The sequence below is a fragment of the Emcibacter sp. genome, assembly GCF_048269205.1.
Classification (GTDB): domain Bacteria; phylum Pseudomonadota; class Alphaproteobacteria; order Sphingomonadales; family Emcibacteraceae; genus Emcibacter.
In genome coordinates this window covers 114,201-344,326 of sequence record NZ_JBLXJC010000001.1, presented here as the reverse complement: position 1 = coordinate 344,326, position 230,126 = coordinate 114,201, and the positions used below count along the sequence as shown (strand labels likewise).

Below are 230,126 nucleotides of genomic sequence, written 5' to 3'. Positions count from 1 at the left end.
CCAGCCCTTGCCGTCCCTGAACCTCTCGCCCACATATTTTTCAAACGCCGGATAGGGCCAGCGCTCCCGGCTGTCCGTGCCCATGAAAACCGCGTCAGCCGTCAGATAGCCCAGATAACGCTTCTTGTCCCCCTTGTCCGCCGCATCGTGAAAACCATCCAGAAGTGCAGTGACAGCCTGTTCCTCCACCGCCCGGTCAAAAGCCAGGGCCTGAGTGTTAAAAAAGATTATGGACAAAATTCCAAAAAAAATTGATCTGGTTTTCATTACTTACTCTCCTGCAAAAATAATATTAACACGGCGATTGCGCCGGCCCTTGTTTTCGATCTTGCCGACCCTGAGCGGCCCGATTTCTCCGGTCCGTTTCACATGGGTGCCGCCACAGGGCTGCAAATCCACGCTCTTCCCCACTTTCAGCAAACGCACCTGCCCCGAGCCCCGGGGCGGCTGCACTGACATGGTACGCACCAGTTCCGGATTTTCATCCAGTTCCTCATCAGTGATCCAGTAGCTGTTGACCACATGATCTTCCTCCACCAGACGGTTGAGCGTTGCTGTAATCTGTTCCTTGTCCAGGCTGGTCTCGCCAATGTCAAAATCAAGCCGGCTTTTATCGGCACCGATCTGGCCGCCGGTCACCCCGCAGGGGATAACAGAACAGAGAAGATGCAGGGCCGTATGCATGCGCATATGCCGGTAGCGGCGGGTCCAGTCGATTTCCGCCTGGACCGTTAATCCGGTTTCGGGTGACGCCTGCCCCTCTCCGGGCACATGAATGATTTCCCCGCTGTCCCGGTCTTTTACCGTGGTGGCGATAATGATCTCCGATCCGTCAGGCAGAACAAGACGGCCGCTGTCGCCGGGCTGGCCGCCGCCGGTGGGGTAGAATACCGTCCGGTCGAGAATGATGCCGCCCCGGTCGTTGACGGACGCAATCTGCGCCGGACAGGCTTTCAGGTAGGAATCCTCCCGGAACAGCTCGCTTGTCATTAAGTCATATCCCCTTTTCCGATTATATTTCCTGCAGAATATCAGAAAACCCTATGGCAAGGGAATAACTGTTATATGCAGGCAAACCCGTTACCCAGGGAATTCATACTCCCGGCGCAGGGCAGGCAAATCGCACCAGGCGCGAACCCCGGCACGACGCACCAGAAGTTCCCAGGTCTGGCTGTCCTTGACCCTGCGCCCCCTGAACAGGTCCGGGATCAGTATGGCAGCGTTTTTCCCCTCTTCCGGATCACGTACCGAGCGATAGCCAATCACATCCAGATTTGCCGTCCTTGCTTCATCCGCCAGGGCCTGGCACCCGCTGTAGTCCTCCGGCGAGGTCCAGACCTTGCGATCCCTCCCGAGGGGCGGCAGAGTAAGGTCAAGATATCTTTCTGTGCGGCACAATACGGAAAAGGCTGTCTTGCGCAGGGGATTTTCCGGCAGGATCGTCTCCGGCGATTCCCGGAAAAACAGCCAGGCGCCCCAGGCCGCCTCGGCAACAGCCGTGGTGACGGTTTCAGAAGCATAATAGACCCCGCGCAGATCCCCGGACCGGCGGAAACGGGATCCGTGCGGATAGGTGACATAGCGAAAAGGCGTAAACAAAAGGAAATCAAGATTGCGAGCTGACGGCGGCAGGGGAGGTTTGCTGTCCTCCAGAATATCCTCGAGCAGGGCCTGATCCTCCAGCGTATCAGTCAGCCGCATGGTGGCTGAACGATGCTGGAACTCCACCACGCGCCAGACGTCCCGCCTGAAGGGACGGGCCTCAGAGCTTAGCGCGTCGGCTGTCCACATAGGTGACGACCCCCATAAGCCCGGCAATGGATTTGATAAGCTTGAGCGGCTCTCCATGCAGCACGAGGTTTTCCGCCCTGAGCCAGGAACGGCTTGACCGATCGTCGCCACCGGTCATGGCGTCCAGCGAGCGGAACAGGCGCACAAAGAGCGCGCCCAGTTCAAATTCCTTGCGCCCCTGTTTCAACTGATACTGCCCCTTGAGCAGCCGGGAGACCGACGCCTCGGACAGGCCGAGAATTTCCGACAGGTCCCGGTTAGAGACGGCAAGAAACTCCGCCGCCCGCGCCACGGCGCTGCTCAGAACCCGTTCCGTATGCCGGGCCCGGCCCGCATCCGGTTGTTTATTGACTGCCTGGACCATAATTTTTCTCCTGAAATTTTATATAGCATATTTTTCAGTAGAAATCAATGATACCCGTTCAGCGTGAATATTGATTATGCCGCCGGCCTACAATGCCGACAATATCAGCCATGATGTCGGCCATCTGGTAATCCTTGGGCGTGTAGACCCGGGCCACACCCATCTCAAGGAGCTGTTTTTCGTCCTCGGGCGGGATAATACCACCGACAATCACCGGGATATCCTCAAGCCCCGCCTTTTTCATGCGCTCCATAACATCCTGCACCAACGGCAGGTGAGAGCCGGACAGGATCGACAGGCCCACCGCATGAACACCCTCTTCCAGCGCCGCATTGACGATCTGGGCCGGGGTCAGGCGGATGCCCTCGTAAACAACTTCCATGCCGGAATCCCGGGCTTTCACCGCGATCTGTTCGGCGCCGTTGGAATGGCCGTCAAGGCCCGGTTTGCCGACCAGGAACTTGACCCTGCGGCCCAGCTTCTCGCTGACCTCATCCACTTTCTTGCGCACCTCTTCCAGGCTGTCACCCGCTTCACCCCGTGCCGCCTTGCCGACACCGGTGGGCGCCCGGTATTCACCGTAAACGTCGCGCAGGGTCTGGGCCCACTCTCCGGTGGTCACCCCGGCCCTTGCGGCCGTGACAGAGGGCTCCATGATGTTTCGTCCTTCCTGGGCCGCTTCCTTCAGGTCAGCCAGTGCCGCCTCGACGGCCTTGTCATCCCGGCTGTCGCGCCAGGCCTTCAGGCGTTCAATCTGTTCCGCCTCGGCAGCCGGATCAACGGTCATGATGCCGCCGTCCTCCTCGCTGACCAGCGGGGAAGGTTCGGTTTCGGTAAATTTGTTGACGCCAACCACCGTCTGATCGCCGCTTTCGATATTTTTCAGGCGAGCGGTATTGGATTCCACCAGCTTCTGCTTCATATAGCTGCTGTCCACCGCGGCGATGGCGCCGCCCATTTCCTCGATCCGGGCGAGCTCGGCGCGGGCTTCCTCTTTCAGGGCCTCAACTTTCTCCGTCATCACGCTGGAACCGTCAAACAGGTCGCCATACTCTAGAAGGTCGGTCTCATAGGCCATGATCTGCTGCAGGCGCAGGGACCACTGCTGGTCCCAGGGACGCGGCAGACCCAACGCCTCGTTCCAGGCCGGAAGCTGCACCGCCCGGGCCCGGGCTTTTTTACTGAGTACCACTGCCAGCATTTCAAGAAGGATGCGATAAACATTGTTTTCAGGCTGCTGCTCGGTCAGGCCGAGACTATTCACCTGAACCCCGTAACGGAAGCGGCGGTATTTTTCCTCTTCCACACCATAGCGTTCCCGGGTGATTTCATCCCACAGCTCGACAAAGGCGCGCATTTTGGCAATTTCGGTAACGAACCTCAGGCCCGCATTGACAAAAAAGCTGATTCGTCCGACGACTTTGGGGAAATCCTCTGCCGGCACCTGGCCGCTGTCCCGGACCGAATCAAGAACGGCGACGGCGGTCGCAAGGGCGTAAGCCAGTTCCTGCACCGGTGTCGCCCCGGCCTCCTGCAGATGGTAAGAGCAGACATTGGTCGGGTTCCATTTGGGAATTTCGAGGTAGGTAAAGCTGATGACATCGGTGATCAGCTTCATGCTCGGCTTCGGCGGAAATATATAGGTGCCGCGACTTAAGTATTCCTTGATCAGGTCATTCTGCACGGTACCGGCCAGCTTTGCCCGGTCAGCCCCCTGCTCCTCGGCGGCCGCCACATATAGGGCCAGCAACCAGGGTGCCGTGGCATTGATGGTCATGGAGGTATTCATCTGCTCCAGCGGAATGCCGTCAAACAGGGTCCGCATATCCCCCAGATGACAGACCGGCACACCCACCTTGCCGACTTCGCCCCGGGACAGCACATGATCACTGTCATAGCCGGTCTGTGTCGGCAGGTCGAACGCCACAGAAAGACCGGTCTGGCCCTTGGTCAGGTTGGTCCGGTAGAGTTCATTGGACGCCCTGGCCGATGAATGGCCGGAATAAGTCCTGAACAGCCAGGGTCTGTCTTTCTGAGTCTTCTCCATATCGATTCTCGTCCCTCTTTTCTGCAAAGCAGCAATTACTAAAATTCAAAAATAATTTTATTGTTACTTTTCCAGTGATTATAAAAAAATATTATTTCTCTCTGGACCAGAAAAAGGAAATAATATAATTATTGTTGCGATGCAATAATAAATGACGTTAATATGGTAACATATTTGCTGCAGGACACCACAAGAATTCCGGAAAAGTAACGGAACCCTGTCCCACCAGCATGGCAAGGGACAAACACACAAAGCTTATCGAGGGACATCATGAGTAAACTTACAGCCGAGGAAATTGCCGAGCGGGAAAACCTGGAAGGCAAATTTGAAAAGAAAGACCTTTATGAAGTTGGCGAAATTCCGCCGATCGGCCACGTGCCCAGTAAAATGTATGCCTGGGCGATCCGTCCGGACCGGCTCGGCCCGCCGGAAGAATCCTTCCAGCAGGAAGTCGTCGACGTGCCCGAAATTGATTCAGATGAAGTACTGATCCTGGTGATGGCCGCTGGCGTGAACTATAACGGCGTCTGGGCGGGCCTTGGCATCCCCATGTCCGTTTTTGATGTCCATGGCGCGGATTACCATATTGCCGGATCTGACGCCTCCGGGATCGTCTATAAGGTCGGCAGCCGGGTTAAACGGTTCAAGGTCGGTGACGAAGTGATTGTTCACTGTAACCAGGATGACGGTGACGACGAGGAATGCAACGGCGGCGATCCCATGTTCTCCACCAGCCAGCGCATCTGGGGCTATGAAACCCCTGATGGCTCCTTCGCCCAGTTCGCCCGGGTACAGGCCCGTCAGCTCATGCCGCGGCCGCAACATCTGACCTGGGAAGAAAGCGCCTGTTACGTGCTTACCCTCGCCACCGCCTATCGCATGCTGTTTGGCCATCGTCCGCACATCCTGCGTCCGGGCCACAATGTTCTGGTATGGGGCGCTTCGGGCGGTCTCGGCTCCATGGCGATCCAGTTGATTGCCGCCGCCGGAGCCCACGCCATCGGCGTGATTTCCGAGGAAGACAAGCGCGAATTCGTCATGTCGCTGGGCGCCAAGGGCGTGATCAACCGCAAGGACTTCGATTGCTGGGGGCAGCTGCCGCCGGTTAACGACACCCAGAATTACAATGAATATCTGAAAAAGACCCGCGCCTTCGGCAAGGCCATCTGGGACATCACCGGCAAGGGCAACGATGTGGACTGTGTTTTCGAACACCCCGGCGAGGCCACTTTCCCGGTCTCCTGTTTCGTGGTCAAACGCGGCGGCATGGTGGTTTTCTGTGCTGGTACTACCGGCTACAACATCACCTTTGACGCCCGTTTCGTCTGGATGCGCCAGAAACGTATCCAGGGCAGCCACTTTGCTAATCTGAAGCAGGCCTCCGAAGCCAACCGGCTGGTGATCGACCGCAGGGTCGACCCCTGTATGTCCGAGGTTTTCTCCTGGAATGATATTCCGCGTGCCCATACCAAAATGTGGAAAAACCAGCACAAACCGGGCAACATGGCTGTGCTTGTCTCCGCCAAAATGCCGGGCATGACCACCTTTGAAGATGCAGTGGAAGCCGGCAACAACGGCTAGGGAGCAACAAATGACCTTTGAACTCTTTCCCGCCTGCGAGGCCGCCCTTGCAGCCGTGGACAAACTGGTGGGCGCCGCACGTGACGGACTGCGCGCCCATCTGGTAAAAGACGGCAAGCTGGACCGCACGCTGATGGCGCAACACCAGTTTGAATGCCACGGCCTGTCCTGGATCACCACCTATGCGGAAACCCTGCGCCAGACCCTGGAATGGTCAAAAAACCTGTCCGGCGAAGGCAAGTTCACCGAGCTTGAAGAACTGATCCTGCGGGTTGGGTTCGGCGAATATCTGAGCCAGATGCGTGGCGGTATCCCCATGAGCCAGGGCGAAATTATCCGCCCGGAAAATATGTGGGTATCTGCCGGCGACGTTGCCGCCTTCGGCACGGAAGAAGTCGCCCATCTGATTGAAACCGGCAATACGCCGGAAAACCGGGAACGGGTTGCCCGTCTGGTTGAACATAGCCTGGACAGTGGCGAGTTCGGCAATCTGGGCCTGGATGAAATGTATGAAATGATCCGCGACCAGTTCCGCCGTTTCGCCAACGAGGAGGTTATCCCCCACGCCCACGGCTGGCACGAGCGCGACGAATACATCCCCATGGAAATCATCGAAAAGATGAGTGAAATGGGTGTCTTCGGCCTGACCATCCCCGAAGAATATGACGGTTCCGGCCTCGGCAAGACCAGCATGTGTATTGTGTCCGAAGAGCTGAGCCGCGGCTATATCGGCGTGGGGTCGCTGGGCACCCGTTCGGAGATTGCCGCCGAACTGATCATGGGCGGTGGCACCGAGGAACAGAAAGCCAAATGGCTGCCGAAAATCGCCACTGGCGAAATTCTTCCGACAGCTGTTTTCACCGAGCCCAATACCGGATCCGACCTGGGATCTCTACGCACCCGCGCTGTAAAAGATGGCGATCATTATAATATCACCGGCAACAAGACCTGGATCACCCATGCGGCCCGGGCCGACGTCATGACCCTGCTGGCCCGTACCAACCCGGATGAACCGGGCTACAAGGGCCTGAGCATGTTCCTGGCCGAAAAAGAACGCGGTGATGATGAAAACCCGTTCCCCACAGAAGGTATGACCGGCGGCGAGATCGAGGTGCTCGGCTATCGCGGCATGAAGGAGTTCGAGCTTGGCTTTGATAACTTCAGGGTCAAGGCGGAAAATCTTCTCGGCGGTGAGGAAGGCAACGGCTTCAAGCAGCTGATGGTGACCTTTGAAAGCGCGCGCATCCAGACCGCGGCCCGCGCCCTTGGCGTGGCCCAATGTGCGCTGGAACTGGGCCTCCGCTACGCCACAGAGAGAGTACAATTCGGCCAGCCGATCTTCAACTTCCCGCGGGTGCACAGCAAGATTGCGCTGGCGGTTGTGGAAATTATGATGACCCGGCAGCTCACCTATTTTGCCGCCCGGCAGAAGGATGAAGACAAGCGTTGCGATCTGGAAGCCGGCATGGCCAAGCTTCTCGGCGCCCGTGTCGCCTGGTCGACGGCCGACAATGCCCTGCAGATTCATGGCGGCAACGGTTATGCGCTGGAATATGCCATCAGCCGGGTGCTGTGCGACGCCCGTATCCTGAATATCTTTGAGGGTGCGGCGGAAATCCAGGCCGATGTGATTGCCCGCAGATTGCTTTCTGAAGCCAGCAACTGAATTATTCAAGTCACTGATAGCAAAAGGGCCGGGTTTGATCCGGCCCTTTTATATTATTCGCCCTCGAGCTCCCGCCAGAGATAAAGATACTCCAGCGCCCGCATGGTTGCCTCCTGCTCATGGTTGGCATTGCCCTTGTGACCGCCCTCAATATTTTCATAATAATAAAAGGGATGGCCATAAGCCTCCATCTTGGCCGCCATTTTACGAGCATGTCCCGGATGAACCCGGTCGTCCAGTGTGGATGTAAAGAAATAAACCCGGGGATATTTTGCGCCCTTTTTCAGATTCTGAAAGGGGGAATATTTGCGGATATAATCCCACTGTTCCGGGATATCCGGATTGCCATATTCGCCCATCCAGCTGGCGCCGGCCAGAAGCTTGTTGTAGCGTTTCATATCCAGCAACGGCACACCACAAATGATGCCTTGGAACAGATCCGGGCGCTGGGTAAAGGAAACCCCCATCAAAAGACCGCCATTGCTGCGTCCGAAGGCGCCGTAATGGCGGGGGGAGCTGATACCGCTGGCCTGGACAGCCTCGGCGACGGCGAAGAAATCGTCATAGGCCCGCTGGCGGTTTTCAAACAGGGCGGACTGGTGCCAGCGGGGACCATATTCCCCGCCGCCACGAATGTTGGCGATAACAAAGGCACCGCCTTTTTCCAGCCACAGCTTGCCAAGGACCCCGCTATAATAAGGCAGGATGGAAATATCGAACCCGCCATAGCCATACTGCAAAACCGGTGTCTTTCCGTCCAGTTTCTGACCCTTGCGATGAACAATGAAATAAGGCACCCGGGTACCGTCCTTGCTGGTTGTGAATTTTTTCTTCACGACAAGGTTGTCGGCGTCAAACTTCACGGAAACCGACTGTAATTCTTCGGAAATACCTTCCCGAAAATTCACATAGAAAAGGCTGGGCGGCGTGAGCGGACCTTCCTTCTCCAGCAACATATCGTCGCGACTGTAGGTGGAGGAGCGGATGGTGAGCGCCTGCTCACCCGGCATGTCAACGACACCCCCCGCCCATTTGCCCCCGTCCGGCGAAAAGGTCATGATCCTGCTGGATACATTATCCAGCAGATTGACCGCGATCGACGATTTGCCGATTTCCACCTGCCGGATCGTACCGCTCTCGCCGGGATCATAGATTTCCTCGATCGTGGAAATTTTTCCCGTATTCAGAAATTCCTGAAGCGGAAAAGCGACAAGCGTCCCTGCCTTGTGACCGCGCCAGTCTTCCTTGATCCTGATGATCACGCGGCCCTCGAACATCCCTTCAAGATCAAGCTTTCGCGGGACCGGGAGCTGACGCGGGATGTTGTTCTTGTCGAGAACATAATAGCTGAATTCAAAAAAACTGTGCCCGCGCAGAAGGAAGCTCGCTCCACCTTCCTCGCGGTAGACTCCGGCCGGAAAAATAAAGGTTTCGTCGGCTCCGATTTCCATCAACGGCGTCGCATCGGAGAGAGGCTGCCCACGGTCAAGAAGTTTCAGCACCCGGGGATAACCGGAAGAATTCATACTGCCTTCCCCGCCCCAGTCGGTGGCCACCATCAGGGTATCTTCGTCCAGCCAGTCAATCCAGCTCTTGGCCAGGGGAATGACAAATCCCCCGTCGACAAACTCCCTGCTTTTCAGGTCAAACTCCCGGTAAACGGCCGCATCCGTACCACCGGGCGCAAGCTCGATGATACAGCGTTTATAGGCAGGCGCCAGGCAGTTGACTTCCTTGAAAACCCAGTTTTCGTCTTCTGCCTTCGCCAGGGCATCCACATCCAGAAGTATCTCCCAATCCGGCTTGCCAGCTCGATAGTCCGCAATCGGGCTGCGCCGCCAGATGCCACGCACATGACTTTCATCCTGCCAGAAATTATAGACGTAGTCGCCCATAAGGTCGCCGATGGCCAGCCGGTCCCGGGCCGTCAGAATATCGTAGGCTTCTTTCTTGAAGGCCTCAAAACGGGCATCCGCCGTAATATCCTTCAGGGTCCGGCTATTCTGTCCCCGGACCCAGTCGAGGGCCTTTTTGCCCTGAATTTCCTCGAGCCACATCAGGGAGTCATCCAGCGCCTGGGCATCATAGGGTTGTTCAGCCCGGACCGGCAGGACGGCCACCTGTAAAAGAAGGGCACAGACGCCCGTGAAAGCGGAGAGTTTTTTAAGCATTGATGATCCCCTTTTTTGATATTTTCATGCCGAGCCGCAACGGCTCTTATCCTGATCATCAAACATGTTATTGCCTGCACAGGAATATTCCACAAAACAAAGTCATCTGAAGGAAAATCGGTTATTTATTCCGATGTGTGTCTCGTTTGTAGAATATTATACAATTCTGACAGGTTTCAGTGCATAAAAATTCGCCGCGGGCCCTTTATAAACTTGATACCCTGAGGAAACCTGTGATATGTGGTGCACATATTAATCGGAATTCAGCTGGAACAGCCACAGGAGTGACAGAAACCACTTTAGAGACTGTTCCACAGGACGAAAGTCTGATAAGCTTGAAAAGAAATCGCCGGACCGACTGCAACAATCGATCCGGCTTCAGGAATATCCCCATCAGGACCACTGTTCCCGATCTATCGGGCGGCGGTTCTGACAGATACCAACTGGGGCTGCTTTTAAAAGTTTCGGCTTTTTAAAGCAGCCTCTTTTTTCTTCTCCTCCGCAAGAGAACCGGCCTTTACGGCTTTTATTATTTCTGCATCACAAAGAATGGTCTATAAAAAGAATCCGCGCTTTGTCTGTCAGAGCCCGGATTGTATACAATCCTTGGCAAAAGCCAAGTCAGAATCGTATAAAATATGCAATCTAGATGAATATACTTCACGAACGCTATTTTTTAGATATAAATATCAATAAAATGGAATTTTAAAGAATGACAATCCTGAAAATCCTCATAGTTCTCAGCATCATCGTAACCGGCGGAATCATGCTGGTTGGGGTCGCCAGCATGAGCAAGGGCGGGGAATTCAACAAAAAGCACGGCAACCGGCTGATGAGGGCACGGATTATTGCCCAGTTTGTCACGCTGCTCATGATTGTCCTATATCTTCTGTCCTACGGATGAGGTGCTAACTTGGTAAAACTCACCAAAATCTATACAAGGGGCGGCGACAGCGGCCAGACATCCCTGGCCAGTGGAGAGCGCATTGCCAAGCACGACCTGCGTATCGAGGCCTACGGCACGGTGGATGAAGCCAATGCGGCAATCGGCCTGGTGCGGCTTCACACCGCAGATCCGGCCTACCGCACGGAAGACGACATGCTGGGCAGGATTCAGAACGACCTGTTTGATGCCGGGGCGGACCTGGCACTCCCCCATGCGGAAAGTTACAAATGGGAACCGCTGCGCATTACCGCGGAACAGGTCAAACGCCTGGAGGAGGAAATCGATTTTATGAATGCGGACATCCCCCCGCTTGACAGCTTCGTTTTACCCGGCGGCTCCGCTGCCTCCGCCTGCCTGCACCAGGCCCGCACCGTCACACGCCGGGCGGAACGGCTCGCCACCCGGCTGGCCGAAACCGCCGAGATCAACCCCGAAGCGGTCAAATATCTCAATCGCCTGTCCGACCACATGTTCGTCATGAGCCGGCGCCTGAATCAGAATGGAAAACAAGATGTGAAATGGATTCCGGGCGCACACCGGGACTAGTAGATCATCTAGCGCTGCAATTTCGGATTTATTCCTCAGCCATCCTGGTCTACACTGGGTTGTATAAAACCAATAAAAAAATGGTATCCAGAGCAAGGGGAATAAAATGTCCGAGGCTACAATCGCGGGGGAAGCTGCTGTTTCACCCGCCCATAGAAACCGTATTATCAGCATAGATATCCTGCGCGGTATCGTCATGATCATCATGGCGCTGGACCATGCCCGGGATTTCTATTCCCCGACGCTTTTCGCACCGGAAAACCCGGAAGTGACCACCGGCGTCTATTTCTTTACCCGCTGGATCACCCATTATTGTGCCCCGGTCTTTATTTTCCTGTCCGGTGTAAGCGCCTGGCTTTATGCCGACGCCCGCAACGCCGGCAAAAAAGACCTGGCCGTCTTTCTTCTGAGCCGCGGCGTCTGGCTTGTCCTGCTGGAAATTTTCCTGATCACTTTTCTGTGGCAATTTGCCTATCTGGGCTTCACTCTACAGGTCATATGGGTCATCGGCATCTCCATGATCATCCTTGCGGCCCTGGTCTTTCTGCCCCGCCCTGTCATTGCCGTAATCAGCCTGGCGACAATTGCCGGTCACAACCTGCTTGATAGTGTGGCGCCCGCAGATTTCGGCAGCCTGTCCTGGCTCTGGGCTGTCCTGCATGTCCCGAGTTTTCATCCGACACAGGGCGCAGGTGCGATTGGCGCTTTTTTCATTGTCTACCCGGTTATCCCCTGGTTTGCGGTGATGGCGCTCGGCTATGCCATGGGGCCGTGGTTCAAGGCGGATACCCTGATCAGGAACAAGCGGCTGGTGACCTATGGCGTGATTGCCCTGGTCCTGTTCCTGGTTCTGCGCGGCCTTAATATTTATGGCAATCCCTCCCCCTGGACGGAACAGGCAAGAGGCGGTTTCTATAGCTTTCTCTCGTTCCTGAACGTGGACAAATATCCACCGTCCCTGCTTTATCTTCTGATGACTCTGGGGCCGGCGCTCATACTAGTGCCCTGGCTTGAGAAATGCAGTGGGAAGGTGGGCGCAATCCTCGCCACCTACGGCAGAACACCGTTTCTGTTCTATGTCCTGCATATCCTGGTGCTGCATCTGGGGTCTGTCGCCTGGTATAAACTGGCCTGGGACAAAACAGGCGTGCTTTTCTTTATGCCGTCGACCTGGCCCGAAGGGTTCCAGCCGGTACTGTGGAAGGCCTATCTGGCCTGGGCTATCGCCTGCATCCTGCTTTACTGGCCGTGCAAGTGGTTTTCCAATTATCGCAAAACCCATAAACAATGGTGGCTGAGTTACCTCTAGGCTTATCTACCGCGCCCTTGCCTGACTGGCCCGGGCGTCCGCCCAAAGGGTTTTGAGGGCATGCCAGAGTGTAGGGCGGGAAGCCTCCAGAAAATGCGGGGCAATTTCCGGATGTGAGGCCAGCCGCTTATAAGCCGTCCCCAGGGAATGATAGGGCATCTGCGGAAACAGATGGTGTGTGGCATGAAACCGGAGCCCCACCGGCGCCCAGAGCGCTGAAATGACGCCGCCGGGCACATCGACGCTATCCAGGAACTGCTCCGCCACCGTCATTTGTTCGTCACCCGGGTTGCGATAGGCGTGGGCGCCCAGTGTACGGAAACTGTTCATCAGAAAGATCACACTGGTCACACCGTACCAGACGGCCAGGACTTTCCACGGCATGATGCCTGATACCATCAGCGCAAAGGCGACCATTGCATAGAGGCTTGTGCAAACTTCCTGCAGGCGCCAGTGTTCCCCGTCCATTTTTGTCGGCTTCGGGCGCTTGTAGCTTAGATCAATTGTCAGGGAGGACATGCCCTCCCACAGCGTCCGTCCCAGCGGCGGGATCAGCCAGCCGAGGGGCGTAAGGACCAGAAAACGCACCAGGAAAAGCGCCGGCAACAGGAACGAGAGCAGGACATAGACGACATTCTTCCAGGGTGCCTGAGCGCCAAAGGGCAGATATTCGCCGTCTTCCCGGGTACCGTAGATGTTCGGTTTGTGATGGTCGCTATGAACACCCATATAGGTGAAAGAGGGGATCAGCAGGGGAAAACCCGCGATCAGGTTCCAGACGGCACGGAACAGCATGAAAGTGCCGCGCCTCAAATGAACGATCTCGTGCGTGAAAATGGCCGCCCGGTAAAGCGCCAGGGAGGAAACCACAAAGGCCACCCAGAACTGCCAGCTCATGACAGGTTGCATGACTGCCGCTGCAAGGGCGCCCCAGCCGAGGATGACACTGATCAGGAAATCCGGCCAGTAAATCCAGGGATTGGGCGTCATCAGGTCAGTAACCAGGCCCCGAACTTCCCGCAACGGAAAGCCCTTTGCTCTTTTGATGCCGGACATGGCAGAAATTTTCCTTAATTCATTCATTACAACATTCCTGCACACTCATATCGTCCTTCAGGTCATGAATTCAAGGCTGTTCCACCGTCCGGACCGGTTTTCCTGCAGTCTCCCTCTGCCCCTTAAGAGGGGTAAGCAGGCCTTCCGGCACCCCGTTTGACCCATGCAGCAATATTGGGCCAGTCATCAAGTGTCAATCCCACATAGAGGATAAACCCTGCACAGCGAATACCTACCAGATCGGCCAGGGTCATTTCGCTCCCGACCAGCCACTGTTTCCCTTCCAGCGCACTTTCCAGCACATTAAGAGCACTGCCCAGCCATCCCTTGCAGTCATTGCAAAATGTCTCGCTGGGTTCGCCCGGGCGGAATTTCGTCTCCATCAAAAGCTGGAAGGCAAAAGCATCAATTTCGGTCATGCCGAAAAAGCACCAGCGCAGGATATCCGCCTCTTCCTCCGGGGTCGTGCCGAGCAAGCGGCCACCGCCATATTTACGGGCGAGATAAACACAAATCGCAACAGACTCAGTCAGCACAAAATCGCCGTCCACAAGGGTGGGAACCTTGCCTGTGGGATTGATTTTCCGATATTCCTCGGATTGTGTCTCAGGGCTGCGAGGATTATAGGGTTTGATGTCCAGTTCGATACCCAGTTCCTCTGCTGCCCAGATCACCACCGCGGCGCGGGACATTTTACTGCCATAGAGTGTAATCATTACTTCGTCTCCTGCTTTATTTCCGCCATCAGCGACCAGCAACTCCCTAATCGTCGCCCTCTTCGCCAAAGGGCGAAAAGATACCATATTGTCCATTCAGATAGACCAGCGGGTCTACTTCCTCACTGAGCTCCACCTGGGTCACATCGCCAAGGAAAATTTCATGACTGCCGTAGGACATTTTTTCAGTCCGTCGGCACAGCAGGACCGCCTGTGCCCCCTTGAGCGTGGGTGTCCGGCCTTTCTCCATATTCCACCGGCCGGGCTCTACCCGGTCAAGGGCCTCCCTGCCGCCGGCGCAGTCATTGGAAATATCCACCTGACCGCTGGACAGTATATTGATGGAAAATTCCTCCACATCCTCAAGAGCGGCGGCCAGGGCCGTCTTGCGGTTCAGGCAAATCAGCATGGACGGCGGCTCGAAAGAAACCGAGGAGACCGCCGTAGCCGTAACCGCATAACAGTTTCCCGCCCGGTCCCTGCAGGACACCACGGAAACCGAGGAGGCATATCGTCTCATGGCGCCTGCCAGCGCCTTATCCAGTGCGATGCTCATAATTCTGTCTGCATTTACTCTTTCCGGTTTGTCTGTCGCCATTTATAGCCTCTTGAAACCCGGCATGAAAGGCGAATGTTGAAAACCGTTACCACCGTGACGGTTCACTTCATTCACCACAACATATGGTGGATTTTTCTGTCTATGCCGTACCGGCAATGCTAACATGCTTTCTGTTACTGGAGGCAACCGAGCGCGTCGCTTAGATAAATGAACAAAAACTCAATTATTACACTAGTTGTTTTTCTATCCATTTCCGCCGGACTGTCACTGGCCACCTACAAGGTCATACAGCAAAACACACTCGAAAATTCGCAGTCCGAGTTCGTCACTATGGCCAAAAGCGCCGCCTATCGCATGGAACAGCGGATCAGGGAAAACACGGAAGCACTTTTTGCCCTTCAGACGTTCTACAACAACGATAAACCTGTCGACCAGGACAGTTTTTCACGTTTTACAAGAAGTATTCTGGACCGCCACCCCGTTATCGGTTTTTTTTCATGGCTTCCCCGGGTCAGGCACGAAGACAGACCCGAATTCGAAAAACGCCTCATGGAGAAGAGCGAAACAGTCCCTTTCATTTATAAACTGGATGAGAACGGCATCCCCTTCCGGCAGGAAAACGTGGATCAGTATTTTCCTGTTTATTTCCATGAAACAAATTTTGAATTTTTCAAGACTACCGGCTTCGACTTTTTCTCCCTTCCCGGACGACGTGAAATTGTCGAAAAGGCTATCGAAACCGGGGAAATCACCGCCACAGAGGTTTTTGTCCCAAAATATCTGCCGTCTATCAGAAAGGCGGCTTTTCTGATCGTCCCCATATATTCGGGCCGTCCCGAAACAATTGAAAATCCCGACAGGGAACTCAAGGGCATCATACTCTCCTTGATTGCCGACAACGATGTAAAATCCAATGCGGTCTTCGATCCAGCCGGGATCTACAGGGAGCTGGAAATCGATATCGCAAATCAGGTTGCAACCCCTGAAATGACGGCCAACGACGGTAGTAACCTGCCCCCGATGGAGAGAATTGAAAGGTTCTACTACCAATATAGCTTTCCCTATGTCCAAACGCTCTGGACAGTCACAGTGACGCGCACTGAAACCATAACCATACCCAATGACCGGGCTGTTTTTGGCACTGCTATTGTTTTCATCATGGGCGGATTGCTTTCACTGTTTGCCGTCCAGCAGATGAACAAAAGGTTCGCCATTGAAGAAACCGTACGCCTACGAACCAACGAGCTGAAAAAAACAACGCTCAAGCTGCGCCACTCCATGCGGGAGATTGCCGACGCCAAGGAAACCGCCGAAAACGCAAACCAGGTCAAGTCAGAGTTCCTTGCCAATATGAGCCATGAAATCCGCACCCCCCTGAATGGCGTTCTGGGGATGTGCCAGCTTCTTGAACAAACGAAGCTGGATTCCCAGCAAAAAGAATACACCCATACAATCATGGCGTCCGGTCGGTCCCTTCTCACCATCATCAACGACATACTCGACCTGTCCAAAATTGAATCCGGACAGATGAAGCTGAAAAAAGGGGACTTCAACATTGTAACAATCATCCGGGAATCCGTGGATACTATCTCCTATCAGGCCATGTCCAAAAATCTCCGGATAACCGTTGATATACCCGATGACTGTCGCGGCACTTATCTTGGCGATTCTACCCGCATAAAACAAATCCTGGTAAATCTGCTCGGCAACGCCGTCAAATTTACTGACGATGGTGCAATATCCCTGGAACTTTCCAGAACGGAAAACGGAGAACTCCGTTTCCAGGTTACCGATTCAGGACCGGGCATTCCCGAAGATCAGCAGGATATCATTTTTGAAAGATTCCGGCAGATTGACGGCACCACCATGCGCCAGCACGGCGGAACCGGACTTGGGCTTCCCATTTGCAAAAGCCTTGTAGAAATGATGAATGGCCGGGTCGGCCTTTACAGCGAAGCCGGAAAAGGCGCGGCATTCTGGTTCATCCTGCCCCTCGAAAGGAGCAGCATCGAGATCCCGACGACAGAATGGCAGGATCCCGGCATCCTTCATGACAGGGAAACATCGCCACATATTGCAGGCTGTCGCGTCCTTGTGGCGGAAGACAACCTGATCAACCAGCAGATCATCCGCGAGGCCCTCAAGACCATGCAGCTGGAGGTCACGATCGTGGAAAATGGCCTCGAGGCCATAGAAGCCCTGGATCAAGAGGCCTTCGACCTGGTACTTATGGACATCCAGATGCCCGTCATGACCGGCGAGGAAGCCATCAGATGGATACGCTCTTCCGATACTGCCTATAGCCAGGTTCCCATCATCGCCCTGACTGCCAATGCCATGAGCGACGCGGAAACACGATACATCCAGGCGGGCGCCAATGCCTATATCGTCAAGCCTATTAACCTGAAGATGGCCATTGCCGTTATCAGCAATATTCTGGCGGAGAACGCCGCGAGCTAGCCCCCGGCACCTGTGACGTCAAAAGAAAAGCCGGCGTAGGGAACGCCGGCTTCTCAAATTATTGCCCGGAATTTCAGGAAGAAAGATATCCCTTTTCTTCCAGATACTCGATAATCCGGTCTGCCGCCTTTTCAGGCTCCAGATCAGTGGTGTCAATGGCAAGCTCGGGATCGTCCGGCTCTTCATAGGGGCTGTCAAAGCCGGTAAAGTTCTTAATCTCGCCGGCTCGAGCCTTCTTGTACAACCCTTTCGGATCACGCTGTTCGCAGACTTCCAGCGGGGTATTGATGAAGATCTCGATAAACTCGCCCTCTTCCATTGCCTCCCGCGCCATTCGACGTTCAGAGCGGAAAGGCGAAATGAAGGAGACCAGCGTAATCAGGCCTGCATCCACCATCAGTTTCGAAGTTTCGGACACCCGGCGGATATTTTCCACACGGTCCACATCGGTAAAGCCCAGATCCTTGTTCAGGCCGTGACGCACATTGTCCCCATCAAGCACATAAGTGTGATTGCCGCGGGCAAAGAGTTTTTTCTCCAGCGCATTGGCAACGGTTGACTTGCCGGAACCGGAATAGCCGGTAAACCAGAGCACGGCCGGTTTCTGGCTTTTCTGCGTTGCCCGGGATATCTTATCCACGTCAAGCGCCTGCCAGTGGATGTTTTCCGCCCGACGCAGACCATGGTCGATCATACCGACACCGACCGTGTTGTTGTTCAGACGGTTGATGATGATAAAAGCGCCGGTCTCCCGGATATCTGAATAATGGTCATAGGGAATCTGGTCGGACAGGGACAGGTTACAGACCCCCACCTCGTTCAGTTCCAGGGCCTTGCCCGCTTCATGCTCAAGACTGTTCACATTGATCTTGTGCTTCAGGGAGGAAATCACACCAGAGACCGTTTTTGTGCCGATTTTGATCAGGTAGGGCCTGCCCGGCAGGAGATGTTCATCATCCATCCACAAAACATGAGCCATAAACTGGTCGGTCAGTTCGGCGCGGTTTTCCTTACGGCAAATCACATCCCCGCGGGAAATATCGATCTCGTCCTCCAGCGACAGGGTCACCGCCTGGCCGGCAATCGCCTGGTCAAGATCACCGCTCATGGTGACAATGCGCTTGACGCGGCTGGTCTTTGCCGACGGCAACACAACAATTTCGTCACCCGTGCGAATGGTGCCACTGACGATAGTGCCGGAAAAACCCCGAAAATCCAGATCCGGGCGGTTCACCCACTGCACCGGAAAACGGAACGGGGCAGATTTCTCGTCTGTGGTGACATCAACGGTTTCGAGCACTTCCATCAGGGTCGGGCCGTCATACCAGTCGAGCTTGTCGCCTCTCTCCAGGATATTGTCGCCTTTCAGCGCCGAAATCGGCACACAGGTAATATCCGTCAGCCCGATATCCGCAGCAAATGCCCGGTAATCACTTTCAATCTGATCAAAGACCTTCTGATCATAGTCCATCAGGTCCATTTTATTGACCGCCAGAAGCACATGCTTGATGCCCAGCAGGGACACAATGTAGCTGTGTCTGCGGGTCTGGGTCAGGATGCCCTTGCGGGCGTCGATCAGAATGATGGCCAGATCTGCATTTGAGGCGCCGGTGGCCATGTTGCGGGTATATTGCTCATGCCCGGGTGTGTCGGCAACGATAAACTTGCGCTTGTCAGTGGAGAAAAAGCGATAGGCTACATCAATGGTGATCCCCTGCTCCCGCTCTGCGGCCAGACCGTCCACAAGAAGGGCAAAATCCATATCCCCGCCCTGGGTGCCGACCTTTTTACTATCGGATTCAAGACTGGACAGCTGATCCTCGAAGATCATCTTGGAATCATATAACAGGCGACCGATCAGCGTACTTTTACCATCATCGACGCTGCCACAGGTGATAAACCGCAGAAGGCTCTTTCTTTCCTGGCTTTTCAGATATTCAAGAATATCTTCCGAAATCAGTGCAGACTGGTGTGCCATTAGAAATATCCCTCCTGCTTTTTCTGTTCCATGGATGCATTGGCGTCCTTGTCAATGGCCCGCCCCTGACGTTCGGAGGTTCTGGTCAGCAACATCTCCTGGATAATGGCCGGCAGGGTATCCGCATCGGATTCAATTGCACCGGTCAGGGGGTAACAGCCAAGGGTCCGGAATCGAACCTTTTTCATCATCGGTTTCTCACCCGGCTCAAGGGGCAGGCGGTCGTCATCCACCATCACCAGCATGCCATCCCGCTCCACAACGGGGCGTGCCTTGGCGAAATAAAGCGGCACAATGGGAATATCTTCCTGATAGATATACTGCCAGATATCCAGTTCGGTCCAGTTGCTCAAGGGAAAAACACGGATGCTTTCGCCCTTGTTAATTCTGCTGTTGTACAGGCTCCACAGTTCCGGACGCTGGTTTTTCGGATCCCAGCGGTGCTGGGCCGACCGGAAGGAAAAGATACGCTCCTTGGCCCGGCTTTTTTCCTCGTCGCGACGGGCACCGCCAAAGGCCGCATCGAATTTATATTTGTCCAGCGCCTGCTTCAGGCCCTGGGTTTTCATCACATCCGTATGTACGGCGGACCCGTGTGAGAAGGGGCCGATGCCCTGATCGACACCGTCCTGGTTTATATGGATCAGCAGGTCAAGACCAAGTTCAGCGGCCCGCTTGTCACGAAATTCGATCATTTCCCGGAATTTCCAGGTCGTGTCCACATGAAGAATGGGAAAGGGCGGGATAGAAGGATAAAAAGCCTTCATGGCCAGATGCAGCATGACTGCCGAATCCTTGCCGACTGAATAGAGCATCACCGGGTTCTGGCATTCCGCCGCCACCTCCCGCATGATATGAATACTTTCGGCTTCAAGCCGCTGCAAGTGAGTTAGATCCATTCCAGACTCTCTTTTCCATCCTTTTTTCGGGAGGTATTCGGACTTCCCGTTTTTATCATGTTCCCGTGCGTCCAACGATCTTCTTTACGCCAGAATCTACCTTTAGATAACTGCATTGTCCGAAGATGACAACGCCTATAGCATCTTTTTATAAGAAAAAAATGTATTTTATTTTATAATACACATTATTATTGTTGTTTAAACCATGCAAACCATTTAGCCTGCAGCCCCTTCCGTCATACTGCTTTGATGTTGAAGAAAAGTAAATGTCCCGGAAAAAACGAAAAAGCAGGCTGCAAGGAGCCTGCTTTCCAAGGACCGCAAATTCAGAGGCTGGTCAGTTCCCGCCGAGGTTCCTGACCAGCCTGGCCCCCAAATCCCTCACGGCCAGTTCCTTTTCCCCGTTAATCATACCGCCGGTCTCGTCAAATTCCTCCATGGCATTACCCAGCGCCATCATGGCCGGATCAACCTGCACCATCATGTTCATCAACAGCTCCCTGAGGGCATAGAGGCCGCGCAGGCCGCCCATTGCACCGGGGGAGGTCGACATAATCACCGCCTGTTTGCCAGCAAAGGAATTCAGCATTGGTTCGTCGGCCGCCGCCGGGCGGGAAACCCAGTCGAAGACGTTCTTGAGAAGAGCGGAATAGGCGCTGTTATATTCCGGCGAGGCAATCAGCAAGCCGTCATGGCCATCGAAGAGATTTTTGAGTTTGAGGACGTTGTCGGACAGCCCCTCAGCAGCTTCCAGATCCCCGTTATACAGAGGAAGAGGATAGTTCCGCAGATCAATACAGGTTACTTCCGCACCGGCATCTTCCGCACCGGCCACAGCAGCGGCAAGCATGGCCTTGTTGAACGAGGCCCGTCTTGTACTGCCGGCAAACGCCAATATATTCAGTTCCTTAGACATTTTATTCCTCCTTACCTAGGCAATTCAAATAAAAGCACTTCCGAATCTGTTTCGTTCGCGATCCGCAACTGATCTTCCCCCTCCAGCGCAAAACCGTCACCGGACTCACCTTCGATTTCACCGACGGTGATTCGTCCCCTGGCCACCTGCAGCCAGTATCTCTGACCATGATTAAGCGTTCTGGTCAGTTCACTCCCGGCCCGGAACCGTCCCCCAAAAAGGCGCGCCTGCTGCTGTATCACCAGACTTCCTTCGGCTCCATCCGGGCTGACCAGAAGCCGGAATTCATTTTCAAGATCGCCCACCGCAAGCTTCTGTTGTTGATATCCGGGCTGGGTATTCACCTCGTTGGGCATGATCCAGATCTGCAGCAGGTGCAGTTCCTCGTCTTCCGATCTGTTATATTCACTGTGCTGAATGCCGCGGCCGGCACTCATCAACTGTATTTCCCCGGGCGCAAGCTCAGATTCGCTGCCGGTACTGTCCCGGTGGGCAACCCGGCCCGAGAGGACCCAGGTGATGATTTCCATATTCTCGTGATCATGAGTCCCGAAACCGGCACCCGGCCTGATCCGGTCCTCGTTGATCACCCGGAGTGGTCCGTAACCCATATTCCGGGGATCGTGATAACGGCCAAAAGAAAAGGAATGTTTGCTTTCCAGCCAGCCACCGACCGTGACTCCCCTGTCTTTATGGCATCGCTTTGTGATCATTTTCCGCATCTGTTATCTGTACAGTGCGGAACAGGATAGATTTTTCTTCTAATTATGATAATGTGTATTTCGAGAACATTACTATTCTAATTTTTATATCAATGGACAAATTATCTAATATACGAACTTTTGCCGTAGTGGGTCAGACCGAGAGCTTCGCCGAAGCTGCGCGGCGGCTCAATCTGGCCAATTCCGTCGTCAGCAAGCGGATCAAGGATCTGGAAGATGACCTTGGCACCCGTCTGCTGACCCGCACCACGCGTCATGTCAGCCTGACCGAAGCCGGTTATCAATATCTGGAACAGGTCCAGAAGCTGCTGGACGACCTGGAAGAGATGGAAGAAAGCCTGCGGCAGAAAACCCAGACCCCCATAGGGGAACTCAGGGTCGCGGCGCCCTTGAGTTTCGTCAATCACCTTGGTCCGGCCCTGTCCGCCTATCTGGACAGATATCCGCAGGTGACCATGAGTATTTCCTTTTCCAACCGTTTCGTGGATATCGCCCAGGAAGGTTTTGACCTGGCGATCAGGGTGGCCAGCAAACTGCCGGATTCCAACCTGATGGCCCGGCAAATTGCCGCAAGTCACCGGGTGGCCTGCGCCAGCCCTGACTATATCGCCCGACACGGCAATCCGGAAAAACCCGAAGATCTTCTGCATCATAATTGCCTGACCTATACCAACCCCAACCGGACCAAGGGCTGGGACTTTTATCGTGATGAAAAAAAGGTCCATATCCCGGTACATGGCAACATGACTTCTGACAATGGCGATTTTCTGTGCGAAGCGGCCATCTGCGGCAAGGGCATTGCCCTGCTGCCGCAATATATCGCCGGCAACGCCATAGGGGACGGCAGGCTTGTGCCGCTGCTGGAAAATTTCCGTGAGCCGGGTTTTCATATCTATGTGCTTTATCCGCACAAAAAACTGCTGTCCACCAAGGTGCGCACCGTGATCGACTTCCTGACCGATTATTTCAAGGATAGTTTTGCACAATTGTAACCGTTAAGTAACGGTAATACTTCGAAAAAATTATTCTTCCGTGACATGATTCCTGTATCGTTGACAGGCGGATTCCGCTCTCGTAAACGGAACATATCTTGTGCCGTTACTCAGGGAAACACGGATGAAGATGCTGAAACCGAGAAGGCTGTTTTTTGTTGCCGCACTCAGTCTGGGTCTGTCGCTTAACGCCAACACCTCGATCACGGGGCATCCCCCGCTTCCGCAAACCGCTGTCTCAAAAACACCGGACATTACCATCGACCCCGTAAGCGGCGAACACCGGGTCCGCTTCAGCGTCCTGATCTATAATATCGCCGGCCTGCCCTGGCCCGTGAAAAGCGGCCGGGCGGAACGGCTCGCCCTGATTGCCGGAGAATTCGCCCGGCTCAGGGAGCAGGGCCGCGCACCGGACCTTGTCCTCCTGCAGGAAGCCTTCATGGAAGAAAGCCGGGACATCATTCATCTGGGCGGCTATCCCAATTATGTGACCGGCCCCGCAGCGGAAGAAATTGTCGAAGAGGCCTCGCCGGGCACGCCCCGGGACTTCCTTGCCGCCCGCAGCAGCTGGCGCGGTGAAACCTGGGGCAAGGTCATGAACAGCGGCCTTTATATCCTCAGCGACTTTCCCATCACCGGCCACGAAAAAACCGCCTTTCCCCGCAGGGATTGCGCCGGCTGGGATTGCCTGGCCAACAAGGGGGTGATGATGGCCAGCGTCCATATTCCCGGTGTGCCCTTCGCCATTGATGTGGCCAATACCCATATGAATTCGAAGGGACCTTCCTCGGGCGTTGACCTTGGGCGCACCACCGCCGCCCAGAAGCTCCAGCTTGATACCATTCACGGCCTTGTCGCCCGCCACAGCCGCATCGAACGGCCGCTGGTCCTGGCCGGGGATTTCAATCTCAAGGGCCTGCCGGAGATGGTCGATTACCTGCGCCAGCGGCAAGGACACAGTTTGGCCAGTGAATATTGCCTCAATGCCCGGAACTGTGACATGCGCCTCACCGCCGGCAGCCCGACACCCTGGCTCGACAGCAACGACCTGCAGGCCTTCCGCAGTGCCGAAGGCGCCCGCCTGCGCCCAATCAAAATCGAGCTGATGTTCGATGAAAATGTGGGCGAAGAACCCCTGTCCGACCATGACGGCTATCTGGTTCATTATGAACTGAGCTGGCAGCCAGAGGATTTCCCGCAGCTGACGGCGGGCCTTTAAATTCACCCTCCCTTGATACTGCCGTTTTCCGCTGTTATATAAGGGCCCTGACTGGTGCTCCGGATTTGCGATCCGGCCCGCAACATAAGGAACCTGAATATGTCAAAGATTGTCGTATCGGCACTCTATCATTTCGTCACACTTGACGATTACGCCGACCTGCGCGAACCGCTTCTCACCTTCCTGAAGGAACAGGGCATCAAGGGCACCTTGCTGCTGGCCCGCGAAGGCATCAACGGCACCGTTGCCGGGTCTGCCGAGGCCATTGCCAACCTGCATGCCTACCTGCGCGCCGATGAGCGCTTTAAAAATATCGTCACCAAGGAATCCCTGGCCGACGAAATGCCCTTTTACCGCACCAAGGTGAAGCTGAAGAAGGAAATCGTCACCATGGGTGTGGAAGGCATCAATCCCAACCATATCGTCGGCACCTATGTGAAGCCGCAGGACTGGAATAAGCTGATTTCCGATCCCGACGTGATCCTGGTGGATACCCGCAATGATTACGAAGTGGGCATCGGCACCTTCAAGGGCGCCCTCAATCCCCAAACCGATACCTTCCGCGAGTTCCCCAAATATGTCGCGGACAACCTCTCGGACGCCAAGGACAAGAAGGTGGCCATGTTCTGCACCGGCGGCATCCGCTGTGAAAAATCCACCGCCTATCTCAAGGAACAGGGCTTCAAGGAGGTCTATCACCTGGAAGGCGGTATTTTGAAATATCTGGAGGAAGTGCCGGAAGAAGACAGCCTGTGGGAAGGCGAATGTTTCGTCTTTGACAGCCGGGTTGCGGTCAAACACAATCTGGAACCCGGCATTTACGACCAGTGCTTTGCCTGCCGCATGCCGATCACCGAGGAAGACAAGAACCATCCCCATTATATGAAGGGGGTGAGCTGCCACCACTGCCATGACGAAAAGTCGGAAGAGCAGATGCGCCGCTATCAGGAGCGCGAGCGGCAGATCGAGCTTGCCAGAAAATCCGGCGCCGAACATATCGGTGGCGAGGTCCAGGACATCATCGCCCAGCGCCGGGAAGAAAAACGCCGCCTGAAAGAAGAGCAGAACCGCCTCGACGCCTTACAGCAGCAGGAGGCCTGAGCATGATCAACTCCCTCAGCTTTGAAAACCGCTTTGCGGACCTGGGGGAGAGCTTCTTTGCGCCCATGCAGGCCCGGCCCCTGCCCAACGCCCGTCTGGTGACCTTCAGCCGGGAGGCGGCCAAACTGCTCGACCTGGACCCGGCGTGGCTCAACACTCAAGAAGCCGTGCAGATCTTCGCAGGCCATCAGGTGCCGGACAAGGCCTCGCCCCTGTCCATGGTTTATGCGGGCCATCAGTTCGGCGGCTACAGCGCCCAGCTTGGCGACGGCCGCGGCATATTGCTGGGCCAGGTCAGGAACCAGAAGGGCGAGCTCTGGGACATCCATACCAAGGGATCGGGCAAGACCCCCTTCTCCCGCTTCGGCGACGGCCGGGCGGTCCTACGATCCTGCATCCGGGAATATCTGGCGAGCGAGGCGCTTTATCACCTCGGCATTCCCACAACAAGGGCGCTGCTGATCCTGGAAAGCAGTGAGCCGGTGCAGCGGGAAAAGCTGGAGAACGCCGCCCTGCTGGTCAGGCTCGCCAAAAGCCATGTGCGTTTCGGGAGTTTTGAATATTTCGCCCATACCAACCAGCCGGAGGAACTGAAAAAGCTCGCCGATTATTGCCTGGAGGTGCATTTCCCGGATCTGAAAGAGGCTGAGCAGCCCTATGATGCGTTGTTGCTTCGGATCGCCGCCGAGACCGGCAGCATGATCGCCCGCTGGCAGGCCTTCGGCTTTGCCCACGGGGTCATGAATACGGACAATATGTCGGTGCTGGGGGAGACCTTTGACTACGGCCCCTACGGCTTTATGGAGGGCTTCAACCCGGACTATATCTGCAACCATTCCGACGAATGGGGCCGTTATGCCTTTAACCAGCAGCCGAGCATCGGCTTCTGGAACCTGCGCGCCCTGGCCTATGCCCTGAAGGACCTGCTTTCGGGCGAGATGACCGAGCAGGTGCTGGAGGCCTACCAGACCCGATTTTTCGAGGAATACGACCGGCTGATGAATAAAAAGCTCGGCCTCAAAGTGATGATGGAGGGCGACCGCCAGCTGATGGGCGACCTGTTGCCCCTGCTGCAGAAACACGTCATCGATTACAGCATCTTCTTCCGCAAGCTTTGTGAGTTCACACAAAGCGATGATGAAAGCGCGCTTTATGTGAAGCCCGAGCATCAGGCGGAATTCCGTGACTGGGTAGAGACCTATAAGACGCGGCTCGCACAGGAAAATTCCGTTGATGAAGATAGAAGCGCCGAGATGAAAGCCGCCAACCCCAAATATATCCTGCGCAATTACCTGGCCCAGCAAGCCATCGAAAAAGCCGAGGCCGGCGATGCCTCAGAGGTGGAAAAACTGATCGAGATCCTATCAAACCCCTATGATGAGCAGCCGGAACATGAAGCCTACGCCGCCGAACCGCCGGAATGGGGCAAGAAGCTGGAGATCAGCTGTTCGAGTTGATTCTGACAACTCAGATCCTTATCCTATCCGTTGTAATAAATTACGTCATAGGACACTAAACGTTGCCCACTTTCACCAGAAGAAGGCTACAGTTTATGATAGATGAGCTGAGGAAGGTTATTAATAACCCGGCCAAAGTGAACGATATGGTGAGTCGCCTTAATAATAAAAGAGTCGATCAAGCGCTGCCCGCTGAAATAGAAATCGCGTTTCTTTGGGGCATTAAACAAGTTGCTGATTTAATAATAGAACCTGAAACTAAATCAGGAAAACGACCTGAAGCATTTTCAAAATCTCTCTTTGAAAAACCAGCTTTTATTGAGGTAACAACGCTTTCAGACGGCTCCCTATCCGGAGAAAAACGGATAAGATCTGCCATTCAAAAAATCACCAACAGTGCAAATCAAATTAAGAAAGGTGTTGGAAACTACTTATATTTTTCTTTTCATGAAGCTAGTGGTTGGATTGATGGTAATTTTTATCGAGACTTTGGTGTTGAAGAGGATTTCAAAGTTGACGATGCATTAAACGCAAAGCTTACCAATTGGCTTAATTCAAATCCCTGTGGGAAAAATCAAAAAGTAAGATTAACCCATCCTACAATCGACGTTACAATAGAAAAGAAAACTCATAAAACCAGAACGGGCAGAAACTATTCTTACAGTTCCCCTTCTTTACCCCACAAAATCAATGATAATCCGCTCTATAGTTGTCTATACCGAAAAGACAAAGATCAGCTAAAAAACCTTCCCATAGACCACTATAAAGTCATTCTATTAGCCGATACTGGCAGTGAATTGTTAAGAAGAATGAACCCACCTGGTTCAACGCATCCGTTTAAATCAGCCTCAGACATTATCAATTATTTTCTTGAGAGCTCCAATACAGATATTGTCTGCGTCTTTTCAACACAAAACGGTAATTCTTCATCCAACTCTAATGGAGTGAGATTGGGGTGGGCAGTAACATTCTTCTGTAAAGAAAATCTATCGCCAAACGTAGAAAATCTAGCGAAAATGATAGACCTCTTACCCTCTCCCCGGTTTGAGGGTTACAATGCCAAGTCCCTACATGAGCAAAACTCATTTAATCCGACAAACAACAAATGGTATCTTGGACCAAATATCCGAGAAAAAGGTGATAAAATTGAAATGACAATATCCTCGCGTGCTCTCCTTGAATATTTAGCTGGTAGAACTGATAATGAGAGGTTTTCCCGAAACGCATTTTTCAAAGATGACAATTATTTTGAATTTTGGCTCCAGCAAGGATACTGCATTGAAGACATAACCATAAAAAGTGGCGGACTTGACGAAGATGACGATCTTGTTTGTTTCACTTTTAAACTAGACGCTAGCATTTCACCAATCAAGTAAAGTATCCAGCTTTCTTATCTAACAGTTATGTTTCCCACCCCCTGCAACCGCCCCAGCTTCTCCGGGTTGCGGAGGATCAGGATTTCGCGACATAAGCCTTCTTCATCACAGACGCAGGTGATGGCGCCGGTGATGCGCCCCTCTTCAATCAACAACAGGCCCGGTTCGCCGTTGATATCCCGCGCTTCCAGTTCCGCCCCGGCCCAGGCCGCATGCAATACCCGGCCCAGGAACAGCAATATCTTGTCCGGTCCCTCAAGCGGCTTGCGGGGTGCATTGACCTTGCCGCCCGCATCGGCGGTAAGCCTGATGTCGGCAGACAATAGCGCCCCAAGTTCCCCGGTCTCCCCGGTCCGGATCGCCTGCTGGAAGGCGGAAAGCAGCCGCTCCCGGCTTTCCCGGGGCGGGTCATAACGGCGTTGCTTCTGGCCGATGCGTTCCCGGGCGCGGGAGACAAGCTTGCGGCAGGCCACTTCGGTGGTGCCGATCACGTCGGCGACCTCGGCATAGTCCCGGTCGAAAATTTCCCTGAGCAAATAAGCGGCCCGCTCTTTCGGCGTCAATCGTTCCAGCATGGCGAGGAAGGCCAGGGACAGGGAGGAAGACAGCATGATCTGCTCCTCGGGATTATCCTCGATCCCTTCCGCCACCGGTTCCGGCAGCCAGGGGCCGATATAATCCTCCCGCTTGCGGCGGGCCGAGCGAAGTACGTCAATGCAATGGCGCGAACAGACGGTGGTGAGCCAGGCGCGGGGGTTTTCGATCGCCGCATGGTCCGCCTTCTGCCACTTGAGGAAGGTCTCCTGCACCGCATCCTCCGCATCAGACATAGAGCCCAGCATGCGGTAGGCCAGCCCCTTGAGCATGGGGCTCGCCTGTTCAAAAGTGCTGATAAGTGCCGTTTCGTTCATTTGACTTTTGCCCTCAGTGCCGGGACACCTGCAACCTGTTCCACAGGTTAATCATCATGACCTGGCAGGTCAAAACCGATATTTCCTTATCGGAAAAATGCTCCCTGAGGGACGCCCGCAACGCCCCGTAATCGACGTCCTCTTTCAGCACCGTCAGAGCCTCGGTCCAGGCCAACGCCGCCCGTTCCCGATCTGTATAGTCACTCACATGACGCCAGACCACAAGCCGGTCGAGGCGTTCGTTGCTTTCCCCGTCCGCCCGCGCCTCCCTTGTATGCATTTTCACACAATAGCCACAGCCGTTGATCTGCGACGCCCTGAGCTTCACCAGATGCACCAGAAGCGGGTCGAGCCCGTGCTCATCCATGACCACATGGACGCCATTCAGGATCTGCAGGATATCCGGCACATGCTGTTCATAATTCACTGATGTGATTGATGTCATCGTCTTCTCCTTCCCAATAAACGTGAACAGGAGATAGACGACGAACCCCACCCATCTGTGACACAAAAAGCCTGCATCAAGCGGGCTTTCTGATTGAGGAGGGCAAAAAGCCTATTGTTTATTCAGCTTTTTATTCTTCCAGTATTTGGTGCCCTGCAGGGTCGCCTGCAGCGCAAGGCCGGTCTTGGTCATCTGGTAGACGCTGACGCCGGAAACCACAGTGTCGGCGCCGCTGGCCTGGGCGCCCTTTTCATCAACGGTCGCCGCCGCATCAGCCTGACCGGAAAAATCCCAGCCTTTGTCGACGAAATTATCGAAGGACGAGCGTTTGTGGAAAATCATGACAGTTCTGTAATCCTTGACCCCGATGCCGATGCCGACCCCGCCGGTGGCCATTTTCATGAAAATATTTTCGCCCGACTTGTTGTCATGGGCGACGCCGGTGCCGCTGCCGGCGGACAGCAGGATCACATTGATGCCACCAGAGTTGAAAACCGCATAGCCCTCGGCTTCCTTGATCATAGAGCGGGTTTCCGGATTGCTTTTATAAAGTTTTTCCAGCACCTCGTCGCGCATTTCCAGTATTTCCTGGCGTTTTTCGTCATTGGATTTGGCCAGTGCAGAGAGGGGCAGCAGAGCCACGCACAACAGGAGCAGGCTTTTTTTCAGCATCACAGGGGTCCTTCCTCTTTATTGGTCCGGGAATTGATAATCGGCAAACTGTTCTCGCAGGTTCAGCTTGCTGATCTTGCCGGTCGCCGTCAGCGGCACATCATCGACAAACTGTACATCGTCGGGAATCCACCATTTGGCCACCTTGCCTTCCAGATAGGACAGCAGTTCTTCCCGGCTCGCCTCGCAGCCTTCTTTCAGTTGCACCACCAGAAGCGGCCGTTCGTCCCATTTGGGATGATGCAGGCCGATCACCGCCGCCAGCGCCACGGCGTCATGACCCATGATGATATTTTCCATATCCACCGAGCTGATCCATTCGCCGCCGGACTTGATCACATCCTTGGCCCGGTCGGTGATCTGCAGGAAACCGTGCTCGTCGATGGTGGCCACATCGCCGGTATCGAACCAGTCGTCCGCATCCACCGCCTTCGCCGTCTGCTTGTAGTAGCTTTCCACAATCCAGGGCCCCCTGACCAGAAGCCGGCCAAAGGTTGTGCCGTCCCGGGGCAGCTCCTTTTCCTCGTCATCGACGATTTTCATTTTCACCCCGAACGGCGGGCGGCCCTGCTTGCATTTGATATCAAGCCAGGCTTCATAGTCCTTCTCTTTCAGGCCCTTCATGAAGGGCATGTTCCGGTTAACGGTGCCCAGCGGGCTCATTTCGGTCATGCCCCAGGCATGGTTCACCTCGACCCCGTATTTCTTGTCCAGCACCTCAATCATATAGCGGGGCACAGCGGACCCGCCGATGACCAGATTTTCGATCTCTGCCAGGTCCTGGCCGCTTTTATCCAGATAATCCAGAAGGCCGTTCCAGACCGTAGGCACCGCAGCGGAAGTGGTGACGCCTTCGGTGCGGATCAGTTCATGAATGCTGGCCCCGTCCATGGCGGCGCCGGGCATGATCAGCTTGGTCCCGACCATGGGGGCGGCAAAGGTCAGCCCCCAGGCGTTGGCATGGAACATGGGCACGATCACCAGAATGGCCGTATCGGCCGAAAGGCCAAATCCGTCCGCATTATTGCCGCAGGCCGCATGCAGAATGTTGGACCGATGGGTATACAGCACCCCCTTGGGGTTGCCGGTGGTGCCGGAGGTGTAACAGAGCGAGGACGGCGTTTCTTCCGGAAAGGACGGCCACACATAAGCCTCATCTCCGCTCTCAAGCAGTTCTTCATAACAGATCGCCCCGTGCAGGCCGCAGTCCGGCATATGGGCGCGGTCGGTCATGATGATATAATGCTCCACCGTCGGCAGATGTTCCTGCAGTTTCTCCAGCAGCGGCACAAAGGTCACATCGGTCATGATCACCCGGTCTTCGGCGTGATTGATGATGTAGATGAGCTGCTCGGCAAAGAGCCGGGGGTTCAGGGTATGGCAAATGGCGCCCATGCCGGAAATGCCGAACCAGCATTCCAGATGCCGGAACCCGTTCCAGGCCAGGGTGGCGACCCGGTCGCCTTTGTGAATACCCATTTTCTCCAGCGCGGAGGCCAGCTTCCTGACCCGCACATAGCTTTCCCCGTAGGTGGTGCGATGAATGGTGCCGTCCTCGGCAAGCCGGGAAACGATTTCCCGGTCACCGTGACAAATGGCGGCATGCTCCAGAATTTCAACTAGATTGATCGGTGCCGATTGCATCGAAGACATGACTTCTCCCTGTTCTGATTAACGCTCCCTAGAACCAGCTGTCCTGCATATCATAGGCGCTTGGTTCGAACTCCGTCAACTGCCGGGCCTGCAGTTCTGTCTGGACCAGTTCCCGGTTCATAAAGTAGCGGGCCGTCTGCAGTTTGCCGGCATAATAATCCGCCAGTTGCTGATCCGGGGCGTTCCCCAGGCCCACCTGGGCCGCCCGGCACTGGCGCACCAACATCCAGGCAATCACCACCCGCCCCATAAAATCCAGATAGAGGGTGGCATTGGCCAGAGCCAGATCAACATCCCCGGCCATTTTCCCGGTCAGTATCCGGGATGTCTCTTCCACCAGCCCGAGGCTTTCCTGCAGCGGTCCACAGATCCCCTCTTCCACACCGGCTTCAGCCGCCAGACGCACATCCTCGGCGATTGTCTCCAGCAGGGTCTTCAGGGCCGAACCATTGTCCAAAACGATCTTGCGGCCCAGAATATCCAGCCCGTGAATGGCTTCCGCCCCTTCATGGATCGGATTGAGACGGTTGTCCCGGTAATATTGCTCCACCGGATGTTCCCGGATGTAACCGGCCCCGCCCAAAATCTGAATGGCCATTTTATTGGCCTCGAGGCCATATTCAGAGGGATAGCTTTTCACGATCGGTGTCAGGAGATCAAGCAACCCCAGCAAGCTTTTCTTTTCCGCTTCATTCTGCGCCATTTCAAGGCGATCCACAAGCTGGCTTGCATAGAGACACAGGGCAAGGCTGCCTTCCGTATAGGCTTTCTGGGCCAGAAGCAGCCGCCGCACATCCGCATGCCCGACCAGTGCCACCTGCGGGCTTAAGGGATCCTTGCAGGACGGCAGGCGGCCCTGCTGCCGTTCCCGGGCATAATTCAGACTGTAATGATATCCGGCCACACCCAGCATGGCGGCCCCGAGGCCAACCCCGATGCGGGCTTCGTTCATCATCTGGAACATATAGAAGAGGCCCTTGTGCGGCTCACCAACCAGAAAGGCCTCACAATCCCCCTCTTCACCGAAATTCAACACCGTCGAGGTGGTATGGCGATAGCCCATCTTGTGCAGCAGGCCGGCCAGTTTCACATCGTTGCGCGCGCCCAGGGAACCATCTTCCCCAACCCTGACCTTGGGACAGATAAACAGGGAGATCCCCTTGACTCCGTCAGGCGCCCCCTTGATACGGGCCAGCACCATATGCACGATATTCTCGGTAAAGGACTGGTCCCCGCCGGAGATAAACATTTTCTGGCCCTTGAGGCGATAGCTGCCGTCGGCCTGAAGCTCCGCCGTCGTACGGATGTCAGCAAGGGCGGATCCCTGCCCGGGTTCGGTCAGGGCCATGGTGCCCGCAAACCGGCCGTCGGTCATGGGCAGCAGGAATTTCTCGATCTGCTCTGCGGACCCGAAGCTGCGGATCAGGTTTCCTGCCCCAATGGTCAGCATGCTGTAACCGGCAAAGGCCACATTGGCACCATAGAAAAACGACATACAGGCATTGCTGAGAACCTGCGGCATGTTCATGCCCCCGTAATCCGGGTCATGGTGAGCGGCCAGAAATCCGGCCTCGGCAAAAGCCCGCCATGCCGTTTCCATTTCCGGCAGCAAGTGCACCTGTTCGCCGTCAAACGTCGGTTCCTGACGGTCCCCTTCCTGATAATGGGGCAGATAATGATCCTCGGCGACGGCCCGGGCCGTTTCCAGAAAGGCGTCAATGGTTTCCGGCGAATAATCCGCGTAAATCCCGGAAGAAAAAAGATTCTCACATTCCAGAACCTGCTGAAGCTGGAATCTGACCTCCCGCATATGGTCAAACAAAAATGACATTTTTTTCCCTTTTTCCCGACCCCAAACACCCTGTGGGGCAATATTATTTTCTTTACGCCACACAATGGCGGCGCGCCTCTGTCCGGGAAGTATATTCAAACGACCGTTTTAGTTAAAGGAAAATCGAAACTTTACACAAAATTCAAATCGACGGATCAAATCCGCTTCGTTTCCGGGTGGCCTCGTTTTCCCGGTTTTTAAGGGATCGCGCCGCCATTTCCGCCAATTCCGGCGCCAGCGCCTGCATGGCGTCAAACTGTGAAAGAAACACTTCGCCGGTAAGATCGTCAAGAAAACGGGAACGTTTCAGGCGGTCCATGACCGGGCCCTTGACCTCCGACAGGTGGAATTTCACCCTGGCGTCCTTCAAGAGGTGATTGATCGCCTCCAGGCTTTCCAGGGCGCTGGCGTCAATGTCGTTGACCGCCGGGCACATGAGGACCACATGGCGGATTTCCGGCTGCGCGGCCACAAGCTCGTAAATACGATCTTCGAGAAAACGGGCGTTGGCGAAATACAGGCTTTCATCAATCCGGAGCGTCACCAGTTCCTTGCTGGTCAAGACCTGGTGACGGTTCACATTACGGAAATGTTCGGTACCCGGCACCTGACCGACAATGGCGCAATGGGGCCGGCTGGTCCGGTACAGAAACAGCAGAATGGAAAGGCCGACACCCAGCACTACACCAACCTCGACCCCGAACCCCAGCGTACCGAGGATGGTCGCCAGCATGGCGAGAAAATCGCTTTTGGAATAACGCCAGGTCTGGCCCAGCATGCGGAAATCCACCAGCGACAAAACCGCTACAATGATGGTCGCCGCCAGGGTTGCCTTGGGCAGGTGATACAGAAGCGGGGTCAGAAACAGAGCCGCCAGACAGATTCCGACAGCGGTAAAGGCACCTGCCGCCGGGGTGCGGGCCCCGGCATCGAAATTGACCACCGAGCGGGCGAAACCGCCGGTCACCGGATAGCCCCCGGAAACCCCGGCGGCTACATTGGCGGCACCAAGCCCGATCAGTTCCTGGTCTGCATCAATGCGCTGACGGCGCTTGGCGGCCAGGGTCTGGGCGACGGATACGGATTCCACAAAACCGATAATGCTGATCAGCACGGCCGATCCGACCAGACTGCTCCACAGGTCCATATCAAAATGCGGCAGGGTCAGGGGCGGCAGGCCAGTGGGAATATCCCCGACAATGGCCACGCCTCTTTCCCCGAGACCAAAAACCAGTACCGCCAGAATAGACAGGGCCACGGCGCCGATGGGGCCTGCCTTGGCCAACTGTCCCGCCAGACGTTCACCAATCCCAACACGCATCAACAGGGGTTTGAGCCCCTTGCGCACCCAAAACAGGAACAGGGTCGCACTCACCCCGACGGCCACCGTAAAGACGTTGAGGCTCTTCAGATGCTCGGCAAGCGAGAGAGCTATTTCCAGCAGGTTATGGCCGGAGGCTGGAATGCCGAAAATATGTTTGAGCTGGCTTGCGGCGATGATAATCCCGGACGCGGTAATAAAACCGGAAATGACAGGGTGGCTGAGGAAATTGGCGAGAAACCCGGCCCGGAACAGCCCGAGGATAATCAGAAAAAGTCCCGAGATAAAAGCCAGCGTCAGCGCCGCTGTCAGATATTCCGGCGTACCGGTCTGGGCAATCCGGCCAACTGCCGTCGCCGTCATCAGCGAGACCACCGCCACCGGCCCCACCGCCAGCGCCCGGCTGGTGCCGAACAGGGCGTAGGCCACAAGCGGCAGGATACTGGCGTAAAGCCCCACTTCAGGCGGCAAACCGGCCAGCAGGGCATAGGCCAGAGACTGGGGGATCAGCATGATGGTGACAATGACGGCGGCCATAAGGTCGTCGATCAGAAGGCCGCGGCTGTAGCTGCGACCCCAGTCCAGGATCGGAAAATATCGGCGCAGGCCGGTCATGTCAGGGATCCCGGGATTGCCTAATTATCCTTACATTCGGGACCGGCACAGGCGCGAATGCGGGGCGCCAGACCTGACAGGTCATATCCTGCAGTACTGCAGGCGTTGAGAATAGCTTCCGGGTCCTGTTTTGCCGCTTCGGACAAAGCCCAAAGACAAGCCGCCCGGGTGCCGGATTTGCAGAAGGCCAGCACCGGGCCGCTGCAGCCTTCAACAGCCTTGTCGAACTCCGCCACCTGGTCATCGGAAATCTGACCCGGCACCACGGGAATATGATAATAGTTCATACCGTGCTTTTCCGCCGCCGTCTTCAGTTCGTCGGATGACGGCTGGCCGGGCCCTTCCTGATCGGGACGGTTATTGATCACGGTGTGATACCCTTGTGCCGCCGCCGCCTCGATATCGGCGACGGTGAGCTGGGGGCTGACAGCCACTTTTTCATTCAGTTTCTTGATACTCATTGCTTTTCTCCAGAACGGCAGCAGCCGCAAAAAATTCAATATCATGGTTTGATTATACCCGCTTTACACCGCATCCACCGGAATCTTCAGGTAGCGGATACCATTGTCCTCCGTCGGCGGTAACTCGCCCGCCCGCATGTTCACCTGCACCGAGGGCAGGATCAACCGCGGCATGTCCAGGGTCTTGTCCCGCGCAGTCCGCATATTCACAAATTCATCCTCGGTTATCCCCTCATGAACATGAACATTGGCGGCCTTTTCCTCAGCCACCGTTGTTTCCCACAGGTATTCGTCCCGGCCCGGCGCCTTATAGTCATGACACATGAACAACCGGGTTTCGCCAGGCAAGGCGAAGATCTTCTGGATCGACCTGTACAGGGTTCTCGCGTCGCCCCCGGGGAAATCGGCCCGGGCGGTCCCGTAATCCGGCATAAACAAGGTATCGCCGACAAAGGCCGCATCACCGATCACATAGGTCATACAGGCCGGGGTATGGCCCGGGGTGTGGATGGCCGTGGCGACCAGGGAGCCAATGTTAAAGGTAGCACCGTCCTCGAAGAGCACATCAAACTGGCTGCCGTCGCGTTCAAACTCGCTGCCCGCATTGAACAGTTTACCGAAAGTTTCCTGTACAATCAGAATATGGGAACCGATGGCAAGTTTGCCACCAACCTTTTCCTTAAGGTACGGCGCCGCCGACAGGTGATCCGCATGGACGTGGGTCTCCAGGATCCATTCCACCTCAAGCCCCTGTGCGCGGACATACTCGACAATCTCGTCTGCAGCCTTCGTGCTGGTGCGGGAGGAATTGGGATTATAGTCCAGCACGGAATCCACAATGGCGCATTTTGACGTTTTCGGATCGCTGATCACGTAACTGACCGTATAGGTAAATTCGTCGAAGAAAGCCTTTGCCTCGGGTTTCATCTGATCTTCTCCATAAGGGTCTTTTTCTGCTTGCTGTAGGGGGGTCAGGAATGATGCGCACACGGCTGATCGGTTCCTCAACATGGATCTCATTCATGGTGGCTCTCGCTTTATTGTGACTTATATAATTTATATATGTCATTTTACACAAAAAAAAAGTACTAGCCTGAATCTGCATAAAAAAGGTGCGCCAAACCGCACCTTTCACTTGACTAACCACACCCATTGACGGGCCGGTCCGTTATTACATTTCAAAATGGAAAACCTCTTCGAACGGAAGGTCGAACTCCCGTACTATACGAAAAGCCAGCTCAAGCGACGGGGCGTATTTGCCGGCCTCTATGGCGTTGATGGTCTGGCGCGTGGCCCCGACCCGGGAGGCCAGTTCCTGCTGGGTCATTTTCTGCACTCCGGTCCTGAGCTCACGGATGCAGTTTTTCACCTGTCCCTTGGTCATGGCACCCTCACAGACGATAATAAATCAAGCGGGAAACTTCCTTGACCATAGTGGCCACCACCAGCATGCTGAACAGCATAAAGACCAGGTCCGCCGAAGTGCTGACAGTCAATATCGCCGGGGTATTGTCTGGAAAATAGGCGGCCAGGAACTGGCAGATGATCAGGATATTAATGGCCAGGCCATAAAAGATCACCTCGTTCCGATTGGCACGGGCGGAAATGGCGATGTCCCGTTCATCCAGTTCCAGTTCTTCACTCTCCGCGGATCGCTGCTCCAGGATGGTCTGAACAATCCGAAAGACCACTGTGCCAACCACGATTAGAACCACTGCAGAGGTGACGAGCTGGCCATAGATAAAGAACAGCTCCTTCATCTCATAATCCACAATCTGGCCACCGGAAAGCATGCGGGCCAATAGAAGGTAAAAAACGATGCCTGTGCCAATCAGCGTTACCAGGCTCTGTTTCTCTGTGTTGGTCATTTCAATCCCTTCTCATGTAAAATATCTTTTACATAAATGGGGATATAATCGGAAAATGTCAAACATTTTTTACATAAAAAGTAAAATATCTTTTACAATACAGTCTGGCCCGCCATAAGAAAACCTGTCGCAGCGAACTGCGACAGGCTCTTCAGGGTAGTAGGGAGGGGTCGTTTACCCCTGAAGATTACGACAAATTTCTGCCACATGGCGATGATCGGTACCGCAACATCCCCCCACCACGGCAAGATTTGAAAGCCGGTCTTTCAGGTCCACATGCCGAACACCCAAATCCTGCGGATCCCCGGCATCAAGCTCCTCACTGGCCTCCAGCTCTTCATGGCTCTTGGTCGAGGCATTGGTCCTGAGCCCCCGGATACGATCAAGCCAGGGCCCGCCTTCGAGAATAAAATCGAAATGGGTCGGGTGAGCGCAGTTGATCATGTAATAGGCAGGACCGTTTCCGGTTTTGCTGTCCACATATTCGATGGCTTCCCTGAGGGACTGGCCGGACGGCAGACGCCCGTCGGTCTCCAGGGTGAAACTGATGGCCACGGGCAAATCGTGATCCCGGGCGGCCAGTACGACGCCGGCGGCTTCCTCTGCATGGGTCAGGGTGAAAGCGGCGACCATGTCCACCCCGACTTCGGCCATATGGCCAATCTGGACGCTGTGGTACTCCCGAGCCTGCTGCACACTCAGCAACTGATCAGGGTTATAGCCATCCCCGGCCGGGCCGAGATTGCCGCTGATCACAAAGCGGCTTTCCGGCGTTTCAAATTTTTCCCGGATGTTTTTCAGCATCTCGATGCTTTTATGGTTGAGACGGCGCAGGTCGTCATCGGAAACACCCAGGGCGCGCGCCCAGTTGGGGCTGGCCTTGTAGGTGGGACTTTCCAGTACAAAGCCCATGCCATTGTCACAGGCGATCTGTACATAGTTCAGATAATAATTGTAAAGCGCCCGAAATCCTTCTTCCGTATCCAGAAGCGGAAAGGCGGCAAATTCCGGCAGGTCAAAACCATTGTCGAAAATCAATGTGGTTTCAAGCCCCCCGTCGGTCAGAAACAGACCCCCCTCCATCTGGGGCAGGTTATGGCTGTATTTGCCCAAAACACTCTCCTTTGTGTCAGTTATATCCCGTTTTCATATGTTATTTTTAGTGCCCCTCTTATGTCAGGAGAGGCCATCCGGGACCAGTGCACTCATGGTAGGGTTGCGGCAATTATTTTTTCCCGGTTATTTTACAGCGCCTTACATGACAATGACATGTTTTCGATATATAACTTCTCCCTGAAAAGTCGAAAAAACTGTACTATAGGTACAGTTCCCGGAGAGAAATATGGGCAGAGGCCACCAGACAAAGGAAAAAATACTGGACCTTGCAGAAGCCGCCATTCTGCAAAAAGGCTTTCATGCCACCTCGATCGAGGAACTGATCGCCGCGGCAGAAATCACAAAAAGTGGCTTTTTCTATCATTTCAAGGACAAGAACGAACTCGCCCGACACCTCCTTCTTCGATATCTTGAGCGGGACGATCAGATTTTTACGGAATTGATGGCGCGGGCGGACGAACTCAGCGATGACCCCCTGCACAGCTATCTGATCATGATCAAACTGCTGGCGGAAATGCTGGAAAATCTCGACACCACCCATCCGGGCTGCCTTGTGGCTTCTTTCTGTTACCAGGAACAGCTTTTCAGCGAGGAGATAAAGCAACTCAATGCCAGGGGCGTTCTGGTCTGGCGCGAAATATTCCTGAAAAAACTCGAAATTATCGCCGAGGTCTATCCGCCGCAGGAAGAGATCGATCTGGAGGGGCTCGCAGACCTCTTTACAACCTTGGTGGAAGGTGGGATTGTCATGTCAAAGGTCCTGAATGATTCCCGGATGCTGCCCAAACAGGTGCTGTTTTACCGGGATTATATCAAAAGGATATTCAGCTAGTTACTTTCAACTCCGGATATTGTCAGCGTCCCTCCCATGGATATCAGCACAGATCTTGCAGATAAAGCAAACACCCCTTCCTGGCACGCCATCAGCGAACAGGACGTCCTGGAACGCCTGAAATCCAGCAATGCGGGCCTTACCGGCGATCAGGTCGAAATACTGCGCCAGACCTATGGACCAAACCAGTTGCCGGAAGGCAAGGGCAAGCATCTGTGGCAGATCATCCTCAGTCAGTTTTTAAATCCGCTGGTGTATCTGCTTTTGATCGCTGCCCTGCTGGCTTATGTGATCGGCGAACGGGTCGATTCCTATTTTATTTTTGGCGTTCTCGCCTTCAATGCCCTCATTGGCACCTTTCAGGAATGGCGCGCGGAGGAAAGCGCCAAGGCACTGCAAAGCCTGGTACGCACTCGCACCCCGGTTCTCCGCGATGGCCACTGGCAAACAGTAGACAGCATCCAGCTGGTCCCCGGCGACATCACAAAACTGGAAGCCGGCCAAAAAATCGCCGCAGATATCCGGATTCTGACGGGCCATGAACTGAAGGCCAATGAATCCCTTTTGACCGGCGAGTCACTTCCCGTCGCCAAAACCCCCGAACTAACCCTGCCCGAAAAACTTGTTCTGGGTGATCGGACCAATATGCTGCATGCGGGGAGCGAACTTGAAACAGGAGCCGGGACAGGCGTTGTCGTGGCTATCGGCATGCAAACAGCTCTCGGCAATATCGCCGAGGCCCTGACCGTCAAGGAAGCAGCCCGTCCGCCCCTGATCGAACACATGGAAAGGTTTTCCAGGCGCCTGATGATTTTTACCGTTCTCGTGATGCTGGGGCTGGGCGGATATCTGTATTTTGAAGGAGAAACCCTGGTCTCCATTTTCATGCTGGTGGTCGCCCTTGCCGTCGCCGCCGTGCCCGAAGGCCTTCCGGTTGCGGTCACAGTTGCCCTGGCCGCGGGCATGCACCGCATGGCCCGCAAGAATGTCATTATCCGGCAGATGCCGGCAGCGGAAGGACTTGGCGCCTGCAGCCTGATTCTCAGCGATAAAACCGGCACCCTGACCCAGAACCGGCTGAGCGTGACAACGGTCTGGCTCGCCAATGGCACCTCCTATGACCTGACTGGAGAAGAGGTGGACAGAAAGGATCGATCTCCTCTTTGGCGGGCCGGCGCTGTTGCCGCCTTATGCAACGACACCGTGGAAGACACAGAACCCCTGACCGGTGACAGCGTTGATGTGGCCTTCATACGTTTCGCCCAGAAAGTGGGCCTGCGCCAAAAAGCCCTGCTCCGGCATTTTGAAAAAACAGCCTCTATCCCCTTTGATGCCCAGCGTCGATATGCTGCCACTTTCCACAAATTCGGCAGCCAGACCCTGGCTGCCGTAAAGGGCGCCCCTGAGGCACTGGCAAAGGTCTGCACCCCGGATCACGGCACCTGGCTCACTCAGGCCGAGCGTATGGCGGCAGAAGGATACCGGGTTCTGGCCATTGCCGGCGGCAAAGTCGACGGACAGGAAGCTGACAACCTCAAGGGACTTCAATTTATCGCCCTTGTCGGCTTGATAGACCCGGTCCGCCCTGAAGTTCCCGACGCCGTGGCTCGCTGCCGGGGGGCCGGGGTTGATGTACGTATGGTGACCGGGGATCACCCGGAAACGGCGCTGGCGATCAGCCGGGAACTGGGTATTGCCACCTCAATGCAGGAAGTTGTCACCGGTGACGAGCTAAAAGCGCTGGCAAATGACAGTGCCCGGTTACAGGAAAAGATCCTGAAAGCCAAGGTCTTCGCGCGAGTGGAACCTCTGCAGAAAAGGGAAATCGTCAAGATTGCCATGGAAGCCGGACATTTCGTTGCTGTCACCGGAGACGGAGTCAATGATGCCCCGGCCCTGAGGGACGCGCATATCGGTGTGGCCATGGGACTGGGCGGCACAGACATGGCCCGAAATGCCTCCGACCTGATTATTACCGACGACAATTTTGCCTCCATCGTCGACGGCATTGAGGAAGGACGGGTTGCCTATGCCAATGTGCGCAAGGTGATCAATCTCCTGCTCACCACCGGCCTCGGGGAAGTCATCCTGTTCTTTCTCAGCCTGATGCTGGGACTGCCCCTGCCCCTGACCGCCGTCCAGCTTCTCTGGCTCAACCTGGTTTCCAACGGCATCCAGGATGTGGCCCTGGCCGTGGAAAAAGGGGAACCCGGCCTGATGCAGCAGCCTCCACGTCCCACGACCGAGGGCATTTTTAATCACCGTATGCTCAGACAGATCGGCGTTCACGGTCTCTATATCGGTATTGCCGCCTGCGGGGTCTTCTGGTTTTCCTTTACCTATCTTGGCCTGAGCGAGTTTGAAGCCCGTAACCTGACCCTGCTGACCATGATCCTGTTCGAGAACGCCCATGTCCTCAATTCCCGCAGCGAAACCCGGTCGGTCTTTAAAACGCCCTTCACGGCGAACTGGTGGGTGATCGGTGCTGTGTTCCTGACCCAGATTCTGCATGGGACAGCCATGCATTTCCCGGTCACTCAAAAGATTCTGGATATCGCGCCTATTTCACTGGTGACCTGGTTCGAACTCCTGGGACTGGCTTTGGGCCTGATCCTGCTCAACGAAATATTCAAGCTGCTATATCGCGGCTCTCCCGTAAAAAGACCATAAAAAAGGAGATGCGAAAATCGCATCTCCTGACTATGGTTTTGGTAAATCAGTTCTCGCTTAGAATTTAGCGCGAGCTGTCAGGCCGAATGTCCGCGGCTGGTTGGTGCGGAAGCCAAGACGGGCCCGGCCGCCACGTTCGCGGTCAAAGGACAGGTTGGCGTTTTCATCCAGAACGTTGTTCACATAAGCGACCAGTTCCCAGGTCTCCATGACCAGGCCAGCGCTCAGGTTAACCGTCTGATAGCTGTCCAGTTCCAGGTCCACAATTGTTGCATCCGTACCCGTTGCACCACCGAACGGCAGGCCGGATACGAATGTACCGGCACCCGGTTCCTGGTCAGACGGCTGGGTAAAGATGGTGCCGCGATGCTGGAAAGTTGCGGACACATAACCTTCAGCGCCATCGCTCACGGATTCCAGCGGGAAGTAGTAAGTAGCCGTCGCCGCAAAGTTGAACTCCGGTGTGGACGCCAGACGGTTGCCGTCCCGCACACCGCCGAGGACCGTACCGGTGCCATCCCTCACAGTAGAATCAAACCGTGATTCCACAAGGCTGGTGGCGACGGACAGGTCCAGACCTTCGGTCGGCCGGAACTTGAACTCACCTTCAAGGCCCATAGTGTAGGCATCAGGCACGTTGAAAGAAATCCTGGACGAACAGGATCCGGCGTCCAGCGTGACCTGCAGGTTATTGATTTTGGTATAGAATACGGCGGCATTCAGGGACATATTATCCGTTTTCATTTTCGCACCGGCTTCATAGTTCCAGGTTGTCTCGTCACTATAATCCTGGAAGTCGCCAAATATCTCGAGATCCTGTGCGGAACAAAGCGGTGTATTCAGCGGATCGTTGACCCCGCCAAGGCGGAAACCTTTGGAGACCTGGGCATTCAGGGTCCAGGTATCGCTGGCATCATAGCTGAGCAAGACACGCGGAGAGAAACCATCGGATGATGTACTGTCTTTCTGACCAACAATGCCGCTGCCGAACAAGCCAACGATTGTCGCTGTACGATCTTCGTTATAATCGTAGTAGCGGCCACCAATTGTTATCTGAAAACGCTCGGTAGCGTCGAAACTGACTTCACCAAATACGGCCGTCTGCTCCAAGGTATAGTCCAGTGTCGAATAGTAGGGAGAATCAGCCGGACCAACCCCCGCAGAAGTCGCGGCCGCAGTCCCGGCACCCAGAACGGCATCCGTATAGGCGTCATACCCCGGGGTTGGCAGGAACTGTTCATAGCCACGGTCGGTGTTGGCATAGAAGGCGCCGACGACCCACTGGAAGAAGCTGTCGTTGTTGGAGCTCAGGCGGACTTCCTGGGTGATCTGTTCCACCTCGGTAGTATCCCGCAGGTTGGACGGCAGCATAACAGCCGCATCCGGATACCCCAGGTCAATAGATACACTGCCTGTCAGGGCACTGGCGTCACGACTGACCAGAATTTCGCGGTCTGTGTAGCTGGTAACGGATGTCACATCAAAACCATCAAAGCTGGCTTCGATGGTCGCATCGGCAATCAGGGTTTCGTCCTCGAATGCCTCGCGCAGAAGCAGGAACTGCTGACGCTCGTTGAAAGTCACCGCCGGACGGGTGGTGGTGAAGGGGTTGGCATAGAGGTTAAAGACTTCCTGACGGTTAAAGCCGTCCATGTCAATCTTCTGGTAAATCACGCGCGGGGTAATGGCCCATGTCTCACTGGGCTCAAAGCGCAGGGCGATACGACCACCGGTACGGCTGCCGCTGTTGACATTCTCATCAATGCTGCCGCCTTCACGCAGGGCATCAATATAGCCGCCATATTCTGTGTGATAACCAACAACACGGATGGCTGCCTTGTCTTCGGCAATGGGCGCATTGACCATGCCTTTGACGTGACCGCCGACACCGCCACCATCGATGACATTCAGCTCACCTTCAGCGGTACCTTCAAAACCCTCCAGGTTTGGCTGGCTGGTAATATAACGGATGGTCCCGCCAACAGAACCGGACCCGAACAGGGTACCCTGCGGGCCACGCAGAACCTCGACACGGTTCAGGTCATAAAGATCCAGGTCCGGGGTAAACAGGGACAGGGAGATCACGGATTCATCCAGATAAACTCCCACCTGCTCCTTCACACCGGGTTGGTCGCGGACAATCTGTCCGGCAGAGACCCCACGGATCGCCACCTGGCTCTGTCCCGGGCCCAGGTTCTGGATCATCAGGCCGGCCACATTGCGGGCCACATCCTCAAGATTCTGGGAACCGGTGCGCTGGATATCCGCCCCGGTCAGGGCATTGATGGAAAAGGGCACGTCCTGGATCGTTGATGCCCTTTTTGTTGCGGTAACGGTGATTTCCTCCAGCACTTCATTGCTTTCCTGTGCAACCACCACGGCATTCATCATCATACCTGTGACTGCTGCAGTACCTGCAAGTGCTATAAATTTTCTGGTAAGTTTCATGTTATTTTATCCTCCGACTATATTTCATGAAATCAGTTACGCAATTGAATGATTCCGGCACACCCCGTACAGATACTATTGCCGGAATACGGGTAGCTCCTGAAATTGCCCCGCTGTTACGTGACGTGCCTGATGGCACGACAGAACAACCCCAGGAAAATGACCTAGGTTTTTCTTTTCAAAACATGTGAAAAAGAAAGACGTTTCCAACTATTTATTATTTAAAAATATCCCCGTTTCTGACTTTATATGCCAGAAGACTATTTTTATTTACTTGCCCGGGTTGTACACCAGAGGTATGTGCTTTGCAATAACAATGTAACATTTTTGCATATCAGCCTTTTATACTACTGTGATTAATTTTCTTTAATAATACAACCTTTGCTGGTAGGTAAATTCCGAGCAACATCCACAACGGCCGCGGGAAAACCGCGATCCGTCCTTCTATCGCAGATGGTAAAAAACCACCAGACTGGCCAGATAAACCAAAAGGACCAGGATTGAGTCCAGTCCCATCCTGAACATCTTTCTGTGATGGCGGATTAGCAGACCCAGGCAATAGATGGCTGACACCACAATACCGGTCCCGAGGGCAAACGCCGCCGACGCGTCGATCCGGTCCAGTATCGGTCCCTCACTGTAAAAGATATCAGCGGGCAGGATCAGAAACACCATAATCAAATTGCTGCCGAGGATGTTGGAAATGGCCATGGTATAGGAGCGGATGCGCACTGCGGCGATGCTGGTGCTGAGTTCCGGCAGGGACGTGGTCGCCGCCAGCAGGGTCACCCCGATAAAGCTGCTGCCGAGACCGGTCTGTTCCGCCAGAACATCCGCCGTATGCGTGAGCAGCACACCGACCACAAGAATGATCCCGGCAGCCAGGGCAATCGCCAGGCCAAAACTGTGAAAGGGCAGCTTGTCATAGCGGTTGTCGCGGCCAGCGCCCTCCTCCACTTCGGGGTTCGGCAGGTCAACCGGGTTCCAGACGTCCCGGGTGACAAACCTCTGAATGATAAAGATGGAGAGCAGATAGAGGCCGGCAAGCAGAATGCTGGCCACGCCGACGCCGCCAATGAGCTCCACATCGCCTGTCATGGAGACAATCAGCAAACCGGCCAGCATCAGGATGATAAACAGGCCCTCAATCACCGGTGTTGGCTTACGGGGAAAACTGGTCAGGGCCGCCTGTAGAACAAACATGTCAGCCACGGCAAGGATGGCCGTCTGCATGCTGATCCCGCCGAACATATTGTTCAGCGCGAGTTCGGCATTTCCAGCCAGGGATGCGGTGATCGTCGTCACCATTTCCGGGAGTTCCGTGATGATGGCAAGCACACCAAGCCCCATAAGGGCCCGGGCGATTTTGGTTTGTTCCGCCAGAGCATCCACAAGATAGGACAGGCGTGTTCCAGTCATCCATATGACTACAGCAAAGATGCCGAACAGGAGAAGGTTCAGCACCATGGGCAGGCCTTGAAAAAAGCTGGATATTTCTGCCATTTTGATTTGTGTTCTGACGTTAACTGGTTGCCCAGTCTAGCCCGCGTAACACGGCTTGAGAAGCCTCTTATGGCATGACCCGGCAAGTTGTCCTCAATTACCCTGAACAGGCCAGCGATGAGTCAGACAGCCGGATTAGAGACTCGCGGCGCCTTTTCGACCTGTTCCGTCTGCCTTCCGGCCGGAGAACAGAATGAAACTTTTACCGAGATTCCCCACCTGCACCACTAAAAAACTCATAACTCTCGCATCTGTCAGAACATGAACTCAAGCTTATGTTATGGTATAACCATAGTTAATTATTTACTAATACAGAATAAACTGATTTCTCTAAAAGAACAGGGAACCATGCTCTTCGAACAGATTAGAGGGGGAAAAAAGCATTCCTGATGTCATCGGCGCGGGCCGGCAACCTGCCGGTCGGCCCCAGACGGGAAACCAACTGTTCAATCAGGGCGGCATTGTCCGGGGCAATCGTCCCGTCCTCCATCAACAGGTTGTTTTCGAAGCCGAGACGAGCGTGCCCGCCCAGGTCTGCCGCCTTCTGCATGGCGTCGAGTTCGGTCTTGCCGAAACAGCAGCAGGTCCAGGGAAAACCAATCTCGCCGGCCGCCGCCAGAAAAAGGCCGAGCTCCGCCGGATCACCGGTCAGGTCTGCCGCATAGCGGCCAAGGACAAAAAGCGCCGACGGATGATCCTGACCGAATACCCCCTGACGACGCATCTCTTCAAAGCGTGTCAGGTCTTTGGGGTCATAGAGAATAAACTGGGTCCAGATATGTTCTGCAACACACCAGGAAAAGAAAGCCGAGGCATCAGACAGGTCATCGTCCGTGGGACAAATTTCGCGAAGAGCGAGGGACACCGCCTCGGGTCGAAGATCACGGACCAGGGCCATCTGCTGGTCACGATTGTACATGCCCACGGCTTCAGTGGTGACCTGCAAAACCAGATCGTTCCCCAACCGCTCCCGGATCGCACCAAGGGCCGTCCGGTAACGATCCGCGTCCAGGCTGTGCCTGCCCTCATCGTCCCGGACATGGAGATGCAGCACTGACGCCCCCGCATCCCGTATTCTTTCCGCACAGTCGGCAAGCTCCATCGGAGTCATCGGCAGGGCTGCATGATCCGCATGGGTGCGCCGCGCCCCGTTGGGCGCAGACATGATCATAATTTTTTCACGGGCAAAAGCCCTGAAATCGCCGGTCATGGTTCAAGCATACCTCTGGCTGCGGATCACATCATCCAGTTTGTCGATCAGTTCCTCCACATGCCGGTCCTCATAGATAAAGGGCGGCGCCAGCAGGATGTGCGCGCCTTTCCAGCCATCGGCTGTACCACCGCCCGGATAACAGATCAGCCCCTTTTCCATGGCCGTATTTTTCAGTTTTTCAGGCAGTTTCAACTCAGGAGACGGCGGTTCCTTGCTGCCCTTGTCCAGAACCAGTTCAATACCGATAAACATGCCCCGCCCGCGCACATCACCCACATGGGCAAAATCCTGAAAACGTTCACGCAAGCCGAGGCGGATCTTTTCACCGGTCTCCATGACCCGCTGGAGAAGCCCCTGTCGTTCGATCACCTGCATTACGGCGACACCGGCGGCGCAGGCCGTGGGATGGCCCACATAGGTATGACCATGCGCGAAAGAACCACTTCTTTCGACAATGGTGTCGTGGATATGGCCCCGGCAAATGGTGGCGCCCAGAGGCTGATACCCCGCGCCGAGTCCCTTGGCAATTGAGATAATGTCCGGGCGGATGCCCTCCTGTTCAAAGGCGAAATAGCTGCCTGTGCGGCCGCAACCACTCATCACCTCATCAAGGATCAACAGCACGTCATATTTGTCGCAGATTTCCCGTATGCGGCGGAAATAGCCCTCTGCTGCAGGCACCACGCCAAGCGTCGCTCCCACAACCGGCTCGGCGATGAAGGCCGCAACTTTCTCCGGTCCGGCCTTCAGAATGGCCGCCTCCAGGATATCCGCACAGCGCTCGCCATAGGCCTGCTCTGTTTCATCAGGCTTTCTGTGTCGGTAGGCATAACAGGGATCGATCCGGGGCCAGTCATGCAGCATCGGCCCGTAGGTGATGCGCCTGCCGGGGTTGCCGCTGAGCGAAAGCGCGCCCAGCGTATTGCCATGATAGCTCTGCTCCCGGCTGATGACGATACTGCGTTCCGTTTGGCCAAGCGCAAACCAGTATTGTCGCGCCAGCTTGATGGCGGTTTCATTAGCTTCCGACCCGCCGGAAAGGAAGTAAACCCGGGCATCCTTTTCCCCGAACCGTTCCGCCAGCATGGCCGCCAGCTGTTCCTGGGGCTCGTTGGTAAAAAAGGCCGTATGGGCAAAGGCCACCTTGCCGACCTGATCCCGAATGGCATCGATCACTTCCGCATTGCCGTGTCCTAGACAGGAGACCGCGGCACCGCCACTGCCATCCAGATAGGCCCTGCCTTCAGTGTCATAAAGATAGACGCCGTCTCCCCGCGCCACGCAGGGGTAGGCATGTTTTGGCGACCTGTAAAAGACCTGACCCATAAATTATTCTCCAGCAGTCAAATTCGGCACATTGTTCAGGTATTTTTTAGTATTAGTCAAATTCAAAATATTGCCACTTTAATAATCTATGGTTATACTCTATCCAAAAGCAGGCAAGGAGTATGACTATGCGTTTCCGCCAGATTGAAGTTTTTCATGCCGTCATGACCAGCGGCACGGTTACAAAAGCCGCTAAAAGCCTGAGGGTTTCACAGCCTTCCGTGACCTCTTCCATACAGCAGACGGAGCAGGAAATCGGCTTTCCGCTGTTTGACAGAACCGGCGGCAGGCTGACCCCGACGGCAGAGGCCCGCATCCTCTTTGAAGAGGTCAACCGGGCCCATGATTCCCTTGTCGCCATCGAACGGCTGTGCGGCAGGCTCAAGGAGGGGGCGGCCGGACATATCCGCGTCGCCGCCACCCCGGCTATTTCGCAACGCGTCCTGCCCGTCGCCATTACCCGGTTCCAAAAGCAACACAAGCGTTTCACCTTCGATATTTCCTCTGAACATTCGCCGGTCATCCTGTCCAACCTGGACGAGCGGCCCATGTCCTACCACATGGGCTTCACCTTCGGTCAGGACGACCTGGACGGCATTGGCTCCATCAAGATTGCAGACCTGCCCATATACTGCGCCTTGCCGGTCAAATGGCTCGAGCGCCTGCCGGTAAAACCGAAAGAAAACAAGCCGTTGGACCTGGAACTTCTGCGCGATTTTCCCTGCGTCGAACTCTATGAAAACGAGCCCCTGGGGCAACGGGCGAGATCCTTGTTTCTGTCCGCCGGCGTATCTCCGCATAATGTGGTCCGGGTACACGATCATCACATGGCCGCCTCCCTGGTGCATAACGAGATCGGCTTTGCCATCCTTGATGCCCTGGCCATCCATAACCTGACCAGATCAGAACAAAACCCCGGCATTGCAACCTTCCCCCTGGAGAACAAGCCAACCCTGCCAGTCACCGCCGTCTTCTCACAAAAAAGGAACCTGTCCTACCCTATGCGTTACTTTGTGGATTGTGTGGTTTCCGCCATCAAGGAAGTGGCCTGAGCGGCGCAGGAAAAAGGAGCCCCGGATTGCTCATTTGTTTCCTCAATAGAAATATAACTTCAGTCTATGGAATGTTAAATATCATTGATCCATTTTCGGATTTGGGTTTAGCTATTTTCGACTCATGACCATGAGACATGAGTCCGGTTCATAGAGGGACATAAACAAAACCCACACATTACATCCCGTGCACGGGATGGGAGGAAAACATGCATACCATCTTGAATAAATCCCTGAAGTCATTGCTACTGGCATCCACATCCGTCATGATGACGGCTGCTGTTGCCGGTGCACAGGAAGCCGCCACCGATGAATCTCTCGAATTCGAGGAAGTGGTTGTGGTCGGGACCCGCATCAAGGGCCTGTCCGAGGCCGCCCTGCCGGTTACCGTTATGGGTAACGCACAGATTGAGGCCGTCGGCGCCACCAACATGCAGGATATCCTGTCCTATATTCCGGCCATCGGCGATTTTGAATTCCAGGACGCCAATACCGGCACCAACGGTGCGCGTGGCGATGTGGCCGGTGTCAATATGCGCAGCCTCGGCTCCGGCAATACCCTGACCCTTATCAACGGCCGTCGCATGGTGGTCCATCCCACATTCCAGAACATCAATGACGTGCCGACCACCTTCTACAATGTGAACAGCGTCCCGTCCTCCGCCATTCAGCGGGTCGAGGTACTGCGTGACGGTGCCTCCGCCCTTTATGGGGCTGACGCCACCGGCGGTGTGGTCAACCTGGTGCCCTATACCAGCTATGACGGCATCATGTTGTCCGGCAAGTATGGTTTTTCCGAGAACACCGGCTATGACGAACTGACCCTGACCGCCCGCGGCGGCTGGTCGCTCAATGACGACAAGACCAAAATCGGTGTCTTCGGCACCTATTACAAACGCTCCGGCGTGGCGATTACCGAACTGGACAGTCTCTATGCGGAACTGGATCGCCGCGAGCATGACGAGATTCCGAATGAATGGCAGGGTGACAGCCAGTTGCGGAATGACTCCTCCACGACCCCTTATTCTGTCTTCACGACCGGCAGCCTGAACGCTCAGGGAACCTGGGAACCCACAGGAACCTATCATGTCAATCCGGACGGAACGACTTCCTCCGGCAGCGGCAGCGAACGCTATGACTATAACGAAGACGTCTGGATTACCCCGGAAGTGGACCGTTTCAATGCCATGGTCAACCTGACCCATGAGTTTGACAACGGCATTGAACTGTTTGCCGATGCCTTCTACTACAACTCCAAGTCCACAACCCAGCGCGCCGCCAGCCCTCTGGACAGCGGCCTGGCCTATATTATCATTCCGGAAGAAAATTATTATCTGCAGCAGGCCGCCGCTGCCAATCCGGATCTGGCAGGTTCCGATGTTCTCTTGACCCGGTATCGTCCGCTTGAACTGGGTCCGCGTATCATCGAGGTCAACCAGGATGCCTTCCGGGTGATGGCCGGCGTACGCGGCGACTTCCAGGGCTGGGACTGGGAAAGCGCCTTTATCTATTCAGAGGCAACAGCTGATGACGAAGAGTTTAATCGTCAATCCAAGAATCTGCTCTCTGCCGCCCTGGCACTGACAACAGAAGACGCCTTTAACGTGTTCGGCGGACCGGGCGCCAACTCTGAAGCCGTTCTGGAGAGCATCCGCATTTCCACAGTACAGAAATCCAAAACAACGCTTGCCAGCTGGGATATGAAGCTGACAAGGGACAGGCTCTTTAGCCTGCCCGGTGGTGACGTGGGGACCGCCCTCGGCATTGAATGGCGTCGTGAGTCCTATCAGGACGATCGCGATCCACGTCAGGACGGCAGCCAGCCCTACAGCTACGGTGACCTCTTCGACGAAAGTGATGTGGTCGGGGTCTCCGCCACTACAGACTCTTCCGCCAACCGCAATGTCTTTTCCGGTTATGGTGAGGTGGTTCTGCCTTTTGTCGGCGAACCCAACGCCACTTTCGGCATGACCGCGCTGGAATTCCAGATTGCAGCTCGCTATGAACATTTCTCAGATGCCGGTGACACCTTCAAGCCGAAATTCGGCTTCCGCTATGCACCGGTGGAAAGCTTCAGCTTCCGCGGCTCTTATGCCAAAGGCTTCCGCGCACCGAACCTGCCGCAGATGAACCAGGGTGATATCATTCGCCGCTCTCTTGGTGTGGAAGACCCATTGCGCGCAGACGTCACCGATCTGGATATCGATACCGGCGATCTATATCGCATTACCACCCGCCTGGGGAATAGCGAGCTGAAGCCCGAACATACGGATACCGTCACCCTGGGTGCGGTATTTGAGCCGACCGGCGCCCTCGACGGCCTGCGCATGACTTTCGACTGGTGGAAGATTGAGCAGGAAAATGTGGTCGTTATCCTGGATGCGGATTATCAGTTCGAGGTTGAGGCCCTGACCGGCACCAACCCCAATGTGATCCGCGCCGCCGTCACCGCCGAGGATCAGGCTTTGTTTGATGCCTGGAACCTGGCCAACCCGGATGACCAGCGCACAGCCGTCGGTGTCGCCACCAACGTCATCAGCCAGTATATCAATGCGGACAAACGCGAAGTTGAAGGATGGGATGCCTCCATTGAATACCGTACCGGCGAAACAGAGGCCGGCAGCTTCCGCTTCCGTGCCGACCTGAGCCGTCTGAGCAAGTTCACCCAGACTGCCGGTGACGTGGAAACCGATTATCTGCGTCGTAACGGCAATCCCGAATGGCGGGCAAGCGGCAGCATCAGCTGGATGTATGAAGACCTTACAACAACGGTGACCGTCAAACATGTGGGCAGTGTTTATGATACCTCCCTCTATGCCGATGCCGATAGCGGCAACAGTGGCACCATTGATGAGGAACTGGAGCGCGTCTACTGGGATGTGGACAGCTGGACCACCTTTGATGTGGCCTTCAAATATCGCTTCGCTGATACCGGCAATGCCCTTGACGGCACGGCGCTTGGTTTTGGTGTCCGCAACGTGGCCAACAAGCAGCCGCCGTTTGCCGACGAGGGCAACGGTTACTTTACCAGCCTGCACAATTCATATGGCAGGGTCTGGTGGCTGTCTGTCGCCAAGCAGTTCTGAGTTCCTGAAGCTTCCGGGCGACGGTTTCGACCGTCGCCCTTTTTCATGGTAAAAACAAAAATTTCAAAGATCGATATTGGGTACAGGATAATCTAATGGGCAAGCGTTCCACATTTATTTCCTTCATTATTTCCATCAGTCTGGTTCTGGTTTCCGCCTGTTCTGCGGAGCAGGAAAAAACCTTTGCCGGTGCCGTTTCCTCAGCCGCACCGGAGGCCACCGCCGCCGGGATCAAAATCCTCGAAAAGGGCGGCAATGCCATTGACGCCGCCATTGCCGTATCTTTGGCGCTGGGAGTGAGCGAACCTGCCGGCTCCGGTATCGCCGGCCAGACCGTGATGCTGGTTCATCCGGGAGGGGGCGGGAAGCCCTTTGTTATTCACGGCACCACCTGGTCACCGCGCCATCTGCCTGAAAATGTGACGAAGGAACAGCTTAGATACGGCCGCACCGCCTCCACTGTGCCGTCGACCCCCAAGGTGCTTGATCTGGCGTACCGGAAATTCGGTAGTGGAAACGTCAAATGGCAGGAACTGGTCGAGCCTGCAATCAAGGTGGCCCGGAACGGCTTCACCGTCGGCCCCTTTCGCCAGAAGGCTTTTCGCTTTTACGGCGACGACCTGAAGAAACAGGACACGGCCCGGGAAATCTTTGTCAAATCCGACGGCACTGATTATCAGGTAGGTGAAGTTGTTCGTCAGAAAAAACTGGCAAAGATGCTGGAGCACATTGCCGCAGCCGGGGCCCAGGATTTTTATACCGGCAAGATTGCCAAAGACATTGCCAGAGACATGAAAGAAAACGGCGGCTGGATCACCGAAGAGGATCTGGCCAGATTTCCCGAGCCCCGGATTGTCGAGCCGCTGATCAGCAGCTACCGCGGCCATGAGGTGGCCAGCCTGCCGCCGCCGTTCGGTGGCTGGGTCATGATCCAGATTCTCAATATTCTGGAGCAGATGGAACAGTCAGATCTGGAGCAGGATGACGACCGGCGCCGTCTTGGCCTGCTGGACGCCATGAAGCTTGCCCATGGGACCCGCAAAAACGATCCGGTGCCCAGCTTCACCGATTATGAGGAAAATATCAGCCGGAAAATATCCAAAGAGGAAGCCGCCCGCCTGCTCGCCGCTTGGCGCGACCAGACCGGCGGGGAAACCACACACTTCTCTGTGGTCGATGGTAATGGCATGGCAGTGGCGGTCACCCAGAGCATCGACAGCTATTTCGGTTCAAAAGTGGCCCATCCGGACTATGGTTTTCTTTACAACAACTATATGCAGGGTTTTCGCCTGAAGGATGACGGCAGCCCCTATGTGCTGAAGGCCTTTGAAATGCCCTATTCCTCCATGAGCGCCACGATCCTTTCCCGCAACGGAGAAGCAGAATTGGTTTTGGGCAGCCCCGGCAGCGCCCGCATTATTTCCGCCGTCGCCCAGGTCACAAGTCACTGGGTGGATGTGAAGGCTGGAGTGGAAGCCGCTGTCAGCGCCTTCCGGGTCCATGTGGTGCCTGACAACAAGGCCTATGTGGAGGGTCCGGAAGTCGGTACAGAGCTGCTCGCAGGCATGGCAAAACGGGGGTTTGTTCTGAAGCGCCCCAAATACGGGGTTTCCGACAGCCAGTATGACCCCTATTTCGGCGGCGTGCATGCCCTGGCTCATGAGAGCAACCAATGGACCGGGGCGGCGGACCCGCGCCGGGACGGCCTGGTGGGGATCGCCTGGAAAGAAGATTTAACTCAATAACAAAAGACTGACCAAAACAGTCAACCCTTGATAGGATGGAAAGATGATCAGAAAAGCCCTTACACCCTGTATTTTCCTACTTCTCTTTGTAACGGGTAGTCTTTTCTTCCTTTCAACTCCGGTGCTGTCGGGGGTTTACCTGTCCCCCGACAGCAACCGGTTTATTTTTAAAGGCTGGGGCGGCCCGGCCATTCCCGTTTGGTATACCCTCCCGGAAAATTATAATGCCGACACGCCGATCGTCATTGTCATGCATGGTGTCAAGCGGGATGCGGATCGCTATCTTTCTGAATGGACGCCACTTGCCCGCGAGTATGGGTTCATTCTCCTCGTGCCCGAATTCAGCAAACAGGATTTCCCCGGTGCCGCCGGCTATAATCTGGGTAATGTTTTCACTAAGGATGGCCGTAAAAACCCAGAGGAACAGTGGAGCTTTTCCGCCCTGGATCCCCTGTTCGAAACCATGAAAAAGGATCTGGGCTCGAAGCGCGAGGGCTATCGCCTCTATGGCCATTCCGCCGGCAGCCAGTTTGTCCACCGCTTCCTGCTCTATAAACCCGACGCCAAAATCGAAATGGCCATCTCGGCCAATGCAGGCTGGTATACAGCCCCGACGGAAGACGAGCCTTATCCCTATGGCCTGAAGGATAGCGGCATCGATCGGGATAGCCTGAAACCGTTGTTCGGCAGGAATGTCATTATCCTGCTGGGAGATAAGGATACCGATCCCAACCACAAATCCCTGCGCCGCACGCAGGAAGCAATGCGTCAGGGACCACACCGTTTCGCCCGTGGCCACTATTTCTTTGAGGCAGCCCGCACCATGGCGAAAAAACTCGATGTATCGTTCAACTGGAAACTGCAGACCGTGCCGGGCGCGGAGCATAGAAACGACCAGATGGCCATCGCCGCTTCGCCAATTCTCTCGCAGCGCTGATATTGATCGGCAGGTTACCGAATGGTGTACAATCCAGACGAAAAAACAGCCTGCCCCTGCAACGAAAAAAGCGGGAACCAGAGGTTCCCGCCTTTAATGTTTCAACTCCCGGAGGACATTGCTTTTTAGCCGGCTGCCACCTGCTGCACTTCCTGAAGGAATGACGATGTCAGGCCGCTCATACTGCTGAATGCATCATTCATGTCGGCGGAGGCCTTGCGTACTTTCTCCGCGGCAGCGACATTGACATCCATACCCTCGAGCACCTTGTTCACATTCACATTAACCTGTTCACTGCCCTGAGCGGAATCCTGGACATTCCGGGCAATCTCCTGTGTCGCCGCCTGCTGCTCTTCAACTGCAGAAGCAATACCGGACGCCGTATCGGCAACATTGCGAATGGCGCTATCGATCTTTTGCATGGCCGCGCTCACATCACTGATATGATTCTGCACGGAAGAAATCTGGGACTGGATCTGCTGAGTTGCATCGGAAGTCTGTGTCGCCAGACTTTTCACTTCCGTGGCCACAACGGCAAATCCCTTGCCCGCCTCACCGGCACGCGCCGCCTCAATGGTGGCGTTCAGCGCCAACAGGTTGGTCTGTTCGGCAATATCGTTGATCAGCTTGATCACATTACCAATGGACTCAGAGGACTCGGTCAACAACTGAACAGTCTTGTTGGTATCCTGGGCCATATTCGCCGCGTCCTGTGATCCCTGGGTCGACCTGGAAACCTGCTGGCTGATTTCGCGAATGGAAGCGCCGAGCTGCTCCGTAGCTCCGGCCACTGTCTGAATATTGCTGGAAGATTGCTGGGCACCGTCAGCCGCACCCTGGGATTGATTGCGGGCGTCTTCGGAAATGTTGAAAATTTCGTCCGCGCTGGACAGCAGATTATCAACAGCACTGGAAACTGTCTTGCTTGTCACGGCAATGTCAGATTCAAATTTCTGCATGAGCTGGGTCAGCAGAGTGTTTTTACGTTCTCTGGCCTCCAGTTCCTGCTGCTGACGCTGCATTTCCTCTTCCTGCTGACGTTTCTGTTCGGCATTGCGCTCTTCATCCATTTGCTCCTGCCGGCGACGGTGTTCTTCTGCCTCTTCCGCAAGTCTTTCACGCTCAACGGCATTGGCTTTGAAAATCTCTACCGTCTCGGTCATTTTACCGATTTCATCCCGGCCAGGCGCCAGAGGTATTTCAACACTATTATCGCCATCCGCAAGCGCCAGCATGGACTCTGTCAACCGGCGGATCGGATTGGCAATCACCCGGCTCAAGAAGAAACCGCTGACTACCAGAAGAACAGCAACAAGAAGATTTGAAACGAAAACAGCAATACTCACATTCTGTGCCGCAGCATCTGATGCCGCATAGCTGGTCGTCAGGCGTCCAGTCATAGTCGCATCAAATTCTTTCTGGATATCCGACATCTGATCCATAAGCTTTTTCGGCACTCCGGTAATTTCCAGACCCCGTGCCTCATTGACCGTCAGGTAGTTTCCGGTCAGGTTAATCTGTTTAGCCACATAGTTGTTATTCCAGTCATCTACAGCACTTCCAAACGACTTCACCAACGGGGCCAGAACCTCGTCACCTTTCGTCATGGAGACAAGTTCGCGATAAGCCTGTTTGTAGGATTCCAGACTGCTCTGATATTCCTCGAGAACAGAACGGTCGCTTGCCACCAGAAGATAAAGCACCGCCTGGCGCTGCATACGGACCTCTGACATCACCTTGTTCAGACTATGTGTCAGTTCGTTGACCATACGGGTTTCTTGCGCCCGCTCGTTCATGGTTGATGTATTGATATAAATGGCTGCTGACGCCAAAAGAGTAATCAACATCAGGACAGAAAAAGCCGAGATGATTTTCTGTGTGATGGGTAAATTATAAAGCTTTTTCATGTCTTAACTCTCCCCGAAGCGGCGTTTCAGTTCATTCATATTGAACTCGACTGTCGCCACACCGACCTTCTCTCCTGTTTCAGAGGTTATCGTCATGCTGACCTGCAACCTCCAGATTTTGAAACTCTCGTCCCATTCCGGCTCATCAATAAAGACTTCATCGACGCTCACAGGAAAGGTTTTGAGATATTTATCTTCATCACCCTGCCAGAAATCAGAGGTAACAGAACTTTGCCCTGCATTGAGACCCTTGTTGTCCATGACGAAAATTTCCACATACAGGCCAAGGGATTTGGCCTGTATCTGGGTCAGATAGGTGGAAAGCGGATTGTTCAAGGTCGCAGCAATCATCGGCTGGAAGGATTTGTCACGCTCCTTTCGCCACGCCTGGTCAAGCCCCAGAATATCATTGTTGCCGAGAGACGCATATTTTTGATTTTGCGCCCCCAGAGTTATGAATACCAGCGGCTGTTGCAGCCAGTTGCGTACGTCTTCAATAACCTTGTCATTGATCGACACCTTGGGCGGGCGGCTCTGGGCATGGGACTGGGAATATCCAGTCAACGTCACCAGAACTATGGATAGTATAACAGACAGTAACCTCATCACAAACTCCACTATTTTCTGTCTTACATCTTTATTGAGTAAGTCTAACCCAATGAATTTAAACAATTCTTAAGAAGGGGCTTGTTTAGAAAATAATTCTGGAGATACTACTGATATGGCCTGTTTCAGCTCAATGGAATCTCTATCGGCCTGACCCGGAACCAGCCGGCAATGGAGAGACGCTCCGAACGGCAGGGTAGAACTTCGTGGGGCATTTCCTCGCTCAGAAAAACCGCCAGTGTGCCGAACGCGGGCGCCACCGCTACCGGTGCCCGCCCCCCACCGCCCGGGTACATGAGAAGTTCACCGCCATCCCCGGGCTGCCAGTCGTGATTCAGATAAGCCACCAGAGAGAGTATCCGGTTGGATTCCCCCTGAAAGGCGTCGTAATGGCGTCGATAGAAATCCCCGGCCCCATATCGGGCATAATGGCTTTCAAAAGAATTCAGCCCCAGGAACAAACGGCGGTTAAGATAGAGACGAAGCGCATCGGCCCAGTCAAGCCAGGCTTTGCCGGCCGGGCGTTCGCCGGTAATCCAGCTGATTGTGTCACGGCGAATACTGTTGTTTTTCCGGCGCGCCACCTTGCGACCAATGCGGGCCGGACGGAAATCACGTTCGGGAATTTCGGCAATCTGGTCGGAAAGAATGACCTCCAATCCCTCCGACAGACCGCCGGTATAAAGGCAATACCCCTTGTCCTCCAGTTCCCGGGCGATATGTTCGAACAGGCGGAGGTCGGCACCGTCATCGGCAAAATTCCCGCCACCGGGCGGCGGCGGGCAGGCCGTGGTCACTGTCATTTCAAGAAATCACTCCAGAAGGGCGCCCGTTCCCGTAAGGGACGTCGGAGGTGCGCCGCGATTGCTGCAAGATGCGCCACTGAATCTACACCTGTTTCCGGCGGGCAACAATCATATTATCGCCAGTGTCAGACCCTGCACCCTAGACCTTGCGCACAAATTCCGATTTCAGCCCCATCTGACCGATGCCGTCGATCTTGCAGTCGATATCGTGATCACCCTCCACCAGGCGGATGTTCTTGACCTTGGTGCCGACCTTGACCACCGAAGAAGAGCCCTTCACCTTCAGGTCCTTGATGACCGTGACCGTATCGCCGTCGTTAAGCACATTACCAACACTGTCGCGGACGGCCTCTTCCTCGGCCGCCTGGGCCGGGTTCCACTCATGGGCGCATTCGGGACAGATCAGCAGAGCACCGTCCTCGTAAGAATAAGGGCTATTACATTTCGGGCAGGGTGGCAGTTCGCTCATGATAAAACCTCGACACAAAAAGATCAGGAGCCCTATATAGGACTCCTGTCCTCTAACCGCAATAAATTACTTGCCCTTAGCCGCCCTGCCGGACCTGCATCAGGAAATTGTTGGTGCTGTCCTGCAAGCTCTGCACACGCTCGCCCAGATCACGGGCCACATCGGTCAGTGAGCCTGACATGCTGCCGGTTTCATCCACGGTTTCGGTAAGCCCGGCAATATTCCTGGAAACCTCGCCAGAATTGTCCGACGCCATGCGGGCGCTGCGGGCAATCTCCTTTGTGGCCGCATCCTGTTCTTCCACCGCCGCGGCAATGCCGGTCATCATTTCTCCAAATTTGTTGATGATTTGCACCATCGACATGATTTCCTCGACCACTCCCCGGGTCGTGCCCTGCATTTCCTCAACCTGATCGTGGATCTCCCCAGCCGCACTGGCGGTCTGGGTGGCCAGGGCCTTGACCTCGTTGGCGACCACCGCAAAACCCTTGCCGGCTTCACCGGCACGGGCTGCCTCGATGGTGGCATTGAGCGCCAGCAGGTTGGTCTGCTCGGAAATTTCCTGAATCAGCTTCAGCACATTGTCGATGGACTCAACCTTGGCGGACAACTGCTCTATCTGCTGTTGGGCGGTACTGCCCTTGCTTACGGCCTCCTGGGCGCTCTTGCTGGAGCGGGACACCTGGCTGGTGATCTCGGAAACGGACACGGCCATTTCCTCGGTACTGGAGGCGACCATATTCATATTGCCAGAGGCTTCGCTCACCGCCTTGTTGCCAAGCTCGGCCTTGTTCACCCCATCAGCAGAGAGACGCGACAGATCGCCGGCCCGTTGTCCCAATAGCTTTGTGGTGTCCGCCACCTTATCGATAACACCCTGGACAGACTTTTCAAATTTATCGGCCAGGTCGGCCATGGCGCGGGCCCGTTCCGCTTCCTGGGCGCGGCGGTTTTCTTCCTCCGCCACCCGGGCAGCCGTTTCCCGTTCCTCTTTTTCCCGGCGCAGTTGCTCCTGCTGCTCGCGTTCTTTTTGCTCGCGGGAGGTGATTTCCTCGGCCATGGCTTTCTGTTCAATCAACCCTTCGCGGAAGATACCCACGGCCCGGGCGATCTCGCCAATTTCGTCCCCCCGGTCACTCCTGACAGTCTCACCGGAGGTATCGCCTTTTGCCAATCGGGAAATCACCGCCGTCAGGTCCACCAGCGGCGCGGCGCAGGACCGATACATAACCAGAACCACAAGACCGGCCATCACCAGAAGCAATACAAGGGCGCCAAAGCTCGACAAATGAGCAGACGAGCGCAACGCTGCATAATGGGAACTGTCCAGAAGCAGCACGGCCACACCGATGGTCTGGCCGGAGAAGTCCTTCACCGGCCCGGCCAGCAGGCCCCGGTCCTCGCCGTTCACGGAAAAGCCGGTTTCAATCTGCTTGCCGCTGCGCGCTGTGGCAAGAAGGCCGCTGTCCAGAGGCACCTCGTCGGTACTGGCCGCGAATAATTTCGCCTTGTTGTTGCCTTCAAATACATACAGCAGGATTTCATAGCCGGGCCGGTCGGCGACCCTTTTGATAAAGTCATTGCCGAGCGACAGCCCAAACTCCACAGATCCCACATGCCCCGCAGCGCCACTTACCGGCACTACGCCGCGAATACCGATCCCGGCAACACCTTTTTCAAGGCCGGTCCGGGCGGAGCGGCTTTCATTGGTTTCAAGAACCGTTTTGCGGAAACCGGACAGGTCGTCACCGAATTTTTCCGGCTTGTGCACCCGCAGGAAAGATATGGCGGGCGGGCTGTGGAACTGGAACTGGCGTACGCCGGTGTTTTCTTTCAGATCCTTGAAATGCCCGGCAAACATTTTCGCCAGGGCCTCCCGATCGCCGGCAGCAAAAGCGTCCTCAACCGCCTTGTTGGCGGCCACGGCTTCGGCCATGGAGCGGGCTCGGCGGGCCTCCGCATCAATACGTCCAAGAAGATCATCATAGAGAACGCCGAGCTCGCGCTCCAGCGCGGTATCGGTAATCCGGCCGACCGTGATATTCATAATAACCACGAAAATCAACGCCGATAAAAGGCTGAGGCCTACCAGGGACAATACCATTTTCCCCCGGAAGCCGAGATCAGACCAGAACTTCATACAAACCACTCCTTGCTGCAATGCAATATTATAAAAATATTATATAAAGGATTTCTTTATGACAAGTTAATGAAGCAGCTGCAGCTTCTGGTTTTCTCCTGCATTTACCGCATTCGCTTGCGATATTGATAGGGCTCCGTGAATTCACCTTTCCAGATACCGCGCCGGGCATCCCGGGCGTCCGATTGCTGACCGGCATAGGCGCGGGAGAAATAGAGATAGGCGATGGCCTGGCCGCTTTCCACCATCCGGGCATTGAGGTCTGCTCCCTCGCCAACAAAACAGGTGGCTAAAGCCCGGCCGTATTTGTCCGTGTCCCGGCTGTGACAGGTCACGGTGCGCCCCGCGATCAGACTTTCCAGATAGCGTTTGGATTCATAGCCGCAGGAGTAGCTGCTTCCGTTGAGGGTGCAATTCTGGCTCAGTTCCGGCGCATCAATGGCATGCAGACGGATACGCCGGCCATGGATGCTGAGGGTGTCGCCGTCGATCACCACTGCGGGACCGGTGATGGTCTCCGTCCCGGCGAGGGAAGAACGACCAACTGAAAGGTCAATCCGGGACAGCCAGACCATAAAATTTGCGGGCAGGGAAACATGCACCGCCGCACCAATGACCACCCCGACAGCCATTGCCAGGGCAATGTCCAGGACAAAGGGCCTTTTGCGGCCATATTTCAGAACTCTTCCCATTCCGGCTCCACTTGATCTTTCCGGGAAGACCAGTAAAGCAGGGAAGATTTACCAAAGCGTTAGAAATAGGGAAAAACTGGATCAAATCCAACCCCCGACGTTCCCTCAGAAGCTATAGCCGAGCGACAGGCCGAGCCTGTGGGAAAAAATAAAATCATCATGGCCGTCGTGAACAAAGAACCCCAAGGCATTGACCCCGGCGGTGAGGCCTGAGCCTGGAAATTGATAATAAGCCCCGGCAGTAAGCCCATACAGGGTTTCGCTGTTGGAGGACTTGAAACTGCTCAGGCCCTCCGACGCTGCATCGGGCTCCCAGGTGGCTTCATAATCGCCGGACCGGCCACCGATGGCGGGGCCGAGAAAATAGGCGAGCCGGCCTCCGCTTTCCTACTCGGAAATGCCGCCCAGCACCAGGGAAACCGTATAGAGGGTCAGGCTGCCTTTCTGTTCACCGGTGAAAACCCGGCTGCCATTATTAAAACTTATCTCTTCGGACGTCTCCAGCCCGAAGGTGACTGTGGCATTGACACCGAGGGAGAGCCCGCCCCAGACTTTTTTCAGGTAAAGGGCATCAGCGCCGACGCCGAACCGGCTCTTATCCTGATAGTTGTAATCCCTGATGGTGGCGATATTGCCGCCGACAAAGGCGAAGGAGTCTGAACCCTCGGCCGCCCCGGCAGGGGTCAGCGGCAACAAGAGCAGGAGGCTGGATGCAAGCGTTGATTTTTTCCAATTGATATTCATGAATTTATCCCCGTTTTATTGCTTGGTTGTAGCGCCAGTGTCAGCAGCGGCAGTAAATGTCACAATATTGTTACAGTTAAAATTCTGACTGTAACGGTAACACCATGACGGGTTTGGCCGGGGTTTTGTGACGGGGAAAGCAACCTGATCGGTATAGAGTGGTTGGAGTGGAAAAAAGTCAGTTCGGGCGGAGAGAACACCGCAGCTTATCATTGTCCCCTGACCGGGGCAGAGAGACACGAATGACAGTCCCCTTGCCGACCCGGCTGGTGATGTCCAGCTTGCCCTCATGCAGATCGATCAGGGAATTTACGATAGCAAGGCCCAGGCCGGTGCCGTTCCGGGAATGATAGGGGTCGTCCTGTTCGGTGAAAAAGGGTTTGGTGACCTCCCCGATCTGGTTCTCGGGAATGCCGATGCCGCTGTCCCCGAATTCAATTTTATGTCCCTTTCTTGTTGCGCGCGCCCTAACCCAGATCCTGCCGCCCGGTGGCGTGAATTTTACCGCATTGCTCAGGAGATTGATGAAAATCTGTTTGACAGCGCGGTAGTCTGCGAAGAGGGGCGGCAGCCGTTCAGAAATGTCAAAGGTGAGGTCAATGGACTTGGCCGCAATCTCAGTCCTGAGAACCACATCACACTCGTCTGCGATGTCCTGCAGATTTAGAGTTTCTTTGTGCAATTGACGCTCACCGGCCTCAATGGCCGAATGATCAAGAAGATCATTGATCAGGGACAAAAGATAATTTCCGGCGCCGTTTATACCTCTTATATAGCCCTCGTATTTCTCGGACCCGACAGCACCGAACACTTTACCATTCATAAGTTCCGAAAAGCCGATGATGGCATTAAGCGGCGTGCGCAGGTCATGACTGATGGAAGCCAGAAACCTGGACTTTTCCTTATTCGCCTCGTCGGCATGTCTCCGCGCCACCATCTGATGCTCCAGGGAGATATAGAAATAGACCAGGCACGAAATCAGAATGCTGACGAGCAGGCCGGTGCCGAAGGTGATGACGGCCAGCTGTGACCGTCGTTGACTAATAAATACAGCTGTGGGCCGTCCCGCTATCTTCCAGTCTCTGTCAGGCACCTCAAGGGCAGAAACAAGAAAAGGGTTCCCATTTCCGGCTACGCCTGGCGATACGGGAATATCCAGGACATCGTCCTCTCTGAACTGCAGCTCAAAGTCACCTAATGCTGTCTGAAGCACTGAGGCCTTGAACAAATCAGCAAACTTGAAAACCCCCACGATAAAACCGTCAAATGAGGGCCCTGACCCAACGGGAACGCAAACCAGAAATCCCGCCCCTCCCTGGACAAGTTCAATCACCCTGGTCACATGTGGTACATTCATCTCCGCTGCCGACAAAAGGGATTCCGCCCGGCGCTCTTCAAACATCAGGTCAAGTCCAATAGCGGCTTCATTCCCGGCAATCGGCTCGATCCACTTCACCCGAAATTGGCTGTCCACCCATTCAATGGCGCTGACCGCTTCCATGTCCGACACATAATTCCTGGCATCGGCCCTCCATATGCCTTCCATCATCTCTGGATTATTCTGCCTCCGTCCCGCCATCCGCTGCAGCGCCCTGATATCCTTGTTCAATATAAGGGAGAGCTCCCGGCTGATGCTTGAAATCGCGATCTGGGCGGCATCATTGATGGCGGCCCCTTCTCTCGACAGCTGTTCCCGGGTCAACCATGTTGTCCCCCCAATACCCATGAGCAGGATCACAAGGGGAAGCAACCATTTAAATGTTGAGAAGGCCGTAAAAAAGTTCAACTTCGCTCCGTTCCTCCAGTCACCTTACCGCAAGGCATTTCGTTCTATTCCATTCTATCGTTCAACAATTTAACGCCCGTTCGTATTAATATATTATTAAGTATAGATATTAAAAAAACCAGATGCGGCCAGAGAGGAACATACAACTTAAGATAAGTCGCCTGAAGCGGACTATAAAAGCGGTCTCATGGCTCGGGGAAAGAAAGGGCCTATGAAGAAATTGGTGATCTCAGTTGCTGGATGGCTTGACATACTCAGGACCCCAGCCGGTCCTTGTAGCGGCGGCTGGCGCGCAGAATTTCACCACTTTTGAGTTTAACGTTCAGATCACCCCCGGCCAGCGGTGCTGTTTCTACGATGAGTGTGCGGTTCACAAGTGAAGACCGGTGAATGCGCACTACATTTGCGCCACTCTCCTTCAACGATTTTTCCAGCTGTTCGAGCGTAATCCGGGCCAGTTGGCTGCCGCTCTTCGAGGTAATATCAACATAGTTGCCTGCGCTTTTGGCAAACATGAACTCTTCCGGATGCAGAAGGATGGTCGTTGCGCCGCTTTTCAGGACGACAGGATCATTACCCGCCCTGCGGGCAAACTTCACCTGCCGTTGCAGCTGATGGAAAAACATATAAAGCAGGAAAGTCATCAGATCCTTGCGATATTCATAAAGGGCGTCAGTGAAACCGGCAGTAAAAAACTCGTAAGACCCCTCAAACAGGATCGGCCAGGCCACCTTCCTGATCATCACCATGATCGTCACATGCAACAGGGAAAAAATGAGGCTCGCCCCGATATAGGGAACAAGGGTCCTTTGCCAGGTGGCACGTGTGAGCGGCATTTTGTCAAAAAAGACAAAAACCGGCGCCAATAGCAGGATAATGGCGAAAGCACTTGAAAATTCGGTAACGATAGGATTGGCGAGGGGAAGCTCGCGGCCATAGCCCCGTGCATCGGACATCTTTGTCATCACATTGACAACCGCAATAACAAGTGTCGCCACCGCAAGTAAATGTATCAGCCTGTCCCGCAGCAGGGCCTGCACCACCGCTGCCCAATATGTCCCGATTGGTTCCATGAGTCACAGCATACGCGAGCGACGATGTGGTGAAAAGTAACAAAACAACAAAGCCTTACCGCTTGTCCCAAGGGAGTTACCGCTTATCCCTGACCAGATGACAGCTCTACCGCTTATCCCGAACCAGCGCCGCCGGACCCGGCATGGATGCAGGCGCCTCCCCCTTCTGTCACAGTGCGGATTAACAACTCAATTGCAGTGGAGCAGGAAAATGAACCAACCTTCAACCCGGCGTTACGACCTGGACTGGATCAGGGTGATCGCCTTTGGGCTGCTGATTTTTTACCACATCGGCATGTTTTTCAACAGCGAGGGCTGGCACGTCAAAAGCGCGCATATGAATGAGACGGTGGATCATATCATGTGGCTGTCCAGTCCGTTCCGGCTGTCGCTACTGTTTCTGATTTCAGGGGTCGCGCTGCGCTATGCGGTCGACAAGGCCACTTCTGTCCCACGCTTTGCCGGGCGCCGGTTCGGCCGACTGTTCCTGCCGATTCTGTTCGGTATGCTGGTGATTGTAACGCCGCAAGCCTATTTCCAACTCCTGGCAACAGGGGAAATCACCCCCGGTTACCTGGATTTTTATGGACGTTACCTCGCCGGTGAGGAGAGCTTTTCCATCACCGTACCCACCTGGAACCATCTCTGGTATGTGGTCTATCTTCTGGTCTATACAATGCTGCTTCTGCCGCTGTTGCCGGTGGTGCGGAGACTGGCGGATCAGCTGGACCGGCCCTGGTTCGGCCGGCTGATGAGCGGTGGACGGTTGTTCCTCCTGCCGGCCGTGATATTCATCATTTATCGCTTCACCACAGATATCAACTTCCCGGAAAATCACGCCCTGTGGGGCGACTGGGGCGCCCATGCCCGTTACGGAAGCTATTTCCTGATCGGCTTCCTGCTGGCGAAAAATGCCACCTTCTGGACCCTTTTGGACCGGAGCTGGCGCGGGGCCGTAATGGGCGCGCTGATCCTCGCCGTTGGCCTGTCATTTTTATGGGCCAACTGGGAAAGCTGGTTCGGCGGCATCACCTGGATCGAGAATATCGTGCGCGCCCTGCGCCCGCTTTATGCCTGGATGATCATCATGGCCATCCTCGGCGCCGGTCAGGCCTACCTGAACCGACCGGGCAAATGGCTCAGCTATTGTTCGGAAGGCATATTTCCCTGGTATATCCTTCACCAAAGTCTGATTGTGATTTCGGGCGCCCTGCTCGGCCACATGGGGCTGGACGTCTGGTCCGAATTTTTCCTGGTGCTCGCGGTAACGGCGGGCGGCTGCCTGTTAATCCATGAAGTTTTGATCCGGCGTATCGCCTTCCTGCGCCCGCTGTTCGGGGTGCCAATGAAGACGCGGGAAAAAGCGTTGGTGGTAAAGGCGCAATTGGCGGGGTGATTTCCGAACTCGGCACAACAAAAAACGGCGGTCCCGGGGAACCGCCGCCTCAATGCAATTATTGTCGCCAAGTCCGCTATCAGGCGTTTGCCTTCCGACGGCGTGCGTAGCCCAGTCCCGCAAGACCAAACCCCAGCAGGGCCAGTGTAGCCGGTTCCGGGACATCAGAGACAAGAGACCCCGCAAAAGGTGTGACCACATTTTCAACAATTTCACCTCCGTCGAACCCCGGTGTGCAGTCATCACAAACCGCGATGTCAATCGCCTCATCGCCAAAATTGGCTTCAAGGAACGGCAGTTGAAAAATAAAATCAAAAAACAGGGGGGCAGAAAATGGCGCACCGCTTAAACCAGACACCGCAAATACACCGCTTGTTAGAAAACCAGCGGAAGCGGCGAATGTGGCGCCGGCCAGATTTGACGACAATATCGAACTGCCGGAGAAGTCAAATTCGTTATATCCATTATCCCAGTCAAACAAGATCTCATTGAATGTGCCATTCCCAGTAGCAGTAATGGTGCCACTGATCTGTAGTTGATCATTGGCATTGTCAAAAACTGCGCTCACCCCGGTAATAGTAAGTGCCTGCGCATTGCCTGCAAAGCCCATCGCTACACCGGCGGCCGCAATAATGCCAAAACCCCCGTTGCGGAGTTTCTTTGGATCGATCAAACCAGTCATTTTAAAAAATAGTTTTTTTGTCATATGAAGCTCCTTTAAACTCCCCTCTATATGCTGGAGAGATACTAAAAAGTTAAAATTAATCATTTAGTCTTAATTTCGGAAAATAGGTCCTTGGGGAGATAGTCTTAATTTCGGAAAATAGGTCCTTGGGGAGAGTAAAAGCAAGATACATGCCAAATAATATATCCCTTTGTTATCAATTGGATACATATTTCCCTCATTTTCCAAAACTGAGAACTGTAAAAAAACCTGACACTAGAAAGTATATTTTCAGCCGGGATTTTACAAAAAAGGTGGGCTTTTAAAAGTGGTGATCCCGACAGGATTGACGGTCAGGCTGACGCCTGCCTCGTCTACTTCGCTTACGCTTCGTGAACGAACAAAGGATCAAATCCGGGCGGCGAGAGAACCAAAACAAAACCGGCCGCAAAAGGCCGGTTTGATTTTGGTGATCCCGACAGGATTCGAACCTGTGACCCCCAGATTAGGAATCTGGTGCTCTATCCTGCTGAGCTACGGGACCCTCCTCAAAAAGTGAATAAAGTGATGCCGAAAAGCTCGCCGCAAGTCAACCATATTGTGGCTGATACCTCTGTATACTTTATTTCCCCGTTCCCCCGGTCTATCCTGTCCCGACCGATAAAAAGACAACAACAAGGGCCAGCTTCCTCATGATCGAAACCTACCGCGGCATCGTCTATCCCACTCAGCTCGACCATATGGGCCATATGAATGTGCAATGGTATATCGCCAAATTCGACGAGGCGACCTGGCATTTTATCTCGTCCGTCGGGATCACCCAGGACTATGTCAGGGAGAGCGGCATGGGCATGGCCGCCCTGCAGCAGAATGTCACCTACAAGGCGGAGGTGATGGTCGGCAGCCTGCTGGTGATCAAATCAAAATTTCTGGAAATCAACAACAAGACCATCAAGTTCCTGCATGTCATGTATGATGCCGAAAGCGGCGAAGAAGCCGCCCGTTGCGAGCTCACCGGCGCCCATCTCGACCGCACCAAACGCAAGGCCGTTCCCTTTCCTGAGGAGATCGCCGCCAAAGCCCGGGAGATGCTGGCGGCGGAAGAAAAATAAGAAACCCTGGCGCTTGCGATGAGACTGATCCTCCCCTTCCTTCTGCTCCTGATCCTGCCGGTTTTTGCCGAGGCAGAAGCACTGTCCCGACCCGAGGGGCCGTTCCTGGTCACCGAAGTGGTGGACGGGGATACGCTCCGGCTGGAGGACGGGCGGCAAGTACGCCTCGTGGGCCTGCAGGCGCCGAAGCTGCCGCTGGGCCGGGAAGGGTTCACCGAATGGCCGTTTGCCAAAGAAGCCAAAGAGGCACTGGAGGAGCTGACCCTGAACAAGCAGGTTACGCTCCGTTATGGAGGCCTGCAAACGGATCGGTACGGCAGAGCGCTGGCCCATCTGTTCCTGCCTGACGGCACCTGGATACAGGGTGAAATGCTCAAAGCCGGCATGGCCCGGGTCTATAGTTTCCGCGATAACCGGACGCAGGTGCGTGACATGCAGGCGATCGAGCAGGAGGCGCGGCGGAAACGGCGCGGCATGTGGGGCTTAAGTTATTATGCCATCAAACATCATCTGGAAGCCGGACGCTTCACCGACAGTTTCCAGATTGTCGAGGGCGTGATCAAAGAGACGGCGAGTGTGCGCGGGCGCATTTTCATCAACTTCGGCGAAGACTGGAAAACCGACTTTACCCTGGTCATTGAAGGCAGGGCCCGACGGCTGTTCCAGACAGCGGACATAAAACTGGCAGATTTACCGGGTAAAAAAATTCATGTGCGGGGCTGGCTTAAATATTATAATGGTCCCATGATTCAGGTGACCCATCCGGAACAGATCCAGATTGTTGAGCCGGAGGGAGGGCACTGACACCGTTTAAGGGGAGTTTATCCAAATGGCATTGAAAAAATTATCCCATACAGTAACAAAATGGCTCGTGAGCGGAGCACTTGTCGCCACCCTCGGCGCCTGTACGACCCTCAACCCGGCCACCGGCAAGTCTGAATTCACGCCTTTCATGAGCCCGGGCCAGGAAGCCAAGATCGGGAGCGAGGCCCATCCCTCGGTGATGGCCGAACATGGCGGCGTCTATGATGACCCCAACATCGGCGGCTATGTGGCCACCGTCGGCGGCAGGCTGGCGGCGGTCTCCGAAATGCCGGACACTCAGTTTACCTTTACCGTACTGGACAGTCCCATCGTCAATGCCTTTGCCCTGCCCGGCGGCTATATCTATGTGACCCGCGGCATTCTGGCCCTGTTCAATTCCGAGGCGGAAATGGCCAGCGTACTGGGCCATGAGATCGGCCATGTCACCGCCCGGCATACGGCCAAGCGGTATAATCAGTCGGTCTTTGCCGGCATCCTGGGCGTGGGCGTGGGCGTACTGGCCGGCAGCCAGGAGGTGGCGGAAATGGTCTCCTACGGCTCCCAGCTCTATCTGTTGAGCTATAGCCGGGACCAGGAATATCAGTCCGATGAGCTTGGGGTGCGTTATACCAGCCGGGCCGGTGTCGATCCCTATGGGGCCGCCGGCATGCTGGAAAGCCTGAAGGCGCAAAGCGATCTTGCCGACCTGATCGCCAATCGCGCCGGCGAGGAGCGTACACCCGAATTTTTCTCTACCCACCCCAATACGGAAGACAGGGCCGCCCGGGCGCTGCAAAAGGCAAGAGAAACCGGTATCCGCCAGGGAAGCCGGGATCCCGGCCGTGACCGCTATCTCAGCGTTATTGACGGTATGATATACGGCGACAACCCGGACCAGGGGCTGATCCGCGGCCGTACCTTCTGGCATCCCAAACTGCTGTTCACCTTCGAGGTGCCGGAAAATTACACCATGTCCAACAGCTCCAGTGCTGTTGTTGCCCGGGGCAGCGGTGACGCCGAGGGATCCGCCGTGATCTTTGCCGGGGGCAACGCCAAAGGCAAGAGCCTTGAGCAATATCTGACCGAGGCCTGGAAAAGCATCAGTGAAAACGGCGCGCTGGAGAACTGGCAGGAAATGACCATCAACGGCATGGCGGGAATGACCGCCACCACCACCGGCACCTTTAACAACCAGCCGGTTCTGGTGCGCATGGTGGCGATCCGCTATTCTGCGGATCAGGCCTATCACTTCCTGATGATTGTGCCCCAGAATAATGTCAATGCCCTTGAGCCCGGCCTGCAGCAGATGGCCTATAGCTTCCGCAAGCTGAGCCAGAACGAGGCCGGCAAATATAAAGCCAAACGCATCAAAATCGTCACCGTGCAGCCGGGTGATACGGCCCAGGGCCTGTCCCGGCATATGGCCTTTGACGATTATCAGCTGGAACGTTTTCTGGTCATTAACGGCCTTGACCGCAACAGCACCCTCAGGGCCGGACAACGCCTCAAACTGATCGTCGAGTAGACATGAAAAAGCCGGGAGATAATCTCTCCCGGCATCAGTCTGTGTGGTAAGTTTCTACGGTTTTTTTGGATTATTCCCCGACAATGACTGACGGTTCCTTCCGTCCCAGCAGGAAATTGAGTTTTTCCCGCACCTTGGCCACGATCAGATAAAGGATCGGCACCAGGAACAGGGTGGCAATAGAGGACAAAGCCACCCCGAAGGCCAGAGAGACCACTGTCGGCACCAGGAACAGGGCCTGCATGCTGGTTTCCAGCATCATCGGCACCAGACCGATGAAGGTGGTCAGCGAGGTCAGGAAGATCGGCCGGAACCGCTCCTCTGCCGCAATTTCGATAGCCCTGAGCGCACTGTTCCCCTGATCCCGGAGCTTGTGGATATAATCCAGCAGCACAAGGTTATCATTGATCACCACACCAGCGGCCGCCACGATCCCGAGAATGGAATAGATGCTGATGTCCATTCCCAGGACCAAATGACCGATAATGGCCCCCATATAACCGAAGGGGATCGCGGTAAAGATCAGGAACGGCTGGACATAGGACTTGAAGGCCACCGCCATCAGGAAATAGATGGCCAGAAGTGCAACGCCAAATCCGGCCATCAGGGACTGCATGAACTCCTGCTCTTCCTTCTGGTCGCCTTCGAGGCTGAATTCCACCGCCGGAAACTTGGTTTTCCATTCGGGGAAATATTTTTCCTCGATATCCGCCAGAATTTCGCTGGCATTGGCCCCATCCGGGTCCACATTGGCCATCACCTCCAACGTACGCATCCGGTCGGTGCGTTCAATGGTGGTATAGGCCTGCCGGTAGTTGACATCAGCCGCAGACCCGAACGGCACCTCTTTCCCTGTGGCTGTACGCATGCGCATGTCATTCATGGTATCAAAGGACATGCGGTCTTCCTTTGGCAGGCGGACCATCACTTTTACATCATCCTGACCGCGCGGGATTCGCTGAACTTCATCACCGTAAAAGGCCTGGCGCACCTGACGGGCAATATCAGACAGGGAAAGTCCGAGGTTTTCCGCACTTGGCTTCAGGGACAGAACCGCTTCCATACGGGCCGTATCTCCGGAATCGGTGATATTATAAAGCCCGTTGTAGCTGCTATAGGCCTCTTTCAGTGCCAGCGCCGCCTGCTCGATTTGTTCCGGATCACGTGATTTGATCAGAAGGTCCAGACGCTCGCCACTACTGCCACTTCCGGAAAAATCAAAATTGACATTTTTGGCATCGGGTATCACCGGCGTCAGTTCACGCCAGAGATCCGTGATCTGCACCACATCCACATCCCGCTCTTCGGCCGGTACCAAAATAAGGAAAGCCCGGGCAGAGCCGCTACGGTTGCTGGTCCAGGTCAGGACATCCTTGATGATCTTCTGGTCAGGATATTCCTGAGCCAGTTGGTCTTTCATTTTGAGGGCAGCATCTGCCAAAATCATTGTCGCCTGGTCTATGGTGTCATAGGGAGACCCGGCCGGAAAATCGATCCGCGCCTGGACAAAATCCATTGGCACATCGGGCATGAAAGAGTTTTTCACCCAGCCAGCAATATTCAGAGAAAAAATAACCATACAGCCGGCAAGGATGACACAAAGCGACAGGCCCCAGCGGCGCAAGACCTTGTCGAGGAATGGCCGGTACCATTTGTAAATAACCCAGTCCAGGAATCTGGTTGCTCGGTCCTGTATTTTTGCAAACAGAAACGATGACTTTTCCCGAATATCCCGAATGCCCGGCAAGCCAAACAGTTTGGACAGGAAGCCGTGTCCCTTTTCCCCCCCATGACGCAGATGGGTCGGCAGAATAAACAGGGATTCAAAGATAGAAAAGCTAAGGCATAAAATCACCACGACGGGGATTACATAAGCCACCTTCCCCGAATTGCCCGGCAGAAAGGCCATGGGAAGGAAGGCAATCATGGTCGTCAGCGCCGAAAAAATCACCGGTTTGGCTACTTTTTCAGCCCCGACAACAGCCCCTTCCCCACCGATGACTCCATGCTGGTTTTCCCGGTGGATGCTTTCCCCGATAATGATGGCGTCATCCACCACAATACCCAGGATCAGAATGAAGGCAAACAGGGAAATCATGGTCAGGCTGACCCCGGTTGACGGCAACAGCATCAGGCACCCAAGGAAAGAAATGGCGATCCCCATGGTCACCCAGAAAGACAGCTCCATATTCAGAAAAACCATCAGGCAGACAAAAACCAGGATCAGGCCGGTGATTCCATTCCACATCAGCATACTGAGACGGCTTTTAAACATGTCAGAGGTATCAAACCAGTTGGTTATCTCCACCCCTTCAGGCAGATTCGGGCGAATTTCCTCGTCAATCAGGTTGTTAATCTCGCCACTCAGCTTCACCACATCCGGTGTGCCCTCGGTACGGACAAAAATCAGCACACTTGGCTTGCCGTTAAAGCCGACGCGGAACTGGTCGTCGGTAAATCCGTCAACCACCCGGGCCACATCCTTCAACAGGATCCGTGTGCCGTCTTCGTTGCGCAAAACGACGATATTTTCGAAGTCTTCCTGAACATAAGCCTGGCCGCGAGTCATGATCTGGATCTGGCCCGCCTCGTTGTCCACCTTGCCTGCCGGCAGATTTACAGAGGAGCGCGCAATGGCATTGGAGACATCATCAAAGGTCAGGCCGTATTTCTGCAGGTCCAGTTCTGAAACCTCGATGGATATTTCATAATCACGCACCGCATCCAGATTGGTTTTGGCAGCACCCGGAATCTGGGCGATCTTGTCCCGCACATCGCGGCCAAGTTCCTTCAACTCTCGTTCCCCGAGATCACCATAGAGGACGATATTGATTACATCGCTTTCCGCGTAAACCCGCTCGACAATGGGGCGCTCAGACAGGGTCGGCAGGGTATTGATCGCATCCACCCGGGCCTTGACCTCGTTCAGCATCTTGTCGGGATCATAACCGTCCTCCACCTCGATACGCACCTGGCCAATCCCTTCCCGGGCACGACTGTAGAGGCGCTTGATTCCCTGCAGGTCAAAGACCGCTTCCTCGACACGAACCAGAATGCGTTCCTCGACTTCGCGCGGGCCGGCGCCAAGGTAACTTACCGAAACCCAGATTTCGTTCATGGCGAATGTGGGAAAGGCAATCTTGCCCACATTGCTGTATCCGATCATGCCACCGATCAGGATTACGATCATGATCAGGTTGGTGGCAACCGGGTTATTAACAAACCACTTGATTATGTTTTTCATGATTTGTCTCCGGTTTTATCGACAGCAGACAGCAGCGAGCCCTTGTCGGCGGGGACCGCCTCGACCAGGGTACCGTCAACCGCGATGCCGAGCTGGGAAACACAGACTTTGTCCCCTTCCTCAAGACCGCTTGCAATCACCACATGTTCACGATTGCTTTCCAGCACTTCCACTTTGCGGGTCCGCAGCTTGTTTTCGCTGTCCACCACCAGAACGCTGTCACCCTGACGCAGAACCTGGCGGGGCAACTGGAAGGCGCTCTCATAGGCGCGCCCCTCGATATGGGCGACCACAAACTGACCGATGGTCATGCGCAGTCCGTTTTCCATGGAATAGACTTCTTCGCCCTTCAGTTCGGCGACCACGTAAAGAATCCGGCTTTTGGTGTCGATCACCCCTTCCGAGCGTACAATTCGGCCTTTCCAGGTATAGCTTTTGTCCGCGAAAGTCCCGGTAAGGGTCGCTGTAAGTTCCGCCTTGCCATTTTGCAGTTGGACAAGATTAAACTTGCCCAGGTCCCTGCTGGTCAGCGGCAAACGCACTTCCAGAACGTCGGTGGAATAGTAGATGCCCATTCTGGAGCCCGGGCTGATATACTGCCCAAAGTCCACCAGTTTTTCCGTTAACAGGCCGTTGAAAGGAGCTTTTATTTCGGTCCGCTCCAGATCGAGCCTGGCGGTATAGAGGGCGGCCTCTGCCGCCTTCAGTTTGGCTTCCGCATCGGCCAACTGGGGTTTGCGCAGCACCAGATCACTGGGATCCCCCTGCCCGAGCATTTCCCATTCTTCCTTGGCCAGGGCCGCTTCCTGCTGTTCCTGCAACTGGCGCTGACGGGCTTCCGCGACCCGGGCCTCGGCAGAGGTTACCGCAGCCTCATAATCCCGGGGATCTATGCGCAGGAGGGTTTCACCCTTTTCAAAGTTACCGCCGGCAACAAATTTGTCCGACACATAGACGATATTTCCGGCCACCTGGGGCACCAGATCAATCATTTGCCTGGGCATAACCGTTCCCTGGGTTTCCACAAGCAGGCTTGTCGGCTGGGCATGGGCCGTTACAACGCGCACCTTGCGGGCCTCGACCACATGTTCTTTCTTTTCAGGTTCCGGCTTGGCGGCAACAATCCCCCAACTGAGGACCACCCCTCCGACCAGAACAGCTATTGGCAACAATATACGCATGATTTTCATTACAAATCCCCTTCACTCTTATATGCAGTTAGCTGGTTGCTATTTGTTGCCTGATGATCTTCCGGTTGTGTAAAATCCCCACCCAGGGCCAGGTGAAGTCTTATTCTGTTGTTTATTCTTAATCTTTTGACCAGCAAAAGCTGGCTCTGCTGGGCAAGGGCCTGACGTTGTGAATCCAGCAGGGTGGTCACATTGATCAGCCCGCGGGCATACTGGTCCAGAGCCACCTCTTCCGCAGAGACGGCCGCTTCGGCAGCCTTTGCCGTGTGCCGGACCTGTTCATGCAGGGAGCGATCCGTGGACAATCCGTCCTCAACCTCCCTGAAAGCCTGTAACAATGTCTGAGCGAATTGCTCTTTCTGTGCCTCAAACCGTGCTTCCTGGGCTCTGGCGGTATTCAACAGCCGACCGCCCTGAAAGACAGGCTGGGTGATGTTGCCGATCAGATTCCAGAAAATATTATCAAATTTCAGCAGATCGCTGAAGTTATCAGACGCATTCCCGGCAGATCCCGTCAGGGAAAAGGACGGCAACAATGCCTTGCCCGCCTGCTGGGACCTGTAACCGGCCGCATAGAGACGCTGCTTGGCGGCCTGCAGGTCCGGGCGACGCTCCAGAAGGTCTGCCGGAAGTCCGGCCGGCACCTCGGAAAGTTGGTCGGGAAGACCCCCGGCAGCCCTGAGGCTTGCCGACGGATAACGTCCGGCAAGCACCTCAAGCGAGCGGCGGGCCCCATCAAGCTGGTCCCGGCGATCACTCAGTGAGGCCCGGGCGGCCTCCAGATTGCTGAGCGCCAGTCGCAGATCCAGACCACTGCTGAGACCCCGGTTGAACCGGTTGCGAATGATCCGCTCGGACCTCTCGTAACTTTCCACTGTCCGCCGAGCCAGGGCATACTGCTGTTCCGCCTCCAGCGCCTGGAACCAGCCCTGGGCCACCTGGGCGGCAAGCGACAGACGGGCGCCTTCCAGATCATATCTGGCGACGGCATAATCTGCAGCGGCGGCTTTTTCCCGGGTGCTCAGTCGGCCCCAGACATCAAGCTCCCAACTGGCGTCCAGGCCAAGAGACAGGGAATTGGTCGTCACGGAGGGGTTGCTGGTGTGCTGACGCTGGGCGGAAATTCCCCCGGAAAGGGACGGCAGGAGATCTGCTCTCGCAACACCGCGATCATAGCCGGCCGCTTTCATCAAAAGGGACCTGCTTCTGTAATCGGGATTGTCAGCCAGAACCTGATCAACAAATTGCAGCAGTTCGGGCATTTGCAGCTCGTCAAGCCAACCGTCCCGCACCATACCTTCGTTATCAGATGAAGCCTGCCAAGAAGCGGCAGTTTCAGGTCCCGGAAGATCCCGGTCAGCGACCGGTATACTTGTGCAGGCTGTCAACGCCGTAGCCGAAACAGCACACACCAACAAGGAAATTCTGTTCATCCACACAATTCCTAGGATCTGTCAGGATTATTATTTTGTATTGTCCGGTACAGACCCGAATTCAGTTAAAAATAACTGATATCTTCCGAAAGCGATGATAGCAAAGAAAATGCTGCATGGCGATAGCGGTCAAGGCATTTGGTCTCAAAATTATGTGATTTTGTCGCACTGCAGCAGGATAAAGACGATCGTCGCCTCTGTCAGACGGTGATCTGGTCGAGGACTTCTCCCTCCGGGGAAAAACAGACTGCCGACAAGTCGCCCCCGCGCCCGCATCCGCTGTCCACAGTTGCGCAATGGGGGTTGTCCAGGGAAAGGCCGCCATTTGAATGGTCATAGCCGCGAACCACCTTTGTAAAGCCGGAAAAAGGCCGGTCGATTTCATCAAACCTGCCGTTATCCCACCAGAACTGGTCTTTCTGCATATCCAGCGGACGCGAGACATCCACGGAAGCATGGACAAAAAGAAGTTTTCCGTCCCGGCTGAAAGCGGCCCTTCTCAAGTGCTTGAGAAGATCACCATGCCCCGGATGCTTGTGAACTTCCCGGCGCAGGCCATTGGTCCACCTGGTAATGGACAGTGTCCCTTCCCGGGAAATGGCCCGGGCCACATGGGCCTTTGTTCCATAGGCCTCGATCACCGGGCCTAGGCCGTGATCAAGAAGCCAGTCCATGACCTCTCCCGGATTGGGCGCGAACTGCAGCTGCAGCAGTTTGGAGAACATTTCTTCCCTGGCGCCACGCAGATAGACAAAATCCTCCGGCATATAGACAGACGGCATGGACATGATTTCCCGACGGCTTTTCAGAAGTTCATCAATGGTTTCCAGATTTCCGTCATTGCTGCCGAAATAGTTGCCGAGATAAACCAGCTTGTCTTTCTTGTACAGCCGTTCCAGCAGAAGATGATGAAGTTCCCTGAGCCGCCCTGCCTGTCCGTGAATAGCGCCAATCGCCCATATACGTTGCACATTGTCAAAACATCCGTATCTTTCCGGATCCATGGCAGACAGGTCTGTTCCGCTCATCAAAGTCTAGGTCCCTTTTTCTGGTCCCGGCAGCAGGTGAAGAAATCGCCGCCGGCAAACCCACTTTAAGATAACAGGCTAGATAAAAAAAGAGCCTGAATTAAGACAGGCTCTTTTTTATTTCCGTTATGTCAGGAGATCAGGCAACCTGGAGGTAAGTCTCCAGTTTTTCCAGCGCTTCTTTCTCCGCGATTTCCTCGACCGCAGCCACTTCACGGGCCAGCCGGCTGATTGCGGATTCATAAATCTGACGCTCGCTGTAGGACTGTTCCGTCTGGTCGCCGGACCTGTGCAGGTCGCGCACGACCTCGGCCAGCGAAATCAGATTGCCGGAATTGATCTTGGCTTCATACTCCTGGGCCCGGCGGCTCCACATGGTCCGCTTGACCTTGGCCTTGCCTTTCAGGGTTACAAAAGCCTTGTCCATGACATTTTTATTTGACAGGGATCGCATGCCGGCGGATTCCGCTTTGTTAGTGGGCACACGAAGAGTCATTTTTTCACTTTCAAAGCGAATGACATAAAGTTCCAGTTTGATTCCGGAAATTTCCTGTTCTTCGATGTCAGTAATGACGCCTACGCCATGTTTGGGGTAAACGATGTTTTCATTGACTGAAAATTTCAAATTCGACTTAACCATCTAGAAAAATATTCTCCAACTGAACTAACTTAGGCAGGGCAGTCGGCCCCGGCCACATATCGTCAAAAAAGCGCCAAAAACCTGCAACCCCGGGTCACATAATGGTTAACAACACCTTAATATACTCAGAATCGCCAAAAAACACCTCCTCAGGCAACTACGAAGACGCATGCCAAGGTTAGCGATTATCTGAATAAAGGATTTAACAGCAATGGGTTATTCACCCTGACGTCCAAATCCTTGTGCAATGCATATAATATAACATAAATTTCACAAAAAAACACCCCTTAACAGACATCAGGGTCTGAGAAGGGGTGTCTCGTCTTAATTCTTTCGGTCCTGAAACAAAGCCGTGCGGTGTCGAAATACGCGTTTCACGCTTCCGGGACAGACACGAAAATCAGCTGCCGGCGCCCGGCTTTTCGCTGAAGTGTTTTTCGAACTTGTTCTGTTCGTCCTTGGCGGCGTCGGCGCCGTCCATGGGGTCGACCCGTTCAGTGATATTCGGCCATTCGGCAGAATATTTCTCGCCAAGCTCAATCCATTTCTCGAGGCCGTCCTCGGTATCCGCGACGATGGCTTCGGCGGGACATTCCGGCTCGCAGACGCCACAGTCAATACATTCGTCGGGGTTAATCACAAGCATGTTTTCACCTTCATAGAAACAGTCCACTGGACAGACTTCCACGCAGTCAGTGTATTTGCAGTTGATACATGCCTCTGTGACAACATAAGTCATAAAGATCTCCTTTACCTGCCGCGGCACGGTCTGGTCTCCCGCCTCCGCGATCAATATACCCTGACACAGGCATATAACATTTTTCTCTTTATTCACAAGCCAAAAAAGCGCAAAGCCCGTTCCTGGCCGGAATATCAGGAAGCATCCGGACCAAGCTGTCGCTCTCTGACCTGGCGACGAATGCGGCCGCTCTCCTTGTCGGGCACATAAAGCAACCCGGCTATGCGGCGCATCAGATTGCTTTCATAGGCGCTCTCCTCGCCGTCCGCATAGACCACTTCCCACAGAAGCTCGAGGATATTCTCCCGGCCGGCCTCGTCAAAATGATCCTTGATGCGTCGGGTAAAGGACAAAATCTGATGGCTGTCGTCAATTTCCCGCTCCGCCTCGCCAAGCATTTTCCGGGCCTCTTCGGCCGCAAGCCCGAGCCGCTTTTCGAGAAGCATCAGGATATGGGCGCGCTCTTCATCTGAAAAATCGCCGTCCTGCAGCGCCACCTCCACCATCAGGGCGGCGGCAGCCAGTGTTTTTTCCTGTTCGGGAGTGTTGCTGTTTTCCTGTTTACCGGAGAGCAAATCTCCGAGTTTTGCAAAAAGTGACAATGATCTTTCCCTGTTAGTCGGTGATGAATAGAGTGTCGGATGATCTGACTCAGGGATATAATGGACCTAGCGGCGAAGCACAAGATGTTCGCCCTCGACCTGGAAGCTGTCCAGCCGATTGAGAAAACTCATCCCCAGCAGGGAAACCGACAACGACCCCGGGGAGGATACAATCGCCGGGACATCATAGACCTCAATGGCGCCCACACGGAATGACGACAGATTTATGCGGGCAATCCGGGCCACGCCGTTGGCTGTATTGATCCGGCCGTCATATTCAAGATTGCCTGGATCAAGCCCGGCCTTTTCAGCATCTTCATAGCTCAATGAAATAAAGCTTGCCCCGGTATCCACCACAAAAGTAACCGCCGTACCGTCTACTTCCCCATCGATCCAGTAGTGTCCACCTTCTCCCCGTGCCATGCGCACTTCGTCGGTCATCTGGTGAGCGGACTGCGATACCATCTTCTCCGCCACGCGCTCTTTTGGACGGTTTTCTTTCTTCACAGCCGTCAAATCGGCGTTGTCCGCCACCCAGGCCACTGAAACCGTCAGCAGAAAAAACACAATAAAAGTCTTGCCCGCATGCATTGTCCGCTATCCCATTTTGATCAGGGCACCAGTCTAGCTCCTGCCGGTTAAAGGAGATTTAAGGAAAGATCATATTCTACGGGTTAACTGAATTACCGGTTCCGAAGGCGGTCAAGGGCCCGGCGTTCAACCTTGGTGGGCCGTCCGCTGCCGGCCTCGCGCACCGCAACCGGCGAGGTACGCTCCTTTTTGAGGCGGGGCGGGCTCAGGTCTTCATAAAGTTTCTGCGCCTCCGCCGCAGGCCCCCGGCGTTCGGCAAAATCAAGGATACGGGCGATGCGCACGTGATCACCCTGAGGAAAAGTCAGCACATCCTCGAGCCCCACAGTCACGCTGGCCTTGCGGATGATTTGACCGTTCAGGCGCACCTTTCCGGCACGGCAGACCTTGCTTGCCAGCGACCGGGTCTTGAAGAAACGGGCATGCCAGAGCCACAGGTCAATGCGCCGGGTTGCGCCAGTCTGTGTCTCCGGCTTGTCGGTCATTTCTTTTTAGCGAGACTCTTCTTGAGGTCAGCCAGAGCTGCAAAGGGAGAGTCAGGGTCAATAGCGGCAGGTTTTTTCCTTGGTCCAGAGGCGCTCATCACCTTGGGCCCCTTCGGACCACCGGCGCGCCCCGGTTTGCCGCCATGATTGCGGCCGCCTTTGGCACCTCTGGGACCCTGGCCCTTCGCCCCTGGCCCTTTGCGCTCTCCGCCACCTTCGCGATGACGTTCACGGTGACGTTCACGGCGCGGCCCCCCCTTGGCCACTTCGGGCTGGTGAATGAAATAGATATATTTCTCGGGCTCCGCGGGTGTATCTGCCGCAACCTCTGCACCGGCAACATCACCTTTCGGGGTCTCCGCAGCCTGTTCAGCAGAAGCCGCCTCAGGTGCCGCTTTTTCTTCCCGGTCCCCGGTCTGCTTCTCCCGAATTTCCTCTTCTTCTGCTGCAGGCACCTCGACGGCCGGCTCCCCGGCAGGGGCTTCTTCCGCGGTTGCCTCGGTTTTCTCTTCAGCGGCCTCCGGGGCTTTCGTTCCATCCTCTTTCGTTCCGGCCTCTTCCGTTTCAGGCGCCGTCTCGGCAGGCTTTTCGGCTTTCGCCGCCAGTTCGGCAAATTCCTGCGCCTGGCGTTTACGTTCGATTTCCGCAGCGGCTTCCGGACTGAACTCCTTCATCACATAGCCAAGGTATTTCATGATTTCCTCGAAATCCTCGCCGCTGACACCGACCAGACTCATCAGGTCAGGATTGGGCAGGAACGGTCCCTTCATGGAAACTTCACGGGCCGCATTGGCCAGACGCTCCAGCATATCCAGCCGCACGGCATTCTTGCCGGTCACCCGGTAGCCGGAGACTTCGTAGAAGGTCCGCGGCGCGTTCTGGTCGATCTTGATGGTACACAGCCCGGCCGGCGGCATTTCCGGCAGACTGTCCATGTCATTGAACAGGGCCCAGAGGAACAGGCGCAACTGGGCCGGGGCCGGCTTGAGAACTGCGGGGATATACAGGCTTGCCGCCCCCAGCCAAACACCAAGTTTCTTGATCCGGAAACGGCCATCCCGATCCACCTGCCTGAAATCACGGGCAATCAGCCGGCGCGGAATGGTGCCCAGCTTTTCCACCATCTGGAAGGCAATGCCCCGGGCCAGACCGTCAATCACGGGATTTCCCTCGTCATCGGTCGCACCGTCCACAGCCTCTTTCAATACGAACAGCGGTGCCAGCACTTCTTCCACATGACTTCTGAGCCAGCGATCGGCAGCCTGCTGCACCAGGGTCAGACTGTCACCCTGCAGGACCGGTGTCGGAATGACGGAGACCTTGGGGGACAGAACGTCCGGTCCCTTCACGACCCGGGCAATGGGCACACCGCGCCAGTTAATGGTGCTCTGGGTCAGGGGATTGCCGAACACCAGGGACAGTTCACCTTCTCCGGCCTCATTCAGTTCCTGCGCACGCTTGGCAATTTCCTCGGCCAATACCTTGTCTGCCGCATGACGCAATGTCTTGCTGTCCTCCCCGTATGCTCCCGGATCCTCGCGGAACTGGAAACCTTCCAGGGTGCCGATAAAATGGCTTTCCACAAACACATTGCCGTCCGTATCAATATTGGCCATTAATTTTCCTTTTTGGCGTAACTCTCTCATCAGGACCGACGTGCGCCGGTCCACAAATCTTTGTGTCAGGCGTTCATGTAGCGCATCTGACAGCCTGTCTTCAATATCTCTTGTCACATCCTGCCAGTGTTTCACCCGGTCAAGCCACGCCGACCGGTGGGAAATATACGTCCAGGTGCGAATATGTGCAATACGTGCTGACAGGGTATCTATCCCCCCGTCCGTGCGGTTGAGTCGCTCCACCTGCGTCGCCATCCATTGATGGTCGATGACCCCGTGATCCGAGGAAATCTGCCGAAAAATCTGTCCGGCGAGCTTGATATGCTCGTCATCGGAAGTTTTGCGGAAGTCGGGAATCTGACAGATTTCCCAGAGCAGCTTGAGGGAGGCAGGTCCCGCTGCAAGGGCACGAATATCCTCCTGCCCGGCAAGGCGGCGCAGGGTGGCCAAATCGATATTTTCCAGCGTCCGGGTCAGGCCTTTTCGCCCCGGCGATGCCTCCAGAGAGCGAATCAGGGCGCCCGGGCCGGAAAAATCCAGCAGGCTGTTGCGCCATTGAAGGACAATTTCCGGGGCAAATTCGTGTGCTTCAATGGCCCTGATCACCTCTTCGCTGAGACCGCGTTCATAATCCGCCCCTTCGGTCAGCACCCCGAAGGTGCCGTTATTCATATGCCGGCCCGCCCGGCCGGCAATCTGGCCGAGCTCCGCCGGGGTCAGATCGCGCATCCGGCGACCGTCAAATTTACTGGTTGAGGCGAAACAGACATGGTCGATATCCATATTCAACCCCATGCCGATGGCGTCTGTCGCCACCAGATAGTCCACATCGCCATTCTGATAGAGCTCCACCTGGGCGTTGCGGGTCCGCGGGCTCAAGGCCCCCATGACCACGGCAGCGCCGCCTTTCTGCCGACGGATCATTTCCGCATAGCCGTAAACGCTTTCCGCACTGAAGGCCACCAGGGCAGAGCGGCGCGGCAGGCGCGACAGCTTTTTCGGGATTACATAGGACAGGGTGGAAAAACGACGTCGGGTGATAAATTCCACATCGGGCACCAGATGACGGATCAGTCCGGCCATGGTGGCCGAGCCAAGGAACATTGTCTCCTCCCGTCCCCGGGCGCGCAGCAGCCGGTCGGTAAAAATATGCCCCCGGTCCATGTCCGCCGCCAGCTGGATTTCATCGACCGCCAGGAAAGCGACCTCTATCTCCAGGGGCATGCTTTCCACGGTGCAGACATACCAGCGGGGATTTTTCGGAATGATTTTTTCTTCACCGGTGATCAGGGCGACGGCATTCCTGCCGGACGGATTCTGGGGCGACTTTACAATACGGTCATAAATTTCCCGCGCGAGAAGGCGCAACGGCAGGCCGATCATGCCGGTGCTATGGCCCAGCATGCGCTCTACCGCAAGATGGGTCTTCCCCGTATTGGTCGGGCCCAGCACCGCCTTCACATGGCTGCGGCTGTCAACGGCCCGATTGGATAAGTTTTTCATGACCGGCGCTTGTAACATTTAATCCAGACGGGGTCTTTAATAAAAATACCTCTCCCAGATAGTGCCGCGCCTCTCAATGTAAAGGGGATGCCGGCCACGGGGGGAAGAATTGCCTGATATGACTCGTCAGCAAGACGGAAGTTATGCCATACTCATAACCAGAGAAGAAAACGCTCAAATCACGGAATGGGGATGGAAGTTTCAGGGGAAAAAGAACAGACAAAGCTTATTCCGGTACTCAACATCCGGGACGGGGAACTGCCGGCCGTGTTGCTGGCCTTCGGCTATTTCTTTTGCCTGCTGTGCAGCTATTACATCCTGCGCCCCATGCGCGATGAAATGGCCATTGCCAGTGGTGTGGAGAATATGCAGTGGCTGTTTACGGGTACATTCTTTGCCATGCTGGCTGTTACCCCCCTGTTCGGCTTCCTGGCGAGCCGCTTCCTGCGCAAACAGATCATCCCCTTCACCTATGGCTTTTTCCTGATCAATATCATCATCTTTTATGTCCTGTTCCGGGCTGACCTCACCAGCCCCTGGATCGCCCGGGGCTTTTTCTGGTGGGTGTCGGTGTTCAACTTTTTCGTGGTCAGTGTATTCTGGGCCTATATGTCCGATATCTTTTCGCCCGGACAGGGCAAGCGCCTGTTCGGCATTATTGCCGCCGGCGGCAGTGTCGGCGCCATCACCGGACCATTGCTGACCCAGTCGCTGGTAACCGAACTGGGGACGGCCAACCTGCTGCTGGTGTCTGCCGCCTTTCTCTTTCTGGCGCTTGTCTGCATGCTGGCCTTGTTGAAGCACGAACGTGACACGCAGGAATTCCATACCTCGAAAGCGGATGAGAAACTGGGCGGCAGCTGGCTTGAGGGTTTTCTGGCCATTTTCCGCTCACGCTATATGGCCGGGATCGCCGCCTGGATCATGATTTCGACCCTGGCCGCCACCTTTCTCTATTTCCAGCAGGCGGAAATTATCCGTGATGCCTTTGATAGCCCGGAAGAACGTATCCGCATGTTCGCCCGCATTGATCTGGCGGTGAACGGCCTGACATTGCTGACCCAGATCTTCATTGTCGGTCGACTGATGGGCCGCTTCGGGGTCAGCGTGACACTGGCCCTGTTTCCGCTTGTCACCCTGGCCGGTTTCGCCGCTCTGGCCATTGCCCCGGTCCTGCTGGTTGTCGTAGCGTTCCAGGCCACACAAAGAGCGGTCAATTTCGCCGTCGCCCAGCCCAGCTACCGGGTTCTTTATACGACTGTCAGTGACGCGGAAAAATACAAGGCCCAACCTTTCATCGATACGGTCGGGGTCCGGGGCGGCGATGCGGCCAGCGGCTGGGTCTATGCCACCCTTGCCCAAACCTTCGGATGGGGAATGCAGCCCCTGGCCCTGTTCATCCTGCCACTGGCGGGACTGTGGGCTTTTCTCAGCTATCGGCTCGGCCGAATTCATCAACAGAAATTGCAGAATAGAGAGGAGACTTCATCATGACGGAATTAACCCGTAAGGAGTTCATCAAACTCACCGGCGCCGCCGGCCTGACGCTGGCCAGTGGAGTGGCCGGTGGACTGGCGACCCCGGCGCTTGCCGACACTTTCATCACCAAAATGGTCAAGAAACCAATTCCCTCTAACGGCGAACTTCTACCCGTGGTGGGCTTCGGCACCTCCCAGGTCTTTAACGTGGGAAACAGCGAAGAAGAACGCGCCCCGCTGCTGGAAACCCTGAAGATTCTTTATGACGCCGGCGGGTCCGTGATCGATACCGCCCCCATGTACGGTCCTGCCGAGGCTGTGGTCGGCGATCTGGTCGCCCGGCTGAACAGCCGCAACAAAAGCTTTATCGCCACCAAGGTGCTGCAGACCGGCAAGCAGAACGGCATTGATCAGATGCAGTCCTCCTTCCGCAAGCTGAAGACCAGTCACGTGGACCTGATGCAGGTGCATAACCTGGTCGACTGGCAAACCCAGCTCGGCACCCTCCGGGAAATGAAACAGGATAAAAAGATCCGCTTTCTCGGCATTACCCATTACACCGACAGCGGCACCGAAGAACTGATCAAAATCATGAAACAGGAACCGCTTGATTTCGTCCAGTGCCAATATGCCATGAACGCACGGCTGGTCGAGGAAGAGCTGCTGCCGCTGGCGCAGGAGAAGGGCATTGCCATCCTGGTCAACCGGCCCTTTGGCCGCGGCGCCCTGTTCAGCAAGGTAAAAGGCCGGGAGCTGCCCGCCTGGGCGGAAGAATACGGCATCCAGAGCTGGGCCCAGTATTTCCTGAAATATCTGCTTGGCCACCCGGCCGTGACCTGCGTCATCCCCGGCACCGGCCGACCGGACTATGCCCGTGACAATGTGATGGCCGGCATGAGCCCGCTGCCGGAGGAAAAGACGCGGAAAATGATGCTCGACCATCTGGAAAGCCTTTGATCTCGCTCTTGATAAAGAATTATTATGAACAATTGTATTTTTCATGGTACAGTTGTTCATAATTTATAGAACAAGAGGATGATATGCAGCTACAAGGCAATGAAAAGAAGCTTTTGGACCTTCTTAGGATCAACAGCCGCCTGAGTGCGGCCGAGCTGGGCCGAAAGCTGGGGCTGGCGCGCTCCACCATCCATATGATGCTGCAAAAACTGGAAGAAAAGGTGATCGACAGCTATACGGTCACCCTGAAACCGGAGGCAGAATCTGAAAACGGCAACATCCGCTGCTATGTGATGATTACCCGCGATCCGAAAAAGACCCTGGAAATCGAGCAGGCGCTAGAAAAAATGCCCGAAGTCGCCTGCCTCAGCACCGTGGCCGGCAGTTTCGACTTCATTGCCCTGATTCATGCGGACAGCCACCCGCACCTGGACGAAATCCTGACCAAGATCGCCATGATGCCGGGTATCCTCAAGACCGAAACCCACATCATCCTGTCACCAAAGTTCGACAGACGCTCCTGCATTATCTAGGCTATACGTCTTTTTACTTTTTATTTTGTTCATTATTATTTGTAATTGTTCTGTTATTGATATATTTTGTTCATTAATTAGCATAAAGACCTGAATTTCATATGACTGGTATTTGAAATGACAAAAAACACCCAGGCAGCGCAGAGTCTAGTCGAATGTTTGGTCGCCAACGGCGCGGATACAGCCTTCTGTGTACCAGGTGAAAGTTACCTGGCCGTCCTTGACGCCCTCTATGATGTGCGCGAGAAAATCAAGCTGATCACCTGCCGCCAGGAAGGCGGCACCTCAACCATGGCCGAAGCCTACGGCAAACTGACAGGCCGTCCGGGCATCTGTTTTGTGACCCGCGGTCCGGGGGCGACAAATGCCAGTATCGGCGTGCATACCGCCTTCCAGGATTCTTCCCCCATGATCATGTTCATTGGCCAGGTGGCCCGGGATCAATATGACCGGGAAGCCTTCCAGGAGGTGGATTACCGACAGATGTTCGGCCCGCTTGCCAAATGGGTCGCCGAAATCCGCGAAGCCGATCGTATTCCCGAATATGTGAACCGCGCTTTCCATGTGGCCCAGTCCGGCCGTCCCGGTCCGGTCGTGCTTGCCCTGCCAGAGGATATGCTGGTCGAGGCCCTGCCCGCAAACCATGTCACTCCGCTTCCGGCCACCCCGCCGAAAGCCGCGCCTGACCAGACCACCCTGGACAAGCTGGCCGAAGAGCTGGCCAGGGCCGAACGTCCGGTAATGATCCTCGGCGGTCAAGGCTGGACCAGCGAGGCAGTGAAAGATATTCAGCAGTTTGCCGAAAAACACAACCTGCCGACCGGCTGTGCCTTCCGTTTCCAGGACCTGTTTGACAATAATCACCCCAATTATATGGGCGATGTGGGAATCGGCATTAACCCGAAACTGTTTAAACGCGTCCAGGATGCCGACCTGATCCTCAATGTGGGCGCCCGTCTCGGGGAAATGACCAGCAGCGGGTACAGCCTTCTGGACATCCCCTTCCCGAAACAGAAACTGGTCATGGTCCATACCGGTGCGGAAGAAACCGGCCATGTTTACCGGGCTCACTTAAGCTTCACCTGCTCGCTGCCGGAAATGGCAAGGGCCCTGAAGAAATTGCCCGCAGAAAACACCGGCCGGCGCACTGAATATGTCGCCGATGCCCGGGCAGACTATGAAAGCTGGAACAATCCGCTGGGCGACCTGAAAGGCAGCAAAACCGGCGATGTACACCTGGGCGAGATTTACAGCTATCTCAACAAGGCCATGCCGAAGGACGCCATTCTTACCAATGGCGCCGGCAACTATGCCATCTGGCTGCATCGCTTTTTCCGCTATTCCACTTTCCGGAGCCAGCTTGCCCCCACAAGCGGCGCCATGGGATATGCCCTGCCGGCGGCCCTTGCCGCCAAGATCACCGCACCCGACAGGCCGGTGGTCTGTTTTACCGGTGACGGTGATTTCATGATGACCTGCCAGGAACTGGCCACAGCGGCCCATCATAATGTTCCCGTCACCATTCTGCTGTTTAATAACGGCATGTATGGTACCATACGCATGCATCAGGAAAGGACCTATCCGGACCGGGTATCCGCCACGGCGCTCACCAACCCGGATTTCGCCGCGCTGGCCCAGGCCTATGGCCTGAACGGCGTAAAGGTGACCAAAACCTCAGAGTTTGCCCCCGCCTTCGAAACGGCCCTCGGGGCGGACAAAACCACAGTGATCGAAATTATTGTCGATCCCCAGGCCCTGACACCGGCGGCCACACTGGACGACATCAGAAAGAAATAATCGCGAGGGATATGATATGAATAAAGAAGAAATTTTCAAAAGCCTGAACCTGACGGATGCCGAACTCAAGGGCGGCTCTCTCTATGTGAACAGCCCGGGTGACGGCAGCCTGATCGGCCACATCCATATGGACGATGTGGAAGATACGGACCGCAAGATCCATGACAGCGTCCGCGCCTTCAAGGAATGGCGCACCGTGCCGGCCCCGAAACGCGGTGAACTGATCCGTATTTTTGGCAACATCCTGCGCGAAAAGAAAGAAGCGCTGGGTGCACTGGTGACCCTGGAATGCGGCAAGATCTATCAGGAAGGCCTGGGCGAAGTTCAGGAAATGATCGACATCTGTGACTTTGCTGTTGGCCTGAGCCGTCAGCTTTACGGCCTGACCATCGCCTCCGAGCGTCCCGGTCACAAGATGCGCGAATACTGGCAGCCGCTTGGCCCTGTAGGCATCATCAGCGCCTTTAACTTCCCCGTGGCCGTCTGGGCCTGGAATGCAGCCCTGGCCGTTGTCTGCGGCAACAGCGTGATCTGGAAACCGTCCGAGAAAACACCTGTGACAGCCATTGCCACTTACAAACTGTTCGAGCGCGCAATCGCCGAATTCGGTGAAGCGCCGGAAGGCCTGAGCCAGCTTATTATCGGCGAGCGCAATATCGGCGAAGAACTGGTCAACGACCACCGCGTTCCCCTGATCAGCGCCACCGGCAGCTGTCGCATGGGCCGGGAAGTGGGCCAGAAAGTGGCCGCCCGTTTCGGCAAAAGCATTCTGGAACTTGGCGGCAACAACGCCATAATCGTTACCCCCAATGCCGATCTGGACCTGGCCTTCCAGGGCATCCTGTTCGGCGCCGTGGGCACCTGTGGCCAGCGTTGCACCACCACCCGTCGCCTGTTCGTCCATGCGGACGTCTATGATGCGCTGGTGCCGCGCCTGAAGAAAGCCTATTCCGGCCTTTCCATTGGTAATCCGCTGGACGAGAACACCCTGGTCGGTCCGCTGATCGACGGCGATTCATTCGACAATATGCAGAAAGCCCTGGACAAGGCGGCCAAAGAAGGCGGTGAAATCTTCGGTGGGAAACGCGCCCTGCAAGACCTGTATCCCGATGCCCATTACGTACATCCCGCCATTGTGGAAATGCCCGACAGCGTCGACAATGTGCGCGAGGAGACCTTCGCCCCGATCCTCTATATTTTCAAATATACCGATCTGGAAGAAGCCATCGCCCGCCAGAATGACGTGCCCCAGGGCCTGAGCTCCGCCATCTTCACCCGTGATGTGATTGAGGCCGAAACCTTCACTTCCGAGGCCGGCAGCGACTGCGGTATCGCCAATGTCAATATCGGCACCAGTGGTGCTGAAATCGGCGGCGCCTTTGGCGGTGAGAAAGAAACCGGCGGCGGCCGTGAAAGCGGCTCCGACGCCTGGAGAGGGTACATGCGCCGCATGACCAGCACGCTGAACTACTCCAGGGAACTGCCGCTGGCCCAAGGCATCAAGTTCGGGGCGGACGACTAGGTTATTCAAATATAGCTTTGCAAAGGGCAGACCGGTGCGGCCTGCCTTTTTTATAGTGACGGCAGTTTCGTCATCCCCTATCCTTCCTGCATGATAAAAAAACAGGGCATATTGCTGGTCAGTCACGGCAGCCGGTCGCCCCGTCCAGCCGCGGAAAAGGCGGCTTTGGCGGACAGGCTGCGCGTGCTCTATCCCCATGTGATGGTTAGCACCGCTTTTCTGGAACTGGCGGAGCCTTCTATCACCCAGGTCCTGCTGCAGATGGAGGAAGAGCGCATCCAGGAGCTATTGGTGCTGCCGCTGATGCTGTTCCCGGCCATGCATGTGAGTGAGGATATTCCCGAGATCCTGAGGAATTACACCCTTTCCGGCAGCAGCATGAAAATTCATTATGGAAGTGAGACAGGGGCAAGCAACCGGATTATCGAGGCCGCCGCCCAGGCGGTGCGCCAATCCGGCGGGGATAAGGCCGAGGGACTGATCCTTCTGGTCAAGGGCTCCTCCAACCCGGCCGTGGCGGAGCGGGGGCAGGAGGTTCTTTCAGGTCTGCTGGAGAGGCTGGAAATTCCCGCAGGGAGCCTGTGTTTCACAGGGGAGAAAAAACCGGGGCTTGAAGAGGCGCTCAACGAGATGGCCGACCAGGGCATAACCCGACTTGCGGTCAGCCCCTTCTTTCTCTTTTCAGGCCGGCTGCTGGACCGGGCGGAAAAGACCGTGGCGGACTTTATCGCCACACAGCCTGGGGTAAAGGTGACCACCGCACCGATATTATATGATCAGCCGGGCGTGCTGGCCGCCCTGGCCGATCAGATTTCTTTTTAAAGGTTACTTCTGTTTGGCGGCAAAAACCGCGCCCAACACCTTCTGGGTATGGTCACTGCCGCTGCCCAGCGGTTGGGCCGTACTCATATCGGAAATTTTATCCCAGTTTTCGAGGATTTGCTCCGCCGTCGGCGTATCGCCCAGATAGACGCTGTCGGTTTCCACGACGACACTGCGGGAGAAAGTCCCCGCCCCGGCAGAAATAATCTCCCCGGTCGGCGCACCTTCAGCGGCCATGAACACCACGGCCGGGGACACCAGTTCCGGTTTCAGCAGGGAGAGCATTTCTTCGGGAATAATGGATTCGGTCATGCGGGTCGCCGCCACCGGCAACAGGGCATTCACCTTGATGCCGAACTTGGCCGTCTCCAGCTTCATGCTGTTCATGAAACCGCTGAGCGCCGCCTTGGCCGCGCCGTAATTGCTCTGGCCGAAATTCCCGTACATGCCGCTGGAGGAAGTGGTGACGATGATGCGGCCGTAATCCTGTTCCTGCATCACCGGCAGAGCCGCCTTTGTGGCGTTGACCGACCCGATCAGATGCACGTCCACCACCATTTTGAAATCGGCCATATCCATCTTGGCAAAGGTCTTGTCACGCAGAATCCCCGCATTATTGACCAGAATATCCAGACGACCGAATTCAGTGACGGTCTTTTCCACCATGTCCTGCATGTCTTCCAGAGAAGTCACATTGCCGCCGTGGGCCATCGCCTTGCCGCCCTTGTCCATGATTTCCTGCACAACTTTCTGGGCGGCAGAAACGGAAGCGCCTTCGCCGTGCACATCGCCGCCAAGGTCATTGATCACCACCGCGCAGCCCCGTTCCGCCAGAGCCAGTGCATGACAGCGTCCAAGTCCGCCACCGGCGCCGGTTACCACGGCCACCCGGCCGGAAAAGTCAAAGGACATCATTCTTTCTCCAGTTTAAAGTCATACGATCGTTTTAATTTCTGTAAGTTTTTACTCTATTGATCGATGAATGAGAAGAACATTTCCCGTAAAATTTGTGGATTTTCCTGTATTAGCATTTCCAAAGCCGGGTTTTTCGTCTATAGAGTTTTTGAGAATGATTATGAGAACCACTGTTTTGTAATGAAATATCTTAGCGACCTGCATATCGGCGACAAAGCCGTCATCTCCGGATTTGATACATCCCGCTGTACGGACAAGGATTTTGCCCGTGACCTGGAAGAACGCCTGCTTGAAATCGGTTTCGAGGAAGACCTGCCGGTGGAGGTCCTCCATGAAGGCCTGATCGGCCGCGATCCACTTGCCGTCCAGGTGGGCAACGCCACTATCGCCCTGAGACGCATGGAGGCGGATGTTGTGAAAATCCGTGATATTCAGTTCAGGAACGACAGTGCCCCGGGGGGACAGGCTGCATGAACGATTTTCGTATTGCCCTTGTCGGAACGCCCAACTGCGGGAAAAGTTCCCTGTTCAACATGTTGACCGGCAGCCGTCAGAAGGTAGCCAACTATCCGGGTGTGACCGTGGAAAAACGGACCGGATATTATATCAACAGCACAGGCCGGAATATCGGGCTGATTGACCTGCCCGGAATCTACAGCCTCAAGGACAGGACCCTGGACGAAAGAATCAGCCGCCAGGTCATCACCGGCAATCACCCGGACGAGGCACAGCCCGACTTCCTGCTCTGTGTCGCTGACTGCACCAACCTCCGGGTTCACCTTCGCCTTGTTCTGGAAGTAAAGGAACTGGGCCTGCCCGTCATTCTGGTCCTGAACATGCAGGACCTGGCCGAACGGGACGAGATCAGCATCGATGTGGACAAACTGTCCGGCGAGCTTGGCGTTCCGGTTATAACCTCGATCGCCGTGCGCCAGAGCGGCATGGTGGATCTGAAAAAAATTCTCGACCGGGATCTGCGGGAAATGTCCCTGAAACAACCGCCCATCCGGGAGCGGCACAGCACAACCCGGGAGCTGCAGAGACATGCCCGTCAGCTTGCCGAACGGGTTATTGTCTCCGAAGGACGCCAGCATAAAATCACGCGGCAGATCGACCAGGTTGTACTCAACCCCATTGCCGGGCCGGTCATCTTTTTTGCCCTGCTTTTTATCATGTTCCAGGCTGTATTCAGCTGGGCGGAAGCACCGATGGACATGATAGACGGCAGCATAGTCGCCCTGCAGGACCTGGCGGCAGAACATCTGCCGGACAACTGGGTGCGCAGCCTGCTGAATGACGGCATTCTTGCCGGTGTGGGCAGCGTGGTGATCTTCCTGCCGCAGATTCTGGTCCTGTTTGCCTTCATATTGTGCCTGGAGGCAACGGGCTATATGGCCCGGGCCGCCTTTATCATGGACCGGCTCATGGAAAAAGTTGGCCTGAACGGACGCGCCTTTATTCCGCTGCTTTCAAGTTTCGCCTGCGCCATTCCGGGTATCATGGCCACCCGAACCATTGAAAACTCCCGGGACCGGCTGACCACCATCATGATTGCGCCGCTGATGACATGTGCCGCCCGCCTGCCGGTCTATACCCTGATCATCGCCGCTTTCATTCCCAATGAAAAAGTCTGGGGTCCCGTTGGCCTGCAGGGACTGGTAATGTTTATCCTTTATCTGGCCGGTATTGTCAGCGCCCTTATTATAGCCGCCGTGATGAAAAAGACCCTGACAAAAGGGGCCGCCCAGCCGTTCCTGATGGAACTGCCCAAATATCAGATGCCGCTATTGAAAAATATCCTGATCGGCCTTTATGAAAGGGCCCGCATCTTTATGCGCCGGGCCGGCACCATCATCATGAGCACCACCGTCATGCTGTGGTTCCTGGCCAGCTATCCCAAGGCACCCGCCGGCAGTTCCGAACCCGACATCTATTACAGCTTTGCCGGGGTAATCGGTAAATTCCTGGAAAAAATCTTTGCGCCGCTGGGCTTTAACTGGGAAATCTCCATCGCCCTGGTTCCCGGCATGGCCGCCCGGGAAGTGGCCGTGGCCGCACTGGGCACCGTTTATTCCCTGAGCGGGGACGATGAACAGGTCGCGGAAAGCCTTTCAGGACTGTTACAGGGCGCCTGGCCACTGCCCACGGCGCTCGCTTTCCTCACCTGGTACATTTATGCCCCCCAGTGTTTTGCCACCCTGGCCGTGGTGCGCCGGGAAACCAACAGCTGGAAATGGACCCTGTTCTTGGCCGGATATCTGTTCAGCCTGGCCTATTTCATGGCCTGGATCGTCAATGTGACGGCCACAGCCCTGATGGCCTGACCCCTTCCCGAACTTTCAGCGCAGGACGCGGAAAACATAGAGGGCAATTCCCCCGGTCGTCAGACCAAGCACCATGAAAACCCCGGGCACGGACAGGCCGGAAGCCAGAAGCGCCATGGTGGCCAGCGCCCCGCCGACCATAAAAAGGGCGTTACAGATGTTGTTGGCCGCCACCATCCGGGACCGGTGCGCCGGGTCGCTCTTTTCCTGCAAAAGAGCATAGAGCGGCACGATATAAAGACCGCCGAAGATGGAAATCAGAATACAGTCCGCAAAAATACGCCAGTAGCGGGAATCGGCAGCAAACTGCATCACGGTCATCAGTTCAGCCCCGGCCGGCGGTACAAGAGACCGGCAGGCAAGATAAAGATCGATGCAGAACAGCCCCATACCCAGGGCCGCCAACGGTACATAACGGGCCGATACCAGCCCCCGAAGCAGTCTGTGACACAACAGAGCCCCCACCCCGATCCCCACTGAAAAAGCTGCAAGAAACAGGGTGCCTACCTGTTCATCCCCGCCCAGCACATTACGGGTCAGGGCCGGAAACTGGGCCAGCACTGTCGCCCCCAGAAGCCAGAACCAGGAAATACCCATGATGGAATGAAAAACCGGGCCGTTTGTGCGCGCCTGATGCATGATCCGGAAACTTTCCGTCACAATATTGGCATTCAGAACCAGCCCCGGCGATGCCGCACCGGTCGGCGGCATTGTCCGGCTGGCCGCATAACCGGCGAAGGACGTCAGCATAACCAGAAGGGATACGGTCAGGGCACCCTGCTCGCCAAGTATGGCAAGCCCGCCGATAATGGTCCCCAGCAGAATGGCGAGAAATGTGCTCCCTCCGACCAGGGCATTACCGGCAATGAGTTCATCCCCGGCCAGATGATCGGGCAGGATGCCGTATTTGAGCGGCCCGAACAGACTGGACTGCACCCCCATCAGGAACAGGATCAGCATCAGAATATAGAAATGCCCGAGCCAGAATCCCGCCGCGGCCAGTCCCATCAGCAAGATCTCCAGGATCTTCAGCCGCCGGATCAATCCGGTTTTTTCATACTTGTCCGCGACCTGCCCGGCCAGGGCCGAAAACAGGAAAAAGGGCAGGATAAATATACCCTGGGCCGCCGTTACCGCGATGGCCGCATTCATGTTCATCTCCACCGCCAGCCTGTAGGTGATGAGGATGACAAGGGCATTCTTGAAAAGATTATCGTTGAAAGCACCGAGGAACTGGACCAGAAACAGCGGCAGGAACCGGCGAAGCGTCAAAAGATGAAACTGGTTTTTCAGCATTGAGGAATGAACTCCCCCCGTTGTTATAATATTGCTCTTCCTGCTGATACCATATTTTATGGCTTGATATCGGAAAATTACATTGGCATCACAGCCGCCAACGCGACTTTATTGCACCCGCTAAGGGAATCAAAAGGGCAGGCAAGCAACCCGTTTCAACTTTTCCATTCCTTCTTTCACCTCACCGCTGGTCAAGGGCCGGCTTTCCATACCAGCCGGTTTAGCTTGCATAAATGGCTGTTTTTCGCCATTATGCAGCAACTTTCAAACGGATGTTTGGCCATCAGGAAAAAGGCTATACTGCCGAGGCAATGAAATGTTGACAGCATATATCGCTTTAGTTACCGTCCGGTAACAATTGCACTGCCAAAAAAACGCATATCATCCATTGCAGAGCGTAATGGATCAGAGTAGTTTCAATTCTGATAAAGCAAACGGAGACCCAGATAAATGAAGATATTGGTCCCGGTAAAACGGGTTATCGACTATAACGTCAAGGTCCGCGTCAAGGCGGACAACACAGGCGTTGAGCTTGCAAACGTCAAAATGTCAATGAATCCTTTTGACGAAATCGCTGTTGAAGAAGCCATTCGCCTGAAAGAGGCCGGTAAGGCAGAAGAAATCATCGCCATTTCCGTTGGCCCGGCCCAGGCGCAGGAAACACTGCGTACCGCACTGGCCATGGGCGCCGACCGCGCCATTCTGGTAAAGACCGACGATACAGTGGAACCCCTGGCAGTCGCCAAGATCCTGAAAGCCGTCGTGGCCGAGGAAAATCCGGGACTTGTCGTTCTCGGCAAGCAGGCCATTGATGATGACTGCAACCAGACCGGTCAGATGCTCGCCGCTCTTCTGGGCTGGCCCCAGGGCACCTTTGCTTCTGAAGTCGACCTTGGCGATGGCAGCGTCAATGTAACCCGCGAGATCGATGGCGGTCTGGAAACAGTGAAGCTCAATCTTCCGGCCGTGGTCACCACCGACCTGCGCCTCAATGAGCCGCGCTATGCCTCCCTGCCCAACATTATGAAAGCCAAGCGCAAGCCGCTGGACGAGAAGACCCCCGCCGATTACGGCGTGGAGACCGCAGCGCGCCTGACAACCCTGAAAGTTGAAGAGCCGCCGAAACGCCAGGCCGGCATCAAGGTTGAAAGTGTGGACGAACTGGTCGCCAAGCTGCGCGACGAAGCGGGAGTACTCTGAACATGACATCACTTGTAATTGCCGATCATGACAATGCCGTCCTCAAGGACAGCACCCTGAACACTGTTACTGCCGCTGCCGCCCTTGGCGGCGACGTCCATGTGCTTGTGGCCGGTTCCGGTTGCGGCGCCGTGGCAGAAGCCGCTGCCAAAGTGGCCGGTGTGGCAAAGGTTCTTGTGGCCGATGCCGCCGATTATGAGCATCCGCTGGCCGAAGTTCTGGCCCCGCTGGTCGTTGGCCTGGCGGATGGCTATGACGCCATCCTGACTGCCGCGACCACCACCGGCAAGAACTTCATGCCCCGTGTAGCCGCCCTTCTGGATGTGGTGCAGATTTCCGACATTATTTCCGTGGAAAGCGCCGATACCTTCCAGCGCCCGATCTACGCTGGAAACGCCATTGCCACCGTGCAGAGCTCTGACCCCAAGAAAATCATCACTGTCCGGACCACGGCCTTTGCCGCAGCGGCAAAAGAAGGTGGTTCGGCAGCTGTGGAAAATATCTCCGCCGCTGAAAACCCGGGCCTTTCCAGCTTCGTCGGACAAGAACTCAGCAAATCCGAACGGCCGGAACTGACCAGCGCCAAAATCATCATTTCCGGTGGTCGCGGCATGGGCAGCGGCGAAAACTTCAAACTTGTGGAAGCCGTGGCTGACAAGCTGGGCGCCGCGGTTGGCGCCTCCCGCGCTGCTGTGGACGCGGGCTTTGTTCCCAACGATTATCAGGTCGGCCAGACCGGCAAGATCGTGGCCCCTGAACTTTATATTGCCGTGGGCATTTCCGGCGCCATCCAGCATCTGGCTGGCATGAAGGATTCCAAGGTCATTGTCGCCATCAATAAGGATGAGGAAGCCCCCATCTTCCAAGTAGCGGACTACGGCCTTGTCGCCGACCTGTTTCAGGCTTTGCCTGAGCTGGAGAAAGCGTTATCATAACAAACCGTATTTTCCCCTTCCCCTTGCGGGAGGGGGAAAACCGAAGTACAGCGTAAAACAACGATAAAATAACAGTAAGAAAGCAACCAGACATGGTTCAAAAAGTAGGCATTATCGGTGCAGGGCAAATGGGCAACGGGATTGCCCATGTCTTTTGTCTGGCCGGGTTCGACGTGCTGATGAGCGACATCAGCAAGGATAACCTGGATAAGGCAATGCAGATTATTGAAAGCAATATCAACCGCCAGGTTGCCAAAGGCAGGGTATCGGAGGAAGACGCCAACGCCGCAATCGCCCGAATCACACCGGTGGTCGGCACCGACAAGATCGGTGACTGCGACCTCGTCATCGAAGCGGCTACGGAAAACGAAGAGATCAAGAAACAGATTTTCCAGGACGTCTGTTCCAAACTGAAGCCGGACGCTCTTCTGGCAACCAACACCTCCTCCATTTCCATCACCCGTCTGGCGTCCACCACGGACCGGCCGGAAAAATTCATCGGCCTGCATTTCATGAATCCGGTGCCGGTGATGAAACTGGTGGAGCTGATCCGCGGGATTGCCACCAGCGAGGAAACCTACAGCACGGCCAAGGAAGTCGTCACCAAGCTCGGCAAGACAACCGCCAGCTCCGAGGATTTCCCGGCCTTTATCGTCAACCGTATTCTGCTGCCCATGATCAACGAGGCCATCTATACCCTCTATGAAGGTGTAGGCTCGGTGGAATCCATCGACAAGGCCATGCGGCTTGGCGCCAACCATCCCATGGGTCCGCTGCAGCTTGCCGACTTCATTGGCCTGGATACCTGCCTCAGCATTATGCAGGTGCTGTTCGAAGGTCTGGCCGACAGCAAATACCGGCCCTGTCCTTTGCTGGTCAAATATGTGGAGGCCGGCTGGCTTGGACAGAAAGTGGGACGCGGCTTTTACGATTACCGGGGCGACGAGCCGGTTCCGACCCGCTAAAATTCAAAAAAGACCAAAAGGAAAAGCGCCCGAACGAGGCGCTTTTTTTATGACTTACTTTCTCAGCCCCCGCAACAATTCCTGAAAGCCGTAGAGTTCAGCCTCGAATTCGATCGGGGAGATATTTTCTCCATCGAGAAAACGTTTCAGTTCAAGAAGCGGAGTGTCCTGATAATTCAGCCCGGCGAAACAGGTGGTGGCGCTTTTGATGCCGAGCTCCTGCAGATAACCAAGATGCTGCGGTTCGTAATAGCCGCTGGGATAGCAGAGATGCTGCGGGTTGCCATTGCCGCCCCTGGTGATTGCCTTACGGTTCTTGGCCAGCTCTTCCTGAAGACTTTCCCGGCTACCGTCGCCCAGAGTGTGACGATGGGTATGAAGCTGAATATCCACGCCGGAAGCCGCCATTTTGCGGCAGGTCTCCAGATCAATCAGGCGAAAGAGTTTCCTGTCTTCAAATTCTTTTTGCCCCAGACGAAAGGCGGAAGCGGCACGCCTGACAAAATCCTGCCGGTCCTGGGACGTGGGGATTGCCTCGCCGATCTCCACCAGTTTTGCGGCCAGATCCTCCCGGCTCATATCCACACCAAGACGCAGGCTTTTGCCGAACTCTGGGCTGAGGGATCTCAGATCCACCGTTTCTTCCCGGCTTTTCCAGCACAGATACTGGAGCGCCAGATTCATCACCTGGGTCTGCTTCTCCGCATAATAGGTGGTCAGATACAGGGTCCAGGGGAAACCGTATTTTTCGAACAGAGGCCAGGCGTGTTCCGCCGCCCCCTGCCAGCCGTCATCCATGGTAATGACCACTGCATTGTCCGGCAGAGTGCCGGCCTTCAGTCTTTCGCAGGCCTCGCCCAGAGGCAGAACCGGAAACCCGCTCTTTTTCAGCATCTGCAAACGTTGCTCGAGGGTTGCGGCTTTCATAAAGAGCTTGGGACGGAAGCCGTCTTCATCGGCCAGGGAAAAGCCGTGATAGCAGAGAATCTGAAGCCCCTGTTTGGTTTTCTTCCGGCTGTAGCGGAAAAGCCCGAGATATTTTGCCAGATAAAGAATAGTCAGTTTGATGCTGCGCATTCCTGCCCCTTGTAACCCCTGTACATCGCGTTGTGTCTGCCCCTGTCATAGCGCCGAGCCGTTAGTGTAAGGTTAAGTCGAATGGAAAAAAACAAGAATAAAAAAATCCAAATGATGTAATACAGCCCTTGCCGAGCAGCCGGCGAGAGACAAGAAAATCATAAAATGTCGGAAAACTTTACAGTTTTCGGGAAAATTTCCCAAATCCAGACAACTGGAAAAGAAGATGTTTCAGAAGGAAATTATGTCAGATATGAGCTTCAGTCGGCCTCTGCCCGACCCGGGGAAGATCTTCCCGGTCAGTGAAAAAAGGCGAGAGCCGAAATAGCCTTGACGCCTTAGCGGGCCTGCCGCTCGTCCCGTATCATCTTGATCTCATTGGCAATTCCCATCCACTGACTATCCCTGCAATAGTCCAGCGCTGCGGAAAGGCCCATGCATTTGATCAGGCGAAGAGCGGTTTCACGGGTATGTGACAACCTGTCGGCTTTAGCTGTTACCATCATTCTCACTCCGGTCTACTGGCCGGAAATCACTCACTGATCCGGCCTACATTCCAAACCTTGCATATACCATGCCAAAAAGAGGGGCCCTTTTTGAGACGGGAATGTGTCCATATTGAGGTAAAGAAGTAAGCGAAGGATTAACCATAAGATAAAAGTTTCATTATTTTGACAATCCGGTGACAGTCGCTGCTTTACCAGGAGACGGCAAAGACAGAATCTGTCGTTGGCAATTCGTGGCGATCACAGTATGGTGCCGACAGTGAATTCCGAATGAGGCCGTCATGAACAATCTGACCAAATATCTGCTTTTCATCTCCGCCATCGTGGTCGCCGTCCTCGGCGGCATGCTGTTTTACTATAGCTCCCAGAGCTATTTCGCCGACAGCCTGATCTATGATGACGACAATGGTGTCGCCATACTCGGCTATGACACAGTGGCCTATTTCACAGAAGACAGGCCGGTCTTTGGCGATCCCCTGTATGAAGTAACCTGGGCCGGGGCCAAATGGCGCTTCGCTTCCGAAGACCACCGGGACGCCTTTGCCAAAGAACCCAACAAATATGCGCCCCAGTACGGCGGCTATGAACCGGTCTTTATCGCCAAGGGCTATTCAAGCCCGACCGATCCGCTGATCTGGACCCTGCGCGACGGGAAGCTGTATCTTCACCATAACGAAAATACCAAGGCCTACTGGCTGGAGAATTTCCAGGAGAAGATATCCCAGGCCGAAGCCAACTGGCCGCGCATCCGCGCCAAGCTGCAGTATATCCAGACCCAGTCGGAATAAGCTCACATTAAAAAAGGCGGCCACAGGGACCGCCTTTTCCTTTTATCATTCCCCGGCGTTTACCAGATTTTCACCCGCTCTTCCGGGCTAAGGTACAGGCCGCCGTCTTCACCCACGTCAAAGGCCTCGTAGAAGGCCTGCACGTTACGAACCACGCCGTTGACCCGGAAACGGGCCGGGCTGTGTGGGTCGGTCTGGATACGGTTGCGCAAGGCCTCGTCCCGGTATTTACCCTGGAAAGCCTGGGCCCAGCCGATGAAGAAACGCTGATCTCCGGTAAAGCCGTCAATAACCGGTGCTTCCTTACCTTCAAGAGACATTTTATAGGCCTTGTAGGCAATGCTGAGGCCACCCAGGTCGCCAATATTCTCGCCCAGGGTAAACTCGCCGTTCACATGCAGCTCCGGCAGGGCCTCGAAACCGTTATACTGAGCCACCAGCTGACCGGTACGTTTTTCAAAGGCCGCCCGGTCGCTATCGGTCCACCAGTTTTTCAACTCGCCATCACCGTTATAGGTGCTGCCCTGATCGTCAAATCCGTGACCGATTTCATGCCCGATCACGCCGCCGATGGCACCGTAATTGACCGCATCGTCGGCCGCCATGTCAAAGAAAGGCGGCTGCAGGATCGCGGCCGGGAAGACAATCTCGTTCATGACGGGATTATAATAGGCGTTGACCGTCTGTGGAGTCATGAACCATTCCCAGTCCTGGATCGGCCCGCCCAGCTTGGCCAGCTGGCGCTCGTGCTCCACAATGCGGGCCCGTTTCACATTGCCGAAATAATCGTCGGCACTGATTTCCAGCTTGGAATAATCCTTCCATTTATCCGGATAACCAATTTTGGGGGTAAATTTATGCAGCTTCTCCAGGGCCTGCTGTTTGGTTTCCTCACCCATCCAGTCCAGCTCCTTGATGCTCACCTCATAGGCCTTGACCAGATTTTCCACCAGTTCGACCATGCGGGCCTTGGCCTCGGGCTTGAAATGATTGTCCACATAGACCTTTCCGACCACTTCGCCAAGAGTGCCGTTAACGGCGGAAACCGCCCGGCGCCACAGGGGCCGCTGTTCCGGCTGACCGCTCAGGACCTTGCCGAAAAAGTCAAAATTGGCCTGGTCAATTTCAGCAGTGAGCCGACTTGCGGTATTATTGATGACACTCCATTTGGCCCAGATCTTCCAGGTTTCAAGGTCCGTCCCCTTGATGATCCCGGCCAGACCTTCCATATAGCTGGGCTGGTTGATAATGACTTCCTCAAGATCGGCAAGACCTGTTTCCGCAAGATAGCCATCCCAGTCAAATCCCGGCACCAGTTCCGCAAGTTTGGCGCGCTCGTATTTATTATAGCGCTTGACCGAATCGCGGTTGTCTTCCTTGAGCCAGTGCTTGTCGGCCAGTGCGGTTTCCAGCGCCATGATTTTTTTGGCCTTGTCCGCGGCACCGTCAATACCGGCCAGGGTCAGCATGCGTTCCACATGGGCCACATATTTTTCCCGAACGTCCACCGACTTCTCGTCATCCTTGAAATAATACTCACGGTCCGGCAGACCGAGCCCGGACTGCCAGGCATAGACCGCATACTGGTCCGCCTGCTTGGCGTCGTTATTGACATAAAGACCAAAGGGCGCATCGAAGCCGACCTTGTCGGCATAGGCAAACCACTGGGCCAGTTCACCATAGGAAGAAATGGCGTCGATTTTGGCAAATTCCGGTTTAAGCGGCTCTATGCCGCGCGCATTCCGGGTTTCCATATCCATATAACTGTTATAGAAGTCGCCGACCTTCTGGGCGTCCGAGCCCGGCGCATTGTCGGCAGCTGCGGATTCCTCGATAATCGCCTTTACATCCTCTTCCGCATTGTCGCGCAGGTAATAGAAGCTGCCGATGCTGGACTTGTCGGACGGAATTTCCGTTGCTTCCAGCCAGGTGCCGTTGACATATTCAAAGAAATCGTCACCGGGCCGAATGTCGGTTTTCATATGTTCCTGATGAACGCCGGAGGTCAGGTCGGCCTGTTCCCCCGCCGTCTCGCTGGCCGGGGAACAACCCCCGGCGATAAGGGCTGACACCAGAAGAAGAGCCAGTCCCGTATATCCCAGATACTTTTTCATTTTTCACCTTGTGTGTTGATGCTTGTTTGCGTCTGCAGACTATTTTTTCTGCAAGTCCTTTAATTGCTGCTGCATGGCAGCAAGCTGTTCCTGAAGTTTGGACAGCTGCTCATCACTCTTGGTACTGTCAGCCGGTTTTTCCTTGTCGCGGGTTTCCGGCTGCGGAATTCCATGGAACGGACTGAACATCTGCATGGCGTTTTCAAAGGCCGCCATATTTTGCCGCGTCAGTTCCTCGAACGGTTTGAAAGATTTGAAGGAAAAAGGCGTTCCGGCAGAAAAATTTTCCTCCACGAACTGGCGGAACCTTTCCTGGTTTTCCGCAAACATGGACATGCTGGATTCCAGATAGTCGGGCACCACCTGCTGCAGGCCGCCCCCATAAAAGCTGATCAACTGTCTGAGGAAGTTAATCGGCAGCAGAGTCTCTCCCTTGCTTTCCTCTTCGAAAATAATCTGGGTCAGCACGCTATGGGTGATATCCTCACCGCTCTTGGCGTCACGGACCACAAATTCCTTCCCCTCACGAACCATCATCGACAGATCGTCCAGCGTCACATAGCTGCTGCTGTCCGTATTATAAAGCCGGCGGTTTGCATATTTTTTGATAACGATCTGCCCGTCTTCCGTTTTGTCTTTTTTCGCCAAATCCTTACCTTCCCATTTAAGATACTTTTACCTCGTGCCAGAACAATCGCAGCCTTGGAGAGGCCGCACGTTATGTTCTGTATGCAATTGCACACTGCGGACATCATGCTGCAAAAATGTTGCAGGGCGCAAGAAAAATGCTGCGCAACAATAACAAAAATGCGGCCAATGGTCCAATAGAGGCTTTTGGCCGGCCCGAACCGGTGCTAGTCTGGTCTCATGTCCAGTGAAAATGAAAAGCCGGAATCAGCCCCGGACACAGACCCAACTGATATCGATAAACTTGCCGAGAAATATCTCGATTTCTGGCAACAGAATCTGACGATCTGGGCAACCGACCCCAAGGCGCTTGAGCGTTGGGTGGAAACCCTGTCCGCCGGCCAAAGTGACAAACCCGAAAAAACAGACTGATTTCTCCCCGGACCTGCCCGGTACCGGATTCGCTGTCCGCCCGGCGGAACTGATTCTTGCCGCCAGTCCCAAATACCCGGTCCGGGCCCTGCAAAGCGGTAAAGAGGGCTATGTGGTGGTTGGCTATAATATCGACAAAAACGGACGGGCCATCACTCCCTATGTGATTGAGTCGTCAAATAAAATTTTCGAGAATACTGCGCTCAGGGCTGTCACAAATTTTAAATATAAACAAAAATTTCTGAATGGCAGGCCAGTCATGTAAAAAGGACAGCAGTTTAAATTCACTTTTGGGTTGGAAAACGAAAACTAATCCAATATAACTATTCCCGAACAAGGGAGTTTTACATGCGTCATAAACACAGAGGAGCAGAAGACGAAACCGACATCGATATGACCCCGATGCTTGATATCGTTTTCATCATGCTGATCTTTTTTATCGTTACGGCATCCTTCCTGAAGGAGACAGGTGTCGAGCTCAGCCGTCCTGACAGCTCTCAGAAGAGCCAGGATACGGAAGCCCAGAGTATCTTTATTGATATCACCGCCCGTGACGAGGTCTGGTACAACAAGCGCCGCATTGACGTGCGCGCCGTCCGTCCCAACGTGGAGCGTGACAAGGCCAAGATGGATACCCCTTCTGTGGTTATCAAGGCGGACCGTGACGCCACCTCCGGCAAGGTAATTGAGGTTGTCGAAGGCGTGCGCCAGGCCGGTGTGGCCAACTATGTGGTCGCAACACCGAAAGCCAACTGACGCCTGACCATTCAAATTTAGTGATTTTGAAGCCCTGCATTTTTGCGGGGCTTTTTATTTTCCTGTTCTGACCGGGCCCCGCCGTTCTATAATGGTGTTATGACGGATGAGTCTCCCACACCCGATAGAAAACGTTCCGGCCCCAGGCCCCTGCCGCTGCATGTGGCCAATGCCACCAGCGAGTGGACCGCAGCGGCGGCAAGCCTGCCTTTGTTTCTGATGGGCGGCCTTCATTGCCACCCCAAACGGCGCGAACTGGCAGAGACCCTCCGCGCCGAACTGGCAGGACAAAATATGATCGCCCTGCAGCAGGCGGTGATGCTGAAAGCCCAAGCGCGGCTGATGAGGATGATGCAGGGAATCGAGGCCTATCAGGCGCACCCCTATCACCGCACTGTCCCGGAACCCCCGGTCGCCCTGCAAAGCGGCAGCACCAGGCTCCTGGACTTTGCACCCGAAGCCTCTACAGAGGCGCCGGTAGTCATCGCCGTGCCTTCGCTGGTCAATCCGTCCTGGATTCTGGATCTGATGGAAGATCACAGTATGATGCGCACCCTGGCGGCAGAGGGGCTGCGGCCCTATCTGGTGGACTGGGATGCGCCGGGCCCGCTGGAAAAGCATTTTGGGCTCGATAACTATATCGCCAACCGCCTGGTCCCCATGATTCGGGAGATCGCCGAACGTCACGAAAAACCGGTGCATCTTCTCGGTTATTGCATGGGCGGTAACCTGTCCATCGCCGCCGCCCATATCCTCAGGGACGAAAAGGTGCTGGAAAGCCTGACGCTCGGCGCCACCCCCTGGGACTTCCATGCACAACGCAATGTTCAGTTGGAGGGATTTCTGGGCATCATGGAAAAATCCCGGGCGCTTTTCCGGGACCTGGGCGTAGTGCCCATGGATGTGATGCAGCTGTTTTTTTTCAGCCTGGATCCCACCCTGTCCGACCGCAAGTTCCGGAAATTTGCCGGTCTTGATCCGCAGGACCCGAAAACGGAAATCTTTGTCGCCGTCGAGGACTGGGCCAACGAGGGAGCGCCGCTAGCGCTTAACCTGGCCTTCGACTGCCTGAACCTGTGGTACCGGGACAATCTTCCCCACAAGGGGGAATGGAAAGTGGAGGGGATTCCGGTTCTGCCGGAGGAGATCACCCTGCCCTGCCATGTCATTACCCCGGAGCGGGACCGGATCGTCCCCCCTGCATCCGCGAAAGATATTCTTTCGCACCTGCCCTCGGCGGTGCACACCACCGCCGCCAGCGGCCATGTCAACATGATCGCCGGATATGGGGCCGATAAAATTTTATGGCCGAAAATAGTTGAATATATAAAATATAATTACAAAAAATAATTAGACAATAAAATAATTGAAAAGATCATCTGTCTATTGTAAGAATTTACACAGATTGATCCAGCGCATGTTTTTTTAGGTGCGCCCGTTGCATGATCATGGTGCGGCGCACTATAATCAGTTTGTTTTATGTAACGAAAAAATAACGGATGAAAACAGGAGCGGTATATTATGCTTACCTGTTTTTAGTGAATGAATAACGAGGAAAATTTGCAGGAGCACCGGTCCGCCGGCCCCGCATCTTCGAACCGACAAAAACAAGGATTTATCATGACAGACATTGCCATAGTTGCCGCCCGCCGCACCCCCGTAGGTTCCTTCAACGGATCGCTGAGCAGCGTCCCGGCCCATTACCTGGGCGAAACCGTGATCCGCGCCCTTCTGGAAGAGACCGGTGTTGCCCCGGCCGATGTGGATGAGGTGATCCTGGGCCAGGTCCTGACAGCGGCCACAGGCATGAACCCGGCCCGGCAGGCCGTTATCAATGCGGGCCTGCCCAAGGAAACCACGGCCTGGGGCATGAACCAGGTCTGCGGTTCCGGCCTTCGCGCCGTTGCACTGGCCAGCCAGGCGATTCGTTGCGGCGATGCCACCATCATGATTGCCGGCGGCCAGGAAAGCATGAGCCAGGCCCCCCATGCGGCCCAGCTGCGCAGCGGCGTCAAAATGGGCCCGGCCAAATTCGAGGACACCATGATCAAGGACGGCCTAACCGATGCCTTTGGAGTCATGCATATGGGTGTGACGGCGGAAAACATCGCCCGGGAATGGCAGATCGGTCGCGAGGAACAGGATAACTTCGCCGTCGCCTCCCAGAACAAGGCCGAGGCCGCCCAGGAAGCCGGCAAATTCAGGGATGAAATCATACCGGTGACCATCAAGGGCCGTAAAGGCGACACCATCGTCGAGGAAGATGAATATATCCGCAAGGGTGTGACCATAGACAGCGTGTCCGGCGTAAGGCCCGCCTTTGACAAGGAAGGGTCCGTCACCGCTGCCAACGCCAGCGGTATTAACGACGGTGCCGCCGCCGTAATGCTGATGAGTGTGGAAGAAGCCGAAAAACGCGGCCTTACTCCCCTGGCTGTTATTAAATCCTGGGCCACCGCCGGCGTGGACCCCAGCATCATGGGCATCGGCCCGGTCCCGGCCAGCCGCAAGGCACTGGAAAAAGCCGGCTGGGACAAGGATGATCTTGACCTGATCGAGGCCAATGAAGCCTTTGCCGTGCAGGCCTGTGCGGTCAACCGGGACATGGGCTGGGATACCGACAAGGTCAATGTGAACGGCGGCGCCATTGCCATCGGCCACCCCATCGGCGCCAGCGGGGCGCGCATCTTCTGTACCCTGCTGCATGAAATGAAACGCCGTGACGCCAAGAAGGGTCTTGCCACCCTGTGCATCGGCGGCGGCATGGGTGTCGCCATATGTGTGGAGCGCCCCTGAACAACACTATTGGGAAGATATTCCGGATGACCCGTTGTCCGGAATATTAAAAAATGGTCCGGTCAAACCGGTTAAAGCCCCCGGTGCCGGACCGTATATAAAAATAAAATAACGGCAGAACAAACTTTGACAGTTATCAGCTAGAGACGGTGAGGAGAAAGACATGTCCAGAATAGCAGTTGTTACCGGTGGCACCCGGGGTATCGGCGCCGCCATATCACAGGCTCTCAAGGAAGCCGGCTATAAAGTTGCAGCCAGTTATGCCGGCAATGATGAGGCGGCCGCCAAATTCAAGGAAGAGAGCGGCATCGCCGTCTATAAATGGGACGTGAGCGATTATGACGCCTGTCAGGCAGGCATGGCGCAGGTGGTCAGCGATCTGGGGCCGGTAGATGTTCTGGTGAACAACGCGGGTATCACCCGGGACGCCACACTCAGCAAAATGGACAAGAGCATGTGGGATTCCGTGATCGAGACGGACCTTTCCTCCAACTTCAATATGACCAAGGCGGTCTGGGACGGCATGAAGGAACGGGGCTTCGGCCGGGTGATCTGCATCAGTTCCATCAATGGCGTCAAGGGTCAGATGGGCCAGACCAACTATTCTGCCGCCAAGGCCGGTGACATCGGCTTTGTCAAGGCGCTGGCCCAGGAAGGCGCCCGCTACGGCATTACCGCCAATGCCATCGCCCCGGGCTATATCGGCACCGACATGGTCCGGGCTGTGCCGGAAAAAGTACTGGAAAAAATCATCGCCCAGATCCCTGTCGGCCGCCTCGGCGAGCCGGAAGAAATCGCCCGGGCCGTAATCTTCCTGGCTGCGGACGAGGCCGGCTTCATCACCGGTTCAACCCTGAACATCAACGGCGGTCAATATATCACTTAACAGACACCGGTGTTGTCCTGTAAAATAAGTCCCGATCAGGAATTTTAACCGGAAATATTTCAAGGAGGCGCGCAATTGTATCAGGATGTGGTCGATTTGCGCGCCTTTTACCAATCCCCGCTGGGCAAGGTCGCCGCGCGCCTTATACGCAACCAGATCCGCAATCTCTGGCCCACCGTCCACGGCATGGAAGTCCTTGGCCTGGGCTACGCCACTCCCTATCTGGACCCTTTCCGTGACGAAGCCCGCCACACCGTCGCCATCATGCCGGCGCAACAGGGGGTGATCCGCTGGCCCCGTTTTCACGGCAACCATGAGGGAACTTACGGCGGCAACCTCTGCGCCCTGGCCCATGAACGTCATCTGCCGCTGCAGGATGCCAGCATGGACCGGATCGTCATGGTCCACGTCCTGGAACATTCCGACCACAAGCGACATCTTCTCAGGGAAGTCTGGCGCACCCTGGCGCCGGGGGGACGGGTCCTGCTGGTGGTACCCAACCGTATGGGATTCTGGTCCCGCAATGACAACACCCCCTTTGGCCACGGCACCCCCTACAGCACCAGCCAGATCCGCCAGATGCTGGCCGAAAACATGCTGACCCCAACCAGCGCCGTCACGGCCCTGGCCCTGCCGCCGTTCAGAAGCCGGACCATGATTTCCCTGCTGGCGGCCATGGAAAAAACCGGGCTCAAATGCTGGCATAACATTGCCGGGGTGCTGATTGTGGAGGCGGAAAAACAGATCTATGCCGCCGACGGCGGCAATCAGGCAAAACAGCGCGTGCGGAAACCGGTCTTCGCCGGCAACCAGATGCGCCAGAACCGCAAGCGGCACGAGGAATGATCAGCTCCGGCTGATCACAAACAGGCCCTGGGTCGCCAGAATATTGGAAAACCAGAGCGTTTCAAACGGCATGCGGTGACCGCTGCTGTTAATGGCCATCTGTTTTTCAATGTGGATATTCTTTTTCCGGCACAGATGAACAAAATCCCGGATCGTGCAGAAATGAATATTAGGTGTCGAATACCAGGGGTAGTCCAGGTTTTTGGTGACCGGCATGGTGCCGTTCACCAACAGGCTTGACCGCACCCGCCAATGGCCGAAATTGGGAAAGGACACAATGGCCCGGCGCCCGACCCTGAGCAACTGGTCCAGCATCCTGTCCGGCCGGTTCATGGCCTGCAGGGTATGGCTCAGAATCACCACATCGAAACTGTTGTCCGGATAGTGGACAATATCACTTTCCGCATCCCCCTGGATCACCGAAAGTCCCTTGGCAATGCTTTTATTGACGCCTTCCGGGCTGATTTCAATACCGCGGCCATCCACATTCTTCTGATGGACCAGATAATCCAGCAGCCCCCCGTCGCCACAGCCCACATCCAGTACGCTTGAGCTTTCGGCGATCATATCGGCAATCAACAACAGGTCGACCCGGATATCCCTGGGGCCGTAGTCAGCAGATCTGTTCATCAGCGCCGCCCGCCTTTCTGTTCGGCGTGGGCGGTCAGGAAGCCGCGCACGATTTCATCCATCTCCGGGCACTCCAGCAGGAAACTGTCGTGTCCCTTGTCCATGTCGATATCGGCAAAGCTGACCCGGGCGCCAACACCGTTAAGGGCGCGGACGATTTCCCGACTCTCTCCGGTGGGATAAAGCCAGTCCGAATTAAACGACAGAATGCAGAAACGGGCCCTGCTGCCCCGGAAGGCCTCTGACAGGATGCCGTTATGTTCCGCAGACAGGTCATAATAGTCCATGGCCCGGGTGATATAGAGATAGCTGTTGGCATCAAAGCGATCGACAAAGGAAATCCCCTGGTGCCTGAGATAACTTTCAATCTGGAAGTCCGCGTCAAAGCCGAAGGTCAGCGCCTCCCGGTCCTGCAGGCTGCGGCCGAAACGGCTGGTCAGTCCGCTTTCCGACATATAGGTGATATGGGCCGCCATACGGGCCACGGCGAGACCGGCATGCGGGCTCTCGCTTTCCTCGTAGTACCGGCCGCCTTTCCAGTTGGGGTCGGCCATAATTGCCTGACGGCCCACTTCATGAAAGGCAATATTCTGGGCTGAATGACGCCAGCAGGCGGCGATGGCCACAACGCTTTTCACCCGGTCGGGGTAAAGGGTCGACCATTGCAGGGCCTGCATGCCGCCCATGGAACCGCCGATCACGGCAAAAATATCGTCGATGCCCAGATGGTCCAGAAGCATGGCCTGGGTTTTCACCATATCGCGAATGGTAATGACCGGAAAATCGAGGCCCCAGGGCTTGCCCGTTGCCGGGTTGACCTCTGCCGGGCCCGTGGTACCACAGCAGGATCCCAGTACATTGGAACAAATGACAAAAAAACGGTCGGTATCGATGGGGCAGCCCGGCCCCACCATATTCTGCCACCAGCCGGATTTGCCGGTGAGGGGATTGACGCCGCGCACATAGTGATCACCGGTCAGGGCATGACAGATCAGCACCACGTTGGACTTGTCCGCATTCAGCTTGCCCCAGGTCTTGTAGGCCACATGAATCGGCCCCAGGGCCGCACCGGAATCAAGACGCAGGGGCGCATCCTTGCCGAGGATAGCCACCTCGGCGACGCCGTCATCCTGAATTTCCTGTATCTCCGTACCCGTCATATCCTGCCTTTTCTCGTCTGTCTGTCTTACTCCAGAGGTCATATAAGTCAATAAATTCTTTGTTTTAGGTCCAGTTTCACCGAATATCATCTTGCAGTTAACCGCCGTAAAAGATAGAACAAACCTGTCGTTGCGGCCGATTCCGCAGTGGCGAGTGCCCCGAAATTCAGACAAAGCAGGTAACAAGATGAGCGGACTGGTCCCGCGGCCGTGGATTGAAAGCCTCGAGGTATACGAGGGCGGTAAATCCAAAACAGACGGCGTGACAAAAGCGGTAAAACTCTCCTCCAATGAATCAGCCCTTGGGCCAAGCCCGAAGGCCATGGAAGCCTATGCGGCCGCCGTCCATACCCTGCACCGCTATCCCGACGCCAGCTATGCGACCCTGAAGCAGACCATTGCGGACAAATATGATATCAGTGCCAGCCAGATTGTCTGCGGCATCGGTTCCGATGAAATCCTGAAACTGGCCTGCCGCGCCTATGTGGCGCCGGGCGACGAAGTGATCTACAGCCGCTACGGCTTTATGATGTATCCCATTGCCACCCGGTCCGTCGGCGGCGTACCGGTGGAGGCTGAGGATCAGGACTATACCGCCGATGTGGATAAAATCCTGGCCAGCGTGACCGACAAAACCCGGCTTGTATTCCTTGCCAATCCCAACAATCCGACCGGCACCTATGTTCCGGTTTCGGAAGTGGAAAGACTGCACCGGAACCTGCCGGACAATGTGCTTCTGGTCCTGGACGCCGCCTATGCGGAATTTGTTGCGGTAAAGGATTACGAGGCCGGTATTGCGCTCGCCTCCAGCGCGCCCAATGTGCTGATGACCCGGACCTTTTCCAAACTCTACGGCCTTGCCGCCCTCAGGCTCGGCTGGGGCTATGCCTCCCGGGAAGTGGCGGCCAATCTGGACCGGCTGCGCGATCCCTTCAATGTGCCCTCACCGACCGAGCTGGCCGGAACCGCGGCGCTGAAAGATATTGCCTTCGAGGAACAGGCCGTTGCCCATAACAGTCACTGGCTTGGCTGGCTCAGCGCGGAAATTTCCGCCCTCGGCCTGCAGGTTGTCCCCAGTGTCACCAATTTCATTCTGATCCGTTTTCCGGACGGCAAAAAAACAGCCGAAGCCGCCAATGATTTTCTGTTGAAAAAAGGCTATATTCTGAGGTGGCTGCCGGGTCAGGGGCTCGGCGACTGCCTCCGGCTTACAGTCGGTCTGGAAGAAGAAAACCGGGCCGTTGTCGCCCTGCTCAAGGATTTTATGGAAGCCTGACATGACCCTGTTCAAACAAGTCACCATCATCGGCTTCGGCCTGATCGGCTCATCTGTCGCCCGCGCACTCCGGGAAAACGGCGTCTGTGAAAATATTGTCGCCTGTGATGCCAGTCCCGATTGCCTTGCAAAAGTGGAAAAACTGAAACTTGCCGACAAATGTGTCAGCGACGCCGCCAAGGCCGTCAACGGTTCGGAACTTGTGATCCTGGCCACGCCGGTGGGCACCTATGGCGATATCGGCAAGGCCATCGCGGCTTCGCTGGAGTTCGGCGCCATTGTCACCGATGTGGGATCGGTCAAGGGCTGCGTGCTCAAGGCGCTCAAGGCGGTACTGCCGGAACATGTTCACCTCATTCCCGGGCACCCCGTAGCGGGGACCGAGCAATCCGGCCCAGAAGCCGGCTTTGCCAGTCTGTTTGCCGGCCGCTGGGCCATCCTGACACCGCCGCAGGACGCCGATCCGACCGCCGTTGAAAAACTGAAAAGAATGTGGGAAGCCTTTGGCAGCAAGGTGGAGATCATGACGCCGGAACATCATGACCTGGTGCTGGCCATCACCTCACATATCCCGCACCTGATTGCCTATAACATTGTCGGCACGGCCCATGACCTGGAAGGGGTGACGGATTCGGAAGTGATCAAGTTTTCCGCCGGCGGTTTCCGCGACTTTACCCGTATCGCCGCGTCCGACCCCACCATGTGGCGGGATGTATTCCTGAACAACAAGGAAGCTGTGCTGGAAATGCTCGGCCGCTTCTCAGAGGACCTCACTGCCCTGCAGCGGGCCATCCGCTGGGGCGACGGCGATACGCTGTTTGATCTCTTCAGCCATACCCGGCAGGTACGCAAACAGATCATCGAGGCAGGGCAGGACGAAGAAGCTCCGGACTTCGGCAGGCCACATGACTCCCCGTCAAAAAACTAGCTACTCGCCGACCAGCGGCGCCAGTTCATAGATCGGGATCGGCCCCAGGAAAACAAGTCCGTTCTGCAGGCTGATGGACAGGGGAAGCATATTGCCTTCCTCCCCTTGGGCAATGCCCATATTTTTCAGTTCTTCCAGCAGCATGTTCGCAGGATCCTGCTGGAAGGCGGGATGGCCGGACAGAACGGCCACAATATGGTCCAACCCCCTGATCTGTGAGGAAAAGGCGCCCAGAGGCTTCAGATCCTGATCCAGGGTAAGATCCCCCTCCATGGTCAAGTCCATCTTGCCCGAGCGAATCTCGAATTCACGTACGGCCAGCGTGCCGCCCTCGTCCCGCCAGGCGGACAGGCCATCATGGTCATAGCTGGGGAACTGGGACGCGTGAAATACGGTATGCAGCCGGATGCTGTCCGCCTTGTTGCCGAAAATGCCTACCGGTATTTCGTGGGCGATCACATCCCTTGCGGCAACAAAGGTTTCAAGAAGGGCAGGCAGCTCCATCGACTGCTGCCCGTCAGCAACCTGCAAGGCCTGGCGCACATGAAGCTGCAGCTCGCGGGCCTCGGACGGCGGCATTTGCTCACGGGTTCCGGCATAGGTCCAGGACAACCGGTCCATGGTCAGGGACATACGTTCAGGCCGGTGGCTGTCCCGCTCAAGTACCAGGGAGGCTTTCAGACCGTCCACTGCCACGGTCATGTCCGGGTTCTCGAGCGGCCCCATGGAAATGTCACCATAGGCGGCAGACAATACCGCATGATTGAGTTTCCAGGGGAAGGCGACCACCGCCAGGTCCGGAAAAACCAGGCCCACATTGCCACGGCCGGTCAGTTCCGGCGCGAGCTCCACCTTCAGTTCCGAAAACCTGAGAACAATCTTGTAGGGAAACCCTTCAACAGAAAAATCACCATAATATGTACTGATGCCTCTGTTTTCCTGTGCGGCAATCCAGATCCGGGCCTTTTCCTCCGCCTTTCCGGCCAGATAAAACCAGAAAGCTGTATAGGCGCCTATCAGAAGCAATACTGTTAATACAAGAGCCTTAAAACGCATTTGTCTCGTCCCATCGTCCCCACACCGTCAGGTCGGGCATATCATATCCGGCCTGCAGCCGAAAGAAATAAAATTTCAAGAACATCGGTCCAGACAGGCGTAAATCGGAATACCTATTCAGCCGGCATCGGCACCGAAAGAAGGCGTCCGCTCACCTGTTCTATGTTCTGTTCCAGCAGCGGAAGAAATTCCTTTTTGCCAAGGCCGGGCTTGATGGGAGCAAGAAAATCAAAAACAATGGTTCCGCCGGGCCGGATCACACCTGACCTGGACCAGCGAAGCCCCGAATTCACCGCCACCGGAACCACCTGACTGTCCAGATGCTTGTACAAACCAAATATCCCCGGCTGGTAGGGACGGTGCTCTCCCGGCCGGGTTCTTGTCCCTTCGGGAAATATCACCACCGGCCGGCCCTCTTTCAGAGCGCGGTCCGACGACCTGATCAGTTTGCGCATTGATCTTGCACCGGCGTCCCGGTCGATGGGGATCATGCCGGACTTGCGACAGAAAAAACCGTAAATCGGAATCTTTAAAAGTTCGGTCTTCATGACAATGGCCGGATCATTCATCAGAGCATGTATGACGAAGGTGTCAAAGGCAGACTGATGCTTCATGGCCACGATACAGGGACCCTTGGGTATGTTTTCCCGGCCACGAATTTCAAGTTTTATACCGCCAACAACCCTGGTCAGGAAAATCACGCTGTGCGACCATAACCCCTGACCGCCGACCAGAAATTTTCTGGGCAGCAGCAGCGCAGGCAGGAACAGGACGCAAAACAGCGTGCTCCATGTATAAAAAACAAACTTGAAAATTCCTGACCGCACCCGTTCACCTGGCTTTATCAGCTTGCACGCTTCTCCTCTCCCTCGGAAAGGGCATCGTGCGTTTCATCCATTGATTTTTCCGTCGCCAATTTATCAGTCAGAACGGCCCTGACAAGACTGAAAACATATTTATTGTATTCACGCGCCAGGGAATAGAATTTCGTATTCTCAGGACGCCAGTTACCGACAGGGTGGCCGACGATTTCCAGCCGGGGCATGAAACGTTTCATTTCCACCATGGCCCGCGGCATATGTTCCAGCGATGTCACCAGCCGCAGGGAGCGGTAATGGTTGCGAGACATCCACAGCGCGGTTTCCCGGGCATTGCCTTCCGTGTTCCGGGCTTCCCGGCCAACTTCGATACAGCATCCGGCAAGCTGTTCCCCGCTCCCCAGATACTTGTAAAGTTCTTCCTCGCGGACAATTTCATTCACACCGGAAATAAACAACTTTTCGCCCAGCTTCTCCTGCAACAGCTTCACCGCCTCATCAAGTCGGTTTCGACCGCCAGTCAGAACCACTATCGCATCCGTTCTCTGCGGGGAAAGCACGGGTTCTGCGGACAGGCCATGCAGAAACCAGCTGAACCCGCCGAGCCAGATCAAAAATAGGGAAATGGAGAAATAATAAAATAACTTCATATCCAAATGCTGAAATACGCTCAGCGATCTCCTATAACAATTTCTTTCCGCCCGATATTTGCTGGAAAGTCTCCTACATGATCCGGGCCAGTTCCTTCGTTACCGTAATACGCGCCGTCACCATGGAAATCAGACCGGACAGAACAGGCAGAACCAGTAACAGAAGCATCTCCAGATAGGGAATATTAGGTGCCTCCACCAATCCCTCGGCCAGATTCTGCACCAGACGCGCCAGACCGAAAATGGTAATCAGCGCCAGCCCCAGGCCAACCAGGCCGCCCTTGAGACCGTGCTTCATGAACCTTTTCTGATAGGCCCGGGCGACCAGATCATCCTCCGCCCCCATCAGATGCATGATTTTTATGGTTTCCTTGTGTTCGGCCAAACCCGCCTTGGTGCCGAAAATCACAATGGCAATCGTCGCCAGAATAACCAGCAGGAATATTCCGAGCGCCACTGATTCCACCATCCGGGTCAGCTTGACAAAATGGCCGAGCCACTTCTGGTGATCATCGATATGGATTTTTTCAGATAGCTGATGCAGGCCGCTTTCCAGAGCCCTGATATCAATCGCCAGCCGCCCGTCAATCTGCACGTCCAGCATGGCGGGCACAGGAAGGTCTCCGGTCACATTTCCTTCTCCCAGCCAGGGCTCAAGAAGCGCATTAATCTCCGCTTCGCTAAGCTGACGCACGCTCATGACCCCGGGGGTCTTCTCCAGAAGACCCCCGGCTTCTTTCGCAACCGCCGTGCGCTCCTTTCGGTCCTCGATGCTGATCTGGACAGTAAGACGGTTGGACAGGCTTTCGGTCCAGTTGCCGAAACCATTGTGAATGAGGATACCACCGGTCAGCGACAATGCGCTCAGATAAACCATCACCGCCATCACCCACGGCAGAAGCCTGGTTGCCTCATGATCCTTTTCATCGGGCAGAAATCTGAAAGATGCCGCCATGTCAGGTGCCCCCGACCGGGGTGAAGGCGGTTTCTCCGGCCCTGACGATCTGCAGATTGCCATCGTGAAGATGCATCCGGTCGGCTCCAATCTTTCGTACCAGCGACATGTCATGGGTGGCAATCACTGTTGTGGTGCCAAGCTTGTTCAATTCCACAAAAAGATACATCAGGCGCTCCGCCATCTCTGGATCCACATTCCCGGTGGGTTCGTCCGCCAGCAACAGGTCGGGGCGGTTAATCACCGCCCTGGCAATGGCCAGCCGTTGTTTTTCTCCACCGGACAGGGTGGACGGGCGGGACGCCATACGGTCCTTCAGACCGACCCAGGCAAGCAGTTCCTCCACATGCTCATCAATTTCCGGCCCCTTGCCGCCGGCAATCCTCAACGGCAGCGCAACATTTTCCACCGCCGTCAAATGATCCAGCAGGCGAAAGTCCTGAAAAACCACACCGATTCTACGGCGTAACCGGGGCAGGCCGGGACGTTCGGTCGCACTGACATCCTGATTGAACATGGAAATCACCCCCCGGGACGGGCGATGTGCTAGATACATCAACTTCAAAAGCGACGTTTTTCCAGCGCCGCTGGGACCAGTCAGGAAATGGAAAGACCCCGGTTGAAGCTCAAAGGAAATATCCTTCAGCACCTCTGAGCCCATACCATATCTCATGCCGACATTATCAAAACGGATCACTTGGGAACCCTTTATATTCTTCAAACCCAGACAGCATATCCGCCCCATACGGCTGAACGCAAGTTTCAATAGAACTGACCGGTCAATTCTTTTCCATGTCCCACGAAATCATGTCAAAATCATGCTCCATCGTCAGGACCCTTGCATAGGAAGAATCGGCAGATTATAAGTATAGTCAACACTATTGATGTAAAAAGACTTATAATACAGGCATCTGCATGATATTGACCTGCCCCGAATGTCTCGCCAAATATGTGGTGGACCCAAAGGCCCTGATGCCTGCAGGGCGTACGGTGCGCTGTGCAAAATGCCGTCATACATGGCATGAAGAAACACCGCCCGCTGAAACACCGATGCTGGAAGAGACCGAAGGGGATAACGACGAACCGGTCAATATCGCCGAGGAGGGCTCCCCCCAGGAACAATCTGCCGCAGCGGCGGAGACGCCGCAGGAAGCCCCACAGGACACTTCTCCCGATATCTCGGCAAAACCGACAGAAGAGACCGCCAATGAAGGCGCTGCTTCAGACTTCGAGCTTTCCATCAAACAACGCAAGAAAAGACCGCGGCCGATTCCCAAGGGATCCAATCTTCCGGCCCTGCAGAACCACAATCACGGCTCCAGCCGCTGGGGCTGGATATCGCTCTGTGTTTTTGTCACGGCCATCGTCAGCTCACTTCTGATCTTCCGCGAAACCGTCAGCGAGTTCTGGCCCCCGTCGGCAAGACTGTATCATGCCATCGGCCTGGACGGCGAAAAGTCCGCCACCCACACACCGGCGCCGCCGAAGAAAAAAGAAGAACCGAAAGTACCCGTTTCGGAACGACTGGCAATCCAGAACCTCGTGCCTGCCAAGGAAATCAGGAACGGCACCCCCTATCTTGTGGTGCGCGGCGAGGTGCGGAACATTACAGAGGAAAAACAGACAGTACCCGTTCTCCAGGTCGCTCTGCAGGATTCCCGCGGGGTGACCATCAGAAACTGGACCTTCATGACATCGCCCGGCGTCCTGTCGCCGGAAGCAGTGGTGGATTTCGAGACTTCGCTGCCCGATCCGCCGCCTGACGCGCGGGACCTGCGGGTCAGTTTTACTGAACAATAGACCGGGATACGGCTTGTCCCGACACCTCCGGCAGCCCGCCGGATTCGTTTTTTTGCCTGAATTATGCTATATTTACCTGTTAAATCTTTGAATGGCGTAAAGCAAATATAAAGATTTTTCCGCTACGAGGGGGATAGGGACTCCATTACGGTTAACGAGCGGCAATATGGCACATATCCTTATCGCAGAAGATGAAGAAGCCGTCAGCTCCTTTGTGAGCAGGGCGCTGCAACTGCGCGGTCACACCACCGAGGTAGCGGCCGACGGCGGTGCAGCTGCCGATGCCCTGAGCAAGGATCACTTTGATCTACTACTGACCGATATTGTCATGCCGGTAATGGACGGTATTTCCCTGGCCCTTAAGGCTTCGGCTACCTATCCGGACATGCCTATTCTGATGATGACGGGTTTCGCCCATGAAAAACAGCGGGCCCACAATCTGGAAGCCCTGATCCATGATGTGATCAGCAAGCCATTCTCCCTTGATGAGATCTGCGATGCCGTGGACAATGTCCTCGGCCATGCCCCGCCTGACCAGTCTGCCCTGCGGGCCTAACCTTCTTCCTCTTCCTCAAGCTCCTGCATCAATGGGGAATGATACAGCTCAGTACCGAGGCGATGCTTGAGATTGTTGAGCAGGACAAGGATCTGCGACTGATACTGGGCGGCAGTTTCCATTTGCCCCGCTTCAAGGCTGGCCAGAACATCGCCGATCAGCCGGTGCACTTCCTCCACATCATTGCGGGAATCTATGCCACTGCCTATCAGGGCCGAAGACAGCTGCTTAAGGGACTCTCCCAGCTTGCTCTGAGTAACACCCCATTCCTGCCACTCCCGACGCACGCGGGCTTCATAATGACCGGATTTGTCTGTGGTCACGATTTCCGCCTTCAGCCCGCCCTTGTAGCTGTTGGCCAGCAGGCGTTTCTGGATGGAGATCAGGTTATCCATGATCTGCTGCCCCTGGGTAGCGGCCACAAAACGGCTGTAGCCGCCAATGGTCAGGAAGGAAACATCCTGGTTCACCAGCGCGGTCCTCAGATAGTCCATCAGCCGTTCAGCCTTGTCATGATGGTTTTTGGCGGCGTAATAGAGGACCCGGCCGTATAATTTATGCAGCACCCGATGATCAAGGGTTTCCTCCCCGCTGTCCCGAACCAGAGCCTGACTTGCTGAAAACCGGGCAAACAACGTGTCAAGATACGCAAGCTCCTGCCTGATCTCTTCTGCGGACTTACCGAGAAGAAGCACGCGGCGGACAGCATCCAGTTTCTGCACCAGTGCCAGTTCAACCTGACCGCCTGCACCACCATCCACCAGATTGGCCAGATCCCAGAGCATGCGCCGGGCTTCTTCGGGATCACCGGGTGCCGAAGGACTGACCAGACGCCAATATGCCGACCTCAATGCCAGATGATAGACCGGCGATGATGTTTCTTCCGCCGGCAGCAGGCTCAGGGCCATAAGCTGGCGAGCAAGGGACTGTCGGTCCTGCGGACGCTCCAGAAGCTCTTCCCGCAGGCTCGCAAGCTTGCGGGCAATGGGATCGGAAAACTCGCGCCGGGGAATAGTCACACCGGTGATTTCACGCCCGGTCGTCTGCCCCGCTTCATCCTCTATAACCAACATCAGGTTCGCCGGACCACCGGCGGCATTGGACATGGACAGATCCAGGTAAAATTCCCCGTCATAGGATGTGAGCTTGTCCACCGGCAGAATTTCTTCATGAACATCACTTTCCGGCTTGTCCGGCTGTATGACGCGCACCCTGGCATCGGCAAGCCGGTAATCATCTGCCACATCTAGATGTACGGGGATCAGGCCGAGGGGTGTTAATTCTTCAGTTACCCGGAACTCGCGGATTTCGGGGGCCTGGTCCTCAAGCAGGATGATCGGCCAGGCGCCAAGTTTTTCACTGCCCCGCCTGACCTGCCAGCCAGTCGCCTGTTCGATGACCAGTTCACCCTCATAGATACCTGGCTCTGTCTCCTGCAGGACGACTTCCTTCCGTCCGGCTCTCAGGGCCGCCGGCCAGGGACTGTTTTCCAGTCGCACTTTGAGGAGACTGCCCTCGGGGATGGGGTTGAGGTCCGCAGCTGCATAGCTATGTCCGTCGGCAACAAACTGTTTTTCCAGTATCCCTGAGCCCGTATAGCCCGGCGGGACAACGCGGACATGGACGCGGGCCACCGGATAGTCAAACAGAGCGACGGGTTTTATCGCGACGGTCCAGCGACGATCCAGGTCCTCGCCGGCAAAAAGGGCAAACAGCCCCACCAAAAACACACAAAGGCCGAAGTTCCTGGCCGCTGGCAGAAGGGGTGGTTTTACGGCTTTGCGCAGGGAGAGAAAAAATACGGCAAGGGCAAACCCGGCCGTCATACCGTAGGCGGCAACATGGCCAAGACGGGGCATATAGCCCCAGATATCAAGAAGGGAAAGGCCGAGATAGAGGAGAAGCACTGCACCGCTTTGCAGCAACGCACCGGCTAATGATTTCAAAGCCAGCGGTTTCATGCGGGTCTTGCCCGCCGTCGAATTGCCCGTATTCTCCGTAATCTCAAATCTCCGGACTGTTTTCCCTATTGTGCCAGCCAGTCGGGAAGCTGATCAAGCCCTATCAGCTGTTCATAGGATGTCCGTGGCCGAACAACAGCAAATTTATCATCTTTTACAAGAACTTCCGGCACCAGAAGCCTGGTGTTATATGTGAAGGACATCACAGCCCCATAAGCGCCTGCAGACCGAATCGCCAGCAAATCGCCACTTTCAAGGGGGACAAGCCGGCGGCCGCGGGCGAAAGTATCACCTGATTCGCAGACCGGGCCGACCACATCAAAGGCCTCCTGTTCCCGGTCATTCTGACAGACCGGAACGATCTCGTGATAGGCATCATACATGCTCGGCCTTACCAAATCGTTCATTGCTGCATCAATGATCAGGAATTTCCGCTCTTCACCTTCCTTCACATAAATAACCTGGCTGACCAGAATTCCCGCATTGCCGACCAGAAGGCGGCCTGGCTCAATAATAATCCGGCAGCCCAGGTCCCTGACAACGTCCTTTACCATCGCGGCATAGGCCTCGGGCGAGGGCGGTTCGGGGTCGGTCGGATCATAAGGGATGCCAAGACCACCGCCCAGATCAAGCCGTGAAATTTCATGGCCGTCTTCCCGCAGTTGCCCAATCAGCTGGCCGACGCGCTCAAAGGCTTCCCGGAACGGTTCCAGCTGTGTCAGCTGGGAGCCGATATGCACATCAAGGCCAACAACCCGGATTCCCGGCAGCCCTGCGGCCTCCGCATAGATTTCACGGGCCTGCAACCAGGGCACGCCGAACTTGTTTTCCGACTTGCCTGTGGAAATCTTGGCATGGGTTTTTGCATCCACATCCGGGTTAATGCGAAAAGCGATGGCCGCCTCCCGGCCCAGTTCGCTGGCCACCTGGCTCAACTGATGCAACTCCGGCACGGATTCCACATTGAACTGGTAGATGCCGGCCTCCAGGGCGAAAGCCATTTCCCGGGCGGTCTTGGCCACACCGGAATAGACAATTTTCTCGGCCGGCACGCCAGCTGCGAGGGCCCGGCGGAGTTCACCCTCCGAAACCACATCAGCACCGCTGCCGAGGGCCGCGAGCGTTGCAATCACGGACTGATTTGTATTGGCCTTGACCGCATAGCAGAGCAAAAGGTCAAGCCCGTTCTTTTCAAAGGCCTCTGTGAAAACCTTATAGTGACGTTCCAGGGTGGCGCTGGAATAACAATAAAACGGTGTGCCGACGGCATCAGCGATCTCCCGGACGGGCACTTCCTCCGCATACATCTCGCCATTCCGGTAGCCGAAATGATCCATTTTTCAGTCCTTGTGTTCTTGGCTTTGCTTTCTAGTCACCACTGGTCTGCACACCTGACTGTTCCGTTCCCTCGTAACCCGGCGGCGGCTCCAGTGGACTTTTCCTGCCGCAGGCCTGCAGGAAACAGAGACTGCAGACAAGTACGGCCACCGCCAGAAGGCGGCCAACAGGAACAGAAATGGTTTCAGGATTCAGATTCATGATGTTCTCCTGATGGCATGTCTAGCATCAGGGGAAAAAATATTCCATGAGAATCATAATGGAGAATGCAAAGCTGCAGATGAGTGTATCAGATGCCGGGAACGAGCGGCACGCCACAAGAAGCCAGCAAAAGCGATGACAGAAGTAAGATGTATATTTTCATGATTATGTTTCCTCGTTTCTTTACCCGGACACCCGGCTGCACATTGTGCTCCCCAGGTCTTTACGGCCCCTTAACAAGTCTGTCAAATTTGAGACAAATACCCCTTCACAATTAATTGATCACACAAACTAATTTCGTTGTTGTCCGGCAAGCCGCCCAGAGCGTAGGCTTTGCAGAGGAAAATCAGATGAGGAGAATGGATTATGATCGGCTATGTGACACTGGGAACCAACAATTTGCAGGACGCGGCAGCTTTCTACGACAAACTTCTTGCCCCTATCGGGGCGGGAAGAATTATGGACAACGAAACTTTTATCGCCTGGGCAACGGACATGGACTCCCCCGGGATATCTGTGACCAAACCCAATGACGGCAACGCGGCAACCGTCGGCAACGGCGTCATGGTGGCGCTGGAAGTCTCGTCCCCGGGAAAAGTGGATGAAATCTACAACAAGGCGATGGAACTCGGCGGCAGCGACGAAGGCGCTCCCGGAGAACGCATGCCCGGCTTTTATGCCGGCTATTTCCGGGATCTGGACGGCAATAAACTCAACGCCTACTTTATTGATCCCACCAAAATGGAAATGGGCTAGGCCTTCAGCCTTTCCCCTGCAGCCCTCCCTGCTCCCGCTGTCTTGCGGGGGCATATCCGCTGTTGAACCAAAACGTACTTCCACAATTTATTGACCCCGTATGCGCACCTGCCTATTGCCGGACGCCCCGAAGCCGCGTAGGTTTTCTCCAGTCATTGGAATAAAAGAGGAGAAGAGAAATGATTGGCTATGTAACCATTGGAACGAATGATCTTGAGAAGGCGGCAGGATTTTACGACCAACTCATGGGCCTTATGAAGGCCGGACGCGGCTTCCAGACTGATCGGGGCATCTCCTGGTCAACCGGTCCCGGCAGTCCGATGGTTTTCGTCATGAAACCTTTCGACGGCGAACCGGCTACCGTCGGTAACGGCTCGATGATCGCTCTCACCGCCGCCTCACCAGAACAGGTGAACGGCCTCTATGCCAAAGCTATCGAACTCGGCGGCAGCGATGAAGGGGCCCCGGGCGAACGCATGCCCGGTTTCTACGGCGCCTATTTCCGCGATCTCGACGGCAACAAGCTTTGCGTCTTCCATATGGATATGAGCAAGATGACCGGCTAGGCCGTAAGCCTCTCCCGTGCAGCCTTTACCTGCTCCCGTACCCGTACGGGGGCAGTGCCGCCATAGCTTGTGCGGCTGGCCACGGAATTTTCCACGCTGAGCACGGAAAAAACATCATCGGTAATGCGGGCCTCCACGGCCTGCATTTCGTCAAGGCTGAGCCCGTCCAGGTCACAGCCTTTTTCTTCCGCCTTCGCCACCAGGGTGCCGGTCACATGATGGGCGTCCCGGAAAGGCATGTTCAGTACCCGCACCAGCCAGTCGGCAAGATCCGTCGCGGTGATAAAACCGTTCTGTGTAGAGGCGAGCATTTTGTCGGCCTTCACTTCCATGTCGTCAACCATGCCGGTCATGGCGGCAATCACCAGGCTGAAGGCATTGGCGGCATCAAAAGTGGCTTCCTTGTCTTCCTGCATGTCCTTTGAATAGGCCAGCGGCAATCCCTTCATGACAATCAGCAGGCTGTTGAGTGCCCCGATGATCCGGCCTGCCTTGGCCCGGCACAGTTCCGCCGCATCGGGATTTTTCTTCTGCGGCATAATGGACGAGCCGGTGGTGAATTTGTGGCTCAGGTTAATATAGTCAAACTGGGCCGATGACCAGATCACAATCTCTTCTGCCAGACGGGAGACATGGGTGGCACAGATGCTGGCTGACGCCATGAACTCCAGCGCGAAATCCCGGTCGGAAACACTGTCGAGGCTGTTGGCCGTCGGCCGGTCAAAGCCGAGTTCCTTTGCCGTCATGAAACGATCGGTGTCGAAGGACGTGCCGGCCAGCGCCGCTGCGCCGAGCGGCGATTCATTGAGCCGGGCGCGGGCGTCCTGCAGACGTCCCCGGTCCCGGGAAAACATTTCGAAATAAGCCAGCAGATGATGGCCGAAGGTGACCGGCTGGGCACTCTGCAGATGAGTGAAGCCCGGCAGGATGACCTCTGCATATTTATCGGCCTTGTCCACCAGCGCCGTTTGCAGAGCTTTCAGCGCCTCGTCCATCTGGTCAATGGCATCGCGAATCCACAATTTGAAATCGGTCGCCACCTGGTCATTCCTTGACCGCGCCGTATGCAAACGCCCTGCAGGCTCGCCAATGATTTCCTTGAGCCGGGATTCCACATGCATGTGGATATCTTCCAGTTTGGGATCATAGGTGAAGTTTCCGGCCTCGATCTCGGCTTTCACCTGATCGAGCCCTTTCAGGATCGCTTCGCTGTCTTCCCTTGAAATGATGCCCTGGGCTGCCAACATCCTGCAGTGCGCCTTTGACCCCTGGATGTCCTGGGCGTATAACAGTTTGTCGAAGTCGATGGAGGCGTTAATCTTCTCCATGATTTCGGCGGGGCCGGCGGCAAAACGGCCGCCCCACAGGGCATTGGCGGATTTATTATCTTTATCGGTCATGGCTCAATCCTGAAGACAAAGGTACAGGCAGACTAATGAATAGAACACTTTCAGCTCTTGTTGCATTCATCGCACTGGCACTTGTGGCACTGTTTCTCCTAAAGGACGGGGATACGCCAAAAGAAAGCCCGCTGCAAGCCCTGGCAACGGGAAAAATGGCAAAATTTACGGCAAAAGCCGAACCGGAGCCTCTGTCCAACCTGCCCTTTACCGCCCCGGATGGGCAACAAGCCACCCTGGAAAATTTTGAAGGCAAGGTGATCCTGCTGAATGTCTGGGCCACCTGGTGCGCCCCCTGCCGCCATGAAATGCCGGACCTTGAGGCCCTGAACCGGGAAATGAAAAGTGATGATTTCGAAGTGATCATCCTGTCCATGGACCGGGGCGGCAAGGACGCCTCACAGAAATTCCTGGACGAGATCGGCGTTACCACTCTCGCCCCCTATCTTGATCCGGCAGGAAAATTCAGCCGGGCCATCGGCGTACTTGGCCTGCCCGTCACCCTGCTGATAGACCGGAAAGGACGCGAACTCGGGCGTCTGGTGGGACCGGCGGAATGGAATTCTGCGGAGGCCAAAGCCCTGATCCGTCAGGTTCTGAACCCCTGATCCCTGGACCGGATAAAAAAGCCGGAACAGCCCTTGACACACTTGAAACAATATAACATAAATGTGCAGTAACGATATATTATAACATTTTATCAGGTATTCATGATGTCTATGCTATCTTCCAGTCGACTTTTTTGTCTTTTATTTGCCGCCTCCGCAACCCCCGCATTTGCCGATCCCGCCTCTTCCGATCCGGGCCAGGGCCAGGGACATGACCATGGTCACGAAATGGAGGAAATCTTCTCCACCGCCACACCCCATGCCAAAAGCCAGATGGATGTCCTGCAGGGATCAAGCCTGCTGACGGAAGAACAACTGGACAAGATGATGGCCGCCACCATTGGTGAGACCCTTTCCGGTGTGCCGGGCGTTCATTCTACCTTTTTCGGACCTGGCGCCAGCCGTCCGGTCATCCGCGGCCTTGGCGGCGACCGCATCCGTATGCTCACCAATGGTATCGGCACCATTGATGCGGCCAACACAAGCCCCGATCATGCCGTTGCCGGCGATCCGCTGACCGCCCGCCGGGTGGAGGTCCTGAAAGGCGCCAGCACCCTGATCTACGGCAATAACGCCATCGGCGGCGTGGTCAATATCATTGATGATCGTATCCCGACAGTGATCCCCGAGGAAGGATTTGAAGGCCGGGCCCGTCTCGGTTACGGCACAGTGGCCGATGATTTCTCGGCCGGAGCTGCCGTAACAGCCGCTGTTGATGATCGTTTTGCGGTTCATGTGAACGGCTATTACCGCAATACCGGCGACTATGATATTCCCGGGTCCGCGGAAAGCGACGCCCTGCACGAGGCGGAAGGCCATGATGAACACGCGGAAGAGGAAGCCGCTGAAGGCACGGTGGAAAATTCCAGTCTTGAGAACAAGGGGGGCGCCTTTGGTTTTGGTTGGGTGAATGACAACTCCATGCTGGGTGCCTCGCTCAGCTATTCCAAAAGCAACTACGGTGTTCCCGGCGGCCATGCCCATGAGCACGGCGAGGAGGAAGAAGACCACGAGGAAGAAGGGCATGAGGAAGAGGCTCCTGTCCGTGTCGATCTGGAACAGGTCCGTTTCGACCTGAAAGGGGAAAGCGAAATGGATTTCGCCATCTTCCAGCAGGCTCGACTGCGCTTTGGTTATGGCGATTATGAACATAAAGAACTGGAAGGCAGCGAGACCGGTACCGTCTTCAAGAACAAGGGATGGGAAGGCCGTCTTGAGCTGATCCAGAAGGATAGAGGCAACTGGCACGGCTCCATGGGTCTGCACCTGAGAAGCCGGGACTTTGAAGCCATCGGCGATGAAGCATTCGTGCCGCCGACAGATACCTTCCAGTGGGGCATTTTTGCCGTCGAGGAAGTGGAACTTGAGCAGGTCATCCTGGATATTGGCGCCCGCTTCGATTACCAGACCACCGACAATAATGCGCTGGATATTTCCCGCAGTTTTAACACAGTAAGCCTGTCCGCCGGCGCCGCCTATCATCCCACCGAGGAAAGCCTGATCGGCATTAACATCAGCCGGGCGGAACGGGCGCCCACAGCCGAGGAACTTTTCTCCAACGGGCCACATCTGGCCACCGGGGCCTTTGAACTGGGTAACGGTACCCTTTCCACAGAAAAGGGCCTGACTGCGGAACTCTCCTTCAAATATCAGAATGAAAGGTTCAATGCGGTCTTCAACCTCTATCACAGCTGGTACCAGGACTTTATCTATGAAGTGGAAACCGGCGAAATGGAGGATGGCCTGGAAGTGTTCCAGTTCCGCCAGGATGACGCCACCTTCTGGGGTTTTGAAGCGGAAGCCGCCTACAAGATCTGGGAACAGGCGGATCAATCACTCAGCATAGATGTGATGGCCGACTATGTCCGGGCAAAACTTGACGACGATCTGGGCGATCTGCCACGCATCCCGCCGTTCCGTATCGGCTTTGGCGCGGACTATGCCAGCGAATATATCGACGGCCGGGCCGAAGTCCGCTTTGTCAGCGAGCAGGACAGGATCAGCGAACATGAACTGCCGACCGAGGGATATACGGAGATTAACCTGGAGGCCTCCTGGAAGCCCATGGGCAATGCCGAGGACCTGGCCGTGCGCCTGCAGGTGCAGAACCTGACCAATGCGGAGCGCCGCCTGCACACCAGTTTCCTCAAGGACCTGCTGCCGCTGCCGGGCCGCAATTTCCGCCTCAGCGTCAATTTCGGTTTCTAGTTTCCCCGCCAGACTTAAAATAAAAAGGGCCGCCTTTGAAAGGCGGCCCGAAATTTTGGCATTTTCAGAATAAACGTAGAAGTCTTATCCGCGACGGCGGGCGAGACCGAAACCAACCAGACCAAGACCAAGCAGGCCGAGCATGGCCGGTTCGGAAACAGCTGTTGTTACTGTAACCTCAGGCTCGCTCAAATCAGCAGTAGTGCCTTCATCGCCATCTTCACAGGTTTCGTCTACACAATAGCCGTCCAGGGATGCGGAATAAAACGCGGTTTCATCCGCAACCAGAATCATCATTTCACCGGTTTCATCCAGAAGAGCCTCGGTGACAATCACAAAGAGATCCACAAGACCTGTCAGGGTGTCGTTGAAAGTCCCGGCAATAACATAGGCCGCTGCAGAAGCCTCATTGATGGAGACATCGCCGACTTCAAAGCTGAAACCCAGGACATCGTCATTGTCAAAGGAGGCGCCGGGAGCTACTGCGGCATCCACCAGCTCAATCTCGCCGCTATAGGGATCGCCGTCAGTTGCGCCTACATTACTGCAGTTGGAGACACAGCTTCCGGAGATGCTGATAATAGCCGCCTGGGAGGCGGTTGCACCAAGCGCCATAAGAGCAGCAAGAGCCGCCGCTTTGATCATTGTGTTAAACAATTTCGCCATAACTAACCTCATTTCATTTGCAGGTTACTGCATTTTTTCCACTTGCCCTGTAACCTAGCAAATAGTGTGCCAGTTTCAGAAGAAGAATTTTTTCACTTTAAATACAATAAATTAGATCCCAGAGCAGGAATCGTAAAACTCTTATATGCAACGAAGTTGTAAAAAAATCCGACAGCATAGGGATAGTTTTATCAAAACTGTCCCATTTTGGGAAACACAAAAGGCCGCCTGTTTAATCAGACGGCCTTTCAACATCTCTTATGACAGCAAAATCAGGGAACAACCGTTACCGGCACCTTGGCTTTCTGCAGAACGCCGTAGGCTACACTGCCCAAACCGATCTTGGCGAGAAGTCCCTTGCCTTTGTGGCCCAGGAAAATCTGTTCCACATTCTCTTCCTCGGCAAGCGAGGTGATCACATCGGCGGCATGGCCCACCTGGACGAAACTCTTGATTTCCACTCCCTCGCGGGCCAGGCGCTTCTTGGCCGGGGCGATGATTTCCTCCTCGGCGGTTTCAAGCTGCTCCATCTGCTGGGAATGCCGCACAGCCAGCTCTTCCACACTCATGACCTCGAACTCGGACCAATCCACCACATAGATCAGGTACAGTACACCGCCACCGCGGCTGGCCAGCTTGTCCGCGGCCAGACTTGCCGCACGCTCGCTGAGCTCGCCGCCATCATACCCCACCATGAATTTTACCTTGTCGCCTGTCATTTGTTTGTTCTCGCCTCTTTGTCAATTCATTTCCTGACACCCAGAAGGTGCATGCTAACTACCTTGTCGCATTGAAGCATTGATTCGCGTCAATTGCAATAATCCTGTGAAATCCACAGCAGGGGCGCAGGCGCGTCGCCCGCTGCCGGAAACTGCTGCTTTTCCAGTATCACTGGCCCTTCCGGAGTCGCGGACAAACCGCTGTTTTATCCAGAACTAAATATACAGTATTTTACGGGTATTTGTTGCCATACCACGCCATTCAATATATGGATAAAGATATATCAGGGTCATATAATTTATTCAGGGACACACCATGGACAACTCCATGAAAAAAACACCCCCCGGGGAGTTCAGGTCAACCTTGCGGGTCATCCAGTCTGACCAGTGCAATCACCATTCCGCCTGTGAAAGCTGCAGCATACGCCATGTTGCCATGTGCAATGTCCTCAATGAGGAAGAGGTCAATCTTCTCAACGAGATTTCCAGCGACTTCAACCGGGATTCCAAGCAGGTTCTCTGCGCCGAAGGAGATCCGGCAGACTATCTGTTCAATGTCCGGGAAGGTACAGTCAGGCTTTCCAAGATGCTGGCGGACGGACGTCGACAAATTACCGGCTTCCTGTTTCCGGGTGATTTCTTTGGCCTGGCCTGCAAAGATGTCTACAGCTATACCGCCGAGGCGATCACGCCCGTGGAAACCTGCCGCTTCCAGCGCCGGAAAATTACCGAAAAATTCCGTGAGCTGCCCCAGCTTGGGGAACGGGTTTTTGAAATGACCACCACCGAGCTACAGTCCGCCCATGACCAGATGCTGTTGTTGGGCCGGAAGTCAGCCCGGGAAAAACTATGCAGCTTCCTTATATATATGGCGGACAAGACCAGGACCATAGGCGGATATCCGCCGAACCATGCCTATCTGCCCATGAGCCGGGCCGATGTGGCCGACTATCTCGGGCTGACCGTGGAAACCGTCAGCCGCCAGTTCACAAAGCTTGCCCAGGAAGACCTGATCCGGCTTGATAGCGCCCACAATGTAATACTCCTCGATCCTGAGAGCCTGCAGGAAATGTCGGAGGGGGAATAACCTCCTGCGGCATCCTCGGGAAGCCCCTGGAAGCTGAATCTCAAAAGAGGTCGATTTTAGCGGTGTAAAAGCCGGTAAAACCCTTGACATCCGCTTTACCGGCGCTATATTGCGCCATCTCTCAACACGGGATTGATCCCGTAGTTTGACGAATCGTCATACCCCGGTCCGTAAACACGAACCCTTGTTCGTTACCGGCTATGACCAGGATAAAAACAGGAATTCAAAATGTTTGCAGTCGTCAAAACTGGTGGCAAACAGTATAAAGTTGCCAAAGATGATGTGCTGAAGGTTGAAAAACTGGATGGCGAAGCCGGCGCGAAAGTTACCCTTGACGAGGTACTGATGGTCGGTGATGACAAAGGTGTACAGGTTGGCTCCCCGACCGTCAGCGGAACCGTGGTTACCGCTGAAATTCTGGAACAGACCCGCGGCAGCAAGGTTATCGTTTTCAAAAAGAAACGTCGCCAGAACTATCGCCGTAAAAAAGGTCACCGTCAGGAACTGACTGTTCTGAAGGTTCTGGAAATCGGCAAAGGCACAGCGAAGAAAGCCGCACCGGCCAAGAAGGCCGAGGCCAAACCCGCTGCTAAAACCGAGGAAGCCAAGCCGGCCGCCAAGAAACCCGCGGCGACAAAAGCTGCCGCTGAAAAACCTGCTGCAAAGAAAGCAGCTCCGGCGAAGAAAGCTGCACCGGCCAAGAAACCGGCTGCTAAGAAAGCCGCTGAAACCAAAGCTCCGGCCAAAAAGGCAGCTCCGAAAAAGACAGCTGCTGCTAAAAAACCGGCCGCAAAGAAAACCTCAACCAAGAAAACCGAGGAGAAGTAAGTCATGGCACATAAGAAAGCAGGCGGTAGTTCCCGTAACGGTCGCGACTCAGCTGGTCGCCGTCTTGGTGTAAAAAAATTCGGCGGTGAAGCCGTTATTGCCGGCAACATCCTGGTTCGCCAGCGCGGCACCAAAGTATACCCGGGTGACAATGTGGGCATGGGCAAGGACCATACCCTGTTTGCGCTGACCGACGGCAAGGTTAAATTCGCCAAAGGCAAACTGAAACGCAGCTACGTACATGTAGACGTGGAAAAGTAAGCCGGAATTTACCGCACAAGTTTCCGGAAAGGGGAATGCCAAGGGTCTGATCCGGCGTTCCCCTTTTTTATTGGCCATTTTGTAATTTACGCCCGTCCGTTTATGATCCGGACGGACCTTATTTAACCAGAGTAACAAAATGCAGTTTCTCGATCAGTGTAAAATTTATACCCGTTCCGGCGCAGGCGGACAGGGATGCGTCAGCTTCCGACGGGAAAAATTCGTCGAATTCGGCGGACCCGACGGCGGCAACGGCGGGCGCGGCGGCCATATTCTGGTCGAAGCCGTGGAAGGCCTGAACACGCTGATCGACTATCGCTATAAACAGCATTTCAAGGCCCAGCGGGGCGGACACGGCATGGGTCAGAACCGCACCGGCGCACAAGGCAATGACCTGGTGCTCCAGGTTCCTGTCGGCACCCAGATCTTTGATGAAAATCACGAGGTAATGCTGGCCGACCTGACCGAACCCGGACAGGTCATCATGCTGCTGGAAGGCGGCAGGGGCGGCGTCGGCAATGCGGCGTTCAAGTCTTCCGTCAATCAGGCCCCGCGCAAATCCACTCCCGGCGGGCCGGCCGAGGAAATGTGGATCTGGCTGCAGCTGAAACTGATGGCCGATGTGGGGCTTGTGGGCCTGCCCAATGCGGGTAAATCCACCTTCCTCGCCGCCACGAGCCGGGCCAAACCGAAAATCGGCGACTACCCCTTCACCACCCTCAAACCCCAGCTTGGTGTGGTCAATGTGGACGAGCGCGAATTTGTCATTGCCGATATCCCGGGTCTGATCGAAGGTGCCCATGAAGGCCATGGCCTGGGCGATCGCTTCCTTGGTCATGTGGAGCGTTGCGCCACCCTGCTGCATCTGGTTGATGGCGCCGGAGAAGACGTGGTCGAAGCTTACCGGACCGTCCGCAACGAACTGGAAGCCTACGGCGAGGGTCTGGACAACAAGAAGGAAATCATTGGCCTGAACAAGGTCGACGCCCTTGATGATGAGCTGATCGAAATGTTGACGGACGAATTGCGGCAGGTTACAGATTCGCCGATCATGCCCCTGTCCGGCGTGTCCGGAAAAGGGGTCGAGGCAATTCTCAGGGCCCTGCTCAAGAATGTAGACGAAGCCCGTGAACTGGATATGTCCGATGCTTCCGCTCCCTATCTGTCGGCCGCCACCCCGACAGAAGACAATCATGCGGAAGAACCGGAACAAGAGGAGGAAGATACGGACGGATGGTCCCCGATCTAGATCATTACCCGTTATAAAACCGCTCAGATGTCTGACATGCCACACTGTCGATTGAAAGCCACCCTGAATGAAACAGACTATTGAGAATTTTCGCCGTATTGTGATCAAAATCGGCTCCGCCCTATTGGTGGATGCGGACAAGGGTCAGCTGCGCGAAGACTGGCTTGCCAGCATTGCCAGCGATGTGGCAACGCTCAGGGCCGCCGGCAAGGATGTGATCCTGGTCTCATCCGGCTCCATTGCGCTTGGCCGCAAACGGCTGGGCCTCAAACCCGGCAAGCGACTGGAAGAAAACCAGGCCGCCGCCGCCGCGGGCCAGATCGAGCTGGCTGCCGCCTATCGGGAAAGCCTGGGTAACCATGACCTTCCCGTGGCCCAGGTTCTGCTGACCTATGGCGATACGGAGGAACGACGCCGCTATCTCAATGCCCGCAACACCATCCTGCAATTGCTGAAACTGGGTGTGGTGCCGGTAATCAACGAGAATGATACGGTGGCTACCGACGAAATGCGTTACGGCGATAATGACCGGCTTGCCGCCCGGGTCGCCACCATGTGTGAGGCGGACTGCCTGTTCCTGCTGTCCGACATCGATGGGCTTTACACGGCCGACCCCAACAAAAACGACGGAGCAGAGTTTATCCCGGTTGTAGAGACCATCACCCCCCAGATCGAACGCATGGCCGGAGACCCTGTCTCCACCGGTTTCGGCAGCGGCGGCATGATCACCAAGATCGCCGCCGGCAAGATTGCCGCCCAGGGCGGCTGTCACATGGTGATCATCAACGGCACGGAAAAAAATCCCGTCTCCCGCTATCTTGAAAGCGGCCACGGCACCTGGTTCAAGGCGGCGGACAATCCGCTTGCTGCCAAAAAGCAATGGATCATGGGCAGCCTGGAAACCTGCGGAACGCTGACCATTGACGATGGCGCGGTTGGCGCCCTGAAAAACGGCAAGAGCTTGCTGCCCGCCGGAGTGGTCCGGGTTGCCGGCACCTTTGACCGGGGCGATACCGTCACCGTGGTGGACATGAACGGTGGCGAGATCGGGCGCGGACTTATTTCCTATTCGTCTGCCGAGGCAGGCCTCCTGAAAGGCCGCCGCAGCCATGAGATCGAACAGGTCCTCGGCTATGTGGGCCGGGAGGAACTAATCCACCGTAGCGACCTTGTTATTTCGGGAAATGGCTATAAATAACGCTGCACACAATATACAGTACAAATCAGAGTAACTGCTGGAAACCAAATGAATACAGAACATGACATCAGAAAACTGATGCTGGCCATGGGACAGGCCGCCCGGGAGGCCGCCGCCGTCCTGGCCGAAAGCACCACGGAACAGAAAAATGCAGCCCTTCTGGCCGCGGCAAATGCCCTGCGGTCGGACAGGGATGAAATCCTTGCCGCCAACGCCAGGGACATGGACATTGCGAAGGGCCGGGGGCTTACCGGCGCCATGCTGGACCGGCTTCTGCTTGACGAGGACCGTATCGAGGCCATCGCGAAAGGACTGGAGAATATTGCCGCCCTGCCCGATCCGGTCGGTGATGTGATGGCAAGCTGGGACCGGCCCAACGGCCTGAATATCTCCCGCGTGCGCGTCCCGCTTGGCGTGATCGGCATCATCTATGAATCCCGTCCCAATGTCACGGCCGATGCCGGCGCCCTGTGCCTGAAGTCCGGCAATGCCTCGATCCTGCGCGGCGGTTCCGAAAGTGCCCATTCCAGCCGGGCCATATATCAGTGCCTGGTCAAAGGCCTTGAGAAAGCGGGTCTGCCGGAAGAGGCCATCCAGTTGATCCCGACCCAAGACCGGGCCGCCGTGGGTGAGCTTTTAGGCCTTGCAGGTTTTGTGGACATCATCGTACCGCGCGGCGGCAAATCCCTGATCGAGAGGGTCCAGAATGACAGCAAGGTGCCGGTCATGGCCCATTTGGACGGCATCTGCCATGTCTATGTGGACCGGGACGCCGACCCGGAAAAAGCCGTCAGTATTGCACTCAATGCCAAAATGCGGCGCACCGGCATCTGCGGCGCCATGGAAACTCTTCTGGTCGACGAGGCCGCCGCTGAAAAGCTTCTGCCCTCCATTGCCGAGGCGCTGAAGGAAAAAGGCTGCGAACTCAGGGGCGATGGCAGGTCCCGGGAAATTGTCCCGGATATGGTTGCAGCCACCGACGAGGACTGGGACACGGAATATCTGGACGCCATCCTGTCCGTCCGCTGTGTCGACGGAGTCGAGGGTGCGATAGAACATATTGCGCAACACGGCTCCCACCATACGGATTCCATTGTCACGGAAAATGCGGAAACCGCCGCGGAATTTCTGAACCGGGTCGACAGTGCCATTGTCATGCATAATGCCTCGACCCAGTTTGCAGACGGCGGTGAGTTTGGCATGGGCGCAGAAATCGGAATTTCCACAGGCAAGATGCATGCCCGAGGTCCGGTCGGACTGGAACAGCTGACAAGCTATAAATACCAGGTCAGGGGCGATGGACAAACCCGACCGTAAAAATATCCACAGCAGGTTTCCCCTGCTGCCCGGTGCTGACAAATGGCGGGGTATGACCATTGGCCTTCTCGGCGGCTCCTTCAATCCTGCCCATGAGGCTCACCGGGAAATTAGCCTTGCCGCCCTCAAGCGGCTGGGCCTGGATCATGTCTGGTGGCTGGTGTCACCGCAAAACCCGCTGAAGGGTACAGACGATATGGCTGCTTTGGACCAGCGGGTAAAAAAGGCCCAACAGGTGGCGGATCATCCCCGTATTACTGTCATGGACCTGGAACGGCGGATGAACACCAACTATACGGCGGACACCATCCGTATTCTGGTCACCCGCTTTCCAAACACACAATTTATCTGGCTGATGGGCGCCGACAACCTGGCGCAATTCAGCAAATGGCAACAATGGGAGGAGATCGCGAATCTTGTTCCATTTGCGATTTTCGACCGTCCCGGTTATTCTATGTCGGCAATTGCCAGCAAGGCCGGGCAAAAATTTCGCCGGCAGCGGCTGGGGGAAACCCATGCTTCGCTGCTGCCGCGGATGAAACCGCCGGTTTGGGTTTTCTGCCACGGTAGAAAAAATCCAATGTCAGCAACAGCAATTCGTGAAAAAACATTATATTCCGAGAGGTTATAGAAAATAGACGTGCCCACAATACAGGAGTCAGAGAACATTCCAAGTTCTTCCGAACCGTCCAGTACGGTCAGTCTCAAGGAACTTATTTTAAGTGCCCTTGACGACAAAAAGGCAGAAGAAATCACCGAAATCAACCTACATGGTAAATCCAGCATTGCCGATTCGATGATTATTGCGTCCGGTCGTTCCAATCGCCAGGTGGCATCATTGGCAGATCATGTGGTCCAGACCGTCAAGGAAAACGGCTTTGGCAGCTGCAAGGTGGAAGGCCTTGATAAAGCTGATTGGGTTTTGATTGATGCCGGTGATATTATTGTGCATCTGTTCCGCCCGGAGGTTCGCGCCTTCTACAATCTGGAAAAAATGTGGATGCCGGATTTTACACCGGATAATGTCGGACGTGCTGACTTGTCTTCCGGCGCATCTGACTTCCAGAACTAGGCCAGAACCGGGATTGGAACCATGCAGATCAGGATCATTGCCGTCGGGCGCCTGAAAAAAGGGCCCGAGCTTGACCTGATTGAGACCTTTGTCAAGCGCACGCCCTGGCCCGTTTCCGTTACAGAAGTGGAGGAGAAGCGCCCCTTGAAGGGTGCCGAACGCATGGCGAAAGAAGCCGAGTTGCTTCTGGCGGCCATTCCCGATGACGCCTGGTTGATCGCCCTTGACGAACGGGGAAAGCATATGCGCAGCACCGCTTTCGCAGAAACCCTGGGCCGGTTGCAGGACGATGGCCGCTCCTGTGTGGCCTTTGTGATCGGCGGCGCAGAAGGTTACGGGCCCGGAATAAAAGAGCGCGCCAACATGCTGCTGTCTTTTGGTAAAATGACATGGCCGCACATGATCGTGCGCATGATGCTGACGGAACAGATTTACCGGGCGTCCAGCATTCTTGCCGGACACCCCTATCACAAGGATTGACCCCAGGAATAAAAGCGGACTTGAATATGGGCCTGAAAATGGCGTAAAAGAGCCTGACAAGCTTGATTTTACACGCTATTAACCTAATTTAGATATAGAGTATTGTCCGGCGAATGTGACCGGTTGCCACCGGAAGCGGCCAGAAGCGGAACGAGTTGCAAATGACAAACAAAGCCCTGCATCCCACCAAGCCTGTTGTCCTGTGTATCCTGGACGGTTGGGGGTATCGTGATGACAGCACCAACAACGCCATTGCGCTGGCGCACACACCCAACTACGACCGGTTTCTGGAAGAATGCCCTTTCGGCTTTCTGGAAACATCCGGCCTTGCTGTCGGCCTGCCGGAAGGGCAGATGGGCAACTCCGAAGTGGGGCATATGAATCTGGGCGGCGGGCGTGTGGTCATGCAGGACCTGCCCCGGATTGACAGCTGTATTGCTGAAGGCCGGCTGGGCCATTTGGAAAATCTGAAAAAACTCGTATCCGCCCTTAAACAGAGCGGTGGCACTTGCCACCTGATGGGGCTTTTGTCCCCGGGCGGCGTACACAGCCACCAGGACCATATGCTGGCCCTGGCAAAAGAATGTGCAAAAGAAAATATTCCGGTTGCCATCCATGCCTTCCTTGATGGCCGGGACGTCCCGCCAAAAAGCGCCCTGGACTTTGTGGAAACGTTCGAGACAGGCATCGCCGGGCTCGACAATGTCTCCATCGCCACCGTTTCCGGCCGTTATTACGCCATGGACCGGGATAAGCGCTGGGACCGGGTCAAGCTGGCCTATGACACCATGATGGATGCCGGCGGTGAAAGACATGACAGCGCCCGGGCCGTCATCGAAGCAAGCTATGCCGGGGACAAGACCGACGAATTCGTTCTGCCTGCGGTGATCGGTGACTATCAGGGCATGAAAGACGGCGACGCGATCCTGATGGCAAATTTCCGTGCTGACCGGGCCCGGGAAATCCTGACCTGTTTTGTGGATCCCCATTTTGACGGCTTCAAGCGGGACCGTCTGGTTAAGTTCGCCGCGACCACAGGCATGGTGGAATATTCCGTCGCCCTTAATGAATTTATGACCGCGCTTTTTCCGGCCGAGGAAATCCTCGATACCCTGGGCGAGATTGTCTCCCGCAGCGGACGCACGCAATTGCGCATTGCCGAGACGGAAAAATACGCTCACGTGACTTTTTTCTTCAACGGCGGCAGTGAAGGCGTTTATGACGGGGAAGACCGTATCCTGATCCCGTCGCCGGATGTGGCCACCTATGACCTGAAACCGGAAATGTCGGCCCCGGAAGTGACCGACGAGCTGGTGGAGGCCATCCGCTCGAAAAAATACGACCTGATCGTGGTGAATTTCGCCAATCCCGACATGGTTGGCCATACCGGTGTGATGGAGGCAGCCCTCAAGGCGGTGCAGACCATCGACACCAGCCTGGGCCATCTGCGCGATGCGCTTGTGGAAACGGGTGGCACCATGCTGGTTACCGCCGATCACGGCAATATTGAACTGATGAAGGATCCGGTTACCGATCAGCCCCATACGGCGCATACGACCAACCTGGTCCCCTTCCTTCTGATCAATGCACCAGCCGCGGCGGCTGATCTTCCCGAAGGCCGGGCGATTGCCCTGGAAAACGGCAGATTGGCGGACGTGGCGCCGACCCTGTTGGACCTGATGGGACTCGACCAGCCGGCAGCCATGACCGGCCATTCCCTGCTGAAAGTGGTTTCCCAGGAAGAAGCCCGGGGACACAGGGGACAGCAACAGGAGAACAGGGCTACTGCGTAGGTTGTCGTTACATATGTCTGCCCGGCGGAGAACACGGTTTCTCCCCTCGCTGCTTCTTTGCCTTCTGACGGCACTGCCTGCCGCCGGAGAAGTGCCGCGCAAACAGGAAGACGACCTCAAGGAAGTCCAGAAAAGAATCGAGGAAACCACCCTCAAGGCCCGACAGTATGAAAGTGAGGCCAGCCAGCTGAAGGAAGAGATTTCCGATCTCGGCCGCAAAATGGTCCAGGCGGCAAAAGATCTCCAGGATACGGAAAGCCGCCTCAGCGAGAGGGAAGACAAGCTTGACGACCTGAACCAGCGGGAAACAAAGCTGGAGGCACGTCTGTCCGCCCGCACCGGACAGATGACGGAAACACTGGGCGCCATGCAGCGCCTGAGCCGGCAGCCCCCGGAACTGGTTGCCTTCCGCCCGGATGAAGCCGTCGACAGCCTGCGGAGCGCCAGTCTTCTCAAAGTGATTCTGCCGGAACTCGAAAACAAGGCTGTGTTAATCCGCCAGGATATCGGAGAATTGCAGGACCTGCGTCAGGATATCCGGAAGGAACAGGCCAGCCTGAAAGAGGAACTTGCCGAACTGAGCCAGTCCCAGGATGAACTGGATAAACTGCTGAGCGCCCGCCGGGATCGCCATAAGGAGCTTGAGCGGGCCACACGGCAGGAACGGCAGAAACTGAAAAAATTTGCCGCCACGGCGAGAAACCTGCAGGAACTGATTGACCGGATCGAAAAAGAAAACCAGCTTCGGGAAAAAGCCGCCCGGGAGGCGGCAACGCGGCTGGAGGACAAGCCACAGCGCGATAGCGGTGAAAGCACTTCGCCGGCCCAGGTGACGGCCCTGCCCTCCGGCAGCACCAGTTTCAGCCTCGCCAGGGGCTCCATTCCCCTGCCGGCGCGCGGCAGCATTGAGGTCCGTTATGGACAGACCACAGCGGAAGGCCGGAAATCAAAGGGAATCATTATAAACACGCGATCCCAGGCAACTGTGGTCGCCCCCCACGACGGACGCGTTGTTTTTTCAGGAAAATTCCGCTCCTACGGACAATTACTTATTATTTCCCACGGAGACGGCTATCATACGCTGCTGGCCGGTATGACCCGGCTTGACGCCGTTGTCGGTCAATGGGTATTAAAAGGTGAACCAATCGGCCAGATGGCGCCCACTCAACTGGCGTCTGACGGCAGGGTCGCTGGATCCCTGGGGCAGAAACTCTATCTGGAAATCCGCCGAGGGGGCAAGCCGATCAATCCGCTGCCCTGGATTATTGCTCGTGACAGAAAGGTACTTGGTTAAATGAAAAAATTTGCTGCAACTGCTGTAATTGCCCTGGCCATTTTCGGCGCCGGCATGGCGGTCAATACCGTGGGCTACAGCGCAAATTCAGATACCTACAAACAGCTCAACCTGTTTGGAGACGTGTTCGAGCGCATCCGGTCACAATATGTGAAGGACGTGGAGGATGAGGAACTTATCGAGGCCGCCATCAACGGCATGCTGGCCTCCCTGGACCCCCATTCAAGCTACCTGAATCCGAAGAATTTCGAGGACATGCAGGTCCAGACCCGTGGCGAATACGGCGGTCTCGGCCTGGAAGTAACCCAGGAAAGCGGCGTGGTCAGGGTCGTCTCCCCCATTGATGACACCCCGGCCGCCAAGGCAGGTATGAAGGCCGGCGACTATATCACCCATCTCGACGGGGAACAGGTCATGGGCCTGACCCTTAACGAGGCTGTGGAAAAAATGCGTGGCGAAGTGGGTGAGCCTATTGTCCTGACCGTGGTGCGCAAGGGCGAGAAAGCCCCATTGGAAATCACAATTACCCGCGATGTCATCAAGATCAAATCGGTACGCTACCGGGTCGAGGATGAAATCGGCTACGTGCGTATCACCTCCTTTACCGAAACCACCGAGAACAACCTGAAAGATGCCCTGTCCGCCATCAAGGAAGAACTGGGCGACAACCTCCAGGGTATTGTGCTTGACCTGCGCAACAATCCCGGCGGTCTTCTGGACCAGGCCATCGCCGTGTCCGATGCCTTTCTTGATCGCGGCGAGGTGGTTTCAACCCGCACCCGCAACGACCGGTCCGTCCAGCGCTATAACGCGCGCAAGGGGGACCTGATCAACGGCAAGTCTCTTGTGGTACTGATCAATGGCGGCTCTGCATCCGCCTCTGAAATTGTCGCCGGCGCCCTGCAGGATCACCAGCGCGGTGTGGTCGTCGGAACCCAGTCCTTCGGCAAAGGTTCTGTGCAAACGGTTATTCCGCTGGGTGCAAACGGTGCCATGCGGCTGACCACCGCCTATTATTTCACCCCCTCCGGTACAAGCATCCAGGGTGACGGAATCATTCCGGATGTGGTTGTCGAACAACTGCGGCTTGAAGACGCCGAGGCGATCAACACCAGGCGGCGCAGTGAGGCCAGCCTCAGGGGCAGTCTAGAGAACCCCAACGGGGATGAAAACGTTGAGGAAACCGACGAAAACGCCGAGCAGAATAGCGCCGACCCGGGAACTGCCGGTGAAGACGAAGCCGAAAACACAGAAGACGAGAAGACACTGACCACGGCGCAGCGGGATTACCAGCTGAACTATGCCTTCAATCTGATCCGGGGTATGGCCATCGCCAGAAATTACGAGTAAAAACACATAAAGCGGGGACCGGGATGTGTTCTACCCGGCCCCTGTTTTATGTGACAGGTAAAAATAAAGATAAACAGGAAGGGGAAAGGCCGGTAACGGCCGGGAAAAATGGCAGACGAGCCGGAATTACCAACGATGACGCGCAGACGCACCATCAGTCCGCTGGTAGCGGCCTGGGTGCTTGTGCTTGTGTCCTTTGGCGGCCTTTTCGTCTGGCTTTCCCTGACCGCTGAGGAGCCCCTGCCCGAACCGGCAAAGGTGGCAGAGGAACAGGAAAAACCAGCGGAAGAAAGCCATAAGCCCGCTTCGGAAAACATCATCGTCCTGTCGGATCCGGATGACAGCCTGTCTTTCGCTGAAGAAGAGGCTAACGCAAAAGCCGAACAAGAGCTGCAGAAAGAGGTTATCCCCGAAGAAACGGCGCCACAGAGTGAACAGATCCCCTATACAAAATTCATGAGCCTGAAGAAGGTACCCAATCCGGGCCTTGTCATGCAAAGCCGGGACGGCCCCCTGCCGGTGCTGGGACCGGACGGCCTTGTCGCCTGGCAGGAATATGCCCGGCCGCATGAAGATCTCAGCATCGCACCGCGCATCGCCATCATTGTCAAGGGAATAGGCCTGAATGCGGAACAGAGCGAACAGGCCATCAGGACACTGCCTGGCGAAATGGATATCGCCGTCACCCCATATGGCCGCGAATTGCAGGACTGGGTGGACCTGGGCCGCGAATTCGGTCACGAGGCATTGCTTCTTGTGCCCATGGAGCCGCTGAACTATCCCGAGAATGATCCGGGCCCACACACCCTGATGGCAGGCTATTCGAAACGGGACAACATGAACCGGCTTATGTGGGTCCTTTCCCGGGTCACCGGCTATGTGGGGGTCCTGAACGAAATGGGATCGAAATTCACGGCAGCCGAAAACGCCATTCATCCGGTGTTGGAGGAACTTCACGGCCGGGGCTTGATGTTTGTCGATTCCCGCTCAAGCCGCTATAGCGTCGCGGCCCGGTACGCCCGCCGGCTGGGGATGCCACGGGCCATCAACAACCGCTATATCGACAACACCGTCAACGAAGAGGAAATCCAGACCCGCCTCCGCGAGCTGGAGACCACGGCAAGAACCTATGGAGCGGCGCTGGGCATCGCCCGTCCGTTCCCGCTGACCATCGAGCAACTGGATGCCTGGGCCAAAACCCTGCCCGGCAAGGGTATCCAGTTGGTACCCGTCACAGCCATCGCCAACCGTCAGCCGATCCGCTAGATAGCAGCCTTCACGCCAGTAAAAGTCCCGACAACACCAACTGCCTATTGAAAGACGGCTTCAGTTGTTCAAAATAGACGAGATGGAATTTCCAGCCAACGAGGTCACATGACAGATAAAGAGAAACTCCCCTATCGCCCCTGCGCCGGCATGATGATGTTTAACGACGAAGGCAGGATCTTTATGGCCCAGAGAATCGACCAGACGGCCGAAGCCTGGCAAATGCCCCAGGGCGGCATCGACAAGGGAGAAGACCCCGGCGAGGCGGCCTTAAGGGAGCTCAAAGAGGAAATCGGCACCGACAAGGTGGAACTGCTGGCACAGACCGATGACTGGCTGACCTATGATCTGCCCGAACACCTGGTCGGCAAGGTCTGGAAAGGACGCTACCGGGGCCAGAAAATGAAATGGTTTGTCTATCGCTTTCTGGGCCGGGATGAAGACATCAATCTGGAGACAGACCACCAGGAATTCAGCGAATGGAAATGGATTGATCTGTCCGACCTGCCGGATATGATAGTACCGTTCAAACGGGACCTCTATCAGGCACTGATAAAACGCTTCGGCGGAATAATAGCGGAAAATGCAGGCAGAAACCCATGATCCAGAGTGAAGAAAGAACATTATCTGTTGTTGACGTTGCGAAAGAGACTTATCTGACGTTCCGGACAAACCTCAAACAGCATGCGATTCTTTCCTATGTTTTCTATCTGCCCTTCAGCCTGTTCCTGTTTGTCCCGGGACTTTCGCTTACAAAACACGTTGCTCCCGGCGGGAATGTAACCTTCCAGTTCAGCAGCGCCTATCTGGCTTTTGTGGCCATGGCCTTTCTGGTCACCAGCGCCCTGACATTGCTGTTTTTCCGGCTCCATCTTCTGGGATGCGGGAACTTCCTTAAATTTTCCCTGCCGGACCTTGGCCGGATGCTGCTGAAATATATTCTTTATCTTGCCGCCATGATTATTCTGCTGCTGATTTTTATGCTTGTGATGACCACCGGTCTGGGGCTTGTCCTGTCTGTCATTTCCGGGGTAAGCGGGCTTGATATCGCCCCCCAGGGCAACCGCCCCCTGTCCCTGATGATCGCTACAATAATCACCATCATAACCGTGGGCATTTCATTCAGGATGCAGATTACCTTTGTCAGCATTGCCGAAAACAGGTCCTTTATCCCTTTCAGGGAGGCCTGGTATTACAGCAGGAACAACAGCCTGACTATTTTTACGAGCCTGCTGTTGTCGGTGCTCCCGGCCTGGGTCTTCTCTATGCTGTTACTTAATCTTCTGGCCGGGTTTTTCGGCATAACAGGAACGGCAATGATCGACCCGGCATTTATTATTGTACAATATATGCTCAGCCCTCTGATCCTTGCGCCCAGCTCCCTGTTTTGCTGCTGCATGACCCGAATTTATACTCGTCTGGTCCGGACGGAAGATGACAAGGGCCATATCGCAGACCTGATTGTCTGATAAGGATTGCACATGCCGATTGAAACCGGAAAACGGGACAAATCCCTGATAACCTGTATCCTCGAGGCCTATGGCTGTCTGTGGCACTTCAGGTTCCAGCATATCCTGATCTCCCTGTTTGCCTTTCTGCCCTTCTGTCTGGCCGGCTATCTCGGCTATCTTGAGCCGGTACTTACAGGCCCGGACAGCCGGGAGGGAATCCCCGAAGGATTCCAGTTTTCCTTTTTCCTTTTGATCGCCACCACTTTCATCTGGCTTGTACCTTCGGCCATTCTCTGGCATCGGCTGTTTCTTCTGGGACCTGAACATTTTATGCGCCGCAAATTCTGGCCGCTGATCAGTCGCAGTTTTCATTTCAGCATCAAAATTCTGGTCTTTCTCGGCGTCATTCTGGTGCTCATGTTTTTGCTGAGCAGTGCGGTGCTGATGATCCTGAACCAGATCAACCTGGACCAGCAGGGATCAGTGGAAACCGTGGGGTCACTGGAACTGACCGTCTATCTTTCTGCAGCGGCCATTATCAGCCTGCTGGGTCTGGCCATCGGCCTTCGCCTGTCTCTGGCCTTTGCTGCCCAGTCCATCGGCAAGACGCTCAGTTTCCGGTCATCCTGGGACCTGACCCGTACTCTCACAGGCCACATGCTGTTCAGCCTCCTGATCGGGGTAATCCCGTCACTGGGAATTGTAACGGCCGTGCAGTTCATTGTCCTGAGGCTCACCGGTCTTGATCTTTTCGCCGGCTGGGCCGGGGGGCGGGAGGAACAGTTCCTGATGATTTTCGCCTTGTCGCCCCTGATGTCCCTGCCGCTGGCTTTTGCCTGCGCCCAGACTTCGGTTTTTTACCGCAACTGCGGCGCCTGCGATTTTCAGGAACCTTCCTGAAGCGCTGCTCTACAGTCACTTCTGGAATTTTTCTCCCCAGCCCGCTATATATGCCCCCGAAACCAATTCAGGAGTGAAACATGAGAATTCTGGTTCTGGGCGCCGGGGCAATCGGCGGATATTTCGGCGGGCTTCTTTTGCACAGCGGTGCGGACGTCACCTTTCTGGTGCGCCGGAAACGGCATAACCTGCTGAAACGGAACGGTCTTGTCATTCACACCCCGGACCGGGACTATACAATTGATGTGACAGATCATCTTGTCGAGGAGGTGGACAGCCCCTATGATCTGGTGATCCTGGGCTGCAAGGCCTATGACCTGGAGAGCGCCGTAAAGTCCATCACCCCGGCGATCGGTCCGGACAGCCATATCCTTCCCCTGCTCAACGGCCTGAAACACCTGGATGTTCTGGATAAAACATTCGGAGAAGAAAAGGTCCTGGGCGGGCTCGCCAAAAACATCTGTACACTACAGAAAGACGGCAGCATCCGGTCCTGGTCTCGCCCGGGCCATATCACTTTCGGGCCGCGTTCAGACAGCCAACTCGCCTTCAGCCGCCAGCTCGAGGAGTTGTTTCTGAAAGCGCCGGTCAGTGTCAGTCATTCCCCCCACATGGCCTCGGCCATGTGGGACAAATTCTGCCATATCACCGTTCTCGGTACCCTCAATTGCCTGATGCGTGGCAGCATCGGCGATATCATGGCAACCCGTGACGGCCGGGAAATCGCCCTGGCGATCATTGACGAATGTGCAGGAGCCGCCGCCGCAGCCGGCTATCCCCTGTCCGACGCCTCCCTGGAGTATATGAAAGAGACCATGACCCGGGAAGGTTCGGATTATACCTCTTCCATGTTCAGGGATCTGGAGCTGGGCAAGCCTGTGGAGGCCGATCAACTGGTGGGCGACATGTTGATCCGGGCAGAAAATGCAGGATTGTCCACGTCCTACCTGAAGGCCGCCTGGTGCAATCTTCAGGTCTATATGATTCGCCGGGAACAGGCCTGACGCCCGTCCCGGCTTGACATATTACTGATTGAGCGCCGCCAGGATATCGGCCGTGAAGGCGGCGATGTTAAAGCGCACGCCGTCCGGGCTGTCATAGCCGCGCCGGACAATCACCAGATTCCGTGAGGGAATGATCATCACATACTGCCCCCTGTTGCCGGCCATGGCGAAAACATCGTCCGGCAGACCCGGGAAGCGGCTGTCGAACAACCAGAACTGGGCGCCGTACCCGGGCAGAGGATGACCTTCCCCGTTCACAAGCGGCGGCTGCGACGGTGCCGGCGTGCTGACGAATTCCCGCCACCAGTCCGGCAACAGTTTTTCGCCCTGCCAAACGCCGTCATTGAGGTAAAGGATACCAAGCCGGGCCAGATCCCGGGCCGTGGACCAGACCTGGCTGGAGAGGACAAAATTTCCCTGCCAGTCTGTTTCCGCCACCGTATGGCCCATGCCGATCTTCCGGAACAACTGCTCGGTCGGAAAGCGCAGCATGGCCTCCGTCTCACCCAGCGTCGCCTTGAGGGACCGGACTGCCAGCAATGTATCATTATTGGCATATTTCCAGCGTTTGCCGGGCGCCGTTTCCAGCATTTTTTCTGTCGCATTATCCGTCACCAGACCGCCACCGAAATAAACATAGCTTGTCCGGTTTCCAGCCTTATTGCTGTCCAGGCCGCTGGCCATATGCAGCAGGTTCTCCAGGGTGATTTTCTGCCGGGGATCACCCGGGGCCGACCATTCGGGAATATTGGCCGGGGCCTTGATATCCAGAAGTCCCTTCTCCACAGCAATGCCGATGACCGTCGCGCTGATACTTTTTGCCACTGACCAGGTGCGCTGGGAGGTATGCGGGGTGAAGCCCGCCTTGTATTGCTCTGCCAGAAGCCGGTCCGGCGTGGTCACCAGGGTCGCGCTGGTTGCCTTTGGATCACCGTATTTTTCGGTGGTGAAAGCATCATTGAGCACCGCCTGAAGGGGGGAAGGGGCCATATCCGGTTCCGGGACCGCATCCCCCACGGGCCAGGGTTTTACGCCATTATCCGGCGCAGAAGAGAAATTCACTGACGGGACATGTTTGCGCACGGACAGATCAGCCCCCGGCGGAAGCTGCGCACAACCAAGTCCCGGACGCCAGACCGCATAGCGTGGCGGCAGGTCTTCGCTGAACCGGACGGAAACATATTTTTCCCCCTGATTGATTTCCGCATCCGGCAGTTCGGCCATATATTTCCGGTAATCAAGCCGTATACCGGTCAGTTCATCCTGCCGGATCATGTCTGCGGATTTTCCGCCATTAAAAGTGGCGCTGCAGGTAAAGGCTGCCTTGTAGCCCGCCACCTGCGATTTCACCGTTTCCGGTGTGGGTTCAGTGGCCGCGGCGGCCTGCAGTGTGACAGTTGTAAGAAATATCCCCAGACATGCCGTCCAGAGGGGACGGGAAAAGGATATTCCGTCCTGATTGAATATTGTCATAAATAATCCCCTTTGTTTATCGTTGTTATATCCCGCCCCTTCAGAATTCCCCGAAAGAACAGAAACTTGTGCAGGACGTCTCATATTACCCTTTCCCGGGGAGGTCCAGAGGGGAAAAGGACAATATCAGGGTAAAAAATCCAGATTGTAATATAACTGTTACCCTGCCTTCATAGAAAGTTTATCTGTGAACTTTTCGGGCAGGGAACCGACATATGGCGTTATATCTGCAGGGTATTGCGGGTATCCTCATTTATCTGGCACTGGCATGGCTTCTTTCGGAAAAAAAGAGAGAGGTCCGTCCGCGCATTATTATCACCGGACTTCTGGTGCAGATATGCCTTATCCTGCTGCTGCTTTATGTCCCCCTGATCCAGAGCGCCTTTGCCACCCTTTCCAGCGGAATCCAGAGCGTCAGCCTGGCCACCGAGAAAGGCACAGCCTTTGTCTTCGGTTATGTGGGCGGCGGCCCCACACCCTTTGACACCACCAATCCGGCCAACAATTTTATCTTCGCATTCCGGGTGCTGCCCCTGGTGCTGATGATCGGCGCCTTGTCCGCCCTGCTCTGGCACTGGCGCATACTTGCCTGGCTGGTGCGCGGCGCGGCGGTTCTGATGCAAAAGGCCTTCCGGGTCGGCGGCGCCGTGGGCATCGCCTCCGCCGCCAATATATTCATGGGCATGGCGGAATCCCCCCTGCTGATCGGCCCCTATATCCCGAAACTGAGCCGCAGCGAACTTTTTGTCGTCATGAGCGTCGGCATGTCCACCATCGCCGGCTCTATCATGGTGCTGGTGGCGACCCTGATCGAACCGACCTTTCCCGGCGCGTTCGGTCATCTTCTGATCGCCTCGGTCATAAATGCCCCGGCCGCCATCATGATTGCCAAGATTATGGTGCCCGGTGACCTGTCCTTTGAAAGCCGCAATGTGAGCCTCGAAAGCCATTATTCCGGCGCCCTGGACGCTATTACCAAGGGTACAGGCAATGCCTTGCGGCTGGTGGCCAATATCGTCGCCCTGCTTATTGTCTTTGTCTCTCTTATTGAACTGGTCAACATGATCCTGGCGCTTGTCACGGTCGGAGACGAACCGCTCACCCTGTCCCTGATCCTCGGTACACTGATGGCGCCCTTCGCCTGGCTCATGGGCATCCCCTGGAGCGACGCCGCCGAAGCCGGCGCCCTGCTGGGCACCAAGGTAGTGATCAACGAGATTGTCGCCTATATGCAGCTCGGCAACCTGGGCGCCGGGGAAATCAGCCTGCACAGCCGCTATATCCTGACCTATGCCCTGTGCAGTTTCGGAAACCTGGGCAGCCTGGCCATCATGATCGGTACGCTGTCGACACTTGCGCCGGAGCGGCGCAGGGAAATCATTGAACTTGGCCCCCGGACCATTGTCTCGGCCTTCATCGCCACAGCCATCTCAGGAGCCATGGTCGGCCTGATCGCCGCACCATAACCCGGGAAAAACGAAACAAGCAGGAGAGTAAAAGGAAGAAGCCACCATGAAACTGGACAACAACGGAAAAATACTTGTTTGCGGCTCCATCGCCTATGACACCATCATGGTCTTCAACGGTCAGTTCAAGGGACATATCCTGCCGGACAAGGTTCATATGCTGAATGTGGCCTTCCGCGTCCCGGAAATGCGCCAGGAGTTCGGCGGCTGCGCCGGCAACATATGCTATAACCTGAGCCTGCTTGGCATCAAAGGTTTGCCTGTGGCCACTGTCGGAGAGGATTTCTGGTCCTATAAGAACTGGCTCGGCCGCAATAATATCCCGGACGAGAATATTCTCGAGATCAAGGAAAAATACACTGCCCAGGCCCATATCATCACCGACATGGACGATAACCAGATTACCGGCTTCCACCCGGGTGCCATGGACCAGTCCCACGAGGTTATTATCAAGGCGGACAATGATGTGGTCATGGGCGTGATCTCGCCGGACGGCCATGAAGGCATGAAGCGTCATACCAAACAGATGGCCGAGCTCGGCATTCCGATCCTGTTTGACCCGGGCCAGGAGGTTTCCTCCCTCAAGGGGGATGAACTGATGTGGTTGCTGGAACACAGCCGCTGGATGGTGCTCAATGATTATGAATGGCAGCTCTTTTCGGAAAAAACCCATATGAGTATCGAAGTGGCCACAGAGATGCTGGACGTGCTGATCATTACCAAAGGGGGAGAAGGGTCCGTCATTCATACAAAAGAGAATATATTCAATATTCCCAAAGTACCGACCGAGGACCCGGTTGATCCCACCGGTTGCGGTGATGCCTACCGGGCGGGAATCATCTATGGCCTGATGCACGGTCACGACTGGCCGACCACCGGACGCATCGCCAGCCTGATGGCGACCTATAAAATTTCCCACCGGGGTGCCCAGAACCATCATTTTACCATGGATCAGTTCCGCGACCATTTCGCCCGCCAGTTCATGGTGACCCTAGGTTAGTCAGTGTTGCCTAAAAGAAAAACCCCGCAGCCGGAACTGCGGGGTTTCTGTAATTTTCTATCCCGAAAGGATCAGGCCCGAAAGGATCAGGCGGCCAGTTCATCCAGTGCCGCCAGAAGAGCAACCAGCCGGTCGCGGGCTTTTTCAGCCCGGGCGCGCTGCAGGTCGTCTTTTGCATCGGCCACATCTTCATTGGCATCTTTCAGTTCGACTTCCAGAGTAGCCCGGTCAAGTTCGCCGGGAGCATAGGCTTCCTCGGCCAGAATAGTCAGGCCGTTGGGGTTGACCTCGGCAAAACCGCCGTGCACCAGAAGTTTCTTGCGCTCGCCACCGTCATGAACCTCGATGATGCCGGTTTTCAGGGTGGAAACCACCGGGGCATGATGAGCCATCACGCCAAAGTCGCCTTCGGACCCGGGCACCACCACCATGTCCGCATCCTCGGACAGAAGCAGCTTTTCAGGTGAAACCAGTTCGAAATGTATTTTGTCGGCCATTTCTGGCTCCTTTCAAACTTGTAAGTCTTATGCAGCCTCGGCAGCCATTTTCTTGGCTTTCTCGATGGCTTCCTCAATGGTGCCAACCATATAGAAGGCAGCTTCGGGAAGGTCATCATGTTCACCATTAACAATGGCTTTGAAGCCTTTGATGGTATCTTCCAGGGCCACGAATTTACCAGGTGCGCCGGTAAAGACCTCGGCCACATGGAACGGCTGGCTGAGGAAACGCTGCAGTTTACGGGCACGGGCCACAACCAGCTTGTCTTCCTCGGAAAGCTCATCCATGCCGAGAATGGCAATGATGTCCTGCAGGGATTTATATTTCTGCAGAGTTTCCTGTACCCGGCGGGCAACATCGTAATGTTCTTCACCCAGAACGTCAGCAGACAGAATACGTGAAGTCGAGTCCAGCGGATCCACGGCCGGGTAAATACCAAGCTCGGCGATCTGACGGCTCAACACGGTTGTCGCATCAAGGTGGGCAAAGGACGCGGCCGGGGCCGGGTCGGTCAGGTCATCGGCGGGCACGTAAATGGCCTGCACAGAAGTAATGGACCCTTTGTTGGTGGAGGTAATACGCTCCTGCAGGCCACCCATGTCGGTTGCCAGAGTGGGCTGATAACCCACAGCAGAAGGAATACGACCGAGCAGCGCGGACACTTCGGCGCCAGCCTGTGTAAAGCGGAAGATGTTATCGACGAAGAACAGCACGTCCTGGCCTTCCTGATCACGGAAATATTCCGCCAGGGTCAGACCGGTCAGGGCAACACGGGCACGGGCTCCCGGAGGCTCGTTCATCTGACCGTATACGAGGGCCGCTTTTGATTCCTTGCCTTCCAGATCAATAACGCCGGACTCGATCATTTCGTGGTACAGGTCGTTCCCTTCACGGGTACGTTCACCCACACCGGCGAACACGGAGTAACCACCGTGGCCTTTGGCGATGTTGTTGATCAGCTCCATGATCAGAACGGTCTTGCCCACACCGGCACCACCGAACAGACCAATTTTACCACCCTTGGCGTAAGGCGCCAGCAGGTCGACCACTTTAATCCCGGTTACCAGAACCTCGGCTTCCGTGGACTGGTCAACAAAGGCAGGGGCTTCGTTATGGATCGGTGCGACGCCTTTGGCGCCGATTTCGCCACGTTCATCGATCGGCTCACCGATCACGTTGATGATACGACCCAGCGTTTCGGGACCAACCGGCACACTGATCGGTGCGCCTGTATCCCTGGCTTCCTGACCGCGGACCAAACCGTCGGTGGAGTCCATGGCGATGGTACGCACGGTGTTCTCACCCAGATGCTGGGCGACTTCCAGAACCAGACGGTTGCCGGCGTTGTCAACTTCAAGTGCAGACAGGATGGCCGGCAGTTCATTGTCGAATTGTACGTCGACAACGGCACCAATCACCTGGCTGATACGACCTGTATTTTGTGTCATTTCCTTTAACTCCCGGGGCGCTTGTGCCCTCGCTCCAATTTAGCTCTATCAGAGCGCTTCCGCGCCCGAAATAATTTCAATCAGTTCATTGGTAATCACAGCCTGACGGCTGCGGTTATAGGTAGTCCTCAGCTTGTCGATCATCTCACCGGCATTACGGGTCGAACTGTCCATGGCCGTCATACGAGACCCTTCCTCGCTGGCGGCATTCTCCAGAAGACCGCGGAACATCTGCACACCCACGTTGCGCGGCAGAAGTTCTTCGAGAATATCTTTTTCGTCCGGTTCATAATCATACGCCGCACCACCAAGATCCGCTGTTTTCTCTTCGTCGAACGACGCCGGGATCAACTGCTGCCCGGTCACAATCTGCACCAGGGCAGACTGGAACTTGGCGTAAAACAGGGTGCAGACATCAAATTCACCGGCTTCGAACAATTCAAGAAGACGGTCTGCAATCGGCAACACATCGCCAAATCGCAGTTTTTTCACATGGGACATGTCGAAATGTTCGATCATGCGGGTTCCATATTCACGACGCAGGGCGCTACGACCCTTCTTGCCGATGGTGATGATTTTCACGTCTTTACCGTTTGCCAGCAGGGAAGAAATTTTCGCCCGGGCGCCTTTGACGATATTTGTATTGAAACCGCCGCAAAGACCACGTTCGGAAGTGGCGATCACCACCAGATGAACATCATCCTTGCCTGTACCGGCGAGCAGCTTCGGACCACCCTCCTGGCCTTTCATGCTCGCAGCCAGAGACCCCAGGACCAGCTCCATCCGCTCCGCATAGGGGCGGGCAGCCTCGGCAGCTTCCTGCGCCCGGCGCAGCTTGGAAGCCGCCACCATCTGCATGGCCTTGGTGATCTTCTGCGTGCTCTGCACACTTGCGATACGGTTTCTGAGGTCTTTAAGGTTAGCCATATTGACTTGTCCTTATCTTTCTCTGTTACGCTTTCCCGGCTTTAGACGAAGCTTTTCGCAAAGGCATCCAGAATGGATTTCAGCTTGTCAGTGGTTTCATCGGAAAGCTTGGCCTCAGTCCGGATCGTGTCCAGGACACCCTTGTGCTTGCTGTGCATTTCCGCCAGCAGAGTTTCCTCGAAGCGGCCAACGGCTGAAACCTCGATTTTATCGAGATAACCGTTCACACCGGCAAAGATGGACACTACCTGCTCTTCCACTGCCAGAGGCGAATACTGTGCCTGCTTCAGCAGTTCTGTCAGACGGGCACCACGATTCAGAAGTTTCTGTGTGGAAGCATCCAGGTCGGAACCAAACTGGGCAAAGGCGGCCATCTCACGATACTGGGCCAGTTCAAGTTTAATGGAACCGGCAACCTGTTTCATGGCTTTCACCTGGGCGGCAGATCCCACACGGGACACGGACAGACCCACGTTAATGGCCGGACGAATACCCTGGTAGAACAGTTCTGTCTCCAGGAAGATCTGGCCATCGGTAATGGAAATCACGTTGGTCGGAATATAGGCGGACACGTCACCGGCCTGGGTTTCAATAATCGGCAGCGCGGTCAATGAACCATTCCCAGCCGCATCACCCATTTTCGCGGCACGTTCCAGCAGACGGCTATGCAGGTAGAAAACGTCACCCGGATAAGCCTCACGTCCCGGAGGACGACGCAGCAGCAGGGACATCTGACGATAAGCCACAGCCTGTTTGGACAGATCGTCATGAACAATCAGGGCATGCATCGCATTGTCGCGGAAAAACTCACCCATGGCGGTCCCGGTATAGGGTGCCAGGAACTGCAGCGGGGCAGGCTCGGAAGCGGTCGCGGCAACCACGATGGAATATTCCATGGCGCCTTTTTCTTCCAGGGCCTTCACGATCTGGGCAACGGTGGAGCGCTTCTGACCCACAGCCACATAAATGCAGTAAAGCTTCTTGCTTTCGTCGTCGCCGGCGTTGATGTCCTTCTGGTTCAGGAAGGCATCGATGGCAACGGCAGTTTTACCGGTCTGACGGTCGCCAATGATCAGCTCGCGCTGGCCACGGCCGATCGGCACCAGGGCGTCAACGGCTTTGAGGCCGGTCTGCACCGGCTCGTGCACGGATTTACGCGGAATAATACCCGGCGCTTTTACTTCCATACGGGTACGGGTCACATCGGTCAGCGGGCCTTTGCCGTCAATGGGGTTACCCAGGGCGTCAACAACGCGGCCCAGCAGGCCTTTGCCGACCGGCACGTCCACGATGTTACCTGTACGCTTAACAGTGTCACCTTCTTTAATGGTGCTGTCGTCACCGAAAATAACGACCCCCACGTTGTCGGCTTCCAGGTTAAGCGCCATACCCTGAATATTGCCGGGAAATTCAACCATTTCACCGGCCTGTACATTATCCAGACCATATACACGAGCAATACCGTCACCTACGGACAGCACTTTACCAACTTCAGATACTTCAGCTTCCTCACCGAAATTGGCAATCTGCTCTTTCAAGATCTTGGAAATTTCCGCTGCACGGATGTCCATCATCCAACCTCTTTCATAGATTCTTCAAGATTAGCAAGTTTAGTTTTCAGTGAGCTGTCGATCATACGGGAACCAATATTGACAACCATGCCGCCAAGCAGACTTTCGTCTACGTCGGTTTCCACATTCACGTCACGTCCAACCATGGATTTGAGTTTGGCTTTCAGAGCATCAAGCTGGTCCTTGGACAGTTTATGCGCCGTCACCACGGAGGCATTGACTTCACCTTTATGGTGAGCCAGCTGCCGGGAAAATTCTTTGATAATATTTTTCAACTGGTCCAGACGACGGTTGTTGGCCACAACCGCCAGAAAATTCTGCACCAGTTTACCGAGCCCGGCCTTGTCCGCAACTGCTGCCATGGCCCTTCCCTGCTCTTCGCGGGAAAAGACGGGGCTTTGCGTCAGGTTGGTAAGCTCGGCGCTTTCAATAAGGAGCGCTTCCAGGGTGGCAAGATCCTTAGCCACATCGTCCAGCGCATTTGCTTCTTTGGCGAGATCAAAAAGCGCTACCGCATAGCGGCCTGCAAGACCTGAAATGGTCAGCTTTTCGGAAGCAATGTTTGAGGATAGTTCAGATGACACCTGGTCTTCCTTGACTTGTTATTAAACTCTGGCCCCTCACGGGGTTTGGGGACCTGATCTGGCCCGGCTGCACAACCCCATGCGGTAGTTAAAAATTTCTAACGCGCGGGTTTACCTAGCACAGTGATCCTATGTGTGCAAGCCACCTTTTGGCCGCGCAGTTACGATTTTTGGAATTTATACAAAATTACACCGGAAATGGAGCCGCTCTGCGACGGAACAGCCGGAAAGGAACAGTTGAAACCCCCTGCATCCTCTGGGTTTCAGTCGCCATTCCCGGTGGACCTGAACATCCGGGCATAAGCGATCAGGCGATCCCTCGGCCACAGCAGATAATAAACCCGCGGGGTATATTTCCCCGTCTCAAAAAGGGTGCGCCGGGTGGCCGAACGGATCAGAGCACCAGAATCGGCTCCCTGGTCACAGAAATAGTATATTTTGGCGCCATTTTTTTCCGGAATCTCCCTTAAATAGGCCAGTTTTGGGCTGATTCCGGTAATTTCCGGGTCAAAAAACCAGGCATGACGCATCAAGCCTTTCATATCCGGGTTCAGCTCCAGAATTTCGCTGGTGATCCTGTAGAACTCTTCCCAGCCTTCCGGTGTGAATTGCTTCACATTGGCCATATGCATATGAACGGTCAGCAGCGGCTCCCGCCCCTTCAGGCCGAACAGCAACATGGAAACCAGACCGAAAAACTGCCCCGGTCCTTTTCTGACAAGCAGACGGCGCGGCACACCGGAAACCTGTAAAAGACCCGGCCCCGCCGGAATCAGGCGGCCGGTGGTGATGGCGACATCCTTGACAAAAATGTCATTGTCCCAGCCGCAGGAAAATGCCTCCTCCCGGAGAGTTCGCCGGATACGATCGAACTCCGCTTCATATAAACATGTCAGGGAGGCAGGTGCCTTGAGAAACAATCGGTCCATCCGGAAAGTTTCCAGCAAGCGGGACATCAAAAGACGATGGAAGGGAATACAATCCTTAAGACCCGTCTCCCCGTAAAATGCCTCAACCTCGGGACCGAGATACTGATATTTCATATCGGCTGGAATGGCGTGCAGGTGCGTCACAAGCCGGTCAAGAAAGCGGTTGACCTCGTCAGCAGAAAGGCCCCGGTCCCGTTCAATGCTGTCATAAAATTCCTGCATGCGCCCCATCCTTCTGCCCTAGAAGAAGCTGACGGGATCAATATCCGCCTGCACCCTGACGGCACCGACAGGTTTCACACTGTCCAGCCATCTTCTCAATATATTCTGGATATTAACTGTCTTTTCCGTTTTCACTAGCAACCTGTACCGGTGTTGCCCCCTGAGAAAGGCCAGCGGAGCAGGTGCCGGGCCCAGAATCTGCACACCCGCCATCTTCGGGGCTGCCCGGGCAAGCTGTCGGGCCGTCGTCACCACAGTGTTGTAATCGGCACCGGAAAGAATCACCGCGGCCAGGCGGCCGAAGGGCGGCATGCCCTGCTGTTCGCGCGCATTTGCTTCCTGTTCAAGAAAATTGTCCCGGTCGCCGCTGACCAGGGCATCTATGACCGGATGTTCAGGCATGAAGGTCTGGAACAGCACAGTGCCCGGCTTTTCCGCCCGGCCGGCGCGCCCGGCCACCTGTTCCAGTTGCTGCCAGGTGCGCTCCGCCGCCCGCATATCACCGCCGGAAAGACCCAGATCTGCGTCCACCACCCCGACAAGGGTCAGGTTCGGGAAATGATAGCCCTTGGTGACAATTTGCGTACCGATGACAATATCCACCTCGTGCCGGACAATGGATGCCACGGTCTCGCGAATCTCCGCCGGGGTGGAAAGCTCGTCACTGGCCATGACCGCAAGCCGGGCCTCGGGGAACAGTTTTTCCACTTCCTCTGCCACTCGCTCAACGCCGGGCCCGCAAGCCACAAGGCTGTCTTCACTTTCACATTCAGGACAGTGTTTCGGCTTGCCCATCCAGTGACCGCAGTGATGGCACTGCAACTTTCCAGTCTTTTTATGTTCCACCAGCCAGGCGGAACAATGGGGACACTGGATCCGGTGACCACAGGTCCGGCACAGGGTCAGCGGCGCATATCCCCGCCGGTTCAGATAAAGCAGGGATTGCTCCCCTCGGCCGAGGTTTTGTTTCAGAGCTTCCCTGAGCGGATCGGACAACCATTCGCCGCTGGCCGGGGGATATTTCCTCATGTCAATGGCCTGCATGTCCGGCATTTCCGCCGGGCCGTGCCGTTCACCCAGATAGAGCCAGTCATATTTACCGTTCTGGGCATTAACCAGGGTTTCCAGAGACGGTGTGGCAGAGGCAAGAATAACAGGACAGTCTGACTGGTGGGCGCGCACCACGGCCATATCACGCCCGTGGTAAAAAACACCGTCTTCCTGCTTGAAGGTGGGACTGTGTTCCTCATCCACCACAATAAGGGACAGGTTTTGAAACGGCAGGAACAGGGCAGATCGGGCGCCAACAATGACCCGGACGTTACCCTGGATCACTCCCCACCAGGCGCGGCGGCGCTGGGCCGGAGTCAGTTCCGAATGCCAGATGACCGGTTCCTCGCCGAAGCGATCCCTGAAGCGGTCCAGCCACTGGGCGGTCAGGGCAATTTCCGGTACAAGCACCAGAATCTGGTTGCCCGGTTTCAACAGAGCCTCATGCACGGCTTCAAAATAAACCTCGGTTTTACCGGCGCCGGTCACCCCCTCCAGCAGGCTGGCCTGGAATTTGTCCCGGCGCACCAGGGCGCGGAAGTGATCCCCCGCCCGCTCCTGTTCTTTTGATAATTTTGGCGCCGAAACCGTTACATCCGGTTCGGGAAAAAGGTCTTCGCCCTTTATTTCCACCGCCGTCATCTGACCGGCCTTGATCATGCCGCGGATCACCCCTTCGCCGGTGCCCGCCAAGTCACACCAATCCTTCACAGACAGCGGCATATCGCCAACCGCCACCTCATATACTTTTTTACGGGCGGCTGTCAGGTCATCGGGGTTTCCGACCGACAGGCGATAAACCGTGCGGCTTTTGGCCTGCTCGAAAGCCCGGGGCACGGATACCGCCATTTTCAGCACCGCACCGGGCAGCGAAAGGCTATAGGCCGCCACCCAGTCAATGAATTTCATCAGGCTTTCGGGCAGGGCGGGAAGGTCAAACCGGCCGTAGATATGCTTCAGCCGATCCTCGGGCACGTCGGAAGGTGGCGGATCGCAGGACCAGACCACACCCTGAAGCCGTTTGGAGCCCAGCGGCACCTCGACAAAATCGCCTTCCCTGAGGGGCAGGTCTTCAGGCGACAGATAGTCCAGCACCCCCTGCAGCGGCAGGGGCAGTAATACCTGTACACGTCTGGACGGAAATAATGTGGTCACCGATGTTCCCTGTCGGGTGTTATTCTTTTGAAATCTCCCGGTCACTATATGATATTATACGGATTGGGCAACAACGGGGTTGCGTTGACGGTCAATTCAGGGTACCGACAGGACAGGACTGACAAGGTTTATTAGCATTCTGAAGAGGGTATGAAACAATGAAATTTTTTCTCGACACCGCCGAGATTGATGACATCCGCGAACTGGCCGCCAGCGGCCTTGTCGACGGCGTCACCACCAATCCGTCGCTGATCATGAAATCCGGTCGGGACATCTTTGAAGTCACCAAGGAAATCTGTGATGCTGTTGACGGACCGGTCAGCGCGGAAGCCACAGCACTTGATTATGACGGTATCCTCAGGGAAGCAGACAAGCTTTATGACATTTCCGACCAGATCACCCTGAAAGTGCCGCTGACCGTAGACGGTCTTAAGGCCTGCAAGCATTTCACCTCCCAGGGCAAGATGGTCAATGTGACCCTGTGCTTCTCTGCCTCACAGGCTCTGCTTGCTGCAAAGGCCGGCGCCACATTCATTTCCCCCTTCATCGGCCGTCATGACGACATTTCCCAGGATGGTATGGCCCTGATCGAGGATATCCGGGTGATTTACGACAATTACAACTTCAGCACCGAAATTCTCGTGGCCAGCATCCGGCATCCCCTGCATGTGGTGGATGCGGCGCGTATCGGCGCCGATGTCGCAACTATTCCGCCGGCAGTGATGCACAAACTGTTCAGGCATCCGCTGACCGACAGTGGACTGGAAGCCTTCCTGAAAGACTGGGAGAAAACCGGACAATCCATCGCCTGAGGACCAGATATCTCCGGAAAGGGAACATGGCTGAGAAACTGAGCAACAGCGAAGACGAGATGACTGCTGAACAAGTCCGGGACTGGCTGAAACGCCATCCCGACTTTCTGGTGGAAAATCCAGACCTCCTAACCATTCTCACCCCGCCCTTCCGCCCGTCCAGCGGCGATCGTGTGGTGGATTTCCAGCAGGTAATGCTGGAAAGGCTGCAACAGGAAATCGGGGAACTGAAGGATTTTCATTCCTCTCTGATTGACGCCAGCCGCAATAACATGTCGACCCAACAGCAGGTCCACACGGCAGCCCTGGCCCTGATGCAGGCGAACAGCATTGATGAAATCAGCCATCTTCTGGTCAGCGACTGGCCGCAGATGCTTTCGGTCGATGTGATCGCCGTTTGTTTCGAGGACGGGCATGATCTGAAAACGCCGCCCCTGCCCGAAGCCCGGACCCTGAAAAAGGGACAGGTAGACACCCTCCTTGGCCGGGAAGACGCCTGCCTGCTGCGCGGCGATGTGGAGGTCCTAGAAGAAATTTTCGGCCCGGCCACGGAACTGATCAAGGCGGAAGCCCTGATCCGCATTCCGGCAACGGACTGTTATCCGATAGGGCTTCTGGCCTTTGGCAGCCGGGACCCGGACATGTTCACCCCCGGTCAGGGCACTGAACTTTTACGCTTCCTTGAGGCCGCATTTGGCCTATACTTGCAAAGATGGATGAAACAGGCCCCCTCGACGAACTGATTTTCCCCAAACTGCGCCCGCTGGTGCGCGGCTGGCATGACTATCTGAAATCGGAAAAGCGGGTCTCCCCCCATACCCTGGAGGCCTATATGCGGGATCTGGGGCAGTTCCTGACCTTCCTGACCCGTCATCTCGGCAACTTTCCCACAGAACAGGACCTGGCCGATCTGAAAGCCATGGATTTCAGGGCCTTTCTTGCGGACCGGCGGCGACATGATGTCAGTCCGGCGACCATTGCCCGGGCCCTTAGCGCCCTCAGGGCCTTTTATAAGTACTGCCGACGCAACAATATCCTGTTCAATGATCATATTGATTCCGTACGCTCCCCCAAACTGCCCAAAAGATTGCCGCGCCCGCTGGACGAAGCAGCGGCCCGGCGCACCCTGGCCGAAGTGGGGGACTTTTCCGCCATTTCTCCGGGCGACTGGGTCGCGATCAGGGACACGGCGGTTATCACCCTGCTTTATGGCAGCGGGCTCAGGATTTCGGAAGCACTCAACCTGAATGTGGAAGACTGGCCGGAAGACGATATGCTCCGGGTATTGGGCAAACGCAATAAGGAACGCCTTGTGCCGCTGGTTCCGGCCGTGCAAAAAGCCGTGGAAAAATATCGTCAGGCCTGCCCCTGGCCCCTTGACGAGGGACCTCTGTTTGTCGGTGTGCGCGGCGGACGGCTCAATGCCCGCACAGTACAGCTTGCGGTTCAGAAAGTACGGGAAGCGCTTGGCCTGCCGCCCTCGGCCACACCCCATGCGCTTCGCCACAGCTTCGCCACCCATTTGCTCACCGCCGGTGGCGACCTGCGCACCATTCAGGAACTTCTGGGTCACGCCTCTCTCGCCACCACCCAGCATTATACCGATGTGGACACCGCCTATCTGATGGATGTCTATAATAACACCCACCCGGGCGCCCGGGACAAATGACAGTCAGGTCGTAGCCGGTACCGAACTATTTTTTATCACACAATTTAATTGTATAAACAGTCTAACAACAGTATTATTATGCCATTGCCTGTCATTTTCCGACATGCTGTTTTTTTACTTATATTGATTGTTCATACCATGAAAGATATTTTCAGGGAGGTCATTCCCCGTTCCTCCACGGCCCTGCGTCAGGATATTTTTGCCGGGGTCACCGCCGCCATTGTCGCCCTGCCGCTGGCACTGGCATTTGGCGTCGCTTCCGGTATTGGTCCCACCGCAGGACTATACGGCGCCATCACCCTCGGTTTTTTCGCCAGCCTGCTTGGCGGCACCCCGCTGCAGATTTCAGGCCCCACCGGCCCTATGACAGTGATCATGGCCGGCCTGGTGGTCAGCTACGGCGCCAACCCCCATGTTCTGTTCACCATTGTTATCCTGTCCGGACTGTTCCAGGGACTTTTCGGCATACTCAGGCTCGGCGCCTATGTGAACTATGTACCGATGCCGGTGGTTTCCGGTTTCATGTCAGGAATCGGCTGCATTATCATCATCATGGAGCTTCTGCCGGTGCTGGGGGACTATTCCGCCCACCAGGGCATCCCCGATGCAATTACCTCCATTCCCCGTGCCATTACAAATCTTGATCCGGTTTCTCTTGGCCTCGGTGCGCTGTCCCTGGCCATTACCCTGATCACGCCAAAGAGTATCAGTCGTTATGTCCCCTCGACCCTGCTGGCGCTGATTGTCGGCACCTCCCTTGCCGTGTTCCTGTTCCCGGATCTTAAAACCATCGGCGAGATTGCCACCGGCCTGCCGTCGCTGACCAGTATCTCCATTCCTTTCAGCGCCCTGCCGGGCATTGTCACCGGCGCCTTCATGCTGGCCCTGCTGGGCTCCATCGACAGTCTGCTGACCTCGACCGTCGCGGACAGGCTGACCAGAACCAGTCACCAGTCAGACCGGGAACTGATTGGACAGGGGATCGGCAATGCCCTTGCCGGATTGCTGGGCGGTCTGCCCGGGGCCGGCGCGACCATGCGCACGGTGATCAATATCAATTCCGGCGCCCAAAGCCGCCTGTCCGGCATGGTGCATGCGATGACACTTCTTCTGATCGTGCTGTTTGCTGCCGACCTGGCCAGCCATATCCCGCTGACGGTGCTGGCCGGTATCCTGCTGAAAGTGGGCCTGGATATCCTGGACTGGGATTTCATCCGCCGGCTTAAAGTCTGGCGCGGCGATAAGATTTTTCTGATGCTGGCGGTCCTGTTGCTGACCGTCTTTTCCGATCTGGTGACCGCCATCGGACTCGGACTGATTCTGTCGCATATGATCTATTCCCGCATGATGAACCAGGCCCAGCTCCGCCATATCCATCTGTTCGAGGAAAACGAAGAAGCCCAGCCCGGCGACAGCAATGTCATCCAGCTGGAGACCTCCGCAAATGGTGGAAAGGGTGTCACCCTCCGGCTCTCGGGTTCACTCAGCTACAGCATCAACAGGGACCTCACAAGACTCCTCAACGAGGCCCTTGCGAGCTATGACAAAATTACCCTGGATTTAAGTGATGTGGACTCCCTGGACATCAGCCTGGCGGTGGGCATGGAAAGCATCCTGCGCGGTGTGCCGGAAAAAAGGGACGTCATATATGTAAAGCTGGGAGAGGGTGAGGTCAGCGATCTTTTGCAGGGCATCGGCTTCCTGGATCTGATTAAACCGGAAAACCTGCATATCCAGAGCACCTGACGGGCTTCGGTGGCATATGGTCAGGGTCAGGCCCGTTTACCGTCAGAGCCTCTCTATAACCCCCGAAGACACATAGGGCAGGGCATCGATATTTTCGTGCTTGTTATTGACGGCAAAATACTGCCCCCCGAAAATCATCACCCCCAGGTTCCGGAATGTGGTATTCCGATAACTGTCCAGCCGCTGTCCCTGATGCAGCGGCAGCAGAACCACCCGCTCAACAGAGCGGTCCTGACCGATAGCCCCGGGCGCCAGGGGCGGCTCAAGCCTGACCACATAGGCCACTTTGTCGCTTTTGCCCCGATCGGCTGACATGCTGACAAATTCCTGCTGCAAAAAACAGGCATGTCGACGGCTCTCATCGCCGTTGGTGAACAGCAGATGGAAATCCGGTTTTTGTTTTCTCCTGAACAGTTTGATCATCGGCTCCCCACAGAATATAACGATGACAACAGGTTAGCCTCTAAATTCCAAAATCGCCATAAAATAAAAGCCGGCCCGGTGAGGATACGGCTTTTATTTTTAATTAGGCAATTACATATGGATCGGACGGCCTTCGGTGGCCATGGCGGCTTCGCGCACCGCTTCCATTTCCGTCGGATGGGCATGTGATGTATAGGCCAGGTCCTCTGCCGTCAGTCCCTTTTCCACCGCCAGCGCCAGTTCGGCAATCATGTTGCCGGCATCAGCAGCAATAATATGAGCACCGACGACCTTGTCGGTGGCTTTGTCGGTCAGGATTTTCACAAAACCTTCGGTCTGGCCGTTGGCCTTGGCGCGGCTGTTGATGGACATGGGGAACTTGCCGACGGCATAGTCCACACCGTCCTTTTTCAGCTGTTCCTCGGTTTTGCCCACGGAGGCCACTTCCGGCATGGTATAGATCACACCCGGAATGGCGTCATAATTCACATGTCCGGCAAAGCCCGCGATCACCTCGGCCACGGCCACACCCTCGTCCTCGGCCTTGTGGGCCAGCATGGCGCCACGCACCACATCGCCGATGGCATAGATGCCGGGTACATTGGTGCGGAAATGATCATCAATTTCCACCTGACCGCGGTCGGTCATGTTAACACCGGCCTCTTTCAGGCCGAGACCGTCTGTAAAGGGCCTGCGGCCCACAGACACCAGAACCGCATCACACTTGATTTTCTCGGCATCGCCGCCGGCGGCCGGTTCCACCGAAACCGTCACGGTGGTTTTGGTTTTCTTCACTTCGGTGACTTTGCTGGACGTCATGAACTTCATGCCCTGTTTTTTCAGGATGCGCTGGAAGTTCTTGGAGACCTCGCCGTCCATTTCCGGCGTAATACGGTCCAGATATTCGACAACGGTCACTTCGGCGCCAAGCCGGCGCCAGACGGACCCCAGTTCCAGCCCGATCACACCGCCGCCGATCACCACAAGATGCTTGGGCACCTTGGGCAGGGACAGCGCACCGGTGGAGGAGATCACCTGTTTCTCATCAATATCGATCCCCGGCAGGCTTGCCACATCGGAACCGGTCGCGATGACAATGTTTTTGGCCTTGAGCGTTTCCTCACCACCCTTGTTCAGCTTGACACTGACTTCCCCAGCGGATTTGACAGTGCCGGTGCCTTCCAGATAGACGATCTTGTTTTTCTTCATCAGGAAGGCAATACCGTTGGTCAGCTCGGTAACGGTACTGGACTTATGTTCCATCATGGCGTCCAAATCGAGGGAAACCTTGCCGGTTTTCACCCCGAATTTTTCCATACCGTGTTCGGCTTCCTCATACAGCTCGGAAGCATGCAACAGCGCCTTGGAGGGGATGCAGCCCACATTCAGGCAGGTACCACCAAGCGCGCCGCGTTTCTCCACAATGGCTGTCTTCAAGCCGAGCTGGGCCGCGCGGATCGCAGCCACATAACCGCCCGGGCCACCGCCGATGACAACAACGTCATAAGTATCGCTCATAAAATTTCCTCTCTTAACCCTTAGAGATCCAGAATCAGGCGCTGCGGATCTTCCAGATTTTCCTTCACACGCACCAGGAAGGTCACGGCCCCTTTGCCGTCCACAATCCGGTGATCATAGCTGAGCGCCAGATACATCATCGGCCGGACGACAATCTGGCCGTTTTCCACCATCGCCCGCTCCTTGATGGCATGCATGCCCAGAATACCGGACTGGGGCGCATTCAGGATCGGGGAAGACATCAGGGATCCGAAAATACCACCATTGGAAATGGTGAACGTCCCGCCGGTCATCTCGTCCATGCTCAGCTTGCCGTCACGGGCACGCTTTCCGAGCCGGGCGATTTCATTCTCGATTTCCGAGAAACTGCGATTTTCACAGCCGCGCACCACCGGAACCACAAGGCCGGCCGGTGTGCTGGCGGCAACGCCGATGTCATAATAGTTTTTATAGAGAATGGCATCTTCGCGAACTTCCGCGTTCACTTCCGGTACTTCCCGGAGGGCCTGGACGCAGGCCTTGACGAAGAAAGACATGAAGCCGAGACGGCTGCCGTGTTTCTTCTCGAAAACTTCCTTGTACTGGTTGCGCAGTGCAATGACCGCAGACATGTCCACCTCGTTATAGGTGGTCAGCATGGCCGCCGTGTTCTGGGCGTCCTTCAGGCGCTTGGCGATTGTCCGGCGTAGCCGGGTCATGGGCACCACTTCCTCGCGGGGCAGGGCGCCTTCCTCAGTCCCTGCAGCGGGAGCCGCCGCCTGGGCAGGAACTGCCGCAGAAGCCTGGCCGCCAGAGGCATAGGCCAGCACATCGGCCTTGGTAACCATACCCCCTTCACCGGTCCCTCTCACCTTGGAAATATCGATACCTTTTTCCTTGGCTGTTTCTGCCGCGGAAGCCCGTACATTTGCGCCGGCCGGTGCCGACACAGAAGGCGTTGCCGCAGCCGGGGCCGGTTTCGCTGCAGGTGCCGCAGCCTTGGGTGCCGCAGACCCCTGTGATGCGCCGTCGATGGTCGCCAGCAGAGCGCCAAGCTCCACGGTCGCTCCTTCGGGTGCAACAATTTTCGCCAGGGCGCCGGAAACCGGGGCATTGACTTCCAGAGCCACCTTGTCTGTTTCCAGTTCACAGATCGGCTCGTCCTGGGTCACGGCCTCGCCTTCCGCCTTCAGCCATTTACCGACAGTGGCCTCGGTAACTGATTCACCAAGGGCCGGGACGTGAACTTCCATCAGGCTGCCGCCGCCGGATTTCGGAGCTTCCTCTTTTTTGGCTGCCGGGGCCGGGGCAGAAGCCGCAGCTTCACCGCTTTCTGAGATTTTGGCAAGAACCGCGCCGACTTCCACATTGGCGCCTTCCTCGGCGATGATTTCAGACAGCACACCTGCGGCGGTCGCATTGACTTCAAGGGCAACCTTGTCGGTTTCCAGTTCGCAGATCGGTTCATCAACGGCTACCGTATCACCTACGGATTTCAACCATTTCCCGACTGTGGCTTCGGTGACGGACTCACCCAGTGCCGGAACCTGAATTTCAATGGCCATTAGCCCAACTCCTTCGTCTTTTATAACTTTTTCAATAGCCTGCCGGTCTTTGCCTATTTAATCGTCAGGGCAAGATCGACCAGCGCTGTCTGTTCATCCTTGTGGCGTGAGGCGAGACCTGTCGCCGTAGAGGCGGACGGCTTGCGTCCGGCATAGAGCGGCCGTTGCGGCTTGCCATCAACCTCTTCCAGCGTTTCCTCGATATAGGGCGCAATGAAGCTCCAGGCCCCCATGTTTTTCGGCTCTTCCTGACACCAGACCACCGTCTCAAGGTTTTTAAATCGCTTCAGCTCGGCGGCTACGGCATTTTTGGGATAAGGATAAAGCTGCTCGACGCGCATGAGATAGGTATCATCCTGATTGCGCCGGTCCCGCTCTTCAAGAAGTTCGTAGTAGACCTTGCCGGTACACATCACGACCCGCTTGATATCCTTGTCCTTCTTGAGGCGGATGCTGGTGCCGGGATGGGATTCCGCATTGTCCCACAGAACCCTGTGGAATTCGGTATCTGCGCCCATCTCATCCAGGCTGGAGACAGCCATCTTGTGCCGCAGTAATGATTTCGGTGTCATCATGATCAGCGGTTTTCGGAACTTGCGCTTCATCTGACGACGCAGGATATGGAAATAGTTGGCCGGTGTCGTACAGTTGGCCACCTGCATGTTGTCCTCGGCGCAGGCCTGAAGATAACGTTCCAGGCGTGCGGAACTATGCTCCGGCCCCTGGCCCTCATAGCCGTGCGGCAAAAGCATCACAAGACCACTCATACGCAGCCATTTGGCTTCGCCAGAGGAAATGAACTGATCGATGATGACCTGGGCGCCATTGGCAAAGTCACCGAACTGGGCCTCCCAAAGGGTCAGTGTATTGGGTTCCGCCAGGGAATAGCCATATTCAAAACCAAGCACACCCATTTCGGAAAGGGCGCTGTCGATCACCTCAAAAGTCGCCGGCCCCTCTTCCATATCGGCCAGCGCCCGGAGCGGTGTGTAACGCTCTTCGGTTTCCTGGTCGACAAAAACGGAGTGACGCTGGGAGAAGGTGCCGCGCTGGCTGTCCTGGCCGGACAGGCGAACGCTGTGGCCTTCCCGGATCAACGTGCCGAAAGCCAGAGCCTCGGCCGTTGCCCAGTCAATCCCCTCACCGCTTTCGAACATTTGCGCCTTGGCGTCAAGGCCGCGCTGCAGGGTCCGGTGCACGGAAAAACCTTCCGGCACATCGGTCAGCACCCGGCCGACTTCCCGCAGGGTTGCCGTGTCCACACCGGTACCGGCGGAACGTCGCAGATCATCATCCGGGCGCTCCAGGCCACTCCAGCGGCCACCGAACCAGTCCGCCTTGTCCGGCTTGTAACCACCGGCAGCTTCCATTTCCACATCCAGAAAACGATGGAAATCCTGCAGCATATTGTCCGCTTCTTCCTGGGTGAGCAGGCCTTCGCGCACAAGACGCTCGGCATACAGGCTCCGTGTACTCGGATGATTCCTGATCCGCTTGTACATCAGCGGCTGGGTAAACATGGGTTCATCACCCTCGTTATGGCCGAAACGGCGATAACAGAAAATGTCAACCACCACGTCAGATTTGAAGGTCTGGCGGAATTCGGTGGCGATTTTCATCACATAGACCACCGCTTCCGGGTCATCCCCGTTCACATGAAACACCGGCGCCTGGATGGCCTTGGCCATGTCGGACGGGTAGGGGGAGGAACGGGAATAATGTGGCGAGGTGGTAAAGCCTATCTGGTTGTTCACCACCACATGGATGGTCCCGCCGGTCTGATAGCCCTTGAGGCCGCTCAGTGCAAAACATTCGGCCACAAGACCCTGCCCGGAAAAAGCCGCATCGCCGTGCATCAACAAGGTCAGAACCGATGTTCCTTCCCGATCGCTGCGCTGGGCCAGCTTGGCGCGGGTCTTCCCGAGCGCCACCGGATTCACCGCTTCCAGATGGGACGGGTTGGCGGTCAGCGACAGATGCACCGTATTGCCGTCAAACTCACGGTCCGAGGAAGCACCCAGATGGTATTTCACATCGCCGGAGCCTTCCACATCGTCCGGGTTGGAAGACCCGCCGTGGAATTCGTGGAAAATCGCCCGGTAAGGCTTGCCCATCACGCTGGAAAGCACATTGAGGCGCCCCCGGTGCGGCATGCCGATGACAATTTCCTGCACACCATTATGTCCGCCAGTCTTGATAATACCTTCAAGGGCGGGAATCAGGGCCTCGCCGCCGTCCAGACCAAAGCGCTTGGTGCCGATATATTTTTTGGCCAGATACTGTTCGAAGGCTTCCGCCTCGGTCAGTTTCTGGAGAATGGCCATCTTGCCTTCATTGGTAAAATGAATTTCCTTGTCCCGGCCCTCGATACGGCTCTGGATCCAGGCCTTTTCCTCGGGTTCGTTGATGTGCATGAATTCCACACCGACAGAGGAACAATAGGTTCTTTTGACAATTTCCAGAACCTCGCGCACGGTGGCGGTCTCCAGCCCCAGCACATTGTCGAGAAAGATGGGACGATCCATGTCCTCTTCCCCGAAGCCGTAAGTGGCCGGGTCGAGTTCCGGATGATAGGCCCGTTCCGTCAGTTCAAGGGGGTCAAGCCGGGCCATCAGATGACCACGCACCCGGTAGGTGCGGATCATCATCAGGCAACGGATTGAATCAAGAGTCGCAGAACGGATTTCCTCTTCCGACGCACCGCCGGCAGCCGGCTTTTTCTTCGGTGCGGCAGGAGGCTCGTATCCCGGATCGAGAGCGTCAATATAGCTTTCCGCTCCATTGCCGGTCTGCGGCCAGTCGCTTCGCGACCAGGAGGCCGAGGTCCTTTCCTTGCCCGCCTGCATCAATGCCTGGGCATCGGCAGCGAGTTCCTGGAAATACGTCTGCCAGGACGGATCCACACTGTTGGGATCCCGGGAATAACGAAGAAAGAGTTCTTCCACAAAGGCTCCGCTGGAGCCGCTAAAAAGACCTTCGGTTTCTGGTTCTGCACTCATGTTGGCCGGATGCGGGATTCCCCGCACCCTCCCTGTCTAAAGTTACGTTAGGATTTCAAAACATCCGCCAGAGTTGTACCCAGTTCGGACGGGGAATCCGCCACGGTAATACCGGCACTCTTCATGGCATCGATCTTGTCATCAGCACCGCCCTTGCCACCGGAAACGATAGCACCGGCGTGGCCCATTGTGCGGCCCGGAGGCGCCGTACGACCGGCAATAAAGCCGACTACGGGTTTCTTGACCTTGGAGGATTTCAGGAATTCAGCTGCTTCCTCCTCGGCGGAGCCGCCGATTTCACCGATCATAATGATGGATTCCGTCTGGTCATCGCCCAGGAAACCCTCGAGCACATCAATAAAGTTGGTGCCGTTGACCGGATCGCCGCCGATACCCACACATGTGGTCTGGCCGAGACCGACCGCAGTGGTCTGTGCCACGGCTTCATAGGTCAATGTACCGGAACGGGACACAATGCCCACATTGCCCTTCTTGTGAATGTGACCGGGCATAATGCCGATTTTACATTCACCGGGGGTAATGATACCCGGGCAGTTGGGGCCGATCAGGCGGGTTTTGGAGCCCTGCAGGGCGCGCTTCACCTTGACCATGTCCAGTACCGGAATACCCTCGGTGATACAGACGGCCAGTTCGACCTCTGCATCAATGGCTTCCAGAATAGCGTCAGCCGCAAATGGCGGCGGCACATAAATCACGGAAGCGTTGGCGCCAGTCGCTTCAACCGCATCACCAACTGTGTTGAACACCGGCAGGTCGAGATGGGTTGTCCCACCCTTGCCCGGAGTTACACCGCCAACCATTTTTGTACCGTAGGCAATGGCCTGTTCGGAATGGAATGTGCCCTGGGCACCGGTGAACCCCTGACAGATTACCTTGGTTTCACTGTTTACAAGAATAGACATCAGGAAGCCTCCTTCACCGCTTTGACCACTTTCTCAGCGGCATCACCCAGATCGTCGGCAGACAGAATGGTCAGACCGGAGTCCGCCAGGATCTTCTTACCTTTTTCAACGTTCGTCCCTTCGAGACGCACCACCAGCGGTACGGAAAGGGAGACTTCCTTGGCCGCAGCAACCACACCGTCGGCAATCACGTCACAACGCATGATACCGCCGAAGATATTGACCAGAATGCCTTCCACGTTGCTGTCGGACAGAATGATCTTGAAAGCCTCGGTCACACGTTCCTTGGTGGCACCACCGCCCACGTCCAGGAAGTTGGCCGGTTCGCCGCCTTTCAGTTTGATGATATCCATGGTCGCCATGGCCAGACCAGCGCCGTTGACCATGCAGCCAATGTTGCCGTCAAGCTTGATGTAGTTCAGCTCATGCTTGGCAGCTTCCAGTTCCATCGGATCCTCTTCATCGGGATCGCGCAGTTCAACCACATCCTTATGGCGGAACAGGGCGTTGCCGTCGAAGCCCATCTTGGCATCAAGAACGATCATGTCACCTGCTTCCGTCACCACCAGCGGGTTGATTTCCAGCAGGGAAGCGTCCTTTTCCACAAAGGCGTTGTAGAGAGAGGATATTACTTTCACGCAGGCTGATGCGGTCTTGCCTTCAAGGCCGAGACCGTAAGCCACCTTGCGGCAATGGAAGCCGGAGAGGCCGGTTGCCGGGTCGATGGTGATCGTAATGATTTTCTCAGGTGTTTCAGCGGCCACTTCCTCGATGTCCATGCCGCCTTCCGTAGACGCCATGATGGCCACATGACCAGTGGCGCGATCCACCAGCAGGCTGAGGTAAAGTTCATTGGCAATGGCGCATCCGTCCTCGATATAGACGCGGCGGACTTCCTTGCCTTCCGGACCGGTTTGATGGGTCACCAGGGTCATGCCCAGCATTTCGCCGGCAACTTTTTTGACTTCCTCAAGTGATTTCACCACTTTCACACCGCCGCCTTTACCGCGACCGCCGGCATGGATCTGGGACTTGACCACCCAGACCGGGCCGCCGAGTTCCTTGGCCACAGATTCAGCTTCCTGCGCCGTGTAGGCCACGCCGCCTTTCAGGACAGGCGCCCCGAACTGGCTCAGCAGGCCTTTCGCTTGATATTCATGAATATTCATACTGCTTTCCTTATTGATCACCCTGCATCGTCAGGCACGGACTGGGACAGGGCTTCGGTGATAACAGATAAGAATAAACAAATACTTACTCTTACCTGCCCTCGATCAGTTTCAGCTTATGCCAGGGACGGGTCGATTTTCTTGACCGCGTCAATCAGGCCATTCACGGCGGCGACGGAATTCTCGAAACCGGCCTTGTCGTTTTCATCGAACTTGATTTCGACGATTTTCTCGACACCGTTTTCGCCGATGATGACAGGCACGCCCACATACAGGTTATTCAGGCCATACTCACCATTCAGTTCGGCGGCGCAGGGCAGAACCCGGCGCTTGTCCTTGAGATAGGATTCAGCCATGGCAATGGCGGATGTCGCCGGCGCATAAAAAGCGGAACCGGTTTTCAACAGGCCGACAATCTCTGCGCCACCATCACGGGTGCGCTGAATAATGGCGTCCAGTTTCTCCTGGGTGGTCCAGCCCATTTCCACCAGATCGGGGATCGGGATACCGGCCACTGTAGAGTAGCGGGCCAGCGGCACCATGGTGTCGCCGTGGCCGCCGAGCACAAAAGCATTCACATCTTCGACGGAAACATTGAATTCATCAGCCAGGAAGTGCTGGAAGCGGGCGGAGTCCAGAACACCGGCCATGCCGACGACCTTTTTGGCGGGCAGGCCAGAGAATTTCTGCAGTGCCCAGACCATCACGTCCAGCGGGTTGGTGATACAGATCACAAAGGCGTTCGGCGCATTATCGCGAATGCCTTCACCAACAGACTTCATCACTTTCAGGTTGATTTCCAGAAGATCGTCACGGCTCATGCCGGGTTTACGGGGCACACCGGCGGTCACGATGACCACGTCGGCATCCTTGATATCGGCATAATCCTGGGTACCGGTCATTTTTGCGTCAAAGCCTTCCACCGGACCGGACTGGGCCAGGTCAAGCGCCTTACCCTGGGGCAGCCCTTCGGCGATGTCGAAAATCACCACATCTCCCAGTTCCTTGAGCGCCGCCAGATGGGCCAGAGTGCCACCGATCTGACCGCCACCAATGAGCGCAATCTTTTTACGTGCCATGTTGATCTATCTCCTGAATTTTGAATGACTGTGAATTGCCCGGCTTATGACGCCGGTATGAAGCTTTTGCATTTTTTACCCTTTCGCATGTAACGCGATTTGGCAATCCGTGCAAGGATTTCCGACTTTTTGCGGCCCCTGGGACCAATATTTGGCAGATTTTGCCGAAAATCCGGATTTTTCAAGGAAATCCGAGGCTTGCGAGGCGCAATTCTTTACCTTTTGTTCACAAAATCGGGGCGTTTTCATCCGACTCTCTCGCAAAACAGACGTAATTTAAGCAATATCCGATGAAAAATATACAGACCTGTCTGTATCAAGCGCTCAATATTCCGGTTAAACCGCGTGTCCCCTGGCCAGATATTCCTGGCTCTGCATCTCCATAAGGCGGGAAACGGTGCGCTGGAATTCAAAATGTCCATGCCCCTCTTCATACAAATCTTCGGGCGGCACCTCGGCACTACAGAGGAACTTCACATTATTTTCATAGAGCGCATCGATAAAGGTGACAAAGCGCTTTGCTTCGTTCCGGTTGCTGGGCCCGAGTTTTGGAATGCCCACCATGATCACCGTATGATAATGCCAGGCGATCTGCAGATAGTCCGCAGCCCCAAGCGCCGCGCCGCACATTTTCTTGAAGGACACCACAGCAACCCCCCGGTCCGCCACCGGGATGGTGAGCCTGCGTCCTTTTACCTCAAGTTCCTCCGGTCCCACTTTCGAACGATCCGCCACATCATGGTCGGTCAGCCGCCAGAAAGCCTCGGACAGGGCCTTTGTTGCCTCTTCACCCAGCGGGTAATAATAGACGGGCATGCCTTTCATACGCTCGAGCCGGTAATCGGTGGGCCCGTCGAGGGCGATCACCTCCATCCTTTCCTTGAGCATCTCGATGGTCGGTAGAAACAGCTCCCGGTTGAGGCCGCCGATATAAAGGTCATCGGGGATGCGGTTGCTGGTCAACACAATGACCACGCCAAGCTTCATCAGTTCGCCAAACAGGCGGCCCAGGATCATGGCGTCTGTCACATCGGTCACCTGGAATTCATCAAAGCACAGGAGGCGGCTTTCACTGGCTATCTTCCGGCCCAGCGGCGGGATCGGGTCATCCTTGCCCGTGCCCCATTTGGCAATCCGGTCCTCCGCCGACATATAGCGCCATTCATGAATGGCGGCATGGATTTCCAGCATGAAGGCATGGAAATGCACCCGGCGCTTGGCCTCTACCGGGGCCTCGTCGAAAAACAGGTCCATGATCATGGACTTGCCGCGCCCCACATCGCCGTAAATATAAAAGCCCTTCGGGAAGTCGCCGTCTTTTCCCTTGCCGAAAAAGCGCGACAGGAGTCCGTTGCCGGTCCCTTGCCGGGCAAATTTCTCTTCATAACCCTGCAGCGCCTCGTAAAGGCCCTGAAGTCGGATCATCACCTGTTCCTGTAGCGGATCCTCCCGCAATTCACCGGCATCGCGCCGCCGGTAATAGCGGGCAAGAGGGCCATTTTGTCCGGGAGAAGCTGCAGTTTCTGTGGTCATGACGGGAACAATCAATCGGATGGAATCTGGAAACACTTAAAATTTTAACTGTTTTTATACTTACTGTATTGTAAGACATTACGGCATTACAGCGGAAAAACGTTACACCAAAGCAGTACAACAAAGGGAGAACGAGAACAATGAAGAAAATATTTGAAATCCCTGTCTATAACGAAAAGGTCCGCCAGGCGGTTCGCGCCGGCAGATCCCACGACATGCTTGAAGACAGCTGGGCCGACATGCATCTGATCGAGGTGTCCGCCCATACCCCGGGTGAAGCGCTGGACATTTGTCGTCGCAAACATCCGGAAAAAATGGGGTTTGTTTTCGGGGATATTTTTGAGGCTGCGGTCTGAATGTTCCGCAACCTACGCTTTAACCGAAAATAAAACTTTGTTGTATATTCAGTATTATTGTGTCCCTTGAAGTTGCTTGTTATTCTACTGTCCAGCCGGACGCCACAAGCGACGTCGGAGGGACTAAAGGGTAAAATAGTTGGTGCAAAGCAATGAACAGATATGAAGTTTCCGTGTATAATGAAACCGTGCGTGAGGCCTATGCGCAGGGAAAGAAACACCCCAATTACGGCCAGGAATGGGGTGACCAGCGGTATTTTGAAGTCGAGGCGGAATCTGAAGATGAGGCCCTGCATATCATCCGCAAAAAACACCCTGAACGCCAGGGTTTTGTGGTCACCGATGTGGTCCTGGTGAAAGAATTCATCGACTGATTATAAAAATATCAGCACCTGTCTGAGCCGGTTCCATCTCCGGCTTTTGCAGGTTTTGAACAGTCGTGCTCCCTGATCACCGATCCACCTGTTTCCGGCTCCGAGGCCCGGATCTGGAAAGGGGCACTGTCGGGATTCTTTACATTTTCGGGCAAAAAACTGCTGCCGAAAGCGATAAATTTTCCCCTTACACTACCATCCCATTGAAACAAAACACCTATTTTTGTTCTGGCGTGATTTTTGCTTTAAATTATCTGATTTTCAAAATCTAGTTATCAGATATAAAAGGCAGAATATGAGTATGTTCCAGAAAGTAATAAAACACGCAAGCTTCACATCCCTCCGTAAAACTCTGATCGCAGCCGCCACCGTCGCCTCCCTTGGCCTGTTTGCCGCCCCGGCCCAGGCCAGCCTGATCGGCGACACAGTCAACTGCAGCGCAACATTTGTCTCATGCAACCCTGCTTCCTCTGTCGTAGGGGCAGGATCAGAATTCGAATTGGTTTATACTCCAGTGACCTTTTTTTCGATTGACCTTGGGGCGTCCTCCATCTCGATCGGAAATGTTTTTTCAGACTCTTTGAAAGTCTATTCCGGTGTAAGCGCCCTTCTCAGCGACCTGGATCCGCAGGGCGGAAGCGGGACCATAACCGGCATTGCAAATTTCGTCACCTCCGGCGTCACCGGCATGGTCCTTGAGGATATCAGCTTTGACGATCATAGCGTCAGTATTCTTTTCGACAACAGCTTCTGGGCATTTGACTCTTTTATTTCCTTTGATCTGCTGTTCGCAGAAGCCCGGCAACAGGTCTCCGAACCGGCCGCTCTCGCCCTGCTCGGCCTTGGCCTTGCCGGCATCGGCCTGGCCCGGCGCAGGCAAAGCGCAAAATAACCCGCCTAGACATCAAAAGAAAAGCGGCCCCAACGGGCCGCTTTTTTATTCCTATTGCTTTACGCTTGATCCCGAAGATCACCCCTGACGCTCGACCATCATCTTCTTGATTTCGGCGATGGCTTTGGCCGGGTTCAAGCCCTTGGGGCAGGTGTTGGTACAATTCATGATGGTGTGGCAGCGATAAAGCCGGAAGGGATCTTCCAGCGCATCGAGACGCTCACCGGTATTTTCATCACGGCTGTCCACCAGCCAGCGGTAGGCCTGCAGCAGCACGGCCGGACCGAGATAACGGTCGGAGTTCCACCAGTAGCTCGGGCAGCTGGTGGAGCAGCTGGCGCAGAGGATACATTCATAAAGACCATCCAGTTTGGACCGGTCGTCCCGGCTCTGCAGGCGTTCCTTCCCGGACGGGGCCGGGGTCTGGGTCTGCATCCAGGGCTTGATTGACGCATATTGCGCATAGAAGTTGGTGAGGTCCGGCACCAGATCCTTGACCACATCCATATGCGGCAGCGGATAAATGTTCACGTCGCCCTTGAAATCAGCGATGTCCTTGGTGCAGGCCAGCGTATTCATGCCGCCGATGTTCATGGCGCAGGACCCGCAGACGCCTTCGCGGCAGGACCGGCGGAAGGTCAGGGTCGGATCAATCTCGTTCTTGATTTTGATCAGGGCATCCAACACCATCGGGCCGCATTTGTCCAGGTCCACCTCATAGGTGTCGATGCGCGGGTTCTCGCCGTCATCCTCATTCCAGCGATAAACGTTGAACCGCTTGATGTTGGTGGCTCCGGCTTCGGCTTTCCAGGTTTTGCCTTTGGTATAGCGGGAGTTTTTGGGAAGTCTGAATTCAGCCATAGTCTCTACTCCTTAATACACGCGGGCTTTGGGTTTTATATAGTCGATTTCATCGGTCAGGGTATAGTCATGAACCGGACGATATTCGATGCGGACCTTGCCATCTTCCAGCCAGGCGGAGGTATGTTTCATCCATTCGTCGTCATTACGATCCGGGAAATCTTCCCGGGCATGAGCGCCACGGCTTTCAGTCCGGTTGGCCGCACAATGCATGGTGGTTACCGCATGCATCAGCAGGTTCTCCAGCTCAAGGGTTTCGACCAGATCGCTGTTCCAGGTCAAAGAGCGATCGAACGTTTTGACATCGTTCAGCAGGGCGTAGATTTCATCAATCGCTTTCTGCCCGGCTTCCAGGGTATCCTGTTGACGGAACACAGCGCAGTTGGCCTGCATGGTCCGCTGCATCCTGTCACGAATCTGGGCCGTGGTATGACCGCCATCAGCATAACGGTATTTGTCGAGACGACTCAACGCCAGGTCGGCATCATCGGACGGCAGAGGTTTGTGGGCCGTATTCGGCTTGACCACCTCGGCCACCCGATGGGCGGCGGCGCGGCCAAACACCACCAGGTCAATCAGGCTGTTGGAGCCGAGACGGTTGGCGCCATGCACAGACACACAGGCGGCCTCACCGACAGCCATCAGGCCGGGCACAACCCGGTCCGGATCATCGGTGGACGGGTTTAAGACCTCGCCGTGATAGTTACAGCCAATACCACCCATATTGTAGTGGGCCGTCGGCACCACGGGGATCGGCTGCTTGGTCACGTCAACACCGGCAAAAATGCGCGCGCTTTCGGAAATACCCGGCAGGCGTTCCGCCAGGATCGCCGGATCAAGGTGATCCAGATGCAGGAAGATATGATCCTTATGCTCACCCACACCGCGACCTTCGGAAATCTCCACAGACATGGCGCGGCTGACCACGTCACGACTGGCCAGGTCCTTGGCTGAAGGGGCATAACGTTCCATGAAACGCTCGCCTTCGGAATTCACCAGATATCCGCCTTCGCCGCGCGCACCTTCGGTAATCAGGACGCCAGCGCCGTAAATGCCGGTCGGGTGGAACTGTACAAATTCCAGATCCTGCAGGGGCAGGCCGGCGCGCTGGACCATACCGCCGCCGTCACCGGTGCAGGTATGGGCCGAGGTGGCCGAGAAATAGGTGCGGTTATAACCACCGGTGGCCAGCACGGTCATATGCGCCTTGAAGCGGTGCAATGTGCCGGTGTTCATGTCCAGGCAGATCACCCCGCGGCATTCGCCGTCCACCATGATCAGGTCGATGGCGAAATATTCGACAAAGAAGTCGGTGTCATATTTCAGGGACTGCTGGTACAGGCTGTGCAGCATGGCGTGGCCGGTCCGGTCGGCCGCCGCACAAGTGCGCTGGGCCGGCGGGCCTTCGCCGAATTCGGTGGTCATGCCGCCGAACGGGCGCTGGTAGATCTTGCCTTCCTCGGTACGGGAAAAGGGCACACCGAAATGCTCGAGCTCATAGACGGCTTCCGGGGCCTGGCGCACCATATATTCGATGGCGTCCTGGTCACCGAGCCAGTCGGAGCCCTTGACGGTGTCATACATGTGCCACTGCCAGGTATCCGGACCCATGTTGCCGAGCGAAGCGGCGATACCGCCCTGGGCGGCAACGGTGTGAGACCGGGTCGGGAACACCTTGGAGATACAGGCGGTCTTGAGACCGGCTTCCGCAATCCCCATGGCGGCCCGCAGGCCGGAGCCCCCGGCGCCGATTACAATGGCGTCATAAACGTGATCTGTCAGTTCATATGCTTGTGTCATCTTTTTCTGCTCCTGACCTAGATCGCAACTTTAAGAATGGAAAAGACGGCGGCCACAGCCACCAGAATACAGCCGAAGGTGATGAGCATCTGGATGATGGTTTTCGCGCCTTCACCGTGGACGTAGTCCTCGATAATAACCTGAAGGCCAAGCTTCAGATGATAGAGGCCGGTGGTCACAAACAGGATCATCAGGATTGCCGGGATCGGAGAGGACAGCCAGTTCAGGGCAACTTCAAAGGTGGCATGGGTCATCTGCACCATGCTGGCCACGAACCAGACGGTCAGCGGGATCAGGGCCACGGCGGTGACTTTCTGCATCCACCAGTGATGGGTGCCGCTTTTGGCGGAACCAAGTCCGCGTACTCTGCCAAGAGGTGTGCGCAAGCTCATATCGACCTCCCTTATATCAGGCCATATCCAAAACCCCAGGCAACCAGGGTCAGGATCACGGAACCAAGAAGAACAAGAATATTGGACCGGGAGGTGGTGTCGAGCTCGAAGCCCTTGCCCATATCCCAGAACAGGTGGCGGACGCCGTTACACAGATGCAGCATCAACGCCCAGGTAAAACCGAACAGAACGATCTTGCCCAAAACATTGTCCATGCACGTAAGGAACAGGTCATAAGCCTCGGGCCCCGTGGCCATCGCCAGCAGCCACCAGACCAGCAGCAATATACCGACACCCAGTGCCGCGCCCGTCGCGCGATGAAGAATGGAAAGGACCATATGAAGGCCCCATGCATAGACCTGCAGATGCGGCGAAGTCGGTCGTTGAACCCGAGCCATCTACTACTCCTTTTTTCTTTTGATGGGGGAAGGCCTCCCGCCATCCGAATACACCCTGAAACTGTCTTAGTCATTTCAGGAGGCAAGAGCAAGAGGCTAAGCGCTTAGATGAGAACAGTTCTTAGATATTTATGCATTTTTTGACAAAATCACCATTTAACTGGCCGGTAACCTGCCTGTTTTTATACAGACAAGTCTGTCTTATTTTCTGTTTTTACCTAGAATCAAAGGCTTTGCTGCAAGCCTCCTCTTGCCCGGCATGGTCGCGCTTGACCAAACAGACGTTTGTTGATCTAATTCACGACAACGATAATATAAAACTGCAACCAATAGGGAAATCATGTCACGGAATACACAGGGATATCGTTGGGGGATTTTCCATATCCGGTTCCCCCTTCTTCACATGCGCATCGAATGGCCCGAATTGTTGCAGGGGCTGGTGGTGTCCATCTCCACAGGCCTGGCGCTGGTGCCCCTGCTGGTGATGCATTTCGGCCTGACCTTTGAAGAGGCGATTGCTCTCAGCATGGTCAGTTCCTTCCTGATTACCGCCAGCATTGTATTTTTTGGCGAACCCTATGCCCCCGGCTGGATTACCCCGGCCCTTCCCCTGGCACTGACCTTTGTCCTGGCCGGCTATGACACGCCGACGGAACGGTTCCAGGTGATGACGGCCCTGACCATTGACTTTGCCCTGATCATCTTCTTTCTGGGCATTACCGGCCTTGGCAAGAAACTGATCAATCACATTCCCCGGGCCCTCAAGGCCGGCATTATCCTGGGCGCCGCCATTGCTGCCTTCAAGCGGGTTTTTGTGGATGATCCCACCAACTTCACCGACCGGCCGTGGGCCAGCGGGCTGGCCCTGGCGGCTTGCCTGATCATCGCCTTTTCCGCGCCGTTCCACAGACTGAAGGAAAAGGTTCCGGCCCTGTCCTTTCTGTCCGCCATGGGTCTGCTGCCCGGGTTTATCATCGCCGGTATTGCCGGGGTCATGCTCGGGGAACTGCACATCGACATTGAATGGGGCATTCTGCTGCCGCCCTTTGACAGCATGTGGAGCAAGGCCTCTCCCTTTGCCATCGGCTGGCCCGGCTTCGACATGTATGTGGCCGCCATGCCGATCGCCTTCATGACCTATACCATTTTCTTTGGTGATCTGCTGACCGGCATTACCGTCCTGCAGAAGGCGCAAAAGGACCGGCCGGATGATCCGATCGACATCAATGTGAACCGGTCCCATGTGATCGTCAGCCTGCGCAACGCGCTGATGGCCATTGGCGCGCCCTTTTTCCCGACCCAGGGGGTACTGTGGACCGGCATCCATGTGATTATCGTCGAGCGTTGGCGGCAGGGCCCCGAGAAGATGCAGACCCTGTTCAGCGGGCTTTCAGCCTATTACCTCTATTGCATTCCGCTGTTTTTCCTCATTTTACCGCTGATCACTCTCCTGAAGCCCTTTCTGCATATCGCCCTTTTGCTGACCCTGGCCCTGACCGGCTTTGCCTGCGCCTATATCGCCATGGGGCTGTCGCGCACGACCGAGGAGAGGGGGGTCGCCCTGCTCACCTCGATCATGCTGGTCTATTTCGACAGCTGGATCGGGCTTCTGGTGGGTGTTGCCGCCTGCCTGCTGATCATCGGCATCGACAGTTTCCGGGACGAGGAAAAGCTGGAGAAGGCAGAACGCTTATCGCCGGGGCAATAACAGCCAGAGATCAAGATCAAGCAGAACGCTGGACAGATATTTGCCGTCGGCGTCTTTGTAAGCATGATCCGAAGGCTCATGATCCTTGGTCGCTACAAGCCGCACCCGGAGCGCGCCCACATGATCCTCACCCTTGAGCGCCGCCTTGTCCAGCACCTCGGTCCAGGCATAGACCGTGTCCCCGGCAATACAGGGATTGACGTGGCGGCCCGCGTTGATCGCGGCGATCAGGGCGCCGTTGCCAAGGCCGTTATAGCTCAGTCCCCGGGCCAGTGAAATCACATGGCCGCCGTAAACGATGCGCTCGCCGAGCCGGCCATCCTTCATCATATGCAGGTTGAAATGGACCTTGGCGGTATTCTGGTAAAGCCGGGTCGCCATCATATGGTCCGCCGCCTCGACGGTCATGGCGTCCACATGATTGATCTTTTCGCCCACTTCATAGTCGTCCCAGAAATAGTCCGAGCCCGCAAGCGTGGCGTCATATTTGCTGAAGTCGAGCCCCTGGGGCAGCACCAGGTCTTCTGCCGCCACAACCTCCGGCAGGTCCGGGATCACCGTTTCCGGGGCCGGGCTTGCCGGGTCTTTCTTGTTGACCATGACCCAGCGCACATAAGAGAGCACCACATCGCCATGCTGGTTCAAGCCGGTGGTGCGCACGAACACATTGCCGTTCTTGCCGCTGGAATTCTGCTTGAGACCGATCACTTCACTGACGGCGCTGAGCGTATCGCCCGGGAACACCGGCTGCAGGAACTTGCAGTCCGCATAACCGAGATTGGCCACCGCATTGATGGAGATATCCGGCACCGTTTTGCCAAACACCATATGGAAGGTCAGCATGTCGTCCAGCGGCGCGCGCGGATAACCGCTGGCACGGGCGAATTCGTCGGAAGACTGCAAGGCAAAGCGCGGGCCGTACAGCGCGGTATACAGCGCCACATCACCTTCGGTCACGGTGCGCGGGGTGGCATGATTGAGGATCTGGCCGATTTTGAAATCCTCGAAGAAGTTTCCCTTAAAGGTCTTTTCCGATTTCTGGTCCATTATTCCGCCTCCTGTTCCCTGATCAGCTCGGCCTGGGCGATCAGGCTTTTGGCTACTTCCACATGCAGGTTTTCCACCAGCTTGCCGTCCAGCAATGCCACACCTTTGCCTTCTGCTTCAGCGGCCTCAAAGGCGGCGATGACCGCATGGGCATGCTCGACATCGGCGGCGCTGGGGGCAAAGGCTTCATTGGCAGCAGCAAGCTGCTTGGGATGCAGCAGTGTTTTGCCGTCAAAACCAAGCTCCACACCCTGCTGGCAGGAGGCGACAAGGCCCTCGTCATCATTAAGGTCGGTGAAGGTACCGTCGATCACGGCAATTCCGGCGGCCCGGGCCGCCAGCACACACATGGACAGGCTGGTCAGAATCGGCAGGCGCATCGGCGTATGCCGGGCCTGAAGGTCCTTGACCAGGTCATTGGTGCCCATGACGAACCCGCCAAGGCGCAGGCTTGAATCCGCAATTTCCTCGGCCCGCAAAATACCGCGCGGGGTTTCCATCATGCACCAAAGTGTGGTGGTTTTGGGTGCGCCATATTCCACCAGCAGGTCCTCGGCTTCCTTGACCATGGCAGCGCTTTCCACCTTGGGCAGCAGGATCGCGTCCGGGCCGACCGCGGAAACGGCTTTGATGTCTTCGCGGCCCCAGGGGGTGTCGAGCCCGTTGACCCGGACGATCAGTTCGCGCTTGCCGTAACCGCCGCTCTTGATGGCCTCGGCCACCAGACGGCGGGCCTCTTCCTTGGCATCCACCGCCACCGCATCCTCAAGATCAAGGATCAGACTGTCCGCGGCAAGGCCCTTGGCCTTTTCCAGGGCGCGGGGGTTGGACCCCGGCATATAAAGAACACTTCTTCTGGGTCTTGCTTGATTTGAACTGGATTGATTTGACATGCTTTCCCTCATGACTGCTGTGGCTTTCACATATGGTGCGTGAATTCTTGTTATTTTATTTCACAAACCATTTTGCTTTTGAAATTTGCTTATAGTCATTTTTTTGGTGCAATGCAAGATGCTGCGCTGCAAAATTTTTTATCAAATCCCTGCATGGAGGTTATTCATCCTCAACATCATTATTTGGGTTGAAACCCCTGGCCAGTTGTACCAGACTTGCGGTCCAACAAACAATAAACCATCGGGGATATCAAATGTCATTTAGAAGCTTTTCCGGCGCCTGTGCCGTTCTTGCCATAAGCAGCAGTCTTTTTTCCCACCCTTTGCAGGCAGAAGATATTCTGTCGGAACAGATCAAATCAACAGCCCTTGAGCTTAAGGAAACAGCCCTCAAAGCGGGACTCGCCTACGAGCTGGACGAATCCCTCAGCACTGAAGTCGGCGCCCGCCGGGTCGGCACCCCGGGCGACAAAAAAGGCGTGGACTGGGCCGTGGCCAAAATGAAGGCGCTGGGCTTTGACAAAGTCTGGACCGAGGAAGTCACCCATGTGATGTGGGAGCGGGGCGAGATCAACGCCGAGGTCATCAGCCCCTATCCCCATAAAATGACCGCCATCGCGCTCGGCGGCTCCGTCGGCACCCCAGAGGGCGGCATCAAAGCGGAAGTGGTGGAGTTCGAGAATTTCGCCGCCCTGCAGGCTGCCGCACCGGATAGCCTGACCGGCAAAATCGCCTATGTGTCTTACCGCATGGAGCGGAAAATCGACGGCTCCGGTTACGGCCCGGCGGTAATCGCCCGCGGCCAGGGTGCCATCGAGGCCGCCAAACGCGGCGCCGTGGCCTTTATCATGCGTTCGGTTGGTACCGACAACAACCGGCTCGGCCATACCGGCGGCATGAAATATGAGGACGGCGTGCCGATGATCCCGGCAGCGGCCCTGTCCAACCCCGATGCGGATATCCTGTCAAACCAGATCCGGCGCGGCAAACCGGTGACCTTCAAACTGACCCAGTCTTCAAGCCGCCACGATGCCACCGTGGTCAAAACCGCCAATGTGATCGGCGAGGTGACCGGCCGGGAAACACCGGAGGATTATGTGGTCCTCGGCTCGCACCTGGACAGCTGGGACGTGGGCACCGGCGCCGTCGATGACGGCATTGGTGTGACCATCACCATGGCCGCCGGCAAACATATCCTTGACCTTCCCCAGCGCCCAAAGCGCTCCATCCGGGTGGTCCTGTTCGGGGCCGAGGAAGTGGGCCTGATCGGTGTCCGTCAGTATTTGGAGAAGAACCAGGCGGAAATTGGCCATCATGTGATCGGCGCGGAATGGGATTTCGGGGTTGGTCGCATCTATGAAATGAAACCGGGTGTGGGGCCCGAGGCGCTCAACGCGATCCGGGAAATGGCCGAACTGTTCGCACCAATGGGTGTTTCCCTCAGTCCCGACAATGACGCCAAAGGCCAGTCAGACCTGAGTATTCTGGGCAATGCCGGCATGCCGGCGGTGAACTTCAGCCCGGACGGCAGCCTTTATTTCGATTATCACCATACCGATAACGATACCTTCGACAAGGTCGACCCGGAGGCCATGAAGATCAACACGGCAATCTATACCATGTTCGCGTATCTTGCCGCCGAAAGCGGTGTGAATTTCCGAAAATAGCTATTAGCTTGGAAAGCCCTTCGGGGCTTTCTTTTTCCCTGGCTACAGGTGACATAAGAGATGACCCTTCATACACATCACGGCCGCTGCCATTGCGGCAATATCGACTATGACTTTGTGACGTCACATGATGTCGCGGAATTGACCCCGCGCCGGTGTGGCTGTAGCTATTGCCGCAAACTACCAGCCCGGCATCTGGCCGATCCGGCGGGCGAATTGCATATTCGCTATCAGGATGAAACACGGGTCGGCCGCTATCGTTTCGGCCAGAAGACCGCTGATTTCGTCTTTTGCGCCACCTGCGGGGTGCCGCCCTTCGTCCTGTGTGAAACGGAAGGCCGGCTTTACGGCGTTCTCAACGGCAATACCCTTGATGACGCCGCTCGCCTGGCGGAACCCCAGGGCCTGCATGACTTTGACGGCGAAGGCAGCGGCGACCGGCTGGAGCGCCGCAAGAAAAACTGGATCGGCAAAGTGACGATCAATTCTTCCCAATAAAAAAGCAGGCCCGAAGGCCTGCTCCTGAAATCTTCCTGTGATCAGACTTACCAGCCGCAGTTGCGGCCTTCATTCTGTTTATCGAGCCACGCCTGAAGCGGGGCGAAATATTCCAGAACGGCGCTGCCGTCCATCTGGCGGGTGCCGATGAAAGCTTCCAGCGCATCAGGCCAGGGCTTGCTCTGGCCCATTTCCAGCATGGCGTTGAATTTCTCGCCCACTTCCTTGTTATTATAAATGGTGCAGCGATGCAGCGGTCCCTTGAAACCTGCCATTTCACAGGCGGCTTTATGGAACTGGAACTGCAGGATATGGGCGAGGAAATAACGCATGTAGGGGGTGTTGCCCGGAATATGGTATTTGGCGCCCGGATCGAAAGCGTCTGCCGGACGTTCCACCGGCGCTTTAACACCCTGGTATTTCTCGCGCAGGTCCCACCAGCCACTGTTATAGGTATCCGGGGTCAGTTCGCCGTTGAATACTTTCCAGCGCCACTGGTCAACCATGAGGCCAAAGGGCAGGAAGGCCACCTTGTCCAGGGCCCGGCGCATCAACAGGCCGATATCCCCCTCGGCGGAAGGCTCCTTGTCAATCAGGCCGATCTGTTTCAGGTAAGCCGGTGTGATGCTGAGGGCGATGGTATCGCCAATGGCCTCGTGGAAGCCGTCATTGGCGCCCCCCTGATACAATATGCTCTGGTTCTTGTATGCGCGCTGGTAGTAGTTGTGACCCAGTTCATGGTGCACCGTCTCGAAATCGTCGGCGTTGATCTGGGTGCACATCTTGATGCGGATATCATCCTTGCCGTCAATGTCCCAGGCGCTGGCATGGCACTGCACATCCCGGTCCCGGGGTTTAGTGATCAGGGAACGTTCCCAGAAAGTATCCGGCAGGGGATCAAAACCAAGGGAAGAGAAGAAATTCTCGCCGGTCTTGACCATCTTGAGTTCATCATAGCCCTTGGTCTTGAGGCGGGCGGTCAGGTCGTAACCCACACTGCTCTCGCCCGGGGAAACGATGTCATAGATATTGCCCCACTGCTGGGCCCACATGTTACCAAGCAGATGAGCCGGGATCGGTTCGTCCTGGGGCACGATCTCCTCGCCGTATTTTTCACCCAGCTTGGCCCGCACATGGCAATGGAGGGAATTATACAGAGGCTTGACCTGTTCCCACAAGCGGTCGGCTTCGGCCCGGAAGTCATCCGCCGGCATGTCATACCCGGCGCGCCACATGGCGCCCACATCCTTGTAGCCGAGCTCCTTGGCGCCCTTATTGGCGATCTCCACCATACGGGCGTATTTCTCTTTCATGGGCGGGGAAACAGTGCGCCAACCGGTCCAGGTATCCAGTAGTTCAGCCGGGTCACGGCTTTCCGCCATGGCCTGGATCAGTTGCCGGTCGTTGCGCCCGTCCGGGTGTTTGCCGGTGGCATACATGGCATCCAGATCCGATGTCAGCTGGGCCAGTTCCTTATTTTCCGCCTCATTGACCGGCGCTGGCAGGGTGATGCCCAGTTTCAGGATTTCCAGCTTGCGGCGGGTATCGGCATCCACCTCAATGTCATTGAATTTCTTGGCTTCATTGGCGAATTTTACCGCCATCGCCGTCACATCCGCGCCAACCTTGGCCACCAGTGCATTTGTATCCTGGGTCACGAAATTGGCCTGAACCCAGTAAACCCTGGAGACGAAGGGATAAAATTCCTCATATTCCTTTTCCACCATGGCAACAAATGCCTTGGCATCGTTGGCGGAAACCTGTTCGGTTTTTACGCCCTCATTCGCGGGAGAACAGGCGCCAAGTACCAGGGTCAGCGCCGTTGTGCCGGTCAGTAAAATCTTTTTCATTTTTTGCTCCTTTTATCCTCCATAAGAAAAAACGGGCGCCCAAGAGCGCCCGCTTCCTTCAGCTTTTTCAGCCTTTGTTTTCTGCGATATAGTCGTCAACCAGCTTTTCCAGAACGGATAGCGGCAACGCGCCGCTGGTCAGCACAACATCATGGAACGTGCCGATGTCAAACTTGCCGCCCAGTTCCTTCTTCGCCTTTTCGCGAAGCTCCAGAATCTTCAGCATGCCGACTTTGTACGCCAGGGCCTGACCGGGCCAGACCATATAGCGTTCGATTTCAGACACCACATCGGACATGGCCTGACCAGTGTTTTTATACATATAGTCGATGGCCTGTTCCCGGGTCCAGCGCTTGTAATGCATGCCGGTATCCACCACCAGACGCACAGCGCGGAACAGCTCCGCCTGCAGACGGCCGATGTCGCTGTAGGGATCTTCCTGCAGGCCAAGCTCCTTGGCCACCCGTTCAGAATAAAGGGCCCAGCCCTCCACATAGGCGGTAAAGAACATATATTTGCGGAACAGAGGCACGTCCTTCAATTCCTGGGCAATGGCGATCTGGAAGTGATGGCCGGGCACCGCCTCGTGGTAAGCCAGGGTACGCATGCCGTACTTTGGCGTTGCCTTGATGTCATACAGGTTGGCCCAGAAAATACCGGGGCGGGAGCCATCCAGTGCCGGATCGGTGTAATAGGCCCCGGGGGCTGATTTTTCACTGAATTCCGGCACCCGGCGGACTTCCACACCCATTTTCGGCTTTACATTAAAGACGTCCTGGACACGCTGGTTCACCTCGGTGATGATCTTGCGGTAATCCGCCAGGATCTGGGCCCGGCCCGCATCATCGTCAGAATAATAAAAGCGCTCGTCCTCGGCCAGTTCCTGGATCAGGGCTTCAAAGCCTTTGGAAGTATCGTACCCCTCGCCTTTCAGGATACCCAGTATTTCACCCTGGATACGAGCCACTTCGGAAAGACCGATATTGTGGATCTGTTCCGGGGTCATGTCGGTGGTGGTCATGCTGGCGACCATAGCCTTGTAATAATTGTCGCCGTCCGGGAATTTCCAGACCCCCGCATCATTGGTCGCCTTCTTGATCAGTTCTTCATGATAGGCGGTCATTTTTTTGAAGGCGGGGTAAACCGAATCCGTAATAGCGGCTTTGGCGCGGGCCAGCAGTGATGCCTTGTCCTCGTCACGCAGTCCCTCTACGCCGTCAAGCTTGCCGGCAAAAGTGACATAGAGCAGGTCTTCCTCCGGCTTTTTAGCGGTATAGGCCTTCCCGGTCTCAATAACCTTTTCCATCAGAACCCTGGGCAGGATAATGCCCTTCTTTGCCTGGGCCTTGATCCGGTCCAGATACTGATCAAACTGGTGGCCGGTGGCTTTAAGCCGGGCAATATAGTCCTCTGCATCTGCCGTGCTGTTCACCGCATGGAAATTGCTCAGGAAATTGGGAAAATCAATCAGCGGGCCGCCATTCTGGGCCTGGACATAACCGTAGTTGTCATATTTGTGCAGACGTTTGGTCCGCTGCATGTCCCAGGTCAGCAACTCCTTGGACAGTTTCTGGCTGTCACTGAGCTTGCTTTCGTCATAGGACTTGAGATGTTCAAAATTCTCCATCTCCATATTGAACATCTTGTCCCGATGAGCCTGGGACACGTCGTCCAGCTTGTCATGACGCCATTCTTTGCCCTGGGTCTCCATATAGCGGGTATAGGTCAGGCCTTCCGGCGTTTCCATGATGGCTTCGTCAAAATAGGCCGCGAAGAAATCGTCGATATTTTCCGGCGCTTTCTCCATGGCGAAGGCGGATGCGGCAGTCATCACAGACCCGATCACGCCGATAAACAGGCTTTTCCGTAGGTAATTGGTTTTTATCATCTTGTTCGTCCCCTTGTTTAGAACCGACCGACCCTAGCAGGCTGTGCTGTTCTGGCGAACCCCAAAACGACAGATTGTATAAAAAAAGGGACGAGTGAAACTTCACCCGTCCCTGTTCAGCATAAAATTTTGAAAAAGCGATATATTGCCCTACATTATGCTTTTTTCAGATGGTTGTTGCAGAGGCTTTCCGCAATCTGCACCGCATTGAGGGCCGCACCTTTCAGCAGATTATCGGCAACGCACCAGAGATTCAGCGTATTGGGCTGAGTCTCGTCTTCGCGAATACGGCTCACATAGGTGGCGAATTCACCGGCGGCCTCGATCGGGGTGATATAGCCACCGTCTTCCCGCTTGTCGACCACCATCAGGCCAGGCGCCGTGCGCAGCAGCTCACGGGCGTCGTCGGCACTCAGCGGCTTCTCAAATTCAATATTCACGGCCTCGCTGTGACCGAGGAACACGGGCACCCGCACACAGGTGGCTGTGAGTTTGATATCCGGGTCGAGGATTTTCATGGTTTCGACAACCATTTTCCATTCTTCCTTGGTGTCACCATTGTCCATGAACACGTCGATATGGGGAATCACATTGAAGGCGATCTGCTTGGGATAAACTTCCGGCTCAATGGGGTCATTGACAAAAATCGCCCGGGTCTGGGACCACAGTTCATCCATGGCCGCCTTGCCGCTGCCGGAAACAGACTGATAGGTAGAGACCACCACCCGCTTGATTTTCGCACGGTCGTGCAAAGGCTTCAGGGCCACCATCAACTGGGCTGTGGAACAGTTGGGGTTGGCAATGATATTTTTCTTTTTATAGCCGGCAATGGCATCGGCATTCACTTCCGGCACCACCAACGGCACGTCCGGGTCCATGCGGAAATGGGAACTGTTGTCAATCACCACACAGCCCTGCTTGCCGATTTTCTCGCCAAAGGCCTTTGACACGCTTCCTCCGGCGGACATCAGGGCGATATCCGTGTCGGAGAAATCATAATCATCGAGACATTTGGTCTTAATGGTCTTGTCCCCGAATGTCACTTCCTGGCCAATGGACCGGCGTGACGCCAGCGGGACCAATTCGGAAATCGGGAACTGGCGCTCGTGCAATATATTGAGCATCTCCCGGCCGACATTTCCTGTCGCACCTACGACAGCGACTTTATAGGACATTGTTACTTTCTCCTGAGTTTAATAAATTCTTTTTTCGGCGGCCCTTCAGCCGTTCAGTTTTTCCATTTCGCGCAGAATGCTGTCTCCCATCACAGATGTAGAGACCTTGGCCTTGCCCGGCTGCATGATATCGGCCGTACGAATGCCGCCTTCCAGCACGCCGCCGACGGCCTTTTCAACGAGATCCGCTTCCGCGCCGAGATCAAAGGTATAGCGCAGCGCCATGGCCAGGCTGAGGATGGTGGCGATGGGATTGGCCACACCCTGTCCGGCAATATCCGGGGCGGAACCGTGCACCGGTTCATACATGGCCCCGCCGCCTTTCACGCCAAGGGAGGCAGAAGGCAGCATGCCGAGCGAACCGGTCAGCATGGCCGCCACATCACTGAGCATGTCGCCAAACAGGTTATCGGTAACAATCACATCAAACTGCTTTGGCTGACGCACCAGCTGCATGCCGCAGTTGTCGGCCAGCATATGTTCCAGCTCCACTTCCGGGTAATCTTTGGAAACCACTTCCACTTCTTCGCGCCACAACAGGCCGCTTTCCATCACGTTGCATTTTTCCGTGCTGGTTACCTTGCCACGCCGTTTGCGGGCCAGATCAAAGGCCACATGGGCAATGCGACGGATTTCACTGGTGGTATAGACCTGGGTGTTGACACCCCGGCGTTCCCCGTTCGGCAGGTCTTCAATACCGCGCGGTTCGCCGAAATAGACCCCGCCCACAAGTTCGCGAACGATCATGATGTCGAGACCGCTGACCAGTTCCGGCTTCAGGCTGGAGGCATCCACCAGCGGCTCGAAGCAGAGCGCCGGGCGCAAATTGGCAAAAAGATCCAGTTCCTTGCGCAAACGCAGTAGGCCTGCTTCCGGACGCTTGTCATAATCCGTGTCCGCCCACTTGGGACCACCAACGGCGCCCAAAAGCACGGCATCCACCTGCCGGGCCTTTGCCAGCGTCTCGTCAGCCAGCGGCACACCGTAGGCATCATAGGCGCAACCACCAACCAGGTCCTCGGCGATGTCAAACTTCAGACCGCGATTGGCGGCCAGCCAGTCAATCACCCTGCGGGCCTGTTCCATGATTTCCGGTCCGATACCGTCGCCGGGCAGGATAAGAAGGGAATGGGTTTTGCTCATAATGCCTGTACTTTCTGCTGTGTCCGCCTAGGCCCCGTAAAGCCAGGGCTGGGACGCTTTCTGCTGTGCTTCAAACGTGTCGATCTTTTCAGACTTTTCAAGGGTCAGGCCAATATCGTCCAGACCGTTGAGCAGACAATGCTGCCGGAAGCTGTCCACTTCAAACGTCACCTTGCCGCCGTCGGGACCAGTGATTTCCCGGTTCTCAAGGTCCACGGTAACAATGGCATTGGCGCCGCGCTCCGCATCCTCCATCAGCTTGTCGACAATCTCCTGCGGCAGCTTGATGGGCAGAATGCCATTCTTGAAACAGTTGCCGTAGAAAATATCCGCAAAACTGGGCGCAATCACAACACGGATGCCCTGATCCAGGAGCGCCCAGGGGGCATGCTCGCGGCTGGACCCACAGCCAAAGTTATCCCCGGCGATCAGAATCTGCGCATTGCGGTAGGCCGGTTTGTTGAGCACAAAATCCGGATTTTCGCTGCCGTCCTCGTTATAGCGCATTTCCGCAAAGGCATACTTGCCCAGCCCCGTGCGCTTGATGGTTTTCAGATACTGCTTGGGGATGATCATGTCCGTATCCACATTGATCATCGGCAGGGGGGCAGCCACGCTGCTGATTTTCGTAAATTTATCCATGGTCCTGCCTTCCTTACAATTTCCGTGCGTCTGTCAGATGACCGGTAACCGCGGCGGCGGCAGCCATGACCGGGCTCAGAAGATGTGTCCGGCCTTTATAGCCCTGGCGTCCTTCGAAATTCCGGTTGGAGGTAGAGGCGCAACGCTCATAGGGTTCCAGCCTGTCTGCATTCATGCCAAGACACATGGAACAGCCCGGCTCACGCCATTCAAAACCGGCCTCGATAAAGATTTTGTCGAGGCCTTCCTCTTCCGCCTGGTGTTTGACCAGACCGGAGCCCGGCACCACCATGGCCGAAACATGATCGGCAACCTTGCGTCCTTTGGCAATTTCGGCAGCCGCGCGCAGGTCCTCAATCCGGCTGTTGGTACAGGAGCCGATAAAGACCTTGTCCACCTGGACCTCTTCCAACGGTGTCCCGGGCTCGAGCCCCATATAGTCCAGCGCCCGCTCCATTGCCGCCCTGCGCTCACCTTCCAGAGCGGCGGGGTCAGGCACTGCAGCGGTAATGGGCAACACGTCCTGCGGACTTGTCCCCCAGGTCACCTGCGGCGCGATGTCCTCGCCCTTCAGGAAAACTTCATTGTCATAGGCCGCGCCCTCATCGGTTTTCAGGGTTTTCCAGTAAGAGACAGCCTGCTCGAATGCTCCCCCCTTGGGGGCATAGGTCCGGCCCTTCACATAGTCGAAGGTTTTTTCATCAGGTGCCACAAGACCGGAGCGGGCCCCGGCTTCAATGGCCATGTTGCAGAGGGTCATGCGGCCTTCCATACTGAGACCCTCGATCACAGAACCGGTGAATTCGATCACAAAGCCCGTGCCGCCGGCAGTACCTATTTCGCCGATCACGGCCAGCGCAACGTCCTTGGCGGTTACTCCTGCACCCAGTTCGCCCGATACATCAATACGCAGGTTTTTCGCCTTGCGCAGGATCAGGGTCTGGGAAGCCATGACATGTTCCACCTCGGATGTACCGATGCCGAAAGCCAGGGCGCCGAAAGCCCCGTGGGTGGAGGTATGACTGTCGCCGCAGACCAGAGTGGTCCCCGGCAGGGTAAAGCCCTGTTCCGGACCGATCACATGCACGATACCCTGACGGATATCGGTCATGGGAATATAATTGACCCCGAACTCGGCACAGTTTTTCTCCAGGGCAGCCAGCTGGATGGCGGACTGTTCTTCATTTTTGGCTGTCGCCCGGTCGGCAGTGGTGGGGACATTGTGATCCGGAACGGCAATCATGGCTTCGGGGCGGCGCAGCTTGCGACCGGCCATACGCAGCCCCTCGAAGGCCTGCGGACTTGTCACTTCGTGAATAATCTGCCGATCAATATAGACCAGGCAGTTACCATCCTCTTGTTCATCCACCAGGTGGATGTCCCAGATTTTGTCATAAAGTGTCTTCGCCATTTTAAACTCTTTCTTCAGCTTCTGGCTCCGGCGCGTTCCGGAGCGCCGGTTCCCACTGACCGGCCGCCGACATTGTATAAAATCAGGTACGAAAAAAGCGAGGTCCGAAAATCGAACCCCGCTTCCTGGGGCTCTTTAGACGCGGCCCCGAAATCATTATAAAATGATCGGTTATGCGCCAGGCTTCTTGGTAAGCCAGTCTTTTTTCTCAGCAATACGGGCTTTCTTGCCGCGCAGGGCGCGCAGGTAGTAAAGCTTCGCACGACGTACCTTACCACGGCGAACAACCTCGATGCTGTCCACATTGGGAGAATAGAGCGGGAATACACGCTCCACACCTTCACCGTAGGAAATCTTGCGCACGGTAAATGAAGAATTCAGACCGCGATTGGAACGGGCAATGCATACACCCTCATAGGCCTGGACACGCTCGCGGTTGCCTTCAACCACTTTCACGTTTACCTTTACGGTATCGCCCGGAGCAAATTCCGGCACTTCCTTGCCTTCGGTCAGTTTCGCGATTTGGTCTTTTTCAAATTTTTCAACAATGTTCATTGTTCTTCTCTTTAACGTTCGTCTCCCAGAGGTTCCAAGCCATCATTTCATTCGGAACATTCAGAGATCATTCAGGTGGGACCATCGTCCCGTTCAGTCGTCTTCCGCAGCGTCCATATCATTCTTTCCACTGCGGTGCAAATATTCTTTCCACAGATCCGGCCTTCTTTCACGGGTCAGCCGTTCCGACTGCTCCTGACGCCATGCCCTGATCCTTCCGTGATGCCCGGATTGCAACACTTCCGGGATTTCACGCCCTTCCCACACCTTGGGTCGGGTATAGTGTGGATACTCCAGTAACCCCGCTTCAAAACTCTCTTCATTCAGGGTCTCCGGCTGCCCGATCACCCCGGGAATCAGGCGCACAACAGAATCCATAAGGGCCATTGCCGCCAGTTCACCGCCGGAAAGCACAAAATCTCCGAGGCTCACCTCCTGAATATTTCGCGCTTCCAGCACCCGCTCGTCTATGCCTTCAAAACGACCGCAGACAAGCGTTATACCTTTTTTACCGGCCAGTTCCCGGGCAAGCTCCTGATCCAGGGCCCGCCCGCGCGGGGAAAGATAGACCACAGGCCAGTCTTCCCCGTCCATATTTTCCGGCCGGTCCGCAAGCGCCACATCAATGGCCTCGCCCAGCACATCGGCCCGCATCACCATACCCGGGCCGCCGCCTGCCGGCGTATCGTCCACCGTATGGTGTTTGTCATGGGCATGGTCGCGGATATTCATCACATCCATGCGCCATAAACCCTGGTCCAGCGCCTTGCCGGCCAGCGAATGACCAAGAGGCCCCGGAAACATTTCCGGATAGAGGGTCAGGATCTGCGCCTGCCACAGGGGCTCTGTCATGCCTCGCCTCTCTTTCCGTTCGGAACTGCTCACTCTTCCCGGTCGCCAAAGGCCTCGCGATCCACGACCACATAGCCTTCTTCCATATTCACTTCCGGGACAAACTCCCCGGAAAAAGGATACAGGGTTTTGCCCTTCTTCCCGTCATTCAGAGCCGGATCAAGCGCCACTTCCAGAAGATCGCCGGCGCCGAAATTAAACACCGCCGCCACTTCACCGAATGGCTCTCCCTTTTCATCCCGGGCGCTGAGGCCGACAAGTTCCTCGTAATAGAAACTGCCTTCCTCTTCCAGGTCCGGCAGGGCCGATTTTTGCACATAAATCTTCTGCCCCTTGAGCGCCAGCGCCCGGTCCCGGTCACTGATGCCTTCCAGCCGGGCGGCAATGCCGCCCTTGATATTGTGCAGAAGCTGGATTTTATGCTTCTTGCCCCGGGGATGTTCCTCTGTAAACAGAGTCACAGGCCCATAGTCTGCGACAGAAGCAATATCCTCGGTAAAGACCTTGAGCCGGACATTTCCCCGGACCCCCTGAGCGCCGGTGATGGCGGCAACACAGACCCATTCGGGCCCAACCGCCACCTCTGGCTTTTCAGAAGTCCTATGGGAAGGTCGACCAACCATGCCTTATTCAGACTTGGCTTCTTCCTCGGCAGCAGCCTCCTCAGCCGGTGCTTCCTCTGCTGGAGCCTCTTCGGCAGCAGCTTCCTCGGCGGGAGCTTCTTCTTCAGCAGGAGCAGCTTTGGCTTCGGCCTCTGCAGCGGCGGCTTCTGCAGCAGCAGCGGCAGCAGCTTCCTCTTTCTCTTTCTTCTCTTCGATGCGCTCCAGGGCTTTCTGGCCAGGCTTGCCTTTGTTCGGATTGTTTTTGGCATCGCGCTTCAGAATACCTTCGGCGTCCAGGAAACGATGTACCCGGTCAGTCGGCTGTGCGCCCTGGCCCAGCCAGTAGGTCACACGCTCGTTCTCCAGGGTGAGACGCTGGTCAGAATCTTTCGGCAGCAGCGGGTTGTAGGTGCCCACTTTTTCGATGAATTTACCATCACGGGGAGAGCGGGAATCGGCAACCACGATACGGTAATAAGGACGTTTTTTAGCACCACCGCGTGCCAGACGAATTTTCAAAGACATTGATGTCTTCCTTTCTTTATTTACTTCAATTCAAAAATTACGATTTAGCGACAAAGCCGCTGTTTTTCTATTTGGCCGGAGAATTATTCCGGAGAATTATTCCAGTGAATTACTCCGGTGAATTACTTTGGCAGCAGATTCTCCATACCCGGGGGAAGCTGGCCGGGCAGAGGCATACCCCCGCCTTTTTTGCCCATCTTGCCCATTTTCTTCATCATCGACGCCATCTGTTTCTGCATCTTGACCAGCTTGTTGATCTCCTGCACGGAAACACCGGCGCCGGCGGCAATTCTTTTCTTGCGGGACGCATTCAGCAGGCGCGGATCGGTCCGCTCCTTCGGCGTCATACTGTTGATGATCGCTTCCTGACGGGCCAGAAGCTTGTCATCGATATTGGCTGACGCCATCTGTTTCTGCATCTTGCCGAGCCCCGGCAGCATGCCGAGTACGCCGGACATTCCCCCCAGTTTCTTCATCTGGCGCAACTGGGAGCGCAGGTCGTCAAAGTCGAACTGGCCCTTTTTCATCTTGCGGACCATCTTCTCGGCTTCTTCCGCCTCGATGGTTTCGGCCGCTTTCTCTACCAGGGAGACCACATCGCCCATGCCCAGAATGCGAGAGGCCACACGCTCCGGATGGAATTCCTCCAGGTCGTCAATCTTTTCGCCCACACCCACCAGCTTGATGGGTTTGCCGGTCACGGCACGCATACTGAGCGCCGCACCGCCGCGGCCGTCACCGTCCATACGGGTGAGGATCACTCCTGTCAGGCCGACCTGGTCACTGAACTGCCGGGCCACATTGACCGCATCCTGACCGGTCAGCGCATCGGCCACCAGCAGGGTTTCGTGGGGGTTGACTTCGTTACGGATGGCGATCACTTCCGCCATCAGGCTCTGGTCCACATGCAGACGACCCGCCGTATCCAGCATGACCACGTCAAAGCCCTGAAGCTTGGCCGCCGTCATCGCCCGCTTGGCGATATCCACCGGCATCTGGCCGGCAACGATCGGCAGGGTGGCGACGCCGGTCTGTTCCCCCAGAATCTGCAACTGCTCCATGGCCGCCGGACGACGCACGTCAAGGGAGGCCATCAGGACCTTTTTCTTTTCCTTTTCCGTCAACCGCTTGGCGATCTTGGCCGTGGAGGTGGTTTTACCGGAGCCCTGCAGGCCAACCATCAGGACCGGTACCGGGGAGGCCGCAGCCAGACTGATGGTTTCGCCCTCGCCACCCAGCATTTCCACCAGCTGGTCGTTGACGATCTTGATGACCATCTGTCCGGGGGTCACCGATTTCAGAACTTCCTGGCCGACAGCTTTTTCCCGGACCTTTTCGACAAAGTCCTTGACCACCGGCAGGGCCACATCGGCTTCCAGAAGAGCAATACGCACTTCCCTGAGGGCGGCGCTAACATCCGCTTCCTTCAGGGCGCCGCTTTTCTTCAGCTTGTCAAATATGCCGCCAAGTTTGTCACTCAGGCTGTCAAACATGATCCGTTTCCACAAAGTAAAATGGCACCAGTGGGCGAAAACTCGCTGACTGGTGGGTATCCCTCAGGTCCGTCGGGGGACACAAAATATCTTTTATCCTCTCGGAATGGGCGGAAATTATGGACTTTGGGCGCAAGAGTCAAGCCCTAACTTCCGGACGACGCAAGTTCCTGTTTCAAGATCGGCAAAAAAATGTAATATGGACACAATTCCGCCGCAGGGACGGCATCCATTGCTCCCCTGCGTTCAAATAAAGAAATAAAGGGAAAATGAAATTGAAAATGTCTGGCTTTTTCACAAAACTTCTCATGATTGCCGGTATCGCCGCGACAGCTCCGGTTTTCTCCTCCACTGCCCTGGCCGGTATGGACGGCACCCCTTTTGACGGGTTTTATCTGGGATTCAGAGGGGACTATTATAAAGAATCCGCCAATGCCAGCTATGAACAGATTGCCGGCAGCAGCACCAGCAACTTTAGTGGTATCGCGAGCGAGGAGTCCGGCACCGGAATTGGCGGCGGTTTTTACGGCGGTTACGGGCTCAGCTTTGGCCCCGTCTTTACCAGCATCGAGGCAGGCTGGGGCCTGTCCGGCGGCACTTCCGAAGTCACTGACGGCACCAACACCTTCGGCGTCAAGGCATCCAACAGCTTTGACATCAACGGCCGGGTAGGCTTCGTTGCTTCCGAGCGCGTTCTTATCTACGGTCTCGGCGGCTATGCGGCGACCAAATTCAACGGCCGCGGCTTTGCCGAAGAGCAGGGCGATCGCCTGAACGGCTTCCGCTATGGCGGCGGCTTTGAAATCGGCCTGTTCGAAAATGTCGCTCTCAGGGCGGAATATACCCGGGCCGAATACGGCAACCTGACTGTCACACAGGGCGTTGACCGCTTTGTCTTTGATCCTTCGGAGCAACGCATCTCCGTAGGCCTTGTTCTGCACATGAACTGACGGCCCGGTTCCGTTGTCCATCAGGGTCTTTAATCTTTTTCTGGGCATTGCCCTTCTGGCGCTTGTGCTGATCCTGCCGGCGCCTGAAGGCATGTCCGAAGCCGCCTGGAAAACGGTCGGTATTGCCGCCCTGATGGCCACCTGGTGGGCAACCGAAGCACTGCCGGTGCCCATAACCTCGCTCATGCCCCTTGTTCTTGTGCCGGCGCTTGGTGTCGCCGGCATGGCGGAGGCCGCCGCTCCCTACGCCCGGCCGACCATCTTCCTGCTGATGGGGGGATTTATCATAGCTACCGGCCTTGCCCGCTGGAATTTGCATCGCCGGCTGGCCCTGCATATTCTGATCCAGGCCGGGACCCATCCCGGCGCCATCATCGGCGGCTTTATGGCCGCCACGGCATTGATCAGCATGTGGATCAGCAATACGGCCAGCGCCATTATGATGATCCCCATTGCCCTGTCCCTGTCGTCCGAACTGATCCATGACGACACACGGCATCATCGCGGCTTCGTGCTCTGCCTGATCCTCGGGATCGCCTATTCCGCCAGCGTCGGCGGACTCGGCACCATGATCGGCACACCGCCCAATCTGTTTGTCGTCAGCTTCATGTCCCAAAACTATGGCGTGGAGATCAGCTTCCTGACCTGGATGATGTTCGGCATTCCCACAGTTCTGATTATGGTTCCCGTTATCTGGTTCGTGCTGACCAGGTGGGCTTATCCCTTTGACCTGCAAGATCTGCCGGCGGCAGAAGACCTGTTCCGTCAGGAACTGGCGGCAATGGGGCCGCTCAGCACCCCGGAAAAAAGACTGGCCTCGACCTTTGCGCTGGTCGCCTTTTTCTGGATCAGCCGTAAATTTCTGCAAGATGAACTGGGGCTTTTTCCCTGGCTCAACGACAGCCTGATCGCCATAACCGGCGCCATTCTCATGTTTGTCATTCCGTCCGGCAGCAAAAATGAAAAAGGCACGGCGCTGCTTGACTGGGACACCGCCATTACCATTCCCTGGGGTGTTCTGCTGTTGTTTGGCGGCGGACTCAGCCTGGCGGCAATGGTCAGCAGCACAGGCCTTGCCCTGTGGATGGGCAACGCCCTTTCCGGTCTGACCACCCTGCATCTGTTCCTGCTTGTGGGCATTCTGATCACCATGGTTATTTTCCTCACCGAATTGACCAGCAATACGGCAACAGTGGCCACTTTGCTGCCTGTTCTCGGAGCACTGGCCGGAGTCGGAAATTTCGATCCCATGATGCTTTTTGTCCCCGCGGCACTGGCCGGAAGTTGTGCCTTCATGCTGCCCGTGGCCACGGCCCCCAATGCGGTGATCTATTCCACGGGCAAGGTGCGGATACCGGAAATGGTCAATGCGGGCTTCCGGCTCAACCTTGTCGGCATCATTATCCTGACTCCGCTCTGCTATTTCCTGGTCCCTGTTATCTTCGGCTGATTCCGTCCCCTAACAACGGTTTTTGGTGGACTTTTCGCCTGCGCGCCCCATATAAGGCGGTATGAGCGAACAGAATCAGATCACACAGGACCCGCGTCCCTTTGTCAAAATGCACGGCCTCGGCAATGACTTTGTCATCATCGACGGCCGCGAGGATCGTTTTGACCTTTCGGCGGACGGGGCGCGCTTTGTCGCCAACCGGCACCGGGGCGTGGGCTGCGACCAGGTGATCACCCTGTGGCCGTCGGAGACGGGCGACGTCTTCATGCGTATCCAGAATGCGGACGGCAGCGAAGTGGGCGCCTGCGGCAATGCCACCCGTTGCGTGGCCCATTTGATGCTGCAGGAATTCGGCCAGGATGACGTGGTCATTGAAACCCTGGCCGGGCTATTGAAAGCAAGCCGCGACGGCCATCAGGTAAAAGTGGATATGGGTAAACCGCAGCTGGACTGGGACCGGATCCCCCTGGCCCGGGAGATGGACACCACGTCGGTAGAGCTGGTTGTCGGCGGGCTCGGCAATCCGGTGACCGTCAATATGGGAAACCCCCATGCTATTTTCTTTGTCGACAGTGTGGACGGGATCGATCTTGCCGAACTGGGTCCGCAGATTGAAACCCACGAACTTTTTCCCGAACGGGTCAATGTCAGCATTGTGGAAAAGCGCGGACCGGGCGACCTTCGTCTCAGGGTTTGGGAACGGGGCGCCGGCATCACCCAGGCTTGCGGTTCCGCCGCCTGCGCCGCCGTGGTGGCCGCCAGCCTCAGGGGCTTTGTGGACCGCAAGGCCGCAATCGAACTTGATGGCGGTATCCTGCAAATGGCCTGGAATGCAGACGACCATGTGATGATGACCGGCGACATCAGCTATGTCTTTGCCGGACATGTCTTTGCCCCCTTCAATCTGGAAGGACCGGACGACCGGGAGAAGGACTGATGGACCGGAACAGGACCAGATCTCCGCAGATAGTGACTTTCGGATGCCGGCTCAATACCTATGAATCCGAAGTTATGAAGACTCATGCCGAGCAGGCCGGACTGGAGAATACCTTTATCTTCAACACCTGCGCCGTGACTGCAGAGGCAACCCGGCAGGCAAGACAGGCGATCCGCCGCACCCGTCGGGAAAACCCCGACGCCAATATTGTGGTCACCGGCTGCGCCGCCCAGATCAATCCGGCCGAATTCGCCGACATGGAAGAAGTCACCCGGGTCATCGGCAACCAGGAAAAACTTCAGGCCAAAAGCTGGCAGGCGATGGATTTCGGCACCGAGGAGGCAGAGAAAGTCCTGGTCAATGACATCATGTCGGTCAAGGAAACTGCCCCACAGCTGATTGACGGATTTGAGGAACGCACCCGCGCCTTCGTCCAGGTGCAGAACGGCTGCGATCATCGCTGTACCTTCTGCATCATTCCCTACGGCCGTGGCAACAGCCGATCTGTCCCCGCCGGCGAGGTCATTTCACAAGTGCAACGACTTGTCGAAAACGGCTATCAGGAAGTGATCATCACCGGAGTGGACATCACCTCTTACGGCCCCGACCTGCCCGGCAAACCGACCCTCGGCAAACTGTGCCAGCAGATCCTGAAACATGTTCCGAATCTGAAACGATTGCGCCTGAGCAGTATTGACAGCATCGAAACCGATGAAGCGCTGTTTCGGGTTATCACCGAGGAAGAGCGCATGATGCCGCATCTGCACCTGAGCCTGCAGGCCGGCGATAATATGATCCTGAAGCGCATGAAACGCCGCCACAGCCGCGAAGACAGCATAGAGTTCGTGACCCAAGTGCGGGCAGCCCGTCCCGACGTGATCTTCGGCGCCGACATCATTGCCGGTTTTCCGACCGAGACCGAGGACATGTTCGAAAACTCCCTGCGTCTGGTCGACGACTGCGACCTGACCTTCCTGCATGTCTTTCCCTATTCGGAGCGCGAAGGCACCCCGGCTGCGAAAATGCCGCAACTGCCCAAACAAATCCGTAAAGACCGGGCGGAACGGCTGCGCCGGAAAGGTCAGGAACAAATGGATCGCTTCATGACCGGCCAGATCGGCCGCGAGGTGGAAATTCTGGTGGAAAAAAGCCTGGACGACGGCGCTTCCGTGATCGGCCATACTGCCCATTTCGCCCCTGCCCGGTTAAACCTGGCCCGGCTCAAGGCCGGTCTTCCGGCCGGCAGCCTTGCCAAGGCCCGTGTTACCGGCTATCAGGATGGGGTGCTGATCTGTGAACCGAAATAAGTGGAATCCATGAGCGAAGAACAGACGAAAAAAGGCTGGTTCGGCCGCCTGAAAGATGGCCTGAAACGCAGCACCTCCGCCCTCAGTAGCGGCATTTCCGGCATTTTCAATAAAAAACGCCTTGATGCCACCACACTGGAGGAACTGGAAGACCTGCTGATCATGTCCGATCTGGGCGTGGAGGTGAGCCGCCGGGTCTGTGATCGCCTCAGGGCCCAGAAATATGACAAGGAAATCAGTGCCGAGGAAGTACAGAAGGCGCTGGCCGACGAAGTTTCGGGCATTCTGGAAGCCGTCGCCAGACCGCTGGAGATCAGGGCGGAAAATAGACCCCATGTGATTTTGATGGTGGGTGTGAACGGCTCCGGCAAAACCACCACCATCGGCAAGCTGGCCAAGCAGTTCCAGAATGACGGCAAGTCGGTGATGCTGGCCGCCGGTGATACCTTCCGTGCCGCCGCCATCGAACAATTGCAGGTGTGGGGCGAACGCAACAATGTGCCGGTCGTCTCCGGCAAGGTGGGCGGTGATGCGGCAGGCCTCGCCTTTGACGCCATCAAGCAGGCCAGGGAACAGAATATGGATGTTCTACTGATCGATACCGCCGGGCGGCTGCAGAACAAGGAACACCTGATGGACGAACTGGCCAAGATCGTCCGGGTCATCAAGAAACATGACGAGACGGCCCCCCATGACACCCTGCTGGTGCTGGATGCCACCACCGGCCAGAATGCCATCATGCAGGCGGAGGTCTTCCAAAAGGTGGCCGATGTGACCGGCCTGATCATGACCAAGCTGGACGGCACCGCCCGGGGCGGAGTTCTGGTCGCCTGTGCGGAAAAATTCGCCCTGCCGATCCATGCCATCGGCGTGGGCGAGAGCATCGACGACCTTCAGCCCTTCAGGGCAGACGATTTTTCACGTATGCTGGTCGGTCTGGAGAGTTAGGGTCATGAATCAACTATACAAGCTACTGATCGAAGCCGGACCATTGGTCATTTTCTTTGTCGCCAATGGACAGGTCGGAATTTTCAGCGCCACGGCCATCTTCATGGTGGTGATGATCATTTCCATGATTGCCTCCAAAATCCTGCTCGGGCAGATTTCCACGATGATGTGGATTTCCGTGGGCCTTGTGGTTGTCTTCGGCAGCGCCACCATCTATTTCGAAGACGAAACTTTCATCAAGCTGAAACCGACCATTCTCTACAGCATGTTTGCCGCCACTCTGCTTTTGGGCACGGCCCTGAAGAAGCCTTTCATTCGCAATGTGATGGAAGCCGGCTTTCCCCCCATGGAGGATATCGCCTGGCACAAGATGAATTTCCGCTGGGGACTGTTCTTTATCGTCTGTGCGCTACTGAACGAATATGTCTGGCGCAATTATTCAACGGATACCTGGATTGCTGCCAAACTGTGGCTGTTCCTGCCGCTAAGTTTTGTCTTTGCCATGGCCCAGCTGCCCTTGATCATGAAGTACCAGAAGGAAGAACCGGCCGAAGACACCCCCTCAACGGACTAGCTTCTCGGTCCCTTCCGGATTGGTGAAGGGGGCAAAGACCTCCCTGTCACGAATTTCCCGGTAGTGCCCCAGCGCCCAGTGCACGCTGGGAAAGGCAATATCGTCCCAGGGAATTTCGTCCCATGTGAACAGGCCAACCTCCAGGCTTTCCTCCCCGGCGGAAAATTTCTTTTCCCTGAGACGGGCCACATGCATCATCTGCACCTGTGAAATACGCGGAATATTATAGACCGCCAGCAGCGCCCTGATTTCAATGTCGGCGCAGGCTTCTTCCCGCGCTTCCCGCATGGCGCCTTCCTCGGTTGTTTCATTCTGTTCCATGAAACCGGCCGGTATGGTCCAGTAACCGCGGCGCGGGTTGATGGACCGGCGACAAAGCAGGAACTGATCCTCCGCGCCTGGTTCATCCTTCCAGATGACAACCGAGCCCACAACGATCTTGGGATTTTCGTAATAGACAAATTCGCAATTGTCGCAGACGTGCCGTTCCCGGTTGTCCCCGTTGGGTACTTTCAGGCTGAAGGAATGATTCCGAGATGGCTGGTTTTCAAATGGCATGCCTAAGGATATCAGGCTCAGATTCTGATATCAACAATCTGGCCAAGTCTTTCAAAGGCAGGCTTGCCCTTGGCGCCGCCGACGCTTTCCCGGAGATTCAGGTTCACTGACGACTGCTTTTTCTCTTCCTCGGAAGTGGCCGCGGAAATGGTCTGCTTCAGCTTGTCCAGATTGCGGGCCCTGAGATCCTCCTGGGATTTTTTCAGGGCGTCCCGGTTCTGGGTTATCTGCTGCTGCCGGTCGGTCTCCCGGGCCTGCTGACGGGCCTCGACCTGCTGTTCCTTGAGCTGCTGCCGGTCCACGAGCTGTTGCTGGGTCTCCCGCTGGTTGTTATCAACCAGGGAACCCAGAGAGGCCAGCAATTGTGAATTCGAAGTAATTTTCATCCGTTCTCAGCCATATTACCCAAGGCGCAAGGCAATCATTGTAATTCCGGAATCTTACCGGAATCTTAAAAATACACGACCGATCATTCTGAAGGGAATTCGTCGACTTCTGCGACTGGCCTGCATTTTACTCGGAATTTTCCAGTTTTTCCAGCTCTTTTTCAAGAACCGCTTTATCACTTTCTGGTGAATATATAAGCGCTTTTTTGTAAGCATCAATAGCCAGGGCGCGTTCTCCCAGTACCTGCCAGGCCCGGCCGAGCCGTTGCCAGCCGGCCCCGTCCTCGGGATTTTCCTCAAGCCGGGCGGCCAATCGATCAACCATGCTGCGGATCACCTGCTGCTGTTCCTCGGGTGCCATATCCTGCACCGCCTGCATCTGATCCCGGTCGATTTCGGGGGCCACAGCTCCGGACTGCAGGCCCAGCTCACGTTCGGTCATGGCGATAACCTCATTCATCTGCCGGGTCCAGGGGGCATCCGGGGCAGACTGCGCGACAATGGATTTCCAGCGCCCCAGCGCCTCTCTCTTCTTGCCGGCCTGATAATCGGTCAGACCCACATAATACTGTACACCCGGGTGGTCGGGATTCTGCGCCAGCACCTTTTCCAGCATATAGAGGGACGCCGGGCTCATCTTGCCATCGGACAGCACAATCAGGCTTTCCATATACATGAGCATCAGATCGAAATTACCGGGGTCCAGCTCCCAGGCGTTCTCGAACGCCGCCGCAGAGGCGGGATAGTTGCCAAGCCTGTTTTCAAACTGGCCCAGGGCCATCCAGCCCACTTTCGAGGAAGGATCCTCCGCCAGCCGGGCCTTGATTTTGGCCACAAATTCCAGAAGTTTCTGATGCCCTTCATCACCCTCGGCCGCAGCATCTTCCTTTTCAGTCGGGAAATCGGGCATACCCGGTGTACCGACCTCCAGATATAGGGCGGCACAGGCCATCATCAGACCGGCAATCAGGATGACTTTTCCGGTGGCCGGTGTCCTGGAAGCTGTTTCCGTATCCTGCCGGTCCGCCGCTTTCAGAAGGCGCCGCTGGATTTCCAGGCGCGCCGTTTCCGCCTCTTCACCGGACAGGCGGCCTTCGGCCACATCCTCTTCCAGTTCCGCAAGCTGAGCCCTGTAGACGGCCCTATCGGGATGTTCGTCTTTCTGCCGCCTTACAGAGCGGAACAGGGGGACAAGCACAAAGGCCAGCGCCAGCACAAGCAGGGCGGCCATCAGAACCCAGTACATCAGCTTTCCTCCCCGTCATGAAGAAGCTTTTCCAGCCGTTCTTCCTCTTCCCGGCTCAGCGGGACGGAGGGCGGGGTGGAAGAAGTTCGTCGTCCCAGATACAATACGACGAAAACCGCCCCGATCAGCAGCAGCGCCAGCGGCGCAACCCACAGCATGAAGGTCTTGCTCTTGAACGGCGGCTTCAGGAGCACCCAGTCGCCATAACGGTCGGTCATATAGGCAAGCACTTCTTCATCTGAATACCCGGCCCGGATGCGTTCCCTGACCACCATACGCAGGTCCTGGGCCAGATCCGCATTGCTGTCGACAATGGACTGGTTCTGGCAGACCAGGCAGCGCAGTTCCTTCATCAGTTCCTGGGCCCGGGCTTCCTGGGCCGGATCCTTCAGGCGGCCATCATCCACACCGATGGCCAACGCCATTTGAGCGCTACAGCAGAGCAGAATTGTCAGAAAAAAAACCCTCACTCGCCTTCACCTTTGAGTCGTTTCAGAACCGGAATAATTTTATCTTCCACTTCCCATTCATGGATGGGGCCGACATGTTTATGCATGATCCTGCCGTTTTTGACGATAAAGGTTTCCGGAATGCCGTAAACACCCCAGTCAATACCGACCCGGCCGGTGACATCCGCCGCGGTCTTCGCATAGGGATCGCCCAGGGTCTCGAGAAAGGCGCGTGAGTTTTCCGGCTCGTCCTTATAGGCTATGCCGTAGATTTTGAGGCCATGTTCGGAGGCCATCCGTTGCAGCTGCGGGTGCTCCACCCGGCAGGGGCCGCACCAGGAGGCAAAGAAATTGACCAGAATGATGTCGTCTTCCGCCGCAAGGTCGGCGGCCACGATACCGTCCCCGTTTCCTGACAGATTGGGCAGGCTGAAATCCGGCACCGGCTTGTCAATCAGGGCCGAGGGGATTTCCCGGGGGTTGAGCGTCAGTCCGACCCCCAGCGCAATGGCCAGGACGACAAAGACGGCAAGCGGCAAAATCGCTTTAAGCTGCATGAACTTTCCCCCCCTTCGCATCCGCCGGAACGGTTGTCTTTTTCCGGCCCGCCGGCACGCCGATGCGGAAACGCCGGTCACTAAGGGAAATCAGGCCACCGATCACCATAATCATGGCCCCGCTCCAGAGCCAGAACTGCAGGGGCTTGTAATAGGCGCGGACCGACCAGCGGTCGCGACCGGCGGCATCCTGCCCCTGTCCCTCCCCGATGGCGACAAAAAGATCGCCGAGGAAAGTGGCATGAATGGCCGCTTCGGTGGTGGTCATCGGCGGGCTCGCATAGGTGCGGCTTTCCGGAATGAGCCGGGTGATCACCTTGCCCGCCTCGTCAGTGACAGAAAATTCCCCGGCAAGCGATGTATAGTTGGGTCCAGCCAGCGGCTTCACCCCGTTGAAGGTGAGCGCATAACCGCCGATTTCAATCTTGTCCCCGGCCACCAGAACATCCAGATGTTCCGTCTGCCAGCTTGAGCTGACCGTGATGCCGAAAATCATCACCGACAGGCCGAAATGGCCAAGAGTCATGCCCCAGCTGGCCCGGGTCTGACGACCGAGACGGGACAGACTGTCGCCAAGGGGGATCCTGAACAACTTGATCCGTTCGGCAAGTTCCACAAATGTCCCAAGCATCAGCCAACTGCCGAGCCCGAACCACAGGGCCGTCAGAAGCGGCCGGTGATTCTCATCATGATGGGCAATGAAATACCCGCCGACCATTACCGCCAACGCCACAAACAACACCAGGCGCATGCGATGCACCACTCCGACAAGGTCCGCCCGTTTCCAGCGCAGGAAGGGGCCGGCTGCCATCATCAGCACCAGAGGAATCATCAGCGAGCCGAAAGTGATTTCAAAATAGGGGGCGCCGACAGAGATTTTCTCTCCGCTGAGCGCATCCAGGATCAGCGGGTACAATGTGCCGAACAGCACCGTCGCTGCCCCCACTGTCAGGAGCATATTGTTCATCACCAGCGCGCCTTCGCGGCTGATGGGGGCGAACAGGCCGCCAGGCTGCAACCGGTCATAACGTAGGGCGTAAAGCAACAGGCTGCCGCCAATGACCAGCAGAAGAAAGATCAGGATAAAGACCCCGCGTTCCGGATCGGTGGCAAAGGCATGAACCGATGTTATCACTCCGGAGCGGGTCAGGAAGGTGCCGAGCAGACTGAAAGAAAAGGCGATGATGGCCAGCAGGATGGTCCAGCTTTTCAGTGTGTCGCGTTTTTCCACCACAATGGCCGAATGCAAAAGCGCCGTCGTCACAAGCCAGGGCATGAAGGAAGCATTTTCCACCGGGTCCCAGAACCACCAGCCGCCCCAGCCCAACTCATAGTAAGCCCACCAGCTGCCAAGCGTGATGCCGATGGTCAGGAAACACCAGGCGATCAGGGTCCAGGGGCGCACCCAGCGGGCCCAGGCCGGATCGACCCGACCCTCCAGAAGCGCCGCCACGGCAAAGGAAAAAGCGACAGACAGGCCCACATAGCCGAGATAGAGAAACGGGGGATGAAAGACCAGTCCCGGGTCCTGAAGCAGCGGGTTCAGGCCGTTGCCTTCCGGCGGCACCGGGAAGACCCGCTCAAACGGATTGGAGGTCAGCAACAGGAAAAGATAAAAGCCAACACTGAGCAACGCTTGCACCGACAGAACCCTGACATAGAGGCTGCGGGGCAGGTTACGGCCGAACAGCGCCACCATAGCGCCGAACAGGGCGAGGATCATGGCCCAGAACAGGATGGATCCCTCATGGTTGCCCCAGACCCCGGCGATCTTGTACAGCATCGGCTTCAGGGTATGGCTGTTGACGGCCACATTTCGGACCGAAAAGTCCGAGGTCACATAGGCGTGCATCAGAACAAGAAAAGCCAACAGCACCAGCAGAAACTGACCGTAGGCCGCGGGGGCGGCAAGCGCCATCAGCCGCTCGTCCTTCCGGTAGCTGCCTGCAAGCGGAAAGACGCCCTGGACCACCGCCAGGGCAAAAGCCAGCACCAGGGCGAAATGGCCGGTTTCCACCATCATTCCGACGCACCTTCGTTTTCATGCTGCCAGAGGCCGCGTTCCTTCAGGCTTTCAGCCACTTCCTTGGGCATATAGTTTTCATCATGCTTGGCCAGAACTTCGCTGGCGATGAAGATACCGTTCGCGTCCAAATGTCCCTCGGCGACTACACCCTGGCCTTCACGGAACAGATCCGGCACCTGGCCGCGGTAAACCACCTGCATGGTTTCGTTACCGTCGGTGACCCGGAACTTATAGACAAGCTCATCGGTACCCCGTTCCAGGCTGCCTTCTTCCACCAGGCCGCCAAGGCGAAAGACCTGGCCGGCCGGAATCTGTCGTTCAATGGCCTCGGTGGGATCATAGAACATGCGAATGCTGTCCTGAAGCGCTGTCAGCACCAGCGCCACCGCCAGCCCCAGTACGGCAAGGCTGGTGACCACAAGATACATGCGACGGCGCTTGCGTGAAGCGGCCCGGCTGCGCGGACCTGGAGCCTGTGTGGCCTGTTCTGCTGTCATCACCTCTACCTGTCTTCCTGTTTCGTTTCAAAATCCCCGGCGGCCCCCGGCCCCACCAGTTCTTCCAGCTGGCGCAATTGCCTGATATCCCGCTGGCGTCCAAACCAGCTTTGCAGGGCAAGTACAATCATCACCGCGGCCGCGATGCCAAAACTTGACCAGACGAAGGCCGCATATTGTCCCATCATTGTCCGCTCCTTGCTGCAAGCTGCTGCCGCAGGGTCCTGATCCGCTTACCCATGATCAGGCTCTGCAACCGCCAGATCAGCACCACGACAAAATAGGCGTTGAAGGCCAGAATCATGATGATCAGCGGCCACAGCATGTCAGGATGAATGCTTGGACCGTCCATGCGGATCAGGCTTGCCGGCTGATGCAGGGTTGCCCACCATTCGACGGAAAACTTGATGATCGGGATGTTGATCACGCCGACAATGGCGACAATGGCGGCAATGCGGGCGGCCCGGGTCTGGTCGTCAATGGCCTGCCACACGGACATATAACCCAGATAAAGAAAAAACAGGATCAGCACCGACGTCAGCCGGGCATCATACCATTCCCAGTAGGTGCCCCACATGGGCTGGCCCCAGAGACTTCCGGTAATCAGGGCAAGCAGGGTGAAAGCCGCGCCGATCGGGGCGGCGGCCCGGGCGGTATAATCTGCCAGGGGATGTTTCCAGATGATGCCGACAATGCTGGCCACCGCCATCAGCACATAGCCAAACATAGACATATAGGCGGACGGCACATGCACATACATGATCCGGAAAGTCGCTCCCATCTGATAATCTTCGGGCGCCACAAAAAGAGACATGTAGGAGCCGACAGAAAGAAGGACGACGGCAAGCGCGATCGCCCAGGGCTGGATCAGTTTACTCAACCGCATAAAGCGGGCGGGATTTGCGAACTTATGCATGATCTGAGGTCTATCGCCAACTTATGTTTTAATCAAGTTTTTTGGACATATTCCCCACATAAATTCACAAACCCCGCCCAAGGGGCGGACAGCCGGTCTGATATCTTCCACAAAGTCAAATGGCTGTCCGTGATATGCTTCGAATTCTAGTGCTTGCCCGGATCCAGAGCCACCCCGCGGCGCTCCCAGCGGGCATAGGCCTGCATGGCGATCAGGGTCTCGTCATCCAGTGGCAGGGCCTTGCCTTCCAGTGGATTGATGATGCACCAGTTGATCATTTCTCCGAACACGACCACCCGACCAATCTGTTTCTGGAATTTGGGATAGGTCTCCGGATGGGTATTGGCTGCATTGGGATGGCACTGGGCGCAGGCCACGCCGTTGGTGCCCAGATTTCCGTCAACCCAGGCGGCCCGGCCCTTTTCCACTGACGCCATAAATTCCTTGGTCCAGAGATCAACATCGTTTTTGTCGAATTCATCAGCCCTGGCAAAGGGTGAAAGCATCATCAGCCCCCCCAGGACAAGAGCGAGGGTTTTTAGTGTCTTTTTCATATCAGTCTCCCATCCTCAATAATGTTTCTGCGGCAGAATCAGCCCGGCTTCCTGATAGGTTGTATCCACAGGATGACCTTTTTTCGGATCGTAAGCCACGGTCCGGGACTTGTTCTGCGGCAGGCTGTAATTCACGGACGCCTTGCCGCTGTTGATGTCAATATACTGCCAGCCGGTGGCATCCCGTTCAAAGAAGGGATCCGCCCGGTTCATGGGAATGGTCAGCTGGGGCAGGTGGCTTTCCGCCTGAACATAGGACTGCGGATAGGGCCAGGGCCAGGCCGTCGCCATGACCGCATGGAAGCTGATGTTGTCGATCTGGTTATACTGGATCTGGTGCACATGGCCGTACAGAACCGTCGCCTTGTCAAATTTCTTCAGAAGCTTCTGAATATCCTCGGCTTCCTCGGTCCAGAAGTTCCAGTTCTTGAAAATTTTCTGGATCGGGGAATGAGAGCAAACCACCACCGGCGTGTCTTTGGCAACCTTCTTCAGATCCTTTTTCAGCCAGTCCAGCTGCTTTTTACCGATCATGAAGGGGGAGCCGCGCGGATCGTCGAGCCCGGCCATCACACCCATACGTTCGGTGCCGTCTTTCCAGCGGTTATGGGTCCAGTCATCGTCAACCAGAATGCTGTTGAGGACAACGAAGTGAACACCCTTGTGATCAAAACTGTAATACTGGGGTCCGTTATGTTTGGACCAGTATTCACCAAGATCGAGGTAATAGTCGTGTTCGCCCATTACATAGTGAACATCGAAGTCGTTGAGCCCCGACATGATTTCAAAGCCGTGATCCAGTTCCGGCTTGGTGCCAAGCTGGGCCAGGTCGCCGCCGTAAATGACAAAATCCGGACGCGGATTCATCAGATTACATTCGGCGACCGCGCGGATCAGGCCACGGTCCCAGTTGCGGACAAACTTGTTGCCGCGAATATGCTGGATGTGGCTGTCGGAGATATAGGCAAAGGTAAAGTCTTCCTGTTCCCCGCCAAAGGCCAGTTTTACACTGGTGATCGGCAGACAGGCGCCGGCCACCATCGCCATCCCGTTGCGCAACACTGTCCGCCGGGTGGTATTTTCAGCTACAGGAGTATCTTCAAGCAGCTGTGCTGTGGTCAGATTCACATCGTCAATATGTTTCATTGAAGCCTCCTATTTCATCATTTCAGCGAGATTTTGCAGGGTTTTCTTCGAGCTGGTCAGGGCTTTCAAAAACTCCACAAGATCGGCTTTCTGCTGGTCGGTCAGGTTCAGCGGACGAATGCCGCTGCTCTGGAAATCATTGACCGGACCATCCGGATCGACCCGGCCGCCGTTGTTGTAGAAATCAACAACCTCTTCCAGGGTCTTGATGCTGCCGTCATGCATGTAGGGGGCCGTCAGCTCGATATTGCGCAGGGTCGGGGTCTTGAAAGCGCCAATATCCGCAGGCTGGGTACTGACCACAAAACGGCCAAGCTCGGAAGCTTCGGCATCGGTCAGAACGGTGACATCCAGGTCAAGACCGCCTTCCTTATTGCTTTTGAAGGTCTCCGTTACGGAATGCAGGCTGCCGGAAATCTTGTCAAAATTCACATTGAGATTATGGAACTTGCTGTCGCTGAACAGGGCGAAGGTTTCGCTGGTGGTGTGGCAGGATTCACAACGCCCTTCGAAACGAAACACCCTGAGTCCGCGGATAGCCGCTTCCGACATGGCGGTCTTGTCTCCGCCATAAACATAACGATCAAAGGGGCTGTCGCCGGCGATGATCGTTCGCTCGAAGGAAGCGATGGCCTTTGACACATGCTCCATGGTGATCTTCTTCTGGGAAATACCAAATGCCTTCTTGAACATTTGACCGTATTCCTTGTCACTTCGGACAATTTCCAGAATCGGGTCGTGGTTTTCCAGACCCATTTCCACAGGATTTACAAAGGGCCCCTTGGACTGGCCTTCCAGATCAGGTTCGCGGCCATCCCAGAACTGGGTTTTCATATAGGCCGCATTGATCACTGTCGGCGCATTCCGGGTACCGGTCAGCCCGTTGATACCTTCCGATACGGAAAGCGGTCCGTCGGTAAACCCCTTCGCTGCATCATGACAGGTGGCACAGCTTACCTCACCGGTAGTACTGAACCTCTTGTCGTTGAAAAGTTTGCTGCCAAGCTCTACTTTTTCCTTGGTGATCGGGTTGTTTTCCGGCACCGGCACCGGCGGTAGTCCTAGCGGTGCATCCGCAAGCGCCGACAACGGCGCGATCAGCATGACACACAATGCGCCCGCTGCAAAAATGGTCTTTTTCATCATCCGTCTCCCATTCATCCACTGAAGACCAACCTGTCTCTAAGTCTTTGGCAAAATCCATCAAACTATAATTAGACAAGTTATAGAAAAAACTATAACTTATTGAAAAGATAAGTAAATAAATGAAATTAGGGAACATCCCCAGTTTAAGGCGGAACTACACTCCTAAGCTGTTGCTTTATAATGAAAAACAAATACTGCGCACATTCTCACATTTCTGAACAGAAATTCCGGCAGATGCTGAAGGATTACATTGCCGACCGGACTGCCCAGCAGACGGCAGAAGAGATTCATCTCAACATCAACAGCGTGGATCGTTATTTCCGGCTGTTCCGCGAACGAATCGCCCGGCTCACCGGTCTTGATACGGCACAAACTGTCCCGCCGGAAAAAACCTGCCAGGAAAAGACCGGTCATATTCTGATCGGTGTCCTGAAAAAACAGCAGCGGATATATGCGGAAATGATCGCCCCTGAATATTACAGGCCGCTGTCGGAGCTTCTGGCCAGCCGGAAAGGAATCGAGGACATTATCTACAGGCCGGACTGGCCCGGTTATGACGAACTGATCGACATCAGCAATGATCGGAGAATACAGATTCGCGACAGCGGTATTTCAGGCTTCTGGGATTTCGCCCATCTGCGGCTGAGCAAATTCAGGGGCATGCACAAATCCACCTTCCTGCTTCATCTGAAGGAATGCGAATGGCGCTACAACAATCGCGACCAGGATCTGTATCAAACTCTCCTGCGGGAATTCCGGGAACATCCCCTGGGAAGCTGACGGCCGCCAGTTTTCGATTGTCTGCGACGTTCGTCGCATGTCATTAATCTTTCATCGATTAGCCATACTTCCGCCGCGATTTTCTAATTAAAGTATCCGTGGAATATATTTTCCGCACTGGGTTTCAAATCACGTAAGAATGTATCGGTTCCATGAGCTGGAGAACTGTAAAAAGACCTGTAAAACTGATCGTCGGCTGGATATTGTTCATCGCCGGGGTGATCATTGCGCCCATGCCCATCCCCATCGGCCAGATTACCGCGTTGGTCGGGCTCAGCCTTCTTGTCTCGGAAAGTGAACGGGTCAGAATCTGGGTTCAGAAACTGAGGCAGCGCCTGCCGGCCCTGTGCCGCCAGCTGACACGGGTAAAGCCCCACCTGCCCGGCTTCCTGAAAAAGCTGATTGAACGAACGGACCCGACACATCTGAATAGCCCGCCGGGCACCTTCTGAAGGATCGGAAAAACTAAAGGCCTAGTCGAGACCTGAGCGGAGCGCCGCAGCCGCTGCCCATGGGCCCAGCACGGCGCTTCCAAGGGTAAAGCCTGTCAGGATCATCACCGACAAACGCATGTCCTGCCCGGCCATTGCCGCATTCACCGCCAGAACACTGAAAATGAGACCGGGGATATAAAGGGGCAGAACCAGCAGCGACAGCAGGACCCCGCCACGGCGCAAATTGACCGTCAGCGCTGCGCCGACGGCGCCGATAAAACTGAGCGCGGGAGTAGACAACACCAACACCACGACCAACGGTGCAAAACCGCTTTCCGGCAAATGCATCATCATGCCGAGAACCGGCGACAGCAGAATCAGGGGCAGGGCCGTGATCAACCAGTGGGCTATGGATTTTGCCAGCACCACCAGTGACAGCGGCAACGGCAGCAGGGCGAACTGATCCAGGGAGCCATCCTCGAAATCCGCCTGAAAAACCCGGTCCAGGGACAAAAGGGACGACAGCAGCACCGCCACCCAGATCACGGCAACGGAAATACGCGACAGCATGTCGGGTTCCGGCCCCACCGCAAAGGGGAAAAGCGAGACCACCATGGCAAAGAAAAACACCACCATCAGGCCGGTGCTGCCCTGACGCCAGGACAGTTTCACATCCCTGAAAACAATCTGCAGAAACTGCCCCATCATGACCAGACCTCGCTCAGGAACCAGTCCTCACCGGCGCTTGCAGCACCGCCTGAAAAAGCCCCCATATCGAGAAAAACCACCCGTTCCGGCGGCAGGGCCAGATCGATATGGGTCGCCGTGACAATCAGGCCGCCGCTGTCCAGATGGGAGGTCATGACGCGGGAGAGTTTCTGCACGCCGTCCTGGTCCAGTCCGACCGTGGGCTCATCCAGGAGCCAGACCGAAGCATCATGACAGAGAATACGGGCCAGCGCCGTTCGTCGCCCCTGTCCCGATGACAGATAGCGGGCGGGTTGATCCGCCAGGCGGTCAATGCCAAGGGCGATCATAGCCTCGACAACCCTGTCCCCGGTTCCGCGCAGACGGGCCCAGAAGGCAATATTCTCCTGCACGGTCAATTCACCCTTGAGGGCATTTTTATGGGCAAGGTAGCAGATATTGTCGGAAATCCAGTCGCCGTCGCCGGTAAATTCCTCGCCGTCACAGCTCAAGCTCCCCCCGAGCAGCGGCAGCAGGCCGGCAATAGCCTTGATCAGAGTCGATTTACCGGACCCGTTGGGACCGCGCAGCACAAGCGCCTTTCCCCGCGGCAGGGAAAACTCCAGATCGGAAAAAACGGTAAAATCACCCCTTACACAGCACAGGCCGTTTGCCTCAAGAATTTTTCTGCCCTCCTGACAGTCATGCAACATCCTGCGAGCTATAGCATTTTGACGGCCCATACAGAAGAAAAATTGGGCCAGAAGAAAAATTGGCACTCAGGAAAATTGCCGCTCAGGAAAATTGACAGGCAAAAATATAAAGTGCCTGCTCCCAAACTCGGACAGGACGGGAGCAGGCACCAGGGGCGGGCATTTAGAGGACAGGTTGGAGTGTGCCCGCCACGTTCGAAAAAACCGGGTCTATCTTGTCACCCGCTGATAGATTTCCCCGGCCCACAGGATCAAAGCGGTAGAAAATGAAAAAAGCGCCGTCCCCACCAGGATATCGCTCCAGGGCACGCCGTTGCCGTCAGCAGCTGGGCCTGCAGCGGAATAATCCGCAGAAAACACGATAAAGGTGGTCACCATGGCAAATGACAGGAGCAGCCGGGGCCAGAGATGCTTTCTTTTCCGGGCGACAAAGGCAACGATTGGTGTTTTCATGTCTTTCTCCTGCTTTTTATAGGCGAACCTTGAACCTGATAAAGACTAGACGGTCATTGGGGTCTCAATGAGACGGTATTGGGAAAAGATTCGGGCAGATTATGACCATCCGGTCACATTCGCCGGTGCAATGCCGGTCTGCCGGCCTGCCGGCCGCCTGACAGATTAGCCGTTTGGCAGCTTTCCTGTTTTCCTGCCGCAAACGGTTTCTAAGAACAACTCTCAAAAACACATTTTCCCTTGAGAATTCCATGGTTTTAGTGCAGAAAACGGTCGAGCATTCCCTCGCAGGCAACCCCGGCACCCGGCCACACGGGCCCAGTGGCTTGCCGCACCGGTCTTAATGATAAAAGGAGAACAATCGTGGCATCTGTTGGTCAAGACAGCCTGAAAACCCGCCGCACGCTGAATGTGAACGGCAAGGAATATGATTATTTTTCACTTTCCGCAGCAACCGACAAGATCGGTGACGTATCCCGCCTTCCCTACACCTTGAAAGTGCTGCTGGAAAACCTGCTGCGCTATGAAGACGGTGTAACGGTATCCACGGGCGATGTTCAGGCCATTGCCGACTGGCAGAAAAACCGCGGCAAGGACAGCCGTGAAATCCAGTATCGTCCGGCCCGCGTGCTGATGCAGGACTTTACCGGCGTGCCCGCCGTTGTTGACCTGGCCGCCATGCGTAACGCCATGGTCGATCTGGGCGGCGATCCGCAGAAGATTAACCCGCTGAGTCCGGTGGATCTGGTTATCGACCACTCCGTAATGGTGGACAAGGCCGGTACCGCGACCGCGTTCAAGGAAAATGTGGACCTGGAAATGGAACGGAACGCCGAACGCTACCAGTTCCTGAAATGGGGCCAGAAAAGCTTTGACAATTTCTCTGCCGTCCCCCCTGGAACCGGCATCTGTCACCAGGTAAACCTGGAATATATCGCCAAGACCGTGTGGACTGCCGATGTTGACGGCCGCACCGTGGCCTATCCCGACACCTGTGTCGGGACTGACTCCCACACCACCATGATCAACGGCCTGGCTGTACTCGGCTGGGGCGTGGGCGGCATCGAGGCCGAGGCTGCCATGCTCGGCCAGCCGGTTTCCATGTTGATCCCGGAAGTTGTCGGCTTCAAGCTGACCGGCGAAATGATGGAAGGCATCACCGCGACCGACCTGGTGCTGCGGGTTGTGGAAATGCTGCGTGAACTTGGCGTTGTCGGCAAGTTCGTTGAATTTTACGGCGACGGCCTTGATCACCTGACCCTGGCCGACCAGGCCACCATCGCCAATATGGCCCCGGAATATGGCGCCACCTGCGGCTTCTTCCCGGTTTCCGCCCAGACCCTTGAGTATCTGCGTTTCTCCGGCCGTGACGATGAAACTGTCGCCCTGGTGGAAGCTTATGCCAAGGAGCAGGGCATGTGGCGGGACGCCAATTCTCCCGAGCCGGTTTACACCACAACCCTGGAACTGGATATCTCTACCGTTGTACCGAACCTGGCCGGACCCAAACGTCCGCAGGATCGTGTTGCCCTCTCTGACGCCGCCACAGGCTTTGATGCCGTACTGGACGGTTTTGGCAAGCTGCATGAAAAAGGCCATACCTTTGACGTGGAAGGCGATTCCAACGGCATCCGTCACGGCGACGTGGTCATTGCCGCCATTACCTCCTGTACCAACACGTCCAACCCCGGTGTGCTGATGGCGGCCGGTCTGGTGGCCAAGAAGGCCCATGCCCTGGGCCTGACCAAAAAGCCATGGGTCAAGGCGTCTCTCGCCCCTGGGTCACAGGTGGTTACCGACTATCTGGAAAAAGCCGGCCTGCAGAGCCATCTGGATGCCCTCGGCTTTAACCTCGTGGGATATGGTTGTACGACTTGTATTGGTAACTCCGGCCCGCTGGCCCCGCCACTGTCCAAAACCATCAATGAAAATGACCTGGTTTGCACCTCCGTACTGTCCGGTAACCGGAACTTTGAAGGCCGCGTCTCCCAGGATGTAAAAGCCAACTATCTGGCTTCACCGCCGCTGGTGGTCGCCTATGCCATCGCCGGGTCCATGTCCATTGATATTACCAAAGACCCGATCGGCCAGGATAAAGACGGCAACGACGTCTTCCTGAAAGACATCTGGCCGAGCAACAAGGAAGTGGCAGATGTCATCGCCTCTTCACTGACCCGCGAAATGTTCATCGAACGGTATAGCGATGTCTTTGCCGGCACGCCGGAATGGCAGGCCATCAAAGTGGCCGAAGGCGAAACCTATGCCTGGGATGCCAACTCCACTTACGTGCAGCACCCGCCCTACTTCCAGGGCATGAGCAAGGCCGCCGAGGGTGGTTTCAGCGACATTAAAAATGCTCGTCTGCTGGCCCTGCTGGGTGACAGTATCACCACCGACCACATTTCTCCCGCAGGCGCCATCAAGGCCGACAGCCCGGCCGGCAAATACCTGCAGGAACACGGTGTGGACCGCAAGGACTTCAACTCTTACGGCTCCCGCCGCGGTAACCATGAAGTGATGATGCGCGGGACTTTCGCCAACATCCGCCTGCGCAACCTGATGGCGCCGGGCACTGAAGGCGGCTGGACCACACATTACCCGTCCGGTGAAGTCACCAGCATTTATGACGCCTCCATGCAGTATCAGGCCGACGGTGTGCCGCTGGTTGTTGTCGGCGGCAAGGAATATGGCACCGGCTCCAGCCGTGACTGGGCCGCCAAGGGCACCAACCTGCTTGGTGTGAAGGCCGTGATCGTGGAAAGCTTCGAGCGTATTCACCGCTCCAACCTGGTCGGCATGGGCGTTCTGCCGCTGCAGTTCAAGGACGGCGATACCCGCGAGACCCTGAAGCTGACCGGCAAGGAAACATTTGACATCACCGGCATCGGCAGCGGCATCACCCCGCGCCAGGATGTGGATGTGAAAATCACTTACGCCGACGGCAGCACCAAGGACATCAAGGTCCTGTGCCGGATCGATACCGCCAACGAAGTGGAATATTACGCCAACGGCGGCATCCTGCATTATGTACTGCGCAACCTGGCCAACTCATAAGCCGGAACGCATATCCCATTCAAAAGGCCGGGTTCATCCCGGCCTTTTCTGTTTATACGGGCAGGGACTTGTGATATGTCCACGGCATGAGCACCACACCTGTCCAGTATCCTTTCGAAGCCCTGGAGAACTGCAGCCGGAACAGCGGCAGTGCGGGTTTTGCGGACAATTTTTCAACCCTTCTGGACGACGGCCTCGGCGTACAGCAGTGCCTGCTGTTTGCCCTGCCGGACAATAAACTCGGTGACTTTTCCGCACTCAAATGCCTGTTGTCGCTGAACTTCAGCCGGGACCCGGGCACTCCCGCACTGGCCAGCGCCTATCTTCAGGGCACCCTCAGGCAGGATTCCAATCTGGCCCTTCTCGACACCGCGCCGTCCGATCACTGGCAGGTGTTGCCCTTCCGGGAACTGACCCTGCCCGGCATGGAAACGGATAAAAGGTTTGACCGGGTTTCCCTGATCCGGCGGGACAACCGGACGCTCTATTATTTCATGCTCTATTGCCGCAACGGGCCGGAACAGACAGGCATCGCCGCCTCCGGCCTGCCGTCCATGGTTGGTTCCATGTTGCTCAGCCATATCCGCCATGCAGACCCGGGACTTGTGATTGACCCGGTGTCCTTCCTGCCGACACCCGAGCGGGAATATTGTGAACATATCCTGCAGCAGGCCGTGCGGGAGAAAGCCAGTGACATAAGGCCCGACGACGGAAAGCTGTGGCAGGATGGCTGCCGCAAACTGGGAATCAAAACAGTGGAAGAATTGCTGCGCCTGTGCAGCTAGCTATTCGGCCTGACCGGCCGCATGTTCTTCGGATTGATCCCGTGGGACACCGGAATCCTCCCGGTGCGGCGCATCCCCGTCACGTACACCGATCAACACCCGGAAGGCCTCTGCATTGGCCGCCACCACAATGGCCAGCATGAAGAAGGTCATCAGGGCCGCCGGCACATTCACCACCAGCACCGCCAGCAGGTAATGCATCTCGACATTGGCGACAATTTCCCCCAGCATCCAGGACAGGACCCAGGCATAGAGGCTGATGGGCAGGAAAGCCCGGAAACTCATCATCCACAAGGCAAAGGTGAAACCGCTGGTCTTTTGCCAGATATGGCTCAATTTCATGTTGCGCCGGCCAAGCGCCATACCTGCGGAATAAAGGGACAATCGCACCAGGAGCGGCGACACCAGAACCATCACGACAATAGTGCATTTCAGGACCAGCTCGTTCAGTTCCGCCCGGCTAAAGGGATGGCCGTCCGCCTGATAGATCAGCAGCGCCGCAAGAGACAGCATGATGGTGGGTACAACCAGCGCCAGGGTGATAATCCCCACCCTGAGGATGCTTTTCCCAAGCCTGAGCAGGGAAAAATTTCCGCCCCGGAACCCCTGGGCCACCAGGTTGGCATAAGTGGCGTGTGTCGCGCCGAGCAGGAACTGCCGGTACCAGACCAGGGCAAAGGCCGCCGTAATCAGGCTGACCACATAGGTGGTATCGAAAATGATGCCATACTCATTGAGCAGGACTTTTTCCAGGGTTTTGAATGAAATCCATAGAATAAACGGCCCCGCCGCAAGACGGACAAAATGCGGCAGATGTGTCAGAAAAAAATTATAGCTCTCCGCAATGGAAGAATTAACCTGGAACACCTTTTGTGACACTGACCATCCCTCGGGGTTTTGTCTTTTATAAAATCACCATAGTGTGATTGGCACTTGATGACCGAAAAATGTATCGTACAGGCATGAAAAAGCAATTACCAATAGTTAGAATTTTAAAAGTATTCTGTGTCCTTACCCTGTTTGCCACCCCCGCCAGCGCCGGCAGGCTTTCCGTGGTTGAACTTTTCACCTCCCAGGGGTGCAGTTCGTGCCCTCCGGCTGATGAACTGCTCAGGGAATTGAGCCAGAGAGACGATATCCTGGCTCTCAGCTATTCTGTGGATTACTGGAATTATCTGGGCTGGAAAGACGTCTTTTCCAGGCCCGAATTTACCAAACGCCAGAAAGACTATAACCGGCTTCTGAGCAAGGGAGAGGTCTATACCCCGCAAATGATCATCAACGGCCGCAACGCCGTGGTCGGTTCGCGCAGGGACATGATTGAGAAATATCTGACGGCAGAGCATGGCGTCCCCATAAACGGCCCCGGAATTATACTGGGCATTCAGGATAACATGATCAATCTGACGATTGGCGATGGAGCCATTGACGAGCCGGCAAGCATCTGGCTGGTGGCCTATGACAGCACCCGCACGGTCAAGATCAGGAGCGGCGAACTGGCCGGACAGACCCGGCACTACAGCAATGTGGTGCGCGGCCTTAAACATATCGGGAGCTGGACAGGACGCGAAGTCATGCTGTCCCTTGACCCGGACAAGGCCGCCGCAGAGAAATGCGACAATTACGCCATTCTGGTGCAGCAAAAAGACACCGGCACCATTCTTTCAGCGGCCCGCATCCGTCTCGATAGGGCCCAATGACTGCAACTATGTATATTACCCCCTCAAACTAAAGGGGCTCTGCCATCACTGACAGAGCCCCGTTCTTTGCGCCTACAATGCAGAGTCTATGAAAGGCCGCGTGTCATCACACCGGCCAGACGCTTTGCAAACGCTACAGGATCAGACGGGGCCTCCCCTTCCATGATCAATGCCTGATCGAGAAGAAGCCGGGAAGCATCCTTCAGACGGTCCACGGAATTGTCACCCTTCGCAATATCCGCCATCGCCCTGATCAATTCGTGGTTCGGATTGATTTCCAGGACCCGGGCCGCCATCATGTCCAGCTTGTTGTGAGCCTGCAGGATTTTCTGCAGATGCATATCCATATCACCCTCGTCAGCCACCAGGCAGACGGCACTGTCGGTCAGACGTCTGGAGGGTCGAACATCCTTGACCGCCTCTCCCAGATTGGCTTTCAACGCCCCGACCAGGGCATCAATTTCGGGGGTGTTTTTCTTCTCTTCCGTATCATCGCTTTCCTTGTCCGCATCATCGAGGTCGGCGCTGCCACGGGTCACGGACTGCAATTTTTTGCCGTCGAATTCAGGCACCATCTGCAGCCAGAAGTCATCCACCGGGTCGGACAATAGCAACACTTCCAGTTCCTTGGCCTTGAAGCCTTCAAGCTGCGGTGAGCGACACACCTGTTCCGGGCTGTCGCCGGTAATATAATAGATGGTTTCCTGGCCCTCTTTCATGCGGGAAACATAGTCGGCCAGGCTGGTCAGTCCATCGACACCGGTGCTGTCAAAGCGGGCCAGCTTGAGAAGCTGGTCACGACGTTCGAAATCTTCGTAAATGCCCTCTTTCAGGACCGGGCCGAAGTTTTTCCAGAATTCCGCATAGGCTTCCGGCTCCTTGTCGGCCTTTTTCTCCAGTTCGGACAAAATCTTGTTGGTGACCGCCTTGCGGATTTTGTTCATGACCGGATTGTTCTGCAGCATCTCGCGGCTGATATTCAGCGGCAGATCCTCGCTGTCGACAATACCGCGCATGAAACGCAGGTAGCCGGGCACCAGGTCCTCGCAGTCGTCGGTGATAAACACCCGCTTTACATAAAGCTTGGTGCGCGGCCGGCGGGCCGGATCGAACAGGTCCATGGGCTGCTGCCCGGGTACAAACATCAGTACCGTATATTCGATTACCCCTTCGGCCCGGTAGTGCAGGGTCATCCAGGGATCATCCATGGCATGGGCCACATGATGGTAAAATTCTTTATACTGATCCTCGGTAATATCAGATTTGGGACGGACCCAGAGGGCCGTACCTTCATTAACTTTCTCCGAAGCTTCCTCTCCGTCCGTTTCCGTCACCAGGCTGATGGGAATGGCAATATGGTCGGAGTAAGTCTTGATGATATTCTGAAGGCGGTGCTGTTCCAGAAACTCCTCCGCATCCTCCTTCAGATGCAGGGTGATTTCGGTCCCGCGGCCCTTCTTGTCCGCTTCGGCAATTTCATATTCCCCGAGTCCGTCGGAGATCCAGGACCAGCCCTGATCCTCACCGGCCCGGCGGCTAAGCACTGTGACTTTATCGGCTACCATAAAGACAGAATAAAAACCGACCCCGAACTGGCCGATCAGGTTCATGTCTTTTTTCTTGTCGCCGGACAGCTGTTCCATGAAGGCGGACGTACCGGAACGGGCAATGGTGCCCAGATGGCTCATCAGGTCATCCCGGTTCATGCCGATGCCGTTGTCGGAAACGGTCAGGGTACGATTTGCCTTGTCTGCCCTGATGGAGATGGAGAAGTCCGGCTCCTCTTCCAGTAGCGACTTGTCGGTCTGGGATTCATAACGGATCTTGTCACAGGCATCGGAAGCGTTGGAGATCAGCTCCCGGAGAAAAATTTCCCGGTCCGAATAGACCGAATGCACCATCATATGCAGAAGCCGGGAGACTTCTGCCTGGAAACCGTGTTTCTCGGTCTTCGGTGCCTTTTCTTCGGTTTTGGCGGTCATTTTGTTTTCCCTCACTTAAATCGTCTTTACGTGGTTCAGATATGGAAAAACGGACCGTATTTTCAACCCCCGGATCTCACAAAAACCAGCCGGATCCTAACTTCTCGGCTGAAGGCGCCCGCCAAGACCGTCAAATAGTTCGTCCATACGGCTTCGCCAGTCATCAAGGCGGCTGTTTTGCTCCACCAGCTGGGCCCGGGAGGTGCCCCTGGACCACTGGAAAATACCGTAAAGAATATAATCGCCGTAAGTGGGGGTCTCACCGCCGAAAAAGTCATATTCCTTGAGGGTCTGCTCATAGGGCCAGAGATTTGCCCGGAACAAATCCAGGTTTTCGTCGCGATGGTGCTCCATTTCCTCAAGCGCCTTGCCCAGCCGTTTCTCCCGGCTCTCCCGGAAATAGGCCTGGTCTTCCTCGTCAAGCATCTCAAAGATTTCTCCCGCAATGGCCCGGAACAGAGGCACCACCAGACCGTGGAAACTGACCATGTTGAAATGCCGGGCCTGTACCCGGCCGACTGCGCCGCCAAACAGACTGGGGCGGTCGGGATAGGTATCTTCCAGATGACAGGCAATATGCCAGCTGTCCGCCACCACTTTATCGCCATCCTCAAGCACGGGCACAGTCCGGGACTCGGCGAAGGCAAGTTTTTCTGCAATCTCGGTAAATCTGAGCGGCACCATTTCGGGTTCGAATCCCTTGTGCGCCAGCGCCATTCTCGTCCGCCAGACATAGGGGCTGAAGCCGTGTGAGGGATCGCGGCCAACCAGTTCATAGAGCTTCATATCGTTCTCCCGTGATAATTACCCTGAGGAAAAACAATAGCAGTTTGCCGGGAAATAAAGAAGCGCTGAAAAAAGAAGCCAGTTATCGGACTGAAACAGGGTGTAAGGGGTAGTAAGATGACGTTCAATCCGGATAACTGGCCGAGGGGATTTAGCAGTTTCCAAGAGTAGAAGGGGAATAGGGCGCGAGTGAGATGGAATCTGGGCAATTTTGGGGCATTTTTTATCGGGACCCACACGAACCGTTCATATGAGACTTGCATTCAGGGCCAAAAATCCTCATCCTTTATGACATGAGCGAACAGACTCCCACAGTCATTCCCTTTCAGGGCGCCGGATCCGGGCAGGCACCGTCACAGATTTTTTTCACCATGCAGGAAATGCAGGCCATCCTGAACGTCTACGGCCGCATGGTGGCCGCGGGCCAGTGGAAGGATTATGCCATGAGTCCGGGGCGGGAAATCGCCAGCATCGCTTTCTACCGCAACGCCAGTGAACGCCCCGTTTACGAAATTGTCAAAAACCCGGCCCTGCGCAAGAAACAGGGCGCCTTTTCCATTCTCTCCGCCCAGGGCAAAGTCCTGAAACGCGGTCATGACCTGGACAATCTGCTGAAGTTTTTCGACCGCAAGCTGATCAAACTGGTCTAGATATAAATCTATTTCATATTTTATATCATATACTTAAATCGAAATTTTATCCTCTGTTTATAGTGACCTCACTCCCTTCCTACATACATTTTATCCACGAAGACCTAACAATAGGCTCATCGGTTCTGCATCGACGCTGTGACTGAAGTCTCCCGCAGCCGGTTAAAATGATGAACAACTCAGAGGTATAGATATGAACAGCAAAATTCTTACACTTTCAGGCGCTCTTCTTTTGTCCGCTTCCGTCCCCGCCCTTGCCGATGACGGCCATTTCGACGGATTCTATGCAGGTGGTGAAGCCGGCTATAACGAGGTCAAATACAAGAATGAGGACCTGGACTTCGACATTGATGCAGACGGACTGAACTATGGCGGCTTTGCCGGTTTCCGTCAGCAGACTTCCAGTGGCCTGGTCGTCGGCCTGGAAGGTCACTACAAGGATTCCGAAGCCAGCATCGGCGATGATGATGCCTCCCTGGACTTTGATCGCCAGGTCGGCGTTGATGCCCTGATCGGTACAACCGTGGGGACAGCGGAGCAGGTCCTGCTCTTCGCCTTTGCCGGATATGAAAACGCCCGCCTTACCGCCAGCTTCCTGGATGAAGAAGAGAGCACCGATCTGGATGGTGTCCGGGTCGGCGGCGGTGCGGAATTCGCCCTTTCCGACAATATGAGCCTCAGGACGACTGTTGCCTATACGGACTATGAAGAGGACGTCAGCAACATCGAAGGCACAGCCGGTTTTGTCTTGGATTTCTAGACCCGCACCGACCCCCGCAAAGCCCTCCCCTTCCTCCCCTCATCCTCCCCCTCAGGGGAGGGCTTTTTTTTTAAAAACCCCCTGTCCATGAGCCAGCATACAGTTAACAAATAATATTTTGTCATAATTCAATATTTTCCAAAATATTTCTGACATCCCTCATTTGTGCCACATTTACGCAATAGATCCCGACTTATCTTTCACAAATAAAAGGTGTGTAATATATTGCTTTAACACTATTTTTACTTTTATTTGCTTGAAAGTACATATCTGGAAACGATATTCCAGTCTGTCGACCACTACCGACATAAAACAGAATAATATTTCAACAAATCAGAGGAAATTTCATGAAAAAGACAATTCTTGCCGTTGCTAGTGCAGCTTTGCTGCTCGGTTCAGCTTCTGCTCACGCTCAGGAGAACCAGCGTTTTACCGGCACCTATGCAGGTGTTGAAGTTGGTTACAATGACCTGAGTTGGGACGTCGAAGGAATTGACATCGGTGCGAACGGTCTGGCCTATGGCCTGTTTGCCGGCTACCGCCAGCAGATGGCCAGTAGCCTGGTTCTTGGCCTGGAAGCCCGCGTTGGTGAATCTACAGCATCCCTCGGTGAAGAAGGTGCCTCCATTGACGCCGGACGTCAGCTGGGCCTTGACGCCACCATCGGTACAACCCTGGGTGCAGAAGGCAATATTCTCGGCTTCGCCTTTGTCGGTTATGAAAATGCCCGTCTGACAGCTCATCTGGGCAACGAGGAAGAGTCCTCTGACCTGGACGGCATTCGTTTCGGTGTTGGCGCCGAATATGCCTTCAGCGAAAACCTCGGCATGCGCGCTACTGTCGCCTATACAGACTATGAGGCAGACATGACAAACCTGCAGATCCTGACCGGCCTTGTTTATAACTTCTAAGGTTTGATACAGGACTCGGCAGTTTCTCCGGAAGCCGTAGAAACTGACAGAAAGGCCCCGTATATACGGGGCCTTTTTTATTCATGCTGTCCGGATTTTATCGCAACACCGGACGGCGCGGCGGTTTGAGAATGGTATCCACACCTTCCAGGTCCGGGTCCGGGTCCGGATAATCCAGGGTATAGTGCAATCCCCGGCTTTCAGTGCGCTGCAGGGCAGAACGGATGATCAAATTGGCCACCGTCACCAGGTTGCGAAGCTCCAGAAGATCCGGCGTGACCCGGAAAAAGCTGTAATATTCGCGAATTTCCGCCGCCAGCATGTCGATGCGGCGCTGGGCCCGTTCGAGCCGGCGGGTGGTCCGCACAATCCCCACATAGTCCCACATGAAATGACGTAGTTCATTCCAGTTATGGCTCACCACCACTTCCTCGTCGGAGTCCGTCACCCGGGATTCATCCCAGGGTTTTATGGCGACGGTTTCATCGATGGACTCTATCTTGGCCAGAATATCCTCTGCCGCCGCGTTGGCCATGACCACACATTCCAGAAGCGAGTTGCTGGCCATGCGATTGGCGCCGTGCAACCCGGTATGGGTCACTTCACCAATGGCATAGAGATTGGTGACATCAGTTCGGCCATGCAGATCGGTCATCACCCCGCCGCAGGTATAATGAGCGGCCGGCACCACCGGGATCGGCTGCTGGGTCATGTCATAACCCAGCTTCAGGCAGCGTTCATAGATGGTCGGGAAATGACCTTTGACAAATTCCGGGTCCTTGTGGGTAATGTCCAGATAGACACAGGCTTCCCCCAGGCGTTTCATTTCATGGTCAATGGCCCGGGCAACAATGTCACGGGGGGCAAGTTCCGCCCGCTCGTCAAATCGCGGCATGAAGCGTTCACCATTCGACAGCCGAAGGTAGGCGCCTTCCCCGCGCAACGCCTCGGTCAGCAGGAAGGTTCTGGCCTCGGAATGATAAAGACAGGTGGGATGGAACTGGTTGAATTCCATATTGGCGACACGGCAGCCGAAGCGCCAGGCCAGGGCAATACCGTCGCCGGTGGACCCGTCCGGATTGGAGGTATAGAGATACACCCGGCTGGCGCCGCCGGTGGCCAGCACCGTTGTTTTGGCCTGGAATACATCCACAAGACCTCTGTCGGTGTCCAGGATATAGGCGCCGATACATTTCCGCAGGCTGGGATCCGGATTCTTGTCACTGACAAGATCCACCGCCACATGATTTTCAAACAGGGTAATATTTGGATGGGCCCGGGCCTGTTCCTCGAGGGACATCTGGATTTCCTTGCCCGTGGCATCCGCCGAGTGCAGGATGCGCCGATGGGAGTGCCCGCCTTCCTGGGTCAGGTGAAATTCCCGTTCCATGAAAGTATCGCGGCCCTTGCCGTTATTTTCCCGCCGCGTAAATTCAACACCCTGCTCCACAAGCCAGTTGATGGCTTTGGGGCCGCGCTCGACAATATAGGAGACCGCATCCCGGTGGCAGAGTCCAGCCCCGGCCACCATGGTGTCCTCGATATGAGATTCCAGCGTATCCTTGTCATGCTGGACGGCGGCAATACCGCCCTGGGCCCAGCTGGTGCTGCCGTCGCTCAGCTTCGATTTTGACAGAACCGCCACACGGGCCTTGTCCGCAGCCTTGAGTGCAAGCGTCAGACCGGCCGCTCCGCTGCCGATCACCAGCACATCAAATTCAAATTTTTCCTTAGACATTTATCAGTCCTTTGACCGTTTTCCCCCTGAATCCTTCCACCGCCCGGCGCCTAGTCTTCGGCCTGCCGGGCCCGGGTCAGCTGCAGGAATATGTCCTCGAGATCGCTTTCCCGGGTGGAAAGATCACTGATTCCAATATTGTCCCGGTGCGCCCGTTCCAGGATCTGCCCGACGGTTATGCTACTTGGACTGAAATGGATCAGCAACTCCCCTTCATCATTGAGCGACGCATTCAGATCGGCGAAAGAGGGCGGTATGGCTGAAAGAGCTTGCGTCGGCCGGATAATCAGAAGTTTTTCGTCCAGCTGCCTGAGCAGATTCGGTGTCGTATCGCAGGTAACCAGTTCTCCCTGGTTGATGATGGCGATCTGGTCGCACAGTTCTTCCGCTTCCTCCAGATAATGGGTGGTCAGAACAATGGTCACACCGCTTTCATGCAACTCGCGCACATATTCCCAGAGCTGCTGGCGCAATTCCACATCCACACCGGCCGTGGGTTCGTCCAGCACCAGGATCGGCGGGCTGTGAACCATGGCCTTGCCCACCAGAAGCCGGCGCTTCATGCCGCCGGACAGGGTTCGGGAATAGACATTGGCCTTGTCCGACAGATGGAGGATTTCAAGAATCTCGTCACTGCGGCGCTGTGCAGCGGGAATGTTGTAATATCCGGCCTGGAACTCCAGCATCTCCCGCGGCGTGAAGAAGGCGTCAAAATAGACTTCCTGGGGGACGATACCGATGGACGCCTTGGCGTTGCGGGGATGTTCATCAATATCAAAGCCCCAGATCCGGGCGCTGCCGGCCGTCTTGCGGACCAGGCCGGCAAGGATGTTGATGGTGGTGGATTTGCCGGCGCCATTGGGCCCCAGAAGCCCGAAAATAGATCCCCGGGGTATGGTCAGATCGATACCCTTAAGGGCCTGCTTGCCGCCTGCATAGGTTTTTTCAAGGCCGCGGATTTCAATCGCTGCATCGGCAAAAGTTTCTGAATGTGGATTTTGAACTGACAAAAGGCGCAATCCCGAAATTCAAATTTTACAGAGATTCACGGCCCCGGAGGCTAAAAATCTCTTGTTAAATGTACCGCTGAACGTTAATTCTGATACGAACAGATATCGGTAGCATCCGGCCTTCCGGCGGTCAATGAGAAATCTTTCCGGATTTCCCGGCCCCGCGGACTGAACCGGTTGCCATCACTAAGGAATTCACGGACGGAGCCCTTTCATGACTGAACAGACACAGGCCGCTGCCTCAAACCCGGCAACTGCCCATGAAATCATCGAGACCGACAAGAAACGCGTTGCCTGCAACGGTGGCGGCGGCGCCCTCGGCCACCCCCAGGTTTTTCTGGAAATGGGCAGCAAGACCAATGTTGTCTGCCCCTATTGCAGCCGGGAATATGTGCTGAAAAGCTAAATCGGCCGCACTGATACACATCACTTTCTCCGACAGGGACAATTAATGGCAGATCAAAAACCCGAGCATCTTTATCTGGTCGATGGATCGGGTTTTATTTTTCGCGCCTACCACGCCCTGCCGC

General features: G+C 55.7%; 213 protein-coding genes and 1 tRNA gene (2 of these 214 cut by a window edge). 93 read left to right on the top strand and 121 right to left on the bottom strand.

The annotated features are described in order from the left end of the window. The 5 genes from ACN0YD_RS01585 to ACN0YD_RS01565 form a co-directional block, all read right to left on the bottom strand. A protein-coding gene (locus ACN0YD_RS01585) for a nuclear transport factor 2 family protein (protein ID WP_417316887.1) crosses the window boundary here: on the bottom strand, window positions 1-267 show its 5' portion. 231 nt of this gene lie to the left of the window's left edge; 267 of the gene's 498 nt are visible here — the first part of the coding sequence; the start codon lies at window positions 265-267; its stop codon lies beyond the left edge, outside the window. A gap of 3 nt (window positions 268-270) precedes the next feature. Beyond that, window positions 271-990 (bottom strand): alanyl-tRNA editing protein, encoded by a 720-nt coding sequence (locus ACN0YD_RS01580; protein WP_417316886.1) that lies wholly within the window; start codon window positions 988-990, stop codon window positions 271-273. A 90-nt stretch (window positions 991-1,080) separates the two neighbouring features. Next, window positions 1,081-1,791, bottom strand: a complete 711-nt coding sequence (locus ACN0YD_RS01575) for an RES family NAD+ phosphorylase (RefSeq protein WP_417316885.1) — start codon at window positions 1,789-1,791, stop codon at window positions 1,081-1,083. Next, the gene (locus ACN0YD_RS01570) at window positions 1,763-2,155 is read right to left on the bottom strand and encodes an MbcA/ParS/Xre antitoxin family protein (RefSeq protein ID WP_417316884.1); all 393 of its coding nucleotides are present in this window, start codon (window positions 2,153-2,155) and stop codon (window positions 1,763-1,765) included. Before ACN0YD_RS01570 ends, ACN0YD_RS01575 begins: the two co-directional genes overlap by 29 nt. 58 nt (window positions 2,156-2,213) lie before the next feature. Continuing rightward, complete coding sequence (locus ACN0YD_RS01565; RefSeq protein ID WP_417316883.1) at window positions 2,214-4,229, bottom strand: methylmalonyl-CoA mutase family protein; 2,016 nt, start codon at window positions 4,227-4,229, stop codon at window positions 2,214-2,216. A gap of 243 nt (window positions 4,230-4,472) precedes the next feature. On the opposite strand from ACN0YD_RS01565, the gene ccrA reads away from it, so the two are divergent. Beyond that, window positions 4,473-5,783 carry a crotonyl-CoA carboxylase/reductase gene (gene ccrA / locus ACN0YD_RS01560; protein WP_417316882.1) on the top strand — a complete coding sequence of 437 codons (1,311 nt, stop codon included), beginning with the start codon at window positions 4,473-4,475 and terminating at the stop codon, window positions 5,781-5,783. A 10-nt stretch (window positions 5,784-5,793) separates the two neighbouring features. After that, window positions 5,794-7,449, top strand: coding sequence for an acyl-CoA dehydrogenase family protein (locus ACN0YD_RS01555; protein ID WP_417316881.1), 1,656 nt, complete (start codon window positions 5,794-5,796; stop codon window positions 7,447-7,449). A gap of 53 nt (window positions 7,450-7,502) precedes the next feature. Here the strand turns inward: ACN0YD_RS01555 and ACN0YD_RS01550 are convergent, their stop codons facing one another. Further along, on the bottom strand, window positions 7,503-9,620 hold the full coding sequence (locus ACN0YD_RS01550) for a prolyl oligopeptidase family serine peptidase (RefSeq protein ID WP_417316880.1): 2,118 nt from the start codon (window positions 9,618-9,620) through the stop codon (window positions 7,503-7,505). A 712-nt stretch (window positions 9,621-10,332) separates the two neighbouring features. Between ACN0YD_RS01550 and ACN0YD_RS01545 the strand changes: the two genes are divergently transcribed. The 3 genes from ACN0YD_RS01545 to ACN0YD_RS01535 all read left to right on the top strand — a co-directional run bounded on the left by ACN0YD_RS01545 (window position 10,333) and on the right by ACN0YD_RS01535 (window position 12,421). Beyond that, window positions 10,333-10,524, top strand: coding sequence for a twin transmembrane helix small protein (locus tag ACN0YD_RS01545; RefSeq protein ID WP_417316879.1), 192 nt, complete (start codon window positions 10,333-10,335; stop codon window positions 10,522-10,524). A gap of 9 nt (window positions 10,525-10,533) precedes the next feature. Then, window positions 10,534-11,112, top strand: coding sequence for a cob(I)yrinic acid a,c-diamide adenosyltransferase (locus tag ACN0YD_RS01540; RefSeq protein ID WP_417316878.1), 579 nt, complete (start codon window positions 10,534-10,536; stop codon window positions 11,110-11,112). A 106-nt stretch (window positions 11,113-11,218) separates the two neighbouring features. Further along, entirely contained in the window at window positions 11,219-12,421 is a 1,203-nt protein-coding gene (locus ACN0YD_RS01535; RefSeq protein WP_417316877.1) for a DUF1624 domain-containing protein, read from the top strand. A gap of 6 nt (window positions 12,422-12,427) precedes the next feature. On the opposite strand, the gene ACN0YD_RS01530 is transcribed toward ACN0YD_RS01535, so the two are convergent. The 3 genes from ACN0YD_RS01530 to ACN0YD_RS01520 all read right to left on the bottom strand — a co-directional run bounded on the left by ACN0YD_RS01530 (window position 12,428) and on the right by ACN0YD_RS01520 (window position 14,791). After that, window positions 12,428-13,504 (bottom strand): fatty acid desaturase family protein, encoded by a 1,077-nt coding sequence (locus tag ACN0YD_RS01530; RefSeq protein ID WP_417316876.1) that lies wholly within the window; start codon window positions 13,502-13,504, stop codon window positions 12,428-12,430. A gap of 95 nt (window positions 13,505-13,599) precedes the next feature. Next, window positions 13,600-14,193 carry a glutathione S-transferase family protein gene (locus ACN0YD_RS01525; RefSeq protein ID WP_417316875.1) on the bottom strand — a complete coding sequence of 198 codons (594 nt, stop codon included), beginning with the start codon at window positions 14,191-14,193 and terminating at the stop codon, window positions 13,600-13,602. A 46-nt stretch (window positions 14,194-14,239) separates the two neighbouring features. After that, window positions 14,240-14,791, bottom strand: coding sequence for a flavin reductase family protein (locus tag ACN0YD_RS01520; RefSeq protein WP_417316874.1), 552 nt, complete (start codon window positions 14,789-14,791; stop codon window positions 14,240-14,242). Between the two features lie 168 nt (window positions 14,792-14,959). Here ACN0YD_RS01520 and ACN0YD_RS01515 point away from each other — a divergent pair, with 168 nt between their 5' ends. After that, window positions 14,960-17,212, top strand: a complete 2,253-nt coding sequence (locus ACN0YD_RS01515) for an ATP-binding protein (protein ID WP_417316873.1) — start codon at window positions 14,960-14,962, stop codon at window positions 17,210-17,212. Window positions 17,213-17,285: 73 nt separating this feature from the next. Here ACN0YD_RS01515 and cysN read toward each other — a convergent pair whose 3' ends face one another. The 4 genes from cysN to ACN0YD_RS01495 form a co-directional block, all read right to left on the bottom strand. Continuing rightward, entirely contained in the window at window positions 17,286-19,190 is a 1,905-nt protein-coding gene (cysN, locus tag ACN0YD_RS01510; protein ID WP_417316872.1) for a sulfate adenylyltransferase subunit CysN, read from the bottom strand. Then, the gene (gene cysD / locus ACN0YD_RS01505) at window positions 19,190-20,089 is read right to left on the bottom strand and encodes a sulfate adenylyltransferase subunit CysD (RefSeq protein ID WP_417316871.1); all 900 of its coding nucleotides are present in this window, start codon (window positions 20,087-20,089) and stop codon (window positions 19,190-19,192) included. Before cysD ends, cysN begins: the two co-directional genes overlap by 1 nt. A 337-nt stretch (window positions 20,090-20,426) precedes the next feature. Next, window positions 20,427-21,005 carry an NADPH-dependent FMN reductase gene (locus ACN0YD_RS01500; RefSeq protein ID WP_417316870.1) on the bottom strand — a complete coding sequence of 193 codons (579 nt, stop codon included), beginning with the start codon at window positions 21,003-21,005 and terminating at the stop codon, window positions 20,427-20,429. 11 nt (window positions 21,006-21,016) lie between these two features. Beyond that, window positions 21,017-21,718 (bottom strand): pirin family protein, encoded by a 702-nt coding sequence (locus ACN0YD_RS01495; RefSeq protein WP_417316869.1) that lies wholly within the window; start codon window positions 21,716-21,718, stop codon window positions 21,017-21,019. A 101-nt stretch (window positions 21,719-21,819) separates the two neighbouring features. Between ACN0YD_RS01495 and ACN0YD_RS01490 the strand changes: the two genes are divergently transcribed. From ACN0YD_RS01490 to ACN0YD_RS01470, 5 genes are all read left to right on the top strand, one after another. Beyond that, window positions 21,820-22,719, top strand: a complete 900-nt coding sequence (locus ACN0YD_RS01490; protein ID WP_417316868.1) for a LysR family transcriptional regulator — start codon at window positions 21,820-21,822, stop codon at window positions 22,717-22,719. A gap of 124 nt (window positions 22,720-22,843) precedes the next feature. Beyond that, window positions 22,844-23,938 (top strand): hypothetical protein, encoded by a 1,095-nt coding sequence (locus ACN0YD_RS01485; protein ID WP_417316867.1) that lies wholly within the window; start codon window positions 22,844-22,846, stop codon window positions 23,936-23,938. Between the two features lie 99 nt (window positions 23,939-24,037). After that, window positions 24,038-25,039 (top strand): rhodanese-related sulfurtransferase, encoded by a 1,002-nt coding sequence (locus ACN0YD_RS01480; RefSeq protein ID WP_417316866.1) that lies wholly within the window; start codon window positions 24,038-24,040, stop codon window positions 25,037-25,039. Next, complete coding sequence (locus ACN0YD_RS01475) at window positions 25,036-26,496, top strand: protein adenylyltransferase SelO (protein WP_417318827.1); 1,461 nt, start codon at window positions 25,036-25,038, stop codon at window positions 26,494-26,496. The genes ACN0YD_RS01480 and ACN0YD_RS01475 overlap by 4 nt, the downstream gene beginning before the upstream one ends. Window positions 26,497-26,591: 95 nt before the next feature. Continuing rightward, entirely contained in the window at window positions 26,592-27,872 is a 1,281-nt protein-coding gene (locus ACN0YD_RS01470) for a hypothetical protein (protein WP_417316865.1), read from the top strand. 14 nt (window positions 27,873-27,886) lie between these two features. Here the strand turns inward: ACN0YD_RS01470 and sigJ are convergent, their stop codons facing one another. From sigJ to ACN0YD_RS01415, 11 genes are all read right to left on the bottom strand, one after another. Continuing rightward, window positions 27,887-28,783: an RNA polymerase sigma factor SigJ gene (gene sigJ / locus ACN0YD_RS01465; RefSeq protein WP_417316864.1), complete on the bottom strand. Its 897-nt coding sequence runs from the start codon at window positions 28,781-28,783 to the stop codon at window positions 27,887-27,889. A 13-nt stretch (window positions 28,784-28,796) separates the two neighbouring features. Then, the gene (locus ACN0YD_RS01460; protein ID WP_417316863.1) at window positions 28,797-29,228 is read right to left on the bottom strand and encodes a carboxymuconolactone decarboxylase family protein; all 432 of its coding nucleotides are present in this window, start codon (window positions 29,226-29,228) and stop codon (window positions 28,797-28,799) included. Window positions 29,229-29,339: 111 nt separating this feature from the next. Further along, on the bottom strand, window positions 29,340-29,900 hold the full coding sequence (locus tag ACN0YD_RS01455; RefSeq protein ID WP_417316862.1) for a YSC84-related protein: 561 nt from the start codon (window positions 29,898-29,900) through the stop codon (window positions 29,340-29,342). A gap of 18 nt (window positions 29,901-29,918) precedes the next feature. Next, on the bottom strand, window positions 29,919-31,553 hold the full coding sequence (locus ACN0YD_RS01450) for a long-chain-fatty-acid--CoA ligase (RefSeq protein WP_417316861.1): 1,635 nt from the start codon (window positions 31,551-31,553) through the stop codon (window positions 29,919-29,921). A 28-nt stretch (window positions 31,554-31,581) separates the two neighbouring features. Further along, a complete protein-coding gene (locus ACN0YD_RS01445) occupies window positions 31,582-33,384 on the bottom strand; it encodes an acyl-CoA dehydrogenase (protein ID WP_417316860.1) in 1,803 nt (600 codons plus the stop codon). 142 nt (window positions 33,385-33,526) lie between these two features. Further along, entirely contained in the window at window positions 33,527-35,320 is a 1,794-nt protein-coding gene (locus tag ACN0YD_RS01440; RefSeq protein ID WP_417316859.1) for a SulP family inorganic anion transporter, read from the bottom strand. A 20-nt stretch (window positions 35,321-35,340) separates the two neighbouring features. Then, entirely contained in the window at window positions 35,341-35,781 is a 441-nt protein-coding gene (locus tag ACN0YD_RS01435; protein ID WP_417316858.1) for a TIGR01244 family sulfur transferase, read from the bottom strand. 63 nt (window positions 35,782-35,844) lie between these two features. After that, window positions 35,845-36,708: an MBL fold metallo-hydrolase gene (locus tag ACN0YD_RS01430; protein ID WP_417316857.1), complete on the bottom strand. Its 864-nt coding sequence runs from the start codon at window positions 36,706-36,708 to the stop codon at window positions 35,845-35,847. A 244-nt stretch (window positions 36,709-36,952) separates the two neighbouring features. After that, a complete protein-coding gene (locus tag ACN0YD_RS01425) occupies window positions 36,953-37,165 on the bottom strand; it encodes a helix-turn-helix transcriptional regulator (RefSeq protein ID WP_417316856.1) in 213 nt (70 codons plus the stop codon). A 7-nt stretch (window positions 37,166-37,172) separates the two neighbouring features. Beyond that, the gene (locus ACN0YD_RS01420; RefSeq protein WP_417316855.1) at window positions 37,173-37,649 is read right to left on the bottom strand and encodes a hypothetical protein; all 477 of its coding nucleotides are present in this window, start codon (window positions 37,647-37,649) and stop codon (window positions 37,173-37,175) included. A 174-nt stretch (window positions 37,650-37,823) separates the two neighbouring features. Continuing rightward, window positions 37,824-38,762 (bottom strand): homocysteine S-methyltransferase family protein, encoded by a 939-nt coding sequence (locus ACN0YD_RS01415; protein ID WP_417316854.1) that lies wholly within the window; start codon window positions 38,760-38,762, stop codon window positions 37,824-37,826. A gap of 229 nt (window positions 38,763-38,991) precedes the next feature. Between ACN0YD_RS01415 and ACN0YD_RS01410 the strand changes: the two genes are divergently transcribed. Together ACN0YD_RS01410 and ACN0YD_RS01405 are read left to right on the top strand one after the other, a co-directional pair. Further along, complete coding sequence (locus ACN0YD_RS01410; protein WP_417316853.1) at window positions 38,992-39,597, top strand: TetR/AcrR family transcriptional regulator; 606 nt, start codon at window positions 38,992-38,994, stop codon at window positions 39,595-39,597. 36 nt (window positions 39,598-39,633) lie between these two features. Continuing rightward, window positions 39,634-42,267: a cation-translocating P-type ATPase gene (locus tag ACN0YD_RS01405; protein ID WP_417316852.1), complete on the top strand. Its 2,634-nt coding sequence runs from the start codon at window positions 39,634-39,636 to the stop codon at window positions 42,265-42,267. Window positions 42,268-42,324: 57 nt separating this feature from the next. On the opposite strand, the gene ACN0YD_RS01400 is transcribed toward ACN0YD_RS01405, so the two are convergent. The 4 genes from ACN0YD_RS01400 to ACN0YD_RS01385 all read right to left on the bottom strand — a co-directional run bounded on the left by ACN0YD_RS01400 (window position 42,325) and on the right by ACN0YD_RS01385 (window position 48,757). Continuing rightward, the gene (locus ACN0YD_RS01400) at window positions 42,325-44,715 is read right to left on the bottom strand and encodes a TonB-dependent receptor (RefSeq protein ID WP_417316851.1); all 2,391 of its coding nucleotides are present in this window, start codon (window positions 44,713-44,715) and stop codon (window positions 42,325-42,327) included. A gap of 444 nt (window positions 44,716-45,159) precedes the next feature. Then, window positions 45,160-46,218, bottom strand: coding sequence for a sodium:calcium antiporter (locus tag ACN0YD_RS01395; protein WP_417316850.1), 1,059 nt, complete (start codon window positions 46,216-46,218; stop codon window positions 45,160-45,162). A gap of 364 nt (window positions 46,219-46,582) precedes the next feature. After that, complete coding sequence (locus tag ACN0YD_RS01390) at window positions 46,583-47,428, bottom strand: 3-keto-5-aminohexanoate cleavage protein (protein WP_417316849.1); 846 nt, start codon at window positions 47,426-47,428, stop codon at window positions 46,583-46,585. 3 nt (window positions 47,429-47,431) lie between these two features. Then, the gene (locus ACN0YD_RS01385) at window positions 47,432-48,757 is read right to left on the bottom strand and encodes an aspartate aminotransferase family protein (RefSeq protein WP_417316848.1); all 1,326 of its coding nucleotides are present in this window, start codon (window positions 48,755-48,757) and stop codon (window positions 47,432-47,434) included. Between the two features lie 122 nt (window positions 48,758-48,879). Here ACN0YD_RS01385 and ACN0YD_RS01380 point away from each other — a divergent pair, with 122 nt between their 5' ends. The 4 genes from ACN0YD_RS01380 to ACN0YD_RS01365 all read left to right on the top strand — a co-directional run bounded on the left by ACN0YD_RS01380 (window position 48,880) and on the right by ACN0YD_RS01365 (window position 55,577). After that, complete coding sequence (locus ACN0YD_RS01380) at window positions 48,880-49,809, top strand: LysR family transcriptional regulator (protein ID WP_417316847.1); 930 nt, start codon at window positions 48,880-48,882, stop codon at window positions 49,807-49,809. A 209-nt stretch (window positions 49,810-50,018) separates the two neighbouring features. Next, a complete protein-coding gene (locus tag ACN0YD_RS01375) occupies window positions 50,019-52,895 on the top strand; it encodes a TonB-dependent receptor plug domain-containing protein (RefSeq protein ID WP_417316846.1) in 2,877 nt (958 codons plus the stop codon). Window positions 52,896-52,990: 95 nt separating this feature from the next. Continuing rightward, a complete protein-coding gene (locus ACN0YD_RS01370) occupies window positions 52,991-54,640 on the top strand; it encodes a gamma-glutamyltransferase family protein (protein ID WP_417316845.1) in 1,650 nt (549 codons plus the stop codon). 43 nt (window positions 54,641-54,683) lie between these two features. Continuing rightward, window positions 54,684-55,577, top strand: a complete 894-nt coding sequence (locus ACN0YD_RS01365; protein WP_417316844.1) for an alpha/beta hydrolase — start codon at window positions 54,684-54,686, stop codon at window positions 55,575-55,577. 125 nt (window positions 55,578-55,702) lie between these two features. Here the strand turns inward: ACN0YD_RS01365 and ACN0YD_RS01360 are convergent, their stop codons facing one another. From ACN0YD_RS01360 to ACN0YD_RS01320, 9 genes are all read right to left on the bottom strand, one after another. Beyond that, the gene (locus tag ACN0YD_RS01360) at window positions 55,703-57,484 is read right to left on the bottom strand and encodes a methyl-accepting chemotaxis protein (RefSeq protein WP_417316843.1); all 1,782 of its coding nucleotides are present in this window, start codon (window positions 57,482-57,484) and stop codon (window positions 55,703-55,705) included. A 3-nt stretch (window positions 57,485-57,487) separates the two neighbouring features. Then, a complete protein-coding gene (locus ACN0YD_RS01355; RefSeq protein WP_417316842.1) occupies window positions 57,488-58,090 on the bottom strand; it encodes a hypothetical protein in 603 nt (200 codons plus the stop codon). Window positions 58,091-58,215: 125 nt separating this feature from the next. Beyond that, a complete protein-coding gene (locus tag ACN0YD_RS01350; protein WP_417316841.1) occupies window positions 58,216-58,893 on the bottom strand; it encodes a 2OG-Fe(II) oxygenase in 678 nt (225 codons plus the stop codon). Window positions 58,894-59,035: 142 nt separating this feature from the next. Continuing rightward, the gene (locus tag ACN0YD_RS01345) at window positions 59,036-59,365 is read right to left on the bottom strand and encodes a zinc ribbon domain-containing protein YjdM (RefSeq protein WP_417316840.1); all 330 of its coding nucleotides are present in this window, start codon (window positions 59,363-59,365) and stop codon (window positions 59,036-59,038) included. Window positions 59,366-59,441: 76 nt separating this feature from the next. Next, the gene (locus ACN0YD_RS01340; RefSeq protein ID WP_417316839.1) at window positions 59,442-61,505 is read right to left on the bottom strand and encodes a cache domain-containing protein; all 2,064 of its coding nucleotides are present in this window, start codon (window positions 61,503-61,505) and stop codon (window positions 59,442-59,444) included. Between the two features lie 104 nt (window positions 61,506-61,609). Beyond that, window positions 61,610-62,197, bottom strand: coding sequence for a thermonuclease family protein (locus ACN0YD_RS01335; RefSeq protein WP_417316838.1), 588 nt, complete (start codon window positions 62,195-62,197; stop codon window positions 61,610-61,612). A gap of 387 nt (window positions 62,198-62,584) precedes the next feature. Next, a complete protein-coding gene (locus ACN0YD_RS01330) occupies window positions 62,585-62,941 on the bottom strand; it encodes a hypothetical protein (RefSeq protein WP_417316837.1) in 357 nt (118 codons plus the stop codon). Between the two features lie 178 nt (window positions 62,942-63,119). Beyond that, on the bottom strand, window positions 63,120-64,727 hold the full coding sequence (locus tag ACN0YD_RS01325; protein ID WP_417316836.1) for an ATP-binding protein: 1,608 nt from the start codon (window positions 64,725-64,727) through the stop codon (window positions 63,120-63,122). Window positions 64,728-64,981: 254 nt separating this feature from the next. Next, complete coding sequence (locus ACN0YD_RS01320) at window positions 64,982-65,800, bottom strand: LytTR family DNA-binding domain-containing protein (RefSeq protein WP_417316835.1); 819 nt, start codon at window positions 65,798-65,800, stop codon at window positions 64,982-64,984. A 211-nt stretch (window positions 65,801-66,011) separates the two neighbouring features. Here ACN0YD_RS01320 and ACN0YD_RS01315 point away from each other — a divergent pair, with 211 nt between their 5' ends. Then, window positions 66,012-67,196 (top strand): acyltransferase family protein, encoded by a 1,185-nt coding sequence (locus ACN0YD_RS01315; protein WP_417316834.1) that lies wholly within the window; start codon window positions 66,012-66,014, stop codon window positions 67,194-67,196. 79 nt (window positions 67,197-67,275) lie between these two features. On the opposite strand, the gene ACN0YD_RS01310 is transcribed toward ACN0YD_RS01315, so the two are convergent. Both ACN0YD_RS01310 and ACN0YD_RS01305 read right to left on the bottom strand, forming a co-directional pair. Next, window positions 67,276-67,902 (bottom strand): PEP-CTERM sorting domain-containing protein, encoded by a 627-nt coding sequence (locus ACN0YD_RS01310; RefSeq protein WP_417316833.1) that lies wholly within the window; start codon window positions 67,900-67,902, stop codon window positions 67,276-67,278. A gap of 425 nt (window positions 67,903-68,327) precedes the next feature. Beyond that, window positions 68,328-68,404, bottom strand: a tRNA-Arg gene (locus ACN0YD_RS01305). 148 nt (window positions 68,405-68,552) lie between these two features. Between ACN0YD_RS01305 and ACN0YD_RS01300 the strand changes: the two genes are divergently transcribed. Genes ACN0YD_RS01300 through ACN0YD_RS01290 form a run of 3 tightly spaced genes read left to right on the top strand, consistent with a single transcriptional unit; the run spans window position 68,553 to window position 71,301 of the window. Then, a complete protein-coding gene (locus ACN0YD_RS01300; protein ID WP_417316832.1) occupies window positions 68,553-68,972 on the top strand; it encodes an acyl-CoA thioesterase in 420 nt (139 codons plus the stop codon). An 18-nt stretch (window positions 68,973-68,990) separates the two neighbouring features. Beyond that, a complete protein-coding gene (locus ACN0YD_RS01295) occupies window positions 68,991-69,776 on the top strand; it encodes a thermonuclease family protein (RefSeq protein WP_417316831.1) in 786 nt (261 codons plus the stop codon). Window positions 69,777-69,801: 25 nt separating this feature from the next. Continuing rightward, window positions 69,802-71,301: a M48 family metalloprotease gene (locus tag ACN0YD_RS01290; protein WP_417316830.1), complete on the top strand. Its 1,500-nt coding sequence runs from the start codon at window positions 69,802-69,804 to the stop codon at window positions 71,299-71,301. Window positions 71,302-71,371: 70 nt separating this feature from the next. Here ACN0YD_RS01290 and ACN0YD_RS01285 read toward each other — a convergent pair whose 3' ends face one another. The 10 genes from ACN0YD_RS01285 to ACN0YD_RS01240 form a co-directional block, all read right to left on the bottom strand. Then, entirely contained in the window at window positions 71,372-74,545 is a 3,174-nt protein-coding gene (locus ACN0YD_RS01285) for an efflux RND transporter permease subunit (protein ID WP_417316829.1), read from the bottom strand. Beyond that, window positions 74,542-75,735 carry an efflux RND transporter periplasmic adaptor subunit gene (locus ACN0YD_RS01280; protein ID WP_417316828.1) on the bottom strand — a complete coding sequence of 398 codons (1,194 nt, stop codon included), beginning with the start codon at window positions 75,733-75,735 and terminating at the stop codon, window positions 74,542-74,544. The genes ACN0YD_RS01285 and ACN0YD_RS01280 overlap by 4 nt, the downstream gene beginning before the upstream one ends. Then, entirely contained in the window at window positions 75,735-77,168 is a 1,434-nt protein-coding gene (locus ACN0YD_RS01275; RefSeq protein ID WP_417316827.1) for an efflux transporter outer membrane subunit, read from the bottom strand. Before ACN0YD_RS01275 ends, ACN0YD_RS01280 begins: the two co-directional genes overlap by 1 nt. Before the next feature lie 200 nt (window positions 77,169-77,368). Beyond that, a complete protein-coding gene (locus ACN0YD_RS01270; protein WP_417316826.1) occupies window positions 77,369-78,196 on the bottom strand; it encodes a hypothetical protein in 828 nt (275 codons plus the stop codon). A 139-nt stretch (window positions 78,197-78,335) separates the two neighbouring features. Further along, window positions 78,336-78,836, bottom strand: a complete 501-nt coding sequence (locus tag ACN0YD_RS01265; protein WP_417316825.1) for a CarD family transcriptional regulator — start codon at window positions 78,834-78,836, stop codon at window positions 78,336-78,338. Between the two features lie 400 nt (window positions 78,837-79,236). Further along, window positions 79,237-79,575, bottom strand: coding sequence for a ferredoxin FdxA (gene fdxA / locus ACN0YD_RS01260; RefSeq protein ID WP_417316824.1), 339 nt, complete (start codon window positions 79,573-79,575; stop codon window positions 79,237-79,239). A gap of 134 nt (window positions 79,576-79,709) precedes the next feature. After that, window positions 79,710-80,177 carry a TerB family tellurite resistance protein gene (locus ACN0YD_RS01255; protein WP_417316823.1) on the bottom strand — a complete coding sequence of 156 codons (468 nt, stop codon included), beginning with the start codon at window positions 80,175-80,177 and terminating at the stop codon, window positions 79,710-79,712. Between the two features lie 66 nt (window positions 80,178-80,243). Beyond that, entirely contained in the window at window positions 80,244-80,744 is a 501-nt protein-coding gene (locus ACN0YD_RS01250) for a retropepsin-like aspartic protease family protein (protein WP_417316822.1), read from the bottom strand. Window positions 80,745-80,860: 116 nt separating this feature from the next. After that, complete coding sequence (locus ACN0YD_RS01245; protein ID WP_417316821.1) at window positions 80,861-81,253, bottom strand: RNA-binding S4 domain-containing protein; 393 nt, start codon at window positions 81,251-81,253, stop codon at window positions 80,861-80,863. Then, complete coding sequence (locus tag ACN0YD_RS01240) at window positions 81,250-84,372, bottom strand: helicase-related protein (RefSeq protein WP_417316820.1); 3,123 nt, start codon at window positions 84,370-84,372, stop codon at window positions 81,250-81,252. Before ACN0YD_RS01240 ends, ACN0YD_RS01245 begins: the two co-directional genes overlap by 4 nt. Window positions 84,373-84,564: 192 nt before the next feature. On the opposite strand from ACN0YD_RS01240, the gene ACN0YD_RS01235 reads away from it, so the two are divergent. From ACN0YD_RS01235 to ACN0YD_RS01210, 6 genes are all read left to right on the top strand, one after another. Further along, the gene (locus ACN0YD_RS01235) at window positions 84,565-85,866 is read left to right on the top strand and encodes an NTP/NDP exchange transporter (RefSeq protein ID WP_417316819.1); all 1,302 of its coding nucleotides are present in this window, start codon (window positions 84,565-84,567) and stop codon (window positions 85,864-85,866) included. Next, window positions 85,863-86,807 (top strand): aldo/keto reductase, encoded by a 945-nt coding sequence (locus ACN0YD_RS01230; protein ID WP_417316818.1) that lies wholly within the window; start codon window positions 85,863-85,865, stop codon window positions 86,805-86,807. Before ACN0YD_RS01235 ends, ACN0YD_RS01230 begins: the two co-directional genes overlap by 4 nt. 83 nt (window positions 86,808-86,890) lie before the next feature. Next, window positions 86,891-87,340, top strand: a complete 450-nt coding sequence (locus ACN0YD_RS01225; protein ID WP_417316817.1) for an Lrp/AsnC family transcriptional regulator — start codon at window positions 86,891-86,893, stop codon at window positions 87,338-87,340. A 117-nt stretch (window positions 87,341-87,457) separates the two neighbouring features. After that, window positions 87,458-89,137, top strand: a complete 1,680-nt coding sequence (locus tag ACN0YD_RS01220) for a thiamine pyrophosphate-binding protein (RefSeq protein WP_417316816.1) — start codon at window positions 87,458-87,460, stop codon at window positions 89,135-89,137. Window positions 89,138-89,153: 16 nt separating this feature from the next. After that, window positions 89,154-90,659, top strand: coding sequence for an aldehyde dehydrogenase family protein (locus ACN0YD_RS01215; protein WP_417316815.1), 1,506 nt, complete (start codon window positions 89,154-89,156; stop codon window positions 90,657-90,659). Between the two features lie 90 nt (window positions 90,660-90,749). Next, entirely contained in the window at window positions 90,750-91,481 is a 732-nt protein-coding gene (locus tag ACN0YD_RS01210; protein WP_417316814.1) for a sirohydrochlorin chelatase, read from the top strand. A gap of 3 nt (window positions 91,482-91,484) precedes the next feature. Here ACN0YD_RS01210 and ACN0YD_RS01205 read toward each other — a convergent pair whose 3' ends face one another. After that, window positions 91,485-92,396: an SDR family NAD(P)-dependent oxidoreductase gene (locus ACN0YD_RS01205; RefSeq protein ID WP_417316813.1), complete on the bottom strand. Its 912-nt coding sequence runs from the start codon at window positions 92,394-92,396 to the stop codon at window positions 91,485-91,487. A 180-nt stretch (window positions 92,397-92,576) separates the two neighbouring features. Here ACN0YD_RS01205 and ACN0YD_RS01200 point away from each other — a divergent pair, with 180 nt between their 5' ends. Both ACN0YD_RS01200 and feoB read left to right on the top strand, forming a co-directional pair. Continuing rightward, window positions 92,577-92,870, top strand: a complete 294-nt coding sequence (locus ACN0YD_RS01200) for a FeoA family protein (protein WP_417316812.1) — start codon at window positions 92,577-92,579, stop codon at window positions 92,868-92,870. Further along, window positions 92,867-94,720 carry a ferrous iron transport protein B gene (gene feoB, locus ACN0YD_RS01195; protein WP_417316811.1) on the top strand — a complete coding sequence of 618 codons (1,854 nt, stop codon included), beginning with the start codon at window positions 92,867-92,869 and terminating at the stop codon, window positions 94,718-94,720. The genes ACN0YD_RS01200 and feoB overlap by 4 nt, the downstream gene beginning before the upstream one ends. A gap of 15 nt (window positions 94,721-94,735) precedes the next feature. Here the strand turns inward: feoB and ACN0YD_RS01190 are convergent, their stop codons facing one another. Continuing rightward, window positions 94,736-96,016: an MFS transporter gene (locus tag ACN0YD_RS01190; protein ID WP_417316810.1), complete on the bottom strand. Its 1,281-nt coding sequence runs from the start codon at window positions 96,014-96,016 to the stop codon at window positions 94,736-94,738. Window positions 96,017-96,466: 450 nt separating this feature from the next. Between ACN0YD_RS01190 and ACN0YD_RS01185 the strand changes: the two genes are divergently transcribed. From ACN0YD_RS01185 to ACN0YD_RS01175, 3 genes are all read left to right on the top strand, one after another. Continuing rightward, window positions 96,467-97,216, top strand: coding sequence for an electron transfer flavoprotein subunit beta/FixA family protein (locus ACN0YD_RS01185; protein ID WP_417316809.1), 750 nt, complete (start codon window positions 96,467-96,469; stop codon window positions 97,214-97,216). A 2-nt stretch (window positions 97,217-97,218) separates the two neighbouring features. Continuing rightward, window positions 97,219-98,151, top strand: a complete 933-nt coding sequence (locus tag ACN0YD_RS01180) for an electron transfer flavoprotein subunit alpha/FixB family protein (RefSeq protein ID WP_417316808.1) — start codon at window positions 97,219-97,221, stop codon at window positions 98,149-98,151. A gap of 92 nt (window positions 98,152-98,243) precedes the next feature. Next, window positions 98,244-99,116, top strand: coding sequence for a 3-hydroxybutyryl-CoA dehydrogenase (locus ACN0YD_RS01175; protein WP_417316807.1), 873 nt, complete (start codon window positions 98,244-98,246; stop codon window positions 99,114-99,116). A 54-nt stretch (window positions 99,117-99,170) separates the two neighbouring features. On the opposite strand, the gene ACN0YD_RS01170 is transcribed toward ACN0YD_RS01175, so the two are convergent. Together ACN0YD_RS01170 and ACN0YD_RS01165 are read right to left on the bottom strand one after the other, a co-directional pair. Then, window positions 99,171-100,193, bottom strand: coding sequence for a polysaccharide deacetylase family protein (locus ACN0YD_RS01170; RefSeq protein WP_417316806.1), 1,023 nt, complete (start codon window positions 100,191-100,193; stop codon window positions 99,171-99,173). A gap of 338 nt (window positions 100,194-100,531) precedes the next feature. Then, a complete protein-coding gene (locus ACN0YD_RS01165) occupies window positions 100,532-100,699 on the bottom strand; it encodes a hypothetical protein (protein ID WP_417316805.1) in 168 nt (55 codons plus the stop codon). Window positions 100,700-100,980: 281 nt separating this feature from the next. On the opposite strand from ACN0YD_RS01165, the gene ACN0YD_RS01160 reads away from it, so the two are divergent. After that, window positions 100,981-101,487, top strand: a complete 507-nt coding sequence (locus ACN0YD_RS01160) for a YHS domain-containing (seleno)protein (protein ID WP_417316804.1) — start codon at window positions 100,981-100,983, stop codon at window positions 101,485-101,487. Between the two features lie 59 nt (window positions 101,488-101,546). On the opposite strand, the gene ACN0YD_RS01155 is transcribed toward ACN0YD_RS01160, so the two are convergent. Together ACN0YD_RS01155 and phaR are read right to left on the bottom strand one after the other, a co-directional pair. After that, on the bottom strand, window positions 101,547-103,601 hold the full coding sequence (locus ACN0YD_RS01155) for a M13 family metallopeptidase (protein ID WP_417316803.1): 2,055 nt from the start codon (window positions 103,599-103,601) through the stop codon (window positions 101,547-101,549). A gap of 39 nt (window positions 103,602-103,640) precedes the next feature. Beyond that, window positions 103,641-104,249: a polyhydroxyalkanoate synthesis repressor PhaR gene (gene phaR / locus ACN0YD_RS01150; RefSeq protein ID WP_417316802.1), complete on the bottom strand. Its 609-nt coding sequence runs from the start codon at window positions 104,247-104,249 to the stop codon at window positions 103,641-103,643. Between the two features lie 219 nt (window positions 104,250-104,468). On the opposite strand from phaR, the gene ACN0YD_RS01145 reads away from it, so the two are divergent. The 7 genes from ACN0YD_RS01145 (at window position 104,469) to ACN0YD_RS01115 (ending at window position 109,944) form a co-directional block, all read left to right on the top strand. After that, complete coding sequence (locus ACN0YD_RS01145; RefSeq protein WP_417316801.1) at window positions 104,469-104,660, top strand: hypothetical protein; 192 nt, start codon at window positions 104,469-104,471, stop codon at window positions 104,658-104,660. Beyond that, entirely contained in the window at window positions 104,635-104,925 is a 291-nt protein-coding gene (locus tag ACN0YD_RS01140) for an energy transducer TonB (protein WP_417316800.1), read from the top strand. Before ACN0YD_RS01145 ends, ACN0YD_RS01140 begins: the two co-directional genes overlap by 26 nt. An 83-nt stretch (window positions 104,926-105,008) precedes the next feature. Next, window positions 105,009-105,416, top strand: a complete 408-nt coding sequence (locus tag ACN0YD_RS01135) for an ExbD/TolR family protein (RefSeq protein WP_417316799.1) — start codon at window positions 105,009-105,011, stop codon at window positions 105,414-105,416. 99 nt (window positions 105,417-105,515) lie between these two features. Then, window positions 105,516-106,766, top strand: coding sequence for an alpha/beta fold hydrolase (locus ACN0YD_RS01130; RefSeq protein ID WP_417316798.1), 1,251 nt, complete (start codon window positions 105,516-105,518; stop codon window positions 106,764-106,766). A gap of 270 nt (window positions 106,767-107,036) precedes the next feature. Beyond that, a complete protein-coding gene (locus tag ACN0YD_RS01125; RefSeq protein WP_417316797.1) occupies window positions 107,037-108,212 on the top strand; it encodes an acetyl-CoA C-acetyltransferase in 1,176 nt (391 codons plus the stop codon). A 163-nt stretch (window positions 108,213-108,375) separates the two neighbouring features. After that, the gene (gene phbB, locus ACN0YD_RS01120; protein ID WP_417316796.1) at window positions 108,376-109,098 is read left to right on the top strand and encodes an acetoacetyl-CoA reductase; all 723 of its coding nucleotides are present in this window, start codon (window positions 108,376-108,378) and stop codon (window positions 109,096-109,098) included. Window positions 109,099-109,173: 75 nt separating this feature from the next. After that, window positions 109,174-109,944: a class I SAM-dependent methyltransferase gene (locus ACN0YD_RS01115; RefSeq protein ID WP_417316795.1), complete on the top strand. Its 771-nt coding sequence runs from the start codon at window positions 109,174-109,176 to the stop codon at window positions 109,942-109,944. Here the strand turns inward: ACN0YD_RS01115 and metW are convergent, their stop codons facing one another. Both metW and metX read right to left on the bottom strand, forming a co-directional pair. Next, entirely contained in the window at window positions 109,945-110,574 is a 630-nt protein-coding gene (metW, locus tag ACN0YD_RS01110) for a methionine biosynthesis protein MetW (RefSeq protein WP_417316794.1), read from the bottom strand. Beyond that, window positions 110,574-111,776 carry a homoserine O-acetyltransferase MetX gene (metX, locus tag ACN0YD_RS01105; RefSeq protein WP_417316793.1) on the bottom strand — a complete coding sequence of 401 codons (1,203 nt, stop codon included), beginning with the start codon at window positions 111,774-111,776 and terminating at the stop codon, window positions 110,574-110,576. Before metX ends, metW begins: the two co-directional genes overlap by 1 nt. A gap of 145 nt (window positions 111,777-111,921) precedes the next feature. Here metX and hisC point away from each other — a divergent pair, with 145 nt between their 5' ends. After that, window positions 111,922-113,010, top strand: coding sequence for a histidinol-phosphate transaminase (gene hisC, locus ACN0YD_RS01100; RefSeq protein WP_417316792.1), 1,089 nt, complete (start codon window positions 111,922-111,924; stop codon window positions 113,008-113,010). A 1-nt stretch (window position 113,011) separates the two neighbouring features. Continuing rightward, window positions 113,012-113,938 (top strand): prephenate/arogenate dehydrogenase family protein, encoded by a 927-nt coding sequence (locus tag ACN0YD_RS01095; protein WP_417316791.1) that lies wholly within the window; start codon window positions 113,012-113,014, stop codon window positions 113,936-113,938. Here the strand turns inward: ACN0YD_RS01095 and ACN0YD_RS01090 are convergent, their stop codons facing one another. The 5 genes from ACN0YD_RS01090 to ftsE all read right to left on the bottom strand — a co-directional run bounded on the left by ACN0YD_RS01090 (window position 113,939) and on the right by ftsE (window position 118,162). Then, entirely contained in the window at window positions 113,939-114,994 is a 1,056-nt protein-coding gene (locus ACN0YD_RS01090; protein ID WP_417316790.1) for a DUF2125 domain-containing protein, read from the bottom strand. 113 nt (window positions 114,995-115,107) lie between these two features. Continuing rightward, window positions 115,108-115,821: a lysophospholipid acyltransferase family protein gene (locus tag ACN0YD_RS01085; protein WP_417316789.1), complete on the bottom strand. Its 714-nt coding sequence runs from the start codon at window positions 115,819-115,821 to the stop codon at window positions 115,108-115,110. Window positions 115,822-115,838: 17 nt separating this feature from the next. Then, window positions 115,839-116,462, bottom strand: coding sequence for a YdcF family protein (locus ACN0YD_RS01080; protein ID WP_417316788.1), 624 nt, complete (start codon window positions 116,460-116,462; stop codon window positions 115,839-115,841). Window positions 116,463-116,535: 73 nt separating this feature from the next. Continuing rightward, complete coding sequence (locus tag ACN0YD_RS01075; RefSeq protein WP_417316787.1) at window positions 116,536-117,417, bottom strand: cell division protein FtsX; 882 nt, start codon at window positions 117,415-117,417, stop codon at window positions 116,536-116,538. 1 nt (window position 117,418) lies between these two features. Next, window positions 117,419-118,162 carry a cell division ATP-binding protein FtsE gene (gene ftsE / locus ACN0YD_RS01070; protein WP_417318825.1) on the bottom strand — a complete coding sequence of 248 codons (744 nt, stop codon included), beginning with the start codon at window positions 118,160-118,162 and terminating at the stop codon, window positions 117,419-117,421. 170 nt (window positions 118,163-118,332) lie between these two features. Between ftsE and ACN0YD_RS01065 the strand changes: the two genes are divergently transcribed. Beyond that, window positions 118,333-119,217 carry a zinc-ribbon domain-containing protein gene (locus ACN0YD_RS01065; protein WP_417316786.1) on the top strand — a complete coding sequence of 295 codons (885 nt, stop codon included), beginning with the start codon at window positions 118,333-118,335 and terminating at the stop codon, window positions 119,215-119,217. 166 nt (window positions 119,218-119,383) lie between these two features. Continuing rightward, the gene (locus ACN0YD_RS01060) at window positions 119,384-119,773 is read left to right on the top strand and encodes a response regulator (protein ID WP_417316785.1); all 390 of its coding nucleotides are present in this window, start codon (window positions 119,384-119,386) and stop codon (window positions 119,771-119,773) included. Here the strand turns inward: ACN0YD_RS01060 and ACN0YD_RS01055 are convergent. The 3 genes from ACN0YD_RS01055 to lptM form a co-directional block, all read right to left on the bottom strand. Beyond that, window positions 119,770-121,734, bottom strand: coding sequence for a DUF4175 family protein (locus ACN0YD_RS01055; protein WP_417316784.1), 1,965 nt, complete (start codon window positions 121,732-121,734; stop codon window positions 119,770-119,772). The two genes, ACN0YD_RS01060 and ACN0YD_RS01055, sit on opposite strands and share 4 nt — an antisense overlap. Before the next feature lie 65 nt (window positions 121,735-121,799). Beyond that, window positions 121,800-123,071, bottom strand: coding sequence for a diaminopimelate decarboxylase (gene lysA, locus ACN0YD_RS01050; RefSeq protein WP_417316783.1), 1,272 nt, complete (start codon window positions 123,069-123,071; stop codon window positions 121,800-121,802). A gap of 31 nt (window positions 123,072-123,102) precedes the next feature. Further along, entirely contained in the window at window positions 123,103-123,273 is a 171-nt protein-coding gene (gene lptM / locus ACN0YD_RS01045; RefSeq protein ID WP_417316782.1) for an LPS translocon maturation chaperone LptM, read from the bottom strand. Window positions 123,274-123,639: 366 nt separating this feature from the next. Here lptM and ACN0YD_RS01040 point away from each other — a divergent pair, with 366 nt between their 5' ends. Continuing rightward, window positions 123,640-124,029, top strand: a complete 390-nt coding sequence (locus ACN0YD_RS01040) for a VOC family protein (protein ID WP_417316781.1) — start codon at window positions 123,640-123,642, stop codon at window positions 124,027-124,029. A gap of 179 nt (window positions 124,030-124,208) precedes the next feature. Next, window positions 124,209-124,595: a VOC family protein gene (locus ACN0YD_RS01035; RefSeq protein ID WP_417316780.1), complete on the top strand. Its 387-nt coding sequence runs from the start codon at window positions 124,209-124,211 to the stop codon at window positions 124,593-124,595. On the opposite strand, the gene argH is transcribed toward ACN0YD_RS01035, so the two are convergent. After that, window positions 124,592-125,995 carry an argininosuccinate lyase gene (gene argH, locus ACN0YD_RS01030; protein ID WP_417316779.1) on the bottom strand — a complete coding sequence of 468 codons (1,404 nt, stop codon included), beginning with the start codon at window positions 125,993-125,995 and terminating at the stop codon, window positions 124,592-124,594. The two genes, ACN0YD_RS01035 and argH, sit on opposite strands and share 4 nt — an antisense overlap. A gap of 35 nt (window positions 125,996-126,030) precedes the next feature. On the opposite strand from argH, the gene ACN0YD_RS01025 reads away from it, so the two are divergent. Both ACN0YD_RS01025 and ACN0YD_RS01020 read left to right on the top strand, forming a co-directional pair. Further along, window positions 126,031-126,603, top strand: a complete 573-nt coding sequence (locus ACN0YD_RS01025; RefSeq protein WP_417316778.1) for a TlpA family protein disulfide reductase — start codon at window positions 126,031-126,033, stop codon at window positions 126,601-126,603. 102 nt (window positions 126,604-126,705) lie between these two features. Continuing rightward, window positions 126,706-128,811: a TonB-dependent receptor gene (locus ACN0YD_RS01020; RefSeq protein ID WP_417316777.1), complete on the top strand. Its 2,106-nt coding sequence runs from the start codon at window positions 126,706-126,708 to the stop codon at window positions 128,809-128,811. Window positions 128,812-128,895: 84 nt separating this feature from the next. Here ACN0YD_RS01020 and ACN0YD_RS01015 read toward each other — a convergent pair whose 3' ends face one another. Then, entirely contained in the window at window positions 128,896-129,477 is a 582-nt protein-coding gene (locus tag ACN0YD_RS01015; RefSeq protein ID WP_417316776.1) for a PEP-CTERM sorting domain-containing protein, read from the bottom strand. Between the two features lie 272 nt (window positions 129,478-129,749). Then, window positions 129,750-130,196: a universal stress protein gene (locus tag ACN0YD_RS01010; RefSeq protein WP_417316775.1), complete on the bottom strand. Its 447-nt coding sequence runs from the start codon at window positions 130,194-130,196 to the stop codon at window positions 129,750-129,752. Window positions 130,197-130,524: 328 nt separating this feature from the next. Between ACN0YD_RS01010 and ACN0YD_RS01005 the strand changes: the two genes are divergently transcribed. The 17 genes from ACN0YD_RS01005 to ACN0YD_RS00925 all read left to right on the top strand — a co-directional run bounded on the left by ACN0YD_RS01005 (window position 130,525) and on the right by ACN0YD_RS00925 (window position 146,746). Next, window positions 130,525-131,283 carry a cyclic nucleotide-binding domain-containing protein gene (locus tag ACN0YD_RS01005; RefSeq protein ID WP_417316774.1) on the top strand — a complete coding sequence of 253 codons (759 nt, stop codon included), beginning with the start codon at window positions 130,525-130,527 and terminating at the stop codon, window positions 131,281-131,283. Between the two features lie 228 nt (window positions 131,284-131,511). Then, on the top strand, window positions 131,512-132,111 hold the full coding sequence (gene rplU, locus ACN0YD_RS01000; protein ID WP_417316773.1) for a 50S ribosomal protein L21: 600 nt from the start codon (window positions 131,512-131,514) through the stop codon (window positions 132,109-132,111). A gap of 3 nt (window positions 132,112-132,114) precedes the next feature. Continuing rightward, entirely contained in the window at window positions 132,115-132,372 is a 258-nt protein-coding gene (gene rpmA / locus ACN0YD_RS00995; RefSeq protein ID WP_417316772.1) for a 50S ribosomal protein L27, read from the top strand. A gap of 139 nt (window positions 132,373-132,511) precedes the next feature. Further along, on the top strand, window positions 132,512-133,621 hold the full coding sequence (gene obgE, locus ACN0YD_RS00990; RefSeq protein WP_417316771.1) for a GTPase ObgE: 1,110 nt from the start codon (window positions 132,512-132,514) through the stop codon (window positions 133,619-133,621). 67 nt (window positions 133,622-133,688) lie between these two features. Beyond that, on the top strand, window positions 133,689-134,819 hold the full coding sequence (gene proB / locus ACN0YD_RS00985; RefSeq protein ID WP_417316770.1) for a glutamate 5-kinase: 1,131 nt from the start codon (window positions 133,689-133,691) through the stop codon (window positions 134,817-134,819). Between the two features lie 48 nt (window positions 134,820-134,867). After that, complete coding sequence (locus ACN0YD_RS00980; RefSeq protein WP_417316769.1) at window positions 134,868-136,136, top strand: glutamate-5-semialdehyde dehydrogenase; 1,269 nt, start codon at window positions 134,868-134,870, stop codon at window positions 136,134-136,136. After that, entirely contained in the window at window positions 136,117-136,767 is a 651-nt protein-coding gene (locus ACN0YD_RS00975) for a nicotinate-nucleotide adenylyltransferase (RefSeq protein ID WP_417316768.1), read from the top strand. Before ACN0YD_RS00980 ends, ACN0YD_RS00975 begins: the two co-directional genes overlap by 20 nt. Window positions 136,768-136,776: 9 nt before the next feature. Continuing rightward, on the top strand, window positions 136,777-137,208 hold the full coding sequence (rsfS, locus tag ACN0YD_RS00970; protein WP_417316767.1) for a ribosome silencing factor: 432 nt from the start codon (window positions 136,777-136,779) through the stop codon (window positions 137,206-137,208). 21 nt (window positions 137,209-137,229) lie between these two features. Beyond that, window positions 137,230-137,688, top strand: coding sequence for a 23S rRNA (pseudouridine(1915)-N(3))-methyltransferase RlmH (gene rlmH / locus ACN0YD_RS00965; RefSeq protein ID WP_417316766.1), 459 nt, complete (start codon window positions 137,230-137,232; stop codon window positions 137,686-137,688). Between the two features lie 161 nt (window positions 137,689-137,849). After that, a complete protein-coding gene (gene gpmI / locus ACN0YD_RS00960) occupies window positions 137,850-139,481 on the top strand; it encodes a 2,3-bisphosphoglycerate-independent phosphoglycerate mutase (RefSeq protein WP_417316765.1) in 1,632 nt (543 codons plus the stop codon). 13 nt (window positions 139,482-139,494) lie between these two features. Further along, complete coding sequence (locus tag ACN0YD_RS00955) at window positions 139,495-140,775, top strand: murein hydrolase activator EnvC family protein (RefSeq protein ID WP_417316764.1); 1,281 nt, start codon at window positions 139,495-139,497, stop codon at window positions 140,773-140,775. After that, window positions 140,776-142,125: a S41 family peptidase gene (locus ACN0YD_RS00950; protein WP_417316763.1), complete on the top strand. Its 1,350-nt coding sequence runs from the start codon at window positions 140,776-140,778 to the stop codon at window positions 142,123-142,125. Between the two features lie 135 nt (window positions 142,126-142,260). After that, window positions 142,261-143,391 carry a divergent polysaccharide deacetylase family protein gene (locus ACN0YD_RS00945; RefSeq protein ID WP_417316762.1) on the top strand — a complete coding sequence of 377 codons (1,131 nt, stop codon included), beginning with the start codon at window positions 142,261-142,263 and terminating at the stop codon, window positions 143,389-143,391. Between the two features lie 108 nt (window positions 143,392-143,499). Beyond that, entirely contained in the window at window positions 143,500-143,994 is a 495-nt protein-coding gene (locus ACN0YD_RS00940) for an RNA pyrophosphohydrolase (RefSeq protein ID WP_417316761.1), read from the top strand. Further along, a complete protein-coding gene (locus ACN0YD_RS00935) occupies window positions 143,991-144,860 on the top strand; it encodes a hypothetical protein (protein ID WP_417316760.1) in 870 nt (289 codons plus the stop codon). The genes ACN0YD_RS00940 and ACN0YD_RS00935 overlap by 4 nt, the downstream gene beginning before the upstream one ends. Window positions 144,861-144,872: 12 nt before the next feature. Beyond that, window positions 144,873-145,742 carry a hypothetical protein gene (locus tag ACN0YD_RS00930; RefSeq protein ID WP_417316759.1) on the top strand — a complete coding sequence of 290 codons (870 nt, stop codon included), beginning with the start codon at window positions 144,873-144,875 and terminating at the stop codon, window positions 145,740-145,742. An 80-nt stretch (window positions 145,743-145,822) separates the two neighbouring features. Further along, the gene (locus ACN0YD_RS00925) at window positions 145,823-146,746 is read left to right on the top strand and encodes a ketopantoate reductase family protein (RefSeq protein WP_417316758.1); all 924 of its coding nucleotides are present in this window, start codon (window positions 145,823-145,825) and stop codon (window positions 146,744-146,746) included. Window positions 146,747-146,767: 21 nt separating this feature from the next. On the opposite strand, the gene ACN0YD_RS00920 is transcribed toward ACN0YD_RS00925, so the two are convergent. Further along, window positions 146,768-148,219: a serine hydrolase domain-containing protein gene (locus ACN0YD_RS00920; RefSeq protein ID WP_417316757.1), complete on the bottom strand. Its 1,452-nt coding sequence runs from the start codon at window positions 148,217-148,219 to the stop codon at window positions 146,768-146,770. A 215-nt stretch (window positions 148,220-148,434) separates the two neighbouring features. Between ACN0YD_RS00920 and ACN0YD_RS00915 the strand changes: the two genes are divergently transcribed. Together ACN0YD_RS00915 and ACN0YD_RS00910 are read left to right on the top strand one after the other, a co-directional pair. After that, window positions 148,435-149,685, top strand: a complete 1,251-nt coding sequence (locus ACN0YD_RS00915; RefSeq protein ID WP_417316756.1) for a NupC/NupG family nucleoside CNT transporter — start codon at window positions 148,435-148,437, stop codon at window positions 149,683-149,685. A gap of 46 nt (window positions 149,686-149,731) precedes the next feature. Continuing rightward, window positions 149,732-150,685: a carbohydrate kinase family protein gene (locus ACN0YD_RS00910; protein ID WP_417316755.1), complete on the top strand. Its 954-nt coding sequence runs from the start codon at window positions 149,732-149,734 to the stop codon at window positions 150,683-150,685. An 86-nt stretch (window positions 150,686-150,771) separates the two neighbouring features. Here ACN0YD_RS00910 and ACN0YD_RS00905 read toward each other — a convergent pair whose 3' ends face one another. From ACN0YD_RS00905 to ACN0YD_RS00875, 7 genes are all read right to left on the bottom strand, one after another. After that, a complete protein-coding gene (locus tag ACN0YD_RS00905) occupies window positions 150,772-151,182 on the bottom strand; it encodes a F0F1 ATP synthase subunit epsilon (protein ID WP_417316754.1) in 411 nt (136 codons plus the stop codon). A gap of 27 nt (window positions 151,183-151,209) precedes the next feature. Beyond that, a complete protein-coding gene (atpD, locus tag ACN0YD_RS00900) occupies window positions 151,210-152,631 on the bottom strand; it encodes a F0F1 ATP synthase subunit beta (protein ID WP_417316753.1) in 1,422 nt (473 codons plus the stop codon). Window positions 152,632-152,679: 48 nt separating this feature from the next. After that, complete coding sequence (locus ACN0YD_RS00895) at window positions 152,680-153,558, bottom strand: F0F1 ATP synthase subunit gamma (RefSeq protein ID WP_417316752.1); 879 nt, start codon at window positions 153,556-153,558, stop codon at window positions 152,680-152,682. Between the two features lie 41 nt (window positions 153,559-153,599). Further along, window positions 153,600-155,129, bottom strand: coding sequence for a F0F1 ATP synthase subunit alpha (gene atpA / locus ACN0YD_RS00890; protein ID WP_417318823.1), 1,530 nt, complete (start codon window positions 155,127-155,129; stop codon window positions 153,600-153,602). Next, complete coding sequence (locus tag ACN0YD_RS00885) at window positions 155,129-155,689, bottom strand: F0F1 ATP synthase subunit delta (RefSeq protein ID WP_417318821.1); 561 nt, start codon at window positions 155,687-155,689, stop codon at window positions 155,129-155,131. Before ACN0YD_RS00885 ends, atpA begins: the two co-directional genes overlap by 1 nt. Before the next feature lie 287 nt (window positions 155,690-155,976). Beyond that, a complete protein-coding gene (locus ACN0YD_RS00880) occupies window positions 155,977-156,864 on the bottom strand; it encodes a hypothetical protein (protein WP_417316751.1) in 888 nt (295 codons plus the stop codon). Window positions 156,865-156,882: 18 nt separating this feature from the next. Beyond that, window positions 156,883-159,069, bottom strand: coding sequence for a primosomal protein N' (locus tag ACN0YD_RS00875; RefSeq protein ID WP_417316750.1), 2,187 nt, complete (start codon window positions 159,067-159,069; stop codon window positions 156,883-156,885). A 158-nt stretch (window positions 159,070-159,227) separates the two neighbouring features. Between ACN0YD_RS00875 and fsa the strand changes: the two genes are divergently transcribed. From fsa to ACN0YD_RS00855, 4 genes are all read left to right on the top strand, one after another. After that, window positions 159,228-159,881 carry a fructose-6-phosphate aldolase gene (gene fsa, locus ACN0YD_RS00870; RefSeq protein WP_417316749.1) on the top strand — a complete coding sequence of 218 codons (654 nt, stop codon included), beginning with the start codon at window positions 159,228-159,230 and terminating at the stop codon, window positions 159,879-159,881. A 26-nt stretch (window positions 159,882-159,907) separates the two neighbouring features. Beyond that, window positions 159,908-160,624, top strand: coding sequence for a DUF484 family protein (locus ACN0YD_RS00865; protein ID WP_417316748.1), 717 nt, complete (start codon window positions 159,908-159,910; stop codon window positions 160,622-160,624). Then, window positions 160,594-161,550: a tyrosine recombinase XerC gene (locus ACN0YD_RS00860; protein WP_417316747.1), complete on the top strand. Its 957-nt coding sequence runs from the start codon at window positions 160,594-160,596 to the stop codon at window positions 161,548-161,550. Before ACN0YD_RS00865 ends, ACN0YD_RS00860 begins: the two co-directional genes overlap by 31 nt. 138 nt (window positions 161,551-161,688) lie before the next feature. After that, window positions 161,689-163,296, top strand: a complete 1,608-nt coding sequence (locus ACN0YD_RS00855) for a SulP family inorganic anion transporter (RefSeq protein ID WP_417316746.1) — start codon at window positions 161,689-161,691, stop codon at window positions 163,294-163,296. A gap of 42 nt (window positions 163,297-163,338) precedes the next feature. Here the strand turns inward: ACN0YD_RS00855 and ACN0YD_RS00850 are convergent, their stop codons facing one another. From ACN0YD_RS00850 to zapE, 8 genes are all read right to left on the bottom strand, one after another. Beyond that, window positions 163,339-163,719, bottom strand: a complete 381-nt coding sequence (locus tag ACN0YD_RS00850; protein WP_417316745.1) for a hypothetical protein — start codon at window positions 163,717-163,719, stop codon at window positions 163,339-163,341. A gap of 111 nt (window positions 163,720-163,830) precedes the next feature. Further along, a complete protein-coding gene (lpdA, locus tag ACN0YD_RS00845; protein WP_417316744.1) occupies window positions 163,831-165,237 on the bottom strand; it encodes a dihydrolipoyl dehydrogenase in 1,407 nt (468 codons plus the stop codon). 20 nt (window positions 165,238-165,257) lie between these two features. Then, complete coding sequence (gene odhB, locus ACN0YD_RS00840) at window positions 165,258-166,781, bottom strand: 2-oxoglutarate dehydrogenase complex dihydrolipoyllysine-residue succinyltransferase (RefSeq protein ID WP_417316743.1); 1,524 nt, start codon at window positions 166,779-166,781, stop codon at window positions 165,258-165,260. 53 nt (window positions 166,782-166,834) lie between these two features. Continuing rightward, window positions 166,835-169,780: a 2-oxoglutarate dehydrogenase E1 component gene (locus ACN0YD_RS00835; protein ID WP_417316742.1), complete on the bottom strand. Its 2,946-nt coding sequence runs from the start codon at window positions 169,778-169,780 to the stop codon at window positions 166,835-166,837. Between the two features lie 47 nt (window positions 169,781-169,827). Then, complete coding sequence (gene sucD, locus ACN0YD_RS00830; RefSeq protein WP_417316741.1) at window positions 169,828-170,703, bottom strand: succinate--CoA ligase subunit alpha; 876 nt, start codon at window positions 170,701-170,703, stop codon at window positions 169,828-169,830. Continuing rightward, complete coding sequence (sucC, locus tag ACN0YD_RS00825; protein WP_417316740.1) at window positions 170,703-171,872, bottom strand: ADP-forming succinate--CoA ligase subunit beta; 1,170 nt, start codon at window positions 171,870-171,872, stop codon at window positions 170,703-170,705. Before sucC ends, sucD begins: the two co-directional genes overlap by 1 nt. A 116-nt stretch (window positions 171,873-171,988) precedes the next feature. Next, the gene (mdh, locus tag ACN0YD_RS00820; RefSeq protein WP_417316739.1) at window positions 171,989-172,951 is read right to left on the bottom strand and encodes a malate dehydrogenase; all 963 of its coding nucleotides are present in this window, start codon (window positions 172,949-172,951) and stop codon (window positions 171,989-171,991) included. A 336-nt stretch (window positions 172,952-173,287) separates the two neighbouring features. Further along, complete coding sequence (gene zapE / locus ACN0YD_RS00815) at window positions 173,288-174,484, bottom strand: cell division protein ZapE (protein ID WP_417316738.1); 1,197 nt, start codon at window positions 174,482-174,484, stop codon at window positions 173,288-173,290. Window positions 174,485-174,624: 140 nt separating this feature from the next. Between zapE and ACN0YD_RS00810 the strand changes: the two genes are divergently transcribed. The 3 genes from ACN0YD_RS00810 (at window position 174,625) to ACN0YD_RS00800 (ending at window position 176,106) form a co-directional block, all read left to right on the top strand. Continuing rightward, entirely contained in the window at window positions 174,625-174,840 is a 216-nt protein-coding gene (locus tag ACN0YD_RS00810) for a hypothetical protein (protein WP_417316737.1), read from the top strand. A 152-nt stretch (window positions 174,841-174,992) separates the two neighbouring features. Further along, complete coding sequence (locus tag ACN0YD_RS00805; protein WP_417316736.1) at window positions 174,993-175,214, top strand: hypothetical protein; 222 nt, start codon at window positions 174,993-174,995, stop codon at window positions 175,212-175,214. Between the two features lie 301 nt (window positions 175,215-175,515). Next, a complete protein-coding gene (locus ACN0YD_RS00800; protein ID WP_417316735.1) occupies window positions 175,516-176,106 on the top strand; it encodes a PEP-CTERM sorting domain-containing protein in 591 nt (196 codons plus the stop codon). Window positions 176,107-176,184: 78 nt separating this feature from the next. Here ACN0YD_RS00800 and ACN0YD_RS00795 read toward each other — a convergent pair whose 3' ends face one another. From ACN0YD_RS00795 to sdhC, 4 genes are read right to left on the bottom strand one after another with little or no spacing between them, the layout of a single operon-like run. Continuing rightward, complete coding sequence (locus ACN0YD_RS00795; RefSeq protein ID WP_417316734.1) at window positions 176,185-176,967, bottom strand: succinate dehydrogenase iron-sulfur subunit; 783 nt, start codon at window positions 176,965-176,967, stop codon at window positions 176,185-176,187. A gap of 12 nt (window positions 176,968-176,979) precedes the next feature. Next, window positions 176,980-178,767: a succinate dehydrogenase flavoprotein subunit gene (gene sdhA, locus ACN0YD_RS00790; protein ID WP_417316733.1), complete on the bottom strand. Its 1,788-nt coding sequence runs from the start codon at window positions 178,765-178,767 to the stop codon at window positions 176,980-176,982. Between the two features lie 17 nt (window positions 178,768-178,784). Then, entirely contained in the window at window positions 178,785-179,174 is a 390-nt protein-coding gene (sdhD, locus tag ACN0YD_RS00785) for a succinate dehydrogenase, hydrophobic membrane anchor protein (protein WP_417318819.1), read from the bottom strand. Then, window positions 179,171-179,557 (bottom strand): succinate dehydrogenase, cytochrome b556 subunit, encoded by a 387-nt coding sequence (sdhC, locus tag ACN0YD_RS00780; RefSeq protein WP_417316732.1) that lies wholly within the window; start codon window positions 179,555-179,557, stop codon window positions 179,171-179,173. The genes sdhD and sdhC overlap by 4 nt, the downstream gene beginning before the upstream one ends. A 340-nt stretch (window positions 179,558-179,897) precedes the next feature. Here sdhC and ACN0YD_RS00775 point away from each other — a divergent pair, with 340 nt between their 5' ends. Beyond that, complete coding sequence (locus tag ACN0YD_RS00775; protein WP_417316731.1) at window positions 179,898-181,265, top strand: hypothetical protein; 1,368 nt, start codon at window positions 179,898-179,900, stop codon at window positions 181,263-181,265. Here the strand turns inward: ACN0YD_RS00775 and ACN0YD_RS00770 are convergent. Beyond that, entirely contained in the window at window positions 181,248-182,312 is a 1,065-nt protein-coding gene (locus ACN0YD_RS00770) for a MaoC family dehydratase (protein ID WP_417316730.1), read from the bottom strand. The two genes, ACN0YD_RS00775 and ACN0YD_RS00770, sit on opposite strands and share 18 nt — an antisense overlap. Continuing rightward, complete coding sequence (locus ACN0YD_RS00765; protein WP_417316729.1) at window positions 182,312-183,205, bottom strand: HpcH/HpaI aldolase/citrate lyase family protein; 894 nt, start codon at window positions 183,203-183,205, stop codon at window positions 182,312-182,314. The genes ACN0YD_RS00770 and ACN0YD_RS00765 overlap by 1 nt, the downstream gene beginning before the upstream one ends. A gap of 254 nt (window positions 183,206-183,459) precedes the next feature. Between ACN0YD_RS00765 and ACN0YD_RS00760 the strand changes: the two genes are divergently transcribed. Both ACN0YD_RS00760 and ACN0YD_RS00755 read left to right on the top strand, forming a co-directional pair. Then, window positions 183,460-184,872, top strand: a complete 1,413-nt coding sequence (locus ACN0YD_RS00760) for a M20/M25/M40 family metallo-hydrolase (RefSeq protein WP_417316728.1) — start codon at window positions 183,460-183,462, stop codon at window positions 184,870-184,872. Between the two features lie 60 nt (window positions 184,873-184,932). Beyond that, a complete protein-coding gene (locus ACN0YD_RS00755; protein WP_417316727.1) occupies window positions 184,933-185,370 on the top strand; it encodes a GFA family protein in 438 nt (145 codons plus the stop codon). A gap of 47 nt (window positions 185,371-185,417) precedes the next feature. Here ACN0YD_RS00755 and ACN0YD_RS00750 read toward each other — a convergent pair whose 3' ends face one another. From ACN0YD_RS00750 to ffh, 11 genes are all read right to left on the bottom strand, one after another. After that, on the bottom strand, window positions 185,418-187,220 hold the full coding sequence (locus tag ACN0YD_RS00750; protein WP_417316726.1) for a M2 family metallopeptidase: 1,803 nt from the start codon (window positions 187,218-187,220) through the stop codon (window positions 185,418-185,420). A 67-nt stretch (window positions 187,221-187,287) separates the two neighbouring features. Then, complete coding sequence (locus ACN0YD_RS00745; protein ID WP_417316725.1) at window positions 187,288-189,108, bottom strand: DUF885 domain-containing protein; 1,821 nt, start codon at window positions 189,106-189,108, stop codon at window positions 187,288-187,290. 155 nt (window positions 189,109-189,263) lie between these two features. Then, entirely contained in the window at window positions 189,264-190,283 is a 1,020-nt protein-coding gene (locus ACN0YD_RS00740; RefSeq protein WP_417316724.1) for an aspartate-semialdehyde dehydrogenase, read from the bottom strand. A gap of 45 nt (window positions 190,284-190,328) precedes the next feature. Further along, entirely contained in the window at window positions 190,329-191,426 is a 1,098-nt protein-coding gene (gene leuB / locus ACN0YD_RS00735; RefSeq protein ID WP_417316723.1) for a 3-isopropylmalate dehydrogenase, read from the bottom strand. A gap of 27 nt (window positions 191,427-191,453) precedes the next feature. After that, entirely contained in the window at window positions 191,454-192,068 is a 615-nt protein-coding gene (gene leuD / locus ACN0YD_RS00730; protein WP_417316722.1) for a 3-isopropylmalate dehydratase small subunit, read from the bottom strand. Window positions 192,069-192,081: 13 nt separating this feature from the next. Next, window positions 192,082-193,479 (bottom strand): 3-isopropylmalate dehydratase large subunit, encoded by a 1,398-nt coding sequence (gene leuC, locus ACN0YD_RS00725; RefSeq protein ID WP_417316721.1) that lies wholly within the window; start codon window positions 193,477-193,479, stop codon window positions 192,082-192,084. Window positions 193,480-193,650: 171 nt separating this feature from the next. Then, a complete protein-coding gene (rplS, locus tag ACN0YD_RS00720) occupies window positions 193,651-194,034 on the bottom strand; it encodes a 50S ribosomal protein L19 (RefSeq protein WP_417316720.1) in 384 nt (127 codons plus the stop codon). 93 nt (window positions 194,035-194,127) lie between these two features. Then, window positions 194,128-194,886, bottom strand: coding sequence for a tRNA (guanosine(37)-N1)-methyltransferase TrmD (gene trmD, locus ACN0YD_RS00715; RefSeq protein WP_417316719.1), 759 nt, complete (start codon window positions 194,884-194,886; stop codon window positions 194,128-194,130). 29 nt (window positions 194,887-194,915) lie between these two features. Beyond that, window positions 194,916-195,467, bottom strand: a complete 552-nt coding sequence (rimM, locus tag ACN0YD_RS00710) for a ribosome maturation factor RimM (RefSeq protein WP_417316718.1) — start codon at window positions 195,465-195,467, stop codon at window positions 194,916-194,918. A 45-nt stretch (window positions 195,468-195,512) separates the two neighbouring features. Next, the gene (rpsP, locus tag ACN0YD_RS00705) at window positions 195,513-196,013 is read right to left on the bottom strand and encodes a 30S ribosomal protein S16 (RefSeq protein ID WP_417316717.1); all 501 of its coding nucleotides are present in this window, start codon (window positions 196,011-196,013) and stop codon (window positions 195,513-195,515) included. Between the two features lie 122 nt (window positions 196,014-196,135). Then, entirely contained in the window at window positions 196,136-197,506 is a 1,371-nt protein-coding gene (gene ffh / locus ACN0YD_RS00700) for a signal recognition particle protein (RefSeq protein WP_417316716.1), read from the bottom strand. A gap of 281 nt (window positions 197,507-197,787) precedes the next feature. Between ffh and ACN0YD_RS00695 the strand changes: the two genes are divergently transcribed. The 6 genes from ACN0YD_RS00695 (at window position 197,788) to ACN0YD_RS00670 (ending at window position 203,672) form a co-directional block, all read left to right on the top strand. Next, window positions 197,788-198,456 (top strand): outer membrane protein, encoded by a 669-nt coding sequence (locus tag ACN0YD_RS00695; protein ID WP_417316715.1) that lies wholly within the window; start codon window positions 197,788-197,790, stop codon window positions 198,454-198,456. Window positions 198,457-198,469: 13 nt separating this feature from the next. Continuing rightward, entirely contained in the window at window positions 198,470-199,906 is a 1,437-nt protein-coding gene (locus ACN0YD_RS00690) for an SLC13 family permease (protein WP_417316714.1), read from the top strand. A 61-nt stretch (window positions 199,907-199,967) separates the two neighbouring features. Next, window positions 199,968-200,843 carry a diaminopimelate epimerase gene (gene dapF / locus ACN0YD_RS00685; RefSeq protein ID WP_417316713.1) on the top strand — a complete coding sequence of 292 codons (876 nt, stop codon included), beginning with the start codon at window positions 199,968-199,970 and terminating at the stop codon, window positions 200,841-200,843. Further along, window positions 200,843-202,150 carry a tRNA (N(6)-L-threonylcarbamoyladenosine(37)-C(2))-methylthiotransferase MtaB gene (mtaB, locus tag ACN0YD_RS00680; RefSeq protein ID WP_417316712.1) on the top strand — a complete coding sequence of 436 codons (1,308 nt, stop codon included), beginning with the start codon at window positions 200,843-200,845 and terminating at the stop codon, window positions 202,148-202,150. The genes dapF and mtaB overlap by 1 nt, the downstream gene beginning before the upstream one ends. 9 nt (window positions 202,151-202,159) lie before the next feature. After that, window positions 202,160-203,098 (top strand): signal recognition particle-docking protein FtsY, encoded by a 939-nt coding sequence (gene ftsY, locus ACN0YD_RS00675; protein WP_417316711.1) that lies wholly within the window; start codon window positions 202,160-202,162, stop codon window positions 203,096-203,098. Window positions 203,099-203,102: 4 nt separating this feature from the next. Continuing rightward, complete coding sequence (locus ACN0YD_RS00670; protein ID WP_417316710.1) at window positions 203,103-203,672, top strand: septation protein A; 570 nt, start codon at window positions 203,103-203,105, stop codon at window positions 203,670-203,672. Here the strand turns inward: ACN0YD_RS00670 and ACN0YD_RS00665 are convergent. From ACN0YD_RS00665 to ACN0YD_RS00610, 12 genes are all read right to left on the bottom strand, one after another. Continuing rightward, entirely contained in the window at window positions 203,661-204,230 is a 570-nt protein-coding gene (locus tag ACN0YD_RS00665; protein ID WP_417316709.1) for an NUDIX domain-containing protein, read from the bottom strand. The two genes, ACN0YD_RS00670 and ACN0YD_RS00665, sit on opposite strands and share 12 nt — an antisense overlap. A gap of 17 nt (window positions 204,231-204,247) precedes the next feature. Continuing rightward, window positions 204,248-204,616, bottom strand: coding sequence for a hypothetical protein (locus tag ACN0YD_RS00660; RefSeq protein WP_417316708.1), 369 nt, complete (start codon window positions 204,614-204,616; stop codon window positions 204,248-204,250). Between the two features lie 127 nt (window positions 204,617-204,743). Then, a complete protein-coding gene (gene ccmI, locus ACN0YD_RS00655) occupies window positions 204,744-205,862 on the bottom strand; it encodes a c-type cytochrome biogenesis protein CcmI (RefSeq protein ID WP_417316707.1) in 1,119 nt (372 codons plus the stop codon). Then, entirely contained in the window at window positions 205,862-206,332 is a 471-nt protein-coding gene (locus ACN0YD_RS00650) for a cytochrome c-type biogenesis protein CcmH (protein ID WP_417316706.1), read from the bottom strand. The genes ccmI and ACN0YD_RS00650 overlap by 1 nt, the downstream gene beginning before the upstream one ends. Then, the gene (locus ACN0YD_RS00645) at window positions 206,329-206,868 is read right to left on the bottom strand and encodes a DsbE family thiol:disulfide interchange protein (protein WP_417316705.1); all 540 of its coding nucleotides are present in this window, start codon (window positions 206,866-206,868) and stop codon (window positions 206,329-206,331) included. The genes ACN0YD_RS00650 and ACN0YD_RS00645 overlap by 4 nt, the downstream gene beginning before the upstream one ends. Further along, complete coding sequence (locus ACN0YD_RS00640; RefSeq protein WP_417316704.1) at window positions 206,858-208,891, bottom strand: heme lyase CcmF/NrfE family subunit; 2,034 nt, start codon at window positions 208,889-208,891, stop codon at window positions 206,858-206,860. Before ACN0YD_RS00640 ends, ACN0YD_RS00645 begins: the two co-directional genes overlap by 11 nt. Next, entirely contained in the window at window positions 208,888-209,391 is a 504-nt protein-coding gene (gene ccmE / locus ACN0YD_RS00635; protein ID WP_417316703.1) for a cytochrome c maturation protein CcmE, read from the bottom strand. Before ccmE ends, ACN0YD_RS00640 begins: the two co-directional genes overlap by 4 nt. Window positions 209,392-209,396: 5 nt before the next feature. Beyond that, window positions 209,397-209,579, bottom strand: coding sequence for a heme exporter protein CcmD (gene ccmD / locus ACN0YD_RS00630; RefSeq protein WP_417316702.1), 183 nt, complete (start codon window positions 209,577-209,579; stop codon window positions 209,397-209,399). After that, window positions 209,576-210,307 (bottom strand): heme ABC transporter permease CcmC, encoded by a 732-nt coding sequence (gene ccmC, locus ACN0YD_RS00625; RefSeq protein WP_417316701.1) that lies wholly within the window; start codon window positions 210,305-210,307, stop codon window positions 209,576-209,578. The genes ccmD and ccmC overlap by 4 nt, the downstream gene beginning before the upstream one ends. 146 nt (window positions 210,308-210,453) lie before the next feature. Continuing rightward, complete coding sequence (locus tag ACN0YD_RS00620; protein ID WP_417316700.1) at window positions 210,454-210,861, bottom strand: c-type cytochrome; 408 nt, start codon at window positions 210,859-210,861, stop codon at window positions 210,454-210,456. A 15-nt stretch (window positions 210,862-210,876) separates the two neighbouring features. Beyond that, entirely contained in the window at window positions 210,877-211,908 is a 1,032-nt protein-coding gene (locus tag ACN0YD_RS00615; protein WP_417318817.1) for a metallophosphoesterase family protein, read from the bottom strand. Window positions 211,909-212,016: 108 nt separating this feature from the next. After that, a complete protein-coding gene (locus ACN0YD_RS00610) occupies window positions 212,017-213,153 on the bottom strand; it encodes a cytochrome-c peroxidase (RefSeq protein ID WP_417316699.1) in 1,137 nt (378 codons plus the stop codon). Between the two features lie 234 nt (window positions 213,154-213,387). On the opposite strand from ACN0YD_RS00610, the gene ACN0YD_RS00605 reads away from it, so the two are divergent. After that, window positions 213,388-213,933: a hypothetical protein gene (locus tag ACN0YD_RS00605; protein ID WP_417316698.1), complete on the top strand. Its 546-nt coding sequence runs from the start codon at window positions 213,388-213,390 to the stop codon at window positions 213,931-213,933. 152 nt (window positions 213,934-214,085) lie between these two features. Next, complete coding sequence (locus ACN0YD_RS00600; RefSeq protein WP_417316697.1) at window positions 214,086-214,385, top strand: PGPGW domain-containing protein; 300 nt, start codon at window positions 214,086-214,088, stop codon at window positions 214,383-214,385. A 21-nt stretch (window positions 214,386-214,406) separates the two neighbouring features. On the opposite strand, the gene ccmB is transcribed toward ACN0YD_RS00600, so the two are convergent. The 3 genes from ccmB to ACN0YD_RS00585 all read right to left on the bottom strand — a co-directional run bounded on the left by ccmB (window position 214,407) and on the right by ACN0YD_RS00585 (window position 216,220). Further along, complete coding sequence (ccmB, locus tag ACN0YD_RS00595; protein ID WP_417316696.1) at window positions 214,407-215,075, bottom strand: heme exporter protein CcmB; 669 nt, start codon at window positions 215,073-215,075, stop codon at window positions 214,407-214,409. Then, window positions 215,072-215,767, bottom strand: a complete 696-nt coding sequence (gene ccmA, locus ACN0YD_RS00590; protein WP_417316695.1) for a heme ABC exporter ATP-binding protein CcmA — start codon at window positions 215,765-215,767, stop codon at window positions 215,072-215,074. The genes ccmB and ccmA overlap by 4 nt, the downstream gene beginning before the upstream one ends. 210 nt (window positions 215,768-215,977) lie before the next feature. Continuing rightward, the gene (locus ACN0YD_RS00585; RefSeq protein ID WP_417316694.1) at window positions 215,978-216,220 is read right to left on the bottom strand and encodes a hypothetical protein; all 243 of its coding nucleotides are present in this window, start codon (window positions 216,218-216,220) and stop codon (window positions 215,978-215,980) included. Between the two features lie 363 nt (window positions 216,221-216,583). Here ACN0YD_RS00585 and acnA point away from each other — a divergent pair, with 363 nt between their 5' ends. Both acnA and ACN0YD_RS00575 read left to right on the top strand, forming a co-directional pair. Next, window positions 216,584-219,274: an aconitate hydratase AcnA gene (gene acnA / locus ACN0YD_RS00580; protein ID WP_417316693.1), complete on the top strand. Its 2,691-nt coding sequence runs from the start codon at window positions 216,584-216,586 to the stop codon at window positions 219,272-219,274. An 86-nt stretch (window positions 219,275-219,360) separates the two neighbouring features. Beyond that, window positions 219,361-220,059 (top strand): hypothetical protein, encoded by a 699-nt coding sequence (locus tag ACN0YD_RS00575; protein WP_417316692.1) that lies wholly within the window; start codon window positions 219,361-219,363, stop codon window positions 220,057-220,059. On the opposite strand, the gene ACN0YD_RS00570 is transcribed toward ACN0YD_RS00575, so the two are convergent. Continuing rightward, window positions 220,060-220,938 carry a hypothetical protein gene (locus ACN0YD_RS00570; RefSeq protein ID WP_417316691.1) on the bottom strand — a complete coding sequence of 293 codons (879 nt, stop codon included), beginning with the start codon at window positions 220,936-220,938 and terminating at the stop codon, window positions 220,060-220,062. Window positions 220,939-221,111: 173 nt separating this feature from the next. On the opposite strand from ACN0YD_RS00570, the gene ACN0YD_RS00565 reads away from it, so the two are divergent. After that, window positions 221,112-221,759 (top strand): DUF1223 domain-containing protein, encoded by a 648-nt coding sequence (locus tag ACN0YD_RS00565; RefSeq protein ID WP_417316690.1) that lies wholly within the window; start codon window positions 221,112-221,114, stop codon window positions 221,757-221,759. A gap of 86 nt (window positions 221,760-221,845) precedes the next feature. Here ACN0YD_RS00565 and htpG read toward each other — a convergent pair whose 3' ends face one another. Beyond that, window positions 221,846-223,741 (bottom strand): molecular chaperone HtpG, encoded by a 1,896-nt coding sequence (gene htpG / locus ACN0YD_RS00560; protein ID WP_417316689.1) that lies wholly within the window; start codon window positions 223,739-223,741, stop codon window positions 221,846-221,848. Between the two features lie 96 nt (window positions 223,742-223,837). After that, a complete protein-coding gene (locus ACN0YD_RS00555) occupies window positions 223,838-224,527 on the bottom strand; it encodes a glutathione S-transferase family protein (RefSeq protein ID WP_417316688.1) in 690 nt (229 codons plus the stop codon). A 293-nt stretch (window positions 224,528-224,820) separates the two neighbouring features. On the opposite strand from ACN0YD_RS00555, the gene ACN0YD_RS00550 reads away from it, so the two are divergent. From ACN0YD_RS00550 to ACN0YD_RS00540, 3 genes are all read left to right on the top strand, one after another. After that, window positions 224,821-225,177: a DUF2794 domain-containing protein gene (locus tag ACN0YD_RS00550; protein ID WP_417316687.1), complete on the top strand. Its 357-nt coding sequence runs from the start codon at window positions 224,821-224,823 to the stop codon at window positions 225,175-225,177. Window positions 225,178-225,370: 193 nt separating this feature from the next. Further along, a complete protein-coding gene (locus tag ACN0YD_RS00545; protein ID WP_417316686.1) occupies window positions 225,371-225,937 on the top strand; it encodes a porin family protein in 567 nt (188 codons plus the stop codon). Between the two features lie 347 nt (window positions 225,938-226,284). Then, entirely contained in the window at window positions 226,285-226,848 is a 564-nt protein-coding gene (locus ACN0YD_RS00540; protein ID WP_417316685.1) for a porin family protein, read from the top strand. Window positions 226,849-226,945: 97 nt separating this feature from the next. On the opposite strand, the gene nadB is transcribed toward ACN0YD_RS00540, so the two are convergent. Both nadB and ACN0YD_RS00530 read right to left on the bottom strand, forming a co-directional pair. Next, the gene (gene nadB / locus ACN0YD_RS00535) at window positions 226,946-228,586 is read right to left on the bottom strand and encodes an L-aspartate oxidase (RefSeq protein WP_417316684.1); all 1,641 of its coding nucleotides are present in this window, start codon (window positions 228,584-228,586) and stop codon (window positions 226,946-226,948) included. A 50-nt stretch (window positions 228,587-228,636) separates the two neighbouring features. After that, the gene (locus tag ACN0YD_RS00530) at window positions 228,637-229,596 is read right to left on the bottom strand and encodes an ABC transporter ATP-binding protein (protein ID WP_417316683.1); all 960 of its coding nucleotides are present in this window, start codon (window positions 229,594-229,596) and stop codon (window positions 228,637-228,639) included. A gap of 214 nt (window positions 229,597-229,810) precedes the next feature. Here ACN0YD_RS00530 and ACN0YD_RS00525 point away from each other — a divergent pair, with 214 nt between their 5' ends. Next, entirely contained in the window at window positions 229,811-230,002 is a 192-nt protein-coding gene (locus tag ACN0YD_RS00525) for a zinc-finger domain-containing protein (RefSeq protein WP_417316682.1), read from the top strand. Between the two features lie 45 nt (window positions 230,003-230,047). Beyond that, window positions 230,048-230,126, top strand: the start of a protein-coding gene (gene polA, locus ACN0YD_RS00520; RefSeq protein ID WP_417316681.1) for a DNA polymerase I. The gene runs 2,699 nt beyond the window's last position; the window shows 79 of its 2,778 coding nt (coding positions 1-79); its start codon is at window positions 230,048-230,050; its stop codon lies beyond the right edge, outside the window.

What these genes read in the sequence shown, in the direction of transcription:
- ACN0YD_RS00950 (WP_417316763.1), top strand. Translation starts at nt 140,776, where the DNA reads ATGAAAAAATTTGCTGCAACTGCTGTAATTGCCCTGGCCATTTTCGGC.
- ACN0YD_RS00880 (WP_417316751.1), bottom strand. Translation starts at nt 156,864, where the DNA reads ATGCAGGAATTTTATGACAGCATTGAACGGGACCGGGGCCTTTCTGCT.
- ACN0YD_RS01075 (WP_417316787.1), bottom strand. Translation starts at nt 117,417, where the DNA reads ATGGCGGCATCTTTCAGATTTCTGCCCGATGAAAAGGATCATGAGGCA.
- leuD (WP_417316722.1), bottom strand. Translation starts at nt 192,068, where the DNA reads ATGGATAAATTTACGAAAATCAGCAGCGTGGCTGCCCCCCTGCCGATG.
- ACN0YD_RS00605 (WP_417316698.1), top strand. Translation starts at nt 213,388, where the DNA reads ATGCTGAAGGATTACATTGCCGACCGGACTGCCCAGCAGACGGCAGAA.
- ACN0YD_RS00540 (WP_417316685.1), top strand. Translation starts at nt 226,285, where the DNA reads ATGAAAAAGACAATTCTTGCCGTTGCTAGTGCAGCTTTGCTGCTCGGT.
- ACN0YD_RS01010 (WP_417316775.1), bottom strand. Translation starts at nt 130,196, where the DNA reads ATGACAGGCGACAAGGTAAAATTCATGGTGGGGTATGATGGCGGCGAG.
- ACN0YD_RS00585 (WP_417316694.1), bottom strand. Translation starts at nt 216,220, where the DNA reads ATGAAAACACCAATCGTTGCCTTTGTCGCCCGGAAAAGAAAGCATCTC.
- ACN0YD_RS01265 (WP_417316825.1), bottom strand. Translation starts at nt 78,836, where the DNA reads ATGGTTAAGTCGAATTTGAAATTTTCAGTCAATGAAAACATCGTTTAC.
- ACN0YD_RS00760 (WP_417316728.1), top strand. Translation starts at nt 183,460, where the DNA reads ATGTCATTTAGAAGCTTTTCCGGCGCCTGTGCCGTTCTTGCCATAAGC.
- obgE (WP_417316771.1), top strand. Translation starts at nt 132,512, where the DNA reads ATGCAGTTTCTCGATCAGTGTAAAATTTATACCCGTTCCGGCGCAGGC.
- ACN0YD_RS00740 (WP_417316724.1), bottom strand. Translation starts at nt 190,283, where the DNA reads ATGTCCTATAAAGTCGCTGTCGTAGGTGCGACAGGAAATGTCGGCCGG.
- ACN0YD_RS01310 (WP_417316833.1), bottom strand. Translation starts at nt 67,902, where the DNA reads ATGACAAAAAAACTATTTTTTAAAATGACTGGTTTGATCGATCCAAAG.
- ACN0YD_RS01185 (WP_417316809.1), top strand. Translation starts at nt 96,467, where the DNA reads ATGAAGATATTGGTCCCGGTAAAACGGGTTATCGACTATAACGTCAAG.
- ACN0YD_RS01135 (WP_417316799.1), top strand. Translation starts at nt 105,009, where the DNA reads ATGCGTCATAAACACAGAGGAGCAGAAGACGAAACCGACATCGATATG.
- fdxA (WP_417316824.1), bottom strand. Translation starts at nt 79,575, where the DNA reads ATGACTTATGTTGTCACAGAGGCATGTATCAACTGCAAATACACTGAC.
- ACN0YD_RS01270 (WP_417316826.1), bottom strand. Translation starts at nt 78,196, where the DNA reads ATGAGCGGAACAGACCTGTCTGCCATGGATCCGGAAAGATACGGATGT.
- ACN0YD_RS01490 (WP_417316868.1), top strand. Translation starts at nt 21,820, where the DNA reads ATGGACAAATTATCTAATATACGAACTTTTGCCGTAGTGGGTCAGACC.
- ACN0YD_RS01065 (WP_417316786.1), top strand. Translation starts at nt 118,333, where the DNA reads ATGATATTGACCTGCCCCGAATGTCTCGCCAAATATGTGGTGGACCCA.
- ACN0YD_RS00835 (WP_417316742.1), bottom strand. Translation starts at nt 169,780, where the DNA reads ATGAGTGCAGAACCAGAAACCGAAGGTCTTTTTAGCGGCTCCAGCGGA.
- lptM (WP_417316782.1), bottom strand. Translation starts at nt 123,273, where the DNA reads ATGAATCTGAATCCTGAAACCATTTCTGTTCCTGTTGGCCGCCTTCTG.
- ccmI (WP_417316707.1), bottom strand. Translation starts at nt 205,862, where the DNA reads ATGTACTGGGTTCTGATGGCCGCCCTGCTTGTGCTGGCGCTGGCCTTT.
- ACN0YD_RS01215 (WP_417316815.1), top strand. Translation starts at nt 89,154, where the DNA reads ATGAATAAAGAAGAAATTTTCAAAAGCCTGAACCTGACGGATGCCGAA.
- ACN0YD_RS01240 (WP_417316820.1), bottom strand. Translation starts at nt 84,372, where the DNA reads ATGAAAAACTTATCCAATCGGGCCGTTGACAGCCGCAGCCATGTGAAG.
- ACN0YD_RS01145 (WP_417316801.1), top strand. Translation starts at nt 104,469, where the DNA reads ATGTCCAGTGAAAATGAAAAGCCGGAATCAGCCCCGGACACAGACCCA.
- ACN0YD_RS00665 (WP_417316709.1), bottom strand. Translation starts at nt 204,230, where the DNA reads ATGCCATTTGAAAACCAGCCATCTCGGAATCATTCCTTCAGCCTGAAA.
- ACN0YD_RS00645 (WP_417316705.1), bottom strand. Translation starts at nt 206,868, where the DNA reads ATGCAGCTTAAAGCGATTTTGCCGCTTGCCGTCTTTGTCGTCCTGGCC.
- phbB (WP_417316796.1), top strand. Translation starts at nt 108,376, where the DNA reads ATGTCCAGAATAGCAGTTGTTACCGGTGGCACCCGGGGTATCGGCGCC.
- ACN0YD_RS00770 (WP_417316730.1), bottom strand. Translation starts at nt 182,312, where the DNA reads ATGGACCAGAAATCGGAAAAGACCTTTAAGGGAAACTTCTTCGAGGAT.
- gpmI (WP_417316765.1), top strand. Translation starts at nt 137,850, where the DNA reads ATGACAAACAAAGCCCTGCATCCCACCAAGCCTGTTGTCCTGTGTATC.
- ACN0YD_RS00525 (WP_417316682.1), top strand. Translation starts at nt 229,811, where the DNA reads ATGACTGAACAGACACAGGCCGCTGCCTCAAACCCGGCAACTGCCCAT.
- ACN0YD_RS01470 (WP_417316865.1), top strand. Translation starts at nt 26,592, where the DNA reads ATGATAGATGAGCTGAGGAAGGTTATTAATAACCCGGCCAAAGTGAAC.
- ACN0YD_RS01445 (WP_417316860.1), bottom strand. Translation starts at nt 33,384, where the DNA reads ATGTCATTTTTGTTTGACCATATGCGGGAGGTCAGATTCCAGCTTCAG.
- ACN0YD_RS01330 (WP_417316837.1), bottom strand. Translation starts at nt 62,941, where the DNA reads ATGAATATCAATTGGAAAAAATCAACGCTTGCATCCAGCCTCCTGCTC.
- ACN0YD_RS01025 (WP_417316778.1), top strand. Translation starts at nt 126,031, where the DNA reads ATGAATAGAACACTTTCAGCTCTTGTTGCATTCATCGCACTGGCACTT.
- ACN0YD_RS00935 (WP_417316760.1), top strand. Translation starts at nt 143,991, where the DNA reads ATGATCCAGAGTGAAGAAAGAACATTATCTGTTGTTGACGTTGCGAAA.
- ACN0YD_RS01290 (WP_417316830.1), top strand. Translation starts at nt 69,802, where the DNA reads ATGGCATTGAAAAAATTATCCCATACAGTAACAAAATGGCTCGTGAGC.
- ACN0YD_RS00660 (WP_417316708.1), bottom strand. Translation starts at nt 204,616, where the DNA reads ATGAAAATTACTTCGAATTCACAATTGCTGGCCTCTCTGGGTTCCCTG.
- ACN0YD_RS00855 (WP_417316746.1), top strand. Translation starts at nt 161,689, where the DNA reads ATGAAAGATATTTTCAGGGAGGTCATTCCCCGTTCCTCCACGGCCCTG.
- ACN0YD_RS00905 (WP_417316754.1), bottom strand. Translation starts at nt 151,182, where the DNA reads ATGGCCGACAAAATACATTTCGAACTGGTTTCACCTGAAAAGCTGCTT.
- hisC (WP_417316792.1), top strand. Translation starts at nt 111,922, where the DNA reads ATGAGCGGACTGGTCCCGCGGCCGTGGATTGAAAGCCTCGAGGTATAC.
- ACN0YD_RS01315 (WP_417316834.1), top strand. Translation starts at nt 66,012, where the DNA reads ATGAACCAACCTTCAACCCGGCGTTACGACCTGGACTGGATCAGGGTG.
- feoB (WP_417316811.1), top strand. Translation starts at nt 92,867, where the DNA reads ATGAACGATTTTCGTATTGCCCTTGTCGGAACGCCCAACTGCGGGAAA.
- leuB (WP_417316723.1), bottom strand. Translation starts at nt 191,426, where the DNA reads ATGAGCAAAACCCATTCCCTTCTTATCCTGCCCGGCGACGGTATCGGA.
- ACN0YD_RS01555 (WP_417316881.1), top strand. Translation starts at nt 5,794, where the DNA reads ATGACCTTTGAACTCTTTCCCGCCTGCGAGGCCGCCCTTGCAGCCGTG.
- ACN0YD_RS00745 (WP_417316725.1), bottom strand. Translation starts at nt 189,108, where the DNA reads ATGATAAAAACCAATTACCTACGGAAAAGCCTGTTTATCGGCGTGATC.
- ACN0YD_RS01395 (WP_417316850.1), bottom strand. Translation starts at nt 46,218, where the DNA reads ATGGCAGAAATATCCAGCTTTTTTCAAGGCCTGCCCATGGTGCTGAAC.
- ACN0YD_RS00640 (WP_417316704.1), bottom strand. Translation starts at nt 208,891, where the DNA reads ATGATGGTGGAAACCGGCCATTTCGCCCTGGTGCTGGCTTTTGCCCTG.
- ACN0YD_RS01190 (WP_417316810.1), bottom strand. Translation starts at nt 96,016, where the DNA reads ATGCTGAAAAACCAGTTTCATCTTTTGACGCTTCGCCGGTTCCTGCCG.
- rplU (WP_417316773.1), top strand. Translation starts at nt 131,512, where the DNA reads ATGTTTGCAGTCGTCAAAACTGGTGGCAAACAGTATAAAGTTGCCAAA.
- ACN0YD_RS00615 (WP_417318817.1), bottom strand. Translation starts at nt 211,908, where the DNA reads ATGGCGATGGTGGCCGGCGCCTGTCTGCCGATCACCAGTGTAAAACTG.
- ACN0YD_RS01040 (WP_417316781.1), top strand. Translation starts at nt 123,640, where the DNA reads ATGATCGGCTATGTGACACTGGGAACCAACAATTTGCAGGACGCGGCA.
- ACN0YD_RS01170 (WP_417316806.1), bottom strand. Translation starts at nt 100,193, where the DNA reads ATGCGCAGCATCAAACTGACTATTCTTTATCTGGCAAAATATCTCGGG.
- ACN0YD_RS01575 (WP_417316885.1), bottom strand. Translation starts at nt 1,791, where the DNA reads ATGTGGACAGCCGACGCGCTAAGCTCTGAGGCCCGTCCCTTCAGGCGG.
- ACN0YD_RS01285 (WP_417316829.1), bottom strand. Translation starts at nt 74,545, where the DNA reads ATGAAAAACATAATCAAGTGGTTTGTTAATAACCCGGTTGCCACCAAC.
- ACN0YD_RS00860 (WP_417316747.1), top strand. Translation starts at nt 160,594, where the DNA reads ATGGATGAAACAGGCCCCCTCGACGAACTGATTTTCCCCAAACTGCGC.
- ccmC (WP_417316701.1), bottom strand. Translation starts at nt 210,307, where the DNA reads ATGCATAAGTTCGCAAATCCCGCCCGCTTTATGCGGTTGAGTAAACTG.
- ACN0YD_RS00925 (WP_417316758.1), top strand. Translation starts at nt 145,823, where the DNA reads ATGAGAATTCTGGTTCTGGGCGCCGGGGCAATCGGCGGATATTTCGGC.
- ACN0YD_RS01165 (WP_417316805.1), bottom strand. Translation starts at nt 100,699, where the DNA reads ATGATGGTAACAGCTAAAGCCGACAGGTTGTCACATACCCGTGAAACC.
- ACN0YD_RS00765 (WP_417316729.1), bottom strand. Translation starts at nt 183,205, where the DNA reads ATGTCAAATCAATCCAGTTCAAATCAAGCAAGACCCAGAAGAAGTGTT.
- ACN0YD_RS01205 (WP_417316813.1), bottom strand. Translation starts at nt 92,396, where the DNA reads ATGATGTCCTTTGACTTTTCCGGCCGGGTGGCCGTGGTAACCGGCGCC.
- ACN0YD_RS01300 (WP_417316832.1), top strand. Translation starts at nt 68,553, where the DNA reads ATGATCGAAACCTACCGCGGCATCGTCTATCCCACTCAGCTCGACCAT.
- ACN0YD_RS01430 (WP_417316857.1), bottom strand. Translation starts at nt 36,708, where the DNA reads ATGAAACCCGAGGCAAAGGCTTTCTTCGACGAATTTACCTATACGGTC.
- ACN0YD_RS00775 (WP_417316731.1), top strand. Translation starts at nt 179,898, where the DNA reads ATGTCACGGAATACACAGGGATATCGTTGGGGGATTTTCCATATCCGG.
- atpA (WP_417318823.1), bottom strand. Translation starts at nt 155,129, where the DNA reads ATGGACATCCGTGCAGCGGAAATTTCCAAGATCTTGAAAGAGCAGATT.
- ACN0YD_RS01460 (WP_417316863.1), bottom strand. Translation starts at nt 29,228, where the DNA reads ATGACATCAATCACATCAGTGAATTATGAACAGCATGTGCCGGATATC.
- ACN0YD_RS01200 (WP_417316812.1), top strand. Translation starts at nt 92,577, where the DNA reads ATGAAATATCTTAGCGACCTGCATATCGGCGACAAAGCCGTCATCTCC.
- ACN0YD_RS01420 (WP_417316855.1), bottom strand. Translation starts at nt 37,649, where the DNA reads ATGACCAACACAGAGAAACAGAGCCTGGTAACGCTGATTGGCACAGGC.
- atpD (WP_417316753.1), bottom strand. Translation starts at nt 152,631, where the DNA reads ATGACACAAAATACAGGTCGTATCAGCCAGGTGATTGGTGCCGTTGTC.
- ACN0YD_RS00940 (WP_417316761.1), top strand. Translation starts at nt 143,500, where the DNA reads ATGACAGATAAAGAGAAACTCCCCTATCGCCCCTGCGCCGGCATGATG.
- ACN0YD_RS01520 (WP_417316874.1), bottom strand. Translation starts at nt 14,791, where the DNA reads ATGGCGACAGACAAACCGGAAAGAGTAAATGCAGACAGAATTATGAGC.
- ACN0YD_RS01525 (WP_417316875.1), bottom strand. Translation starts at nt 14,193, where the DNA reads ATGATTACACTCTATGGCAGTAAAATGTCCCGCGCCGCGGTGGTGATC.
- leuC (WP_417316721.1), bottom strand. Translation starts at nt 193,479, where the DNA reads ATGGCGAAGACACTTTATGACAAAATCTGGGACATCCACCTGGTGGAT.
- ftsE (WP_417318825.1), bottom strand. Translation starts at nt 118,162, where the DNA reads ATGGGGCGGATATGCTGTCTGGGTTTGAAGAATATAAAGGGTTCCCAA.
- ACN0YD_RS01515 (WP_417316873.1), top strand. Translation starts at nt 14,960, where the DNA reads ATGAACAAAAACTCAATTATTACACTAGTTGTTTTTCTATCCATTTCC.
- ffh (WP_417316716.1), bottom strand. Translation starts at nt 197,506, where the DNA reads ATGTTTGACAGCCTGAGTGACAAACTTGGCGGCATATTTGACAAGCTG.
- ACN0YD_RS00810 (WP_417316737.1), top strand. Translation starts at nt 174,625, where the DNA reads ATGAAGAAAATATTTGAAATCCCTGTCTATAACGAAAAGGTCCGCCAG.
- ACN0YD_RS01360 (WP_417316843.1), bottom strand. Translation starts at nt 57,484, where the DNA reads ATGAAAAAGCTTTATAATTTACCCATCACACAGAAAATCATCTCGGCT.
- dapF (WP_417316713.1), top strand. Translation starts at nt 199,968, where the DNA reads ATGAGCGAACAGAATCAGATCACACAGGACCCGCGTCCCTTTGTCAAA.
- ACN0YD_RS01455 (WP_417316862.1), bottom strand. Translation starts at nt 29,900, where the DNA reads ATGCTGAAAAAAAGCCTGCTCCTGTTGTGCGTGGCTCTGCTGCCCCTC.
- ACN0YD_RS01235 (WP_417316819.1), top strand. Translation starts at nt 84,565, where the DNA reads ATGGAAGTTTCAGGGGAAAAAGAACAGACAAAGCTTATTCCGGTACTC.
- mtaB (WP_417316712.1), top strand. Translation starts at nt 200,843, where the DNA reads ATGGACCGGAACAGGACCAGATCTCCGCAGATAGTGACTTTCGGATGC.
- ACN0YD_RS01390 (WP_417316849.1), bottom strand. Translation starts at nt 47,428, where the DNA reads ATGACCGGCGATTTCAGGGCTTTTGCCCGTGAAAAAATTATGATCATG.
- ACN0YD_RS01175 (WP_417316807.1), top strand. Translation starts at nt 98,244, where the DNA reads ATGGTTCAAAAAGTAGGCATTATCGGTGCAGGGCAAATGGGCAACGGG.
- ftsY (WP_417316711.1), top strand. Translation starts at nt 202,160, where the DNA reads ATGAGCGAAGAACAGACGAAAAAAGGCTGGTTCGGCCGCCTGAAAGAT.
- trmD (WP_417316719.1), bottom strand. Translation starts at nt 194,886, where the DNA reads ATGACAGAGCCCCTGTGGCAGGCGCAGATCCTGACCCTCTATCCGGAA.
- cysD (WP_417316871.1), bottom strand. Translation starts at nt 20,089, where the DNA reads ATGGATCTAACTCACTTGCAGCGGCTTGAAGCCGAAAGTATTCATATC.
- ACN0YD_RS01210 (WP_417316814.1), top strand. Translation starts at nt 90,750, where the DNA reads ATGATAAAAAAACAGGGCATATTGCTGGTCAGTCACGGCAGCCGGTCG.
- ACN0YD_RS00795 (WP_417316734.1), bottom strand. Translation starts at nt 176,967, where the DNA reads ATGGCTGAATTCAGACTTCCCAAAAACTCCCGCTATACCAAAGGCAAA.
- ACN0YD_RS01245 (WP_417316821.1), bottom strand. Translation starts at nt 81,253, where the DNA reads ATGACCGACAAGCCGGAGACACAGACTGGCGCAACCCGGCGCATTGAC.
- mdh (WP_417316739.1), bottom strand. Translation starts at nt 172,951, where the DNA reads ATGGCACGTAAAAAGATTGCGCTCATTGGTGGCGGTCAGATCGGTGGC.
- lysA (WP_417316783.1), bottom strand. Translation starts at nt 123,071, where the DNA reads ATGGATCATTTCGGCTACCGGAATGGCGAGATGTATGCGGAGGAAGTG.
- ACN0YD_RS01020 (WP_417316777.1), top strand. Translation starts at nt 126,706, where the DNA reads ATGATGTCTATGCTATCTTCCAGTCGACTTTTTTGTCTTTTATTTGCC.
- ACN0YD_RS01155 (WP_417316803.1), bottom strand. Translation starts at nt 103,601, where the DNA reads ATGAAAAAGTATCTGGGATATACGGGACTGGCTCTTCTTCTGGTGTCA.
- ACN0YD_RS00895 (WP_417316752.1), bottom strand. Translation starts at nt 153,558, where the DNA reads ATGGCTAACCTTAAAGACCTCAGAAACCGTATCGCAAGTGTGCAGAGC.
- ACN0YD_RS00600 (WP_417316697.1), top strand. Translation starts at nt 214,086, where the DNA reads ATGAGCTGGAGAACTGTAAAAAGACCTGTAAAACTGATCGTCGGCTGG.
- ACN0YD_RS01180 (WP_417316808.1), top strand. Translation starts at nt 97,219, where the DNA reads ATGACATCACTTGTAATTGCCGATCATGACAATGCCGTCCTCAAGGAC.
- ACN0YD_RS01125 (WP_417316797.1), top strand. Translation starts at nt 107,037, where the DNA reads ATGACAGACATTGCCATAGTTGCCGCCCGCCGCACCCCCGTAGGTTCC.
- ACN0YD_RS01580 (WP_417316886.1), bottom strand. Translation starts at nt 990, where the DNA reads ATGACAAGCGAGCTGTTCCGGGAGGATTCCTACCTGAAAGCCTGTCCG.
- ACN0YD_RS01345 (WP_417316840.1), bottom strand. Translation starts at nt 59,365, where the DNA reads ATGAGCGAACTGCCACCCTGCCCGAAATGTAATAGCCCTTATTCTTAC.
- ACN0YD_RS00915 (WP_417316756.1), top strand. Translation starts at nt 148,435, where the DNA reads ATGGCGTTATATCTGCAGGGTATTGCGGGTATCCTCATTTATCTGGCA.
- ACN0YD_RS00805 (WP_417316736.1), top strand. Translation starts at nt 174,993, where the DNA reads ATGAACAGATATGAAGTTTCCGTGTATAATGAAACCGTGCGTGAGGCC.
- ACN0YD_RS01435 (WP_417316858.1), bottom strand. Translation starts at nt 35,781, where the DNA reads ATGAGTATCAAGAAACTGAATGAAAAAGTGGCTGTCAGCCCCCAGCTC.
- sucD (WP_417316741.1), bottom strand. Translation starts at nt 170,703, where the DNA reads ATGTCTATTCTTGTAAACAGTGAAACCAAGGTAATCTGTCAGGGGTTC.
- ACN0YD_RS01500 (WP_417316870.1), bottom strand. Translation starts at nt 21,005, where the DNA reads ATGTCTAAGGAACTGAATATATTGGCGTTTGCCGGCAGTACAAGACGG.
- ACN0YD_RS01280 (WP_417316828.1), bottom strand. Translation starts at nt 75,735, where the DNA reads ATGAAAATCATGCGTATATTGTTGCCAATAGCTGTTCTGGTCGGAGGG.
- ACN0YD_RS01450 (WP_417316861.1), bottom strand. Translation starts at nt 31,553, where the DNA reads ATGTCTTCGATGCAATCGGCACCGATCAATCTAGTTGAAATTCTGGAG.
- ccrA (WP_417316882.1), top strand. Translation starts at nt 4,473, where the DNA reads ATGAGTAAACTTACAGCCGAGGAAATTGCCGAGCGGGAAAACCTGGAA.
- ccmB (WP_417316696.1), bottom strand. Translation starts at nt 215,075, where the DNA reads ATGATGGGGCAGTTTCTGCAGATTGTTTTCAGGGATGTGAAACTGTCC.
- ACN0YD_RS01365 (WP_417316844.1), top strand. Translation starts at nt 54,684, where the DNA reads ATGATCAGAAAAGCCCTTACACCCTGTATTTTCCTACTTCTCTTTGTA.
- ACN0YD_RS00850 (WP_417316745.1), bottom strand. Translation starts at nt 163,719, where the DNA reads ATGATCAAACTGTTCAGGAGAAAACAAAAACCGGATTTCCATCTGCTG.
- ACN0YD_RS01295 (WP_417316831.1), top strand. Translation starts at nt 68,991, where the DNA reads ATGAGACTGATCCTCCCCTTCCTTCTGCTCCTGATCCTGCCGGTTTTT.
- ACN0YD_RS00910 (WP_417316755.1), top strand. Translation starts at nt 149,732, where the DNA reads ATGAAACTGGACAACAACGGAAAAATACTTGTTTGCGGCTCCATCGCC.
- ACN0YD_RS01015 (WP_417316776.1), bottom strand. Translation starts at nt 129,477, where the DNA reads ATGGCGAAATTGTTTAACACAATGATCAAAGCGGCGGCTCTTGCTGCT.
- ACN0YD_RS00670 (WP_417316710.1), top strand. Translation starts at nt 203,103, where the DNA reads ATGAATCAACTATACAAGCTACTGATCGAAGCCGGACCATTGGTCATT.
- sdhC (WP_417316732.1), bottom strand. Translation starts at nt 179,557, where the DNA reads ATGGCTCGGGTTCAACGACCGACTTCGCCGCATCTGCAGGTCTATGCA.
- ACN0YD_RS00930 (WP_417316759.1), top strand. Translation starts at nt 144,873, where the DNA reads ATGCCGATTGAAACCGGAAAACGGGACAAATCCCTGATAACCTGTATC.
- ACN0YD_RS01130 (WP_417316798.1), top strand. Translation starts at nt 105,516, where the DNA reads ATGACGGATGAGTCTCCCACACCCGATAGAAAACGTTCCGGCCCCAGG.
- ACN0YD_RS01480 (WP_417316866.1), top strand. Translation starts at nt 24,038, where the DNA reads ATGTCAAAGATTGTCGTATCGGCACTCTATCATTTCGTCACACTTGAC.
- ACN0YD_RS01530 (WP_417316876.1), bottom strand. Translation starts at nt 13,504, where the DNA reads ATGAATGAATTAAGGAAAATTTCTGCCATGTCCGGCATCAAAAGAGCA.
- ACN0YD_RS01005 (WP_417316774.1), top strand. Translation starts at nt 130,525, where the DNA reads ATGAAAAAAACACCCCCCGGGGAGTTCAGGTCAACCTTGCGGGTCATC.
- ACN0YD_RS01370 (WP_417316845.1), top strand. Translation starts at nt 52,991, where the DNA reads ATGGGCAAGCGTTCCACATTTATTTCCTTCATTATTTCCATCAGTCTG.
- rplS (WP_417316720.1), bottom strand. Translation starts at nt 194,034, where the DNA reads ATGAACATTGTTGAAAAATTTGAAAAAGACCAAATCGCGAAACTGACC.
- ACN0YD_RS00945 (WP_417316762.1), top strand. Translation starts at nt 142,261, where the DNA reads ATGACGCGCAGACGCACCATCAGTCCGCTGGTAGCGGCCTGGGTGCTT.
- ACN0YD_RS01405 (WP_417316852.1), top strand. Translation starts at nt 39,634, where the DNA reads ATGGATATCAGCACAGATCTTGCAGATAAAGCAAACACCCCTTCCTGG.
- ACN0YD_RS01035 (WP_417316780.1), top strand. Translation starts at nt 124,209, where the DNA reads ATGATTGGCTATGTAACCATTGGAACGAATGATCTTGAGAAGGCGGCA.
- ACN0YD_RS01335 (WP_417316838.1), bottom strand. Translation starts at nt 62,197, where the DNA reads ATGGGAAGAGTTCTGAAATATGGCCGCAAAAGGCCCTTTGTCCTGGAC.
- ACN0YD_RS01090 (WP_417316790.1), bottom strand. Translation starts at nt 114,994, where the DNA reads ATGCGTTTTAAGGCTCTTGTATTAACAGTATTGCTTCTGATAGGCGCC.
- sigJ (WP_417316864.1), bottom strand. Translation starts at nt 28,783, where the DNA reads ATGAACGAAACGGCACTTATCAGCACTTTTGAACAGGCGAGCCCCATG.
- ACN0YD_RS01440 (WP_417316859.1), bottom strand. Translation starts at nt 35,320, where the DNA reads ATGACCGGCCTGCGCCGATATTTTCCGATCCTGGACTGGGGTCGCAGC.
- ACN0YD_RS00800 (WP_417316735.1), top strand. Translation starts at nt 175,516, where the DNA reads ATGTTCCAGAAAGTAATAAAACACGCAAGCTTCACATCCCTCCGTAAA.
- ACN0YD_RS00920 (WP_417316757.1), bottom strand. Translation starts at nt 148,219, where the DNA reads ATGACAATATTCAATCAGGACGGAATATCCTTTTCCCGTCCCCTCTGG.
- lpdA (WP_417316744.1), bottom strand. Translation starts at nt 165,237, where the DNA reads ATGAGCGATACTTATGACGTTGTTGTCATCGGCGGTGGCCCGGGCGGT.
- ACN0YD_RS01535 (WP_417316877.1), top strand. Translation starts at nt 11,219, where the DNA reads ATGTCCGAGGCTACAATCGCGGGGGAAGCTGCTGTTTCACCCGCCCAT.
- fsa (WP_417316749.1), top strand. Translation starts at nt 159,228, where the DNA reads ATGAAATTTTTTCTCGACACCGCCGAGATTGATGACATCCGCGAACTG.
- ACN0YD_RS01340 (WP_417316839.1), bottom strand. Translation starts at nt 61,505, where the DNA reads ATGAAGTTCTGGTCTGATCTCGGCTTCCGGGGGAAAATGGTATTGTCC.
- ccmA (WP_417316695.1), bottom strand. Translation starts at nt 215,767, where the DNA reads ATGTTGCATGACTGTCAGGAGGGCAGAAAAATTCTTGAGGCAAACGGC.
- ACN0YD_RS01570 (WP_417316884.1), bottom strand. Translation starts at nt 2,155, where the DNA reads ATGGTCCAGGCAGTCAATAAACAACCGGATGCGGGCCGGGCCCGGCAT.
- ACN0YD_RS01380 (WP_417316847.1), top strand. Translation starts at nt 48,880, where the DNA reads ATGACTATGCGTTTCCGCCAGATTGAAGTTTTTCATGCCGTCATGACC.
- ACN0YD_RS01375 (WP_417316846.1), top strand. Translation starts at nt 50,019, where the DNA reads ATGCATACCATCTTGAATAAATCCCTGAAGTCATTGCTACTGGCATCC.
- rlmH (WP_417316766.1), top strand. Translation starts at nt 137,230, where the DNA reads ATGCAGATCAGGATCATTGCCGTCGGGCGCCTGAAAAAAGGGCCCGAG.
- ACN0YD_RS01545 (WP_417316879.1), top strand. Translation starts at nt 10,333, where the DNA reads ATGACAATCCTGAAAATCCTCATAGTTCTCAGCATCATCGTAACCGGC.
- rpmA (WP_417316772.1), top strand. Translation starts at nt 132,115, where the DNA reads ATGGCACATAAGAAAGCAGGCGGTAGTTCCCGTAACGGTCGCGACTCA.
- proB (WP_417316770.1), top strand. Translation starts at nt 133,689, where the DNA reads ATGAAACAGACTATTGAGAATTTTCGCCGTATTGTGATCAAAATCGGC.
- ACN0YD_RS00755 (WP_417316727.1), top strand. Translation starts at nt 184,933, where the DNA reads ATGACCCTTCATACACATCACGGCCGCTGCCATTGCGGCAATATCGAC.
- zapE (WP_417316738.1), bottom strand. Translation starts at nt 174,484, where the DNA reads ATGACCACAGAAACTGCAGCTTCTCCCGGACAAAATGGCCCTCTTGCC.
- ACN0YD_RS01230 (WP_417316818.1), top strand. Translation starts at nt 85,863, where the DNA reads ATGACGGAATTAACCCGTAAGGAGTTCATCAAACTCACCGGCGCCGCC.
- ACN0YD_RS00750 (WP_417316726.1), bottom strand. Translation starts at nt 187,220, where the DNA reads ATGAAAAAGATTTTACTGACCGGCACAACGGCGCTGACCCTGGTACTT.
- ACN0YD_RS01275 (WP_417316827.1), bottom strand. Translation starts at nt 77,168, where the DNA reads ATGAACAGAATTTCCTTGTTGGTGTGTGCTGTTTCGGCTACGGCGTTG.
- argH (WP_417316779.1), bottom strand. Translation starts at nt 125,995, where the DNA reads ATGACCGATAAAGATAATAAATCCGCCAATGCCCTGTGGGGCGGCCGT.
- ACN0YD_RS00610 (WP_417316699.1), bottom strand. Translation starts at nt 213,153, where the DNA reads ATGATGAAAAAGACCATTTTTGCAGCGGGCGCATTGTGTGTCATGCTG.
- sucC (WP_417316740.1), bottom strand. Translation starts at nt 171,872, where the DNA reads ATGAATATTCATGAATATCAAGCGAAAGGCCTGCTGAGCCAGTTCGGG.
- ccmD (WP_417316702.1), bottom strand. Translation starts at nt 209,579, where the DNA reads ATGATGGGACAATATGCGGCCTTCGTCTGGTCAAGTTTTGGCATCGCG.
- ACN0YD_RS01095 (WP_417316791.1), top strand. Translation starts at nt 113,012, where the DNA reads ATGACCCTGTTCAAACAAGTCACCATCATCGGCTTCGGCCTGATCGGC.
- ACN0YD_RS01550 (WP_417316880.1), bottom strand. Translation starts at nt 9,620, where the DNA reads ATGCTTAAAAAACTCTCCGCTTTCACGGGCGTCTGTGCCCTTCTTTTA.
- ACN0YD_RS00620 (WP_417316700.1), bottom strand. Translation starts at nt 210,861, where the DNA reads ATGAAAAAGACACTAAAAACCCTCGCTCTTGTCCTGGGGGGGCTGATG.
- metW (WP_417316794.1), bottom strand. Translation starts at nt 110,574, where the DNA reads ATGAACAGATCTGCTGACTACGGCCCCAGGGATATCCGGGTCGACCTG.
- ACN0YD_RS01220 (WP_417316816.1), top strand. Translation starts at nt 87,458, where the DNA reads ATGACAAAAAACACCCAGGCAGCGCAGAGTCTAGTCGAATGTTTGGTC.
- ACN0YD_RS01355 (WP_417316842.1), bottom strand. Translation starts at nt 58,090, where the DNA reads ATGAGGTTACTGTCTGTTATACTATCCATAGTTCTGGTGACGTTGACT.
- ACN0YD_RS00975 (WP_417316768.1), top strand. Translation starts at nt 136,117, where the DNA reads ATGGACAAACCCGACCGTAAAAATATCCACAGCAGGTTTCCCCTGCTG.
- ACN0YD_RS01485 (WP_417316867.1), top strand. Translation starts at nt 22,844, where the DNA reads ATGAAGATGCTGAAACCGAGAAGGCTGTTTTTTGTTGCCGCACTCAGT.
- ACN0YD_RS00545 (WP_417316686.1), top strand. Translation starts at nt 225,371, where the DNA reads ATGAACAGCAAAATTCTTACACTTTCAGGCGCTCTTCTTTTGTCCGCT.
- ACN0YD_RS01225 (WP_417316817.1), top strand. Translation starts at nt 86,891, where the DNA reads ATGCAGCTACAAGGCAATGAAAAGAAGCTTTTGGACCTTCTTAGGATC.
- rpsP (WP_417316717.1), bottom strand. Translation starts at nt 196,013, where the DNA reads ATGTCTTTGAAAATTCGTCTGGCACGCGGTGGTGCTAAAAAACGTCCT.
- ACN0YD_RS01385 (WP_417316848.1), bottom strand. Translation starts at nt 48,757, where the DNA reads ATGGGTCAGGTCTTTTACAGGTCGCCAAAACATGCCTACCCCTGCGTG.
- ACN0YD_RS01495 (WP_417316869.1), bottom strand. Translation starts at nt 21,718, where the DNA reads ATGATCACAAAGCGATGCCATAAAGACAGGGGAGTCACGGTCGGTGGC.
- ACN0YD_RS00550 (WP_417316687.1), top strand. Translation starts at nt 224,821, where the DNA reads ATGAGCGAACAGACTCCCACAGTCATTCCCTTTCAGGGCGCCGGATCC.
- nadB (WP_417316684.1), bottom strand. Translation starts at nt 228,586, where the DNA reads ATGTCTAAGGAAAAATTTGAATTTGATGTGCTGGTGATCGGCAGCGGA.
- ACN0YD_RS00865 (WP_417316748.1), top strand. Translation starts at nt 159,908, where the DNA reads ATGGCTGAGAAACTGAGCAACAGCGAAGACGAGATGACTGCTGAACAA.
- ACN0YD_RS01160 (WP_417316804.1), top strand. Translation starts at nt 100,981, where the DNA reads ATGAACAATCTGACCAAATATCTGCTTTTCATCTCCGCCATCGTGGTC.
- sdhA (WP_417316733.1), bottom strand. Translation starts at nt 178,767, where the DNA reads ATGACACAAGCATATGAACTGACAGATCACGTTTATGACGCCATTGTA.
- ACN0YD_RS00695 (WP_417316715.1), top strand. Translation starts at nt 197,788, where the DNA reads ATGTCTGGCTTTTTCACAAAACTTCTCATGATTGCCGGTATCGCCGCG.
- cysN (WP_417316872.1), bottom strand. Translation starts at nt 19,190, where the DNA reads ATGGCACACCAGTCTGCACTGATTTCGGAAGATATTCTTGAATATCTG.
- htpG (WP_417316689.1), bottom strand. Translation starts at nt 223,741, where the DNA reads ATGACCGCCAAAACCGAAGAAAAGGCACCGAAGACCGAGAAACACGGT.
- ACN0YD_RS01060 (WP_417316785.1), top strand. Translation starts at nt 119,384, where the DNA reads ATGGCACATATCCTTATCGCAGAAGATGAAGAAGCCGTCAGCTCCTTT.
- ACN0YD_RS00555 (WP_417316688.1), bottom strand. Translation starts at nt 224,527, where the DNA reads ATGAAGCTCTATGAACTGGTTGGCCGCGATCCCTCACACGGCTTCAGC.
- ACN0YD_RS01320 (WP_417316835.1), bottom strand. Translation starts at nt 65,800, where the DNA reads ATGGAACCAATCGGGACATATTGGGCAGCGGTGGTGCAGGCCCTGCTG.
- ACN0YD_RS01350 (WP_417316841.1), bottom strand. Translation starts at nt 58,893, where the DNA reads ATGACAGTGACCACGGCCTGCCCGCCGCCGCCCGGTGGCGGGAATTTT.
- ACN0YD_RS01080 (WP_417316788.1), bottom strand. Translation starts at nt 116,462, where the DNA reads ATGAAGTTATTTTATTATTTCTCCATTTCCCTATTTTTGATCTGGCTC.
- odhB (WP_417316743.1), bottom strand. Translation starts at nt 166,781, where the DNA reads ATGGCCATTGAAATTCAGGTTCCGGCACTGGGTGAGTCCGTCACCGAA.
- ACN0YD_RS00955 (WP_417316764.1), top strand. Translation starts at nt 139,495, where the DNA reads ATGTCTGCCCGGCGGAGAACACGGTTTCTCCCCTCGCTGCTTCTTTGC.
- ACN0YD_RS00980 (WP_417316769.1), top strand. Translation starts at nt 134,868, where the DNA reads ATGAATACAGAACATGACATCAGAAAACTGATGCTGGCCATGGGACAG.
- ACN0YD_RS01400 (WP_417316851.1), bottom strand. Translation starts at nt 44,715, where the DNA reads ATGAAACTTACCAGAAAATTTATAGCACTTGCAGGTACTGCAGCAGTC.
- ACN0YD_RS01410 (WP_417316853.1), top strand. Translation starts at nt 38,992, where the DNA reads ATGGGCAGAGGCCACCAGACAAAGGAAAAAATACTGGACCTTGCAGAA.
- metX (WP_417316793.1), bottom strand. Translation starts at nt 111,776, where the DNA reads ATGACCTCTGGAGTAAGACAGACAGACGAGAAAAGGCAGGATATGACG.
- ACN0YD_RS00575 (WP_417316692.1), top strand. Translation starts at nt 219,361, where the DNA reads ATGAGCACCACACCTGTCCAGTATCCTTTCGAAGCCCTGGAGAACTGC.
- ACN0YD_RS01055 (WP_417316784.1), bottom strand. Translation starts at nt 121,734, where the DNA reads ATGAAACCGCTGGCTTTGAAATCATTAGCCGGTGCGTTGCTGCAAAGC.
- ccmE (WP_417316703.1), bottom strand. Translation starts at nt 209,391, where the DNA reads ATGACAGCAGAACAGGCCACACAGGCTCCAGGTCCGCGCAGCCGGGCC.
- ACN0YD_RS01425 (WP_417316856.1), bottom strand. Translation starts at nt 37,165, where the DNA reads ATGACCAAGGGACAGGTGAAAAACTGCATCCGTGAGCTCAGGACCGGA.